The sequence below is a fragment of the Cupriavidus sp. H18C2 genome (assembly GCF_049393795.1).
Taxonomy (GTDB): Bacteria; Pseudomonadota; Gammaproteobacteria; order Burkholderiales; family Burkholderiaceae; genus Cupriavidus; species Cupriavidus pauculus_C.
On sequence record NZ_CP186012.1, the window covers coordinates 1 to 226,961 of the forward strand.

At 62.1% G+C, this 226,961-nt stretch carries 201 protein-coding genes, 12 pseudogenes and 1 riboswitch (1 of these 214 running past the window's edge); of the genes and pseudogenes, 95 read left to right on the plus strand and 118 right to left on the minus strand.

The window, feature by feature from the left end:
* Positions 1-1,308: a replication initiation protein gene (locus tag EPAKOI_RS25325; RefSeq protein ID WP_423194680.1), complete on the plus strand. Its 1,308-nt coding sequence runs from the start codon at positions 1-3 to the stop codon at positions 1,306-1,308.
* A gap of 93 nt (positions 1,309-1,401) precedes the next feature.
* On the opposite strand, the gene EPAKOI_RS25330 is transcribed toward EPAKOI_RS25325, so the two are convergent.
* The 11 genes and pseudogenes from EPAKOI_RS25330 to traD all read right to left on the minus strand — a co-directional run.
* Complete coding sequence (locus tag EPAKOI_RS25330) at positions 1,402-3,129, minus strand: ATP-dependent helicase (RefSeq protein WP_423194681.1); 1,728 nt, start codon at positions 3,127-3,129, stop codon at positions 1,402-1,404.
* 251 nt (positions 3,130-3,380) lie between these two features.
* Positions 3,381-4,061, minus strand: a complete 681-nt coding sequence (locus tag EPAKOI_RS25335; RefSeq protein ID WP_423194682.1) for an ATPase — start codon at positions 4,059-4,061, stop codon at positions 3,381-3,383.
* A gap of 125 nt (positions 4,062-4,186) precedes the next feature.
* Positions 4,187-4,402, minus strand: coding sequence for a hypothetical protein (locus EPAKOI_RS25340; RefSeq protein WP_011229369.1), 216 nt, complete (start codon positions 4,400-4,402; stop codon positions 4,187-4,189).
* Positions 4,403-4,455: 53 nt separating this feature from the next.
* A complete protein-coding gene (locus EPAKOI_RS25345; RefSeq protein ID WP_008651548.1) occupies positions 4,456-5,289 on the minus strand; it encodes an ExeA family protein in 834 nt (277 codons plus the stop codon).
* Positions 5,286-6,725: an IS481 family transposase gene (locus tag EPAKOI_RS25350; RefSeq protein WP_008651549.1), complete on the minus strand. Its 1,440-nt coding sequence runs from the start codon at positions 6,723-6,725 to the stop codon at positions 5,286-5,288. The genes EPAKOI_RS25345 and EPAKOI_RS25350 overlap by 4 nt, the downstream gene beginning before the upstream one ends.
* A gap of 111 nt (positions 6,726-6,836) precedes the next feature.
* On the minus strand, positions 6,837-7,382 hold the full coding sequence (locus tag EPAKOI_RS25355) for a transposase (protein ID WP_124682078.1): 546 nt from the start codon (positions 7,380-7,382) through the stop codon (positions 6,837-6,839).
* 90 nt (positions 7,383-7,472) lie between these two features.
* Complete coding sequence (locus tag EPAKOI_RS25360; protein WP_423194683.1) at positions 7,473-7,736, minus strand: hypothetical protein; 264 nt, start codon at positions 7,734-7,736, stop codon at positions 7,473-7,475.
* A gap of 55 nt (positions 7,737-7,791) precedes the next feature.
* Positions 7,792-8,409, minus strand: a complete 618-nt coding sequence (locus tag EPAKOI_RS25365) for a DUF4400 domain-containing protein (protein ID WP_423194684.1) — start codon at positions 8,407-8,409, stop codon at positions 7,792-7,794.
* Between the two features lie 3 nt (positions 8,410-8,412).
* The gene (locus EPAKOI_RS25370) at positions 8,413-8,709 is read right to left on the minus strand and encodes a hypothetical protein (RefSeq protein WP_423194685.1); all 297 of its coding nucleotides are present in this window, start codon (positions 8,707-8,709) and stop codon (positions 8,413-8,415) included.
* Positions 8,684-9,190: a hypothetical protein gene (locus EPAKOI_RS25375; protein ID WP_124687031.1), complete on the minus strand. Its 507-nt coding sequence runs from the start codon at positions 9,188-9,190 to the stop codon at positions 8,684-8,686. Before EPAKOI_RS25375 ends, EPAKOI_RS25370 begins: the two co-directional genes overlap by 26 nt.
* A gap of 6 nt (positions 9,191-9,196) precedes the next feature.
* Positions 9,197-10,372, minus strand: a pseudogene (traD, locus tag EPAKOI_RS25380) (conjugative transfer system coupling protein TraD); the annotation flags it as partial.
* On the opposite strand from traD, the gene EPAKOI_RS25385 reads away from it, so the two are divergent.
* A complete protein-coding gene (locus tag EPAKOI_RS25385) occupies positions 10,297-11,106 on the plus strand; it encodes a DUF932 domain-containing protein (RefSeq protein WP_423194686.1) in 810 nt (269 codons plus the stop codon). The pseudogene traD and the gene EPAKOI_RS25385 overlap by 76 nt on opposite strands.
* 266 nt (positions 11,107-11,372) lie before the next feature.
* Positions 11,373-11,744, plus strand: a complete 372-nt coding sequence (locus tag EPAKOI_RS25390) for a hypothetical protein (protein ID WP_423194687.1) — start codon at positions 11,373-11,375, stop codon at positions 11,742-11,744.
* Between the two features lie 100 nt (positions 11,745-11,844).
* On the opposite strand, the gene EPAKOI_RS25395 is transcribed toward EPAKOI_RS25390, so the two are convergent.
* From EPAKOI_RS25395 to EPAKOI_RS25405, 3 genes are read right to left on the minus strand one after another with little or no spacing between them, the layout of a single operon-like run.
* A complete protein-coding gene (locus EPAKOI_RS25395; RefSeq protein ID WP_423194688.1) occupies positions 11,845-12,264 on the minus strand; it encodes a bactofilin family protein in 420 nt (139 codons plus the stop codon).
* A gap of 11 nt (positions 12,265-12,275) precedes the next feature.
* Positions 12,276-12,914 carry a hypothetical protein gene (locus EPAKOI_RS25400; protein ID WP_423194689.1) on the minus strand — a complete coding sequence of 213 codons (639 nt, stop codon included), beginning with the start codon at positions 12,912-12,914 and terminating at the stop codon, positions 12,276-12,278.
* The gene (locus tag EPAKOI_RS25405; protein WP_423194690.1) at positions 12,901-13,467 is read right to left on the minus strand and encodes a hypothetical protein; all 567 of its coding nucleotides are present in this window, start codon (positions 13,465-13,467) and stop codon (positions 12,901-12,903) included. The genes EPAKOI_RS25400 and EPAKOI_RS25405 overlap by 14 nt, the downstream gene beginning before the upstream one ends.
* Positions 13,468-14,188: 721 nt before the next feature.
* Here EPAKOI_RS25405 and EPAKOI_RS25410 point away from each other — a divergent pair.
* The 11 genes from EPAKOI_RS25410 (at position 14,189) to EPAKOI_RS25460 (ending at position 27,231) form a co-directional block, all read left to right on the plus strand.
* Positions 14,189-14,425 (plus strand): DUF7696 family protein, encoded by a 237-nt coding sequence (locus tag EPAKOI_RS25410; RefSeq protein ID WP_423194789.1) that lies wholly within the window; start codon positions 14,189-14,191, stop codon positions 14,423-14,425.
* The gene (locus EPAKOI_RS25415; protein ID WP_423194691.1) at positions 14,374-15,690 is read left to right on the plus strand and encodes a hypothetical protein; all 1,317 of its coding nucleotides are present in this window, start codon (positions 14,374-14,376) and stop codon (positions 15,688-15,690) included. Before EPAKOI_RS25410 ends, EPAKOI_RS25415 begins: the two co-directional genes overlap by 52 nt.
* 96 nt (positions 15,691-15,786) lie before the next feature.
* Positions 15,787-17,238: a metallophosphoesterase family protein gene (locus EPAKOI_RS25420; RefSeq protein WP_423194692.1), complete on the plus strand. Its 1,452-nt coding sequence runs from the start codon at positions 15,787-15,789 to the stop codon at positions 17,236-17,238.
* A gap of 177 nt (positions 17,239-17,415) precedes the next feature.
* The gene (locus EPAKOI_RS25425) at positions 17,416-17,931 is read left to right on the plus strand and encodes a hypothetical protein (protein WP_423194790.1); all 516 of its coding nucleotides are present in this window, start codon (positions 17,416-17,418) and stop codon (positions 17,929-17,931) included.
* A complete protein-coding gene (locus EPAKOI_RS25430) occupies positions 17,919-20,243 on the plus strand; it encodes an SMC family ATPase (protein WP_423194693.1) in 2,325 nt (774 codons plus the stop codon). The genes EPAKOI_RS25425 and EPAKOI_RS25430 overlap by 13 nt, the downstream gene beginning before the upstream one ends.
* A gap of 88 nt (positions 20,244-20,331) precedes the next feature.
* On the plus strand, positions 20,332-20,616 hold the full coding sequence (locus tag EPAKOI_RS25435) for a hypothetical protein (protein ID WP_423194694.1): 285 nt from the start codon (positions 20,332-20,334) through the stop codon (positions 20,614-20,616).
* A 107-nt stretch (positions 20,617-20,723) separates the two neighbouring features.
* The gene (locus tag EPAKOI_RS25440; protein ID WP_423194695.1) at positions 20,724-22,493 is read left to right on the plus strand and encodes a 3'-phosphoadenosine 5'-phosphosulfate sulfotransferase; all 1,770 of its coding nucleotides are present in this window, start codon (positions 20,724-20,726) and stop codon (positions 22,491-22,493) included.
* A gap of 778 nt (positions 22,494-23,271) precedes the next feature.
* Positions 23,272-23,847: a DUF3304 domain-containing protein gene (locus tag EPAKOI_RS25445; protein ID WP_423194696.1), complete on the plus strand. Its 576-nt coding sequence runs from the start codon at positions 23,272-23,274 to the stop codon at positions 23,845-23,847.
* 185 nt (positions 23,848-24,032) lie between these two features.
* Positions 24,033-24,296, plus strand: coding sequence for a hypothetical protein (locus tag EPAKOI_RS25450; protein WP_423194697.1), 264 nt, complete (start codon positions 24,033-24,035; stop codon positions 24,294-24,296).
* On the plus strand, positions 24,293-24,520 hold the full coding sequence (locus tag EPAKOI_RS25455; protein WP_423194698.1) for a hypothetical protein: 228 nt from the start codon (positions 24,293-24,295) through the stop codon (positions 24,518-24,520). The genes EPAKOI_RS25450 and EPAKOI_RS25455 overlap by 4 nt, the downstream gene beginning before the upstream one ends.
* An 887-nt stretch (positions 24,521-25,407) precedes the next feature.
* Positions 25,408-27,231: a tannase/feruloyl esterase family alpha/beta hydrolase gene (locus EPAKOI_RS25460; protein WP_423194699.1), complete on the plus strand. Its 1,824-nt coding sequence runs from the start codon at positions 25,408-25,410 to the stop codon at positions 27,229-27,231.
* 790 nt (positions 27,232-28,021) lie between these two features.
* Here EPAKOI_RS25460 and EPAKOI_RS25465 read toward each other — a convergent pair.
* Genes EPAKOI_RS25465 through EPAKOI_RS25475 form a run of 3 tightly spaced genes read right to left on the minus strand, consistent with a single transcriptional unit; the run spans position 28,022 to position 30,513 of the window.
* Positions 28,022-28,735: a 4-carboxy-4-hydroxy-2-oxoadipate aldolase/oxaloacetate decarboxylase gene (locus tag EPAKOI_RS25465; protein ID WP_423194700.1), complete on the minus strand. Its 714-nt coding sequence runs from the start codon at positions 28,733-28,735 to the stop codon at positions 28,022-28,024.
* Positions 28,732-29,463, minus strand: a complete 732-nt coding sequence (locus EPAKOI_RS25470; RefSeq protein WP_423194701.1) for a PIG-L deacetylase family protein — start codon at positions 29,461-29,463, stop codon at positions 28,732-28,734. The genes EPAKOI_RS25465 and EPAKOI_RS25470 overlap by 4 nt, the downstream gene beginning before the upstream one ends.
* A gap of 33 nt (positions 29,464-29,496) precedes the next feature.
* A complete protein-coding gene (locus tag EPAKOI_RS25475; RefSeq protein WP_423194702.1) occupies positions 29,497-30,513 on the minus strand; it encodes a Bug family tripartite tricarboxylate transporter substrate binding protein in 1,017 nt (338 codons plus the stop codon).
* Positions 30,514-30,614: 101 nt separating this feature from the next.
* Between EPAKOI_RS25475 and EPAKOI_RS25480 the strand changes: the two genes are divergently transcribed.
* Positions 30,615-31,496, plus strand: coding sequence for a LysR substrate-binding domain-containing protein (locus EPAKOI_RS25480; RefSeq protein WP_423194703.1), 882 nt, complete (start codon positions 30,615-30,617; stop codon positions 31,494-31,496).
* Positions 31,497-31,580: 84 nt separating this feature from the next.
* Here EPAKOI_RS25480 and EPAKOI_RS25485 read toward each other — a convergent pair whose 3' ends face one another.
* From EPAKOI_RS25485 to EPAKOI_RS25495, 3 genes are all read right to left on the minus strand, one after another.
* A complete protein-coding gene (locus EPAKOI_RS25485; RefSeq protein WP_423194704.1) occupies positions 31,581-32,879 on the minus strand; it encodes a gallate dioxygenase in 1,299 nt (432 codons plus the stop codon).
* 12 nt (positions 32,880-32,891) lie between these two features.
* The gene (locus EPAKOI_RS25490) at positions 32,892-34,220 is read right to left on the minus strand and encodes an MFS transporter (RefSeq protein WP_423194705.1); all 1,329 of its coding nucleotides are present in this window, start codon (positions 34,218-34,220) and stop codon (positions 32,892-32,894) included.
* Positions 34,221-34,392: 172 nt separating this feature from the next.
* Positions 34,393-35,610 (minus strand): LysR family transcriptional regulator, encoded by a 1,218-nt coding sequence (locus EPAKOI_RS25495; protein WP_423194706.1) that lies wholly within the window; start codon positions 35,608-35,610, stop codon positions 34,393-34,395.
* 151 nt (positions 35,611-35,761) lie between these two features.
* On the opposite strand from EPAKOI_RS25495, the gene EPAKOI_RS25500 reads away from it, so the two are divergent.
* The 4 genes from EPAKOI_RS25500 (at position 35,762) to EPAKOI_RS25515 (ending at position 41,169) form a co-directional block, all read left to right on the plus strand.
* Positions 35,762-36,895 carry a 4-oxalomesaconate tautomerase gene (locus tag EPAKOI_RS25500; protein WP_423194707.1) on the plus strand — a complete coding sequence of 378 codons (1,134 nt, stop codon included), beginning with the start codon at positions 35,762-35,764 and terminating at the stop codon, positions 36,893-36,895.
* 11 nt (positions 36,896-36,906) lie between these two features.
* Positions 36,907-37,932 carry an amidohydrolase family protein gene (locus EPAKOI_RS25505; RefSeq protein WP_423194708.1) on the plus strand — a complete coding sequence of 342 codons (1,026 nt, stop codon included), beginning with the start codon at positions 36,907-36,909 and terminating at the stop codon, positions 37,930-37,932.
* A 54-nt stretch (positions 37,933-37,986) separates the two neighbouring features.
* Positions 37,987-39,078: a porin gene (locus EPAKOI_RS25510; protein WP_423194709.1), complete on the plus strand. Its 1,092-nt coding sequence runs from the start codon at positions 37,987-37,989 to the stop codon at positions 39,076-39,078.
* Positions 39,079-40,680: 1,602 nt separating this feature from the next.
* Complete coding sequence (locus EPAKOI_RS25515; protein ID WP_423194710.1) at positions 40,681-41,169, plus strand: hypothetical protein; 489 nt, start codon at positions 40,681-40,683, stop codon at positions 41,167-41,169.
* A 191-nt stretch (positions 41,170-41,360) separates the two neighbouring features.
* Here EPAKOI_RS25515 and EPAKOI_RS25520 read toward each other — a convergent pair whose 3' ends face one another.
* From EPAKOI_RS25520 to EPAKOI_RS25540, 5 genes are all read right to left on the minus strand, one after another.
* The gene (locus EPAKOI_RS25520; protein ID WP_423194711.1) at positions 41,361-42,521 is read right to left on the minus strand and encodes an IS30 family transposase; all 1,161 of its coding nucleotides are present in this window, start codon (positions 42,519-42,521) and stop codon (positions 41,361-41,363) included.
* A 316-nt stretch (positions 42,522-42,837) separates the two neighbouring features.
* Complete coding sequence (locus tag EPAKOI_RS25525) at positions 42,838-43,272, minus strand: hypothetical protein (protein ID WP_423194712.1); 435 nt, start codon at positions 43,270-43,272, stop codon at positions 42,838-42,840.
* Between the two features lie 183 nt (positions 43,273-43,455).
* Positions 43,456-44,385, minus strand: coding sequence for a tyrosine-type recombinase/integrase (locus EPAKOI_RS25530; protein ID WP_423194713.1), 930 nt, complete (start codon positions 44,383-44,385; stop codon positions 43,456-43,458).
* Positions 44,386-44,423: 38 nt separating this feature from the next.
* The gene (locus tag EPAKOI_RS25535) at positions 44,424-44,783 is read right to left on the minus strand and encodes a hypothetical protein (protein ID WP_423194714.1); all 360 of its coding nucleotides are present in this window, start codon (positions 44,781-44,783) and stop codon (positions 44,424-44,426) included.
* Positions 44,780-45,523, minus strand: a complete 744-nt coding sequence (locus EPAKOI_RS25540) for a DUF6884 domain-containing protein (protein ID WP_423194715.1) — start codon at positions 45,521-45,523, stop codon at positions 44,780-44,782. Before EPAKOI_RS25540 ends, EPAKOI_RS25535 begins: the two co-directional genes overlap by 4 nt.
* A 349-nt stretch (positions 45,524-45,872) precedes the next feature.
* Here EPAKOI_RS25540 and EPAKOI_RS25545 point away from each other — a divergent pair, with 349 nt between their 5' ends.
* Positions 45,873-46,130 carry a hypothetical protein gene (locus tag EPAKOI_RS25545; RefSeq protein ID WP_423194716.1) on the plus strand — a complete coding sequence of 86 codons (258 nt, stop codon included), beginning with the start codon at positions 45,873-45,875 and terminating at the stop codon, positions 46,128-46,130.
* A 7-nt stretch (positions 46,131-46,137) separates the two neighbouring features.
* Here EPAKOI_RS25545 and EPAKOI_RS25550 read toward each other — a convergent pair whose 3' ends face one another.
* On the minus strand, positions 46,138-46,872 hold the full coding sequence (locus EPAKOI_RS25550) for a CbtA family protein (protein ID WP_423194717.1): 735 nt from the start codon (positions 46,870-46,872) through the stop codon (positions 46,138-46,140).
* A gap of 12 nt (positions 46,873-46,884) precedes the next feature.
* A complete protein-coding gene (locus tag EPAKOI_RS25555; RefSeq protein WP_124686850.1) occupies positions 46,885-47,112 on the minus strand; it encodes a CbtB domain-containing protein in 228 nt (75 codons plus the stop codon).
* A 2-nt stretch (positions 47,113-47,114) separates the two neighbouring features.
* Positions 47,115-47,271, minus strand: a riboswitch (cobalamin riboswitch).
* Here EPAKOI_RS25555 and EPAKOI_RS25560 point away from each other — a divergent pair.
* Positions 47,260-47,856: a histidine phosphatase family protein gene (locus tag EPAKOI_RS25560; RefSeq protein WP_423194718.1), complete on the plus strand. Its 597-nt coding sequence runs from the start codon at positions 47,260-47,262 to the stop codon at positions 47,854-47,856. (Overlaps the previous riboswitch by 12 nt.)
* A 422-nt stretch (positions 47,857-48,278) precedes the next feature.
* Here the strand turns inward: EPAKOI_RS25560 and EPAKOI_RS25565 are convergent, their stop codons facing one another.
* From EPAKOI_RS25565 to EPAKOI_RS25580, 4 genes are all read right to left on the minus strand, one after another.
* A complete protein-coding gene (locus EPAKOI_RS25565; RefSeq protein ID WP_423194779.1) occupies positions 48,279-49,574 on the minus strand; it encodes an MFS transporter in 1,296 nt (431 codons plus the stop codon).
* Between the two features lie 371 nt (positions 49,575-49,945).
* Entirely contained in the window at positions 49,946-52,816 is a 2,871-nt protein-coding gene (locus EPAKOI_RS25570; protein WP_423194719.1) for a c-type cytochrome, read from the minus strand.
* Positions 52,813-53,322, minus strand: a complete 510-nt coding sequence (locus EPAKOI_RS25575; protein WP_423194720.1) for a (2Fe-2S)-binding protein — start codon at positions 53,320-53,322, stop codon at positions 52,813-52,815. The genes EPAKOI_RS25570 and EPAKOI_RS25575 overlap by 4 nt, the downstream gene beginning before the upstream one ends.
* A 22-nt stretch (positions 53,323-53,344) precedes the next feature.
* A complete protein-coding gene (locus EPAKOI_RS25580) occupies positions 53,345-54,505 on the minus strand; it encodes an FAD-dependent monooxygenase (RefSeq protein WP_423194721.1) in 1,161 nt (386 codons plus the stop codon).
* Between the two features lie 329 nt (positions 54,506-54,834).
* Between EPAKOI_RS25580 and EPAKOI_RS25585 the strand changes: the two genes are divergently transcribed.
* Genes EPAKOI_RS25585 through EPAKOI_RS25600 form a run of 4 tightly spaced genes read left to right on the plus strand, consistent with a single transcriptional unit; the run spans position 54,835 to position 58,149 of the window.
* Complete coding sequence (locus EPAKOI_RS25585; RefSeq protein ID WP_423194722.1) at positions 54,835-55,587, plus strand: maleate cis-trans isomerase family protein; 753 nt, start codon at positions 54,835-54,837, stop codon at positions 55,585-55,587.
* 13 nt (positions 55,588-55,600) lie between these two features.
* A complete protein-coding gene (locus tag EPAKOI_RS25590; RefSeq protein WP_423194723.1) occupies positions 55,601-56,428 on the plus strand; it encodes an alpha/beta fold hydrolase in 828 nt (275 codons plus the stop codon).
* Between the two features lie 22 nt (positions 56,429-56,450).
* The gene (locus EPAKOI_RS25595) at positions 56,451-57,518 is read left to right on the plus strand and encodes a 2,5-dihydroxypyridine 5,6-dioxygenase (RefSeq protein WP_124686858.1); all 1,068 of its coding nucleotides are present in this window, start codon (positions 56,451-56,453) and stop codon (positions 57,516-57,518) included.
* Complete coding sequence (locus EPAKOI_RS25600) at positions 57,511-58,149, plus strand: N-carbamoylsarcosine amidohydrolase (protein ID WP_423194724.1); 639 nt, start codon at positions 57,511-57,513, stop codon at positions 58,147-58,149. Before EPAKOI_RS25595 ends, EPAKOI_RS25600 begins: the two co-directional genes overlap by 8 nt.
* Here EPAKOI_RS25600 and EPAKOI_RS25605 read toward each other — a convergent pair.
* On the minus strand, positions 58,146-58,874 hold the full coding sequence (locus EPAKOI_RS25605; protein WP_124686860.1) for a TetR family transcriptional regulator: 729 nt from the start codon (positions 58,872-58,874) through the stop codon (positions 58,146-58,148). The two genes, EPAKOI_RS25600 and EPAKOI_RS25605, sit on opposite strands and share 4 nt — an antisense overlap.
* Before the next feature lie 93 nt (positions 58,875-58,967).
* Between EPAKOI_RS25605 and EPAKOI_RS25610 the strand changes: the two genes are divergently transcribed.
* Positions 58,968-61,172 carry a molybdopterin cofactor-binding domain-containing protein gene (locus tag EPAKOI_RS25610; protein ID WP_423194725.1) on the plus strand — a complete coding sequence of 735 codons (2,205 nt, stop codon included), beginning with the start codon at positions 58,968-58,970 and terminating at the stop codon, positions 61,170-61,172.
* A gap of 43 nt (positions 61,173-61,215) precedes the next feature.
* On the opposite strand, the gene EPAKOI_RS25615 is transcribed toward EPAKOI_RS25610, so the two are convergent.
* The 3 genes from EPAKOI_RS25615 to phnN form a co-directional block, all read right to left on the minus strand.
* On the minus strand, positions 61,216-62,313 hold the full coding sequence (locus EPAKOI_RS25615; protein WP_423194726.1) for a porin: 1,098 nt from the start codon (positions 62,311-62,313) through the stop codon (positions 61,216-61,218).
* 208 nt (positions 62,314-62,521) lie between these two features.
* Positions 62,522-63,514, minus strand: a complete 993-nt coding sequence (locus EPAKOI_RS25620) for a tripartite tricarboxylate transporter substrate binding protein (protein WP_423194727.1) — start codon at positions 63,512-63,514, stop codon at positions 62,522-62,524.
* Positions 63,515-63,557: 43 nt separating this feature from the next.
* The gene (gene phnN / locus EPAKOI_RS25625; protein ID WP_423194728.1) at positions 63,558-65,351 is read right to left on the minus strand and encodes a phosphonate metabolism protein/1,5-bisphosphokinase (PRPP-forming) PhnN; all 1,794 of its coding nucleotides are present in this window, start codon (positions 65,349-65,351) and stop codon (positions 63,558-63,560) included.
* A 308-nt stretch (positions 65,352-65,659) separates the two neighbouring features.
* Between phnN and EPAKOI_RS25630 the strand changes: the two genes are divergently transcribed.
* Positions 65,660-66,205: a MarR family winged helix-turn-helix transcriptional regulator gene (locus EPAKOI_RS25630; protein WP_124687069.1), complete on the plus strand. Its 546-nt coding sequence runs from the start codon at positions 65,660-65,662 to the stop codon at positions 66,203-66,205.
* A gap of 104 nt (positions 66,206-66,309) precedes the next feature.
* Here the strand turns inward: EPAKOI_RS25630 and nadC are convergent, their stop codons facing one another.
* From nadC to EPAKOI_RS25655, 5 genes and pseudogenes are all read right to left on the minus strand, one after another.
* Complete coding sequence (gene nadC, locus EPAKOI_RS25635) at positions 66,310-67,143, minus strand: carboxylating nicotinate-nucleotide diphosphorylase (protein WP_423194729.1); 834 nt, start codon at positions 67,141-67,143, stop codon at positions 66,310-66,312.
* A gap of 217 nt (positions 67,144-67,360) precedes the next feature.
* Positions 67,361-67,831 (minus strand): MarR family winged helix-turn-helix transcriptional regulator, encoded by a 471-nt coding sequence (locus tag EPAKOI_RS25640; protein WP_423194730.1) that lies wholly within the window; start codon positions 67,829-67,831, stop codon positions 67,361-67,363.
* A 225-nt stretch (positions 67,832-68,056) separates the two neighbouring features.
* Positions 68,057-68,539: pseudogene (locus EPAKOI_RS25645) on the minus strand (tyrosine-type recombinase/integrase).
* A gap of 411 nt (positions 68,540-68,950) precedes the next feature.
* Positions 68,951-69,228: pseudogene (locus EPAKOI_RS25650) on the minus strand (SDR family NAD(P)-dependent oxidoreductase); the annotation flags it as partial.
* A 93-nt stretch (positions 69,229-69,321) separates the two neighbouring features.
* On the minus strand, positions 69,322-70,782 hold the full coding sequence (locus EPAKOI_RS25655) for an efflux transporter outer membrane subunit (protein WP_423194731.1): 1,461 nt from the start codon (positions 70,780-70,782) through the stop codon (positions 69,322-69,324).
* An 84-nt stretch (positions 70,783-70,866) separates the two neighbouring features.
* Between EPAKOI_RS25655 and EPAKOI_RS25660 the strand changes: the two genes are divergently transcribed.
* The 9 genes from EPAKOI_RS25660 (at position 70,867) to EPAKOI_RS25700 (ending at position 81,279) form a co-directional block, all read left to right on the plus strand.
* Positions 70,867-71,487 carry a TetR/AcrR family transcriptional regulator gene (locus tag EPAKOI_RS25660; RefSeq protein ID WP_423194732.1) on the plus strand — a complete coding sequence of 207 codons (621 nt, stop codon included), beginning with the start codon at positions 70,867-70,869 and terminating at the stop codon, positions 71,485-71,487.
* Positions 71,488-71,583: 96 nt separating this feature from the next.
* Complete coding sequence (locus EPAKOI_RS25665) at positions 71,584-72,699, plus strand: efflux RND transporter periplasmic adaptor subunit (RefSeq protein ID WP_423194733.1); 1,116 nt, start codon at positions 71,584-71,586, stop codon at positions 72,697-72,699.
* The gene (locus tag EPAKOI_RS25670; protein ID WP_423194734.1) at positions 72,696-75,818 is read left to right on the plus strand and encodes an efflux RND transporter permease subunit; all 3,123 of its coding nucleotides are present in this window, start codon (positions 72,696-72,698) and stop codon (positions 75,816-75,818) included. Before EPAKOI_RS25665 ends, EPAKOI_RS25670 begins: the two co-directional genes overlap by 4 nt.
* Positions 75,819-76,596: 778 nt before the next feature.
* A complete protein-coding gene (locus EPAKOI_RS25675; protein WP_423194735.1) occupies positions 76,597-77,754 on the plus strand; it encodes a hypothetical protein in 1,158 nt (385 codons plus the stop codon).
* A gap of 409 nt (positions 77,755-78,163) precedes the next feature.
* A complete protein-coding gene (locus EPAKOI_RS25680; RefSeq protein ID WP_423194736.1) occupies positions 78,164-78,604 on the plus strand; it encodes an Hsp20/alpha crystallin family protein in 441 nt (146 codons plus the stop codon).
* 16 nt (positions 78,605-78,620) lie between these two features.
* The gene (locus EPAKOI_RS25685; RefSeq protein WP_423194737.1) at positions 78,621-79,028 is read left to right on the plus strand and encodes an Hsp20/alpha crystallin family protein; all 408 of its coding nucleotides are present in this window, start codon (positions 78,621-78,623) and stop codon (positions 79,026-79,028) included.
* Between the two features lie 86 nt (positions 79,029-79,114).
* Positions 79,115-79,678 carry an Hsp20/alpha crystallin family protein gene (locus EPAKOI_RS25690; RefSeq protein ID WP_423194780.1) on the plus strand — a complete coding sequence of 188 codons (564 nt, stop codon included), beginning with the start codon at positions 79,115-79,117 and terminating at the stop codon, positions 79,676-79,678.
* Positions 79,679-79,904: 226 nt separating this feature from the next.
* Positions 79,905-80,285: a hypothetical protein gene (locus EPAKOI_RS25695; RefSeq protein WP_423194738.1), complete on the plus strand. Its 381-nt coding sequence runs from the start codon at positions 79,905-79,907 to the stop codon at positions 80,283-80,285.
* A gap of 148 nt (positions 80,286-80,433) precedes the next feature.
* Positions 80,434-81,279, plus strand: coding sequence for a DUF3626 domain-containing protein (locus tag EPAKOI_RS25700; protein WP_423194739.1), 846 nt, complete (start codon positions 80,434-80,436; stop codon positions 81,277-81,279).
* A 212-nt stretch (positions 81,280-81,491) separates the two neighbouring features.
* Here EPAKOI_RS25700 and EPAKOI_RS25705 read toward each other — a convergent pair whose 3' ends face one another.
* Positions 81,492-82,607, minus strand: coding sequence for an L-dopachrome tautomerase-related protein (locus EPAKOI_RS25705; protein ID WP_423194781.1), 1,116 nt, complete (start codon positions 82,605-82,607; stop codon positions 81,492-81,494).
* 824 nt (positions 82,608-83,431) lie between these two features.
* On the opposite strand from EPAKOI_RS25705, the gene EPAKOI_RS25710 reads away from it, so the two are divergent.
* Positions 83,432-83,632: a DUF2188 domain-containing protein gene (locus EPAKOI_RS25710; protein ID WP_423194782.1), complete on the plus strand. Its 201-nt coding sequence runs from the start codon at positions 83,432-83,434 to the stop codon at positions 83,630-83,632.
* 301 nt (positions 83,633-83,933) lie between these two features.
* Here the strand turns inward: EPAKOI_RS25710 and EPAKOI_RS25715 are convergent, their stop codons facing one another.
* Positions 83,934-84,116: an integrase core domain-containing protein gene (locus EPAKOI_RS25715; protein ID WP_423194740.1), complete on the minus strand. Its 183-nt coding sequence runs from the start codon at positions 84,114-84,116 to the stop codon at positions 83,934-83,936.
* Positions 84,079-84,518, minus strand: a pseudogene (locus EPAKOI_RS25720) (transposase); the annotation flags it as partial. The pseudogene EPAKOI_RS25720 and the gene EPAKOI_RS25715, both read right to left, overlap by 38 nt.
* 259 nt (positions 84,519-84,777) lie before the next feature.
* Here EPAKOI_RS25720 and EPAKOI_RS25725 point away from each other — a divergent pair.
* On the plus strand, positions 84,778-86,514 hold the full coding sequence (locus EPAKOI_RS25725; RefSeq protein WP_423194741.1) for a glycosyltransferase family 39 protein: 1,737 nt from the start codon (positions 84,778-84,780) through the stop codon (positions 86,512-86,514).
* 21 nt (positions 86,515-86,535) lie between these two features.
* On the opposite strand, the gene EPAKOI_RS25730 is transcribed toward EPAKOI_RS25725, so the two are convergent.
* On the minus strand, positions 86,536-87,207 hold the full coding sequence (locus tag EPAKOI_RS25730; protein WP_423194742.1) for a winged helix-turn-helix domain-containing protein: 672 nt from the start codon (positions 87,205-87,207) through the stop codon (positions 86,536-86,538).
* Between the two features lie 174 nt (positions 87,208-87,381).
* Between EPAKOI_RS25730 and EPAKOI_RS25735 the strand changes: the two genes are divergently transcribed.
* Positions 87,382-88,434 carry a bifunctional UDP-4-keto-pentose/UDP-xylose synthase gene (locus tag EPAKOI_RS25735; protein WP_423194743.1) on the plus strand — a complete coding sequence of 351 codons (1,053 nt, stop codon included), beginning with the start codon at positions 87,382-87,384 and terminating at the stop codon, positions 88,432-88,434.
* Positions 88,435-89,048: 614 nt separating this feature from the next.
* Entirely contained in the window at positions 89,049-89,216 is a 168-nt protein-coding gene (locus EPAKOI_RS25740; RefSeq protein ID WP_423194744.1) for a DUF2188 domain-containing protein, read from the plus strand.
* Here the strand turns inward: EPAKOI_RS25740 and EPAKOI_RS25745 are convergent.
* From EPAKOI_RS25745 to EPAKOI_RS25760, 4 genes are all read right to left on the minus strand, one after another.
* Entirely contained in the window at positions 89,213-89,539 is a 327-nt protein-coding gene (locus EPAKOI_RS25745) for a hypothetical protein (protein WP_423194745.1), read from the minus strand. The two genes, EPAKOI_RS25740 and EPAKOI_RS25745, sit on opposite strands and share 4 nt — an antisense overlap.
* Before the next feature lie 1,192 nt (positions 89,540-90,731).
* Entirely contained in the window at positions 90,732-90,938 is a 207-nt protein-coding gene (locus EPAKOI_RS25750; protein WP_423194746.1) for a hypothetical protein, read from the minus strand.
* Positions 90,939-91,206: 268 nt separating this feature from the next.
* Positions 91,207-91,626 carry an HU family DNA-binding protein gene (locus EPAKOI_RS25755; RefSeq protein ID WP_423194747.1) on the minus strand — a complete coding sequence of 140 codons (420 nt, stop codon included), beginning with the start codon at positions 91,624-91,626 and terminating at the stop codon, positions 91,207-91,209.
* A 109-nt stretch (positions 91,627-91,735) separates the two neighbouring features.
* Positions 91,736-92,182, minus strand: a complete 447-nt coding sequence (locus EPAKOI_RS25760; RefSeq protein ID WP_423194748.1) for a hypothetical protein — start codon at positions 92,180-92,182, stop codon at positions 91,736-91,738.
* A gap of 339 nt (positions 92,183-92,521) precedes the next feature.
* Here EPAKOI_RS25760 and EPAKOI_RS25765 point away from each other — a divergent pair, with 339 nt between their 5' ends.
* A complete protein-coding gene (locus tag EPAKOI_RS25765; RefSeq protein ID WP_423194749.1) occupies positions 92,522-92,893 on the plus strand; it encodes a hypothetical protein in 372 nt (123 codons plus the stop codon).
* A gap of 133 nt (positions 92,894-93,026) precedes the next feature.
* Here the strand turns inward: EPAKOI_RS25765 and EPAKOI_RS25770 are convergent, their stop codons facing one another.
* Both EPAKOI_RS25770 and EPAKOI_RS25775 read right to left on the minus strand, forming a co-directional pair.
* The gene (locus EPAKOI_RS25770) at positions 93,027-93,392 is read right to left on the minus strand and encodes a response regulator (RefSeq protein ID WP_423194750.1); all 366 of its coding nucleotides are present in this window, start codon (positions 93,390-93,392) and stop codon (positions 93,027-93,029) included.
* A gap of 2 nt (positions 93,393-93,394) precedes the next feature.
* Positions 93,395-94,855, minus strand: coding sequence for an RAD55 family ATPase (locus EPAKOI_RS25775; protein ID WP_423194751.1), 1,461 nt, complete (start codon positions 94,853-94,855; stop codon positions 93,395-93,397).
* A gap of 741 nt (positions 94,856-95,596) precedes the next feature.
* Here EPAKOI_RS25775 and EPAKOI_RS25780 point away from each other — a divergent pair.
* A complete protein-coding gene (locus EPAKOI_RS25780) occupies positions 95,597-96,733 on the plus strand; it encodes a hypothetical protein (RefSeq protein ID WP_423194752.1) in 1,137 nt (378 codons plus the stop codon).
* Positions 96,734-97,385: 652 nt separating this feature from the next.
* Here EPAKOI_RS25780 and EPAKOI_RS25785 read toward each other — a convergent pair.
* Positions 97,386-97,691 carry a hypothetical protein gene (locus tag EPAKOI_RS25785; RefSeq protein WP_423194753.1) on the minus strand — a complete coding sequence of 102 codons (306 nt, stop codon included), beginning with the start codon at positions 97,689-97,691 and terminating at the stop codon, positions 97,386-97,388.
* A 267-nt stretch (positions 97,692-97,958) separates the two neighbouring features.
* Positions 97,959-98,378, minus strand: coding sequence for a PaaI family thioesterase (locus tag EPAKOI_RS25790; RefSeq protein WP_423194754.1), 420 nt, complete (start codon positions 98,376-98,378; stop codon positions 97,959-97,961).
* 199 nt (positions 98,379-98,577) lie between these two features.
* Between EPAKOI_RS25790 and tnpA the strand changes: the two genes are divergently transcribed.
* The 3 genes from tnpA to tnpC are packed head-to-tail and all read left to right on the plus strand — an operon-like array spanning position 98,578 to position 101,013.
* Positions 98,578-99,042, plus strand: a complete 465-nt coding sequence (tnpA, locus tag EPAKOI_RS25795) for an IS66-like element accessory protein TnpA (protein ID WP_008652244.1) — start codon at positions 98,578-98,580, stop codon at positions 99,040-99,042.
* Positions 99,042-99,392 (plus strand): IS66 family insertion sequence element accessory protein TnpB, encoded by a 351-nt coding sequence (gene tnpB / locus EPAKOI_RS25800; protein ID WP_008652247.1) that lies wholly within the window; start codon positions 99,042-99,044, stop codon positions 99,390-99,392. The genes tnpA and tnpB overlap by 1 nt, the downstream gene beginning before the upstream one ends.
* Positions 99,393-99,423: 31 nt before the next feature.
* A complete protein-coding gene (tnpC, locus tag EPAKOI_RS25805) occupies positions 99,424-101,013 on the plus strand; it encodes an IS66 family transposase (protein ID WP_008652249.1) in 1,590 nt (529 codons plus the stop codon).
* A 48-nt stretch (positions 101,014-101,061) separates the two neighbouring features.
* On the opposite strand, the pseudogene EPAKOI_RS25810 reads toward tnpC, so the two are convergent.
* A pseudogene (locus EPAKOI_RS25810) lies at positions 101,062-101,244 on the minus strand (phosphohydrolase); the annotation flags it as partial.
* Positions 101,245-101,422: 178 nt separating this feature from the next.
* On the opposite strand from EPAKOI_RS25810, the gene EPAKOI_RS25815 reads away from it, so the two are divergent.
* The 6 genes from EPAKOI_RS25815 to EPAKOI_RS25840 all read left to right on the plus strand — a co-directional run bounded on the left by EPAKOI_RS25815 (position 101,423) and on the right by EPAKOI_RS25840 (position 107,385).
* Positions 101,423-102,832, plus strand: coding sequence for a PLP-dependent aminotransferase family protein (locus EPAKOI_RS25815; RefSeq protein ID WP_423194755.1), 1,410 nt, complete (start codon positions 101,423-101,425; stop codon positions 102,830-102,832).
* Between the two features lie 123 nt (positions 102,833-102,955).
* Positions 102,956-103,372, plus strand: coding sequence for a cupin domain-containing protein (locus tag EPAKOI_RS25820; RefSeq protein ID WP_423194756.1), 417 nt, complete (start codon positions 102,956-102,958; stop codon positions 103,370-103,372).
* A 24-nt stretch (positions 103,373-103,396) separates the two neighbouring features.
* Complete coding sequence (locus tag EPAKOI_RS25825; RefSeq protein WP_423194757.1) at positions 103,397-103,852, plus strand: carboxymuconolactone decarboxylase family protein; 456 nt, start codon at positions 103,397-103,399, stop codon at positions 103,850-103,852.
* 414 nt (positions 103,853-104,266) lie between these two features.
* Positions 104,267-104,470 (plus strand): cold-shock protein, encoded by a 204-nt coding sequence (locus tag EPAKOI_RS25830; RefSeq protein ID WP_124686903.1) that lies wholly within the window; start codon positions 104,267-104,269, stop codon positions 104,468-104,470.
* 477 nt (positions 104,471-104,947) lie between these two features.
* Positions 104,948-105,922 (plus strand): Bug family tripartite tricarboxylate transporter substrate binding protein, encoded by a 975-nt coding sequence (locus EPAKOI_RS25835; protein WP_124686904.1) that lies wholly within the window; start codon positions 104,948-104,950, stop codon positions 105,920-105,922.
* A gap of 11 nt (positions 105,923-105,933) precedes the next feature.
* Positions 105,934-107,385, plus strand: coding sequence for an N-acyl-D-amino-acid deacylase family protein (locus tag EPAKOI_RS25840; protein ID WP_423194758.1), 1,452 nt, complete (start codon positions 105,934-105,936; stop codon positions 107,383-107,385).
* Between the two features lie 3 nt (positions 107,386-107,388).
* Here the strand turns inward: EPAKOI_RS25840 and EPAKOI_RS25845 are convergent, their stop codons facing one another.
* On the minus strand, positions 107,389-108,297 hold the full coding sequence (locus tag EPAKOI_RS25845; protein WP_124686906.1) for a LysR substrate-binding domain-containing protein: 909 nt from the start codon (positions 108,295-108,297) through the stop codon (positions 107,389-107,391).
* Positions 108,298-108,369: 72 nt separating this feature from the next.
* On the opposite strand from EPAKOI_RS25845, the gene EPAKOI_RS25850 reads away from it, so the two are divergent.
* Positions 108,370-109,938: an amidase family protein gene (locus EPAKOI_RS25850; RefSeq protein WP_423194759.1), complete on the plus strand. Its 1,569-nt coding sequence runs from the start codon at positions 108,370-108,372 to the stop codon at positions 109,936-109,938.
* A 570-nt stretch (positions 109,939-110,508) separates the two neighbouring features.
* Here the strand turns inward: EPAKOI_RS25850 and EPAKOI_RS25855 are convergent.
* From EPAKOI_RS25855 to EPAKOI_RS25865, 3 genes are all read right to left on the minus strand, one after another.
* On the minus strand, positions 110,509-111,543 hold the full coding sequence (locus tag EPAKOI_RS25855; RefSeq protein ID WP_423194760.1) for an MBL fold metallo-hydrolase: 1,035 nt from the start codon (positions 111,541-111,543) through the stop codon (positions 110,509-110,511).
* Between the two features lie 84 nt (positions 111,544-111,627).
* On the minus strand, positions 111,628-112,350 hold the full coding sequence (locus tag EPAKOI_RS25860) for a nitroreductase (RefSeq protein ID WP_423194761.1): 723 nt from the start codon (positions 112,348-112,350) through the stop codon (positions 111,628-111,630).
* 3 nt (positions 112,351-112,353) lie between these two features.
* Positions 112,354-112,902: a DUF4863 family protein gene (locus tag EPAKOI_RS25865; protein WP_124686908.1), complete on the minus strand. Its 549-nt coding sequence runs from the start codon at positions 112,900-112,902 to the stop codon at positions 112,354-112,356.
* Between the two features lie 80 nt (positions 112,903-112,982).
* Here EPAKOI_RS25865 and EPAKOI_RS25870 point away from each other — a divergent pair, with 80 nt between their 5' ends.
* Positions 112,983-113,993 carry a LysR substrate-binding domain-containing protein gene (locus EPAKOI_RS25870; RefSeq protein WP_423194762.1) on the plus strand — a complete coding sequence of 337 codons (1,011 nt, stop codon included), beginning with the start codon at positions 112,983-112,985 and terminating at the stop codon, positions 113,991-113,993.
* 302 nt (positions 113,994-114,295) lie between these two features.
* Here EPAKOI_RS25870 and EPAKOI_RS25875 read toward each other — a convergent pair whose 3' ends face one another.
* Complete coding sequence (locus EPAKOI_RS25875) at positions 114,296-115,288, minus strand: GlxA family transcriptional regulator (RefSeq protein WP_423194763.1); 993 nt, start codon at positions 115,286-115,288, stop codon at positions 114,296-114,298.
* Between the two features lie 253 nt (positions 115,289-115,541).
* Here EPAKOI_RS25875 and EPAKOI_RS25880 point away from each other — a divergent pair, with 253 nt between their 5' ends.
* From EPAKOI_RS25880 to EPAKOI_RS25930, 11 genes are all read left to right on the plus strand, one after another.
* Complete coding sequence (locus EPAKOI_RS25880) at positions 115,542-116,516, plus strand: tripartite tricarboxylate transporter substrate binding protein (RefSeq protein WP_423194764.1); 975 nt, start codon at positions 115,542-115,544, stop codon at positions 116,514-116,516.
* A gap of 45 nt (positions 116,517-116,561) precedes the next feature.
* Entirely contained in the window at positions 116,562-117,995 is a 1,434-nt protein-coding gene (leuC, locus tag EPAKOI_RS25885) for a 3-isopropylmalate dehydratase large subunit (protein ID WP_423194765.1), read from the plus strand.
* On the plus strand, positions 117,996-118,631 hold the full coding sequence (leuD, locus tag EPAKOI_RS25890; protein ID WP_124686913.1) for a 3-isopropylmalate dehydratase small subunit: 636 nt from the start codon (positions 117,996-117,998) through the stop codon (positions 118,629-118,631).
* A 739-nt stretch (positions 118,632-119,370) separates the two neighbouring features.
* Entirely contained in the window at positions 119,371-120,171 is an 801-nt protein-coding gene (locus tag EPAKOI_RS25895; RefSeq protein WP_423194766.1) for an ATP-dependent Clp protease proteolytic subunit, read from the plus strand.
* Positions 120,172-120,543: 372 nt separating this feature from the next.
* A complete protein-coding gene (locus EPAKOI_RS25900) occupies positions 120,544-120,780 on the plus strand; it encodes a hypothetical protein (RefSeq protein ID WP_124687077.1) in 237 nt (78 codons plus the stop codon).
* A gap of 505 nt (positions 120,781-121,285) precedes the next feature.
* Positions 121,286-122,785 (plus strand): transglycosylase SLT domain-containing protein, encoded by a 1,500-nt coding sequence (locus tag EPAKOI_RS25905; RefSeq protein ID WP_423194767.1) that lies wholly within the window; start codon positions 121,286-121,288, stop codon positions 122,783-122,785.
* A gap of 539 nt (positions 122,786-123,324) precedes the next feature.
* A complete protein-coding gene (locus tag EPAKOI_RS25910; protein ID WP_423194768.1) occupies positions 123,325-124,224 on the plus strand; it encodes a LysR substrate-binding domain-containing protein in 900 nt (299 codons plus the stop codon).
* A 139-nt stretch (positions 124,225-124,363) separates the two neighbouring features.
* The gene (locus EPAKOI_RS25915; protein ID WP_423194769.1) at positions 124,364-125,113 is read left to right on the plus strand and encodes an SDR family NAD(P)-dependent oxidoreductase; all 750 of its coding nucleotides are present in this window, start codon (positions 124,364-124,366) and stop codon (positions 125,111-125,113) included.
* A gap of 74 nt (positions 125,114-125,187) precedes the next feature.
* Positions 125,188-126,519 (plus strand): MFS transporter, encoded by a 1,332-nt coding sequence (locus EPAKOI_RS25920; RefSeq protein ID WP_423194770.1) that lies wholly within the window; start codon positions 125,188-125,190, stop codon positions 126,517-126,519.
* A gap of 27 nt (positions 126,520-126,546) precedes the next feature.
* The gene (locus EPAKOI_RS25925; protein ID WP_423194771.1) at positions 126,547-127,395 is read left to right on the plus strand and encodes a transketolase; all 849 of its coding nucleotides are present in this window, start codon (positions 126,547-126,549) and stop codon (positions 127,393-127,395) included.
* Positions 127,392-128,399, plus strand: coding sequence for a transketolase family protein (locus EPAKOI_RS25930; RefSeq protein WP_423194772.1), 1,008 nt, complete (start codon positions 127,392-127,394; stop codon positions 128,397-128,399). The genes EPAKOI_RS25925 and EPAKOI_RS25930 overlap by 4 nt, the downstream gene beginning before the upstream one ends.
* A 739-nt stretch (positions 128,400-129,138) precedes the next feature.
* Here the strand turns inward: EPAKOI_RS25930 and EPAKOI_RS25935 are convergent.
* Entirely contained in the window at positions 129,139-130,611 is a 1,473-nt protein-coding gene (locus tag EPAKOI_RS25935; protein ID WP_423194773.1) for a GntP family permease, read from the minus strand.
* A 3-nt stretch (positions 130,612-130,614) separates the two neighbouring features.
* Positions 130,615-131,658 (minus strand): patatin-like phospholipase family protein, encoded by a 1,044-nt coding sequence (locus EPAKOI_RS25940; RefSeq protein ID WP_423194774.1) that lies wholly within the window; start codon positions 131,656-131,658, stop codon positions 130,615-130,617.
* Between the two features lie 819 nt (positions 131,659-132,477).
* Here EPAKOI_RS25940 and EPAKOI_RS25945 point away from each other — a divergent pair.
* Together EPAKOI_RS25945 and EPAKOI_RS25950 are read left to right on the plus strand one after the other, a co-directional pair.
* Positions 132,478-133,779, plus strand: coding sequence for a hypothetical protein (locus tag EPAKOI_RS25945; protein ID WP_423194775.1), 1,302 nt, complete (start codon positions 132,478-132,480; stop codon positions 133,777-133,779).
* 17 nt (positions 133,780-133,796) lie between these two features.
* A complete protein-coding gene (locus tag EPAKOI_RS25950) occupies positions 133,797-136,523 on the plus strand; it encodes a hypothetical protein (RefSeq protein ID WP_423194776.1) in 2,727 nt (908 codons plus the stop codon).
* Positions 136,524-136,783: 260 nt separating this feature from the next.
* On the opposite strand, the gene EPAKOI_RS25955 is transcribed toward EPAKOI_RS25950, so the two are convergent.
* Positions 136,784-137,539 (minus strand): SDR family NAD(P)-dependent oxidoreductase, encoded by a 756-nt coding sequence (locus EPAKOI_RS25955; RefSeq protein WP_124686922.1) that lies wholly within the window; start codon positions 137,537-137,539, stop codon positions 136,784-136,786.
* Positions 137,540-137,681: 142 nt separating this feature from the next.
* Here EPAKOI_RS25955 and EPAKOI_RS25960 point away from each other — a divergent pair, with 142 nt between their 5' ends.
* From EPAKOI_RS25960 to EPAKOI_RS25980, 5 genes are all read left to right on the plus strand, one after another.
* Complete coding sequence (locus EPAKOI_RS25960) at positions 137,682-138,287, plus strand: AraC family transcriptional regulator (protein ID WP_423194777.1); 606 nt, start codon at positions 137,682-137,684, stop codon at positions 138,285-138,287.
* Between the two features lie 125 nt (positions 138,288-138,412).
* On the plus strand, positions 138,413-138,958 hold the full coding sequence (locus tag EPAKOI_RS25965) for a transposase (RefSeq protein WP_124682078.1): 546 nt from the start codon (positions 138,413-138,415) through the stop codon (positions 138,956-138,958).
* 111 nt (positions 138,959-139,069) lie between these two features.
* A complete protein-coding gene (locus tag EPAKOI_RS25970) occupies positions 139,070-140,509 on the plus strand; it encodes an IS481 family transposase (RefSeq protein WP_008651549.1) in 1,440 nt (479 codons plus the stop codon).
* Positions 140,506-141,339, plus strand: coding sequence for an ExeA family protein (locus tag EPAKOI_RS25975; RefSeq protein WP_008651548.1), 834 nt, complete (start codon positions 140,506-140,508; stop codon positions 141,337-141,339). Before EPAKOI_RS25970 ends, EPAKOI_RS25975 begins: the two co-directional genes overlap by 4 nt.
* 53 nt (positions 141,340-141,392) lie before the next feature.
* Complete coding sequence (locus EPAKOI_RS25980; protein ID WP_011229369.1) at positions 141,393-141,608, plus strand: hypothetical protein; 216 nt, start codon at positions 141,393-141,395, stop codon at positions 141,606-141,608.
* Positions 141,609-141,795: 187 nt separating this feature from the next.
* Here EPAKOI_RS25980 and EPAKOI_RS25985 read toward each other — a convergent pair.
* From EPAKOI_RS25985 to merT, 8 genes and pseudogenes are all read right to left on the minus strand, one after another.
* A pseudogene (locus tag EPAKOI_RS25985) lies at positions 141,796-142,194 on the minus strand (DUF4158 domain-containing protein); the annotation flags it as partial.
* Between the two features lie 2 nt (positions 142,195-142,196).
* Positions 142,197-142,766: a recombinase family protein gene (locus EPAKOI_RS25990; RefSeq protein WP_027982055.1), complete on the minus strand. Its 570-nt coding sequence runs from the start codon at positions 142,764-142,766 to the stop codon at positions 142,197-142,199.
* Positions 142,672-143,673 carry a DUF3330 domain-containing protein gene (locus EPAKOI_RS25995; protein WP_008652068.1) on the minus strand — a complete coding sequence of 334 codons (1,002 nt, stop codon included), beginning with the start codon at positions 143,671-143,673 and terminating at the stop codon, positions 142,672-142,674. Before EPAKOI_RS25995 ends, EPAKOI_RS25990 begins: the two co-directional genes overlap by 95 nt.
* Positions 143,670-143,906: a broad-spectrum mercury transporter MerE gene (merE, locus tag EPAKOI_RS26000; protein WP_003132004.1), complete on the minus strand. Its 237-nt coding sequence runs from the start codon at positions 143,904-143,906 to the stop codon at positions 143,670-143,672. The genes EPAKOI_RS25995 and merE overlap by 4 nt, the downstream gene beginning before the upstream one ends.
* Positions 143,903-144,268 (minus strand): mercury resistance co-regulator MerD, encoded by a 366-nt coding sequence (gene merD / locus EPAKOI_RS26005; RefSeq protein ID WP_000995360.1) that lies wholly within the window; start codon positions 144,266-144,268, stop codon positions 143,903-143,905. Before merD ends, merE begins: the two co-directional genes overlap by 4 nt.
* Positions 144,269-144,285: 17 nt before the next feature.
* On the minus strand, positions 144,286-145,971 hold the full coding sequence (gene merA, locus EPAKOI_RS26010; RefSeq protein WP_011514825.1) for a mercury(II) reductase: 1,686 nt from the start codon (positions 145,969-145,971) through the stop codon (positions 144,286-144,288).
* 71 nt (positions 145,972-146,042) lie between these two features.
* Positions 146,043-146,318, minus strand: coding sequence for a mercury resistance system periplasmic binding protein MerP (gene merP / locus EPAKOI_RS26015; protein WP_003131987.1), 276 nt, complete (start codon positions 146,316-146,318; stop codon positions 146,043-146,045).
* A 12-nt stretch (positions 146,319-146,330) separates the two neighbouring features.
* Positions 146,331-146,681, minus strand: a complete 351-nt coding sequence (merT, locus tag EPAKOI_RS26020; protein ID WP_006224622.1) for a mercuric ion transporter MerT — start codon at positions 146,679-146,681, stop codon at positions 146,331-146,333.
* A 71-nt stretch (positions 146,682-146,752) separates the two neighbouring features.
* On the opposite strand from merT, the gene EPAKOI_RS26025 reads away from it, so the two are divergent.
* Entirely contained in the window at positions 146,753-147,187 is a 435-nt protein-coding gene (locus tag EPAKOI_RS26025) for a mercury resistance transcriptional regulator MerR (RefSeq protein ID WP_003131969.1), read from the plus strand.
* Positions 147,188-147,193: 6 nt separating this feature from the next.
* Here the strand turns inward: EPAKOI_RS26025 and EPAKOI_RS26030 are convergent, their stop codons facing one another.
* Complete coding sequence (locus tag EPAKOI_RS26030; RefSeq protein ID WP_423194778.1) at positions 147,194-147,772, minus strand: hypothetical protein; 579 nt, start codon at positions 147,770-147,772, stop codon at positions 147,194-147,196.
* A gap of 547 nt (positions 147,773-148,319) precedes the next feature.
* On the opposite strand from EPAKOI_RS26030, the pseudogene EPAKOI_RS26035 reads away from it, so the two are divergent.
* Positions 148,320-148,690, plus strand: a pseudogene (locus EPAKOI_RS26035) (hypothetical protein).
* Between the two features lie 112 nt (positions 148,691-148,802).
* Here EPAKOI_RS26035 and EPAKOI_RS26040 read toward each other — a convergent pair.
* Both EPAKOI_RS26040 and EPAKOI_RS26045 read right to left on the minus strand, forming a co-directional pair.
* Positions 148,803-149,489: a hypothetical protein gene (locus EPAKOI_RS26040; protein ID WP_423194577.1), complete on the minus strand. Its 687-nt coding sequence runs from the start codon at positions 149,487-149,489 to the stop codon at positions 148,803-148,805.
* Positions 149,490-149,802: 313 nt separating this feature from the next.
* The gene (locus EPAKOI_RS26045; protein ID WP_423194578.1) at positions 149,803-150,507 is read right to left on the minus strand and encodes an endonuclease NucS domain-containing protein; all 705 of its coding nucleotides are present in this window, start codon (positions 150,505-150,507) and stop codon (positions 149,803-149,805) included.
* Between the two features lie 199 nt (positions 150,508-150,706).
* On the opposite strand from EPAKOI_RS26045, the gene imuA reads away from it, so the two are divergent.
* From imuA to istB, 5 genes and pseudogenes are all read left to right on the plus strand, one after another.
* Entirely contained in the window at positions 150,707-151,411 is a 705-nt protein-coding gene (imuA, locus tag EPAKOI_RS26050; protein ID WP_423194579.1) for a translesion DNA synthesis-associated protein ImuA, read from the plus strand.
* Positions 151,338-152,801: a Y-family DNA polymerase gene (locus EPAKOI_RS26055; protein WP_423194581.1), complete on the plus strand. Its 1,464-nt coding sequence runs from the start codon at positions 151,338-151,340 to the stop codon at positions 152,799-152,801. The genes imuA and EPAKOI_RS26055 overlap by 74 nt, the downstream gene beginning before the upstream one ends.
* Positions 152,802-152,804: 3 nt before the next feature.
* A pseudogene (locus EPAKOI_RS26060) lies at positions 152,805-155,956 on the plus strand (error-prone DNA polymerase).
* Positions 155,957-156,429: 473 nt separating this feature from the next.
* Positions 156,430-157,950 (plus strand): IS21 family transposase, encoded by a 1,521-nt coding sequence (istA, locus tag EPAKOI_RS26065; RefSeq protein WP_423194582.1) that lies wholly within the window; start codon positions 156,430-156,432, stop codon positions 157,948-157,950.
* Positions 157,940-158,563 (plus strand): annotated as a pseudogene (istB, locus tag EPAKOI_RS26070) (IS21-like element helper ATPase IstB); the annotation flags it as partial. The gene istA and the pseudogene istB, both read left to right, overlap by 11 nt.
* 36 nt (positions 158,564-158,599) lie before the next feature.
* Here the strand turns inward: istB and EPAKOI_RS26075 are convergent.
* A protein-coding gene (locus EPAKOI_RS26075; protein WP_423194783.1) for an IS3 family transposase occupies positions 158,600-159,798 on the minus strand; the annotation gives its coding sequence in 2 pieces (ribosomal slippage) (positions 158,600-159,483 and positions 159,483-159,798; 1,200 coding nt in all).
* A 28-nt stretch (positions 159,799-159,826) separates the two neighbouring features.
* Here EPAKOI_RS26075 and EPAKOI_RS26080 point away from each other — a divergent pair.
* The gene (locus EPAKOI_RS26080; RefSeq protein ID WP_423194784.1) at positions 159,827-160,396 is read left to right on the plus strand and encodes an IS3 family transposase; all 570 of its coding nucleotides are present in this window, start codon (positions 159,827-159,829) and stop codon (positions 160,394-160,396) included.
* A 40-nt stretch (positions 160,397-160,436) separates the two neighbouring features.
* Here the strand turns inward: EPAKOI_RS26080 and EPAKOI_RS26085 are convergent.
* From EPAKOI_RS26085 to EPAKOI_RS26160, 16 genes and pseudogenes are all read right to left on the minus strand, one after another.
* Positions 160,437-160,795, minus strand: a pseudogene (locus tag EPAKOI_RS26085) (transposase); the annotation flags it as partial.
* Positions 160,796-161,247: 452 nt separating this feature from the next.
* A complete protein-coding gene (locus EPAKOI_RS26090) occupies positions 161,248-161,382 on the minus strand; it encodes a hypothetical protein (protein ID WP_423194583.1) in 135 nt (44 codons plus the stop codon).
* A 190-nt stretch (positions 161,383-161,572) separates the two neighbouring features.
* Entirely contained in the window at positions 161,573-163,315 is a 1,743-nt protein-coding gene (locus EPAKOI_RS26095; RefSeq protein WP_423194584.1) for a restriction endonuclease subunit S, read from the minus strand.
* Positions 163,312-164,781 carry an N-6 DNA methylase gene (locus tag EPAKOI_RS26100; RefSeq protein WP_423194585.1) on the minus strand — a complete coding sequence of 490 codons (1,470 nt, stop codon included), beginning with the start codon at positions 164,779-164,781 and terminating at the stop codon, positions 163,312-163,314. The genes EPAKOI_RS26095 and EPAKOI_RS26100 overlap by 4 nt, the downstream gene beginning before the upstream one ends.
* A 12-nt stretch (positions 164,782-164,793) precedes the next feature.
* Positions 164,794-167,154, minus strand: coding sequence for an EcoAI/FtnUII family type I restriction enzme subunit R (gene hsdR / locus EPAKOI_RS26105; RefSeq protein ID WP_423194586.1), 2,361 nt, complete (start codon positions 167,152-167,154; stop codon positions 164,794-164,796).
* A 241-nt stretch (positions 167,155-167,395) separates the two neighbouring features.
* Positions 167,396-171,736 (minus strand): AAA domain-containing protein, encoded by a 4,341-nt coding sequence (locus EPAKOI_RS26110; protein ID WP_423194587.1) that lies wholly within the window; start codon positions 171,734-171,736, stop codon positions 167,396-167,398.
* A 210-nt stretch (positions 171,737-171,946) separates the two neighbouring features.
* Complete coding sequence (locus tag EPAKOI_RS26115) at positions 171,947-172,879, minus strand: hypothetical protein (RefSeq protein WP_423194588.1); 933 nt, start codon at positions 172,877-172,879, stop codon at positions 171,947-171,949.
* A gap of 10 nt (positions 172,880-172,889) precedes the next feature.
* Positions 172,890-173,546 (minus strand): hypothetical protein, encoded by a 657-nt coding sequence (locus EPAKOI_RS26120; protein WP_423194589.1) that lies wholly within the window; start codon positions 173,544-173,546, stop codon positions 172,890-172,892.
* Positions 173,543-174,373 carry a TIGR04255 family protein gene (locus EPAKOI_RS26125; RefSeq protein ID WP_423194590.1) on the minus strand — a complete coding sequence of 277 codons (831 nt, stop codon included), beginning with the start codon at positions 174,371-174,373 and terminating at the stop codon, positions 173,543-173,545. Before EPAKOI_RS26125 ends, EPAKOI_RS26120 begins: the two co-directional genes overlap by 4 nt.
* Before the next feature lie 425 nt (positions 174,374-174,798).
* The gene (locus tag EPAKOI_RS26130; RefSeq protein WP_423194591.1) at positions 174,799-175,011 is read right to left on the minus strand and encodes a DNA-binding protein; all 213 of its coding nucleotides are present in this window, start codon (positions 175,009-175,011) and stop codon (positions 174,799-174,801) included.
* A gap of 776 nt (positions 175,012-175,787) precedes the next feature.
* A complete protein-coding gene (locus EPAKOI_RS26135; protein WP_423194592.1) occupies positions 175,788-176,546 on the minus strand; it encodes a DUF5677 domain-containing protein in 759 nt (252 codons plus the stop codon).
* An 88-nt stretch (positions 176,547-176,634) separates the two neighbouring features.
* Positions 176,635-176,991, minus strand: a complete 357-nt coding sequence (locus tag EPAKOI_RS26140; protein ID WP_423194593.1) for a hypothetical protein — start codon at positions 176,989-176,991, stop codon at positions 176,635-176,637.
* Positions 176,992-177,212: 221 nt separating this feature from the next.
* Entirely contained in the window at positions 177,213-177,602 is a 390-nt protein-coding gene (locus tag EPAKOI_RS26145; RefSeq protein ID WP_423194594.1) for a DUF2513 domain-containing protein, read from the minus strand.
* Positions 177,603-177,777: 175 nt separating this feature from the next.
* A complete protein-coding gene (locus EPAKOI_RS26150) occupies positions 177,778-178,515 on the minus strand; it encodes a DUF5677 domain-containing protein (protein ID WP_423194595.1) in 738 nt (245 codons plus the stop codon).
* 105 nt (positions 178,516-178,620) lie between these two features.
* Complete coding sequence (locus EPAKOI_RS26155; protein ID WP_423194596.1) at positions 178,621-179,676, minus strand: DUF2971 domain-containing protein; 1,056 nt, start codon at positions 179,674-179,676, stop codon at positions 178,621-178,623.
* Positions 179,677-179,686: 10 nt separating this feature from the next.
* Positions 179,687-180,496, minus strand: a complete 810-nt coding sequence (locus tag EPAKOI_RS26160; protein WP_423194597.1) for a cell envelope biogenesis protein TolA — start codon at positions 180,494-180,496, stop codon at positions 179,687-179,689.
* Positions 180,497-180,972: 476 nt separating this feature from the next.
* Here EPAKOI_RS26160 and EPAKOI_RS26165 point away from each other — a divergent pair, with 476 nt between their 5' ends.
* Positions 180,973-181,587: a site-specific integrase gene (locus EPAKOI_RS26165; RefSeq protein WP_423194785.1), complete on the plus strand. Its 615-nt coding sequence runs from the start codon at positions 180,973-180,975 to the stop codon at positions 181,585-181,587.
* Positions 181,588-181,657: 70 nt separating this feature from the next.
* Here the strand turns inward: EPAKOI_RS26165 and EPAKOI_RS26170 are convergent, their stop codons facing one another.
* Positions 181,658-183,484: a tyrosine-type recombinase/integrase gene (locus tag EPAKOI_RS26170; protein WP_423194598.1), complete on the minus strand. Its 1,827-nt coding sequence runs from the start codon at positions 183,482-183,484 to the stop codon at positions 181,658-181,660.
* 933 nt (positions 183,485-184,417) lie between these two features.
* Here EPAKOI_RS26170 and EPAKOI_RS26175 point away from each other — a divergent pair.
* From EPAKOI_RS26175 to EPAKOI_RS26185, 3 genes and pseudogenes are all read left to right on the plus strand, one after another.
* Positions 184,418-184,553, plus strand: a pseudogene (locus EPAKOI_RS26175) (IS3 family transposase); the annotation flags it as partial.
* 247 nt (positions 184,554-184,800) lie between these two features.
* On the plus strand, positions 184,801-185,064 hold the full coding sequence (locus tag EPAKOI_RS26180) for a type II toxin-antitoxin system Phd/YefM family antitoxin (RefSeq protein WP_423194599.1): 264 nt from the start codon (positions 184,801-184,803) through the stop codon (positions 185,062-185,064).
* Positions 185,061-185,330 (plus strand): Txe/YoeB family addiction module toxin, encoded by a 270-nt coding sequence (locus tag EPAKOI_RS26185; protein ID WP_423194600.1) that lies wholly within the window; start codon positions 185,061-185,063, stop codon positions 185,328-185,330. The genes EPAKOI_RS26180 and EPAKOI_RS26185 overlap by 4 nt, the downstream gene beginning before the upstream one ends.
* A gap of 771 nt (positions 185,331-186,101) precedes the next feature.
* Here EPAKOI_RS26185 and EPAKOI_RS26190 read toward each other — a convergent pair.
* The gene (locus EPAKOI_RS26190) at positions 186,102-186,395 is read right to left on the minus strand and encodes an H-NS histone family protein (protein ID WP_423194601.1); all 294 of its coding nucleotides are present in this window, start codon (positions 186,393-186,395) and stop codon (positions 186,102-186,104) included.
* Between the two features lie 229 nt (positions 186,396-186,624).
* Here EPAKOI_RS26190 and EPAKOI_RS26195 point away from each other — a divergent pair, with 229 nt between their 5' ends.
* The 3 genes from EPAKOI_RS26195 to EPAKOI_RS26205 all read left to right on the plus strand — a co-directional run bounded on the left by EPAKOI_RS26195 (position 186,625) and on the right by EPAKOI_RS26205 (position 189,518).
* A complete protein-coding gene (locus EPAKOI_RS26195; RefSeq protein ID WP_423194602.1) occupies positions 186,625-188,298 on the plus strand; it encodes a phage integrase family protein in 1,674 nt (557 codons plus the stop codon).
* Positions 188,299-188,584: 286 nt separating this feature from the next.
* The gene (locus EPAKOI_RS26200) at positions 188,585-189,046 is read left to right on the plus strand and encodes an SOS response-associated peptidase family protein (RefSeq protein ID WP_423194603.1); all 462 of its coding nucleotides are present in this window, start codon (positions 188,585-188,587) and stop codon (positions 189,044-189,046) included.
* 4 nt (positions 189,047-189,050) lie between these two features.
* A complete protein-coding gene (locus EPAKOI_RS26205) occupies positions 189,051-189,518 on the plus strand; it encodes a hypothetical protein (RefSeq protein WP_423194604.1) in 468 nt (155 codons plus the stop codon).
* Between the two features lie 183 nt (positions 189,519-189,701).
* Here EPAKOI_RS26205 and EPAKOI_RS26210 read toward each other — a convergent pair whose 3' ends face one another.
* Positions 189,702-190,097: a hypothetical protein gene (locus tag EPAKOI_RS26210; RefSeq protein ID WP_423194605.1), complete on the minus strand. Its 396-nt coding sequence runs from the start codon at positions 190,095-190,097 to the stop codon at positions 189,702-189,704.
* A gap of 251 nt (positions 190,098-190,348) precedes the next feature.
* Here EPAKOI_RS26210 and EPAKOI_RS26215 point away from each other — a divergent pair, with 251 nt between their 5' ends.
* From EPAKOI_RS26215 to EPAKOI_RS26235, 5 genes are all read left to right on the plus strand, one after another.
* Positions 190,349-190,654 (plus strand): H-NS family nucleoid-associated regulatory protein, encoded by a 306-nt coding sequence (locus EPAKOI_RS26215; protein WP_423194606.1) that lies wholly within the window; start codon positions 190,349-190,351, stop codon positions 190,652-190,654.
* 85 nt (positions 190,655-190,739) lie between these two features.
* Positions 190,740-191,051 carry a DUF1294 domain-containing protein gene (locus EPAKOI_RS26220; RefSeq protein ID WP_423194607.1) on the plus strand — a complete coding sequence of 104 codons (312 nt, stop codon included), beginning with the start codon at positions 190,740-190,742 and terminating at the stop codon, positions 191,049-191,051.
* 269 nt (positions 191,052-191,320) lie between these two features.
* On the plus strand, positions 191,321-191,578 hold the full coding sequence (locus EPAKOI_RS26225; RefSeq protein WP_423194608.1) for a hypothetical protein: 258 nt from the start codon (positions 191,321-191,323) through the stop codon (positions 191,576-191,578).
* A 27-nt stretch (positions 191,579-191,605) separates the two neighbouring features.
* Complete coding sequence (locus tag EPAKOI_RS26230) at positions 191,606-192,436, plus strand: hypothetical protein (RefSeq protein ID WP_423194609.1); 831 nt, start codon at positions 191,606-191,608, stop codon at positions 192,434-192,436.
* A 40-nt stretch (positions 192,437-192,476) separates the two neighbouring features.
* Positions 192,477-193,043 (plus strand): hypothetical protein, encoded by a 567-nt coding sequence (locus tag EPAKOI_RS26235; RefSeq protein ID WP_423194610.1) that lies wholly within the window; start codon positions 192,477-192,479, stop codon positions 193,041-193,043.
* 653 nt (positions 193,044-193,696) lie between these two features.
* On the opposite strand, the gene EPAKOI_RS26240 is transcribed toward EPAKOI_RS26235, so the two are convergent.
* The 4 genes from EPAKOI_RS26240 to EPAKOI_RS26255 all read right to left on the minus strand — a co-directional run bounded on the left by EPAKOI_RS26240 (position 193,697) and on the right by EPAKOI_RS26255 (position 199,321).
* Positions 193,697-196,234 carry a hypothetical protein gene (locus tag EPAKOI_RS26240; protein WP_423194611.1) on the minus strand — a complete coding sequence of 846 codons (2,538 nt, stop codon included), beginning with the start codon at positions 196,232-196,234 and terminating at the stop codon, positions 193,697-193,699.
* A gap of 187 nt (positions 196,235-196,421) precedes the next feature.
* A complete protein-coding gene (locus EPAKOI_RS26245; protein WP_423194612.1) occupies positions 196,422-197,339 on the minus strand; it encodes a hypothetical protein in 918 nt (305 codons plus the stop codon).
* A gap of 295 nt (positions 197,340-197,634) precedes the next feature.
* Positions 197,635-198,003, minus strand: coding sequence for a hypothetical protein (locus EPAKOI_RS26250; protein WP_423194613.1), 369 nt, complete (start codon positions 198,001-198,003; stop codon positions 197,635-197,637).
* Between the two features lie 88 nt (positions 198,004-198,091).
* Positions 198,092-199,321, minus strand: coding sequence for a DUF5623 domain-containing protein (locus EPAKOI_RS26255; RefSeq protein WP_423194614.1), 1,230 nt, complete (start codon positions 199,319-199,321; stop codon positions 198,092-198,094).
* Between the two features lie 260 nt (positions 199,322-199,581).
* On the opposite strand from EPAKOI_RS26255, the gene EPAKOI_RS26260 reads away from it, so the two are divergent.
* Positions 199,582-200,970 carry a protein kinase domain-containing protein gene (locus EPAKOI_RS26260; protein ID WP_423194615.1) on the plus strand — a complete coding sequence of 463 codons (1,389 nt, stop codon included), beginning with the start codon at positions 199,582-199,584 and terminating at the stop codon, positions 200,968-200,970.
* Positions 200,971-200,995: 25 nt separating this feature from the next.
* Here the strand turns inward: EPAKOI_RS26260 and EPAKOI_RS26265 are convergent, their stop codons facing one another.
* The 5 genes and pseudogenes from EPAKOI_RS26265 to EPAKOI_RS26285 all read right to left on the minus strand — a co-directional run.
* Positions 200,996-201,190: a hypothetical protein gene (locus tag EPAKOI_RS26265; protein WP_423194616.1), complete on the minus strand. Its 195-nt coding sequence runs from the start codon at positions 201,188-201,190 to the stop codon at positions 200,996-200,998.
* Positions 201,187-201,975 (minus strand): hypothetical protein, encoded by a 789-nt coding sequence (locus EPAKOI_RS26270; protein WP_423194617.1) that lies wholly within the window; start codon positions 201,973-201,975, stop codon positions 201,187-201,189. Before EPAKOI_RS26270 ends, EPAKOI_RS26265 begins: the two co-directional genes overlap by 4 nt.
* Before the next feature lie 34 nt (positions 201,976-202,009).
* Positions 202,010-203,275, minus strand: coding sequence for a hypothetical protein (locus tag EPAKOI_RS26275; RefSeq protein ID WP_423194618.1), 1,266 nt, complete (start codon positions 203,273-203,275; stop codon positions 202,010-202,012).
* Between the two features lies 1 nt (position 203,276).
* Positions 203,277-203,630: a hypothetical protein gene (locus EPAKOI_RS26280; RefSeq protein WP_423194619.1), complete on the minus strand. Its 354-nt coding sequence runs from the start codon at positions 203,628-203,630 to the stop codon at positions 203,277-203,279.
* Positions 203,631-205,643: 2,013 nt separating this feature from the next.
* Positions 205,644-205,943 (minus strand): annotated as a pseudogene (locus tag EPAKOI_RS26285) (FAD-dependent monooxygenase); the annotation flags it as partial.
* 19 nt (positions 205,944-205,962) lie between these two features.
* Here EPAKOI_RS26285 and EPAKOI_RS26290 point away from each other — a divergent pair.
* Positions 205,963-206,610, plus strand: coding sequence for an IclR family transcriptional regulator (locus EPAKOI_RS26290; protein ID WP_423194620.1), 648 nt, complete (start codon positions 205,963-205,965; stop codon positions 206,608-206,610).
* A 62-nt stretch (positions 206,611-206,672) separates the two neighbouring features.
* Here EPAKOI_RS26290 and EPAKOI_RS26295 read toward each other — a convergent pair whose 3' ends face one another.
* From EPAKOI_RS26295 to EPAKOI_RS26375, 17 genes are all read right to left on the minus strand, one after another.
* On the minus strand, positions 206,673-208,856 hold the full coding sequence (locus EPAKOI_RS26295; RefSeq protein WP_423194621.1) for a molybdopterin cofactor-binding domain-containing protein: 2,184 nt from the start codon (positions 208,854-208,856) through the stop codon (positions 206,673-206,675).
* A complete protein-coding gene (locus EPAKOI_RS26300) occupies positions 208,840-209,280 on the minus strand; it encodes a (2Fe-2S)-binding protein (RefSeq protein WP_423194622.1) in 441 nt (146 codons plus the stop codon). Before EPAKOI_RS26300 ends, EPAKOI_RS26295 begins: the two co-directional genes overlap by 17 nt.
* 129 nt (positions 209,281-209,409) lie before the next feature.
* Complete coding sequence (locus tag EPAKOI_RS26305) at positions 209,410-210,351, minus strand: tripartite tricarboxylate transporter substrate binding protein (RefSeq protein ID WP_423194623.1); 942 nt, start codon at positions 210,349-210,351, stop codon at positions 209,410-209,412.
* Between the two features lie 148 nt (positions 210,352-210,499).
* The gene (locus EPAKOI_RS26310) at positions 210,500-211,318 is read right to left on the minus strand and encodes an IclR family transcriptional regulator (RefSeq protein WP_423194624.1); all 819 of its coding nucleotides are present in this window, start codon (positions 211,316-211,318) and stop codon (positions 210,500-210,502) included.
* Positions 211,319-211,645: 327 nt separating this feature from the next.
* Positions 211,646-213,079, minus strand: coding sequence for an MFS transporter (locus EPAKOI_RS26315; protein WP_423194786.1), 1,434 nt, complete (start codon positions 213,077-213,079; stop codon positions 211,646-211,648).
* 157 nt (positions 213,080-213,236) lie between these two features.
* Positions 213,237-214,193, minus strand: coding sequence for a PDR/VanB family oxidoreductase (locus tag EPAKOI_RS26320; RefSeq protein WP_423194625.1), 957 nt, complete (start codon positions 214,191-214,193; stop codon positions 213,237-213,239).
* A gap of 42 nt (positions 214,194-214,235) precedes the next feature.
* Positions 214,236-215,201: a VOC family protein gene (locus EPAKOI_RS26325; RefSeq protein ID WP_124686933.1), complete on the minus strand. Its 966-nt coding sequence runs from the start codon at positions 215,199-215,201 to the stop codon at positions 214,236-214,238.
* 1 nt (position 215,202) lies between these two features.
* A complete protein-coding gene (locus EPAKOI_RS26330; RefSeq protein ID WP_423194626.1) occupies positions 215,203-216,681 on the minus strand; it encodes an aldehyde dehydrogenase in 1,479 nt (492 codons plus the stop codon).
* A gap of 15 nt (positions 216,682-216,696) precedes the next feature.
* A complete protein-coding gene (locus EPAKOI_RS26335) occupies positions 216,697-217,503 on the minus strand; it encodes an aspartate dehydrogenase (RefSeq protein WP_215530781.1) in 807 nt (268 codons plus the stop codon).
* Between the two features lie 12 nt (positions 217,504-217,515).
* Positions 217,516-219,213: a thiamine pyrophosphate-binding protein gene (locus EPAKOI_RS26340; protein WP_423194627.1), complete on the minus strand. Its 1,698-nt coding sequence runs from the start codon at positions 219,211-219,213 to the stop codon at positions 217,516-217,518.
* Positions 219,206-220,009 carry an SDR family oxidoreductase gene (locus EPAKOI_RS26345; protein WP_423194628.1) on the minus strand — a complete coding sequence of 268 codons (804 nt, stop codon included), beginning with the start codon at positions 220,007-220,009 and terminating at the stop codon, positions 219,206-219,208. Before EPAKOI_RS26345 ends, EPAKOI_RS26340 begins: the two co-directional genes overlap by 8 nt.
* Positions 220,010-220,032: 23 nt before the next feature.
* The gene (locus EPAKOI_RS26350; RefSeq protein ID WP_423194629.1) at positions 220,033-220,896 is read right to left on the minus strand and encodes an IclR family transcriptional regulator; all 864 of its coding nucleotides are present in this window, start codon (positions 220,894-220,896) and stop codon (positions 220,033-220,035) included.
* 28 nt (positions 220,897-220,924) lie between these two features.
* Positions 220,925-221,461 carry a cupin domain-containing protein gene (locus EPAKOI_RS26355; RefSeq protein ID WP_215530777.1) on the minus strand — a complete coding sequence of 179 codons (537 nt, stop codon included), beginning with the start codon at positions 221,459-221,461 and terminating at the stop codon, positions 220,925-220,927.
* 24 nt (positions 221,462-221,485) lie between these two features.
* Positions 221,486-222,256, minus strand: coding sequence for an SDR family oxidoreductase (locus EPAKOI_RS26360; RefSeq protein WP_124686939.1), 771 nt, complete (start codon positions 222,254-222,256; stop codon positions 221,486-221,488).
* A complete protein-coding gene (locus tag EPAKOI_RS26365; protein WP_423194630.1) occupies positions 222,249-223,304 on the minus strand; it encodes a Rieske 2Fe-2S domain-containing protein in 1,056 nt (351 codons plus the stop codon). The genes EPAKOI_RS26360 and EPAKOI_RS26365 overlap by 8 nt, the downstream gene beginning before the upstream one ends.
* Before the next feature lie 33 nt (positions 223,305-223,337).
* Positions 223,338-223,643: a recombinase-like helix-turn-helix domain-containing protein gene (locus EPAKOI_RS26370; protein WP_423194631.1), complete on the minus strand. Its 306-nt coding sequence runs from the start codon at positions 223,641-223,643 to the stop codon at positions 223,338-223,340.
* 221 nt (positions 223,644-223,864) lie between these two features.
* Positions 223,865-224,746 (minus strand): alpha/beta fold hydrolase, encoded by an 882-nt coding sequence (locus tag EPAKOI_RS26375; RefSeq protein WP_423194632.1) that lies wholly within the window; start codon positions 224,744-224,746, stop codon positions 223,865-223,867.
* Positions 224,747-225,238: 492 nt separating this feature from the next.
* On the opposite strand from EPAKOI_RS26375, the gene EPAKOI_RS26380 reads away from it, so the two are divergent.
* Together EPAKOI_RS26380 and EPAKOI_RS26385 are read left to right on the plus strand one after the other, a co-directional pair.
* Positions 225,239-226,333: a porin gene (locus EPAKOI_RS26380; protein WP_423194633.1), complete on the plus strand. Its 1,095-nt coding sequence runs from the start codon at positions 225,239-225,241 to the stop codon at positions 226,331-226,333.
* A 13-nt stretch (positions 226,334-226,346) separates the two neighbouring features.
* A protein-coding gene (locus tag EPAKOI_RS26385; protein WP_423194634.1) for a Bug family tripartite tricarboxylate transporter substrate binding protein crosses the window boundary here: on the plus strand, positions 226,347-226,961 show its 5' portion. The gene runs 387 nt beyond the window's last position; 615 of the gene's 1,002 nt are visible here — the first part of the coding sequence; its start codon is at positions 226,347-226,349; its stop codon lies beyond the right edge, outside the window.

Below are 226,961 nucleotides of genomic sequence, written 5' to 3' on the forward strand. Positions count from 1 at the left end.
ATGCCGCGAGCCAAGGCGCCTGCAAAGGGATCCCAGATTGCACTGTTCCAGCAAGCTGAGGTGCCCGAACCATTCAAGAAGGCGGTCCAGGCAATCCACGTTTCGCCAGTGGGCGGCGCACTGACTCTCCAACAGCGCCGGCTGTTTAACGCGCTGATCAAAAACGCAATCGAGCATCGCCTGGGTCAAGCCGGGTCTACGGACACCTTCCAGATTTCGATCCCCGAGATGATGTCCAACCTGGCTTTGACCACAAAGGACACCGGGTACATCAAAGAGACGGCAAAGTCGCTGATGCGCACGGTTGTCGACTGGGATCAACTGAATAGCGATGGAACTGCAACCTGGACCGGGTCGACGCTCTTGGCCGGCGCGAAGATTACCGGCTCCTTGCTTTCCTACTCGTTTGCGCCCCAGATCAGAGAGGAACTCCTGAATCCGGAGCGCTACGCAATGATCGACATGCGTATCGCGAAGCTATTCCGCAGGGCGCATTCCCTTGCCCTGTGGGAGAACACGGTTCGGTACGAACGCGTTGGAATTACGGCCCGCATTCCTCTGCCGGTGTTTCGCAATCTGATTCTCGGACGCGAGGAGAGCGAGACGAAGTACAAGGAGTACAAGATCTTCAAGCGTGCAGTCCTGAACCCCTGCATAGCGGAGATCTGTGACGTCTCGGACCACACTCTTGAACTGATTGAGCACAAGATCGGTAGGTCGGTATCCGACCTCCAGTTCAAGATCACCCGCAAGGAACAAGCCGTCCAAGAAGACGCGGGGGGAGGTGAACTGGTGCAAGCGATGATCAAACTGGGTCTTCCGGCAAGCGAGGCTCGAAAGCTTGTCAAGACTCACAGCTCAGGATCGTTGCGAGACGCTTTGGCCTATGTTCGTGCCAGGCTGTCGAAGAAAAATGCCCCTGCCGTCGATAACGTCCCTGCCTACTTCCGTAAGACGTTGGCCGAGGCTTGGGGGCGAGGCATGGACGCGGAAGAGGTCACCGAGCAGCCTGCGGCTGCCGAGGCTCCCAAAGCCAAGTCTGCAGCCGAAGCGATGGAGAAGTACATTGCCGCTCGGTTGCCCGTTGCTCAAGAATACTTCGCCGAACTATCGGCGGAAGAGCAGACGCCGCTGATGGAGCGGTACAACGACCAGTGCGCGGCGGCCGATCTGAAGCTCGTGGCCAACAAGCGTCCTTCGAAACTTGCTCAAACGAGTTTCTACACTTGGCTAGCCGACCAAACTTGGGGGGCGCCTACATCGGAGGACATCCTTTCCTACGTATTAACCGGAAAGGTGGCTGTCTAGGTGCGGGCGTTGTGGTCGAGTTGGAGCTCTCCAGCAGTGAACTTGCAAATTTGTCTGTCTGTAAAGCCAGCTTAGACAGATTCAATGGGCAGCTTAAGCTAGACCTGCTTCGATCACGAACCGAGAGGTCGGGCTCTTCTTTGCTGTAGAAAGAAGCATAACGCGTCTGGCGCGGGTAACCCCGACGTAGAACAACCTCCGTTCCTCCGACTCGAGGCTGCCTTCATCTGGGATGACTGTTTCCTCCAGCCGAATGAGGGCGGTGTGGTCCCACTCTAGCCCTTTGCTGGAATGGAATGTCGTAAGCACGATCGCGTCGGCAGTAGCCTCGTTGTTCTTTCGACGAAGAAAGTTCAGTCGATCGGAGAATGGTCCGTTCAACCTGGACAGTACATCGTAGGTAGTGATGATCGCCCGCCTGCCTTGGTCAGACGTTGGCCACTTCAGCATCCATTCGTAGACTCCATCCAAAACAAGGGCATGGAATTTCCTTTCGCACAACGTACGCCATTCGGAAAGCCGCTTCGTTAGGTCTAAGTACTTGTCCGCTGCGTCCTCCCCAACGCCGGCCTCGAGCAGATCCTTCTTCTTTACTCGTCCAGCGTGCATTGCGGTCGCAAACTTCCTGTGGAGGGTGTGAAGATCGGCGCCACCGACCCCGGAGAAGCCTAGGATGGCGTCCAACCCGCCGCCTCGCGATTCTTCGATTAGCTCAAGCGCATTGCCCATTAGGGCTGATTCCGGACGGTCAAGAATCGAGCGCCCTGCAGCCCTGTGGTACTTGATTCCATGAGAGCGGCAAACGGCTTCCACGGGATCGAGAATTCTGTTGGTGCGAGCGAGGATCGCTGAAGTCTTCCCCGCGCGAACTGCCTCCGCCATAGCTTCCATCGCCGCAACTGCTTCTTTGTACTCATCATCGTGACGAGCAAATGAGACTGCGCCACCGGGGCCACGGTGTGAGACCAACTGCTTTACAACCCGTTCGGTGTTGTTCCGTATAACCCTGTCTGCTACAGCCAAGATTTCACTGTGAGAACGGTAGTTGACACCGAGCACGATCTGCCGCGCGTTGAACTCGGCGGAAAACTGTTCAATGCCGCGTAGTCCCATGGCTGATCTGAAGCCGTACACAGACTGGTCATCGTCGCAGACGAGGCAAACCGCTGCGCCGGCGCGAGCATGCAACGCGGTCCAGGCGGCCTGGTGGGAATCCACGTCCTGGTATTCATCGACCAATAAGACTCGTACGTTATATGGGGCGATTGTCCCGCCTTGCATCCCCTGGACGGCGTAACGCATCAGGTCTTGAAAGTCTAATCGTCCATTGCGAAGAAGGGCGTCTTGGTAGGCGGCGAATAGTTGGCCGTCCGCAGACTCGACGGAGGGCAAGTCGAATGCGGTCTTTAGGCGCTCAATGGTGGCAATGGCGTCTTCGAGCTTCCATTCCGTGCTCGTCTCTTGTATGACCTGCGTCACAATCGCGGTGCGCTCACCATCAGTTGCAATATCAGGTTTCTTGCCGGCGGCCAATGCGAGTTGCTTATAGGCCAAAGAATGGAACGTGCCAGCGATTAGGCGCTTCTTCGCTGAAGGGCCCGCCAGAGCCAGGATTCGATCGCGCAGCTCGATTGCGGCATCCTTGCTGAAGGTGACAGCTCCGACAGTCATGTTCGGATCGCTAAGGAGCAAGGCAGCCTTGGCTGCAATTGTGGCGGTTTTTCCGGCGCCGGGCACCGCGACCGCAACGCAATGGTCGCGGCATTCCACCACCTCGCGCTGCGAGGGATTCAGTTTTGCGAGGGCTTCTGCGAGGGACATAGCGCTGGATCAGATTCAGCCGTTTGGTAAGGACGCTCGGACGTAGGCCCCCTCGAGTGGGCGCACGTGCCAGTACGTGCCACAAAGTGCCACGAGCGTCCTCGGAGCATCTGCCACGAACTGCCTTATGGGCGGGACTTGTCCGACCACCTCTGACCATGATGGGGATCGGGTTAAAAAGAAATGTGCCACTTGGTGGCATCAAGACTGAACATGGCCAATTGGGGCAGACTTGATGCCACGGCGGCAGATCAGATGCCGCGCACCGTCGTCATGAGCTTCAGATGGGTGGTGTAGCTGCGAAGACCCAACGGCTGGAACTTGCGCAGGAACCGCGACACTTCCTCGTTGACATCGCTCTGGTCCCGGATGCCGTTCCAGACCATGAAATCGAACTGATCCATCGTCTGGTCAAACTTGACCAGAACCTGCAGCGCGCGGACGGCAAAACGCGAGTAAGCCTGAACCTCGAGCGAGAGCGAAGGGCGCTGGATCGTCGGCGCAAAGACAATATCTCCGGCCGCACGCATCTCGGTTTCGCGCTGCTCCCGGTACGCCTTCGCCACGCGTACCTGTTCGTCGACGTAGTCCTCGAGCTTCGACAGCTCGCGTTCCAGGTACGCCTCCAACGTGGAAAGCTCGGCGCGCGTGAAGGTGCTTTGGCCGAACCGCTGGAGATTGAGCGACATCCGGTTCATGTAGGGCCACCATTGCTCGAAGAGGGGGCGCAGGCGCGTGTGATTCAGTTTCAAAGCGACAGGCACGACGGCTGCCCCTGCGAGCTCGCGGTCGAGGATCTGCAGGCCGAGTTCGCGACGCCGGCGGATGATTGCCTGGCGCTGCTCAGGCGGAAGTTCACGAAAGAGCTTGTGTGCGTGAGCACGAGATTCGATGGATGCGCGAGCACGGTAATTGATGGTCGGCTGCGGCACCGTCCATCACCAATGTTGCGTGCCGTCGGGCAACGCTGATGGACGTGGCGATCTATCGCGGTGGACCGGATGCGGAGCAGCGGCACTGATGTAACAAGGGGCCCGGCGGGCCCCTTGTTACTGGATCAGAAGTCGTTATCTGCGAGATCGCCAAGGCCATCAGGATGCTCCTGCCGATCTTCGGCCAGCCACTGGGCCAAGGCCAATTGATAGTGAGCATGCAGACGGTCGCGCAGATCGTCGAGCAATTCGATCACAGCCCAGGCCTGCGCGGGCGTCCAGTTGGCATCAATGAGCAGGGGCAGCCCCTGGGCGATGCCGGATGGCTGGTGGAAGGTCATGGTGATGTCGTCGTTGTGTTGATGGACGTGGCGGCGATGGCCAACGGCGCCACTCACCGCCTGGCGCGGCGGTTCAGGGTTGCGCTGTAGGTTTCCAGATAGAGCTTCTCGTCGATCTGCGGTAGCTCCCGCTGCGCGGCCTGGGCCAGAAGCTCGCCCGCCAGGTTCATCAGGATGCGGTAATTGCCGGCGGCGTGCTCACACAGGGTCTGGCGCAATGGCATGGTCATCAGGGTGGCGTTGCCGGCGGCGGCCAGCAAGTGGTCCAGGCAGGCCTGCAGCTCGTCGATGCTCGCACTCTCCAGCGCCAGACGGCAGCGGATGCGGCTGCCCAGCGGGATCAGGTCCTCGCGGCTGAACTTCTCCGGCAGGCGAGCGTCGCCGGCAAGCACCACGCACAGCAGCAATTGCGAGTCGAAGCGTGCCTGTGCGAGCAGGCGCAGTTCCGAGAGGGCTGGCACCGCCATCTCCTGGGCTTCATCGATGAGCAGCACGCAGCGGCGGCGGCTGGCCTCCATGTGGGTGAGCCAGCGCTCGCGCAGCGCCTTGAAGCCGCCCCAGCGATTGTGGGGCTTGAGCGGTACGGTAAAGATGTCGCTGAGCTCGCGATAGAAGTCCGCCAGATTGCTCTGTGGGTGAGCGATCGAGCCGACCATCAGATCGGGGACGCGCATGAGGCGCTGATGGAGCAGGCGCAGCGTGACGCTCTTGCCGCAACCGGGGTCGCCATGCACCATGGCGAAGCCGCCTTCGCGGGCCATACCGTTCTCAATGCGCCAGCAGAAGTGATCGAGCTTGGGTGGCACGAACACGGCCTCGACGGGGATGTCCTGGGCGAAGGGGTTGAACTTCAGACCGTACAAGGCCAGCAGGTTGGGTTGATTCATAGCTTGGTGGGTGCGGGTGGGAGATAGGCCGGCGGCAGGCCGGTGGCGGCGTGTTCGGCGAGCAACTGACGCAGCAGCGGCGCAGTGCCAGCCTGCGCGGGTTCCTCGTTAGCAGGCGAGGCACCCTTGGCCGTGAGATGCGCGCGCCGTGCGTCGGCATTGGCAGACTTGTCCAGCGGGAACACGGCGGCCAGGATCGCGCCGATGCGCGCATCGATCAGGTCGACTTGGGAGAGATCCCAGCGCGCGTAGCTCAGGCAGACTTGCTCGAGGTGGCGGTAAGCGCCGGGGATCTCGAAGCGCACGCCGTCCAACGTGAAGGTGCCGTCGGTTCTGCGCTGGCGGCGATGCTGGCGGATACGGAAGGCCCGGCGCAAGGCCAGCGCCTCGGGACTGGGGCGCGAGACGTCGGCACAGGACAGGTAGCGCTGCAGAGGCGTCGCCTCGAGTTCGGCGTGTTCCTTGTGGTGGTATTCCTGCTCGACCCAGGCCTGCGTGGCGAGGTTCAATTGCTCCAGGGTGAGGTGCGACTCACCTTCGAGCATGGCCATCAGCCGGGACTCGAGCTGTCCCCAGAAGCGTTCCTGCTTGGCATTCTGGTATGGGCTGTAGGGCAAGGTAGTCTGGTGCAGGATGCCCAGACTGGCCAGCCCCTCGACGAACTCGTCGGCCATCATGGCTGCGCCGTTATCGGTCATGATGGCCCGCGGCAGCCCTCGCTTCATGATCGCCTGCGAGACGCCGTGCACCAGCGAGGCAGTGGTCTCGTCGAGGAACCACTGCAGGTGGCAGACCAGCCGCGAATGGTCGTCCATAATGCAGAGCAGCAGCGGCTTGTGCCACTGCCCATCGGGGGTGAGCACCTTGCGCGAACCATGGTGGAAGTCCAGGTGCCAGAGCGCGGCCACGTGGTCGACCTCGTAGCTACGCACCTCGCGTGCCTCGCGGCGAGCCGCAGCAGCGATGGCCCCATCCGTGCTCGAGCGCGGGGTTGGCTTGCGCACCAGACCCTGCGCCTTCAGATACCGGCACACCGTGGTGTAGGACGGCAGCGTGTCCGGGCCATCCTTGGTCGCGACGCGCAGGTTGTCGTAATGCAACTGCATGGTCCAGCCGGGGTGCTGACGGTACTGCTCGACCAGCGCTTCGATGATGGCTGGGCTCAGACTGACGAAGTGGCCGCAATCGTCGCGCAGTCGGTTCTTGAGTTGATCGACCGGATCCTGGACGTGACGGGCCCGGTAATACCAGCGTTCGATGGAAGACGCGCCGAACTGAACGTCGGCGCCGGTGATGGGGTGCCGCCAGACCTTGGCGGCCAGTGCCTGGAACGCTTGCTGCAATTCTCCTTTGGCAGGCGGCGAAGCCAGCAAAGGGCCAATGACCGAGAAGCGCAAGCGCGCCCATCGGTTGCGATGATCAATCGATAGTGACATGACTCTCCGTTGGGGGGATAACGGGAGCAGGCTACGGGCAGTGCGGGTGACCCGCCATCGACATGTTCTGCGGGAGATTCCCCTATCTGGCGCATCCCTCAGCCAGCGTGGTCAGGCCGGGCCCAGCAGCAGAAGCAACACCGCGGCCAGACGCTCGTCTTCGCTGTCGTGCTCGACCGATTGCAGCAGGCAGTCGGGATAGATGAACGGCTCGGGCGTTGGCGGGATGAGGCCACGCAGCCACCGACCGACGGGGGTCTTGGGGAAGGTCTCGGTCCACCACTGACGCCAGCGCTTGAGCGTGGCCCAACTGATCGCCGGCAGGCCGTCCAGGCAGGCGCCAGTGGCACGGCTCGATCGCAGTACCAGGACAATGGCCAGCCAGACACGCCGGCCGAGAAAGCGCACCGAATCGGGCGTCATGCGTTTGCGGCATCCGGCACAGCACAGGCTCAGGCGCGTATTGCAGTCCGGGTGTGCTGCCGGTGGGCATCCGCGCGGCTTACGCGGATAGTTGGCACTGTGCAGCACAGAGCCGCAATGGCAGCAGCCCCTGTCTCGCGCCACCTTCATCAAGTCTTCGTCGATCCGGCGCAACAGGGCAAAAAACGCTGGCGTTTGTAGCAAGGCATGGCACACTGCTGAGGTCTCCTTCATTGCTCGACACAATAAAGGCGACATCTTCCCTCAGGCGCGTGCATGCACGCTCCCTGAGGGAACCCCTCCAGCGTCCATCACCGTTCTTGCTCAAATCCCCACGCTTTCGGCATCACGAAAGCTGCTTATGCACAGCTTGCGCGTCCGCTCGACGTCAGCTTTGCGCTGCTCATGATCGGCCGGCGAGAGCAGGCCCTCGTTGCGCAGCGCATCGGCCGAAGCATCCATCTCGTTGAGCTCGTGCTCGACGTCCCCGGTGCTGTCGATGGTTCCGAGCGTGCTCGGGGTAGGGGAAGCCGCTACCGAAGCGTCCGGGATGTTTTCATCGGCGGGGATCAGGTCGGTCGTGGTCATGATTTCTCCGTTTGGAAGGCCATCCACATGGCCTTGTCGTCATTGAGTGGCCGGACTATTTGCCGACATGGAACGACGCCGCGAGGCGCCAGCAAAGCAGGCCCACCAGGCACACCACATAGGTCCACCAATTGGCGAGCAGGGAAACCGGGAGAAGCAATGCGGAGGCTCCAATCCCGAAGCAAAGCATGAGGCCGTGGGCTGCGACATGGAAGGACACGGGATTGGCGAATCCCGCGCTTGCAGCCCGGATCTTTCGTGATACCGACCCATCATTGAAAATTGCCAGAATCAACACTGCCGCGCCTAAGAGCCAGTGGTCGGCTACCGCCGAACGGTATAGCGCGCGATAGATGGTCAGCCAGAAGTGCTGCATCCAGCCGCGGCCGAACGTTGACGCGCCCCCGTCCGAGAAAGCCGTCGGGGTATCGGAACCCGCGAAGGATGCTTTCACCGCCCCGGAGTCGATAAACCACTCGCGAAAGCGGGCGTTTGCCGATGCCACCGCGATCTCTGCCTTCTCCGTCCCAAGGACCCCTTCGACAGACGCCTGTTCGGAACGACTGATCTCGAACGCTGTCTGGTCCTGAATGAATGGCGCCAGCGTGCAGATCATGAGTGGCGAAATAATCAGCCAAAGACGGACGTGGGATGCGAATCGGCTCCTTGCCATGGTTCAGATCCACCGCAGTAGCAGCAGGACGGGGAAGCTGGGAATCGCGACAAGCGCGGCCCAGAACACACCCGGCCTGGCGAGAGAGATGTGCACAAGCGCGAAGCAAGGTGCGGCCTTGGCGGCTGTGAAGGCATCGGGCGGCGTCTCGGCCGGGTAGGCATGCGAGGCCAACCAGTCGTCCATGGCCAGCGCCAGGGCCGGGTCGACGTTACAGATGCGCGCGGCCACCATGGCCGGAATACGGCGAAGCCGCTGCGCGACTCGGCGTGCGTCAGTGTGCAAAGCTGCCAGCGACATCGTAGCTCTCGAAGTAACGGGAGAAGGCGTATCCGGTCAGCACCCGGGCCGCAAGTTGAAATGCAGCACAGCGCTGGGAAATCTCGCCGGGGACCGGCTCGTCAACGACTTGGCAGACGTAGCCTGCCAGCTGCCGTTGCTCGAATGCCGGGATCGATTCGTGGAACGGATACCAGACGTTGTACTTCTCGCCCTTGAATGCGGCATAGCGCTTGTTGTACAGGTCGTGCGCGCGCGAGAAGAGGCCCTTCATGAACGCGACAGACGGATCGCCATGCTTGCGCGCGGCGCGCCATGCTGCGATGCCGTCCGTCAGCATTTCTTTGATCAAAGGCTCTTCCCGCACACGGTAGTTCGTGCCGATGTAGTCGACCACGCGGGCGCAGATCTCGTCGAGGTCCGGAGAGAGGGTGAACACCGGGGAGAGCTTCGCCGACAGATTGTGTTGCTTGATAACTTCGCGGAACAGGCTGCTGCGCATGGATGGTTAGTCCTGAATAATTGGAATACGACCTTGGTAGACGGCGCCGCCGGATATCCGCAGGAAGTACTGGAGGTTCGGCAGTTGCATGACCAGGTCATGCGGAATCAGGGGTACCTTTTCAAGCTGTGCGGACCGCGAAACGGAGCCACTGAATTCACCTACGTGCGCTTCCGTGCCGGTACTTGTGCTGCTGGAGATCACCAGGTTTCGGATTGCCGTCGTTCCAGCCTTCTCGGCAAACCATTGGGCGGTGTCGATGTCTTCCAAGCGTAGAACGATCTGGTTGTTCAGATTGCCCAAAACCTGCTGCATTTTGGCCACGTTTCCAAGTTTTGCCGTGAAATCGGAACGCGTCTGGTAAGCAACGAACGCCTTGAAGCCTGCACCACGCCCCTTGTTGAGAAGCTGGAGCAACTGCTCGTTGATGGCCTCAGCCGTTTCGTCAACCTGAAGGACGATCTCGGGAGGCTTCGCGTAGAAGTTGTAGATCGCGCCCGCGACCGAAGCAATGTCCGCAAGCAGCATCGACATCACGGCTTGTGCGACCATGGAGTTCGACAGGGAGTCCGCACCGACGTAGAGCACGGCCTTCTGCTTGATGACCTTGTCGATATCCCAGATTTCTCGATCGTCCTCGAAGTCATCCGCTCTGGGCGCCAGCATGAGGCCGGTCTCGCCGGTGGCCAGCATCTGCAGGAGGGGCAGGGCGGAAGCGATGATCCGGCCGTAGTGGTCTCGATCGTGTTGAAACGTCGAGATGAGACCGTCGATCGACTCGTGGCCCTTGCCCAGATTCGAGAAGCGGTCGATATACAGTCGAACCATAGCGTCCAGACGGGTACCGCCACCTTTCTGACCAACTTGCTGCATGTATCCGGCGACCTCGTCTTGCCAGTCCGTCATGCCGGCTTCGGGGAAAAAGCGCTGAAGCGCGCGCTCGAGCAGGTTGTTGATACCGTTCTGTGCGTATTGGAGGATGGAGCGCAGGTTGGGCTTGTCGCCGACGTAGAGCTCGCCTTTGACAGAACGATCGATGAACAGGAACGCGAACTGCCGGAACGGCCCTTCCTCCATGAGCTGGGCGACACGCGTGGGTATTTCCGATGGCTGCGACCAGTTTTCCAGTGGATTCAGACGGATGGATTGGGACGGCGCCGCCTGTTTCCAATATAGAAACTTCCGACCCGTACGCTCGCATTCTCGTCGGCATCTGGCGACCCACTCGCTATCGCGACCTGGTTCAGGTAGGCGGCTACGAGCTCGAAACGGCTGGTGTGCTGAAAGAGGGCCGAAAGCTCTGGGCGCTCGCGCGCACGGGACAGTCGGCAACGCTCAAGGGCGGTGACGAGGTGCGCGGCTACCTGCTCCTGGCCACCGCCTGCGACGGTACGCTGGCCACCACCGCGCAATTCACCTCGGTGCGCGTGGTCTGCAACAACACCCTGCAGATCGCCCTGGGTCGCAATCGTGGTGCGGTGAAGGTTCCGCACCGCAGCCAGTTCGATCCGCGCGCGGTCAAGGAAGAGCTCGGCATTGCGATCTCCTCGTGGGATGGCTTCATGGCCAACATGCACAGTCTGGCGGACCGCAAAGTCAGCCAGGCCGAGTCCGAGCGGTTCTTCCAGCGCCTCTTTGCCTACTCCTGGGCGGAGGATGCTGACACGCCTGTGCGGATGAACGAGCGTGGATTGAAGTCGGTACTCAATCTCTTCGATGGAGCTGGCCGCGGCGCCGGGCTGGAGTCGGCATCCGGCACCGCCTGGGGGTTGGTCAACAGCGTGACCGAGTACGTAGACCATCAGCAGCGTGCACGCTCTCCGGGTAACAGGCTCGATTCCGCATGGTTCGGCGCCGGCGCGATTCTCAAGCAGCGTGCGTGGGACGCGGCCCTCGAACTAGCGGGGTTTGCATAAGCACTTCGAGCGTTTCTTCTATCCGCCCTTAAGCGAGCCGCTCCGTTGCCGTTGTTTGGTAATGGAGTAGTCGTTTCAGGTCTTAAAGCCCCGGCGCAGCCCGGGGCTTTTTTCTTTTGTTCTTTGACATGTTCAACTTTGATTTCTATTCACGATATCCGCGATGGCTATTTCGCGCAGGCGATGCCGCGATATCCAGGCTACGGGGCGAGTACGTTTGCCGTAGCACGGCAGGAAACAGGGTGCAGCGAGTGCAGGATCGACTCATGTACCAAACTGTTGAATTATCCAGCCTGCATAAGACGCGGTTCACCGGGCTATATGCCTCCTGGCTCGGCCAGACACGAGATCGGGTGACGGCCTTCACTTACGATACGTGGATGGACCTACGCTACCAACAGAATCAGGGCGCATCTGCAAGTTTCAGTCAAGGTTCGGTTGTCTTCGATCTAATACATGGCGTGCTGTATGAAGTAAACGGTAAGGATCGCCTTCGCCGGATTTTCCGCATCCAACTGGACAGCGAATTTCCCTATATGTCCTTCAGGGATCCCGCAAATGCAATTGACTTCCCGTGGATCACGTTCCCGAGCGTCTTCACGCAAGCGGAGCTGATGACGCTGCGGCGTGTCTATTAAACAAGAAGGCCCGGCAATTAACGTTGCCGGGCCTTTTGTCTTTGAAAGAGTGGTTTCAGGCGGTCGCTTTCGCGTTTTTTGAAAGGAACATGTTCCTTCCTTACACCGCAGTGCCGGGGACTTCCGCGTCATCGATGTGGATAGGGGGCGTATCCTCCTTTTGGGGGGACGATACGTAGCCAACAGCGGGCACCCGCGTGATGGAGCTGCCTTCAAGTGTCACGTTCTCTCCCAGCCGGATGGTACCTGCGTAGAAGATGCGGCCGATCACGCGACCGTTGATCTTGAGGGAGACCCGGCTCTTGACGTCGCCTTCCACGGTACCGTCGATGATGATGTGCTCGCCTTCCACGTCGCCATGGACAACGCCGCCACGACCGATATGCAACAGGCCGTGGCTGGCCCTGACGTTGCCGGTAACGAGGGCGAGGCAGGTGAAGCCGTCCTCCGAAACGAGATCGCCGTGAATGCTCATGCCGGCGCGCAGGACGCTGAAAGTTGGAGTGCTTGGCATCGTCATGGGGCGCTCTCTTAGAACAGTTTGATTTCGCGGTTGGGGGCGGCTTGCGGCGATACGGCAGGACGGGCGATCTGCGCAGGTGCGACGGGTGCCGCGGCTTTCGCCGGCGCGGACGCCGCCGCTGCCGGCACTGCAGGCGCGGGGGCGGGCTTCGGGGCGGGCGTAGTCGGTTTGACAGGTTCCTGCGAAGGCAGGGCGATTCTCGGGGTGTCAGCTGCTGCCGCCAGTGGCGCCGCGCCAGATGCCGGCGTTGGGCCCGTGACATTGTTCGCATCGCTGCGCACGGGCCATTCGTGCGAATGCCGTTCGGGCTCTGGCGTGGATGCCGCAGACGGCCTTGCTTCCGACGCGCTGACGGCTGCGGCAGGCCCGTCCGAGCCATGGGTACGGGCGTCGCGTTTGCCCATGGAGCTGCCGATGAGGAACATTGCGGCCGCGCCGACAACGAACACGGCAGCCCACAACGCCCGCGGAGTCACCGTCCAGTTACCGCTCGCGGGAGCGGATTTGCCCGTACCGACGTTGCCACGCGTATCGTTGCCCAGCCACAACGGCGGCGTCGACGAACGTGCCGGTGAGGGCGAGATGTCGATGGTCAGGGCGGGTTGGGCGTACTGAGCATGCAGCTGCTCGATCTCACGCATGTCCATGGTTCTGGCTCCGGGAAGGGTTGATGAGGGTGCCGTCCGGACTAAACTTGTCGGTATCCGGGATGCAGAGTTGCTGGATGGCTTTGATACGCTTGGCCGCGACTGCTGTCGTGTTCTCCCGCGCTTCGGCAGAGATGGAGTCGCAGTTCAAGCCGTAGAGCGTTTCGGCGAAGAGCCTGTCGTATTGCATGAGCAGGCGAAGTAGGCGGCCGGCGAAGGAATGGGAGACCTGTACTTCGCGCTGCTCATAGAACAACGGAATCTCGATCTGGTCCCTGCTGCCGATCCAGTCCAAGGCCTTGGCGTACCACGCCTCCGCCTCTCGAAACGCCTCATCAAGCGCCTTGACCTTGCCGCCGCGCGCGACAACAAACTTCGACGAGCAGTAGTAAAAGTGCGCGTCCAGAAAGTCGCGAGCGAACTTCGAGCAGTATTCGTGGTGGGTAGCGGATGCCGTTGCCGGTGTCAGCCGGCTAAGGCGTTCCTCGCTGTTCAGGCGCTCGATGGGCCTGAGCCCGCTGGCGGGCTTCTTGGGTGGATCCTGTTCGGCCATTTGTCCATGTATTCGGATGCTCTCTCACTTGGAATTGTCGGACAAGAACGGACATCACATGACTTCGAAAGCTACGCGAAATAGCAGAGCATTCGCCTGTTTTGAAAGAAAGTCCTGTGCCACAATGCTTTCACACCTAGCGTCATCGACGCATCGACTCTGACTCCTGGCGAGTCCATCTCTTTGTTCAAGTCGTGCATTTGCGCACGCGCCGACTGGTTGGCTACCAGTGTGGATATCTCTTGTGCTAAGTGTTTTCGCCGAACACTTCCCCTCATCAGCTCGTAATACGCGTTCCTCGCTGTGCCTCTTCATGAGTGCACGCCGGACACCGTTCGAGCCTGGGACCATGTGGAGCTCTCTCAAGGCCCCTCCTAGGCAGAACGGCAGACGTCGAGCCGATCCGTGAACCTGCGGCCGAACCTGTGGGTTCGCGAAAAGGGTTGTTGTGCAGCGTGACCATGCTGCACGAGGACGACTTTACGTCCTCAACATAGAGCCGCGCGCATGAGTGCGCCGCTCCCTGAGTGCCACGCCCCCGGAAGGGGCGTGGCAGTTCGGGTTCCTGACATCCAAGCTCGCTGCCGGCGCAAACCGGGGCGAGCTTTTTTTGTTTCTGGTGAGAGACCTCGATCTTCAGGAGACGCTCATGCACCAGGACACCGAGATTTCCGCCGCGATCGCGGCAACGCTGAACCTGCGCCGTCCCGAGTACAAGGACATGCCGCAGGCCTGGCGGTCCCTTTGTGAGGCGGCATACGTCGCCAGTCTTCCGGAAGTCGCCCGAAACGACTTCCTCAATCGCGTAACGACCCAGCGCGGGGCCGACACAGCCCTGCGCCTTCGGGAGCATGCTGCGTCCATCCGGGCACGAGTCGTTCTTTTCCTGGAACGGAGGAACTACCCATGCATGCACCCATCACCTACAGCGAGCCCGGCGGACGCCGAAGCCTGCTAGAAGAGCGGCCCATGCGGCCGCCCATCATTGGCAAGATCCGACCCGGCATCAAGGTCCTCACCAAGGCTGCGTGCGACAAGCCCGAGGCCGTGAAGATCCACGATGCTGGCCTCGCGCGGGGCGATAGCTTCGAGCGCATCGAAGGCGATATCGCGCGGGCGACAGGCATCAAGACGCCGCTCGTGCCGAAAAACGTCCCCTGGTTCACCTGCCGTGCTTCTGACTTCGCCAATCCTGCGTTGGCCGAAGACATCGTCCAACGTTACGGCGAAGATCGCAACGACGGCAACGGGCTTCGTCTCTGGCGGTTTCCCGTGGTCTTCGCGTTCGATGACTGGCTGAGCAACATGCCCAACCAGCTTGTCGCATGGACGAAGAGCGGCCGGCAGTACTTCTCGGAGTATGGCTCCGACGGCCGGCGCTACTGCAAGATGTACGCACCTGCGGTGCGCGACGAGCGCGCCAATCGTGCCAAGCGCAACTGGGGCGGTCGCACCGTCATCCTGAGGCAGGACAACGATATTCGGGACGGATTGTGCGATCCGCAGGAATGCCCGCAGTACCAAGGCGGCCATTGCAACCTGTCAGCGAGCTTCTTCTTCGCGATTCCGCATGTCTCCGGACTCGGGCTTATTGAAATGCCCACCACCTCGATCTACGTCCTGCAAAAAGCCCACGCGGCCATGCAGACCGTGGCGATGGCGCGAGGGCGGCTCGTTGGGGTCAAGTTCTGGATGTCGAAGCAAGAGCTGGAGATCAGCCGCATCGATGACACCGGCAAGCCGGTGCGCCAGATGCAGTGGCTGATTACGCTGGACGCCGAAATCGATATCGCAGCATTGCTTGATGGCTCGGATCGGCGGCCGCCGGCATTGGAGATGGCAGAACAGGCCGTTTCCATGCTGGAAGGGGGCAGGGAGGTCCCACTCGAGCACCGCTCGGCAGATGAAGGCACCATCGAGGTGCCGCAGACCGGGACGTCGGAAAGCGGCGTAGTGCAGTCCGTAAGTTCGATACCTCCGTCCGACACGGCGGGTACTGAGGACCTGGAGAGCGAGTATCTCGATCTCGTGAAGCGCCTTGGGCTCAATAGCGAGGACGGCGCCCGCCAGCTGAAAGCCTATGCAGCGGCGACCTTCGGGCGCGGCTGGTCCAAGCGGGAACAGGATGTGCGGGGGTTCCTGGCTCAACTTCGCTCTGCGCTGACCAATCCCGCAGCCTTCCGTGAACAGGTGGCGGCTATCGCCGCTGACGTCACTACATAACTATCGCCAGCCTTGTGCCGGCAGTTGAGGGAAGCCCATGGGCTTCCCTTTCATTTTTCTTGCCGCATGCCGGCACATTCCCTTGGAGGTATCACTATGCTCAACCATGGCGAGAGCCTGTTGGCTGCGCATTTCTCTGATTTGCACTACTCCCCTGGCCATCTGGCCGAGGCGGACCGTTGCTTTGGCTTTGCGGTGGAGGACGCGATCGCAGATCGCTGCCGGGTTGCCGTGGTGTCGGGCGACTCGACCGACCACCGACTCGATGCCCACACGCCGGCGTTATCCGCGCTGGCACGGCGGATCCACCAGTTGTCGGCCCACATGCCGGTCATCATGCTGCAGGGTACGTTCAGTCACGAACCGCCCGGCACGCTGGATCTGTTCCGATTGATCGGCGCAAGCTTCCCGGTATACGTTGCAGACCGGATTCACCAGGTCGCGCTTGTTGGCGGGGCGTTCATTCCGAGCGATGGCGCGATCTTCAGCCAGGCGGAAATGGACGAGCTGCTCACCCGGCAAGGGCTGCCAGACGTCGTCTTCACCTGCGTGCCCACGGTCAACAAGGCGGTGCTGGCGGCCGCGGCCGGCGTGGCCAACGCCGCGACGGCGGTTGGCGACCACCTGGCTGACTATCTGGAGGCCGCAGGCGCTGTGAATCGTCAATGGCGCTCACAGGGCGTCCGTACCATCGGCATTTCCCACGGCACCGTCAACGGTTGCCAGACGGAGCACGGCGTGCCGATGGCCGGACTCGACCACGAGTTCACCATCGGGGCACTGTTTGATGTCCACTGCGACGCGTTCATGCTTGGCCACATACACCGGGCCCAGCAGTGGGAACGTGAGGGCAGGGTGGTGGCCTATCCGGGCTCAATCGGACGGTTCCATTACGGCGAAATCGGCGCGAAAGGCTATCTTCAGTGGCAGGTATCTCCGGGGGAGGCAGTAGCTACCCAGGTGAAGACCCCCGCGAGCGAGACCGTCTGCATCGACTTCGACGGGCCGCCGGACATGGCAAAGCTTGCCGAGATGGCTGCCGATGCTGCACACAAGTTCGTGCGTGTGCGCTGGACGGTCAACGAGGAGCATCGTCAACTCGTGGACCGGGAGGCCATTCAGGCCCTCTTTGGTGCCAGTGCGGACGTGAAGCTCGAAGCCCGAGTTCTACCGGCGGTGCGTAGCCGCGCTGAAGGTATCAGCCGAGCCGCCACCTTGTCCGCGAAGCTGGGACGTTGGTGCGAACTGACCGGCGTCGCCGCGAATCCGTTGCTGGACAGTCTGTCGATGCTCCAGAATCTCGATGCCCAGGCGATTGCCGAGCAGGTGCTGGCTGACCTTGATGAAATGTCCGTGCCTGTCACGGAGAATGTCGGCGCCGTAGAAGCTGTTGCGCCACCGTTCGTTGCGAAGCTGATGGACATGGAACTCGAGGATCCGACTGCCGCGCCTGAGTCATTCCCGGTCGTGGCCGTAACGGAGCCCGTAGCGCCCATTGATACGGCGTCAGCGCCGATGAACTGGCTGACCGACGATCTTTTTGCGTAGCACTACGCCAATCCCTAGAACATGCGAAAGCCATGTTCCGACAGCCCGCGAGGCTGTCGAAATCTGGTTTCACCCGCGTCCCTGACGCATCGACCCAGCAGTATCCATTTCCTTTTTACTTACCCAGACGGGTGCTTCCCGTCCGGGGCGCACTCCGTCATATCTCTGGAGTGCATGATGATTCTCTATCACGCGGGCCCCGAGTGGCTCTTTGTCGAGGAAACCTGCATCAATCGTTCGGACATGGCCAAGCGCCTGGCCGCACAGCATGGTTTCACGCAGTGCATGATGTACGAGCCGTTCGGCCCTGGCCGCGGCGCTGTGATCGCCAAGCGCGACCACATGCTGGTGATGGCCCTGGGTGAGGCTGGCGGCAACACCTTCTTTGCCGTGGCGCCGTCCAAGGAACTGCAGGACTTGATCTGGTCGTTCTCCAACGGCCTGGCCTCGCAGTGGAGTGAACTCGAACTTCGCGCTCTCACCGGGGCGAAGGACTGGGACGCCGTGATGAAGCTTGCGGCCAAGCAGCTTTCTGCCGCGCGCCGCTCCGTCGAACGTGCGATCGCCGACAAGCCCGAGCAAGACGCGCCTTCGCTGCCCGATGTTCCGCAATGGGACGACAGTGCGATGGAAGTGCCTTCGGACTATCTCCACTCCTTCAACGGCGCGGAGGTGTTCGAATGCGCCCACTGAAGTTGTCGCTTTCCGGATTCCACGGGATCCGCGACGGTATGCATCGGGATAGCGTCACGCTTGATTTGTCGACGCTGCCCGGTGGCCTGATCGCCCTTGTCGGCCCCAACGGGGCAGGGAAGACGACGATCATGGACAACCTGCATCCGTTTCCCATCATGCCAAGCCACGCGAGCAAGATGTCGGCCGACGCATTCTCATACTGGGACCATCTCTGCGCCCCGCGCGCGGAGAAAGACCTGGAATGGGAGCACGGCGGCAAGACATATCGTTCCGCGTTCGCCTTTCGCAACCCTGGCAAGAGCCGCAAGGCCGAGTACTACCTGTTTGAGAAAGACGGCGCGGATGGCTGGAAGCCTGTGCAGTTGGCAGACGGCACGCTCTCGGACGGCAAGGCGGATACCTATAACCGGTGTCTCGAAGCCGTCCTAGGGTCTCCCGAGGCGTTCTTCACCAGCGTGTTTTCCGCCCAGAACAGGAGGCCCCTCGCCAGTTATCAGCCCGGCGAGATCAAGAAGCTGCTGGCCGAGCTGCTTGGGATCGATCACTTGCGTGACTTGTCTGCGAAGGCAGGCGAGGTCGCCAAGCTGCTTACCCGCTCGCTCGACACCCTGCAGCGCGACATGTTGACCCTCGCGGGCAAGCGCGATCGGGCGACTGTGGTGGCTGGCGAGATCTGGCAAATTGGCGAGAGCCTGGATGCGGAGCGCAATGCTCGTGACGGTGAAACCGCCAACGGCGCCAAGCTGGTGCAGGAGCGCGCGACGCTGGCGGCGAAGCAAGCCGCCAATGCCGGTACCGAAGCGCGGTTGCGGGAACTGAACCAGCGCAAGGGGGAATTGGACCAGCGTGCGGCATCGCTGGCCAGCGACGAGCAGGCCGCGGCTGGACGTGTTCTGACACGCCGGCGCGATCTGGATCGCCAGGCGGCAGGCCATCGCACCGTACTGGCGGAGGCCGTTGACATTGAGGCGGCGTCTGGCCAGCGTGACGTTCTGCAGATGGCTATTGGCCGGAGGCAGGAGGAAATTGTCAGCCAGCGCGCTATCGTGGAGAAGCTAGATGCAGTCCAGGTCGAGCATGCAGCGCTCAGTACCGAGTTGAAGGGCCTGGAACAGCAAGGCATTGCCGGCGCGAAGTTGGCCGATTCCTTGAAACTGCAAGCCGAGGTGATTGAAACGGTGCCATGCCGTGATGATCCCATGCACGCGAGCTGTCCGTTGCTGGCACAGGCTCGCACAGCAAAGGCGAGGCTCGGCGAGCAGGTGGTGTCGGTAAAAGCACTGCGCGAAAGCTATAGAAAGAAGCAGGAGCAGGTGCAATCGATGCAAGGCGCGCTATCCGAGCGTGCTACGGCACGAGCTGCCTTGTCGGCATTGGAGGCCCACCTGGTTCGCGATCAGCAACTGCTGCAGCGACTCACGGCAATGGCCGCCAAGAAGCCACTGCTGGACGCCGCGCATCAAGGGCTCGCACAGGCCGAACGGGATCTGACAGCGCTGGCCGAAGAGGATGCATCGCGCCAAATGCGCCACAAGCGCGATATCGCGGACGTGCAATCGCAAGTCGCTGCGGTCTGTCGGGAACTGGTGACGCTGGCCACGGACGACGTGACCGGCATGCTGGCTAAGTTGGACCGCCAGATCGCAGCCAGCCGGGAGGCTGTCGCTGCGATCTCCGGCCGGATCGAAGCATTGATTCGGCAGCAGAGCATGTTGGTGGCCGAGCGTGAGCGTCTTGAGGTCGAGCTGGCTGGCATGCCGGCGCTCGAGGCCAAGGCCCAGGCGCTGTCCGACCAGATTGCGCAATGGAAGCTGCTCGCGAAAGGCCTGGGCAACGATGGCGTAATTGCGTTGTCCATCGACGACGCGGGCCCCGCCATCACGCAGATCGTCAATGACTTGCTGCTGGCCTGCTATGGACCGCGATTCACCATCGCGATTCAGACGCAGACAACGCGGGCCAGCGGCGAACTGCGCGAGGGCTTCTCCATCAACGTGATCGACGCTGACAACGACACCACAAAGGAATTCGGCGTGATGTCAGGTGGACAGAAGGTATGGATCAATGAGTGCCTGACGCGCGGAATCGCCCTCTATCGGGCGCAGGACGCGCAGCAGCCCTTCCAGACGCTGTTCACCGATGAAGCGGATGGCCCGCTGGATCCGGAGCGCAAGCGTGCCTTCATGAAGATGAAGCGCGAGGTGCTGCGGGTCGGTGGGTATGAGCGTGAGTTCTTCATCTCGCAAACGCCTGACTTGGTGGACGACGCTGACGGTGTCATTGATGTCGTTGCGCTGGCGCTCGAGTAGACCGGCGCCATTCACTAACCGTATGCCCGCTTCCCGAAAGGGGGCGGGCTTTTCTTTTAAACACACAGGCGTAGCCCTGTTACTAGTCATGTCAAAAGTATTCGTCACGGCCGAAGAGGCCGAAAAATTGTTGCTGAGGCGCCTCAAGGTTCACACGTTCATCCGCATCTTCGGATGGCAGGGGGCCGACGTGGATCGCGAGAAGCTGCTCGAGGTGTTTCACGCTGCGAAAAGCGTGGAGGTGTCGCAAGACGCCGCGTGCTTTGACCACTATCTCGCTGTCACGATCGACGGCATGGTGACGTACGTCGAGACCAATTTGAAGGCGCTCGCGAAGTTCGGTTTGCTTCCTCCTAACCGCAAGCTGGTTTGAGCGAAATCGCTCCGGCACATCTCATAACGCCTGCGTCATCGCAGGCTTCTTTCCTTCCAACCCAACGGGTCCGGCGCCCGTTGGGCGTTGGTCCATTCAGGACCATCATGGAAACAATCTCACTATTTCCCCAAGGTGCTTTCGAGCCGATCGAGAAGAAAATCGACAACGCCCTCGCGATAGTTACCGCTCTGTTGCAAGCACGGCATCCGCTTGTCGTTGCATTCAGCGGCGGCAAAGATAGCAGTGTCGTGGCGGCATTGGTGTTGCACGCGGCGATGCTTCATCGCGCGGCAGGGGGCACGCCGATCATCGTTGCGACGACGGGCGACACCCTCGTGGAGTCGCCCGAGGTTTCGCATCATTACCGGGCGGAGTTGCGCCGCATGCATCAGTACGGCAAGGATCACGACTTCAAGGTTATCGTCAAGGTGGTTCAACCGTCCATGGCAGCAACCTTTCAGTTGAAAGTGTTATCCGGCCGGGCCTTGCCCAGCTTTCCTGGGACGCACGGCGATTGCAGTACCGACCTGAAGATCAGTCCGCAACGGGCGTTCCGACGAAAGCTATTCCGAGACCTTGCGGCGAAAGGTCTACTACCTCCGGTAACTTGCCTGGGCACGCGGTATGACGAGAGCACCAGGCGGGCGGCGGCAATGCGTTCTCGGGGGGAGTCGGATCATGCGCCCATGCAGAACAAGGATGGCGACTGGGTAGTCAGCCCGATCGCACGGTGGTCCGACGACGATGTCTGGGAGGCGGTCGCTCTCTATGGGTCCGGTGCTTTGCCGGGCTTTTCGGATTTCGAAGAGATGCGCCGGATTTATGCTCATTCGGTTGGCACCAGCTGCGCAGTAGTGGCCGACGCGATCCTTGATGGAGCGGCAAGAAAGCAGGGCAAGTGCGGCGCCCGTCTCGGATGTCACGTGTGCCAAATGGCGGAGGACAAGAGCCTCGCCAACATGATCGCATTCGACGAGCGCTATGCCTATGCTCGTGGCCTGCATCGGCTCAACCGCTTCATCAGGGCTACGCGCCATGATTGGGAGCGTCGGCACTGGATTGGCCGGACAATTCGAGGTGGTTATATCAAAATCCAGCCTGACACGTATCATCCGGCGATGCTGCGGCAGTTGACTCGTTTCATGCTGCAGCTGGACTTCGATGAAGAGCGACGAGCGGCAGCTGCGGGTGAGGCGCCAAAGTTCCGGCTACTGCCAGTGGACCTGATGATAGCCGTCGATGCGATGCAGTCTCTGAACGGCGTGGCAAGGCCCTTTGCGGCTTGGTCCGATCTGCGTGACATTCGTGCCAGAGGGATACGATACGACATCCCGGATGTGCCTGAAGTCGCGCCGACGCCTATTCCGACGGCTCGATTCCTTCACGTAGGCGACGGTTGGGACGAGTCGGCACCGTGCGCGGATTGGAATGGTCTGCGTGACCCGATGCGAGAAGCTCTCACCGAGGGAAGTTGTTGTGCGCCAGCGATCGTCACGACGGCCGACGGTCGTGCGGTACTGGATCTCCCAACAGAGCAGCAATTCGATGTCGATGTCGAATCGGCTGCGTTCATTGTGGAGTTCGAAGTCGAGCGCCTGCTGGCGATGCATGACGCGGGCGACCGACCCGGGTCTATCACGGCGGGGTACCGCTGGTACCTGCATTATGGATGTCTCACGCTATCTCATTCGCAGAAGGTGGAGCACGATGACATTGCGAGGCGCACCGCCTTCAAGGACCGATTGGGATTGACGGATGCTTATGATGTCCGTGACGTACTGGCCCGCTCTGTGCCCGCCGAGGCCTTGCCGGGCAGTGCGCGAGAAGCGTGGGGAACCCACGCGATCAAGCAGGCCCAGTTGGCCCTGTGTTGATGTAACCGAAGCCCCGACTCACGTAGAGTCGGGGCTCTTTTTTTGGTGACATATCGTGCAAAGAACGTTGCTTCTCGCAGTTGCATAGCCACCGTGGATCTCGGCACAATACGTTATTCACCCCAAACAGCTTATGCATATTCCCGAGGTACTTTCCGTGGAGACGCAGGTCTTACGCGTGGCGGTCTCCACGCCAGTAGCTGTCGGCCGCCGTCTCGCTGACCCTGGGAGAGGCAGTCGATTTGCTGGGAGACCGCTATCAGTTTTGGATGCTCGACTACGGGCGCTGTGAAGCCGATGGCAGATTGGCAGGATAGAGGTGTGCGCAGGATTCGACTACCAAGGTGGGCCCATCACCGACATGCAAGCAAACATACTGTCGAGATAGTCCAAGGAAACCAGGACGAGGTGTGCCGGTCATACCGGCGCTTTCGAGATCGATCTTAGGTAGATGTCAATGAGACATGGGAGCAGTGGTATTGGGCGGTTTGTGTCGTGGGAGCAGACGCTGGTCGACGTACTGATACTCGTCGGCATCGTGATCGCCTTGTTCGCGCTTGTGTGGTTGATCGACTACGGCTGGGGAATCTCCTCCCGGTTCGTCAAGAGCTTTTCGGTTTGGAGGAAAGGCAGTGCAATCCGACGAAGGAAAATCCGGCAAGCGAGAGAGGAGCGGGCGCGTAAGCGCTGGCATCAGTAGAGCCCAGGTTAGGGTCATGTGCTATGCGTTGGCGGTCGCGGCCGCCGTGCGCGTCGAATAGATAGGAATTAATGGCTTATGAAGTCGCCACGAGTTAACGGATTTGCAAATTTCCTTGGAACCGTGCTGTGTGGGCTTCTGGTGTTGGCGAAATCGCTTGGCGCCGCGGCGGGCACGGTTCCGGGCATTGACCGGATGCCTCCGATTACCCCCCATAATCGCCTGCCGGGCAACATGAGCGGTCTGACCATCGTCGGCTACAACTACACGGATACTTACATAGGCAGTTTTACCGTCAACGGGGCCGGCGGAGGCAACATCGAGGTTTCGTCAAAGACATCTGGCGGTGGCGGTGGCGTGTGCTGTGCCGCCATCCCAGCCGGCGCTGCACTACCGATTACGATCGATATCGCTTGGAAACGGGATGGGCGCGTGCCTTGGTGCAGGCAGAGCGCCGTTCTAGATGGCCCGGTGCCCGCCGATCCGCAGTATCTGGAGGTTCATTTCTTCCCGGACGGCAGCATCAAGGCAGCGCTGTCCGACTATCCGGCACCGCCCCGAATGCAGCTCGAGCGGGTCAGCTATGTGAAACGTCGGCCATCCGGAAATGTGGACAACGACGAGAGGTTCGGTAGCTGTGGCCATGACCACTAACTGTGCCTGTCTAAGCCAACGAGTTAGGCTGTTGCGTCGACGGACCCACAAGGCAACTCGGCCGCTTGAGTGGTATGACGCGTCGTCCGCCAGGAGAGTCGGCTGTCACAGAACGACCCGAAGCGGTCAGTTAGAATCCTCGAAAGCGGTCAATAGACTAAGCACACAGTACGGATAATCACACCATGTTCACCCCAGAGTTTTCGGCCCGTGATCGACATGAACATGTTTTAATCGTCAATCATTGTATCGAGACGGAGGAGGCGCTCAAGCTGAGTCTCGCTTTCGTTCGTGCTCGTGTCCATTACGGACGCCAACACGTCGCATCGCCCACAGCGAGTTTTGTGGCGTACTACGATGTGCGCGGGCAAAAGGTTGGGGGCGACCTCGAAGCGCGCTTGACTAACGCTCTTCAGGACATCGCTGAGGTTAAGATGAAGCGATCATGAGTCTTCAGCTCATCGTTCAGTGCGGCAGTGTCGCCAAAGTAGAGACCATGCTTTCTGCGTCCTGCGGCAGCGCTGTCGAAGTATTCGCTATCGATACGGACAACATTGGGGTTTCCATTCCTACGTTGTTGCTGGACTCTGTTGGGGAAGAGAGGATCCGAGCCGCGCTCAGTCATGCACGTGTTTACGATCTCTACTCTGGCATTTGGAATGACGCCACGTGACTAGATCACATAGACCCCGATCTGCACCATCCCATGGCTAACTGTTTCTGGCCGAAGGCGGAAGTCTCCGTGCCTCCGGGTCCCGCTGCCCGACCGAACTTCGGTAGTCGACCCATAGTCGCCGGCGGCGATTCTTTCCCACAATGGCCGAAGCTGAATATAGCGGACGGTCGTAGTCGACAGCAGTGCTGGGAGTGGCGCAAGCGTCGTAATGCATTCTTTACAGACCGCCAATTGGCCGGCTAGTTGCCGCGTGTCCGTTGTTCTTTGGCGACTGTATCGCGGTAAGCCTCGACAAGTCGAGAAGGATCGAACAGGATGCCCCGGTCTTCATCGGCGGTCGAGGGACTCGGAGGCTCAGGAGAGCCACGGGTATTGAACCGCCCGCGCTTCCATACGGGGCTCGGCGGCCTAGTTTCTTTAAGCACGGTACGAACCCAGCGGCGCGAGCGCGCGAGTGCGCCCATTCCGAGATCACGATGTACTGCCAGGGTAGTCGGCAACGACTGGAGTGAACCCGCCGCCGAACATCTCGCCGATACCCACAACCCACCCTGACGCAGTCGACATCAGCCCCGCTGCACAGATCTCGCGCTCACAGGCCAACCGTAAGCGGGATGAGGCTGAAGACGAACAACAGCGTCATCATCACCAATGATCGGGGCTATTTGGTTGATCGCTCGTTTTGTCTTCAATAAGCGAACGGCAACGGAGGATGCGTCACATTGCAACCGCGCGCGAGGCGGTTACGCGCATCCTTCGTCTCGTTGGCGCGTACCGTGGTGCAGGTCCGATGCCGACATTTCACTCATCGCCCACTGTCGTGGCGAGGTTGGCACTGCTGCCGGCCCCGCCTCAATGTGAGGCGACTGTTCCAGGAGACATCCATGAGAAATCGGCTTTGCGCCGGGCGGCTTGCGCTCGCCCCCATCGCGCGCGCTTCAGCCACGTCATTGCTGGCGTGGCTTACCCTCTGCGTGGCAACCACGGGCCTGGCAGGCTGTGGGGGCGACGGCAGTGCCACCGCTTCATCGGGCAGCAGCACGGCTACTCCATCGCCGGGCACTGGGACAACACCCACCACCACGTTGCAGGTGGTGGCGCCCGTGGTGGACTGCGCGAAGCTCGCGTCGGTAGACCTAACGGACATCGGCGGCGCCGGCAGCACGATTTCGTCGGCCACGGTCACCACCGCAACCGTCAACGGTGCATCGGTGCAGTTCTGCACGGTCAAGGGGACGCTGGCGCCGGCGAATCCCTTCGAGGTGGCACTGCCAGTCAGCACCTGGACGCAGCGCTTTGCCGAACTGGGCTGCGGCGGCCTGTGCGGCAACCTCAGTGATCCGACCAAGCAGAGTTCATTCAGCTTCAGCTACAACTGCCCGCTGGTGCAGCAGGGCGGCTTTGCGACGGGGGCAACCGACATGGGGCACACTGGCGCGGATGCCACGTGGTCTACAGACCCGCAGAAGCAGGCCGACTTCGCCTATCGCGGCCAGCACATCACCACGCTGGCGGCCAAGAAGCTGATCCAGACCTACTACGGCCAGCCACAGAAGTACGCGTACTTCGTGGGCTGCTCCGATGGCGGGCGTGAGGCGCTGATGGCCGCGCAGCGGTATCCGAACGACTACAACGGCATCATTGCCGGCGCGCCGGCCGCGCACTTCCAGACCCAGAATTCGCTGTATCACGGCTGGAACGTGATCTCGAACAGCACCACAGGCGACAACACCGGCAACGTCGTGCTGTATGCGGACAAGGCCCGCGTGCTGCACCAGGCCGTGGTGGCGGCATGTGGCGGCACCAGCGGCGCGCCTGATGGGCTGCTTGCCGACCCGCGCGTCTGCCACTTCAATCCGGTGTCGATCCAGTGCGCGGCGGGCGCTACCGACACGAGCAAATGCCTGACGGCCACGGAGGTCGCCACCGCCAGCCAGATCTACAGCGGCCCGTTCGATACGACCAACGGCAAGCGCATGCTGGCCGGCTCGCCGCAATTCGGTTCGGAAGCCAACTGGATCGGCGTAGAAGTGCCAAGCTCGAATTCGACCGACCCGGCCGTGCCCGTGACGAGCTTGTTCAGCAACATGATCGTGACCGGGGCCTACAACCTGATCTTCACGGGCTCGCCCACCATGCCGAACATCAATACGTTCGGCTATCACGACGCCAACTTCTTCGCCGACTACCTACGGGCCAATCATTCGCTGAACGATGCGACCAACCCAGACCTGTCTGCGTTCCAGAAGGCTGGCGGCAAGCTGATCCTGTGGCACGGCTGGGCCGACCAGCACATCTCGCCGCTGTTCACCATCGCCTACTACGAGGCGATGCAGGACACGATGGGGGGCTCCACCGTTGACGGATTTGCGCGCATGTACCTGGTTCCTGGCGTGAGCCACTGTGGCGGTGGCGAGGGCAATCCCAATATCGACCTGGTGTCGCGAGTGACCGCCTGGGTGGAGCAGGGCGCGGCGCCTAACGACGTGATGACTTACCAGACCGATGCAACGACGAGCACGGTGACCGCGTCGCGCCCCGTGTATCCGTACCCGGCGATTGCCAAATACAAGGGCTCGGGCGACTGGCGGGAGGGCGCCAACTACACGCAAGGCGCTGCGTTGTACAACGTCGCCACAGCCCCGTGGGCGGGCTCCAGCTTCTACACGCCGTACGCGGCCCAGGTCCGAGGCGCGCCGGCGCCCTGACCTTTGTCTATCCCCCTCTCCGGTTGTATGGCCGAGGGGGCGCAGGCCTACCGCGTGATTGTTGAATCAATTCAAGGAACGCCGTCGGATTCTCCCAATCGACCCACACAGGAGTCTCCGATGAGCAACCGCAAGCGCCGCTGATCTAGCGACCCTTGCCGCCGACGATGCGTTCGCCCGCCGTCCAGTCCCGACGATGTACGTTGTAGGGATCAAGCGGGTCGCCAGCCTGGAAGGTCGCTTCCAATGGCTTCCCAGACCGGCCATTCGATTCTCAGCCGGTTCATCTCCCGCTGGGCGCGCAGACATTTTGCAAAGAAGCGTTCGGCGATCTCCCGACAGGCGCGGAAGTTGCCATGCCATGGTCCACGGCGGACCATACCCCACGAGGTCGGACACTAGAACAGCTTTGGTCGGCTATTAGGACGCAACCCAAAGCGCTAATTCCCGTTTCGTGGCGGGCTTTGGGAGGAAGGGCCGTGGCCAGGCGGCCGCTCTATGAAAAGCGAAGATGGCACGGCCACTATGGCGCTAGATATGGAGCTAAAATTCGAAAGGCAAGTTGGGTGGACCCTCGAGACTGACGGGTCGCAAGACTGCAGAGGGGCGTTCTAGGTCATCCCCACTCGGCTATGCGAAGAACCTTCCAGCCGTCCGGCTCTGGTGCGCCACTGCAGAGTAACTTGCTTCGATGCTGTGGGGCGCTTTTTATCAGATACGCCGGCATCGCGGTCCGTGTGCCAGATTGGCTGACAAGCCGGCGTCCCGACTAGGCCGGCGTGTCAGTGCGTCACGCCTCGTCGGCGCCGATGTACCAGTCGACTGTCTGGTCCAAATAGACCAGGCCCTTGTCGGCCAGGCCGGGGCGCATGTTGTACATGTCCACCCCCAGCACGCCCGATGCCAGCTTGTCCCGCTTGGCCGCCTCCAGGGCTTCGCGCTCGGCCGCCTTGCGGGCGATGTCGGCGGCGTGCGGACGAGCCACCACGACTACGCCGTCGTCGTCCGCCACGATCACGTCGCCCGGGCGCACCTGCGCACCGGCGCAGACCACCGGCACATTGACTGCACCCAAGGTTTCTTTGACCGCGCCTTGTGCCGACACCGCGCGGGACCACACCGGAAAGCCCATCGCATTGAGCGTCGATACGTCACGGCAGCCCGCGTCGAGGATCAGGCCCCGAGCGCCGCGCGCCTTCAGCGACGTGGCCAGCAGGTCGCCGAACACGCCGTCGGTGCAGTCGCTGGCCAGCGCCACCACCAGGACGTCGCCCGGCTGGATCATCTCCACGGCCACGTGGATCATCCAGTTGTCGCCTGGATGCATCAGGGCCGTGACGGCGCTGCCGGCGATGGCCGTGCCCGACTGGATCGGGCGCAGGTACGGCTTCATCAGGGCAGTGCGGCGCTGGGCCTCGTGCACTGTCGCCACGCCGGACTTGCCCAGCGAATCGATGTCGCGCGCCTCGGCGCGCAGGATGTTGCGGTAGGCAACGTTTCTCATGCCAAAACCTCCGATACTTGCGGAAACACGCGGGCATAGCCCTCGCCGTATTGAATCTTGCGGTCCGAATTGCGCGTGGCCTGCGCGCCGCGCTGCAGCGCCACGCGGGTGTAGTACTCCCACAGATGCTCCTGCGCGGCCATGGTCGTGAAAGCCCGCTGCTTCTTCTCCCAGACGGATGAGATGTCCAGTAGCACGTCAGGCTTCCAGTTGCACTGTTCGGGCTGATGCGGCTCGAAGAGGAACACCGGCGGCGCGCCAATCACCGGCACTTCGGGCTTGTAGCCGTGGGCCTGGGCGATGACCCGCGCTTCCTGCGCCACGTGCGTGGCCAGCGGATGGTCAAAGTTGTAGATGTCCTCGTGCGAATGGCTGAGCACCAGTTCCGGGCGGATCTCGCGGTAGATGTCGGCCAGGCGCAGTAGCACCTGGTCGGGCACGCGCAGCGGATAGTCGCCCAGGTCGAAGCATTGCAGCGTGCCGCCCAGGATGTCGGCGGCGCGCTGCGCCTCTTCGAGACGTGCAGCCTTGACGCGCTCGATCGTCATGCCCGGCTGGCGCCACATCTTGGCCGATTCGCCACGCTCGCCGAACGACAGGCACACGATACGCACGTGGTAGCCGCGCTCTGCGTACAGCGCGATCGCGCCGCCTGCACGCCAGACAAAGTCGGCCGCATGGGCGCTCACCACCAGGATCGACGGCTGGGTTGCTTGGGGTTGGGACATCGTTACTTCCTTAAGTCTGTAACTGTAGGAACGTCAGTCCGCGGTGATGCCGGCCTTGCGGATCACGTTGTTCCACGTCGTGGTTTCCGACTTCAAGAACTGGCCGAACTGTTCCGGCGTGCCCGATACGATCGTCACGCCAAGCTGGCCAAGTTGCTTCTTGACCTCGGGGTCGGCCAGCGCGGTGTTGGCGGCGGTGTTGAGTTGTTTGATGACCGGCGCGGGCGTCTTGGCCGGCGCCACCAGGCCCCACCACACCGACGCGGTGAAGTTCGGCAGGCCCTCTTCCTTGGCCGTCGGCACGTTCGGCAGTTGCGCCGAATGCTGGGCACTGGCCACCGCCAGCGGACGCAGCGTGCCGGCCTTGATATGCGAAACCACTTCGAGCGGATTGATCGGCATGAACGTGATGCGCTCGCCGATCAGGTCGGTAATTGCGGGCGCGCCGCCTTTGTATGGCACGTGGAGCACGTCGATGCCGGCCGTTTCCTTGAGCATCTCGCCGGCCAGATGGCCCGAGCTGCCATTGCCGGCCGATGCGTAGTTGAGCCTGCCCGGCTGCGCCTTGGCCTGTGCCACCAGGTCCTTCAACGACTTGAAGGGCGACTTGGCCGGCACCACCACCACCAGCGAAGCTTCGCCGATGCGCGCGATGGGCGCGAAATCGGTGGTCGGATTGAAACTGAGCTTGTTGAACAGTGCCGCGTTGGTAGCCAGGCTGTTCGACGCCATCATGATCGTGTAGCCATCGGCCGGAGCCTTGGCGACGTAATCCATGCCGATATTGGTGCTTGCGCCGGGCCGGTTGTCGACGATGATCGGCTGCTTGAGCAGTTGACTCATGCGCTGGCCTACCGAGCGGGCCACGATGTCGACAGCGCCGCCGGCCGCGTACGGCACCACCAGGCGGATCGGCTTGTCCGGATAACTTTCGGCCAGCGCTACCGTGGCGCCCAGCGACAGGGCTGCCACCGTGGCGGCCATCAGCGTTGCCAGTACCGGGCGGCTCCCGCCCTGCAGATGACGAATACGAACGAGCCCGCGCAGCATGCAAGTCTCCATATGTTGTAAGGATGTGCTCGCATTCTGGGTGGCGTCCGTGATACTGTCCAATACGTTTTCAGATTACTTGTTATTCGGAAACCCTATCAATGGATTTTCGCCAACTCCGCTATTTCGTGGCCGTGGCCGAGGCACTGAGCTTCAGCGAAGCCGCACGTCGACTGCATGTGAGTCAGCCGCCACTGAGTGTGCAGATCAAGGCGCTGGAAGAAGAACTGGGCAGTGCGTTGCTGGAGCGGTCGCGGCATCACGTGGCCCTGACACCCGCCGGCGAACTGTTTCTGGACAAGGCACGCGCGGCGCTGGCGAACCTCGACCAGGCGCGCGAAGTGGTCAGGCAGGTGGCGTCGGGCGAGGCCGGAGAGATTCGGGTCGGGTTCACCGCGTCGGTGCCGATGCGGGACATCTTTCCGCGTGCCGTGCATGCGTTCCGCGAGGCGCATCGCAATGCGAAACTGGAACTGGTCCACATGTCCACGGGACAGCAACTGCAGCAATTGGAGAACGGCGAGATCGATATCGCGTTCCTGCGCCCGTCGCCGCAATTCCGGCCGCCGGCCAGCATTGCCGTGCGCGAGGTCCTGGCTGACCGGCTGGTGGCGGTGGTGCCGGTGGCTCATCCGTTGGCGTCGGGCCAGCACGAGATCGACATCGGCGCGCTGTCTGGCGAACGCTTCCTGCTGTTCCCGCGCGGCCTGGGTTGCGGCCTGTTCGATCACGCCACCACGCTTTGCAACCGCGCGGGGTTCGCGCCGAACGTCGCACAGGAGGCGCGGGAGGCCACCACGATCATCGGCCTGGTGGCCAGCGGCGCGGGGATTTCGGTATTGCCGCAGATCTATGCTCGGACGGGCATTCCGGGCGTGACCTACTTGCCCATCGCCGGTCCGGACGCCGCCAGCCGCATCCTGATGGCGCATCGCGCCGAAGCGTTGTCGCCGATCATGAAGCGGTTCGTGGGGTATTTCTGAAAGGCGGCCCGCTTCCGACCTGCCGATCCTGCCACGCTCGGCTTGACCGGGATCCTTAACGTTGGCTCGATCACCCCTGGACGGTTACGACTTGCTGCTTGTGCACTGCGTGCCGCTGCTTGTTCCGCCAGCCACGGAATAGAGTGCGCCCGGCGCATTGCGGGTCTTCTGAAACTCTTCCAGCGACTGTCCGCGCATGGCCGCGTAGATGTGCAAGTTGGACACCCCGCTTACTGCACCGAGCTTTTCCAGCAGGAAGAAGATCACACCGTAGTGAATCATGCCGCGCCAGTCGCGCCGTGTGATGAGGTCGCGCTCTTCGTCGGTCAGGCCGGCCGCATCATAGGTGGCAACCGGATCGCTCCGGAAACGTTTGCGGAAGTCCGGGTCGATGAGCTGGTGCAGATAGCGGTTGATCCGATACGCGCGCACGCTGCGTTCGAGCGTGAACGGGTACGTGCCTTCGAGTTCATCGATCCCCTCGAGTTGGCGGCCGATGTGTTGCCGCTGCTGCGCGGCGCGCACGGCCAGCACGTCAGCGTCCTCAGTGGCGACGTTCTCGTACACCGCCACGGCGATGCCCGTCATCGACGGCAGATAATAATCGCGATGCAGGCAGCGCACGTCGCCCATTGCGCCTCGCATGACCATCCACATCACTACCTCGGCGCTCTCGAAGCCGCCACGCTTTGCGAACTCGGCATGCGTGATGTCCAGCAACTTCTGCGGCTCGCGCTCGAACAGGTCCAGGAATTCGTGGTCCCATGCCGGGTTGTTGAAGCCCGCGCGCTCTCCATGCACCTGGTGCGACAGTCCGCCGGTAGCAACGATCGCTACCTTGAGATCCTCGGGATAACTTTCCACGGCACGGCGAATCGCCTGGCCAAGCTTGAAGCAGCGGCGCGCGGATGGTGCCGGGAACTGCAACACCCCCACTTGCAGCGGCAGGATCTTCACGGGCCATGCGCCATCGTGCGGCAACATCACCGAAATCGGCGACAAACAGCCGTGATCGAGCGGCTTGTCCTGGAAGAATGACATGTCGAACTCATCGGCCACCAGAGACGCGCCAACGTGCCGGGCCAGTTCGACGTGCCCATATGCCGGCGGCAGGTTGCGTGGGCCGCCCCCTTCGTCAGCGGCCTCGTATTTCTCGCCGATGCCCAGTGCGAAGGCCGAGTAGTGATCGAAAAAGAACGACGTGACGTGGTCGTTGTAGATCACCAGCAGCACGTCTGGCTTCTTTTGTTGCAGCCACTCGCTCACCGGCGCGTAGGCCGCGAAGATTGGGGCCCATGCGGGGTCCTGCTGCTTGCCCGCGTCCAGCGCGAAGCCGATGGTGGGCGTATGGGACGAGGCGATTGCGCCGATGATGGTGGCCATAAAGTCAGTACGTCAGGCTGTGACCGCGCGAAGCTGTGCCCGCTTGGTCGAAACAATGGAAATCGCTGCCACGGTGGCGGGGATGGCCAGGATGGCGATCACCGCGCTGAAGCTCCAGCCCATCGAAAGCAGAAGACCACCGGCCATCGAGCCCGTGATGCTGCCGAATCGGCCGATGCCGAGCATCCAGCTTACGCCGGTGGCTCGCACCAGCGTCGGGTAGCACTGCGGTGCGAACGCGTTCAGGCCGGTCTGCGCACCGCTCATGCAGAAGCCCGCCAACAGCACATAGGCCGCAAACATCGACGACATCACGCTGCCTGAAGCCAACAGCAGGATAAAGACCGCGCCGGTCACATACGCCACACCGATTACGCGATGGGGCGCAAAGCGGTCCATGCAGTATCCCACCACCAGCGCGCCAACGGTGCCGCCGAGCTGGAACAGTGCAGTCAGGTTGGCTGCGCGTTCGATAGGCAGGCCGGCGTCCTTGATCAGCGTGGGCAGCCAGCCGCTGAGCAGGTAAATCACGAGCAGGCCCATGAAATAGGTCACCCACAGCGCCAGCGTCATGCCGCGATAGCCCGTGGACAACAGGGTACGCACTGGCTGCTTGCCCGGCACGGCCGGCTCGCTGATCGTAAAGGTCGTACCGGCGGCAATCTCGCTGCCCACCACGCGCCGCAGCGTACGAGCGATGCGTTCGGGCGAAGCATTGCGCGCCACCAGGAAGCGGGCCGATTCCGGAATCAGCAAGATGTACAGCGGCAGGCAGACCAAAGGGATCGCTCCGCCAACGATCAGCACGGCGCGCCATCCGTGCTCGGGCAGGATGGCGGCGGCACCGAAGCCGACCAACGCCGAGCCGAGGTTGAAGCCCGTGAACATCGTGGCAAGCAGCATGCTTCGCGAACGCTCCGGTACGTACTCCGACAGTAGCGTGGTGGTGCTGGGCATTGCCGCACCCAATCCCAGGCCGGTCAGAAAGCGCAGCAGCGACAACTGCGTGGTGTTTTCCGCGAACGCGCACAGCAGGTTGAAGACGCCGAAGAGGAAGACCGAGCCGATCAACAGCTTCTTGCGGCCGAAACGGTCGGACATCGGCCCTACCAACAGCGCCCCGATGGCCAGTCCAATCGGGGCGGCGCTCATCACCACGCCGAAGGCGGCCTTGGAAATCCCCCACTCCTTGGTGATGCCCGGCGCCAGGAAGCCCATGATAGCCACATCGATGCCATCGGTGGCGACGATCATGAAACACAGTACCAGCAGCAGCCACTGGTAGCCTGACATCTTTCGTTCGTTGATATGGGCCCGGATATCGAGCCGTTGGATGGTCATGTGCCGTCTCCTGGCATAGTCCCGCCGAGCGTGCTACGGCGGAATCTTGTTATCGGTAAGCTAATCGCCGCATGGGCGGATGGCCGCGCACCCCCTGTGTACGGCAACGGCAGTCTACGTTCGAGCCGGGTCTGCAGTATTGCTTTGTGGGGCGGCCCGCGTTGCCGTTTACTTATCGGCCCCGGGTTTCCATGGATTGGCTCGCCTGCCGCAGCGCGGCGATCAGCGCATCGGCGCCAGGAGAAAGGCGTGCCCCTGCGCGCGTGGTGATGCCGATACTGCGCGTGGTGTCGGACAGCGGTAGGTCCAGTTCGACCAGCCAGCCGGCCTCGATCTCGTGGTGCAACTGGTGCGCCGACAGTGCGGTGACCAGATCGCCCTGCATCAGCAAGCCGCGCACCAGAGCCAGGTCACCGGTTTCCACCAGCGGTTGTGGCAGCGCCAGCCCGCGCGATGCGAATACGCCATCCAGCGCCTGCCGCGACGGCGATGCGGCGCGCGACAGCACCCAGGGATAGGGCTCCAGGTCGGCAAGCGTGATGCGCTTGCGGTGGGCCAGAGGATGCGAAGCCCGCGCGATCAGCGCGATACGGTCGGTGAACAGGACTTCCGTGGCAAGTCCTTGCGATGGATGCGGTCGCAATGCGCCCAGGATGAAATCGATGCGCCCGCTTAGTAGGCCCCCGGTGAGTTCCTCGTAAGGGCTCTCCAGCGAGCGGAAACGCAGTCGCGGGTGCCGGCGGTGGACATCGGCGATGGCCATGGGCATCAGCAGCGTGCGGCCCAGCGGCAGTGCGCCGACGGTCACGGCGCCTTCCAGCACGCCTTGCAGCGCGGCAATATCGGCCCGGATGTGGCGCAGTTCGGCCAGCGCGCGCTCAAAACGCACCACCCACCGGCTACCGGCATCGGTGGGTACCATGCCGCGTGCCGTCCGCGTGAAGACAGGCTGGCCCAACGCATCCTCCAGCCGGGTGATGGCTTGGCTCACCGCCGATTGCGATACACCCACCGATGCCGCCACGCTGGGCATATGGTGTACCTCGGCCAGTATCACGGCCACCTCCAGGCGGCGCTCGTTGTGCAGGGCTTCGAGGCTGGCTACGGTGACGCCGGGCCGGGTGCGCAGGCGCACCGCTTCGTCGCGCACCTCGCGCAACGCCGCCTCGATATGGCGGGCTCGCTCCAGCACGAGTTCGCCAGCACGCGTCACCAGCATGCCGCGCCCCTTGCGTTCGAACAACGCCACACCGAGCGTCTGTTCCAGCGCCGCCACCGAGCGTGCAATGGCCGACGAAGCGCGGTGCAGCGCTTCTGACGAACGGCGCACGCCCCCGGCCGCGGCCACGCCGGCAAATACGTGCAGGTGATGCAGGCTGACGGTCTCCATATCGCTATTGTCGTGTCGGTCTGGGCAGCGCGCCTACGGGCGATAAGCAGATTAGAACAATTGTCGTGCGAGATCGCAACCAAGGACTTGTACCGGGCGCGGATACTGCGGGCACCCGACAAATGCCGAGCCTGCCCACGCTAAACCCGCCATGACGCCATGCCTTGACTCTGATCTGCGCGGCATTCCTTGCACCCTGATGCGGGGCGGTACGTCGCGCGGACCGTTCTTCCTGGCCAGCGACCTTCCCGCGGACACCGCCGCACGCGACCGCGTGCTGCTGGCGGCCATGGGCAGCCCCGACCCGCGCCAGATTGACGGACTGGGCGGCGCGCACCCGCTAACCAGCAAAGTCGGCATTGTGGCGCCCGGCACGCCGGGGCAGGCCGATCTCGACTTCACGTTCGCGCAATTGCAGCCCAATGCGGACACCGTGGACACCACGCCAAACTGCGGCAACATGCTGGCCGCGGTACTGCCGTACGCCATCGAGCGCGGGCTGGTGGCACCGCAGGGAGATTTCACCCGTGCCCGCGTGCTGACACGCAACACGGGCATGCTGTGCGACGTCACGATGCAGACTCCGCAAGGAGTGCCGCGCTTCCATGGCGATGCTCGCATTGATGGCGTGCCGGGCACTGCATCGCCCATCGTGATCAACTTTCTCGACACGGCCGGCTCGGTGTGCCATGCGCTCCTGCCGACAGGCAACGCTGTCGACCGCCTGACGATCATCGACCCCGTAACCGGGAAGCCTCTCGCCATCGATGCCACGCTGATCGACAACGGCATGCCCATGGTGCTGATGCGCGCGGCAGATCTGGATCGCACGGCCAGAGAATCCGTCGCCGATCTGAATGCCGACACCCCGCTCAAGCAGCGCATCGAAGCCTTGCGGCTGGTTGCCGGCGAGATGATGGCTCTGGGCAATGTGGCGCAGAAAAGCTATCCCAAGATGTGCTTGATCGCAGCGCCGCGCACCGGCGGAAGCATTGCCACGCGGTGCTTCATCCCGCGCGTCTGTCATGACGCCATTGGCGTACTGGCTGCCATCACGGTGGGCACGGCGTGCGTGCTTCCCGGCACGGTGGCAGAGGGCGTGGCGGTCGTCGATGCAGGGCCGGTCCACGCCATCAACGTCGAACATCCCACCGGCGACTTCGCAGTGGAACTTGAAACCGATCTCGCCGATCCCGCCACGATACTCCGCAGCGCGCTGATCCGTACGGCGCGTCCCATCATGCGCGGCGAGGTGCTGGTTCCGGCCAGCGCCTGGCCACTCTGAGCGCTCTGTTTATGATCATTGATTGCCACGGGCATTTCACCACCGCCCCGAACGCACTGGAAGCTTGGCGCAAGCGCCAGATTGCCGCGCTCACCGCACCGGAGCAGGCGCCGTCCATCAGCGAGCTGCACATCAGCGACGACGAACTGCGAGAAGCCATCGAAGGCAACCAGTTGCGCCTGATGCGCGAGCGCGGTGCCGACCTGACGATTTTCTCGCCGCGCGCTTCGTTCATGGCGCACCACATCGGCAACTTCGAGACCAGTGCCACGTGGGCCGCGATGTGCAACACGCTTTGCCATCGCGTCAGCGAACTGTTCCCCGATCACCTCGTGGGTGCAGCCATGCTGCCCCAATCGCCGGGCGTGGATACGCGGAGTTGCGTCGCCGAGCTGGAACGCTGCGTGCTCGAGTACGGCTTTGTCGGTGTGAACCTGAATCCCGATCCCTCTGGCGGCCACTGGACTTCGCCGCCGCTGTCCGACCCCTACTGGTTCCCGATCTACGAAAAGATGGTGGAGCTTGACGTGCCGGCGATGATCCACGTCAGCACCAGTTGCAACGCCTGCTTCCACACCACCGGTGCCTACTACCTGAACGCCGACACCACGGCGTTCATGCAGGTGCTGACCAGCGACCTGTTCCGGCGCTTTCCCACGCTGAAGTTCGTGATTCCCCATGGCGGCGGCGCCGTGCCTTACCACTGGGGTCGGTTCCGTGGCCTGGCGCAGGAAATGAAGCTGCCGCCGTTGCAGGAGCATCTGCTGAACAACGTGTTCTTCGATACCTGTGTCTATCACCAGCCCGGCATCGATTTACTGACCCGCGTGATCCCCGTGGAAAACGTGCTGTTCGCCTCGGAAATGATCGGAGCGGTGCGTGGTATCGACCCCGAGACCGGCCATTACTACGACGACACCCGCCGCTATATCGAGCACGCGGCGTTGTCGGCCCAGGAGCGGCACCTGATCTATGAAGGCAACGCACGCCGCGTCTACACGCGTCTGGACGCGCGGCTGAAGGCGCGCGGCATGTAGGCGGACCCAATCACGCGGTACAGACCGAAAAGAATATCAACGGAGGAGAAAACGATGAAACTGCGCCACCTGGCGTTTTCGATCGCGCTCGGGCTGCCAGCCCTGGCGCAGGCTCAATCCGTGACGCTCTACGGCGTCATCGACACGGGCATCGAGTACCTCAACCACGTCGGCACCGCCGGGAATTCGGTGGTGAAGATGGCCAACCTGAGCGGCACCGTGCCGTCGCGCTGGGGCCTGCGCGGCACCGAGGACCTTGGCGGCGGCATGAAGGCTAACTTCGTGCTGGAATCCGGATTTGCTCCCGATAGCGGCGTCACCAACCAGGGCGGCCGCCTGTTCGGGCGGCAAGCGTGGGCGGGTCTGAGCGGCAACTGGGGCCAGGTCAGCCTGGGCCGGCAGTACACGATGCTGTTCTGGGCCATGCTCGACACCGACATTCTCGGGCCCAACGCCTATGGTTCCAGTTCGCTCGACAATTACCTGCCCAACGCCCGCGTGGACAACGCCATTGCCTACAAGGGCAAGTTCGGCGGGTTCACGGTCGGGGCGACGTACAGCTTCGGCCGCGATTCGGTCAATGCGGGGCCCAGCCCATCTGGCACGAACTGCGCAGGCGAGACCGCCGGCAACATGACCACTTGCCGCGAATGGTCGGCGATGCTCGGCTACGAAACCAACTGGTGGGGCGTGCTCGCTGCCTATGACTCGCTGCGCGGCGGCCCTAACGCGTTCGCTGGCCTGACATCGAGCGAGCTCAAGGACGACCGTGCCACGGTGGGCGGCTATGCGCTCGTAGGCCGCGCCAAGATCGGCGCGGGCTGGCTGGCGCGCCGCAACGGGGCGCTGGCCACACCGCGCAGCAACATGTACTACGCAGGCGTTGCGTACGACATCACGCCACAGGTAACGCTGTCAGGCGAAGCGTTCTACCTTGACTACCGCCACAGTTCCGACCGTGCATGGCTGGGCGCCGTACGCGCCAGCTACGCATTCTCGAAGCGGACCTCGGTGTACTCGACATTCGGCTACATCGACAATAGTGGCAAGCTCGCGCTCTCGGTAGATAGCGCGTCGACCGGTGCCAGCCCGGTAGCGGGCGGCACCCAGCTTGGCGCGATGCTAGGTGTCAAGCACGTCTTCTGACCTCGTCGCCGCAAACGGGGAGCTCCAACTGGCCCACACTCCGTTAGTGCTGACGGGTGTGGGATTTTTTTGGTTGGCTTTGCGAAGAGCCTTGCACTGGATAAAGGCTATGTACCAATCCACTGCAGCGCGTTACTAGGAGGTTTGGTTCTGACGTACCGGATCCGCGCCGTCCGGTTGAGCGAGGTCGTTGGTGTGCAGGCATGATTGAACGGATTTGTATGCGAACAGCCTCGCGTGGGCAACAGCTACGTACTCGGCAACGGCAACTCGTCAATGATGGGCGTGTCGGTTGGCGTCCGGCACAAATTCTGAGGCATCGGCACATTGGCCGTCCGGTCCCAATTGCCGTTCGTGAGTATGCCGGCCGTCCGGATTTGTAGCGAAATCCGAACGGCTGAAGTCGTCTAGGAAGCTGCCACTGGGAATGTCTGGGCCATTGTCCGCTCATGGCCGGACCCCGTCGTCGACCCACATTCACAGGCTAGGGCCAGCTCAATCGGCGGTTCGCGACCCTTCTGGGACACTTGGCGTCTGAGGTAGATTGTCCGCAGCCATTCAATACTCAGTCATTCGCTTTTGCGTCTCAATGACCAGCACGTCCTGACAGGTGCAGTGGCCGCGGCTCTAAGAGGCGGCACGAAGGTAGGCCGGTTCGCCACCTCTCCCCGCAAGCTGCTGCAACCCCTGGACAAATATGTCTATGGCGGCAGCTTCAATCTCAATGCCAAATGAGGCCGATTCAGGACGGGGTACTCTACGGCGGTCACTTTGCAGTCTTACGTCGACGAATGCCTTACCTGTGGACGTAAGGAGACCGAACTCAAATCGCGCCCCGCCCCCGCCAAATGACGGGTCAAAAGTCCCGATTTCGAATTGACGGACGTCAGCCCTATCATTTGGAAAGCCCCGCAGAGCCGCAGCGAATCGTGCAGCCGTATCGGGCCTCGCATACGCGAAGACCTCGCCGGAAAAGCGACCGTTCGATGCGCTGATGCTCATTTCAACAAGATCGTCGTCGCACCAGCGAATCGAGATTTCTATGCCAACCATAACAAGTTTCTAATGTGGCGGGAGGATGCTTGCCTCCGAGTGGAAGGAGGGTATCAAAGAAAGCTCAGGTCGGAAGGGCCAATCCAGTTGTCTCACAGCCACACCCCACGTTGCCGACAAGCTCGAATCCTACATTTTTGATAGATTTCCAACCAGTAGCGGCGTAGCGCAAGCCTGCAGATTGACCCTTTGAGCAATTCGAGCATATGAATAGACGTATCTTTTCCGTATGGAGTTCGGTAGACGGGTCTCAGATCACTATGAGCGAAGGAAGTGAGCGACCGAAGTTCGCCGACGGCACACTCGAACCCTTCTGTGAGCGATTAATGTTCGTCATCGAAGCCGCAAGCGCTGAAGAGGCTGCAGCGGTTCAACATCTTAGGCTCGGTTGGGAACCCTATCGACCGATGAGCAAAGCCGCAGCATGCCCCAATTGCGGATCAAATTTCTATCCAGGTGGATCGGGGCAATGCTGGAACTGTGATTACATGTGCTGATGCAGGCCTTGGTGCGGCTGCCGCCATTTGCACTTTAATCGAGTATTTTTCAATGGACTCTAATGAATACGCTCGTCGAGCTGCGAAACTGCAGTCAACTATTCGTGCGGCTTTTGCTGTCGTTCCCATTCCATCGGACCATAGGAGGGATGATGGCATCGCAAACTACGAGGCGGATGACGATGTTCAGAAGTTTTTTAGCCGCATGTGGACGGAAATCTCACTTGACCATTGGATTCGCTGCATTAGTCCGTCTGCCATCCGTAGCGCTTCAAATAGTGACTTCTTTAAATACTATTTGCCTTCGCTCCTAGTTGCGGTTCTGCAGGATAGTGACTATTCGTACTTGGCACTTGACGCTCTGCTTCCGGATAATCCCAAGTATGAACCGCGCTCTGGGTGGAAGGAGTTCCGCACGAGCTTTGCCGTACAACAGGCCGAGGCGATTGTTTCCTTCCTTGAGTTGATCAAAGAGAGCAGTGCCCCTGACAGCGCGGAATGGCATGGAGCGGACGCAGGGCTGGGCGGTTTGTGGAATTAGGTGCTTGCCCCAAGACTGGATCTTCGAAGGCGCGATCCATAGCCAGCCGATTTATCAGAAGTTGCTGCTTCACGTTCAGTTCGAGAACGGGTATATCAGGTCAGTGACCGTAGCCGTAGCCAGTGTCGCTTCGTCAATTGACAGCAGACGTTCGCCGACCAAATAAACAATGACGGAAACTGGTTGCGGATTCAACCGGTCGATGCAACGTACTGGTGAAACCTTTCAGCCGGCGTATCGAAGTTCAACGTCTTGCGAGGGCGCTCGTTTAGTCGCCTGGCTACGGCGTTGAGTTTCGCTTGCGAATATGCTGAGAGGTTGGTGCCCTTCGGAAAATACTGCCTCAGCAGTCCATTCATGTTTTCATTCGAACCGCGTTGCCAGGGATGCTGAGGGTCGCAGAAATAGACTTGAATATTTGTCGCCACAGTGAAGCGCTTGTGCCCGGCCATTTCTGTGCCCCGATCCCAAGTCAGCGATTTGTAGAGCTCCTGCGGCAGCTTCCTGACGTGCTTGATCAGCGCGTTGACCACGGCCTCAGAATCCTTGCCAGCCGTCTTCACCAGCATCACGAACCGGCTCTGGCGTTCAACCAGCGTTGCGATTTGGCTGTTAGCGTCGCCGAATAGCAGGTCGCCCTCCCAGTGCCCTGGTATCGCACGATCTTCGGCCGTGGCAGGACGTTCACTGATCGAGACGGCGTCCGCGATGTTGGTGCGTCCCTCAGTCTTCATTGTGTACTGGCGCGACCGACGCATGACCCTCGAGCGCCGCAAATGCTCCAGCAACTCCTTCTTCAAAGCGCCACGCGCCTGAATATAAAGGCTACGATAGATCGCCTCGTGTGACACCTGGTAGTCCTTGTTGACCGCATAGACATGCTTTAGCCAGCCCGCAATCTGCTCGGGGGACCACTGCAACCTCAGCTTGCCGGCGACGACCCGCGCCAGCACGCGGTTCCTGACAAGCTTACAGAGCTTCGGGCGACACGCTCGCTCCCAGGCCAGTGCGTCGGCCTGGCTCGCGCGATAGCTCTGCCGCCCCCCATTGCGCTCGAGCTCACGACTAATGGTAGACGGAGCGCGATTCAGCCGCGATGCAATGGCCCGAATCGAAAGCCCTAACGCCAGCGAGCGCGATATCTCCTCACGCTCGGCAAACGTCAACGCTCGCGCAGCGCGATGGCGTTGTGCCGGTCGAATGCCTCCCGCGTCCGACAAGATCCTCTGGACTGAAGAGTGCCCGCGATCAAATAACCTAGCGATCTCATGAATAGTATCTCCCTTGCGCCAGCGATCCCACATGAGTGCCTTCTGCGTCTCGGAATAATAAATCCTCGGCCTCTGCTTCATTTGCAACACCTCCACTGCTCACACAGATTCTAGGTGTTGCATCGACCGGTTGAATCCGCAGCCGGCTAGCGCCCCTCAACCGCCTACGCCACACGATACGCTGCACCGCACAATCGGCTGGGTGCCAACGTCTGCCATAGAAAGGTCTTACTGGGCAATATTGTCCGTTTTCTGAAGTGACCCCGTGACAGACGAAGCCTTGCAGTGTGGCGGCGGCGCGAAGCCTGGTAAGGACGGCCGCCGCGCGCTGCGACGTTTTGGGACTGGCTTGTTTCACTGTGCAACGGGATCAATCGATACTCAGACCTTCGGAATCCTAGCATCCCGTCCGGTACTGTTGGTCGCGGATCACGCGGTGCTGCTGGCGCAGGTTGTCTTGCCACGACGATGGGTTGGGGCGTCGCATCGAAGCTTCAACGGCCCTGGCCTGCTCGGCGAGCGCATCGCATGCTACGGCCTGTGGCTGGGCCTGTGCGGACGTGGTAGCAGTGGCGTTCTGCGCCCCCGCGCGAGACGTGCTCGCGCGCGCCTCGAGGTACTCCTGCTCTTGCCGGCGCACGCCTTCACTTTTGCCGATAGTAGAGACCGTCCCGACGGCGGTGCTGGCAATCGGAGAATAACCTGTTGGGCAGTAGAGATCCTGCGTGTACAACACTCGGCTGGCGCGCTGGCATTTCGTAAAGGCATGGGCTGTGCCCAGCGAAGCGCCGATCATGGCCAAGGCGGCCAAGCAGATCGTTACTCGACCCATGCGGAGCTCGGGTCGTTCGTGATAATCCAGCGCAGGCCCGCAAAAAGCGCGGCCAAGAGGGTGAGGGCGTACAGCGCCCAGGCGAGGGTGGTAACCATGCTGCTTCTCCCGGTGTTGTTCAGTTCGTTTGTCCGGAAATTCGAGCTGCGAGTATGGCGTAGCAGGCTTGCGACGGCCTCCCGGCTAAAGAGGGGGGCGATCCTGGCTCTCAGGCGCGTCGAGTGTCGCGACGATTCGTGCAACCGTCCTGTTGCTCGCCAGGCCCAGCCGTTCCGTAACTTCGTCGGGCGCAACGCCACGAATCAACAGCCGCCGGCAGTAGGTGTTCCGCAGGATCCGCGGGCCCATGTCTTCGGCATCGTGGCCAACCGCGGCGAATGCCTCACGAACGATCTTGCCAAGGCTCATGGCGGTGATCGGCGTACCTGTGCGCTGAAGTGAGAACAGGAGATCGCCTGCGGCTGGCCAAGCAGGGCGCTCACCAAGCCATGCGCTCAGTGTCGCGACCGCAAAGGGTTCCAGATGGATGGTTCGGGATAGCTTGGGCGGGCGCGCAGGTACGTGGAGATATGGCGGTGATGCGTGGGGGTTCAGGTCTTGGATGCGCGCCGCGCGGCCTTCGCTGGCCGTGACACCGGTGCCGAGGAACATCGCGATGATCGCCCGTTTCTGCAGGGTGGCCGGATCGTCGGAGGATTGCGGCCGTACGAATTCCTGCAGGTCTCGATCGACGTCCTCGGGCAGGAACAGGACATCGGGGTCGTCGACGGGCCAGTGCTGACCGAGTACGAGTTCGCTGGCAGGGTTGGCATCTCGTACGCCGATGGCCACAAGATGCCTGCAGAGGCGATCGACCAACTTGAGATAACGCATGCGCGTCGCTGGCGAGTAGTTTGCGGCATCGCCGTCGCGCCAGAAGCCATCGAGGACATCGGCGCCGAAGCTGGCCAACGTCGCACCGCGGCCGACCAGGTACCGGTAGAACCTGTCGAACATCGCCCGATGCTGAACGATGGATTGCTGGGAGAACGGCCGCCGGTCAGCGCCAGCGGCTTCGCGGGCCTGCCAGTCGGCATACGCCCGTTGAGGATCGGAAAGCCACAGTTTATCCATGACTAATTTATATACTGAAAGCTGCCTGCCTAGCAAACCTATCGTCGCTTCGCGACGCGATCTGCTTGCAAGTGGAGGGGTGGCCTGCCCGAACGCGGCGCCCGCCGAAGGCGCGCGTAACGGGGGTAGTAAGCGTCCGTCGCCTGTTCCACTGCTTCCACGCGGCTCAGCTCAAGCGGCGGGCATTCGAGTAGATGCTCGTCTGCGCAGTAACGCAGTATTTCAAGCAAAAGGGTGTGCCGGCGACTCTCGGGAAAATGGAGTCGACGATTCCTTGTCCAAGCGTGGTAGCCGGCAAAGGCGAGGGCGAGCAACTGCTCGGCCGTACCGTCCAGATGTTCCGCGAGGCGTTGGGCCTCCCCACTCAAGATGCGCTGGTTTTCGGCCTCGATGCTCATGACGGTAGCCCCAAGTCCGTTACGCTGACCCAGCGAGTACTCCCTCTCATGCGACCTTTCACATCGCAAGCGATTTCTACCTCTGCGGTCGGCCCCATAGGCCCCGGAAAGAGCGAAAGAACGTGCGCAGGCGTGGTCGTCGAACCTGGAATCGCCCGGTATTGGAGTTCGACCTCGGCGCCCACTTCGAATGGACCATATCGCCGAAACACCGGGTTGCCGTTTGGATGCGAGCCAATCTGCTCGACAAACTGCGGGGCCATTCCAGCGAGGAAACGAGCAAGTTGAGAGCGCTGGTTGCGGATACCGCCGCCGACATCCTCGATGGGCAGGCGCTCCGCGCCGACCAGCTTAATCGCAGCGCGCATCACGCGCCGGTAGGTTTGGCCACCTCCGAGGAGCACTCTGCTGGCCAAGCGTGCCCAGGCCACCTGCACGACGGACTGGTGCAGCCTCGCCAAAAACTCGTCTGCGCGGGCAGATGTCATCTTCAAATCGTAAGGGTCCAGCGTGTCGTCCGGCGATACGCAGCCATATTTTGCAGAGAGGATCACCATCGCAGGCGTGGCGCCGCTGCATGGAGTGTGGGTGCGGTAGGTCTGGTACATCACGCCCTGGTACAGCTGCAGAGCAGGGGAGCGGATCGCAGCCTTCTTCCCAGAACAGGCTAGAACCACTAGAGCGGGCGCCGCCGGATCAAATTCGACCCTTGTGTGGTGTGGGAAGAGGGCAAGTTGCATGGCGGGCACTCAAGCGATGTGGCGAAATTGCCCTTTGAGCGTACGCCACTGATCGGCATGTCAAGCATCCACCTTGCGGTCCCTCCGCCAATAATGCCCTCCGCGCCGCCGGCGTCAACGTCACGCCCGCGCAGTGCGAAAGGAGCTCGGTGACGTCGGCTCGCCGGCAACCATCATGCGCATGCGAGACGTCCGCTTCCCGAAAGGGTGCGGGCATTTCCTTTGTCTCCGATGCTATGGAATGCTATGAAGGTGTCTTCCTTAAGCGCTGCACTACGACCCCGACGCCCAGAGCCGTCCCGCATTTCGACTTCGTGATGCCGGATCACTCGTCGAATCAGGTCAGCGCGTGAGCATGATGGTGATCTACCTGAACGACGTACCCGAAGGCGGCGAGGTCGTGTTTCCCGAGATCGGCCTGTCGGTGTTGCCGCGCAAGGGCAACGCGCTCTATTTCGAGTACTGTGACGACGGCGGCCAGCTGGACGGCCGCACGGTGCGTGCGGCGGCCGCAGCGGCACGCGGCGAGAAATGGGTGGCGACCAAGTGGATGCGGCAGCGGCGCTTCGTGTCCGCCGCCGACGACGTGCGCGCCGCGTCGATGTAAGGGCCGGTTAGCGCGCCGGCGCCACCCCGCCCGCCATCAGCGGCTGGGCCAGCCGCGCGAAGATCAGTCCCAGCCCGCCCCAGAGCACGGCCTGTATGCCGAAGGTAGCTACCCGGTACTGCCAGAGCAGCGTAGCGGGAAAGCCGTTCGGCACCTCGTCGATGCCGGGCAGCCAGGCATGCGCCACCCCGGCCAGCACAACGAACGCCGCGCTGGCACCTAGCCACGTCGTCCACGCATCGGCCCGCGCCAGCAGTCGGCGCGCCGCCGCCACCGCCACGGTCATCGCCACCAGCGAAACGGCGATCATCGTGAAGAACAGCGCCGTGCGCAGGCCGATGGTGGACGGGTCGCCCACGGCCGGCGGATTGGGCGGGTACTTCAGAAACGGCACGACCACGATGGCCACGTAGCCCAGCAGCGACAGCAGCACCGACGTGGCGCGCGCATCGAGCCGCCCGATGCGGCCGTAGACGTAGGCAAACACCAGCGCGAACAGCCCGCCCAGCGCGCTGCCGAATACGGCCACGCCGACGAACAGGCCCGCGCCGGACTGCACCTCGCGGCTCACCAGTTCCGGCATCTCGTGCGCGTGGCTGCCGCCCATCTCATGGGCGGCCTGTTCCTCGACGGCGATGGCACGCGCCACCTGCGGCTCGCCCACCACGCGCGCAAAGCCAAAGGCCAGCAGGCTGGCCAGGAAGCCCGCGACCATGCCGCGGACCAGCAGACGTCTCACCATGGGGCGACTGCCTCAGTGGCAAGGAAAGCCAAGCAGGTGGCGGCCGTCGTGCACGAATTCATGCACGTACATGGTGTTGAAGACCGCCATGGCGCCCGCTTCGACACCCACGAAATAGATAGCCAGGAGCAGCAGCATGCCGCCGAACACGGCCCATGGCAGCAGTTCGCGGACGGGGATGGAAACAGGCAGGGATACCGGCGCGATGGCGGCCGGCGTGGCGATGGCACTTGCGTGCATGGGATTTCTCCTTGAGGATGGCGCGTCCTGTCACGGATCGTTGCCCGCAGGGAAGGTCTGACTCTACAGTGGCGCGACCGTGCCGGAATTCCACCGGCTTCCTCCCTTCGGAATCCGTGCATTCTAATCGACTCCCGGACCCGCCGCATGACTTCCCGCATCGCCCTGCTTTGCGTCCCCGCCACCGCCGCGCTGCGCACCGGCCGCTTTCCGGCCAACACGGCGCTAGACCTGCCAGATGCGGCCGATCTGGCAGGTCTGCCGACGCTGCGTGATCCGCTGCTGGCGATGATAGGCGGGGACTCGCCCCGCGTCTCACGCAGTCCGGCCCCCGTGGCGCGCGCCACGGCCGAGGCGCTGGGGCTGGAGGCCGCCGCCGACGCCGAGTTGCGCGAGGTGGACTACGGCAAGTGGACAGGCCAGTCGCTCAAGGACGTGGCCGCATCGGCGCCGGACGCGCTGGCCGCATGGCTGGCCGATCCGGCGATGGCCGGGCACGGCGGTGAATCGCTGCTGGCCGTGGCGTCGCGCGCGGCGCGCTGGATCGATGCCTGCGCGCCGGGACCGACGCTGGCCGTGACCCATGCGAGCGTGATCCGCGCGCTGGTGGTGCATGCGCGGGGCGCGCCGGCGCGGGCTGCCACGCGGCTGGACATCGCGCCGCTGACACTGACCACGCTGACCGGCCAGCCTGGCGGCTGGCGCGTGTCGACCGTGGCCGTCCCTATTCAGCCGGGCGGCTGAGGCGCTGGGGCGCCAGGCTGCTGCGGCGCGCGAGCGGAAAGGTCCGTAGACGTCCTGCCCCGTGTTCCAGAACGTGACCACAAGCCCACTGTCCTAGCCATCATCAGCGTGTTGCCGTAGGGCACGGTCGGTATGAACGCGATATCGGGCGCCACAGCCACGGGCGGCTCCGGGGCCGCTTCCACGGTCAGCACCAGTTCGACAGTTTAAGCAATCGACCGGGCAATCGCGGCAATCATCGCGCTGTTGCGGGCTCGGCACCCCGCCGTCGTCGCCTTCAGCGGCGGCAAAGACAATAGTGCTGAGGCGGCCCTCGTGCTGCACGTGGCAGTACTTCATCGCGCTGCGGAAGGCTCGCCGATTGTCATTTCGTTCATGGTGCGCCACCCGGAACGCCCGGTCGGATGTCACGGGCCACGCGCTCAGTCCAGCGCGCGATTCCTCGATTCAACGTTGACGGCCGCGATGGCGAACGCGCCGACGAGCAGCATCGTCGAGATCATCACCAGTGCAAGCGTGAAGTGCGAGGCCATGACCGGCGCGATGATGGCCGGCGCGAACAGGCCGCCGAAGCGTGCCACGGCGCCCGCGGTGCCCATGCCGGTGGCACGCAGGTCCGTGGGGTAGACCTCGGGCGTGAACGCGTACAGCGCCCCCCAAGTGCCCAGCAACGAAAAACTCATCAGCAGCGTCGAGCCGATAACCACGGTCGGGGAGGTGCCCAGGCTGTACAGCATGCAACCCACCGCGCTGAGCAGCAGGAATCCGATCAGCGTCGGCTTCCGACCCCAGCGCTCCACGCCATAGGCCGATAGCGCGAAGCCGGGCAATTGCACGATCGCTAGCACCACCAGGAACACCTGGCCGCGCATGAACGCAAAGCCTTCCGCGCTCAGCTTGATCGGCAGGTAGACAAACACGCCGTAGTACGCGATCGAAATCAGCGCCCAGGCGGCCAGCAGGGCGATGCTGCGGCGCCGGAAGCTGGTGGAAAACAGCGCGAAGACCGACTTCGGGGCAACCGGCTCGGACTTGAGCGGCGGGATGTCGACGTCGCGGCCATTCACCTTGGCCACGCGCTGCAGCACCTTGCGGGCCTCGTCGGACCTGCCGCTGCGGTTCAGGAACATTGGCGACTCGGGGATGTAAAAGCGTAGCACCACGCCGATCAATGCCGGAATGCCGGTGACCAGGAAGATCACGCGCCATGCCTGATCGCCATACGAAAGCGCCGCCAGCGCCAGCAGCGCCAGGCAGATGGTGCCGACGGCCCAGAACGATTCCAGCAGCACCAGCCATCGGCCACGTCGGTCGCTGGGCAGGAACTCGGCCATCATCGTGTAGTCGACGGGCAGCGTGCCACCTACGCCGATGCCGGTGAGGAAGCGCAGGGCCAGCAGCCAGGTCAGTTCCGGGGCAAACGCCGATGCCACACCGCACACGGCATCGATGACCACGGCCATCATCAGAACGGGCCGGCGGCCGATGCGATCGGCCAGGCGTCCGAAGAAGAACGCGCCGATCAGCATGCCCACGAAGAAGAACGTGCCGGTCTGCAGCGCCTGGGGCACGGTGATGCCGAACGTCTTGGCAATGGACGGTGCGCTGAAGCCGATCGACAGGACCTGCATCGCGTCGGCCAGCCATACCAAGCCGAAGATCACGAAGAGCCGATACTGGAACTTGCCCACGCCTGCGGCCTGGATGCCGCTTTCCAGCGATGCTTGGCCTGCCGTGCCGGCGGCGCCATGGCGGGCGCTCAGGCCGAGGCGGTCAACGCGCACGTCCTCACGGTAAATGTCAGGCGTTGCGGCCGCCACGGGGGGCAGGGCAGCCGCAGAGTCTTGATACGGGGATTGCATTGTCGCTCCTTATGGCGTGTTCGCCGTGGTTTGTCTACCCGAGATCTGGCCGTGCCGGGCGGCATTGCTGGGGTCGCAAGGTCCGCGCCAGCCGAATGGCGATCGATTGCTATCGATTCTGTGTACTGCTGGTCAACTTCAGGCACATTGGCAGCGCGCCGCCGCCTGTTTCCGGTGCGTGCGGCCGCCTTGTGCCGGACATCGGCACTGATGTAGTGAGCGCTACATTAGTGCTTGGGCTGCTGCCTTATCCTGGCGACCGTCGCTTCCACGTCGTGCCATGCCGGCTGGCCCGGCGCGAAACGCTGGCGCAGGTAATGCACGAGTTCGGTTACCTGGGCATCGTCGAAGCTGTCCGCGAACCCTGGCATGTAGCCAATGCCCGACTGCGGCGGCGTGTCGCTGCCGTGCAGCACCGCTTGGATCACGTTGTCCGGGCGCACACTGTGTAGGTTGCTATTGAGCGCCAGCGATGGCTTCACGCCGAACTGCGGCACACCGGCATTGCCCTGGTGGCACACCGCGCAGGCGCTCTGGTAAAGACGGTCGGTCGCGCCCGATAGCCGGAGCGCCGCCGCATCGCTGCGCGCCTCAACGGTCGCCACGTCCGGCGCGTCGGGCGCCGGTGGCTGGAACGACGCTACGTAGTGGGCAATCGCGCGCACATCGCTGGCAGGCAGTTCGCGCAAGCTCTCGACCACCGGTGCCATCGGCCCGGCCGCTGCGCCGTGGCGGGCGGCATAGCCAGTGCGCAGGTACTGGAATAGGTCGTCTTCCGTCCACGGCACTGGCGACTTCGACAGCGCGGTCAACGCCGGCGCTTCCCACCCTTCGGCCTCGCCGCCGGTCAAGTACGCCTTGCCGCCTTTCTCGGCGCCCAGCGCGTTGCGTGGCGAATGGCATGCGCTGCAATGCCCCAGCCCCTCGGCCAGATATGCGCCGCGATTCCACAACGCAGACCGGCTGGCATCAGGCTCGTACGGCGCATTACGGTGGAACAGCGCATTCCAACCGGCCAGCGCGGGGCGGAGATTGAATGGGAACGCGAGCTGCGTCTCGGGCGGGCGCGACGCCACTGGCTCGGTCGACATCAGGTAGGCGTAGAGCGCCTGCATGTCGGAATCGCTCACCTTGGCAAACGCGGTGTACGGGAAGGCCGGATAGAGGCGCCGGCCATCCCGATGGATACCCTCGCGCATGGCGCGCTCAAACGCGGCGTACGACCAGTTGCCGATGCCGGTTTCGACATCGGGCGTGATGTTGGTGCTGTAGACCGTGCCGAACGGTGTTTCCAGTCCCAGTCCGCCGGCGTTGCGGGCACCGCCTGGGACGCTATGGCACACCGCGCAATCGCCGGCTGCGGCTACCAGCCGACCGCGTTCGATGGTGGCGGCCGAATAGAAGCCGGGGCCGGTGGGCGCCACGGGCGCGATGGGTGCCCGCCATGGCATCACGGTGGCAAACAGGCCGGCCAGCGCCGTCAGCGGCGCCAGCACGGCAACCAGCCAGCGGCGCTTGCCTGCTCGCTGGCGCGCTGTCTCATCGGACGCGGCGGATGCCGTGGCCAATGCTTCGCGAATCTGGCCGGCACTGAATGGCGGCTCGCGCAGACGAATGCCCGTTGCGTCATGGATCGCATTGGCGACGGCGGCAGCGGCCGGCAGCGTCGCCGCCGCACTGCCGGCCAAAGAGCCAACGACGTCGATCTGTGTCGGCGCTGCCATGGCCACACCGGTTGCGTGCGTGGCCAGCGCAAACGCCGGTTCCGCTGTCGCGTCATCGCCCCAAGCATCGTATGCGCTGCCGCCAGCGGTGAGCTGCCGCGCGGCGACGGTTACGTCGTCCTTGAGCGATGTGGGCCGTGCCGGCGCATCGCTGCGGGTGACTTCGCGCTCGTGGCCGACCGTCACGCGCGTGACGCTGACGTCGCCTGTGCGGCTGTCGACTTCGACGTCCGCCACCCAGGCCGACCACGTGCGGGCGGGGCGTCCATCCTCGACGTCGACGACGCTGGCGTAGGCAAAGCCACGTCCGTGTCGAACCCCTTCGTCCGTCCTTGCGCGGCCGTGCAGCGGTCCGCGCCAACCGGACTGGGCGGCGACGCGTTTGATCAGTTCCGTGCCGGTGCAGTCTTCCAGCGAGCGGAGCCGCAAAGCCAACGGATCGAGATCGGCGCGCACGGCGAGTTCGTCCCAGTGGGATTCGTGGGCGAATACCTGGCCTCGCGCGGCGATGTCCGAAGGCACATCCATGGGCAGGGTGGCCGTGACGTCCAGGTGCTCCACCGCATACGGCGGCACCAGGCCCGGATCGACCGCAACGTCGTCGGCCGCCGGCGATGCCGTTCCGATTTGCGCCAGGGCAAGGGGCTGGCTAGCATGCGCTGGCGCGCTTGCGGCGATGCGATAGGCCGACTCCGGGGCCAGCGCGCCGCTGACTACCAGCGTCACGTGCGCCGACGCGCCGGTCAGGTCTGCCGCGTGGCATTCCGCCTGCACTGGCCGGCCTACTACCTGGGTCATCAGCGCCGCATCGGCTGCCGCCTGGGCCGCGCAATAGTTGTCATGGCGCGCCGTCGGGTCGGGATCGCAAACAATCAGGACCCGGCTCTCGGGGACGTCCAGCAACGCCGCCAGCGACGTCCGCAGCGCGGCTGGCTGCGTGCAAGCCAGCCACACATGCAACGTTCCGTGGCGCCATTCGGCTGTTGCCGTGCCGCAGGCGTCGATGCGCGGACTCAGCAGCGGCCAGCGGTAGCTCGCGTCGACACGCTGCGCGCTCTGCGCCAGTGCAGTTGCCGCATCGCCACGGGAGGCGATGCGCACCGTCCGGGTGTGCATGGGCTGGGCGGGGGGCGTGTCGGCCCGCCAGACAGGCTGTAAGGCCGCCGCCGCGGCCTTGGCCTGGTGGCGCGTGTCTGCCACGACCGCCAGGAAGTTGCCACGCGCGACAATGTCGACCACGCCGGCGCAGCGGCGCGCCAGATCGGCGTCGAAGCGCTGAAGGCGGGCGGCCCCGCCGGCCGGACGCGCCACGTAGCCATGCAGCACCGCAGCCGGCACCGCCAGTCGAACCGTGTCGTGCGTGCGCGCGTTCATCGGACTGCCTCGAACTCGCGTCGCGCGTCGGCTTCGCGCTGTAACGCTGCGGCGCGCCGCACTGCGCGAAGGATTTCCATGTGTGTGCCACAGCGGCACAGGTTGAACCGCAGCGCCTCGCGGATCTCGGCGTCGCTCGGGTCCGGGTTCACCGCCAGCAGCGCCTTCGTGCTCATGATCATTCCGTTGAGGCAGTAGCCGCACTGGGCCGCTTGCTCGTCGATGAAGCCCTGCTGAACCGGGTCCGGCTGCGCCCGGGTGCCGAGTCCTTCCAGCGTGGTCACGGCACGCCCCACGGCCGCGCCGGCGGGCACAATGCACGACCGTGCCGCCACGCCATCGATTAGCACCGTGCAGGCCCCACACTGGCCCAGCCCGCATCCATACTTCGGACCGTTACAGGCGAGGTCATTGCGCAGAACATAGAGCAACGGCGTTTGCGGATCGACACGGACATCGTGCGACGTCCGGTTCACGCGCAGCATCAGGGGACGGGATGCGGTCATCGTTGGGCGCCCTGCGGGGGAGTCAAGCGGCTGCCGGAACAGGCCGGGACGCCGGCTCGCGCAGGGCCACCGAGAACGCGTCGTAACCGAAGCACCAGTCGGGGTTCTCGTTGGTGCGCAGCCAGGTGTTATCGTGCGATACCTTCTGCACCTTGCCGGCGCGCTCGGCGCGATTGGCCTCGTACAGCGCGAACGTGTAGGCGTGGTCCTGCAAACCGGCTTCCGCGAAGCAGCGGGTCAACATGGCCGCGTCCTCGATGGCCATGGCGGCCCCCTGGGCCATGTGCGGCTTCATCGGGTGGCAGGCATCGCCCAGCAGCACCAGGCGGCCGCGGCTCCACAGCGGCAGCGGATCGCGTTCCAGCAACGGCCATTTGGTCACCTCGACCGTACCCTCGATCAGCGACTGCACCCCCGGGTGCCAGCCGTCGAAGGCGGCGCGCATCTCCTCGACGCTGCTCGGCACCCAACTCCGGCTCATGTCCCAATCGGCCTCGGGCACGCCCGTCACGTAGTAGATCTCATCCAGCTTGCTCGTGTCGAAATAGACCATCATGTGGCGATCATCGGACCACCACTTGGTGCAGCGGTCGTGCGTGAAACCCTTGACGCGCGAAATCGGGAACACAGCGCGGTGCGCCACATAGCCGGTGTATTTGGGGGGCTCGGCGCCCAGCAGATGCTCGCGGAGGCGGGAATTCACGCCGTCCGCGCCGATGACGATGTCAGCCTCTTCCACCGAACCATCGGCAAACGTCAGTTGGACCACATTGCCCAGGTCTTCCACGCGCTCCAGCTTCTTGTTGAATGCCAGCCGGGCCGGGTCCACGGCGTCGGTCATCAGCTTGTGGAAGTCGCCACGGTGCACGGTCAGATAGCTGGCGCCGTAGTGGGACAGCGCATAGTCGCCCAGCGGAATCTGCGCCACGACCTCGCCGGTCTTCCAGTCGCGGCTGTACCAGTAGTCGGGGTGGCAGCCCATCGCGTTCATGGCGTCCTCGATGCCGATGCGGCGCAGGATTTTCATCACATTGGGGCCCACGTGGATGCCGGCACCCAGCCGAGAGAACGCTGGGGCCTGCTCGTACAGCTTCACGTTGAATCCTGCACGCTGGAGCAGGGCGGCCGCAGCCGTCCCGCCAAGGCCCGCACCGATCACAGCAATTCGAGTATTCCCTTGCACGACGTCTCTCCTGAGTTAGTCTGTCACGTTAAATCGAGTGTACACACCACATATTTCCAAGTAAAGCCGACATGTGTGCAGGTAATGGAAAACCCTTAAAAGATGACGAGGCAGAAAAATCAATGCCCATGAATGGCGAAATAATGCGCCATAGACGGGATTCATTCATTCAGAAAGCACTGAATGAGTGCGTTGCAGAGCAACAAATCGCTTGTTGTAAAAATAAGATGTGTACACTAGAATTTTCCGGAAGGCGACGGACCGTGCGCCATGCGTCCCGTGCGGCATGGGCGGGTGGGTAGACAAAGACACAGACGATGGAGTGACAAGTGCAGAAAGTTTTCCGGATCGGACAGATCGTTCCCAGTTCCAACACCACCATGGAGACCGAGATTCCGGCCATGCTGGCCGCGCGCCAACTGGTGCGCCCCGAGCGCTTCACGTTCCACTCAAGCCGCATGCGCATGAAGACGGTCAAGAAGGAAGAGCTGGCGGCCATGGATGCCGAGTCCGACCGCTGCGCGCTGGAACTGAGCGACGCTCGCGTTGACGTGCTGGGTTACGCCTGCCTGGTCGCGATCATGTCGATGGGGCGCGGCTACCACCGCCAGTCCGAGACGCGCCTGAAAGCCCGCACCGAGGAAAATGGCGCCACGGCGCCGGTTGTGACAAGCGCGGGCGCGCTGGTCCATGCGCTCAAGGTGATCGGGGCGAAGCGCATCGCGCTGGTGGCGCCCTATATGAAGCCGTTGACAGGACTGGTGGTCGACTACATCGAGCATGAGGGGTTTGAAGTGGTGGAGTGGCGCGCGCTCGAGATTCCGGACAACCTTGAAGTCGGCCGCCACGATCCGTCGCGGCTGCCCGGCATCGTCGCCACGATGAACACGCGCGATGTGGATGCAGTGGTGCTGTCGGCCTGCGTGCAAATGCCGTCGCTTCCGGTTGTGGAAAAGGTCGAGGCCATGACTGGAAAGCCGGTCATTACGGCGGCCATCGCCACGACCTACGCGCTGCTTAAGGAGCTGGACCTGGAGGCGGTGGTCCCCGGTGGCGGCGCGTTGCTGTCCGGTGCCTATTGAACGGAGGCGCACCATGAGCATGTTCCTGTATGGCGGCAATGTGCACGCCAACGGCATCCGCCAGCATTACCTGCGCTACGGCGGCAGCGGTGACGGCCGCGATGCGCGCGATGCCGTCATCATTGTGCCGGGCATCACGAGCCCGGCCATCACGTGGGGCTTCGTGGGCGCGCAGTTTGGCACCCGCTTCGATACCTACGTCCTCGACGTGCGCGGCAGAGGCCTGTCCTCCGCCGGGCCAGAACTGGACTACAGCCTCGATGCGCAGGCCGCCGACGTGATCGCGTTTGCCCAGGCGCTCGGGCTCAGCCGGTACCAGATCGTCGGGCATTCCATGGGCGGCCGCATCGGCATCCGCGCCGCGCGCTCCCGGCCCGCTGGGCTGACTCGGCTGGTGATGGTGGACCCGCCGGTCTCCGGCCCGGGCCGCCGGCCGTACCCGGCCCAACTGCCGTGGTATGTCGATTCAATCCGCCTGGCCATGCAGGGCATCAATGCCGAAGGCATGCGCCGCTTCTGCCCCACGTGGACTGAGGAGCAGCGCCAGCTACGTGCCGAATGGCTGCATACCTGCGACGAGCGCGCGATGCTGGCCAGTTTCGAGGGCTTTCATACCGACGACATCCACGCGGACCTGCCTCATGTGCAGGTGCCGACGCTGCTGATCACGGCCGCGCGCGGGGAGGTGGTGCTGCCGGGGGACGTCGAGGAACTGAAATCGCTGCGGCCGGGGCTGCTGGAAACCCGGGTGCCGGACGCCGGCCACATGATCCCCTGGGATAACGAGCCCGGCTTCTACCAGGCTTTCGGTGACTTCCTCGGCGCGCCGCTCGCCGCTTGAGTCCAACTGCAAGGAGCCCATCATGGCCGTCAGTGACTATGACCTGACCTGCGCGTGGAAGCAGGTCCTTATGCTGTCGAAACTGGAGCCGGGGCAGACCGTCACCGTGCTGACCGGGGCCGATACCCACCCGCAGACGCTGCGCACCGCGCTGGTGGCGGCGGCGTCGATGGGCGCCGTCGTCAACCGGCTTGACTTGCCGCCCGTCAACGGCGAAAAGGCGCTGAGCCGCGACGCGCTGGCCTATCTGGGCACCACGCCGCTCACCGGCAACCCCGCCGCCATCGCAGCGTTGAAGGCCAGTGACCTGGTGCTGGACCTGATGACCCTGCTGTTCTCGCCGGAGCAGCATGACATCCTGTCCACGGGCACCAGAATACTGCTGGCCGTGGAGCCGCCCGAAGTGCTGGTCCGACTGGTGCCCACGGAAGCCGACCGCGTGCGCGTCAAGGCCGCCACCGCCCGGCTGTCGGGAGCCCGGACCATGCACATCACTTCTGACGCGGGCACAGATCTACGTTGCGACCTGGGCGAGTTCCCGGCCATCAGCGAGTACGGGTTTGTCGACGAGCCCGGCCGCTGGGACCACTGGCCCAGCGGCTTCGTGCTGACTTGGCCAAACGAGGGCGGCACTAACGGACACCTGGTGTTGGATCGCGGCGATATCCTGCTGCCAATGAAGTCCTATGTGCAGGAGCCGATCCACGTGACCGTGCAAAACGGCTACGTGACGAACATCGAGGGCGGGCTGGATGCCGAGCTGCTGGCCGACTATATGGCATCGTTTAACGACCCCGAGTCGTATGCGATGTCGCACGTTGGCTGGGGCCTGCAACCGCGCGCCCGCTGGTCGACGCTGGCCATGTACGACCGCGAAGCCACCATCGGCATGGACGCACGAGCCTACGAAGGCAACTTTCTGTGCTCGTTCGGCCCGAACAACGAAGCAGGCGGCAGCCGCACCACGGCGTGCCATATCGACATTCCGCTGCGCCGCTGCACAGTCAGGCTGGACGGCGAGCCCGTGGTGGCCGCCGGCAAGGTGCTGGACGGCGCAACCCATCCCAGCCAGGAGCCCGCTCATGCATGAAGAAGAACAGACGTACCGCCGCCAGGGTTTTGGCACGGCGATGGAACTAAAGGCCCCCTACGGCCTGCTGATCATCGATTTCGTCAATGGTTTTGCCGATCCGGCCGTGTTCGGCGGTGGCAACATCCCCGAGGCCATCGCCGCCACGCAGCCGCTGCTGGCTACCGCTCGACGGATGGGCTGGCCCGTGGCGCACAGCCGGATCGTGTTTGCCGATGACGACGCTGACCACAACATCTTCACGTTGAAGGTGCCTGGCATGCTGACGCTGAAGGAGGACGGCGCGTCGAGCCAGATCGTGCCGCAGCTTGCGCCGGCGCCCGGCGAGTTGGTGGTGCGCAAGACCGTGCCGTCGGCGTTCTTCGGCACGTCGCTGGCCGCGTGGCTGGCGCAGCGCGGCGTGCAGACGCTGCTGGTGGCTGGTTGCGTGACCAGCGGCTGCGTGCGGGCCAGCGTGGTCGACGCGATGTCGTACGGCTTCCGTCCGCTGGTGCTGTCCGACTGCGTTGGCGACCGCGCCATCGGTCCGCACGACGCGAACCTCTTCGACATGTCGCAGAAGTACGCGATGGTGATGCCGCGCGATGCCGCGCTGTCGGCCATCGGCGCGGCGGAGGCCGTGGCGGCCTAGGCCACCCGGCGGGGTCGGCCGCGCGGCCTGCGCGGCGCCCGCGTGGCTTCCACGGGCAGGATCTCGGCTCGATGGCACACGGCATTGAGTACGGTACGCTGGATGACGTCGCGCCAGTGCGCGACGGCCTCCGCGCGCATGATCGGCTCGCCCAGGAAAGCGCTCAGCGTATGGTGGTTCGAGTTGTAGAAGTAGCCCAGCGACGCGATGATCAGGTACACGTCGCGCGCGGTCAGGCCCGCCTGGAACGTGCCGGCCGCGATGCCGCGCGCCAGGATGCCGTCGAGCACCGACAGCGCATAGCCCGAGATCTCGTTGAGCCGCTCGGACTTCCTGGCATGGCGCGCGCGGCTCAGGTTCTCGCTGTTGAGGATGGCGACGAACTCGGGATGGTCAAGGTAGTATCGCCAGACGAAGTCGATGAGCTGCGTCAGCGCGCGAACCGGGTCATCAGGGTCCAGCACGAGTTGCTGCTCGGCCTCGTTGAGCTGCAGGTAGATGGTCTCCAGCACTTCGATGAACAGTTTCTCCTTGCTGCCGAAGTAATAGTAGATCATCCGGTCGTACGTATTGGCCAGCGACGAGATACTCTCGATGCGCCCGCCGTCGTAGCCGCGCTGCGCAAAAACCTTGATGGCGGCCTTGAGGATCTTGGCGCGGGTGTCTTGAGCCTGGCGGGCGCGGGTACCGGGGCGGGCGGGCGCGGTGTTCGTGTCTTTGGGCATGCGGGCCGTAGTCCGGAAGAATTCCAACAAGGCGCCGGCGGACCTGTACGCCGGCGCGGTTGCCAGTATAGCCGCGCATCATGAGCGTGCGGCATGGAAGGACGAACGATGTCAGAGACACCCCGCGCATTGCGTGAAACGTTGTTCCGAGAGGCCGGCGTGCTGCTGGTAACGCGGCCGGCGGCCGCGGCGCCGCGCCCGTCGGCGGGCCAGCCCGGCGCCGCCTCTGATTTCGTCTCCGACCTGCCCGACATCTTCATCGCGATCCGCGCCTCGGGCCAAATTCTGGCCTTCAACGGCCACGTCGACCTGGGCACCGGCATCCGCACGGCGCTGGCGCAGATCGTGGCCGAAGAACTCGACGTCGAACCGGACACGGTCACCATGGTGCTGGGCCATACCGAGGCCACGCCTAACCAAGGGCCCACCATTGCCAGCGCGTCGATTCAGATTTCGTCGCTGCCGCTGCGCCGGGCGGCCGCACAGGCCCGCGCCTGGCTCGTCAAACGGGCCGACGGAGGCACGGTGGACTTGGCAGCGCTGCTCGGCGGCGAGCACATCGAACTGCCGCTGGCCGACGACGTGCCGACCAAGCCGGCCGACCAGTACCGCGTGGTGGGTCGCAGCGCGCCGCGCGTCGATATCCCGGCCAAGGCCACCGGCGAGCTGACGTTCGTGCACGACGTGCGTTTGCCGGGCATGCTGCACGGTCGCGTCATCCGGCCGCCTTACGCCGGTCGCGACAGCGGCGACTTCGTCGGCACAAGCCTGATCGACGTCGACGAGGCGTCGGTGGCGTCGGTACCGGGGCTGGTGCGGGTCTACGCCGAGGGCGACTTCGTTGGGGTGGTGGCCGAGCGCGAGGAGCAGGCCATCGAGGCCGCGCGGCGGCTCAAGGTGCGATGGAAGCCGGTGCCACCGTTGCCGGATCTGAACGCGCCCGAAACGGCGCTGCGCGCGGCACCGGCACGCCGCCGCGCGTTGCTGCAGACCGGCGAAGCCTCCGCGGCACTGGCCGCCAGCGCGCATCGGCTGGAAAGGACCTATGTCTGGCCCTACCAGATGCACGGCTCAATCGGGCCGTCGTGCGCAGTGGCAGACTGGCGCGACGGCCGGCTGACGCTCTGGTCGGGGACACAGAATCCGCATGTACTCCGTATCGACATGGCGCGCCTGACGGGTCTGAACGAAGGCGCCATCGAGGTAGTGCGGATGGAGGCCGCCGGCTGCTATGGCCGCAACTGCGCTGACGACGTCTCTGCCGACGCGGTGCTGCTGTCGCGCGCGGTGGGCCGCCCAGTACGCGTGCAGCTCAGCCGCGAACAGGAGCATCTCTGGGAGCCCAAGGGCGCGGCGCAGTTGATGGACGTGCGCGGCGGTGCGGAAGCCGACGGCGCGCTGACCGCCTACGAGTTCCTGACGCGCTATCCGTCGAATGACGCGCCGGTGCTGGCGTTGCTGCTGACCGGGCGGGTGCCGTCATCGCCGCGGATGCTGGAGATGGGCGACCGTACCTCCGTGCCCCCCTACGCTTATCGCGCGATGGACATCGCCTGTGACGACACGCCTGCTATTGCGCGCGCATCCTGGCTGCGCGGCGTGTCCGCGCTACCCAATACCTTCGCGCACGAGTCCTTCATCGATGAACTGGCGCACCAGTGCGGCGCCGATCCGCTGGCGTTCCGCCTGCGGCATCTGCCCGACACCCGCGCCTGCGAACTGCTGGTGGCACTGGCGCAGGCCGCCGGGTGGCACGAGGGCATACGCGGATCACGCGGACAGCCTGGGGCGGACGGCCTGCTGCGCGGGCGCGGCATTGCCTATGCCCGCTATATCCACAGCAAGTTCCCTGGCTTCGGCGCCGCCTGGGCGGCCTGGATCGTTGACGTGGAGGTGGACCCCGCCACCGGCAACGTAGGCGTGACGCGGCTGCATGTGGGGCAGGACACCGGCCTGATGGTGAACCCGGACGGCGTGCGCCACCAGATTCATGGCAACGTGGTGCAGAGCCTGAGCCGCGTGCTGCGCGAGCAGGTGCGGTTCGATACCCAGGGCGTAGCCAGCCGCGAGTGGGGCAGCTATCCCATCGCTGGCTTCACCGATCTGCCCGACATCGACGTTCTGCTGATGCCGCGCCAGGGGGAGAGTCCCCTAGGCGCTGGGGAATCTGCATCGCTGCCCGGTGCGCCGGCAATTGCCAACGCGCTGTTCGATGCCACCGGCGTCCGCCTGACGCGGGCGCCCTTCACACCGGAGGTGCTCCGGCAAGCGTGTTCCAGCCCCTTTGCAGCCGTGTAACCGATGCCCCGTTCCCGTCTTGCGAAGAAAACGAGGCAAGTGCTCAGAACTTATGGCGGATGCCGACCACCGCGCCTAGCTGGTTGGTGCCGGGCAGCCCGATGGTCGTCGCCGGCCCGTTGAGGCCGATGCGCGCGCCGTCGTCGTTGCGTACATAGGCAGCCTGCGCATAGACGTCCGTGCGTTTGGAGAAAGCATAGTCGATCAGCAGCGCGGCGCTCCACGCGTTGCCATTGCCGCGCCGGTCATCCAGCAGATAAGCCGCACCGCTGAACGATAGCGCTGGCGTGAGCTGGTATCCCACGCCAATCCAGTACAGGTCCGCGCGGCGCGAAGGCACGGTGGCCGTCGTGCCAATGTTGCCGTTAAGCCAGCGGTACCCCGCGTACACCTTGGCATTGGGGAGCTTGTAGGTCGCGGCTACAGCCAGACGCTGGTCCTTCTGGGACGGATTCTGGCCCGCGATGCCGGTGGTGCCTTGCTGCATGTCGTAGATCACCGTCATCCCGACGTTGCCCGCGTTGTATTCCAGGCCGCCGCTGATTGCCCGGTCGCTCTGCGGATTCCCGGCCACTTCACTGGCCATGCCGCCGCCCGACAGCGACGTACCGCGCGCGAACGCATAAAGTCCCGTCACCGTGAGGCCGCCGAATCTGCCGACATACTTGGCCGTGTTGTCGTAGCGGCCGGCGGTCATCGTATCCATCATGAAAATGGAATAGCGCGGGGACACAGCCATGGCGTCGTAGTTGATCAGGATGTCATACAGGATGTTGTTCTGCCTGCCCAGCGTGACGCGCCCGTACGGCGATGACAGGCCCGAGTAGGCCTGGCGCCCGAACAGGCGTCCGCCCTGGGCGGACGTGCCGGCGTCGATGTCGAAGCCGCTCTCCAGCACGAACAGCGCCTGCAGGCCGTTGCCGAGGTCTTCGGTGCCGCGGATGCCCCAGCGTGAGCCCGACAAGTTGCCGGACGCCATGCGCGTCAGGCTGTGGTTGGCGGCATCGGCATGGGTTAGAAACTCGATGCCGGCGTCGGCTACCCCGTACAGCGTGACCGACGATTGCGCGTGTGTCGCCGGCGCGGCGAGCATGGCCGCGGCTAGCGCGACATGCCGAAAGGAAAGGCGTGATTGGCTCATTGTATTGGTATGACGGTTGGAGATGCCCTGACTTCCTCCGTACGTCACGGGAATTCGGCGCGCAGCCCCCCGACGCCTGGACGTTGGGTCCAGATCGCAGGGACGAACGCGCTCTCACGGGGGCTGGCGTGGCGCCCGAGGCGTGACGTTGCGGAGGAAGGGGGAAAAAGGGGTCGGCCTGCTGTGACCTGGGCGGTGACCCGGCGGGTCAGTCGACCAGCAGGTTGATCTTTGTCGCGAACTTCTGCCAGCGATCGATATCACTGGTCACCAGCTTCTGGAACTCGGCCGGTGTGCTGGTCGTGGTGGCAAAGCCAAGCTGCGCGAGCGTGGCCTTGGTCTCGGGCCGGGCCACCGCCTTCGCGATCTCGGCATTAAGCTTCCGCACGATGTCGGGCGGGGTATGGGCAGGCGCCAGAATGCCGAACCATTGGTCAACGTCGTATCCCGACAGGCCCAGTTCGCTGACGGTTGGTACGTCGGGCAGGAACGGCGAGCGGGTCTTGGACGTAACGGCCAACGCGCGCAGCTTGTTGCTCTTTAGATAGGGCACCGTGTTGGTCAGGGTGTTGACGCTGACGTCGGCCTGACCGCCCAGCACATCGGCAATGGCCGGGGCGCAGCCCTTGTAGGGCACATGCAGCATTTCCATCCTAGCGGAGACCTTCAGCAGTTCGCCAGCCAGATGCTGCGGCGTGCCATTGCCGCACGAGGCGTAGCTGGGCGGCGTGCCGCTCTTGCCGGCGGCGAGCAGGTCATTGAACGTGCGCAGCTTTGACTGGTACGGCACCGCGATCACCGAAGGCACCGAGGCAAAAGTGATGACGGCGCTGAAGTCGCCCTTGGGGTCGAACTGTAGCTTCTTGAAGACGCTCGGGTTGATCGCAAAGCTGCTGTTGACGATCAGTAGCGTGTAGCCGTCCGCCGGGCTTTTCGCCACGAACTCCGCGCCGATATTGCCGCTCGCGCCGGGGCGGTTGTCGACCACCACGGGCTGGCCCAGCGACTTGCTCAAGTCCGCGCCAATCAGCCGCGCAAGCGCGTCGGTGCCGCCGCCAGCCGGAAACGTCACGACCACGCGTATCGGTTTCTGGGGAAACGCGCTCGCAATGTTGGCCTGCGCACGACCGGGCAGGGTGCCAAGCGTACCAGCCACGAACAGCAGCGATGCCAGACTGCTGACGACGGATAGGGGTCTCATGTGTTTACCTCGTCGGTTAGGGTGAAGGAAAGGGGAAAGCCGGTCAATCGGGGTCGATGCGTATCGCGTCAGCGCCTTCGCCGCAGGCCAGCGCCACGGCGGCTGCGAGCGCCTCGGGAGACGCGGCGTGGATTCGGTACAGCGCCTGGTCCACTTCCACATGCGCGCCAATCGTGCACAGTAGGTCTAGGCCTGCACCGGCGTTGCGCGGTGCGCCTGCAGCGCGGGCCACGCCAGACACCTGCACGCCCTCGATGGAGGCCACGCGGCCGGCGCGTGCGGCGCGAATCTCGTGGATGAGGGCACTGGGCAGCACTGGTGCCGCATGGCGACCCTGTGCCGCGGCGATTTGATCGAAAGCGGCCTTCGCCTCGCCCGACGCAAGCAGGCGCGTCGCAATTTCCAGGCCCTGTTCGGCCGAGCCGACGCGCGGGTCGAAGGCGATGATCTCGCCGGCAAAGCGCAGCGCCTTGGCGCGCAGGTCCGCTGGGGCCGCCGGGTTGTTGTCGAGGACCTGCATGACATCGCGCACTTCCAGTGCGGGGCCGATGCCACGGCCGATGGGCCGGCTGCCGTCGGTGGCGATCGCGCGCACGTGCAGGCCAAGCCCCTTGCCAACCTGCTCGAAGAGGGCGCCCAGCGCCTCGGCGTCGGCGCGGCTAGCCATCTTGGTCTGCGGCCCGTAGGGCAGGTCGACCATGACGTGGGTGGCCCCGGCGGTGTACTTCTTCGACAAGATCGATGCCACCGACCAGCGCCGCGAGTCGATCTGCAGCGGCCGCGTGATCGCGTTCATCACGTCGTCGACGATGGAGTGATTAAGGCGGCCGTTCCAGGCGATGCAGGCGCGCGCCTGGGCCACGCAGCGGCGCACATCTGCCTGCGCCAGGTCCACGCGAGCGACGGTTTCCATCGCGTCCGCCGTGCCTGCCGCCGAGGTGATGGCGCGCGACGACGTCTTGGGCATCGCCAGCCCGTACGCCGCGACGATGGGCACGAGGATCAGCGTGATGCGGCTGCCGGGGACGCCGCCCAGCGAGTGCTTGTCCACCACCAGCGGCTCGTCCCAATCGATGCGCGGCGTAAAGGCTGTGCGCGCGCGGGCCAGTGCCACCACCTCGGCGTCGCTCAGGCTGGCCGTGGCGCCGATCAAGAACTGGGTCAACTCGGCTTCGGTGTAGCGGCCAGCGATGGCGTCGCGCAACACGGCCACGTAGGCGGCCTCGTCCAGCGCATCGCCACGGATCTTCGCGCGTAGGTTGAGGTGGCTGACTGGCGGAGTACCACTGGGCGCGCCTTGCCGCAGCGCTTCGACAAAGCGAGCCACGCCCACTTCGAGTGTGCTGTCGTTCGATACAGTGATGCAGCGCACGCCATCCGGCAGCGGCATCGCCTGGCGTGCGACCCGCCGCCCCACCGCTTCGGCCGATTCGCGGCCACGCGCCGCGATGCGCTGGGCCAGCACGTCATGTGGAGCGGTCACCATCACCACGGTAAAGCGGGGCAGCCGGGCCGCAAGCTCCGCCACCACGCTGCGCGAGCCGTTGGCAATGACGTGCACACCGGTGGCCAGCGTGTCCAAAAGCGCGGTGGGCAGGCCATAACGCAAGTCGTGAGCGTCCCACGTGACCAGGAACTCGCCAGCCTCCTGGCGATGCGCAAACTCCAGGTCGGATACGCCTTCGTGATCCTCTCCCGGAGAACCGGTCGGCCGCGTGATCACCCGCCGCGCGAACCGGTAGCCGCTGGTGAGAATCGCGCGTGCACCATCGATCAGGGAGTCCTTGCCCGCGCCGCTGGGGCCTACCACAAGAAAAAATGTGCCGGTCTCTTTCATGATTAACTTAGACGTCGAAGTTGTAGGCTTATGCTAGCACCGGCCGAAACGCTGTCAAGAAAAGTTCGATGTCTAAGTTGATGCAAGGGACGGGCCAGCTCCCGCAAATCCAGTGTGTACGCCGGACCCGGCCGTTTCTCAGGGAAAACGCGCAGGGCGCCATGCGCGCCCTCGGTGCCCCATGCCTCAGCAGCGCGCACGGCGCACTGATGTTGTGAGCGCTACATCGATGTCAAGCGGGAGCGCGCGGCGATGTCATGCCGGAGGCGCTATCATGTGCGCTGCCTTTGTCATTACCCGCTTACGCCATGGCCACAAGAAAGCCGGATAGTCCTGTCTCCATCACGCCTTCCGACGAGATCGAGGAAGAACGCCTTGCCCATCTGGTTAAGGACGCGGCCCGAGCGTATATCCGCGCGCTGCAGTTGCGCTTGGCCGAGCATTCGGTGTCGTATGGCCACTGGACCATCCTGCGGATCCTGTGGCGACACGACGGCCTGTCGCAACGCGAGCTCAGCGAACGCGCCGGCGTGACGGAGCCCACCACGTTCGCTGCCGTCAAGGCGCTCGAAGCGCTCGGCTATGTCGAGCGTACGCACCTGCCGGGCAACAAGAAGAAGGTGCACGTGTTCCTGAGCAAGACAGGGCGAGCCCTGCGGCGCAAGCTGGAGCCGCTGGCGACCGAGGTCAATACATTGAGCGTGGAGGGGGTCAGCGAGGAGGATGTGCTGACCACGCGCCGCGTGCTGATAACGATCGCGCAGCGCCTGGTGGCCGACGAAATGGCGCTGGCCGAGCGGGGTCGGCGCGTGCCGTCCACGCAAGAAGTCGGACGTCTGCTGGCCGATCTCTAGGATCGTCGCGGCTGTCCCGAAGCCAATGCAAAAGGCCCTCGGCCGGCGGGCCGGCGAGGGTGAAGCCTTCTCGGGTGGAAGGCGCGACAATCAACAGGTGGCTGTCAGGCTTCGTCGAGCCCGATGTCGACGGCCGGGGCCGACTGGGTGATCTTGCTCGTTGAGATGTAGTCGACGCCGGTTTCCGCCACGGCACGGATCGTTTCGAGCCGGATACCGCCGGACGCCTCGACCTTAGTCCGGCCGTTGACGATCTGCACTGCCTCTTTCATGTCGGGCACCGACATGTTGTCCAGCATGATGACGTCCACACCGGCCGCCAGGGCTTCGTGCACCTGTTCGAGCCGGTCGCACTCCACTTCCAGTTTGGTCAGCACAGGGAGCTTGCGGCGCACGCGCTCGACGGCGGCTGCAATGCTGCCGCACACCGCGATGTGGTTGTCCTTGATCATCACGCCGTTGTCCAGGCTCAGGCGGTGATTCAGCCCGCCGCCGCACGTGACGGCATGCTTTTCCAGCGCTCGCAAGCCCGGCGTGGTCTTGCGGCTGTCGATCAGGCGCGCCTTGGTGTGCGCGATGGCCTGAGCGTACGTGGCCGTGTGGTTGGCGATGCCGCAGAGCCGCTGCATGATGTTCAGCGCCGTGCGTTCGGCCGTCAGCACACTGCGGGCATTGCCACTCACGTTAAGCAGGATCGCACCTTTCTCGACCTTGTCGCCGTCCACCACGCGCACGTCGATGGAAAGCGACGGATCGTAGCGCGCAAAGATCCGGGCGGCGACGTCGATGCCTGCAATGCGCATCGGCTCCCGCGCGTTCATACAGAACGAGCCGGTCTCCCCGGGCTCGATCATGGTCTGGACCGTCAGGTCGCAGATGCCGATGTCCTCGGTCAGCCAAAGGTCGATCAGCTTGTCCGTGGCGAAAATGTCAAACATGGGTGGGCTCCTAAGCAGGGTTGTCGCACATCGAAATCTTAGACGTCGAAGTACATGACGTAATACTAGCGCGTGGCGCGGCCATGTCAATAATAATTCGATCTCTAAGATAAATTGACGCGGCGATGTCCGGAGGGATTCTCGGGGGCAGGGAGCAGAGGGAAGGGTAGGGCGACGGGCGGTCCGCGGGGCCCGTCGGGTGGCCGGTGGCTGGTGATCAGGCCGGGCTGTCGGATTCGGCGGTGACGTCCGGGCGCAGGTCGTCTAGTTCGCTCATTTTGCGCAGCAGATAGAGCAGCGCCACGCGTTCAGCGGGGTTCAGGCCGCCCATGGTACGCTCGCTGATGTCCTGCGCAAACGGCACCACTTCGTCGATTAGAGCCTGCCCGGCAGGGGAAAGCAGCACCACCACCTTGCGGCGGTCGCGCGCGTCGTGGGACACCACGATCAGCTCGCGGGACTTCAGGCGCTCGATAATGCCGCGCACGGTGGCCTGATCGATGGCCGTGGCGCGGGCAATCTCGCTGAGGGAGCACGATCCCTGCTCCTGCACGGCACAAAGCACCACAAACTGACCGGCCGTGAGCTGGGAATCAGGAATGGTCTGCTGGAAGATGGCGACGTGCCGTTGATAGGCCCGGCGCAGGAGGTGTCCCACCTGTTCCGTGAAATCGTAATGGTCGTTCACGCGCGGGTCGAAGCTTTGGCTGTTCACGGATGACGGACGGCGAATCGGCGATGCCGCGAAGTATACCTGCGGTACGCCTTTCCGGCCGGGAATCGTTCCGCGCTCCGGTAAGACCTTGCCTAGAACGCCTCGGTCACCGCAGCAATAACCACCTGCTCTCGCGATTTCCGGTTGAACCGGTACACTCTGCCGGTGACGTCGATCGCCTGCCGGCCGGATGTAAGGTCAGACTCCGGTTTGCTCTGCAACCTTCGAAGCGTCATCAACCTCAATCCCCAAATACCTGACGGCGCTCTCGAGCTCTATATGATCGAGGGAGCAGTTGGACGGCTCCCAGGTTCCGGGTCCGTCGGTAGATCAAAGAGACCCAGTTCGCCGGATTGAATGCGTCCCGAAGCGAAAGTATCGAGGCCGATCGACGCCACCCACCGATGAAACAATCGTGCATACTGTCGGGTCGATAGGTGGGGCGAGGAAAGCAACCGACTGGGAAATAGGGAAGTCGCCGCAGCTCAGCCACGTCGCACGCATCCAAGCCTGGAAGCATTCCCGAGTCTGTCCAGTAATCTTAAACTGCACGGGTCGATGCGTCTTCTGTTGCATGACCGTTGCACGCATGCCAACCTGGCTTCCTACACTGATATCTTGAGCTCGGAGGCGAATCAGGTCGCACCCGCGCAGCTTGCTGTCGAGGGCGAGGTTGAACATCGCCAAGTCTCTCGTGATAGCGCCGAGCTGCAAGCGCTTACGGATGGCCCAGATCTCCGAAACCTTCTAGTCCCACTCCGCCCCCGAAACCAGCTCCGCTGAAACGACCCCTTCGACGCTCATTTGGTAGAGCTTCCGGTAGCACAGCGGACATGGCACCCAGTCCAAGGCCTCATTGCCTCCGACTTCGAAATGCACTTCGCGAATCCGGACGGGGGCCCCGCATTTGCAGACGAGCTTCTGGGTATGATCATCCATCGCTTACCTCCTTAGCTTAAGGGGGATTGCAGCATGTGACGGCCGGAGATTTCCATGGATTACGCGTTACTGACCGTCCTAACGTGCAACCGGAGGCACCGCAGGGTCCGAAGAGCCGAAGCGTAGGACCAATATTTTGTGTGGGGCAGTTTCGGACATTGCTGATTCCAAGAACGTTGGCATTGTTGCGCCCAGCAGCGTTACGCCCGCACTGTTCACCAGCACACCGATGCGTTCGGCCCGCGCAAATAGGCGGACGCTTGATCGCGGATATCCAACTCGATCAGTTCAACGCTTGGCAGCGGCTGCGCTTTTGCGAGGTCCCGCACGGTGCCGAATACCCGTCAGCCGTGAAGCGCATTCTTCGCTGCGGTGGCGCGGCCGATGCCAGAAGACACACCGGTAATCACGACAACTTTGGAATTGGACATGGAGGTTTCCTTCTGAATGGATAAGGCGAGACGCGGAAACTCGGGTATTTCGAAGCGCGCGGCGCTCGAACCCCATCCACATTCACGGAGGGACTATCGGCCTGCAACCGCGGTCGATTCGTCAGGCTGCCAGCCACCGCCCAGTGCCTTGAATGCCGCGACAGCAGCGCGTGCCGACTCCGTTTGTGCCTGGACGCGCGCATCTGACGCACGCAACAGGTTCTCGTCGGCCTGCAGGACTTCTATCAGGCTGACCACGCCTTTCTGATAGGCGGCAAAAGAAGCATTACGCGCGCGGCTGAGAGAATCGACGCCTTGTGTGAGCAAAGCTGCCTGCTCTTCGCGCTTGACCAGGGCAGAGAAGGCGTTTTCCACGTCTTCCGTAGCGCGCAGCACGGCGAGTCGGTACGCGGCCAGCATTTCAGCTTCTTCCCCCTTGGCCCGATCGATTTGCGCATTGATGCGGCCGAAGTCAAACAGGCGCCAGCGCAGGCCGAGCACGCCGGCATACTGACTGGCACCGCTGCCGAACAGGCTTCCGGCGCCCACAGATGTGGCGCTGCCGATCAGGCCACTGATCGAGAACTTCGGGTAGAACTCCGCAATGGAGGCGCCAATGCGCGCATTGGAAGCCGCCAGGCGGCGCTCGGCAACGATGAGGTCGGGCCGGCGCCTCAGCAATTCGCCCGGCGATCCGCTGGTCGCGATCTGTGGAGCGGCCGGGATATCGCCGTCTTGTCCCAACTCCGCGCGATGTGCCCCCGGCAGCGCGCCAAGTATCACGTCGAGCGCGTTCATCGCTGCATCCAAGCCGACTTCAAGTTGGGGGATCGACGCGCGAACCTGGGCCAGCGCGCCTTCGGCCTGCCTGACTTGAAGCTCGGCCGCCAGCCCCTTGCCGTACAGCAGGTTGATGGTGGAGAGCAGTTCTTCCTGCGTCTGGACCTGGTGACGCGCCACCTTCAGGCGCGCCTGCAAGCCACGGACAGTGATGTAGATGTCAGCGGTTTGTGCGGCGACGGCCAGCCGCGTGGCATTTGCACCGGCCTTGGAGGCTTGGTATTCGGCGAGCGCTGCTTCCCTGCCGCGACGCAGTCCGCCGAATAGGTCCACCTCCCAACTCGCGTTGACATTAGCCTCAAAGGCATTGCCGTATCGGTCAAAACCGGGCTGCGCATTCAGGACTCTGCCTAACGGCGTTTCGACGGAACGGTATGCCCGTGCGGCGTCGGCACCGACGTTCCCGGAGGGCAGCAACGCTGCATTTGCGGCACCGAGGCCGGCACGGGCCTGTTCTACGCGGGCGAATGCCTGTGCGAGATCCAGGTTTCGTTCCAGCGCGAGGTGCACGAAACCTGTCAGTTGCGGGTCATGGAACCCGACCCACCACGCGGACAGATCGGCTCCGGCGTTGGCGGGACGGTGCTCCACGGCGGTCTGTCCCTCGAAACGTCGCGGAACTGACACGTCGGGCTCCATGTAATCTGGGCCGACAGCGCAACCGGTTGCTAGGCTAGCAACGACGAGAGACGCAAGGTAGCGTTTGGGTAACATAAGCTTTCCTCGGGATATCTGGTGACTATAATACAAAATAGTCACAAGTTGTTCAACTTTCCCGACTGGCGTAAGCTGGAGCCCATGAACTCCACCCCTTATCCCGCTCCCGCTCCCGCTCGCGGTCCTGTGGACCATGACGTGCGAGACCAAATCGTGGCGGCCGCCACCGAGCACTTCAGCCGCTACGGCTACGAAAAGACCACTGTTTCCGATCTGGCCAAAGCCATTGGTTTCTCCAAGGCCTATATCTACAAGTTCTTCGAGTCCAAGCAGGCCATCGGCGAGATGATTTGCGCGAACTGCCTGCGCGAGATCGAGGCCGAGGTCAGCGCTGCTCTCGCAGAAGCCGAGTCACCGCCCGACAAGCTCCGGCGGCTTTTCAGAACCGTGACGGAGGCCAGTCTTCGACTGTTCTCCCGCGACCGCAAGCTGTACGAGATCGCCGCCTCGGCAGCGACCGAACGGTGGCAGGCAGTACTCGCCTACGAGGAGCGCATCCAGAAGGTAGTGCGGGCGGTGTTGCAGGAGGGTCGGGAAACCGGAGACTTCGAGCGCAAGACGCCGTTGGACGAAGCCACGAGCGCCATCTACTTGGTGATGCGCCCGTACATGAATCCTCTGCTTTTGCAGCAGAACCTCGACTACACGGAAACTGCTCCCGGGCTGCTCTCGAGCCTCGTGCTTAGGAGCCTTTCCCCCTGACGCTCAAATTCCGACCGACTTTTCTTTGTGACTATTGACTAATTAGGTCACAAGAACCAGAATGAAACCCCAGCCATCCCTATCGATGGGGCTTTCATGCTTTTGCGCCGCTTTGTTACTTTCACCGTCATTTGTGCGTTGCCGCTCGCATTGACCGCTTGCGGCGAAAAGGCCGCTCATGATCCACGCACGGAGGCGCCGTTGGTGCGCACCGCGCTCGTCCAGCTGGCTGGCACTCCATCAAGTGCTTTCACGGGGATCATCGCTGCCAGAGTGCAGAGCGACATAGGCTTCCGCGTGTCGGGCAAGGTGCTGGAACGGCTGGTGGATGCCGGACAGACCGTCAAGCGGGGGCAGCCACTGATGCGAATTGACCCCGTCGACCTGCTGCTAGCGGCTCACGCCCAGCAAGAAGCCGTGACCGCTGCGCGGGCCCGTGCGAAGCAGACGGCGGAGGACGAAGCCCGTTATCGCGATCTGCGCGGCACGGGCGCTATTTCCGCCTCCGCTTACGACCAAGCAAAGGCCGCTGCCGATGCGGCACGCGCTCAACTCAGCGCAGCGGAGGCACAGGCCGACGTGGCACGTAACGCCAGCCGCTACGCCGAGCTGGTTGCCGATGGCGATGGCGTTGTCATGGAAACGCTGGCAGAACGCGGCCAGGTCGTCAATGCGGGGCAGGCCGTTGTACGCCTGGCGCACGCTGGCCGCCGCGAAGCGGTTGTCCAATTGCCCGAAACGCTGCGGCCGGCAATCGGATCTATCGCAACGGCCACGCTTTTCGGTGGCAACAACGCCGGCGTGTCGGCCCAGCTCCGGCAACTTTCGAATGCTGCAGATCGGCAGACCCGCACGTTTGAAGCGCGCTATGTGCTGGACGGTGAATTGGCCAACGCGCCGCTGGGCGCTACTGTGACCATCCAGGTGCCCGATCCACGGGCCACCGCGCAAGGCGATCTGCAGGTGCCACTTGGCGCCGTGTTCGACGCCGGCAAGGGGCCGGGCGTATGGGTCATCCACGGGGATCCGGCCACGGTGTCGTGGCGATCCGTCACCATCGTGCACCTTGGCGACGAAGCTGCTCAGGTAACGGGGCAGCTCAAGCAAGGGGACCGGATCGTCGCGCTCGGCGCGCAACTGCTGCGTGAAGGACAGCAAGTCCGTGTGGCTGGCCAGGGCGGCAGCGCTGCCATCGCAGGGGTGCGCCTGTGAGCCCCGGACGTTTCAATCTATCGGCGCTCGCCGTGCGTGAGCGTGCCGTTACGTTGTTCCTCATCTGCCTGATCTCGCTGGCAGGCATCGTTTCCTTCTTCAAGCTGGGCCGTGCTGAAGATCCGGCGTTTACCGTGAAGGTCATGACGATCATTACGGCATGGCCGGGCGCCACTGCGCAGGAAATGCAGGACCAGGTGGCCGAGAAGATCGAAAAGCGCATGCAGGAGCTGCGCTGGTATGACCGCACGGAGACCTACACCCGGCCGGGGCTGGCGTTTACCACGTTGACCCTGCTGGACAGCACGCCACCATCGGAAGTGCAGGACGAGTTCTATCAGGCGCGCAAGAAGGTGGGCGACGAGATCGCCAACCTGCCGCCCGGCGTGATCGGGCCGCTGGTCAACGACGAGTATGCGGACGTGACCTTTGCATTGTTCGCGCTCAAGGCCAAGGGCGAGCCGCAACGCATGCTCGTGCGTGATGCGGAGACGCTACGCCAGCGGCTATTGCACGTGCCCGGCGTAAAGAAGGTCAACATCATCGGTGAGCAGTCGGAGCGCATCTACGTCGAGTTTTCACATGACAGGCTCGCGACGCTCGGCGTGAGTCCGCAAGACGTCTTCGCCGCCCTGAACAGCCAGAATGCCCTGACGGCAGCGGGTTCTGTGGAAACGAAGGGGCCGCAGGTCTTCATCCGCCTGGATGGCGCGTTCGATGGCCTGCAGAAGATCCGCGATACGCCCGTGGTGTCACAAGGGCGCACGTTGAAGCTGTCGGACATTGCCACGGTCAAGCGCGGCTACGAAGACCCCGCAACTTTCACGGTGCGCAACGGCGGGCAACCTGCCTTGCTGATGGGCATCGTCATGCGCGAGGGATGGAACGGCCTGGACCTTGGCAAGGCGTTGGACAAGGAGGTTGGTACCATCAACGCCGAGATGCCGCTTGGGATGAGCCTGACAAAGGTGACGGACCAGTCGGTCAACATCAGCGCTGCCGTCGATGAGTTCATGCTCAAGTTCTTCGCCGCACTGCTGGTGGTCATGCTGGTGAGCTTCGTCAGCATGGGCTGGCGCGCCGGCATGGTAGTCGCCGCCGCTGTGCCGCTGACACTCGCCGTGGTCTTTGTGGTGATGGCTGCGACAGGCAAGAACTTCGATCGCATCACTCTCGGCTCCCTGATCCTGGCGCTGGGCCTTTTGGTGGACGACGCCATCATCGCCATCGAGATGATGGTGGTGAAGATGGAAGAGGGTTACAGCCGCGTCGCCGCCTCCGCTTACGCCTGGAGCCACACCGCGGCGCCCATGCTGTCGGGCACGCTCGTGACGGCTGTCGGCTTCATGCCAAATGGCTTTGCGCGATCCACCGCGGGCGAATACACCAGCAACATGTTCTGGATAGTAGGCATTGCGCTGATTGCGTCCTGGGTTGTTGCCGTGGTGTTCACGCCTTACCTGGGGGTGAAGATGCTGCCCGACTTCAAGAAGGTCGAGGGCGGGCACGATGCGATTTACGATACCCCGCGCTACAACCGCTTCCGTGCACTGCTGGGGCGTGTGATTGCGCGTAAATGGCTGGTCGCGGCTTCGGTTGTCGGGCTCTTCGTCTTCGCCATTTTAGGCATGGCGGTGGTCAAGAAACAGTTCTTTCCGATCTCGGATCGACCCGAAGTGCTGGTCGAGGTGCAGATGCCCTATGGCACTTCGATCAACCAGACCAGCGCCGCCACGGCCAAGCTCGAAACGTGGCTGGCCAAACAGAAGGAAGCCAGGATCGTGACGGCTTACGTTGGCCAGGGTGCGCCGCGCTTTTATCTGGCGATGGGCCCGGAGTTGCCCGATCCGTCGTTCGCCAAGATCGTGATCCGGACCGATAGCCAGGAAGAGCGTGATGCGTTGAAGCAGCGCATGCGCAAGGCCATCGCCAACGGCCTTGCGCCCGAAGCGCGCGTGCGCGTCACTCAACTCGTGTTCGGTCCCTATTCGCCGTTCCCGGTTGCCTATCGGGTGACCGGCCCGGAAGCGGAAACGTTGCGCCGCATCGCGAGCGATGTGCAGCATGTCATGGACGCGAGCCCAATGATGCGCACGGTCAACACTGACTGGGGGGTACGCGTACCGGCGCTGCACTTCACCTTGCAGCAGGACCGCCTCCAAGCCGTGGGACTGTCGTCCAGCGCAGTCGCACAACAGCTGCAATTCCTGCTCAACGGCATTCCGGTGACGACCGTCCGTGAGGACATCCGTACCGTACAGGTGACTGCGCGCTCGGCCGGCGAGGTCCGACTCGACCCCGCCAGGATTGCGGATTTCACGTTGGCGGGCGCCAACGGGCAACGCATTCCGCTCTCGCAGGTGGGCAAGATTGATGTTCGCATGGAAGAGCCCATCATCCGCCGGCGCGACCGCATGCCGACCATCACGGTACGCGGCGATATTGCCGATGGCCTGCAACCGCCCGACGTATCGACAGCCATCAGCAAGCAGCTTCAACCGATCATCGACAAACTGCCCGGCGGATACCGCATTGAACAAGCAGGCTCCATTGAAGAATCGGGGAAAGCGACGAAAGCCATGCTGCCGCTGTTCCCGATCATGCTGGCGGTAACCCTGCTGATCCTCATCTTTCAGGTGAGGTCGATCCCGGCGATGGTGATGGTGTTCCTGACCAGTCCGCTCGGCCTGATTGGTGTGGTGCCCACGCTGATTCTGTTCGGACAGCCGTTCGGCATCAACGCGCTGGTCGGCCTGATTGCGCTATCGGGCATCCTGATGCGCAACACGCTGATCCTGATCGGCCAGATTCAACACAACAAGGACGAAGGGCTGGACCCGTTCAGGGCCGTCGTGGAAGCCACTGTCCAGCGTGCGCGGCCGGTTATTCTGACGGCGTTGGCCGCCATTCTGGCCTTCATTCCGTTGACCCATTCGGTGTTCTGGGGAGCCTTGGCCTACACGCTCATCGGCGGGACGTTTGCCGGGACGATCTTGACCCTGGTGTTTCTGCCGGCCATGTACTCCATCTGGTTCAGGATTCACCCGAGCAATGCAGCCGATGCGCGGCGCGCTCGACATTCGGCTATGAAGTCCGACGGACAACTGCTACCCGAATAGTGCTGAGTAGCCTGGGCATTTCCTTCCCACATTGTGGACAAGTTGGAAGCTTAAAGGCGGCGCATCGAGGCAGGGACTCTTCGATCCGCTCAACATTGGCACGGACCCGCCCCCCCGCCCCCGCGGTTCGACAAGTTACAGATCGGCCCTGAATTCGTCGCTGCGATGAGGGAAGCTAGGTAAACAGCGACAAATTTTGTTTGCACACGCCCGCCCATTTTTTGTCTCCGTGGCTCTCTCGACCTTGGGGCGGGCTTTTCCTCCCAGATTGCTTCCCGGCCGATGTCCGATGCAGGCACCTCTGCGGGGCCGAGGTACGACCCATCCTGCCTGGCTAGTCGCCTCCCTCATGTGGCGAATCTGCCGCGTTCAGCCTCCTGGCTTTCTTGCATGTTCCGGCCGCCGCTTCGACAGCCACGATGAAGAACGCCGACACGGCGAGGCGGCCGCCGTTGACGGGTGGCACTTGCATCTTGAGCACTCACCGGGCGTGCTGCAGTGGGATTGAGTGGCCAACGAGAGACTGTCTGAGTACGTCGTTTCCGGTACCGCGATCGCGTGCCAGCCGTCGGAGACGCCGCCACTGTGCTTGACGGTTCGCGTTCGCAAATTTAGATTATTAGAGAACGTGCATATGGAAGATGCGAAGGCGCTGGATCGCCAATAGCCTATATTGTTTGTTCAATCGGCAGAGTATCGCTGAACTGGAAGCTAGCGGTCGTAGGCTTCCCGGCATGCTTTCTTCTTACCGTACCTGCCCGGGGGCAGCGAGACTAGGATGGACCGTTCAGTCACCCATGCTAAGAAATATGTGAATGTCGCATTGATCGGAGCTGCAGATGTCAGAGAAGCGGCCTCGCACCTTATGCGTAGGCCGGCGGAGCGAAGCCATTCCAAGAATTATGGTGTCAATGTGGGGGACGAGTGGTTCACCCCACGAGACCTTTTGAGGGCCGCAAGCTCCAAGCTAGGGATTCCCATCTCGAAGGCGGTTGTGGGCCAGTACGACCAAGCTTGGCGTCAACGCCTCGCCGAGCTTGGTTATCCAATCCAAAGGCGCAGCGTGGGATCTCTGCGGCGAGTGGACGCTCAGTCCGGGATAGATCCACGCGAGTCGCTGCCGTTGGCGCGCCCTGATTACATTTTGGCCGAGCATATCGTTGCCGCTGCCAGGGAATGGAAGCAGGGAAAGATTAGGCCTTCCTATAGGCCTAGTTCGCGCTACAACGTATGGATATCTGTCGATCTTGAAAGCCCGCCGGAGCCGTTCCCGCCCAAAGCCATACTTGGTTTGGCATCAGCGCATTCCGGGCAGCGCCCTCTGCAACCAAAAGATTTCACTTTCACCATCGGCGGAAACTGGCACGCTCGTCTTGTTGCGCTAGGCTTTGAGGTCCTCTTGAGAGGCGATCAACCGGGGGTATTCACTTCAACGGCCCGCTTCGCTGAACGTAAGACGCTGGACGGGAATGCAACTGTGGCGTTGGAAGACGCAATGCTCCTTCCATGGTCAGATTTCCTATCTGGACCTTTGCGGGAGGCGTTGATGGAACGGCATATGGGCCGGTGTCAGGTTTCCGGTATAGGGATTCCCGAGATTCTTTGCGCCACGCCAATACTCAGGCAATCCGAAGACGCCCCGCCCAGGTTCCTGAGAGTGGATGAGGCGCTCTTACTTGCTCCTAACATTGCCGCGTTATTTAGTGCCGGGCACATAGCTTTCTCAAGTAGCGGACAGCTGTGGATGTCGCCGCAAACGGAGAAACTGCGCGGGATGCTCGGCCTCCGACGTGGCATGAAGCTGGTCGTCATCTCCTGTCGCCAAAGCGATCTCCTTCTCAAACACTACGAGAACGCGCTGCGACTCAGTGCGGTGCGCACTGAAAACGAGCTTGAGTATGGAGAACGCTTTGTTCCCTTTCCCGCGCCCAAATAGTGGGCGCCACTAGCTACCCGTTACCCCCGTGCGAACTACAGGCAAGCGCGCGGTCGTAGATCGGCCGTGACGTGTGTCGCGGGCTCATAGGGTTCGATCATTCCACCTCAGTGCCATCCAATGCGGGTCGCCGGAGACCTGATGCAGACGGGGCGCAGGGCGAATTTCGACGCGTTGTGGAGTAGTAAAATGTGACGTAAGCACAACGTAGGGGCTGAATCCGTTTCTTGGCGATTCGCCAAACCTGCCCACTTGAAATTTGGGTGGCAAGCTACTATTTTTATTTTCGCTCAGGCAGTCGCGACCAACGCGCGCGCTGCGTGTTTCTGTTTGTTTGCCAGCAGCTTGGCAGGTCGATGGGAGCGCGTATGCCATTCGCCTCCTCGCTGCATGGAAGGAGGATACGACCATGAGCGACCTTTCCATTGGGGCTGACCTCTTCAACGAACTCGACCGCGTCCAAAGGCAGGTGGCGAGCTTGTTCGGCGGCTTCCCGTCAAGCATTCGCTCCGGCCGCTTTGGGGCATTCCCCCCAGTGAATATCGGAGCTACGGACAATTCCATCGAGATCGTCGCGTTCGCAGCGGGGCTCAGTCCGGACAATTTCGAAGTCTCCATCGACAAGGGTTTGCTGACAATCAGTGGTGAGCGCCCAGCGATGCAATCAGGAGATGATCCCGAGGTGCGTTTGTACGCGCAGGAGCGCTTCGTCGGCACGTTTCGGCGTGTGGTCGAATTGCCGCAAGGGGCAGACCCTGACAAAGTCCAGGCGCGCTATTCGAACGGCTGCCTGTCTATCAGTGTCGGCAAGCGGGAAGCTTCGAAGCCGCGGGCGATCGCGGTCCAGTAATGCCAAGGAGACTGCCATGAACGAGACTACTCAAGTGGCGGAACGCAATCAGTACGCTGCGACAGAAAGTCAGGAGAAAAGGTCAACGTCGGCGATGACCCTGCCGCCCGCAGTCGACATCGTCGAGGACGGCAACGGCGTCACCCTTTGGGCTGACCTTCCAGGTGTCACTAGGGACAAGCTCAACGTGAATGTTCACGACGGGAACCTACATATTGAGGCCGAAGCAGTTGTGCCAACCCCTCAAGGACTGCGGGTGCAACATGCGGAAATTCGCCAGCCCCACTTCGCGCGCGCTTTTTCATTAAGTGCGGACCTTGACCCCTCAAGGATCGAAGCTTCACTGCAAGATGGCGTGCTTAAGCTGACGATTCCGCGTCGCGAGGAAGCGCGTCCGCGGCGCATTGCGGTAAACGTCATGTGAATTGGGTCGGGCAGGCGCCGGGAGGTTGAATGGGCGGCCTCGTCACGCCTGCGGAGTTTTGGCCTTGCACATTGGATGAGGGCACGATGAAAACCGAGCTGGGAAAGTGGAACCCCTTTAAGTTCCTACGCAAATCGACCGCAGACGTTCAGTCGAGGGGCGAGCCGCCGGATCTTCCCGCGCCGAAGCACTGGTCACCAGATAGGCTTGACGCCTCTGACCTGTTTTCAGGAGATCCCTGGCGGGCAATGGGCGAATTTCTACATGAACCCATGGCCGGCTTTCGGGGGCTCGATCGCTGGTTCGGCGACTTTAGTTCGTCTCGTTTCCAGCCGCGGATCGACGTGGTCGATGATGGATCGACACTGAGAATCACGGCAGAGCTTCCGGGTATGGATCGCGAAGACCTAGAGACCACCATAGAGGAGGGCGCACTGGTGTTGCGAGGTGAAAAAAAGCAGGACATTCGGAGTGAAGAGAGCGGCTGCTACAGACTGGAGCGGGCATACGGGTACTTCATGCGCAGTATCCCGCTGCCGGATGGTGTCGATATTGAAAACGTTGAGGCGAAGTTCGACCAGGGCGTGCTGACGCTGCAGTTCCCCAAGCTCAGCTCGTCACAACCCGTGGTGAGAAAGATCCAGGTGTAGTGAGCAGGAAGTGTATAGCTGCGCCATGATTGTGCTCGCGTGACCTTGCTGCGCTCGGCCAGGAGTATCCGCTGCTGCCCGAGCGTGACATCCGTTTGCCGTTGCTGCCCCCAAAGCGCTCGTAAGCTGCGGAATTGGCTGTTGCGAATCGATGCTCAGGGTCTCTTGAAATCGCCAAGATGCGTGTCAATTTTGTCCGGCAAACACATCCGAGATGGAGAATTCAATGGAGTTCGATTCTGAGTGGGTTACTTTGGGCAGGCATCGGGTGCGACTTAAATGCACGAGAGGTTTCCCTACGGAGCGGACGCGGCGCGTGGCGGAGGTTGTCACAGTCGCGATCGAAAGCAACCTCAGCGCGCGGGCGCGCTTGGTCGATGTTACGGCGCAAGGTGACGCCTACGTGATCAGTATCGGCACGACCTTCGAAAAAGACAGAGTGGCGGCTCCCCACTTAGAAGTGGCGCTGGCCACGATTTTCGGCTTAAAGGCTGAACAGGTCACGATTGACGTCGTCGTCGTAAGTCAGACTGAGGTGGATACGCATTTTGGCGTTTATGAGCGCATGCTGGCAGAGAAGCTAGGCACCGTGCCGCCCATACAGTAAAACACGAGGCCTGATCAACTGAGGGAAATGAAGCGGGATACAGGTAGAACATCCTTCCCGGCTGCAAGTGTCAATCAATTCTATGGGCGGTCAGTGTGCTGCCCGTAGAATTGGCCAAATCGTTTCCTGAAGTCGATTCTACGACACCATGTCATTAGCCCTCACCTCCGCCGCCAGGGCATGGGCCCACATTGCCGCAATATCCGCGGGCAAGCCGGTCGATCCGGCTTGGCGTGTAACGCTGAACTTCCACCCCGATCGAATGTTTCGTGGTCGACCTCTATTGGCAGTGTTGGCGGAAGAAGGCGTGTATCGAACTCAGTTCGAAACTGGCACGAGCAATGGGGGGCTGTCCGCCTATCCCGGTGGCGATCGCTGGCAATGGGAAAGCCGAATCTTCGGGCAGGCCTATGACACAGCACCCGCTTCCGAGCGGCCGCGCTATGGCGCGCTGAATGTAGGCCATGCATCCGCTGGCGCGGCGCCCCGCTTTGGGTCGGCGCATTTACGGCTTGCACCCGGCGTGCTGTCTCGAACGACGTTTTGCCATCCAGACAGCGTCTACGAGCCGAGTCATTTCGGCGTGGCCGACCGTTTTGCCCTTGTCGAACGTTTGGCTGCTGCGGTTACTCATGGCGACCCGCTTGACCATTACATTGAGGCCCATGTTCATGGTGGCGTGGTGATTGACCGCGACGTGGAGGCTATCGTGCTCGACCCATCGTTCCGGCATAGCGAAGTCGAGGCGCTTGCTCATGCATTGCCCTGTCGTGTCGAATGGCACGCTGGGTTTCGCGCAGAAGCGGATCTGCTGCGCCGACAGTCCGAGTACCGTGGGTCGGCTGTCGCAAAACTTGCTGCGTCCCTGGCAGGCGCACACCCACTCACGCCGGTACGGATTGGCGAGGCCGCGCGCAGCGGCCAGTACGATCCTCAGATGCTTAAGCAGGTGTGGCACTGCCTGGCCCGTTTCGGCAACAGCAATCACCGCTAAGCCAGGTCCGGAATTGCTCGCTCGACCACGTGACTAATGTTCTACGCCGTGCCGGGCGGACCTGGAAGTAGGTTGGGTGGATGACGGCTACTGCCTGACGCGGCGGCCGCCGGCGCCGTTCCGATCGGTACCGTTTGTACACCGTCGTCGAGGAAAGCATGGCCGGCGCAGAGGGTAGCGTCTCATTCACGTGGAAGTACTGTGCATTTCGCTCAACGAGTAGGCGCAGGCTTTACTCCAATGTGCAGCCGGTACAGCACGTAGGGCTTCACGCGCATATCCTTACCGCCTTGAAATCCCGCCTGGCGATGCAACTGGTTGGCCGTGACATAAAGATAGCCGTCTGGGCCAACCGAAAGCGTGTCGGGCCAAAGTAACCGGTCATCCTGCACAAGGGTTTTCCACGTACCGGACGTGCCTAATGTTCGGATGGCATTGTTTTCATAGTCGCTGGCGTAGACCGTCCCATTAGCATCAGACTCCAACCCGTCGGATGCGCCTTTCTCGCCGAGGTCTGAGACCGCCTTTCCGATCTGCGCGTCGGTCAATGCCGGATCGCGCAGCATGGCGGTCGGCACCGAATAGAGATGTCGGCTGGATAGTGGAGAGTAGTAAAGCGTCTTGCCATCCGGGCTTAACGCAATGCCGTCGGAAGCCACGGTAAACGGGCTGATATTGCCGGAAGCGTCTCGCGCGCGCATTGGCTTGCCTTCAACGACCGGGCGGAACGATGGATCAGCCGACGTCGAAGGATGGCCAGTGAGGCGGCGGACAGCCTTACCCGTGTCCAGGTCTACTACGATCAGTCCCCCGGTGCCGGAGAGCGAAGAATCCGTGATATACGCGACGCCGGACCTCCCGATGCGCAAGTCGAAGCGCATGTCATTGACGTAGGTCCGTTCAAGCATGACGTCGGGAGGGAAGACGATAGTCTTTGCAATCTGGTCAGTTTTCAGGTCGATTGCGACCAGCTTGGCTCCGCCTGGGGCTGGGTTGGAGAAATTCGGAGCCCCGGTATCAAGTACCCAGACCCGCCCCTGGCCGTCGGCCACCACGCTTTGAACGCTGAGGAAGGTGTCCCGTGGCCGCGAATTGTCGGGTTTATTGACTGCTGCATCGGGGTATGCGCGCACCTGGCCGTCCCGAAGCTCTCCGACGGTGAACGGGACATCATCGCCCCAGCGCGGAAAGTTGACGAAGATTCTACCGCCTTCGGCGACGGTGACGCCGGTGGGCATGGCTCCGTTGAATGTTGCGACCGCTTCCAACGTCGGTGATGGAGTTGCCGCAAGGGGAGCGCTGAGCGGAGCCAGCCAGGCCACCGCCATGGTGACAGCGAACGCAAGCGGCCCCCGGAGGTGGCGGGCCCAAATTCTGTTGTTCAGCGTTGAGTTCATGATAAGAGTCCTAGTGGATTTGTACGTGGTTGGCAGACTTTCCAGTTCCATTCGCGTCGGAAGATCGAAGGAGGGCGCGATGGTTTCGTGGGTACATCTTCGGCGCTAGCGGCTTGTCGAAAAATAGAGGAAATAGGGCAGGACTTTCCCTCATATAGTGAAAATGGGTTGGCAGCTTCTGTTTTCGGACGCAGCCGAGTACAAGGAACCGTTCTCCTGGACCGCCCAGAGGAAGGGGGGCGGTATATGCATACAGCGCTTGAGGTGCATTTTGGTAAGTACGCCATGGGCACATCCGCCCGATCACGGGCGCGGACTTCGACCCCGATGCCTTCGAGCAATTTTGGGGATTCGAGCCGGTGCAGAAGGGCTGCAAGTTGCTACGGGCGGCGAGGCTGGCGGAGCCGTCTGGGCGGCCGCTTTCTGCGGGGGCAGAAAATGCTTACCCACACTGCGTTGCGACGCGTGCCAAAGGGGGGCGAGATAATAGACCTTAATCCTTAATCTCAGATTAGCACGGACCGACTGCTGTAGGACGCACACTTACCTCTTTTGTCCGCTATCTAAGCTAGAAGGAAGCCCTCAGTATCGCGGTGCTGGATACAGCAACTCGTTCCTAAATTTCGCCGCAGCGCGTTCCGGCTGCGGTGTTTTCTTTGGCGTTCCCCGCGGTCAGGCTAGGGTGAAGCGCCCCTTTTGCAACCACCCCCGTTTCACCGTTTCAGGAGAGCTTCGTGGCTAATCGAGACATCCATGTGGTTCCCGCAGGGGAGGGATGGGCCGTTGAAACGCCGCAAGGCGGAGAGCGAGCTATGTTCTCAACCCAGGAGGAGGCTATTGCGGCGGGCATCGAGCGCGCGCAGCGCGAAAGGGTCGAGCTATTGATCCACGGCCGCGACGGCCGGATTCGGGCAAGAGACTCCTTTAGCCGTGACCCCTACAGCGTCAAGAGCTAGATGCAATTCCGTAAGCGCATCGGCTCGCCCCGCCTTTCGCTGTGTGGCCACCGTGTAGAGCCGTCGAGGCTTACTGTTCAAGGTGCAAAAACGGCCTACTCGCAGCGAGACCGCGCCGATTCGACGCAAGAAAGGGGCTAACGGAGACGTCGGCTTTCAGCATGATCCATGTCTTGCTTAAGCGGTGGGCCGGTTGTGGACAGCTTGGTCGGATTGCGGGTGCGGGATGGCATAGCGTCTATCACCGTGGAAACCAAGGAGCCGTGGATTTGCCCCCGTGTCCCCGGACACGGTCACACCCTTAGATTGATAAGGCCATCGCACGCCTGAACTCGCGCGGAGAGCGGTAATTCAGGGCGCTATGGGGGTGCTGCTCGTTGTAGTGCTCGAAGGCAATGGCCAGATTGCGAACGGCCGTCTCGGCATCAGGCTTGGGCATAAAGGCGACGCCAGTCTGCAGGGCGAGCCAGCTTCTCTGCCACATTCGAGCGCGCTACACCGAGAACTTCGCAGACCCGCTTCACAGGTCGTCCCCCGGCAATGAGGGTGAGCGCGCAATCCATTTTCGCGACTTCATTACCTCCACGGCCTCACGGAGAATTTCGTTCTCCATGGTCTTCTTGCCAAGCAGGCGCTGTAGCTCACGGACTTGCTTGAGCGCTTCGCTCAGCTCCGATGCCGGCACGACTTCTTCACCGGCACTGACTGCAGATAGACTGCCGCCCTGGTACAGCTTGCGCCACTGAAAGAGCTGATTAGGATTGACTCCATGCTGGCGCGCCACCATCGATACCGTCTTACCCGGCTCGCAGCTTTCGCGCACCATGGCGAGCTTCTCATCCGGCGACCATCGCCGCCGGCGCTCCGGCCCCGTCAACACTTCCACCAATTCCTGCTTCGTTTTAGTCATAAACACAGTCGTATGCCTGCCCGCTATTGTAAGTGGGAGACTGTGTCCGGCGTTTCAGGGGGCCGATCCAAGCCGCTAGAGGAAACTGCGGCCACATACCACTGGTAATGGCCGCCGACGAATCATCGTTACTAGCCGGCTTAACGTCCAATTAAGGTTCTTTAGGTAGTCTGTCGGGACTGTTCCTTGCCGGCATTGAGACCGCCGGTATCCCTGTCGCTACATAGAGATCCCCATGCCTCACCGCAAGCCCCGGCTCTCTCGCCTCCCGCCGGCCGGCGTACCGCTGTATGGCCAGGGATCGATCGCCCCCCATCTGTCCGGCGCAGGCTGGGCCGCCCTGTGGGTTGCCGCCGCCCTGCTGCTCTGGTTCGGTACGCTGGGCCTGGGTCACCTGCTGGGGCCCGACGAAGGCCGCTACGCGGAAATCTCGCGCGAAATGCTGTCCACCGGTGACTGGGTCACCATCCGCTACAACGACCTCAAGTACTTCGAGAAACCGCCCTTCCACATGTGGGCGACCGCCGTGGTCTACGCGCTGTTCGGCATCGGCGAGTGGCAGGCCCGGCTGACGGTGGCGCTGGCCGGCCTGCTCGGCATGGCGATGACGATGCTGGCCACGTGGCGATGGTTTGGCCTGCGGGCCGCCGCCTTTGCCGGGCTGGCGCTGCTGGCCGCACCCATCTGGAGCATCGCCGCCCACTACAACACGCTCGACATGACGCTGGCCGGCGTCATGTCCTGCGTGCTGGCCTGCATGCTGATGGCCCAGCACCCGGACGCCGCGCCCGCCGCGCGCCGCAGGTGGATGCTGGCCTGCTGGGCCGCGATGGGCGTGGCGATCCTGACCAAGGGGCTGGTCGGCATCGTCCTGCCGGGGCTGGTGTTGCTGGTCTACATGGCCGTGACGCGCGACTGGCGGCTGTGGCGGCGCCTGCATCCCGTGCTGGGCGCGCTGGTCATGCTGGCCGTCACCGTGCCGTGGTTCTATCTGGTGGCCAGCCGCAACGCGGAATTCCTCCATTTCTTCTTTATCCACGAGCACTGGCAGCGCTACACGACCAACCTGCACGCCCGGAGCGGCCCCCTCGCCTACTTCGTGCCGATCCTGGTCGGCGGCTTCCTGCCCTGGATCGGCCTGTGGCCACGGATCTGGGCGGCCGTGCCCCGCACGGACGGGCGCCAGCCGCCCGCGTTCCGGCCGGCACTGATGGCCGGCCTCTGGGCCGCATCGATCTTCGTGTTCTTCAGCCTGTCCCATTCCAAGCTGCCCGGCTATATCGTGCCGGTCGTCCCGGCGCTCGGCCTGCTGGCCGGCGTGGCGCTCGACAAGCTCGACCCCGCCGCCTGGCGCAGGCAACTGCGGATCATGGCGGCGATTGCCGGCTGCGGGCTGCTGGCCGCGCCGTTCGTGGCGACGCTGCATGCCAACCACACGCCCAACGCGGTCTGGCGCGTCTACGCCGTGTGGGTCGCCGCGGCCTTCCTGATCATGCTGGTGTCGATCGCCATCGCCGGCGTGCTGGCGCGCCGCGGCGTGCTGCGCAGCGTGGCGGTGTACGCGATGGGCATGTACCTGGGCTTCAGCACGGCGCTGGTCGGCTATCAGGCTGTCGCAGGCCCCGTATCGGGCGCAACGCTAGCCAACGAAATCAAACGCGTGCTGACACCCCAGATGCGGCTATACGGCGTCGAAATGCTTGACCACACGCTGCCGTTCTACGTCGGCCATCCGCTGACGATGGTCGGCGCGGCGGACGAGCTGGCGTTCGGCACCGACATCGAGCCAGGCCGCGCCGTTCCTTCCATCGCCGCGTTCGAAATACAATGGTCGGGGCCCCAGCCGGCCATGGCAATCATGACGCCCCAGACCTATGAAACCCTTGTCGGCACGCCGAAGCTCCATCTCATCTACAGGGATTGGTATCGGGTTCTGGTAGCCAACACTGCAGAGCTCTTGCCCGGGAACTGATGTGGCGTCGTTGCGAGCAGGTCAGGTTAAGGCAGTCTCAAGAGTTTCTGACGTCCCAAGCGTATAGCCAGCGCCCCGCCAAGTGCGAACGATATTTGGATGTATCTTGGACCGCAGGCTATCGATTTGAGTCTCCACTTGATTCCTTGCAAGGGTTTGACAATCGGAAAAGAGCGCGCTTTGCAGAAACTCGACGGTCAGCAACTGGCGCGGATGGCTGAGGAAAGTCTGAAGCAGCTTCGCTTCGGTAGGCGTCAACTCTACGAGATTGCCGCGCCAACGTGTTCGCAGCGTGCCGGGCGCGAACTCCAGGGGGCCATGACTCCACGTTTTGTCCGCGTGGGCGGAGAAGGTGACGTCATTCAGGGTTGTGGCCAGCAGCTCAAGTGAAACGGGCATCGGCAGATAGCAAATGACTCCTTGCTCACCGCGGACATAGTGGGAGTGCAACTCCCGCGCGGAAAGGGCGACTATAGGAACCCGCAGTCCTTGTTGGCGCCAGCGGCTTATCGTCGCTTCCCCCTCATCTTTAGGGCCTAGGGAAACGACTACTGCTTCATAGTCGCCGAGAGCGAGTGCCTCATCGGCTTCAGAAACGGACGCCGCCCAATCCACTGAATGTCCGATGATCTTTAGGCCTCGCTGCAGTCCGTCGCCGATCATTCGGTCGCTTTCGCAGATCAGGATTCTCATGTCTACTCAATTCCGCGGGGGTATACAACGGACCGTAGCTCCGGGTTAATCAAGACTTAAGGGAAACCCGTTACGCTACGCGCCCTCATTTATATCCTATTTGTGACTGAGTATGCGGAGAAAACACGAACTTCAACATGGTCCCGCCGTCAATGCTGATATACGGGGGCGGGCGTGAAAAGAGTGCTTATCCTGGGGGTCAACGGCTTCATTGGCCACCACCTGACGCGCCGCATCCTGGAGACCACGCAGTGGGAGGTCTACGGCATGGACATGGCGTCCGACCGCCTTGGCGACCTGGTGAACCACCCGCGCATGCATTTCTCCGAGGGTGACATCACGATCAACAAGGAGTGGGTCGAGTACAACATCCGCAAGTGCGACGTGATCCTGCCGCTGGTGGCCATCGCCACGCCAGCCACCTACGTCCGCAACCCGCTGCGCGTGTTCGAGCTGGACTTCGAGGCCAACCTGCCGATCGTGCGCAGCGCCGTGAAGTACGGCAAGCACCTGGTGTTCCCGTCGACCTCCGAGGTCTATGGCATGTGCACCGATGACGAATTCGATCCCGAGGCGTCGTCGCTGGTCTACGGCCCGATCAACAAGCCGCGCTGGATCTACGCCTGCTCCAAGCAACTGATGGACCGCGTGATCCACGCCTACGGTATGGAGCAGGGCCTGAACTACACGCTGTTCCGCCCGTTCAACTGGATCGGCGCCGGGCTGGACTCGATCTTCGAGTCGAAGGAAGGCTCGTCGCGCGTGGTGACGCAGTTCCTGGGCCATATCGTGCGCGGCGAGCCGATCAAGCTCGTCGACGGCGGCGCCCAGAAGCGCGCGTTCGCCGATATCTCGGACGGCATCTCGGCGCTGATGCAGATCATCGAGAACAAGAACGGCGTGGCCAGCGGCAAGATCTTCAACATCGGCAATCCGGCCAACATCCACTCGGTGCGCGAGCTGGCCGAGATGATGCTGTCGATGGCGGCCGAGTACCCCGAGTACGCCGACTACGCGCGCCAGACCCGAATCGTGGAAACGTCGTCGGGCGACTTCTACGGCAAGGGCTACCAGGACGTGCAGCACCGCGTGCCGAAGATCGACAACACGGTGCAGGAACTGGGCTGGAAGCCCGAGGTGACGATGGAGCAGGCGCTGCGCCGCATCTTCGAGGCGTACCGCGACAAGGTGGTGGACGCCCGCACGCTGGTGGCTGAGCAGTGTTGACCGCTATGCGCAGGTCTTTAACTACGCGGCGACCCCATCATGCTACCGACTAGGGCTTCCTTGAGGGGCTGGAAGAGCCGGTTGGTGATCACCCCGGCGTCGAGTACGAAGATTCCATACTTCTGGACAAATTCCACCGCAGCTCCCGCTGGCCCCGCGTTCACTTTGACTCTCTGTATTTGAGCGAGTGTCGGATGCTCAGGCTGTGCAGAAGGCGGCCTGTCGATGTCGATGGTAGGGCGTGGCGCAGGCCGGTCGGTGGCAGCACCACAAGGGGTATGGGGGCTTCAAGGGCCTCCCCAGAACATTAACGGCAGATTAAGGCGGGCGTCTCGGTGTCGGAGGCGCAACTACCCCTTACGTCGGCTATCGAAAAGAGAGTGCTGCCTTCAGTGTTGCGGGTGCTGGAAACAGCAACTCGATCCTAAATCTTTGCGCCGCAGCGCAGTTTGTCTGCGGCACTTTTTTCCTCATTGGCGGCGAGTCCTAACGTCTGCCCCCCTTCGCGCCCGTACTGAATTAACCATTTCAGAAGTTGGATGTCTCTGCGAGAGCTTCACGCAGTCCACGCAGACGGGATGGGCCATCGACGTGTCAGATGGCGGAACTCGATTATGTTCGTCACGCAGGAGGACGCGATTGCGACGAGTACCGCGAACGCAAAACGCGACAAGGGGGCACTGTTCATCCATGGTCTCGATAGGCAGATCCGGGTGCGAGACTTACGGGTCTATGCCCGTACGACGCGCAGGCCTCCCTCCCGCAGGCGAATAGTCCGTTAGCGAACGGAAACTACAACAACTACCAGGCAGTATGGCTCCCATAGCCAGAGAACAATACCATGCCATCTGCGGCTTCCAATGCCACCCATGTCTATGATGCGCTTGCTGCAGCCCTGCATCGGGCCGAGGAGCTGCTCGACCACCGCGATGTCCTTGTCGCGATCGAGCGCTTCGGCATGGTCCATATCAAAAGTCCCTACGCTGGGGCTACTGTCGATGATCGGTTCGAGTATCGAGATGCAGAGGGCGACATGGTCACCTTGTGGCAACACCTTGACTGTCGGAATACGACGCCGCGCAACAAGTTTGTTCTGGAGTTGCATAGAGCCAACTCAGATCGGCATCGGGTCACCAAGGTGAGTTACTCGATAACGTAGCCATTACATCTGCGCGTCATTCCTGCACAGTGGCGTAATAGGTTTCTTAACGCTACCTTGCAGGATGTGTGCCGTCATACGCGCCCCTTGACGTGCCCGCCGGTTGGTACGGACCATGCAAGGGCAGGAAACCAGAGCTCATGACGAGCGATGGAGCCGATACAGCAAATGAAGGAGGCAAAAATGACGAAGACCAGAGCAATGGCAGCGACTTTTGCAATGCTGGCAGCGGTAATGGCCGGCTGCACCGCAGCCGGCAGCGGAACAGGTTCCGGTTCCGTCGCAGGGTCAGGCAGCGTAACGCCCACCGATTCTCGCAGCAGCGGCACTCACACAGGGACTGCCCCGACGGGCGCCAGTGGTAGTACCAGCGGTAGTGCGAGCGGTAGCGGGGCAACATCGGGAGCGGCTGGCTCGAGGTAGAAGCGCGGCCACATTGTCGCGGGCATCACGAGTGTTGCCGAGATTTGAAGAGCCGCTCCGAAGTGACGGATGCAGGCATGACCCGCTGGGGGAACTACAACTATAACCGACTCGCGCCAAACCTTTCGTTGCCGAGAAATTGGCAATCTTTGCGTTCAGCCACGACCACCCCGGCCGTGGCTTTTTTTGGTCGTGCACGACGCCGCTCCTGCATATCGAACGGCCGTTTGTTCCGTTTCTGCCCTGGGGCATTCTGCCGCGCCGTGCCGGCCGCTGCGATGCCTGATTGTGCTGTCCAGCCGCTGTGGGGGGAGGTACTTGGCCATTGGCAACGCTTCCACGGGAGCGCTATCGCAGCGTCCGTAAGTTAGCGGACCGTGGGCTCTATCTCGGTGGCGATGGCGCAGTGGGGCAGGGCTCGCGAGTGCGCGGAGCGTTCGGCTACTAGCGATCCTCGCGCGCGATCGCGGATTCGTTTAGCGCCACGCTGCATGGGGACCGCGCGCTCACGCGCGGTGGCGGAAGGCTCAAATGGCTGCTCTGCAAAGCCTATAGCTGGCGCGACGCCTACACGGACCGGCAGGCAAATCTGGGCACGGGCGCGGTTCAGTCCCTGACGGCCAGCTACATCGCAGTCCGCCGCCTGTTCGTCTTCCTGCAAAGAAATTCGCGACTCCCGCCCTATGGCACGTAGTCTTAACGATAAGGCAGCCGGTCAACCAAGGGTCCAATCGACCCAATCCTTGGCCCATGCTAGACCCATTTCCTTTGCTTCCCCGATCGTGGGGAAGCACGCGATGGCCCCGGAATCCTCCACACGACGGCTAGCGATGTCCACGCCACCCGAGGCCTCAAATTGCCCGTTGCACAGCTTCCAGACAAATGCGCGCACTGTGTAGCCCTTATAGATTTCCGCAAACATAGAATCTCCAAATAGCCGCCGACGGCGGCGTACCGCATGCGCTTTCGTATGGGAGGAGCTTGCTCTACAAGCTAGCGGTTGACATGTGTGCCTGCGACTGGAAAAAATGCGGCGTTTCTGATAGGCCGGCATTCGGAGAGTTTATTGGAACCGCGTAGTGCGCGGCTCTTTGAGCGCGGCCGCAGTGGTCGATCAATCGGACAAGCGAGGGGGACGAATGTCCGAAAAGGGAGCAAGCTCCCTTTTTCGTGGGCCAACGGATTGCGTCTTAGAGCGCCGCGTCCTTCAACTTCTTCAGGGGACGCACCTTCACCTTTACCGAGGCAGGCTTGGCCGCGAACCATTGCTCCTGGCCGGTGAAGGGGTTCTTGCCGAACCGCTTCTTCGTTGCCGGTACCTGGACAGCAGAAACCTTGAAGAGGCCGGGCAAGGTGAATTCGCCCGCGCCCTTCTTGTGCACTGCGCTCACGATCGTGTTTTCCAGGTGCGCAAGCACCGTCTGAACGGTTTTTTTGTCCAGATGCGTTTGTTCCACTAGGTGTGCGACCAGGCTAGTCCTATTGAACGTGTCTTTCAGCGGCTTCGCCACGGGTGCGACGACTGCCTTCTTGGCCGCTGCGGCCTTTGGTGCGGGAGCCGCCGCTTCTTCTGGCACGGGTTTCGGGACGGCCGTCTTCTTCGTTGCCATGGATCTCCTTAGTCATGTAGTGCCGGACCTTTGCATGCTGGCCGGATCCGTGGAGCTTAGCGAACTTGCCCGGAGTTACGCAATGGGTGCATCGCTAAACTGTCGTGGCCTAGCATCCCAGGCGGTACTGTTGGTCGCGAAGGCTTCGATATTGCTGATGCAGGGTGTCCTGCCACTGAGGCGGGTTGTGCCGCCGCATGGAGGCTTCCACGGTTCGGGCCTGTTCGGCCAGCGCCTCACATACAGCAGCTTGGGGCGGAACCGCGACGGAATTAGTTATCGTGACGCTGCTGGGCGATGCCATCGAGATGTGGGCCGAGCGCGAGGCGAGAAACGCATGCTCCTGCTGACGGACCGAGTCGCTTTTGCCGACGGTGGATACCGTCCCTCCTGCAGCGGTTGGAACGAGTGCAAAGCCATTCGGGCAGTGTAGATCCTGTGTATACAGCACCTTTCCGGGTCGCTGGCATTTGGTGAAGGCTTGCACCATTGCAGCTTGCGACAACAACAACGCAAGCACGGCGCAGCGTATCGCTATTTGTCCCATGCGAAACATGGATCGTTCCGGATAATCCACCGCAGTCCGGCGAGAAGCGCGACGAAGACAGTGAGGGCGTAGGCAGTCCAATAGAGAGTGGTGACCATTTGCTCCCCTATTGTTCAGTTCGTGTAGCCAGGAAGATTGGCTAGCGAGTATGGCCTACCTGCGCAACGAAGGCCTCCCGGCTGAAGTAGGGGCTGGATGGTCTATGGGTAAGTCCATGCGCGGGGAGTCGCGCAGGTACGCCGGACGGCGAATTTGGCTCAGGATGCTGCCAAAAGCGGCCTCGGCTTTCGCGGAGACCCATGCTACTGTTACGGTAGAACCCAAAGGTTCACCGTCTATGGAGGCGTTATGGAAACGACTCGGCGTTTGCTGACCGTTGCCTTGCTGCTAGCCCTGCTTCCCGGGGGCGTGGCCAGGGGGCAATCTCAGAACAATGGAAGCGCGGCGTCGGCGATCTCCGAGGCCGTACAGGAAGGCAGCAACCCATATCGGCCGCCATCCGCGGTCAACCCGGAGAACAAATCGGACGCAAGCTACGAGGACCAGCGCCGCACTCGTTGCGACCAACTGCTGCGCGACATCGAAGAGACCGATCGGAAGCGCACGTATACATCGCCTGGTACTGCGACCACCAGTGCGCAGGGCCGCGCCATTCCCAAGCTTGAACGTGACAAGAGCTTGAAACGTCTGCAGCAAAGCTATAAGCAGAACTGCGCATAAGTCGGCCCGCATTCAGATCGGAAGCGAGAGGATATGCGAGACCGGCTGTCACCGTATGGCTGCCCGAGTTGGCGCGTGGTCGCCGTCACGGACGGATGGTTGTGAAATTAGAGAATATCAAAGGCCCAGAAGGCTATTTGTGGTCGTTTAACAGCTGAGAGATCGCCTCGATAATCCGTGGTGGATGGCATGGTTTCTCGAATACCACATTGAATAGATGTGGATGCTGACGACCAATGTTCGCCTGGGCTGCGGAAAGGAGGATCACGGGGATATCGGCGGTGGCAGCGTTCGCCCGAAGCTTCTCGGCGAACTCGAGCCCCGTCATTACTGGCATCATGAAGTCCGTGATGACGAGGTCTGGACGCTCTTCCGCGATGAGCTGTAGGCCAGCTTCACCATTTGTGGCAGTGCGGACTGACATACCCTCTGCTGCCAGCATGAACGCCAGCGCATCCGCATTCATCTCCTCGTCGTCGATTACAACTACCGCAGCCATGGTTAGGACCCGTGAAAATTCTGGCTCCCTGTGTCGAAGACTGGGGTGATTTCAGGACCGCCGGGTAGCAGCAGTCGGTTTGCGACCTGCAGCCCCCCCTGTCCGATGCTGACGTGATGGAAAGTGGCGTCGAAAGCGCTGTCCCGCATTTTCGCAATACCGATGAACCGGCGATGCTGTCCGTCGATGGTCGCGTGGCGCAAGTACACCAGGTTATCCATCACGCCCGCAAACTGAGGCAAGTGCTCTGGGCCAACCAAGGTTTCCACATCGCGGGCTTCCAGGGACACGAGAGTCGAGACGCCTTGGCCTCGCAGCTCGTTAGCTAGAGCGGTGTAGAACTCAACAAGCCGGGAGGGGTACAGCGCTGCTCGCTGGAAACCCATCATGCCGTCGACGAAAAGTCGATGGATACGATGAAGACGTACAGTTTCCAGAAGTTCGTGGCCCAAGGAATCCAATAAATTTTCTGTCATGGGATTCCAAAGAATGACCAGCGCCCCGGATCGCTCTAACCTCTCAAGATCAATGCCCAGGGCACGCCCCTTGGCTCGGAGTCGCTGCGGGGACTCGTAGAAGCCAAAATAGAGAGCCGGGCTATCTGGTGTAGCCATGCTTAGAAAGTTGAGACCGAAAGTTGTCTTGCCGCTCCCAGCGGGTCCCGTCAACAAAGTGACGGATGAAGGTGGAAGACCGCCGCCGACTAACTGGCCAAATCCCTGTACTCCCGGATCGACGCGCGCCTGAACGGACCATTCTTCGGCCGATGGTGTTCGTAGGAGTGCCTCTAGTCTCGGATAAACATCAATACCCACGCCTGAGATTCTGTACTGGTGCAGACCGCCAAGCGCCTCACTCCCTCGGGACTTGCATATCCGGAGCTGTCGCATAGTGCGGATGCCGGCGAGCTCTTCCTTGAGCTGGATCACGCCATCGACCATGGTGTGCTCGGGGCTAACGTCATCGTGGTGTGCGCTGGTGAGCAGAAGGACTGTGCAGCTGTTAAAGGCTGCGTGGCTTTGCAACTCTGCCACAAAAGTCTTGACGTCCAGCGCGGACTCCGCCTTGTCCTTAGCGATCAGCAATCCGTCCAGTACAAGCAATGTACAGCGATGGCGGGCCAGCTCATTGCGTAATGTGCTTATCAGGGCGCGAAGGCCTTCTTCCTGGAGCACCTTAAAGAGGCTCAGATAGAAAACGTTCCTTCCGATGGTGGCCGGACGGTAGAAATCGAATGTGGCCAGGGACTGAAATAATCTTTCGTGGGACTCGGCCAGTAGCGTGACATACAAAACCTGCTCCCCCTTCATCGCCTGATGAAAGGCTATCTGGTTGGCCAGGATCGTTTTGCCGGCACCCGGACTTCCTTGAACTATGTAGGAGGCCCCCCGCACCAAACCGCCGCAGAGGACCGTGTCCAAGCCTGGTACGCCACTTTTTATGCGAACGATATGTTCTGTCATGGTGAGCAACTACGAATGGATCGCTGGCGAAAACGTGCGCTAGGAAAATATTACATTACAGTACGCGTGGTGCTATATCCAAGGAGAAGCGCTGCGAGAAAGGTTTCGAGCGGTATGGGGAGGGTCGCCGCTCTTGTAGATAAGATCAGGATCCGGTTTTTTCTCCATGACGCTTCAAGCTTGGCGCCCACCGAGGATGACCTTGTTGCCGTGTTGACGGAACGCTCCCGCCGAGGCTCGGCCGATCAAGGTAGTGCCCACTGGTGTGGCCGGTAGTTCCACTCCGCTTGGGCTGAATGTGCGTCGGGAATCGGGCGCATGCAAATTCTGAGATTCGACAACCATGGCGTAAATAACGTAGATGCGTCGTTTTTAAGTCATGGAGTGCGATGCGCCATTCGCGCAAAAGATGTGGGTGGTCTGCCTTGATCAAGCGGCTCGTTTTCTATTTTCAAGCGTGAAAGTCAGGAAATTTGTGACTCATGTGCTTCCAGGGGCATTTCGGACTGCGAAGACGTTTAGCGTGGACAGCCGTGCATTGGGAAGCGAGCGTGCATGCCGTCCATTTCTATGGCATTTATACATTTTCGGAACGGCCAAGCCTCGGCAAGGGCTCATGGGGTCCATCCCCCGCACTTGGCGGATTGCGATCCAGCAAATCGTGACCCGTAATCGGCCTGTTCAGTTCAGAGCCGGCCTTGTATCATGTCTTCTCAAGAGTTTTGAGAATTCTCAAGGAATATGAGAACTGTTGAGAAGAACCTCCCCGATCCGTGGCATTTTGCTCGCCCCGAACTCGCGCAGGCGTATCTGAGCGCGTTCGAACTCGGGCTGTCCGCCGCGCGTGGCCTCTTTGCTCGCCGTCGCATGGGAAAGACTGAGTTCTTGCGTCGGGATCTCTTGCCAGCGGCGGTGGCTGGGGGCTACCTGACCGCGTATACGAATCTTTGGGATAACAGATCCTCTCCGGAAACAGCCCTCGTGGCGGCACTCACCCAGGCGCTGGAGCCCAAAGGCGCGGGTGCGCTGATGGCCAGGCTTGGCGCACCGGTCAAGAAGGTAAAGGCGAGTGCCAAGCTGACCGGCGTAGGGGAGGGGACTCTCGAAGCCGAATTGGGGAAGCCGGGCTCGGACCGGACCATCGCACTGCATGAGGTGCTAAAACAAATAGACCGAGCGAAGAAGCCGCTTCTACTTGTCATCGACGAAGCACAGGTGCTTGCCGGAGCGGACCACAGCGATTTTGCGCACGCTTTGCGGGCCGCGCTTGATATCCGGAAAGATCGCATCAAGGTGATCTTTGCTGGCAGTTCCGAGACAACGCTCCGCGCAATGTTTGCGCGAGCATCTGAGCCGTTCTATAACTGGGCGCCGCTTGAGCCGTTTCCCCTTCTCGGCGACGAATTTGTCGCCTTCACGGTCAAGCTGCTGAACAGCATGGCGCGCCAGAAGCTCACCCTTGAGCAAGGCAAGCGGGCCTTTGAGGAACTACACCGCACACCCGAATTCTTCAAACGATTCATCGAGCGGTACATGATGTACCAACCTCAGGGCGAGGCTGCCGCGCTAGCTTACACGAAGACCTCGGTATTCTCCGATGAGCATTCGCTGGCGCAATGGCGCGACATGAAACCTGCCGATCGCGCCATCTTGTATCTTCTGGCCCGAGGTGAGTCCGACCTGCATTCCGCGGCGACTTTGGAAAGGCTGGGCAAAATGATTGGCAAAGTAGCTACGCGCAACACCACAGGTCACGCACTGAGGCGGTTACTGGCGGCGAATCTCGTCACGCGCCTGGCGATGGGCGACTACCGAATCGAAGACGAAGCGTTCGCCGAGTGGGTTCGTGGCCGGCCCGAGCACGTCGCAGATGCCTGACGACTGCTCATCTACTGTACAAGCAGCCTAGAACTCAAGGGGTTTGAGCCGAACTTCACCAGGCGACTCCTTGCCCATGGGAGATTGAGCGAGCCTGATTCGCTCCTCTAGATCGGTAACGCCTGCGAGCCAAAGAAAACTACTAGCGAACCAATTTCATCGAAGGAGTAGCACGGGGACGCGTCGAGCTACGACTCGTAGCACCCCGGCGCCTTGTCGCTCCGTCCATCGCGGCCGTAATCATAAGCGGGAGCCTTATTCCAAAGGGGCGGAGGGCAATTCGCCGAAGGCTGATCGACGCCGCGAGCATCCTCCATTTGGACTTTAGGAACCTGCGACGCAAGGTAGACAGCCCTGGATGCGAATGCGGCCGCCAAGGTCAGCGCAGTGACAAGAATGGTTTTACCGAGAAATCGAAGCCAGCGGGGCAGCATTTAAATCGTGACCTGTCGGTTCATCAGATGACCCAGCGCAAACCTGCAGAAGCATCGCTGCTGCTATCCGGCCTCATACTGTATGAATATACAGGCATGATCCGGTGAGGGCAAGAAGCCCAACACTGGCGCGACATTTGACGTTACGGCAGGGTAGCGCACCGTGTGCCCGCTCTTGCTCCAACATCGCGCAGTATTGGTCGGGCTACGGATGATGGCTACGGTTTGGAGGAGAAAGGGACAAGTTCGCAAGTCGTGCAATCGATGTCGCCACAGGCCGGAAGCATTCCGGCCTCCGGCCCGTGTTGGTACGACAGACCGGTATTGGCGGCCGCCCAAATGGCGCGCAATTGATCGCGCGAGATGCAATCGAGTGGCCCAGCTCCGAAGCGAAAGATCTCCTTGCAGGCTTCCACCTGCCAGAAAGCGTCGCTATCGAGCCAACGCTCGATAGCGGCCAATGTACGGTCAAGCTGTTCATTGCCATTAGGCTGGTCTACGGGTGGCTGGGAATCGAGGGGCATGGACGGCCTTCAGCATGGTCTTGGAAAGAAATCACTGGCTGTCATAGAGACTCCAGTTAGATACCCTCAAGCTACACCACGGCCAGCAAAGTCAAGCCCAGGCCAGCCAATTTTCCTGTAGACACCGCGTGTAAAGTCGCGCGATTTATGCAACTAACTGCCAAGAGATGCAAACGCCAGGGATCGCCCTGCGGGCGCCCGCGTGTAAGAATAGGGGCTGAGTGCAGCTAGGATTTGCCGGATATTTCGGCCACATTGCGGGAAATGTTACTTAGGAACCGTGACCATCGTGGCCTGCATGAGCGCAATCACCTTGTAGGTGTCGCCGTCTCCGAACGCTCGGATTTCGCCAGTGCAGACCGACAATAGCTTCCCTGCATTCTGGACCCGTCCGATGGCCAGGAATCGCTCGCCCAGTGCTGGGCGCATCAAATTGACCTTGAACTCGGCCGTAACAACCTCTAGCCCACGCTGGGCTTTCGTCAGGGCAGCATAGCCGCACGCGCTGTCAAGCACGCTCGTTGTTGCTCCCGCATGGAGATAGCCGTGCTGTTGAGAGAGATGCATGGAGAAGGGTAGCTCTATGTGTACCTCTCCGCTTGCAACATGGAGCAGCCGCGCGCCAAGGGTCCTCATCAAGCCCTGCGCGTCAAAGCTAATGGCAATCCGGTCGTAGAGTTCGTCCATCGGTGAAGGAAAAGAGTGTCGTCGTTCGTTACGTTACCGTTCCCTGCCAACAAGGACTCCTGAGCGACTTCGTAGGGTGACAACCCAGTCGATTGCTGCTGGCTAATCCGATTGACCGTAAGCGCTCAATTGACGACGTCTGGTATTGAAGGCTGAACGTTGGCAGGCTAGCGTCCGCAAAGACTTTGCGGACGCAAACATGATCCAAGACGAGATTGACCTATTTCCGCTGCAGGCGGTGCGAGTCCGCTCCAATGGGAAGCGCGACTACGAGCCAGCGGCCAAGCGGCGTCTGATTGAGTTCTGTCTTCAATCGGGAGCATCGGTCTCGGGCACGGCGCTCAAGGCCGGTATCAACGCTAACCAGTTGCGCAAATGGATTCGGGACTACCGAGATTCAGTGCAGGCGCGAGGTGCGTTGCCGGCATTCGTGCCGGTTGTCCAGGAGGTTCAGGATTCGCGGCCAATCGAGACACTTGCAAAGGTTGCGGTGCCGCGTCACGAAGCGGCATCAGCGACTGGCGATCCGCCACCGCGGCAAGCGCAACCGCTGGCGCTCTTGAGCGCAAAGCTGCCCAACGGTGTATCACTTGAGCTCGAATGCAGCGAGCGAGACGTTGGGCTCGTAAAGGCAATGATCGAAGCACTGAGTGGAGACCGTTGATGTTTCGGCTCGACGCTGAGCTGCGGGTGTATCTGCATCGCGACGCAGTGGACTTCCGTAAGAACATCAACGGCCTGGCACTGCTGGTCGAGCAGACGCTCGGGCTGGATCCGTTTGCATCGGCTGTATTTGTGTTCCGTAACCAGCGGGCCGATCGCATCAAGATTCTCGGGTGGGATCGCAACGGCTTCTGGCTATTGTTGAAGCGATTGGAGGCGGACCGGTTTGCCTGGCCACGCGAGGCGGCTGTGGCTACGCTGACGGTCGAACAGTTGCACTGGCTGCTCGAGGGAATCGACATCGAGGCGATGCGCCGGCACCCGCACCGAGAATACCATCGCGCTGCGTGAACGCTGTTTGGCGGCAGCGGTCTAACCCGCCATGCCATCCACGCCCGTCACCGTTACCGCCGCCGAGCTGCAACTGTTGCGAGACGCCGAGCGCGAGCTCAAGGCAATACTCGCGGAACGCGAGGCAATCAAGGGCGAACTGCGTGTGATGACGGTCCAGCGAGACCTGCTCTTGGAACAGCTCAAGGCGTTTCAGCGTAAGCTGTTCGCCGCAAAGAGCGAGGCGCGAGGCTCGGAGCAGAAGGACTTGTTCCTCAATGAGGCCGAGGCCTTGGCGACGGCGGCCGCGCAGCCGGCGCAGGAAGAAGAAGGTACGCCCGAGACCGAAGTGGCCGGACACAAACGCAAGAAGCGCGGCCGCAAGCCGCTCGACCCGGCGCTGCCCCGTGTCGAGGTTCGTCACGAACTACCCGAATCGGAACGCGTCTGCCCCCTCGATGGCCAGGCTCTGGTCGAGATTGGCGTCGAGGTCAGCGAACAGCTCGACATCGTGCCGCAGCAGGTCCGCGTGATCCAGCACCAGCGGGTCAAGTACGCCTGCCCATGCTGCGACGGCGGCATCAAGACGACGCCGGCACCGGCGCGCATTATTCCCAAGGGACTCCTTACCGAATCGGCGCTGGCCTGGTGCATCACCTCGAAGTATCAGGATGGCCTGCCGCTGTACCGCCAGGCAGCGCTGCTGCATCGCTTCGGCGGGGACCTCTCTCGCGGCACCCTGGCCGCAAGCATAGTGCGAGTAGGCCAGGCGGTGCAGCCAATCATCAACCTGCTGCGTGACCATCTGCTGGAAGCAGACGTCGTGTACGGTGACGAGACAACGGTACAGGTGCTCAAGGAGCCCGGCAGGCCTGCCCAGAGAAAGAGCTTCCTATGGGCGCAGATGAATGGCACAGGGCCGCCGGTACGGTTGTTTGCCTATAGCCCGACACGCGAGACAAAGCAGGCTACGGCTCTCTATGCCGGCATCAAGCCTGGGGCGGTGTTGATGACCGACGGCTATGCACCATACGACGACGTCGCAAACACCTATCAGTTGGTGCATCTCGGATGCTGGGCACACGCGCGCCGCTACCTGGTCGAGGCGGAGCAAGCCTTGCCCAAGGACAAACGCCCCGACCACCCGGTCACCGGATTCCTGCAGCGCATCGGCAAGCTGTTTGCCATCGAAAGCCACACGCTCAAGATGAAGCCGGAACAACGGCAGCAGGTTCGCGCCGAACAAAGCCAGCCGCTGCTGGCCGAGATCGAAACGATGCTGCTGCAACATCTGCATACCGTGCTGCCGCAAAGCCTGTTCGGCAAGGCGCTGCACTACCTGCATGGGCAGTGGCCAAAGCTCGTGCGCTACATCGAGAACGGAACCTGGCCGATCTCGAACAATCCCTGCGAGAACGCGATTAGGCCATTCGTGATCGGACGGAGAAACTTCCTCTTCTGCGACACCGTGGCCGGTGCCAACGCTAGCGCAAGTCTTTACTCGCTGGTGGAAACCTGCAAGGCCAACGACGTCGATCCGTATCAGTATCTCGTTGCCTTGTTCAAGGCGTTGCCACACGCACAGACCGCCGACGACTACGAGGCTCTGCTGCCCTGGAGGCTCAAGCCCTCAACCGTCTAGCGGATACCGCCGGCGGCCGCAAGGGGCGCCCTTAAAAGACCGCTTACGGTCGAACGCTACGCGCTTTCGCTCTCCCAGTAGTGCGCCCCATAGATAGACGCGCGTGGAGTGGTTGAAGAGCAGTTCGCTTTCGGTGTCGCGAATGAGCTGCGCGACCTCGCGCGCTAGCTGGCTGTCGGGGATGACGACACCAAGACTTTCGATTGCGGGCGCTGCCTTATCCTGCTTCATCGGATTCCTCGCGTTGTTGAGAGCGTGCGATTCCTGCAGCACGCTTGATTTCCGGAGCCCGCCGCGTGAGTCATTGAACCCGAACGGGCCTAGCGGCATGACACCGACAAAATTACACCTCTCCTTGGGTTATGGAAAAGGCCTAAGATTGGACAATTCGAATGTACTATGCGCGTCCATGACAAAGCTTTCTATCGGCCTCGATCGGTCCGGGCGCATCTCTCTATCGGCGCAAATTTACGGCTCGATTCGAGAAGCGATCGAGTCGGGCCAGCTTTCCGCTGGCGCACGGCTGCCGTCCTGGTCTGATCTTTCCACCCAGCTCGGCGTGTCCCGGGGCACAGTGCGGGCCGCCTATGAACGGCTAATTGACGAGCAATTCGTGATCGGCCTTGGCGCGGCCGGCACCCGAGTAGCCGCGCGGCCATTGCCGGCGACGACGGGATGGTCGCCGGAGGCGCCGCCGCTTCCGGATCTGTTCTACGACTTCAGCACAGCGCCGTTGGCGTTCCAAATGGGGGTCCCCTCCCAGGACGCCTTTCCATTCAAGCTCTGGTCGCGCATTCAGGCGCGTGCGGCCCGCCGAGCAGCAGCGGCTCCCGTCGGCTACCCCGACCCACGTGGCGAGCCGGATTTGCGCCAGGAGATCGCTGCGTATCTTGGCGTCTCACGCGGGCTTCGATGCAGCCCCTCCCAGGTCTTCGTCACCGCAGGGTTCTCCGGCGCGCTCAATCTGGCGATTCGCGGGCTTCGCTTGGAAGGTCGCCAAGCCTGGCTGGAAGAGCCCGGCTTTCCGCTCACACGCGCGGCGCTCGGGCTGGCCGGCATAACCGTGGCAGGAGTGCCGGTCGATGTGGACGGGCTTAATGTCGACGCCGGCATTCAGATCGCTCCCGAAGCCGCCCTCGCGGTGGTCACGCCGGGCCAGCAGGCGCCGTTCGGAATGACGATGTCGCTTTCTCGAAGAATCTCACTGCTCGGCTGGGCCCAAAAAAACAATGCCTGGATTGTCGAAGACGATTATCTCGGCGACTTGCAGCTGAAAGGGCGGGCCGCGCCGGCGCTGGCGTCGCTCGATTCGGATGGACGGGTGCTGCACATCGGGACCTTCAGCAAGACGATCAGTCCGGCACTGCGTTTGGGGTTTCTCGTTGTCCCGCCTGCCCTGGCACGCCACTTTGGAGACGTCGCAGCGTGCCTTGCGCCCGCGCCGACTACTTCCGTGCAACACGCCGTTACCGAGTTCATGCACGACGGACACTATCTTCGCCATCTGCGGCGTATGAAACGTCTCTACGCTGCTCGACAGGAATCACTCGTTCGTTGCCTGAAGGGCCTGGCCTCGCAATCGATCAGAGTGCAGGCGGCCGCCGGCATGACCGTCGTGGTCGCGACGCCCCCTTCGGCCTCTGATGTCGATATCGCTGCGCGGGCGCGAGCTTTCGGGCTAGCCCCAGTTCCTCTCTCACCTTGGTACACGAGCCATCCGGCGCAGCAGGGGCTACTGCTCGGCGTCACGAATATCGATGAACGAACCCTTGCGTCCAACTGTTCACGCCTGCTGGAACTGGTTCTCGGACGCCACTGATGGACCCGTGGCGCTAGATCTTTCGTCGCGTCTTGGTACATCGAAAATGTTCATTCATGGTGCTTTCTGAGTAGCCGCCTGTCGCACGACAATTCTGGGAGGTAAATCGGAGCCCCAACTTCCATGAACATTCGACGTATCGTAGAAGCCGTCTGCACAGCTGTGGCCTTTGGCATCGCCCTTCCTGCCAACGCGCATGACACGACGGAGACTGTCACACCAAACTTTCAGCGTGCCATTCCTAACATTCCGGGCAAGTCCTTGATCGCTGTCGTCGTTGACTATGCACCGGGCGCAGCGTCGCAGGCACATAGGCACGCAGGCTCGGCTTTCATCTATGCCTACGTCGTATCAGGCGATATAGAGTCACAGGTCGATGATGGCCCCAAGCGTGTCTACCATGCTGGCGAGAGCTTTTTCGAGGAGCCAGGCGCCGTTCATCGCATAAGCCGCAACGCGAGCGAAACAAAGTCTGCAAAGTTGCTCGCCGTGTTCGTCGCGGACAGCAACGACAGAGTGCTGACCACCCCCATCAAGTAATCCCCTACCTCAAGGAGTAACCTCGTGAGCAAGCGTCTTGACTACGTTCAGATTGCGCCGGAGGGCGTCAAAGCCCTTGGCGGCGTCTACGGCTACGTCATGCAGAGCGATCTGTCGCCGGTTCTCGTCGATCTGGTCTACCTGCGCGTCTCGCAGATCAACAACTGCGCCTATTGCCTCGACATGCATACACGCGACCTGCTGAAAAAAGGCGCTACGGTCGATAAGCTGGCGCTGGTGCAGGCATGGAGGGAAGCGGGCCATCTCTTCGACGAGCGCGAGCGTGCGGCACTAGCGTGGGCCGAATCGGTTACGCTGGTTGCACAGACTGGCGTGCCCGACATGGCCTACGAGGCGGCACGCGCCGTGTTCGATGAACGCGAGCTTGTTGACCTGACCATCGCCATCAGCCTGATGAATACCTATAACCGCATGGCGATCAGCTTCAGGAACACGCCTCAGGCCGTAATGGAGTTGTAGAACGCCGTCGCTTCCGATGGGCGCGACAGCTGCCGACGGGCATGTGCGACGGCAAGACAAGGGGTGTCGTGCAGCGACTCGGATTCTGGAGGGAACGAGCGCCGCCGGACGGCGCGTCCCTTCCATGGCGAGGTGTCTGCGATCGCCCGCCGAAAGGAGCCTTCCGTACTCAGCGCGTTAACGGGATTCTTGACAGCCATACCGTTCTCAATGGAAGCCGGAACGGCAGATGCAGCAAGAATTTCTGATTGACCGAGTATGACTTCACCTGTATAACCGACCTCGCAGGATCTTCAAGCTAGTCTCGCAGCGTCAGTTGCACCCCGTTAGGGCCACTTTCTCTCCATGCATCTTCCTTGATCGTCGTGCCTCGTCTGCATCCTTCGCCGGCGAGAATCTTTAAGGAGTCCTCACATGGAAACCGGTACTGTAAAGTGGTTCAACGATTCGAAAGGCTTCGGCTTTATTTCCCCCGACGCAGGGGGCGAAGATCTTTTCGCACATTTTTCTGAAATTCAAGGCGCTGGCTTCAAGAGCCTCCAAGAAGGACAGAAGGTTCGTTTCGTAGCAGGCAAGGGCCAGAAGGGTCCCGCAGCAACGAAGATCGAGCCAGTCTAATCAGTTTCCTAGATTTATGAAAAAACCCCGCCAGCGATGACGGGGTTTTTTTCATTGCCCCGAGTGCAAACAACATTGTGGACGGCGCTCTTTTGCACTGCGTAGGTTCCTACCGAAGCTCTAGTCTGCAGAAGGCATATCTATGCTCGCAACTGAGGGGCACCCCTCGCCACCGTCTCGTCAGATATCGTTCGTCTCCCGGATCGCGCCGGCAGACGATCGCGTCATGCCAGCGCTGCTTGAAACGCTAAGGTAGCGCGATTCAACGTCCGCGATCGGTTGACCCGCTCGCGGCACTCTTTCAAAGCGTCGCCGGCAAGTCGGTCGCGATACTGCGCCGAAGGAGAGGCGCGGCCGTGGAGCCTTCTAGATTTATTCCGTCACGGAAACTATCGAACCACAAAACTTCACTAGGCTGCCGTCCGGCCGGCGCTGATACTCGATCCGCAGTGACACCACGACGACGAGGAAATCAGCATGAGGAAGACAGCAATTCAAGCACTGGCTGCGGGGATCTTCGGCACGCTGCTGCTGGCGCCGGCTGCGGCGCAGGCGGCGTGGCCGGAGAAGCCGGTGCGCTTGATCGTACCGACCGCGCCGGGCGGCGCACCGGACATCGTTGCGCGCTTGTTTGGCGACGCGTTGTCGAAGCGGCTTGGCCAAGCCGTGATTGTCGAAAACCGGCCCGGAGCGGGCGGCAATATCGGCATGCAGGCGCTGCTGGCCGCGCCGGCGGACGGCTACACGATCGGTTATGGCAACAACGCCACGATGTCGACCAACCGTTTCCTCTATACCAAGCTGCCCTACGACCCCGACAAGCTAGTGCCCATTGTCGGCTTGGTGACGACCTTCAACATCCTTGCGGTGAACCCCTCGCTTCCGGTCAAGACCACGCAGGAACTGGTGGCTTACGCCCGCGCCAATCCGGGCAAGCTGTCGATGGGCTCGGCCGGCAACGGCACCACCAGTCACCTGGGCGGCGAGCTGTTCAAGGTCATGGCCAGCCTGGACATCGCCCACGTGCCCTACAAGGGCAGCACGCCGGCGCTGCAGGATCTGGTTGGCAACAACGTGCAGCTCATGTTCGACAACGTGCCGTCGATCGGGCCCTACGTGGCGTCTAACCGTGTGCGGGCGCTGGCGGTGACATCGAGCAAGCGGTCGCCGCAGTTCCCGGACCTCCCCACTATGGCGGAGGCCGGCCTGAAGGGCTATGAATTGACTGCATGGGCTGGACTGGTGGCCGCGCCAGGGACGCCTGCCGAGGCCCTCGACCGCCTGAACCGGGAAGTCAATGCCATCATCAAGGATCCGTCTTTCCGTGCGCATTTGGACAAGCTCTCGTTCGAACCGGTGGGTGGCACCGCACGCGACTTCCAGCAACTAATCACGACGGAGACCGTCAAGTTCGGCGAACTGGTGCGTAAGAGCGGCGCCAAGGTCGACTGAGGGGGAGCGTCATGCAAAAGCACTATGATCTGATCATCCGCAACGGCGACCTGATCGACGGCACCGGCGCGCCGCGTCGCGCCGGCGACATTGGAGTGTTGGACGGCGAGATCGCCGCGATCGGAAACCTCGTTGCGGCGCGGGCGGACACCGAAGTGGATGCTACTGGGCTGATCGTTGCGCCGGGCTTTATCGACACCCACACACACGACGACTGGATGGTATTCCAGTCCCCGGAGATGCTGCCCAAGGTTACGCAGGGCGTCACCACCATTATCGCAGGCAACTGCGGCATCAGCCTGTTCCCCCTGGTGACTGACGGCATCCCGCCGGCCCCGCTCGACATCATGCGCGGCGGCTACCGCTTCGATTCAGTGCGGGCCTACCGGGAATCATTCGCGGCGCAGCCGGCCGCGGTCAATGTCGCGGTGCTGGTGGGCCAGTCCACGCTGCGCGCCAGGCATCTGCGCCAGCTTGGCTTGCCCGCCAGCGATGTGGAGATCGAAGGCATGCGGCAAGACATCGAGGCCGCGCTGCGCCAGGGCGCGATCGGTGTGTCCACCGGCACGTTCTATCCGCCATCGGCCGCGGCACCCGAGGATGAGATCGTGCGTATGTGCGAGCCGATGAAGCGGCTCGGCGGCGTGCTGGTCTCCCATATGCGCGATGAAAGCGACAACGTCGGCGCATCGATCGACGAGACCGCGCGCATCGGCAAGGCCCTGGGGGTATCGACGGTGATCTCGCACCACAAGCTGGTGGGCAAGCAGAACTACGGCCGCAGCCGCCACACGCTGGCGCAGGTGCGGGGGCTGGCCAAAACCATGCCGCTGTGCCTGGACTGCTATCCGTATGCGGCATCGTCGACTATGCTGCGTCCCGAGCGTGTGTATCAATGCGACCGCATCCTGATTACTTGGTCCGCTGCGCATCCTGAAGCCGCCGGACGTTACCTGGAGGACCTTGCGCAGGAATGGGGCCAATCACGCCATGAAGTTGCCCAGGCGCTGGTGCCAGGGGGTGCCGTGTACTTCATCATGGACGAGACAGACGTGCGCGACATCCTGGCCTATCCCGACACCATGATCGGCTCTGACGGCATTCCTTCCGATGAAACGCCGCACCCGCGGCTGTGGGGCACGTTCCCGCGCGTGCTCGGCTTGTACGCGCGTGACCTAGGTCTGTTTCCGCTGGAGCGCGCGGTCCACAAGATGACCGGTTTGCCGGCACAGCGTTTTGGGCTGGAGCGGCGTGGGGAACTCAGGACTGGCTATGTCGCCGATATGACCGTCTTCGATCCGGCGACGATCCAGGATCGCGCCACCTTCGATGATCCACAGCAGCCTTCCGTTGGCGTGCGGCACGTGTTCGTCGCTGGGGAGGCGACCCTTCGCGACGGCCAGCCGGCCAGCAGCCGACCCGGTCGCTTTGTCACCTCTACCCTGGTAAAGACGCAGGGGTAGCAACTAGCGTCGGTTTGCTTCCGCGCTCTGCTCCAGCAGCCACGCGATAAAGGTCTCCATGGCGGGGCTGTCCCGCTTATCCTCGCGACAGATGAAGTAGTAGGCTTTGGGCGAGACATAGGGCTCGTCGGACAGGCGCAGCAGACGGCCCGCCTTGATGTCGTCTCCAGCAACATACTCCGGCAGCAGCGCCAGGCCCAAGCCGCCGAGGGCAGCCTGCAGGCCCATGGTCAGCAGGCCGTAACGCGAACCGTCATGCGGGTGCGCGAGCTTGATGCCGGTCTGCTGGAGATAGGCCGGCCATGCTTCCAATGCGGCGTTCTGGTGCAGTAAGGGCAGGATTCTCACCGCTTTGGCCAGCGGAGTGCCGGCCGGCATCAATTCACGGGCGCAGACCGGATACAGTTCCAGCGGCATGACCTTCAGGCTGAAATGGCGCGGTGGCGGACCCGCGCAATACATGATGGCCGCGTCGAGCCCGGCGCTTTCGAGGTCTACCGGGCCGACCTTGGTGGTGACGTTGAGTTGGATATGCGGCTGTTCGCGCGCGAACCTGAGCATGCGCGGCAACAGCCAGATATTGCCCAGCGACACCGGCACGGACAGGTTCAGTCGCCCGCCCGAGGCCCGTCCCGATTGCACCTCCATCGTGGCCTCCTCGAGCATGGCAAGGGCCTTGCGCACACTCTTGAGGTACTCCTCGCCGGCAGGCGTCGGCGCCACAGCGCCCTTGCGGCGGTTTAGCATGCGCGCGCCGAGGAAGGATTCCAGCTCGGTGATTTGCTTGCTGACCGCGCTTTGCGTCAGGCACAGTTCTTCGGCGGCGCCAGTGACGCTACCCGTGCGCGCGGTAGTCTCGAATGCAATCAAGTTCGCCAGCGCGGGCAGGTGGCGGCCGTTGGTACTCTTCATGTCGATAGGCTGGGCAGGCAGCCGGGTCCGGTTGCGGGGTGCGTGCCGGTATTGTCGTGCATTCATTCCGGGATGGAAAGATGGATCGACAAAACATCCATTGCCTATCGGGCATCGGCGGGCCAATACTGCTTAAATACCAAATGCTCGACGATGACCCCCAGTTCTTCCGCTGCTCCGACTGACAGTTTCGATCCGTTCGAAGCCTCCCTGCGGGAGCTCGCGGCCGCCATGCGCACCGGCACCCTTTCGGCGTCCGGTCTGGTCGACTTCTACCTCGCCCGCATCGCCGCCTTCGACAAGTCCGGCCCGCTGATCAACGCGATCAGTTGGGTCAATCCCGTCGCCTTGGAAGAGGCGCGTGCCCTTGACCAGGAGTTGCGCGCAAGCGGCCCGCGTGGGCCGTTGCACGGGATTCCCATGGTGGTGAAGGACAATATCGATACCGTCGGCATGCCGACCACTGCCGGGTGCTTGGCATTGTGCGAAGCTTATCCGAGCGCGGATGCGCAGTGCGTGGCGCGCCTGCGCGAAGCCGGTGCTATCGTGCTGGCCAAGGCCAATATGTCGGAGCTAGCTGCATCCAACGGCCGCTTCGGCTACAGCTCCGCCAATGGCCTGACGCTAAATCCCTATCGCCTGTCGCGCAATGCCAGCGGTTCCAGCAGCGGCACCGGCGCGGCAGTGGCGGCCAACTTCGCGGCCTTCGGGCTTGGCACCGATTCATTCGGTTCCGTGCGAGGCCCTGCCTGCGTGCATGCATTGACTGGCGTGCGGCCCACCCACGGGTTGCTCGATGCGGAGGGCGTACTGCCGCTGGCGGCATCGTTCGACACCGTAGGGCCGGTGGCGCGCTGTGCCGCCGATGCGGCCGTGGTTCTGGATGCACTGGCCCCAGGCGCAGGTTTCAGCGGCACGCCAACATCGATGCCCGGCCGCAGGCTGGGCGTCGTGGCCGACTTCGCGGGCGGCAATGACGAGATCGATGGGCTCTTCCTTGCGGCGACGCAGACGCTGCGTGGGGCGGGCGCGGACACCATACCCGTACGCCTGCCAGCGGGTGCGCGCACGCTATACACCGACCTCCTTGGCGATATCGCCCGCGCTGAATGGGTGTTCGGGCTCGATAGCTGGCTGGAACGATTGCCTGGCGGCGCCCCCGCCGACACCTCTGCGTTGCTTGCACGGATGGCCGCAACGGATGTCCGCCGTCCGGTGAACCCGCTTACCCTTCTCGCGCTAAGGCAAGCGTACGAGACACGAGACCTGCCACCGCGAGCCGATCGCCAGGCGGCTCGCCGCTTTGGCGCCATGCTAGACGAGATATTCCTTGCCAATGGGGTGGAGGCATTGGTATTCCCCACGCTGTCATGCCCCGCATCGCCGCGCTTCGACATGGTCGATGCGACCTACCACTGCCGCGCCGAACAGCCCCTAGCGCCGATGCATATGGCGAGCGCCGCCGGCTTTCCGGAGATCAGCGTGCCGATGGGATTCACGTCGGCCGGCGTTCCCGCTGGCGTATCTTGGCTAGGCCGGGCAGGCAGCGATGTGCTGCTCTTGCGGCTGGCATCGGCCTTCGAGCAACTGACCCGGCACCGCCGTCCACCGGCCAGTACGCCGCCGCTGCGGCTTGGTTAGACTGAACGCGACACAGGCATCGCAGTAACCTACGTAGCAGCATTCGTAAAGTCGTCGATCTCGCCCCGTAAGACCGAGCGGGGCGTACACCCTGCCAATCCATGCCGCCGCGCTCATCGTGCAACGCAAGCACCAGTGCGGCCGGATTGTGCGGCATGCTTCTTCCGACATTTGATTCCGAACTACGACACTAGGATAATCGGCCACACGTACTGTTCTGGCTTTGCCAAAACGCCATACGGGCAGCCATTCAAAGGTGTCCGCTCGGGGTGCGGCTTGTGCGGGTTCGAAAGGGGTGACGGTAGGGCGGTGGTGCTGGTCGTTGCCACCTAGCGGGTAGCACGGCGGAGCGAGATACTTGCCGCGGGCGCCGTCTTAAAAGGAATAGCTGGTTGGCTGCCAGTTAGTAGCTCCAGGATGCCCCATTGCGAGGGGTAGGGCGCCACGTCGCAGAACGACCCTGTGGCGCCCTCCGGCGGTCTTCTCTGTGAATGACCGAAATAATCGGGCGTCTAAGGGTGGTCTTGCCGTGCGCGGCAACTCCAAGGCCCACCGCTTAATAGGCCCGGGCTAGATATCAGCCTGCAGTCCTGCGTAGACCATTCTCGTAAATTGATCGCCGTTGAACACGAAGTTTCCCCATTTGGCGTCGAAGTTTGCCGTTGGCTTGGCAGCCACAATTTCCTCGAGCGTCTTCCCGGCCTTCTTGAGCGCCGCTACGTTGTTGCGCACGGTCACCAGCATGTCGCGAAACTCAATGAGCTGAGCGCGAGTGCCTACAGTCCCACGCCCCGGAATGACAATCGTGCGGGAGGTCGTCCGAGCTACCGCCTTGCTGGCCCATGCGATCGCGCCGTCGATGCTTCCCCCATCTTCGTTGTCGATATACGGATAAAACCCGTTCCAGAAAGTGTCGCCCAGCACCAGCACGTCGGCGTTCTTGAAGTAGACCCACAAATCCCCGTCCGTATGACCTTGGCCGAAGTTCTCCACTCCAATCACAGCACCGCCAAAGTTGAACGTCATTTCGCCGTCGACTAGCAGCGTTGGGCGTGCTGATTGTTGCACGGGGTCAAATGTCCAGTTCCAGGCGTTCACGTGTGTTCTTTCGGTAAGATGCCTGTAGGTATTCCTTTGTGCGACGATCGTGGCCCCTGCCTCGTGCAACCATGCATTCCCGTCCGTGTGGTCCCAGTGCCAATGCGTGTTCACGACGTACCGGAGCGGGCGCTGTCCGATTTCTTTGAAGGCCGCCTGCAGTTTCTCCCGTGACTTGCTGATGCCGGCATCGACCAGGAAGTTTCCTTCCCGAGTCGCGAGCACAGTGATGTTGCCCCCCGAGCCCATCAGTACGGTGATATTACCCCGCAGCGGCTTCTTGACGAGATCGTCGTCGGCACGGCGCAAATACCTTGCGCCCGCCCCAGTATGAAAATAGTCGTCGGGCAACACCTTCGTGCTGGCAACGCTTGCCTGGATTGCATCGGAAGCCGATGCAGCGAAGGGTATGAACGCTGCGGCCGCGAGGCTGATTCCTATCGGCAAGACGCTGGACACGATATTCGTGGTTGCTCGGGACTTCTTGAATTTGGAAGGGATGGTCATCTGTTACGTGTTGTGCAGTGTTGCCTTCGAGGTGGCTGAGGCCCGGTCCGGTCGGACGGGTTTTTTGCGAATTCGGCCGTGGGATTACCGACCGGCCGCAGCAGAAAACCCGAATAGGCGGGCGAAGTCCTGCACACGTTCGCGTGGCATCCTGGTCTGATTGACCTCGGCTTCGGGTTCGCCGAAGCCCAACGACATACCGAAAGCGGTAACTTCCTCGGCAGGCATGCTCAAGTACGATGCAATCTGCTCGTGGAACGGTGCGAAGGCGACCTGGGGGCATGTGTCAATGCCTCGCGCTTTCGCGGCAATCATGAGGTTCTGCGCGAAAAGCCCGATATCGATCCAACTGTGGGGTTTCAGTCTGCGGTCTATGCTGAAAATTAGTCCCACCGGAGCACCAAAGAACGAGAAGTTCCTTTCGGTCTGGCGCGAGCGGGCCGCCGTGTCGTTGCGATCGATACGAAGCGACGCGTAGTAGCGCGCGCCGAAATCAATCAGTCTTTTGCGAAAATGTTCGGGCAATGGCTCGGGGAAGTGAGCAGGAGCAGTAGCTGCCCCAGCTCTGTAGGCAGCGACCAGGATGTTGGCAAGTTCGTCCTTGACCGCACCTGTAACCACGTACACGCGCCAGGGCTGAATGTTGGCCCCGCTTGGTGCGGTGGCTGCTTCCTGCAGGATCTGTTCGACCGTTTCCTGACACACGGGGTCTGGCTTAAACGCACGGACTGAACGCCGCGAGGACACTACTGAGGCAACACATTGCGCGATCGCCTCCTGAGACCATTCACTCGCTGTCTTCACCATGACTCACTCCTGCGGGGCTTCGTGATATGAAATACGCCCCGAAGGTAAGAAGAACAGCGCGATCACGGCGCCACCCTTTGCTTCGGGGTAGTGATGGCTCCCGGGAGCCGGGGCGGTCCAGCCACCCGCACACCAACCATTCGGGCCGTTGAGTGCCGCCCCGGCGTTCAAAGGAACGACCATGTTGAACTCCCCATACGGATGGCCGTGGTATTGCCCCCGAAAGCGACCATCCGAGTGTCCCTGGGCATTGCCAGCGCTGTCCATGTACACGGCAGTAATGCTGAAGTGCAGCGTGCGTTCGGAGGGCTCCGCGATGCGACTACGGCGATAGGTTGAGCCTTCAATGTCAATATTGGCCGCCCAGCCATCCTCCACACCCTTGCGCACAAGCGAGGCCAATGTCTTGTAGAGCTCGCTGTCAGGTCCGTATTTTTGGTTGAGCCAACTCTCCACCTCGGTACCGGTGGTGAGGTCCTTCACTTCCTCAAGGAAGGGGATGCATCGCTCGATCAGTGCTTCGCGATCGTTTTGCAGCGTTTCTGAAGTCATGGTTCGCCTCCTGTCCAATATTGGAAGCCATGATGCGCCGCCATTGAATGGAATGGAATTGATGTCTGTGCAACTGCATAATGAGCGGCATTCAATTACGGGGCGCCATCATGAGCATCGGACGCACGGACCTGAACCTTCTGAAAGTATTCGAGGCCGTCTATGAAGAGCGGAATCTGATCCTGGCCGGTAAACGTCTGCACCTCACGCAATCTGCGGTCAGCCATGCGCTACGCAGGCTGCGCGAGCTGGTGGGGGACGAGCTTTTCATACGAAGGGGCAAGGGCATGGTTCCGACCGGCCGTGCCATGTCGATGGCGCCAACGTTGCTGGATTCGCTTCGCAGGATCGAAAATGCTTTGGGCACGGAACCGTTCTCGCCAGGTCAATCCAAACGCAGATTCGTGATTGCGGCGAACGATCACGTCACTGAAGTAATCGTTGCGCCACTCTCCCGCCTGCTGGAGAAGTTGGCGCCCGGCGTGGACCTCGTCATTCGGCCGTCAACGCGACTGGATCTCGCGGAGCAGATCGACTTGGGCCGTATCGACATCGCTATTGGCATCTTTTCCCAGGTTCCCCCTCGGCTTAACTCGTGCGACTTGATGTCTCTCGGTGAATCGATCTTGATGTGCAAAGGACATCCGGCCTCGCGAAGAAAGCTCAGGCTCGAGGATCTGGCGAAGTACCCCCTTGTCACACTGTCAGTAGGCGGGCAGGAGGAAGGGGCGATAGGTGGATTCATCGTCGAGCGCGGGCTGGCTCGCCAGTCGGAGATGTTCGATCGACGGGCGTTGGAGGAGGCGCTCCTTGCGTGTGGAGAGACGCCGCGACTAAGAGTCACTACCCCACACGCGCTCGCCATTCCCGCCCTGCTTCGCCAGACCGACATGCTGTCGATCGTGCCAGCGTCGCTTGCTCTCGCACTCGCGGACCGGGGGGGTCTAGCTCGTCGCGTACCACCTTACCCATCACGCACCGAAATCATGCGCGCGGTCTGGCATGGCCGGGACGATGACGATGTGGGGCATGCCTGGCTGCGCGAGATGATTTTGAAGACCGCAAAGACCTCAGAGAAAGCGCTGAAATAGTCCGCTTGCCTCTCTCATAGTCGGAAGTTGGCCGATTGGCTCATATAGCGTTGCCACATGCGTCAGTCGTGGTTCGTCGCGTCGATTTTGAATGGCCGAGCACTTTCCGTGCACGTAGAATCTTCTGTTGCCCTCCTGTGGATGGCGCTAGCGGTGGCTGCCATGCCAATGCACGTATGCCTTCGAGGGCTAGCATCGTTGCGTCGGTGCGGCAACGCCGGCGTGCAGGAGGTGACGCTGACTAGCGTGGGCGAGCGCAAGCGGATCCACGGGTATTCGGAGACGGACCGGAAGTAGAGTGGCTATCCGCCGGCCTCTGAATCGCCGGGCGACAGGAAATGGGCCCGGTACTGCTGCGGCGTGATGCCGAGCCGCCGCTTGAAGACCTGCCGCATCGTGTGCGCATCGCCAAAACCGCATTGGCTGGCGATGCGCTTCAATGGCACGTGGCTTTGCTCCAGTAGCACGCGCGCTGCATCGATCCGCGCACTCTCGACGAATACCGCGGGCGTCATCCTGGTCTCCTGCGCGAACACGCGCGCGAAGTTGCGCAGGCTCTGCCGGGCGACGCCGGCCAGCACGCCGACGCTCAGATCCTCCGCCAGGTGTTCCCGCACGTACGCCTGCACCTGTGCCACCGGCGACGCGTACTCGGTGTACGGCATCAGGTAGGGACTGAACTGCGACTGGCCGCCGGCGCGCTGCGTGAAGACCACCAGCCGCTTGGCCACGTCGAGCGCGATGGCCTTGCCATGGTCCTGCGCCACGAGGTACAGCGCTAGGTCGATGCCTGCCGTGACGCCGGCCGACGTGTACAACGCGCCATCCTGCACAAAGATGTTGTCCGCCACGACGTTCGCATCCGGACACAGCGTGCCTAGCGCCGTCGCCGCGTTCCAGTGCGTGGTGACCGTACGCCCGGCCAGCAGGCCGGCATGGGCGAGCACGAAGGCCCCGTTGCAGATCGACCCATGGCGCCGCGCCGCCGTGCAGAAGCGTCGCAGCCATGTGTAGACATCGACGTCCCAGGCATCGCCCTGCAATCCAGCGCCGCCGGCGGCCAGGACGAGGTCGTACTGCTGCTCGCCAGGGGCGACTTCCGAGTAAGCGTGATGCGGCTGCAGGATCAGACCGTTGCAGCAGGCGACGGGGCCCGGCTCGGTGCCGATCACTGTCAGGACATAGCGTTCGTCGTGCGGAAGAAATCGGTTGGCCTCGGCAAAGACGTCCATAGGGCCGGTCACGTCCAGCGCCTGAACGCCGGGGAAGACCAGCAGCGCAATGTGTCGGGTCATAGGGTGGCTGGAGCGCCGCGGCTCCGGATTGGCAAAGCTGGCCCAAAGATAACGGAAAGGACCCACCCGCGCCACCGCCGAAAGTCACCGCTATTTGGCCGAATTCGTACGCACGCGGCGCTAGCTTGCGGCACCGGTTCTGCGCTATGCAACCGGCATCTTCTGCCGGCTGGCGCGGCGATGCCCGGCCCGATCGGCATCACATGCCGGGATGCGGTGCGTAGAGTCTCCGAAAACACTACGGAGACAATCAATGAACAACCTGCGGCGCGTCCTTCTGATCGCACCGATTGCCATGGCGTGCACCGTGGCTGCGGCGCAAACGACACCTGGCTACCCCAGCAAGCCGGTGAAAATCATCGTGCCGTTCGCACCGGGCGGCACCACCGACCTGCTGGCCCGGATACTCGCCCAGCGCATGACCGTGGCATGGGGCCAGCCGGTGATCGTGGAGAACCGGCCAGGCGTAGGCGGCACCATTGGTGCCGGGATGGTGGCGCGGTCGCCCGCCGATGGCTACACGTTGCTGCTCGGCACCGTCCATCACACCATCGCGCAAGCGGTGTACAAGAACCTGCCCTACAACTTCGGGCGCGACTTCGCGCCGGTCAGCGTGATGGCGATGGTGCCCAACGTGGTCGTGGTGAATAACGCGGTACCGGCGACCACCATTGAGGCATTGGTGGCGCTGGCCAAGTCCCAGCCCGGCAAGCTCAATTACGGCACGGCCGGGGCCGGCACCGCCCATCACCTGATCGGCGAGATGTTCAAGACGCGCGCCGGCGTGGACCTCGTCCACGTGCCCTACAAGGGCAGCGGGCCTGCGGTGGCGGACCTGATGGGCGGCCAGGTGCAGGTGATGTTCGACACGCTGACTTCGGCGCTGCCGCAGATCAAGGCCCACAAGACCCGGGCGCTGGCGGTCACCACTGCCCGGCGTGCCTCGGCCATGCCCGAACTGCCGACCCTGTCGGAAACCGTGCTGCCGGGGTTCGACGTCGGCACCTGGTTCGGCATCGTGGCCCCGAGCGGCACGCCCGCGCCCATTGTCGACAAGATACAGGGCGAGATCCGCCGCATGGTCGCCGCGCCCGAGGTGCGGCGGCAACTGCACGACATTGGGGCCGAGCCCGTCGGCAGCACGCCCGCGCAAATGGGTGCACAGATCAAGGCCGAACTCCAGGCGTACGAGACGCTCGCAAAGCAGGTCAAGCTCGTCGTCGAGTAAGTCACCGGCCACTTCCGTTTTCACCACTACTGGAACCACATACCCATGCCATCGAACAGGGAACCCCGTACGCTTTACGACAAGCTCTGGCAGAGCCATCTCGTGCACGTGAACGACGACGGCGAAGCGCTGCTCTACGTCGACCGTCACCTGCTTTACGAAGTGACCAGCCCTCAGGCCTTCGAAGGTCTGCGCGTGGCGGGCCGTGCGCCGTGGCGCCCCGAAACTGTGGTCGCCACGGTGGACCATAACGTGCCCACCACTCGGGCCGAACGCACGAGCGTTGACCGCATCGCCGATCCCTTCTCGCGCCAGCAGTTGCAGCAACTTGGCAAGAATTGCCGAGAATTCGGCATCTCGGCATTCGAACTGGGCGATGTCCGCCAGGGCATCATCCACGTCGTGGGTCCGGAGCAGGGTGCCACCTTGCCCGGCATGACGGTGGTGGCCGGCGATTCCCATACCAGCACGCATGGCGCATTCGCGGCGATGGCATTCGGGATCGGTACGTCCGAGGTGGAGCACGTGCTCGCGACGCAATGCCTGGCCATGCGTCCCATGAAGACCATGTGCGTCAAAGTGGAGGGCAAGCTGGCCACGTCTGTCACCGCGAAAGACCTGATCCTGGCCATCATCGGCCGCATCGGCATGGGCGGCGCCACAGGCCACGCCATCGAGTTCGCGGGCAGCACCATCGCGGCGCTGTCGATGGAAGGCCGTATGACGCTGTGCAACATGGCTATCGAAGCTGGCGCGCGGGTTGGCTTGGTAGGCGTCGACGACACCACGATCGACTATCTGCGTGGCCGGCCGTACAGCCCGGCCGGCGCCGAATGGGACCGGGCCGTGCTCCATTGGCGCACGCTGGTCAGCGACGCCGGCGCCCGCTTCGACCGCACGGTGGAGATTGATGCGAGCACCATCCGGCCGATGGTGACGTGGGGCACGTCGCCCGACATGGTGGTCGCGGCTGATGGCCGAGTGCCAGACCCGGCCCGGGAGCCCGATCCGATTCAGCGTGCGAGCATGGAAGTCGCCCTGGCCTACATGGGGCTCGCGGCAGGCACGCCCATGCGCGACGTCGCGATCGACAAGGTCTTCATTGGCTCGTGCACGAATTCGCGCATCGAGGACCTTCGCGCCGCCGCGGCCGTCGTGGCGGGCCGACGCGTAGCCGATTCGGTGCGCCTGGCCTTCGTGGTGCCGGGCTCTGGCCTGGTGAAGGCGCAGGCCGAAGCCGAGGGGCTGGACGGGATCTTCCTATCGGCCGGCTTCGAGTGGCGCGAGCCGGGCTGCTCGATGTGCCTGGCGATGAACGATGACAGGCTGAGCGAAGGAGAGCGGTGCGCGTCGACGTCCAACCGCAACTTCGAAGGCAGGCAGGGCGCCGGCGGGCGCACCCACCTCGTGAGCCCGGCGATGGCCGCCGCGGCAGCCATCGCCGGCCATTTTGTTGATATTTCCCGGGAGACACGTTGAATGGAACCGTTCAAGACGCTAGACGCGGTGGTGGCGCCGCTGGATCGCCGCAACATCGACACCGATGCCATCATCCCGAAGCAGTACATGAAGTCGATCTCGCGTACCGGCTTCGGCCAGCACCTGTTTGACGAATGGCGGTATCTGGATCGTGGCCGCCTGGGCCAGGACGCATCGACGCGCCCGCTGAACCCGCGTTTCGTGCTGAACCAGCCTTGCTATGCGGGCGCGCAGATCCTGCTGGCCCGCGAGAATTTCGGCTGTGGTTCAAGCCGGGAGCACGCACCGTGGGCGCTGCGGGATTTCGGCATCCGCGCACTGATCGCGCCGAGCTTTGCCGACATCTTCCACGCCAACTGCTTCAAAAACGGCATCCTGCCCATCGTGCAACCGTCGGCAGTGGTGGACGACCTGTTTCAATGGGTCGGCCAGCAACCGGGCTGCACGCTTCAGATCGACCTCCAGGCGCAGATCATCTCACTGCACGGCCGCACGATACCGTTTGACATCGCCCCAGGGCGCAAGCACCGCTTGCTGCACGGGCTGGACGACATCGCCGTGACGCTGCAGCAGGCAAATGCCATCCGCGCCTATGAAGCCAAGCGCAGGGTATCCGAGCCTTGGCTCTTCGCCTAGGGGGCATGGGGACTTGGCGCGGCCAAGATTTCCCGTTGCTGCCACGATGTGATCGAGCTTCCGCGCGGCTGATAGCTCTTCGCCGATCGAAGTTTCTTCGGAATGGACAGATTGGCCGAAGTTCGACGACGCATCTTTCGATACGGCCGTTGGCAGGCCCCGGCCGTCGGAGTACCGGAGCTACCACGCCGCAGCCAGAGGTTCGGCCGAAGCGGACTCCCTGATTTAGCCCGTACACAAGGACTGTCGAGGCTTTGCGCAAGAAACTTAGGGGGCAATTTCAGATGTGGGTACGGGCGCTTCCCGACCTCAAACGCGTGATCGCATAACACCCGGGCCAGGCTAGCCCCGTAGACGCCGGTCCCTTCCACTCCAATGCGACACAAGTCCGCCAAATAGAAGTCGGGCGGTACGGTACAGCGCTTGACCGCTTGGACGTGCAGCCTATGCTGTAGAAGAGCCGTCAAAATCGACGCTATTCTTATGAGGATCGGCTGCTGAAGGATGGCGGGACGCAGCGCCAGCGCACCGTCCCGCAGGTCAATCGCGGACCGCGCATGGTTCGCAGTCGAGTAGCGCTCGTAGCATCTGCTCATTTAACACTAACGATCCAGCCCCGGAGGAATCCGTTCCCGTGATTGCATGCTTTCAGCGCAGCGGATCGGTGCTGCGACACAGTGCGGCGCTACTGCCATGGCTTTGCCTCCAGGCCATGCTCGTTCCAGTCGAAGCGTTAAGCATGGAGTTCCGCTTCTATCAACAGCCCGAGCTTAACCGGCGAATGATCATAGCGGAAGGACGCATCGATGAGGGCGATGCCGACAAGCTTCGCGCGGTTGCGCGACTCGCGGACCGCGATGACGACGGACTTGTGACACTGATCCTGAACAGCCAAGGCGGCAACGTCGAAGCAGCGTTCAGACTCATCGATGTCATGGACAAGATTCGCGTCTATACCGTTGTTCCAGACAACGCTCAATGCGCGTCCGCCTGCGCTTCGATCTTGTTTGTCTCCGGGGAGCGCCGCGGCATTCTGGGATCGGGAAGGCTGGGATTCCATAGCTGCTACAAACGGACTGGACAGTCCTACGTGAGCGATTCGCTCTGCAACGAGATCGTTGCCGCAAACGCAATGCAACGAGGCGTCAGTCATGCCGCCATCAACCGCTTTGTCGCCGATCACGGAGCGCGCGACATGGCTTGGCTCGGACGCGTCGCCTGCAGATTGTTGCAAGGACTATGCAAGCCCGGCAAGTTGGAGGATCTTCCGGAAACCCGCGACGCCGTGATGCGCAGCCTAGATTGCAGCAAGCTAAATTCCACCGTTTTTCAGCTAATCTGTGGTGACGCTGAGTTGGCTCGCGTCGATCGCGACCTCGCCGATCTATACAGGGAAAAGCTGTCTGAAAGCCGCACCAAGGCGGCAATCCGAGACGATCAACGTGACTGGGTAAGGCGTTCGCGCAATCAATGTACGGACAAGACCTGCTTGCTTCGTGCATATAGGCTTCGCATCGAGGAACTGCGACGGGCGCGGTAGCGATAGCGCTTTTGCGGACGCACGCAGAGTGCTTCTGTTCCGTCCGTCTAGTCACCCCTGGTTGCGGAACGTGCGCCAGTCTTTAACACCAATTGATCACCGTGCGATCGCCGCTGTGAGAGACAGGAGCTAACGGAATCGGGCAGGCGATGGCGAAGCGGACGTCACAAAATTGTCTCCCCCTGGCTTGCCCTCAATTGAAACTCCGGGGGCACTGGAACGCCCACGGTGTCCTGAGCCCAAGGTCCAATGGCAAGCCAAGCGAGCATCGTGCAAATTAATGTCGGAATTGTCGGCTCCGTGCGGTCCTTGTGCGCAGCAAGCGACATCCGAGGCGACCACGGGAGACGGAAGATGAACACGCGGGGAGCAATGGCGAAGGCCGTTACGGTTGCGATTGTGTTCCTGAGCAGCATCTCAGCCGCAGCTACTGAGCAGGCGCAGCAGCGTCGTCAAGGCAGGGATGTGCGCCAGGACACGAGGCAAGATGCACGGGAGAATAAGCAGGATTGCCGGGCGGCAAACCAGCAGAGCAATTCACAGTGCCGCCAGGACAAACGGCAAGCGAAGCAGGGCGGGCGTCAAACGGCTCGCGACATTAAATACTAGATGGCTCGGCACGCTCTCAGCGTGCGCAAACGTCGCTTTTATACCGTTCAGATCATGCGACGTGTTAGATAGGTCTGGCTAGCTCCCATCGGACGCCACGGTCTTGTTTGTGGCGTTCGGCAGGCTTGTCAAGGTCACACCCCTTGACGTTTATCGTGCGCCCCCTCGGCAAATCGGTTATCCCACGCCCCGTCTCAACCCTCGAACGCGACCACTGCTGGTCCTTTAGTCGGGCCAACCTGCAGCGGGACTTGTCGACACTCGCGGCGATTCCAGGCCAATCGACGTCATTCTCCACGTCCCAGTTGCATCGGCCGGGAAGAGGAACAGAAGCCCGCGCCGACATGTAGACGGCACTTTGGGGCAGAGAGCGCGCTTGCACCACTGCGACGGCAGCCTATGCTGAACGAGAGTCGTAGCCCCAGCTTGGCGCTCTCTTTCGCCTGCCCCAAAGTCGCTGGGTAGGCATAGCCGTGCAAGACTCGAAAGTGAACGGTGCAACGTGATGCAAACTCCTCGCAAGTGGCTTCGGTCCGGACTTGTCGGCGTGGCTCTGTGGCTGTCCGGCACGCTTTCGGTCCTAGTATGGTCCGCCCCGCCGTCCGCACCAGCGTCTGCACCACCAGCCCCGAACACCGCCAGAAGGCTTGACCTGACCGTGAAGCCCTGGCGGGGCGACTTCGACGCGATGCTCGAACGACGCGTGATCCGGGTGCTCGTCCCATTCAGTCGCTCGCTCTACTTTAATGATCGGGGGCAGGAGCGTGGGCTAACCGCCGATTTCGCGCGAGACTTTGAGCGATTTATCAACAAGACTTACGCGGGCAAACTGGACAAGCGGCCCGTGACAGTGGTGATGATCCCGACAACACGGGACCGTTTGTTGCCGGCCCTTAACGAAGGTCTTGGAGATATCGCCGCCGGCAACTTGACCGTCACCGACGAGAGATTGAAGCAGGCCGATTTCGTTACAGCAAGCGCGCGTAAGCCCACCCGGGAATTGATACTGACGGGGCCGAAGTCGCCAGCGCTCACCACCCTCGACGATCTGAGCGACAAGACTGTCCACGTGCGCCGCCACAGCAGCTATTACGAAAGCTTGAACGCGCTCAATGGCCACTTCCGCCAATCGGGTAAGCCGCCGATGAAGATCGTGCTGCTGCCCGATGCGCTGGAGGACGAGGATGCGATGGAGATGATGAATGTGGGCCTTCTCCAGATTCTGGTGGCGGACGACTGGAAGGCGCGCATGTGGGCGCAGATGCTGCCACAGGTAAGAGTCCACGAGAACATCGCCGTGCGCGAAGGTGGCTATGTGGGCTGGGCCATACGCAAGCAGAGTCCCCAGTTGCAGGCGGCCGTCAGCGACTTCTATGAAAACTACATCAGGAAGCAGAGCATCGCAGAGATCCGCCTGAAGCAGTATATGCAGGGGATCAAGCAGATCCATAACAACTCTGAGAGCACCGAGCTCAAGCGGTTCACACAGACGGTCGCAATTTTCGAGAAGTACGGCCAGCAGTACCGCTTTGATCCCCTGATGTTGGCGGCGCAGGGCTTTCAGGAATCGCAACTCAGGCAGGACGCTAAGAGTCGGGTTGGCGCGGTCGGGATCATGCAAGTGATGCCCGCCACCGGCAAGGAGTTGAACGTTGGTGACATCAAGGTGGCTGAGTCGAACATCCACGCCGGAGCCAAGTACCTGGATCAACTCATGAGCCGTTACTTTCAGGACGCCAAGTTCTCCGAGGTTGACCGCCCGCTATTCGCGTTCGCCAGCTATAACGCGGGGCCGGGAAACATCGCGAAAATGCGGAAGCTGGCGGTAGATCGCGGGCTCAACCCCGATGTCTGGTTCAACAACGTCGAGATTGTCGTAGCGGAAAAAATTGGAGTGGAGACGACGACATACGTGAGGAATATTTATAAGTACTATGTGTCTTACCGGCTGCTCAAGGACGCTGAGACACAGCGGCAGCGTGCGGTACAGCAGATCAACCGCTGACCGCATCGGTTAATGCGCGTGGGAGTGCTTGTCCGACCTGTGATGGCGGTGGTGTGCGCAGTGTTCGCTTGCTGCGAATTACTCGCAAGCACAGGTAAGGTCCGCGCGATATCCAGCTGAGTTGAATGCCGCTTCACCAGAGGAACCGAGCAGTCCAGCTTCGCGCCTGAGACGCGAGATAGCCACCGGCAGAAGAAAGGCATTCGCCGTCGCCCGGGATACGATGTCGGGCCAGACTTGCGCCTTGCAACGCGGTCGGGGACGCATTTACGGGGATTCCTATCCGAGGAACTGGCATCTAAAATCGGAGCCGTTGGGCTGAGGGCAAGTACGGACGCGCGACCACTTCCCCCCTGATGAAGGGGGGGATTGAGTCCCGGCTGCGCCGAGCCATCCAAAGGGCTTGCAAGGGCAACGAGGCACCGCCGAGACGTCCTGTCTTCGCAAGACGGAATCCCAGGATACCCCGCCTTTCCTCCTTACGAGGCGGATGCTTGTGTGCACGATAATGGCCGAAGAGCTCGTTACTAAGGAACTCAATGCGCATTCCGCCAATGAAGAGCATCGTTGCCTTTGAGAGCGTTTCGCGCAACCGAAGCGTCAGTAGGGCAGCAGAAGAACTTGGTTTGACTGCGTCGGCGGTCAGCCATCAACTGGCCAATCTGGAGGAGGCTATCGGCCAGCCGCTGTTCTTTCGCCAAGGCCGGGGTCTTGTCCTTACGCCCGTCGGTGAGCAGTATCTCCGGGACATCACCGGAGCTCTCGCGGAGCTCAACAGGGCGACCGAGCGTGCCTCCACCCCTGCAGCAATTGACATCCTGCGCGTTCATACCAGCCCAAGCTTCGGACTTATGTGGTTGCTTCCGCGGCTGGGGTCTTTCCAGGCTGACAATGGCGATATTCAGATTAACCTGTCGTGCTCCTACGAGGATGTGTCCTTCACCGCCGGCTTCTATGACGTGGACGTGCGGCATGGCCACGCACACTGGCGAGATCTTGAGGTTAAAACGCTCCGACACGAACGAATTCTTCCCCTCGCGTCGCCTGAGTACCTGAGCAAGAATCCGGTTCAAAAACCCGCCGACCTTGTGCAACGACGGCTTATCAACTCCGAAACTCCGCTGATTCGGTGGGAGCAGTGGTTTGCGCGGTTCGGAGTGCCCGCGATGCATAAGAACTTCGACTTCGCTTTCGACCGTTCATACATGTCACTAGAAACGGCTGCCCTGGGTCTAGGGGTGGCACTTGAGAGCTCGCTCCTCGCATCGGTGATGCTACGGAAAGGGACGTTGGTTCCTGTGTTCGAAGAGCAATATTCAGTGGAGGTCGTCAGCCATCACGTGGTGTATCCAGCCCAAAATGCCGACCTGCCGCGGGTCCAGCGTTTCCTGACCTGGCTCGATCGGGAGGTCAATCGCCGTCAGGAGGGTGCGGACTAACGGGGTTTTCCCTAATCTCGTGAACCCTCGATATCTGAAAATTTCTCAGCAATAGTTGAAACCGAATGCATTGATTGGAAGCGCTCCAGAGACAAAACTCGACCCATCAAAACACCACGCATAACCAAGGAGACATGCGATGCTGGTCGAGAACAAAGTAGTCATCGTCACGGGCGCAGCTTCGCCTCGGGGTATCGGCAAGGCAACTGCCCGCGCGCTGGCGGAACAGGGCGCAAAAGTAGTTATCGTCGACCTGCAGCTTGATGCAGCCCAGACAGCGGCCGCCGAACTGGGTGACGGCCATCTGGGACTGCGCTGCGACGTCACGGACAAAGCATCATGCGACGCTGCAGTGCAGGCCACTATCGAGCGCTATGGCCGCATTGATGGTCTCATCAACAATGCCGGTATTACACAGCCAGTCCGCACGCTCGATATCGGTGCCGCCAATTTCGATGCGGTTGTTGATGTGAACCTGCGCGGTACGCTTTACATGTCACAGGCGGTACTGCCGCAGATGAAGGAGCAGAAGAGCGGAAGCATTGTCTGCATGTCGTCAGTTTCCGCGCAACGCGGCGGCGGCATTTTTGGCGGCCCGCACTATAGCGCCGCGAAAGCCGGCGTTCTCGGGCTGGCTAAGGCCATGGCCCGGGAATTTGGCGGCAATCGTATTCGCGTGAACTCCGTTACTCCTGGTCTGATTCAAACCGACATTACGGGGGACAAGCTGACCGCCGAAATGCGGGCAGACATTATCAAGGGTATTCCGCTTGGACGGCTTGGCGATGCCGCTGACGTAGCCAACGCTTGCCTGTTCCTGGTCAGCGATCTTTCCACATATCTCACTGGCATCACGCTGGATGTGAACGGCGGCATGCTGATTCACTGATAGCGGCCCGAGGGCCGCCTCCCCACCATGTCAAAGCACCCGGGACCACCCGGGGCACCGGCAGGAGACATTCCATGAAGACCAAGTATGCAGCGTCGGCCCTTGGGGCCGGCGTGGTGACAACGCGCGCCGATGAAGCCACGTTCGAGTCTCGCACCTACGGCAAGGTGATGCGGAGGCTGATTCCGTTCCTGATGCTGTGCTACCTGGGAGCATACCTTGATCGCGTCAATGTGGGCTTTGCCAAGTTGCAGATGCTGAACGATCTGCAATTCAGCGAAACCATTTATGGCCTTGGCGCCGGTATTTTCTTCCTTGGTTATTTCATCTTCGAAGTGCCGAGCAACGTCATCCTGCACAAGGTGGGCGCGCGCAACTGGCTAGCGCGCATCATGCTGACCTGGGCGGTCATCTCGGCGGGCTTCGCTTTCGTCAGCACGCCAACGCAGTTTTACGTACTGCGTTTCATGCTCGGTGTCGCCGAGGCCGGCTTTGCACCTGGTGTCATCCTTTACCTCACGTATTGGTTCCCGTCGGAGCGCCGCGCGAAGGCATTGTCGATGTTCTTCATGGCGATTCCTTTGGCCGGCATCGTGGGTGGACCGCTGTCGGGCTGGATCATGCATGAATTCCACGGTGCGCATGATCTGGCCGGCTGGAAGTGGCTGTTCCTGATCGAGGCATTGCCTTCTCTGGTTCTCGGTATTGCCATTCTGTTCTATCTCGACAATGGCATCCAGGGCGCAAAATGGCTCACTGATCAAGAAAAGGCGTTACTCCAGCGTAATGTGGAGGGTGACAACGCCCAGAAGGTGCAGCACGTTTCGATTCGTGCCTTTATGGTGGATCGCCGGCTGTGGTTGATGGCTGCCATCTACTTCTGCGTGGTGCTGGGCCAGTATGGTTTGACGTTCTGGCTCCCGACGATCATCCGCAAGACTGGTGTCGCGGACCCGCTATGGGTTGGCATCCTCACCGCTGTGCCGTATCTGTGCGCCATCGTTGCACTGCCCCTGATTGGCCTGTCGGCCGACCGTCGGCGCGAGCGCCGTCTTCACCTGGCCATTCCGATGCTGGTGGCTGCTATTGGCTTCGCCACGCTGCCAATGCTCGGCAGTGTTACCGCAGCAGTCATTTGCCTCTGCATTGCTGCTGCCGGAATCATGACCTCGTCATCACAGTTCTGGGCACTACCCACGGCCGTACTGGGCGGGATGTCGGCGGCAGCAGGTATTGCTGCGGTGAACTGTGTAGCGAACCTGGCAGGCTTCTTCTCACCCGCCATCGTAGGCTGGCTCAACGACTTCACTGGCAAGTCAACTGCGGGCCTGATCTTCATCTCGGCAACGGTCGTTTTCGGCGCGCTGCTCGTATTCCTGGTGCCGGCGAAAGCTGTGAATCGCTGAGCCAACCACCATCCAACGGAGTCAATCATGAGTCGTACAAATCTCGAGGCGTCGCCTGTCTCGCTGGCAGAACGGGCCTATCACATCCGACGCAATGCCATCCTGATGGGCGAAGTCCAGGGGCAAGGCTATGTCGGCCAGGCTCTCGATATCGCGGACGTGCTTGCCGTCGCCTACTTCGGTGCCATGAAGTACCGTCCAGAGGATCCGCAATGGGATGGCCGAGATCGCTTCCTGCTTTCCAACGGTCATTACGCGATTGCGCTGTATGCCGCGCTGCTCGAGGCGGGCATTCTGCCTGCCGATGAACTCGAAACTTACGGAAGCGATGACAGCCGCTTGCCCATGTCGGGCATGGCTAGCTACACACCGGGTATGGAGATGTCCGGTGGGTCGCTTGGCCAAGGCCTCACGATTGCCGTGGGTCGTTGCCTGGGCCTGAAGCGCAAGAACTCGGATGCGTTCGTCTACACGCTGTTTTCGGATGGAGAACTGGACGAAGGATCAATCTGGGAAGGCATCCTGTCCGCCAGCCACTGGAAGCTGGACAACCTTATCGCCATGGTTGACGTGAACAACCAGCAGGCCGACGGACCGTCGACGCAGATTCTGGCGTTCGAGCCACTGGTTCCGAAGCTGGAGGCGTTTGGCTGGTATGTGCAGCGTGTGGACGGCAATGACATCGATGCGGTAGCCACGGCCTTTGACAATGCCCGCGCGCATAAAGAAGCGCAGCCGCGAATGATCGTCTGTGACACGCGAATGGGCTGCGGTGTGCCGTTCCTTGAGCAACGCGAAAAGAATCACTTCATTCGGGTGGATGCGCACGAATGGCAACTGGCCCTGCAGGCCCTCGAAGATGGGAGAAAAGCATGAGCAGCAGCACTCAATCGGGCAAGCCCCGTCTGAAGACCTCGGCCATGATTGCGTCGATCGCTGGCGAAGGGCAGACTACGCGGTCGGCGCCATTCGGTCACGCGTTGACAGCACTGGCGGCCGAGCGACAGGACATCATCGGCATGACGGCTGACCTGGGCAAATACACCGACCTCCATATTTTTGCGAAGGCCTACCCGGATCGCTACTATCAGATGGGCATGGCGGAGCAACTGTTGATGGGAGCGGCCGCAGGCTTTGCGCACGAAGGTGCAGTTCCCTTCGTCACGACCTACGCAGTGTTCGCAACGCGTCGCGCATACGATTTCATGCATCAGACGATTGCAGAGGACAACCTGAACGTCAAAATCGTCTGCGCGCTGCCCGGGCTTACCACGGGCTATGGCCCGAGCCACCAGGCTGCGGAGGACTTGGCGCTGATGCGTGCGATGCCGAGTATGACGGTCATCGACCCATGCGACGCCATCGAGATCGAACAGATGGTGCCAGCCATTGCGGCACACGACGGCCCGGTCTATACCCGCCTGCTACGCGGCAATGTGCCGGTGGTCCTGGACGAGTATGACTACAAATTCGAACTTGGGAAGGCGAAGCTGCTCAGGGATGGTGCCGACGTGCTGATCATCTCGTCCGGGATCATGACGATGCGCGCATTGGAGGTTGCGAAGGAATTAGAAGCGGACCGTGTTGGCGTGGCCGTGCTGCATGTCCCCACCATCAAGCCGCTCGACACGGAAACCATCCTGCGTGAGGCGCAAAAGCCGGGTCGGCTGGTGATTGTGGCGGAGAATCATACCGTCATTGGGGGGCTTGGAGAGGCGGTTGCTGGAACATTGCTGCGCGCGGGCGCGCACGTGCCTTTCAGGCAAGTGGCTCTGCCCGACGAGTTCCTGGATGCCGGCGCCCTCCCGACGCTCCATGACCGCTATGGCATTTCCACCAACGTGGTTATTCAGTCGATCAAGAAATGGCTTAGCGAGTAGAAGGAGTTGGAATGCGGCACCGACAAGCGACGGTGCCGCATATGCCGATATGGTCTTAAACTGGCGAGCCTGATTCAAGACTGTTGGGAACTTCTCACGCGAGTCTTCCGAAAAATCGGGTTAGCTCTCGAGCGCGAAATTCCCGTGTCCGAGCGTCCGAAGTTCACAGCCATCCGGCAACTGAAACGCTGCCTCTGTACGACCGAAATTGGCCGGCCTCGGCCCTCGGTCCACCTGGGTAGGGCCTTGCCGGCATCAAGGGCGATTTCCGACCCTTAACGGCCGTCAGATTGCTCCAAACCGGGCAATGGCGCGGCGCCTTGGTCTCACTTGGAATCAGAGCCTGAGGTTCGGTCGTGCCTGCCGGATTTCAACTCCACTCGTACCGAGAGCGTGAGCATTAGGGTGGGTAAGCCAGGCAATGTCATTTCTGGACGACAACTTTCCAACCCATATAAAACGTACGCTTAGCGAGAAGAGGCGTAGGCGTCACCGCACGACGCATTCTGACATGACTCAATCAGCTCCGGAATCAGTAGAGCATGAGTACCTCCTGCCAAGTCTGGCGGAGGTTGAGACCCCCATCGACGTAACAAGCTTGTTTGCAGCCTCCACGCAAGGGTAAATCGCCCGCCTAGCCACACCAAGCCATAACCATAGACGGAACCCGCGCCGTACGCCCACTGGCTGGAACGCTACCGCGCGCAGTCGGCCTGAACCTGAGCCAGCGCTGGCCGGGTCAGAAAGATCCGACCAGCGTACCCAGCACGATCACGGCCACAAGCGCCAGCAGCGGCCCGACGATGCCGACCATCACAATGCCGCCGTAGCTTTGCTTGTGCGTGGTGCCGCAGACGGCCAGCAGCGTGACCACGGCGCCGTTGTGCGGCAGCGTGTCGAGCGTACCGGCGCTCATCACGGCCACGCGGTGCAGTACAGCCGGATCGAGCCCGATTTCGAGCGCACGCGCCAGATAGGTGCTGCCCAGCGCGTCGAGCGCGATGGTCAGGCCGCCCGATGCCGAGCCGGTCAGCGCTGATAGCACATTCGTCGCGACGGCCAGCGATACCAGCGGGCCGCCCTCAATCGATAATACCCAGTCCCGTACCACGGCAAAGCCCGGCAGCGCGGCCACCACGGCGCCAAATCCGACCAGGCTGGCCACGCTGAGCACCGGCAAGGCTGCCGCGTGCGCGCCTGCACCCATCGTTTCGCGCAGCGCGGTCAGGCGACGCCAGTTCAGCAGCACCAGGCAGAGGATGGCCGCCGCCAACGCCACGATCACCGACCACACGCCGCCCACGGCCTGCAAGGTGGTGGCGCCCCATTCGGGCAGGGCCAGATAGTCCGCGTCAAGGCGCGGCAACACGACCAGGCTCATGGTCAGGTTCACGGCAATCACCACGATCAGCGGCAGCAGCGCCACCAGCGCGCCGGGCGGCTCGGCACTGCGCTGGCCGTGACGCGCTTCGGCCGGATCGAATTCGTGCGCGGTGCTGGCGCGCTCGCGGATCAGCGGCCGTTCGGCCACCTCGGCCACTTCCGCCACCCCGTCCACGCCGGCAGCCCCCCCCTCGCCATAGCCTTCGCCTTTGCGCCGCGCGGCGCCTTCGCAACGCGTCAGCCACCACATGCCGAACGCCAGCATCAGCAGGCTGGCGATGATGCCCAGCCCTGGCGCTGCGAACGGCTTGGTGCTGAAGAAGGGCATCGGGATCGCATTCTGGATGGCCGGCGTGCCGGGCAGCGCCGACATCGTGAAGGTCGAAGTGCCCAGCACGATGGCCGCCGGCATCAGCCGGTGCGGGATGTCGGCCGCACGAAACAGCGCATGGGCCATCGGCGCCAGCACGAAGAACGCCACGAACAGGCTGACCCCGCCATAGGTGAGCAGCGCGCCGGCCAGCACCACGGCCAGCATCGCGCGCTGCGGGCCCAGCGTGCGTGTCATCCAGTCGGCAATCGCGCTCACCGATCCACTGTCGTCCATCAGCTTGCCGAACAGCGCGCCAAGCAGGAACAGCGGAAAGAACTGGGCCACGAAGCCCGCCGCTGTGCCCATAAAGGTTTGCGTCCAGTGTGCCAGCAGAGGCTCGCCCGCCGTGGCGGCAGCCAGCAGGGCGGCGGCCGGGGCAATAAGAAGGATGCTCCAGCCACGGAATGCCATCCAGATCATCGCCGCAAGGGCGATGACGATGCCTAGCAAGCCCATGGGTCAGACCTCCTGCAGCAGTTCGTCGAGATCGAACGAGGAGCAGTTGCCCAGCGCATCGCCGTGCATCCCCAAGAACTGCTCGGCCGCCGCGCGGCCTTCGTCGCGCAGCATGCACAGGAACGGCCATTCGGCATTCATCTTCGACGACGAACCGAAGTCGGCCATGCGCTCGCTGGCAATGCGGTGGATGCGCATGTCGGCCCATTGGGCGCCCTCGGCGTCGCCGGGGTCGGCCACGCGTTGCAGTACGGCGATCATGCGCAACTCCTTGAGCAGGGCGGCATTGAACGAAATCTCGTTGACCCGGCTCAGGATGTCGCGCGCGCTGCGGGGCACGCCGGCGCGGGCCACCGGATTGATCTGCACAAGGATGGTGTCGCGCGACTGGCATTCGCGGACCAGCGGCGTGATGGTGGGGTTCCCGGCGTATCCGCCGTCCCAGTACGGCACGCCGTCGATCTCCACGGCCTGGAACACTGTCGGCAGGCAGGCCGACGCCAGCAGCACGCTGGCCGTGACCTCGGTGTTCTTGAACACGCGGCCGCGCCCGGTTTCCACATTGGTGGCGGTGACAAACAGATGAATCGGCGCCTGGGCCAGCACATCGAAATCGATGGTGGCCTGCAGCACCTCGGCCAGCGGATTGCTGCCGGCGCGGTTCAGGTCGTAGGGCGACCAGAGGCGCGCGGCCAAGTCGGCGGCAACAAAAAGCGGGGAGTTGTCGAGCGTCCAGCGGCCCAGGATCACGTCGAGAGGGGTGCGCCGGAACGGGCTGAAGCGGGCCGCATCGGACACCCGCTGCCAGAACGCCTCCAGTGCCCGGCGGGCCCCCGCGGCGCCATCGAGCGCGTGGCCGTAGACCAGCACGGCGGCATTCATCGCCCCGGCCGAAGTACCCGATATCCCGTCGATATTAAGCCACGGTTCTTCCAGCAGCCGGTCCAGCACCCCCCAGGTAAAGGCGCCATGGGCCCCACCGCCCTGCAGCGCCAGGTCGATCAGCAGCGGCTCGCGCGCGGTGGGGGACTTGCCTTCCTCGTTCATCCAGCACTCCCGAAGGTGACTCACGTGAGGTACAAGCCCCTCTATTATTTGTTGTGCAGTGCAACTTCCGCAAGGTTGATTGTTGGATCACTTATGCAGGAGCTTTGGAAGAGGTTGCATCAGGGTGAGTGAGTGATTTGACGAGGCGCCTCCGCGGCCACGGGAAGGTGCGTCAGAAAATCATGACAATCATGACTTGCAGTTTTCTAGGTAAGGCGCTTACTGCGATAACGCAGAGCTGTGGAGAACGGCGGCTAACATCACCCGGTGTGCGGTGGCAAGGCGCGACAAAGGGCATTTTGGGACATTCAATATGTTCGCCCGGGTCCGGGTTCACTTTCGGGCGCCTGGGCGAGATACTATGTTTTGGCACAATTCTGCCGACCTTCCGACCGGCTGCTTATGGCCGGCCTCGGCCCTCGGTCCACCTGGGTAGGGCCTTGCCGGCATCAAGGGCGATTTCCGACCCGCTACGGTCGTTCAAAGCTCGTCACCACAACGGCGGCTTACAGAGCTTGAGCGGTCCTCGTGCAGACTGATCGCCGGCACATAGCATTGTGGTTGGCCCGGTGCTTCCCGCAGAGGCGTCACGCCTCGGAAGGTGCTTCATCCGGCATAATGGGCGTTAAACGCAATCGTGAGATGCTTCGCTCTCGTCAGGCTGGTCGTCCTTCGCGCCCGCGAGTTGAACCACACCACAGGCCGAAAAAGGGAATGAACAGTACTTGTGCGGCCCGCTGATTCTTTGGGAAGATCGACAGAATTGGTTTGCTACGCGGAGACTGCGCGCTGAAACATCCCCAGAAAGTACATTCCGAGATGACCTTCGAAACAAACTGGCTACAATGGCCCTTCGAGCGATCTAGCCGCCAATTTCGCATATACGTGGTCGAGCCAAAGGCATACGCGCCAGATAAACATGGCGAAGTCTTCGATGCGGTGCTGCGCGATTTCTTCGATACGGCATCTGGTCAAGTCGTTGCGGGTGATGTCTCTCCCGTCATTCGTGAACCTGTAGAAGCAGATTTAATTGTCTTCCCAGAAGCGTTTCTGGCCGCCGAGGATCTCGTTCAAGCGATGAAGGGCTTCGCAACGCTGCGTCTTCAGTGCTGTGTGCACGTTGGATTGCGGCCTGGTTTGGAAAAACCCAATCACTTGTTTTCCCGTCTTGAAATCGAGAGCTTGCTGAAGGAGCTCAAACGCATTTCAGGCATACACACAGATGACCTTATTGGCTTCGAGGCTTGGTTCGAGAAGCAGAAACCTGGAAGCAATTTCAATCTCGGCTGCATGTTTTTAGTCGAGCCCAAGGGTAGCGTGCGGGTCTGCCTCCACCCCAAAGGGGTTCGAGCTAGCATTGAATATAGCGCGCTAACCGATACCCACATGACAGAGGCCAACCTGCTCAGCCTAGTGACGCTCGTTCCACCGAACAGCAGATATATGTCTGTCACGATTCAGCCTCTGATATGTGCTGACGCCTTGTCGTTGCCGACAGATTCGATGATTCCAAATCCCATTAAGGCATTCGCCGATAGCAGCGCCGCGAATTTTCCGAGGCTTCCAGCGGATCACGTCGATATAGTGTCGTTATCGTTGTGCACGCCGGTTGGCGAAGTTACTCATGGGACTGGAAAACGGCGACGATGGAAGTCAGAATTCGAGTCGGCGTTTCTGGACGCGGGAAAGCGCGACGAGTGCTTCAGGCATCATTTTGCGAGTTTTGTCATGGCGAATTTTGACGAAATTGGCACCCAGAAGGGCGGATTGTCCGGTGCTTGTATGCCTGTTCCATTCTCCGCTAGTTCGTATCCAGAAGGAGTTTCAATGTGGTCTTATGGGAAGCATGGCTCCGGTTCGGTAGACGGGTGGAAATGTGTCGCGGGATTTGGAGTAGAGGGCGCGGACAGCGATGCTGTATCCAAAGACAGTAAGAATCGCCCTAATCTCATTTGTCTTGATGACGAGAGTGAGCCGGCGCCGCATGTCGCAAGGGCCTTGGGCTTTACCCTATCCCGCCTGGTCCGAGACAACCCTGTCGGCGGAAAGTTTCCCGGCGTGACGAAGCTCGATGTGCGCGCGGTTCGCGATGAGACGATGAATACCGCCGAGCAGGGCTAACCAAGGGATTATAGAGAATGGAAACTGCCACCCCATTGGCATCTGTCATGAAGTTTGAGAACAACTGGTTGCCCTGGATTGCCCTAAGGCACTTCTTGCCCGCTTCGAGTATTCGCGCGCTATGTGAGACGATGGTCCGCGACATGAGTAATGGCCGACTCTCGCTCGATGAACTTGTCGATGAGCGGCTCGGAGGTGGAGACCCCTTTATGGAGACTTGGCTTATCCGTCCAAGGCATTGCTCTACGCAACTGGCCAGCCATCTGCAACGGTACGTGCAGCGCATCGTGTGGCAGAACGACAAAGAAACTTGGTTCGCAGATGAGTCGCTGGGGAAGGAGGCAGCACTCCCACTTGCAACGTTGCAGTTTGCCTTCAATTTGGGCAGGTGTGACCTGCTGCACGTCACCAGGGCGCTTCCGGAAGATGAGTATGTACAGGCTGAGTTGAGGGTAGTGTACGGTGCAATTTCAGTGTGCGCTTCGCGTTCGGACGTATTGAGCGCCTCAGAGATTGACCAGCTACTCATTGATATAGATGTGGTTCTGGCCGACGTCAGTCCCCAACTCCGAATTGCCACGCGTAAGCATCTCGGCGACCTTTTCTGCGATTGTGATAGATGGGAGGTGGCTGCAAGACTATATGAGCATGCGAAGGCCGATATTGAGAAGCTGACAGAGCCAGAGATGCGGAGCGACTTTGCTCTGGCAATGAAGGCTTTGATCAATCAATCGTTAGCCGCCGCTGCGACCATCACGGATGGGTACGGGGCCGGGCAGAAACTGCTAGCGGACTTGCTGAACGCTCCTCCTAGCGTGCAGACGATGGTGTTAGCTAATGCCGGGCTGGACGAGTACGCCAGCCGGGTTCGTTCGAGTGAAGTGATCTTTCAAGAAGACACACGCAGCGCGACACTGATTGCTCCGTTGCTCGCTGCTTCGCATACGACTGAGAACGCCTTCGCGTCGTGGAGGGCAAAGGAATTTCACGATGCAGAGGCATGGTTTTGGTCGACGCTTCGCCGCCAGATTGCGCTCGGTCTAAGTACAGAGAGCAAGGCGACCAAGGGTCATTTCGCGTCGTGCCTGATTGACGCTTTGATGTCGGGTAAATCTTACGATGCCGCGACATTCAAGCTCGCTATCGGCTTGCTCATTGAAAGTGAAAGCTCAGCACGGGCGAAGGAATTACACTGGTCCGAGGAATTGCTCGACGCGTGCTTGGATGAGGCGTTGTGCGAATTTGTCATTGACCATGTAGAAGCTCATGCGGGCGTTCGCAAGCATCGTCGAACCGTCGCTATAGTTCTTTTTTCCGAATGGGCGCGCGATATCGGTGCGGGACGTGGAAGTCTCGCTACCCTGATGCTTGATTACCTGATCCGCATCGGCTCGGAATCGAATTCCAATTTTCTCAAGAACGGCGCTGACTTCCAGACATGTTTCGAGGCTGTTCTTGATATTTGTAAACGTCGCCCCGAGTTTCGCTCCGGTATCCGCGATGATTTGGCGAATGTACTTGCTCGGCGCATCGGTAGCACCGGCTATTGGACGGGAGAGGACACCGCATTGCGGCTGGCAACGGAGTGCGCTCCTGTCTTCACAGAAGAAGGACTTGAGCATGTAGTACGCTCTACAGTGAGGCTCTTGAAGAATACACCCCCATCTGATGGGAGTTGGGTGATTGTGAAGCCAGCGATCCGACTGCTCGGTGAAGAGTGCGTTGGGAGCCTCGCTGAACGTGACGGTGAACTCGGTGGCGAGATTGTGCGGGAAATCCTCAAGTTCAATCGAGGGGAAAGCAATGGCACATACGCTGCCGATATCATCTTTGCACTGAATCGTTATTCCCCCGTCCTTTTGCATGCCCAGGGGGTCGAAGATCAATACAAACCGGTGGTCAGACAGGCACTTGAGAAGGCGTCCGCAATCAATGCGAGCAACGCCGTAAATAACATGATGGCGTTACTGGTTGCCCCACGAGCAGCCGGTCATGAGGCTATTGCCATCGTTCTACAAATTTTAGGTAAGATTCTCGAATCAGGGGTGAGTGGCAAGGCTGCGCTCAGTTTCGGCGCGGCCTTTACGCCTGTCAGGTACCTGGTTGCTTACCGCACAGATATATGCGGAGAATCGGCTATGCCGGTGAATGAGTTTGACCGTGCACTCGCCGGGTTATACGGACAACTAGAAAGGGTCTGGCATACGGCGATTGAGCATCCATCGATATTCGCACCCCTTGCAATTTTGCGTAAGCAGCCCGCAGAACGCGCCCTCGTGCACAATTGGGTTCTTGCATCACTCGAACTCGCGGAATCCGTAGGTCAACTAGAGGCCATGGTGGCAGCGCTTGAAGCGGCGAGCAATCAGGAGCAACTCGTTGATGGTATATCACTTGGATTTGCAACGAGACGTGCGGGCGGAGCGGTAGCGGATACGCACGTGGAATTCATGTCAACTGAATCGCGTGGGGCTTTCTACGCCGCGATCGGTAGACGACTATCTGCCTTGCGAGGCAATACGGACCGCGGTTTTACAACAAACCTATTCAAAAATACACTCCGTCATGGACCTCGACAGGTCGATGCTGCTGTGTTTGCGTCGATCTTGCCACAGGATGTCGACCATTTGACGAGTCTGATACAGGAGTTGGAAGACTACCAGGCGCGTATCGGCGAAAATCGCGAACTGTCGCTGACCTTGGTGCCACTTGTAGATCGCTGGAAACAGGCGGCTGGAGCTTGATCGCCGCCTTTCCAGCCGGGCCCGGGCGAGCTGCGGCGGTCCGACCTCGCTGACACTCGGCTACCCGCCGTCTTGTACGTTCGCCTTCGACAGTACCGAAGTCCTTCGTGTGGCGGGAGAGCTCCCTCTAGGAGCTTAGGCCGGGCCGATTGGTGTTCAGCATCGGTATCTGAACGGCCATTCGATATTGCGGTAGCGGTGGCCGCTTTTGGCCGAACGCGGACTCGCGTCCGCGCAAGGCTAGCGCAACGGAGCGGGGCTCAGATGCGCTGGCCGCCCGATACCTCAATGCGTTGCGCGTTGATCCACCGGTTATCGGGGGAGAGCAAACTCGCAATCATAGGGCCGATATCGTCGGGCACGCCGACGCGGCCCAGAGCGGTCATAGCTGCGAAGGACTGGTTCAGCTCGGGATTGTCTCGCACCGCACCGCCGCCGAAGTCGGTCTCGATTGCTCCCGGTGCCACCGTGTTGACCGCGATGCCACGCTGGCCCAACTCCTTGGCCATGTAGACCGACAGCACCTCGATGGCGCCCTTAGCCGCTGCATAAGCGGCATAGCCGGGATAGCTGACGCGTGTCAGGCCCGACGATAGATTGACGATGCGGCCGCCATCGGCAATCAGGGGCAGCAGCGCTTGCGTCAGGAAGTAGACGCCTTTGAAATGCACCTCCACCAGGCGATCAAATTGCGCCTCGGTAGTATCGGCGATCAGTGCGTAGTCGCCGTGGCCAGCGTTGTTGACCAGATGGTCGAACGAATTGCGGCCCCAATGCTGTTGTAACGCCTTCCGCAGTTGTTCGGCGAACGGCGCAAAGGCGGCGACAGCCCCTGAGTCAAGCTGGAACGCCACCGCCTTGCGTCCCATGGCCTCGATCTCAGCCACGACGGCTTGGGCGTCCTGCGCCCGGCTTTGATAGGTGATGATGACGTCGCCGCCCTGGCGGGCGATGCTCAGTGCGGTATTGCGGCCGAGCCCACGGCTTGCGCCGGTAACAACGGTGATTCGGGTCATGTCTGGCTCCTGTCTCTGGTGTGGATGACTGGAAGCCAGTATCGAATTCCACCGCCTCGAAGGGTTGTCCAAAACTCGGCGATTCTTGCCTAATCCTGCAAATGCGTCGCGCCGCTGCAGCCACAGGTGTAGTCTTGTCGCCATGGAATCAACACTGCTCTCCGCCGTCCGACGCTATGCCGACGCCCATTCCGATGCAGCGGGCACGGCCCTGACGCCTGTTACCGGACTCACCATCATCCAGGCCACGTCGGCGAGCGCGCTGCACTATTCGATCTCGCGGCCATTGATCTGCCTCGTACAGCAGGGCAGCAAACGCGTGACGGTAGATGCACATAATTTCGATTTCACCGCTGGGGATTCGCTGGTGATTTCGGCCGATGTGCCGACCGTCAGCCAGATCACCGGGGCAAGCATAGCCGCCCCGTATCTGTCGCTGGTCATGGAGCTCGATAACTTGCTAATCGCCGAGCTGTGCCAGGAGATTGGCACTGTCGGCGATATCGATGAAACGCCCGTACGCGTCGATCGTACCGATACGGAAGTCACAGACGCTGCCTTTCGGTTGATGCGTTTGCTCGATCGTCCAGCGGCTGTCCCAGTATTACGGGCACAAATCGTGCGCGAACTGCACTACTGGTTGCTGATGGGGCGCCACGGCACGGCAATCCGAAAGTTGGGCAAGGTAAATAGTCACGCGCAACGCGTGGCACGCGCGGTGGCCGTGATTCGCGCTGAGTGTGCATAAGCAGCTTTCGTGATGCCGAAAGCGTGGGGATTTGAGCAAGAACGGTGATGGACGCTGGAGGGGTTCCCTCAGGGAGCGTGCATGCACGCGCCTGAGGGAAGATGTCGCCTTTATTGTGTCGAGCAATGAAGGAGACCTCAGCAGTGTGCCATGCCTTGCTACAAACGCCAGCGTTTTTTGCCCTGTTGCGCCGGATCGACGAAGACTTGATGAAGGTGGCGCGAGACAGGGGCTGCTGCCATTGCGGCTCTGTGCTGCACAGTGCCAACTATCCGCGTAAGCCGCGCGGATGCCCACCGGCAGCACACCCGGACTGCAATACGCGCCTGAGCCTGTGCTGTGCCGGATGCCGCAAACGCATGACGCCCGATTCGGTGCGCTTTCTCGGCCGGCGTGTCTGGCTGGCCATTGTCCTGGTACTGCGATCGAGCCGTGCCACTGGCGCCTGCCTGGACGGCCTGCCGGCGATCAGTTGGGCCACGCTCAAGCGCTGGCGTCAGTGGTGGACCGAGACCTTCCCCAAGACCCCCGTCGGTCGGTGGCTGCGTGGCCTCATCCCGCCAACGCCCGAGCCGTTCATCTATCCCGACTGCCTGCTGCAATCGGTCGAGCACGACAGCGAAGACGAGCGTCTGGCCGCGGTGTTGCTTCTGCTGCTGGGCCCGGCCTGACCACGCTGGCTGAGGGATGCGCCAGATAGGGGAATCTCCCGCAGAACATGTCGATGGCGGGTCACCCGCACTGCCCGTAGCCTGCTCCCGTTATCCCCCCAACGGAGAGTCATGTCACTATCGATTGATCATCGCAACCGATGGGCGCGCTTGCGCTTCTCGGTCATTGGCCCTTTGCTGGCTTCGCCGCCTGCCAAAGGAGAATTGCAGCAAGCGTTCCAGGCACTGGCCGCCAAGGTCTGGCGGCACCCCATCACCGGCGCCGACGTTCAGTTCGGCGCGTCTTCCATCGAACGCTGGTATTACCGGGCCCGTCACGTCCAGGATCCGGTCGATCAACTCAAGAACCGACTGCGCGACGATTGCGGCCACTTCGTCAGTCTGAGCCCAGCCATCATCGAAGCGCTGGTCGAGCAGTACCGTCAGCACCCCGGCTGGACCATGCAGTTGCATTACGACAACCTGCGCGTCGCGACCAAGGATGGCCCGGACACGCTGCCGTCCTACACCACGGTGTGCCGGTATCTGAAGGCGCAGGGTCTGGTGCGCAAGCCAACCCCGCGCTCGAGCACGGATGGGGCCATCGCTGCTGCGGCTCGCCGCGAGGCACGCGAGGTGCGTAGCTACGAGGTCGACCACGTGGCCGCGCTCTGGCACCTGGACTTCCACCATGGTTCGCGCAAGGTGCTCACCCCCGATGGGCAGTGGCACAAGCCGCTGCTGCTCTGCATTATGGACGACCATTCGCGGCTGGTCTGCCACCTGCAGTGGTTCCTCGACGAGACCACTGCCTCGCTGGTGCACGGCGTCTCGCAGGCGATCATGAAGCGAGGGCTGCCGCGGGCCATCATGACCGATAACGGCGCAGCCATGATGGCCGACGAGTTCGTCGAGGGGCTGGCCAGTCTGGGCATCCTGCACCAGACTACCTTGCCCTACAGCCCATACCAGAATGCCAAGCAGGAACGCTTCTGGGGACAGCTCGAGTCCCGGCTGATGGCCATGCTCGAAGGTGAGTCGCACCTCACCCTGGAGCAATTGAACCTCGCCACGCAGGCCTGGGTCGAGCAGGAATACCACCACAAGGAACACGCCGAACTCGAGGCGACGCCTCTGCAGCGCTACCTGTCCTGTGCCGACGTCTCGCGCCCCAGTCCCGAGGCGCTGGCCTTGCGCCGGGCCTTCCGTATCCGCCAGCATCGCCGCCAGCGCAGAACCGACGGCACCTTCACGTTGGACGGCGTGCGCTTCGAGATCCCCGGCGCTTACCGCCACCTCGAGCAAGTCTGCCTGAGCTACGCGCGCTGGGATCTCTCCCAAGTCGACCTGATCGATGCGCGCATCGGCGCGATCCTGGCCGCCGTGTTCCCGCTGGACAAGTCTGCCAATGCCGACGCACGGCGCGCGCATCTCACGGCCAAGGGTGCCTCGCCTGCTAACGAGGAACCCGCGCAGGCTGGCACTGCGCCGCTGCTGCGTCAGTTGCTCGCCGAACACGCCGCCACCGGCCTGCCGCCGGCCTATCTCCCACCCGCACCCACCAAGCTATGAATCAACCCAACCTGCTGGCCTTGTACGGTCTGAAGTTCAACCCCTTCGCCCAGGACATCCCCGTCGAGGCCGTGTTCGTGCCACCCAAGCTCGATCACTTCTGCTGGCGCATTGAGAACGGTATGGCCCGCGAAGGCGGCTTCGCCATGGTGCATGGCGACCCCGGTTGCGGCAAGAGCGTCACGCTGCGCCTGCTCCATCAGCGCCTCATGCGCGTCCCCGATCTGATGGTCGGCTCGATCGCTCACCCACAGAGCAATCTGGCGGACTTCTATCGCGAGCTCAGCGACATCTTTACCGTACCGCTCAAGCCCCACAATCGCTGGGGCGGCTTCAAGGCGCTGCGCGAGCGCTGGCTCACCCACATGGAGGCCAGCCGCCGCCGCTGCGTGCTGCTCATCGATGAAGCCCAGGAGATGGCGGTGCCAGCCCTCTCGGAACTGCGCCTGCTCGCACAGGCACGCTTCGACTCGCAATTGCTGCTGTGCGTGGTGCTTGCCGGCGACGCTCGCCTGCCGGAGAAGTTCAGCCGCGAGGACCTGATCCCGCTGGGCAGCCGCATCCGCTGCCGTCTGGCGCTGGAGAGTGCGAGCATCGACGAGCTGCAGGCCTGCCTGGACCACTTGCTGGCCGCCGCCGGCAACGCCACCCTGATGACCATGCCATTGCGCCAGACCCTGTGTGAGCACGCCGCCGGCAATTACCGCATCCTGATGAACCTGGCGGGCGAGCTTCTGGCCCAGGCCGCGCAGCGGGAGCTACCGCAGATCGACGAGAAGCTCTATCTGGAAACCTACAGCGCAACCCTGAACCGCCGCGCCAGGCGGTGAGTGGCGCCGTTGGCCATCGCCGCCACGTCCATCAACACAACGACGACATCACCATGACCTTCCACCAGCCATCCGGCATCGCCCAGGGGCTGCCCCTGCTCATTGATGCCAACTGGACGCCCGCGCAGGCCTGGGCTGTGATCGAATTGCTCGACGATCTGCGCGACCGTCTGCATGCTCACTATCAATTGGCCTTGGCCCAGTGGCTGGCCGAAGATCGGCAGGAGCATCCTGATGGCCTTGGCGATCTCGCAGATAACGACTTCTGATCCAGTAACAAGGGGCCCGCCGGGCCCCTTGTTACATCAGTGCCGCTGCTCCGCATCCGGTCCACCGCGATAGATCGCCACGTCCATCAGCGTTGCCCGACGGCACGCAACATTGGTGATGGACGGTGCCGCAGCCGACCATCAATTACCGTGCTCGCGCATCCATCGAATCTCGTGCTCACGCACACAAGGCCATCTCGGTCAGCAACTGGACGGCCTGCCGGTAGTGGCCCATGGTAAAGGGCTGGAAGCCGAACACCGTTTGCAGTTCGACCAGGTGCTCGCGCCGGGTCTGCTCCCGCTGCCCGTATTCGTCCCAGCTTTCGACGCTGACCTTGAGCTGGTCGGCGACCAGTTTCAACAAGGGCGGAAACGGCGGCTCATCGACGCCCAGGATGACACCAGGAAAGCGCAGGTAACAGAGCTGCACGGCGAAGCCCAGCCGGTTGGCCGGGCCGCGCCGCTGCCGGATGATGGAGAGGTCGGTTTCGCTGAACGTGTAGTGACGGATCAACTCATCCTTGGTGTCCGGCAACGCCAGCAGGCTTTCGCGCTCGGCGGCGGACAGGATTGAACGACGTGGCATATTTACTGATCCGTTCTCAAGTATTGATACAGGGTTTCGCGACTGATTCCGAATTCACGAGCCAGCTTGGTCTTTTGCTCGCCAGCCTCGACACGTTGGCGCAGTTCGGCAATACGCTCAGACGACAGGGATTTCTTCCTGCCACGGTAGGCCCCGCGCTGCTTGGCGAGCGCGATGCCCTCGCGCTGCCGCTCGCGGATCAAGGCGCGTTCGAACTCGGCGAACGCGCCCATTACCGACAGCATCAGGTTCGCCATCGGCGAGTCCTCGCCGGTGAAGGTCAAATGCTCCTTAAGGAACTCGATGCGTACGCCGCGCTGGGTGAGGCCCTGCACCAGGCGGCGCAGGTCGTCGAGGTTGCGCGCCAGACGATCCATGCTGTGCACCACGACCGTGTCGCCTTCGCGCACGAAGGCGAGCAGCCGTTCCAGTTCGGGCCGCCGTGTGTCCTTGCCCGACGCCTTGTCGGTGAACACTTTATCCACCTGGATCTGTTCGAGCTGCCGTTCTGGGTTCTGGTCGAAGCTGCTGACGCGGACGTAACCGATGCGCTTGCGCTTCGAAGCGTTGATAACACTCCAACCCGCAGAAGTGCTCGACGTATTCCGCGCCTTCCGGGGTGAAGGCGGCATCGAGCGGGATTTCCTTGCAGCACACGCAGCAACTGGTGGTGGTCGAGTCACTTGCATTCATGGTGGCACCCCTCCATTGACTGACGAAGACGGCGAATGCCGCCGCCGGCATTGGCTTCGCGAACAGGAAGCCTTGTCCTGTGTCGCAGTCCGCTTGTCGCAATAGATCAAGACTCGCCGATGTTTCCACGCCTTCAGCCACCACATCCATGCCCAGCCCGTGCGCAAGCTGAATCACGGTGTGCACGATGGTTTGGTCGCGGCGGTCGTTGGCGAGCCCGGCGACAAACGATTGGTCGATCTTGAGCGTGCTGATTGGGCAGCACTTCAGATGTTGCAGACAGGAATACCCCGTCCCGAAGTCATCGGCGGCGAAGCGCACACCGATCTGCCGCAAGGCGTCCAGGGCGGGGAAGATCGCCGGATCACCAAACGCGACCGATTCGGTCAGCTCGATTTCGAGATACTCGGCGGGCAACTCGGCATCAGCCAGCACGCCCTTTACCCACCCGTCGAAGTCCGGTCCCACTTGGCTCGCCGAAACATTGACGGCCAGCCGGAACGGTCGCCATGCCAGCATTCGCCAGTCACGCATCTGGCGGCAGGCTTCGCCCAGCACCCAAGCGCCGATTTCAGGCATCAGGCCGGACGATTCGACCACGGGCAGGAACTGGCCCGGTGGCAATAGTCCAAGCGTCGGATGACGCCAGCGCAACAGGGCTTCCGCGCCGACAATCCCACCACTGCGCAGATCGACGACGGGCTGGTAGTGCAGTTCAAGCTGCCCGCGCTCGACCGCTTGGGCCAGTTCCGGCGTCGTCCATCCATCCGGCCGGAAAGCGCTCATTCTCTTTCCCTGAATGCCCGCAACGCCCGCGACAGGGACAGAAGGAACAGGCCGGTCAAACCGAGCGCCGCGATGACCCAATGCTCGCCGAGGAAAGCACCGGCGGTTGTGCCGGCCAGCACGACAGCGAGGATGGGCAGGTGGCAGGGGCAAGTCAGCACAGCCAGTCCGCCCCACAGGTAGCCGGTGATCGGTTTGTGCGTCTCGGACGGCAAGCGCTCGGGGTTGTTCATGGCAGACTCTCCGCGTGCTGTGCCGGCTCGGTCGGCAGGGTGGCCAACTGCACTTCCAGATCGGCCAACGCTTCGCGCCGACGCTCGACGAACTGACGCAGCAGGGCAAGCTGCGCGGCCGCTTCGTCGCCGTCCGCCGCATCCAGCGCCCGGCACAGCCGCGCCAGCGCGTCGAGGCCGATGCCCGCCTCGAAGGCCGCCCGCACGAAGCACAGCCGTTGCAAGGCGGCGTCATCGAACAAGCCGTAGCCGCCTGGTGTGCACGCCACCGGGCGCAGCAATCCGCGCAGCAGGTAGTCGCGCACGATATGCACGCTCACCCCGGCATCAAGAGCCAGCCGGGACACCGTGTAGGCGTTCATTGAACACCTCCTTTTTCTCACCCGGCGCAGCAGGAAAGCTGCTTCACATCCTTGTTGAAGGTCTGCGCCGCGAGCTTCAACCCCTCGACCATCGTCAGGTAGGGGAACAACTGGTCGGCCAGTTCCTGCACCGTCATGCGGTTGCGAATGGCCAGAGCCGCCGTCTGGATCAGTTCACCCGCTTCCGGCGCGACCGCTTGTACGCCGATCAGCCGATGGCTGCCTTCCTCGATAACCAACTTGATGAAGCCGCGTGTGTCGAAGTTGGCGAGCGCACGCGGCACGTTGTCCAAGGTCAAGGTGCGGCTGTCGGTCTCGATCCCGTCGTGGTGGGCTTCCGCCTCGCTGTAGCCCACGGTCGCCACTTGCGGATCGGTGAACACCACGGCCGGCATTGCGGTCAGGTCGAGCGCCGCATCGCCGCCGGTCATGTTGATCGCGGCACGGGTGCCGGCCGCTGCCGCCACATAGACGAACTGCGGCTGGTCGGTGCAGTCGCCGGCCGCGTAGATGTTCGGGTTGCTCGTGCGCATGCCTTGGTCGATGACGATGGCACCTTGCGCATTGACAGTGACCCCCGCTGCGTCCAGCGCGAGGCTGCGCGTGTTCGGTGTCCGACCGGTGGCAACCAGCAGTTTGTCGGCGCGCAATTCACCGTGCGTGGTGGTCAGCACGAATTCACCGTCCATATGGGCGACCTGGCTGGCTTGCGTGTGCTCCAGCACCTCGATGCCCTCGGCACGGAAAGCGGCTGTCACCGCCTCGCCGATGGCCGGGTCTTCACGGAAGAACAAGGTATTGCGCGCCAGGACCGTGACCTTGCTGCCCAGCCGGGCAAAGGCTTGCGCCAGCTCCAGCGCCACCACCGACGAGCCGATTACGGCAAGGCGTTCGGGAATGGTGTCGCTCGCCAGGGCCTCGGTGGAAGTCCAGTAGGGTGACTCTTTCAAGCCCGGAATCGGCGGGACCGCCGGGCTGGCACCCGCGGCGACCAGGCAGCGGTCGAACATCACGACGCGCTCGCCACCCTCGTTCAAACGGACGGTAAGGCTCTGGTCGTCCTTGAAGCGCGCCTCACCGTGCACAACGGTGATGGCCGGATTACCGCCCAGGATGCCTTCGTACTTGGCGTGCCGCAGTTCGTCGACGCGGGCCTGCTGCTGGGCCAGCAGCTTACTGCGGTCAATCGTAGGCACAGTTGCCGCAATACCGCCATCGAACGGGCTTTCCCGGCGCAGATGGGCGATGTGGGCGGCGCGGATCATGATCTTGGACGGCACACAGCCGACATTGACGCAGGTGCCGCCGATGGTGCCGCGCTCGATCAGCGTGACCTGCGCGCCTTGCTCGACGGCCTTCAGCGCCGCCGCCATCGCGGCTCCACCGCTGCCAATGACCGCTACCTGCACCGGGGGCTCGTTGCCACTGTGCTTTTCGGCGGCGGCCATCCATCCCCGCACCTTGTCGAGCAGTCCGACGCGGTTGTCCGCCAGTGGCGCATCGGCTAGCGTTGCCTTGTAGCCCAGTCCGGCCACGGCGGCAGTCAGCGCGTCCGGCGATGTGCCCGGCACGATGGCGAGTTGCGCTGTGCCCTTCGGATAGGACACCAGCGCCGACTGCACGCCTGGCACTTTTTCCAGCGCTTCCTTGACGTGCGCCGCGCACGAGTCGCAAGTCATGCCGGTGATTTTTAGATGGGTCATGCAACAGATCCTTTATCGTTTGTGGCGCCAGACAATGACGTCCGTTGTGCTGCGGTGCCGTTTTCAGTGACTCACTGCTTGACGCTGGACGGATAGCCCGCGTCTGCGGTTGCCTTGGTCAGCTTCTGCACGCTGGTCTTGGCATCGTCGAAGGTGACGACCGCTTGGCGTGTCTCGAAAGTCACGTCAACTTTGCTGACGCCTTCGACCTTGGAAATCGCCTTCTTGACAGTGATCGGGCAGGCGGAGCAGGTCATGCCCGGTACGGACAGCGTGACGGTCTGGGTGGCGGCCCAGACGGGGGCAACAACGGCGGCGAGGGCGAGGGAGGCAAACAGTTTCTTCATGGTGAACTCCGATCAGTAGAAAAATGGCATGACGTAGGGAAATCCGAGCGCGACCAGAACCAGCGCGGCCACGATCCAGAAAATGAGCTTGTAAGTAGCTCGCACTTGGGGAATCGCGCAGACCTCACCCGGTTTGCAGGCCGCTGCCTGCCGGTAGATGCGCCGCCAGGCGAAGAACAACGCCACCAGCGCCACGCCGATAAAGATGGGGCGATAGGGATCCAACACCGCCAAGTTGCCGATCCAAGCGCCGCTGAACCCCAAGGCGATCAGAACCAACGGCCCGAGGCAGCAAGCCGAGGCGAGGATGGCGGCAAGCCCTCCAGTGAAGAGCGCGCCGCGCCCGGTTTTTGGTTCAGACATGCGCTTGTCCTTTCGAATTGAAATTGGATAGCGTAACCTTACTTCCGTACTCATGTACGGAGTCAAGCGATATGGAAAACAATTTGGAGAACCTGACCATTGGCGTTTTCGCCAAGGCGGCCGGGGTCAATGTGGAGACCATCCGTTTCTATCAGCGCAAGGGCTTGTTGCTGGAGCCTGACAAGCCCTATGGCAGCATCCGCCGCTATGGCGAGGCGGATGTAACGCGGGTGCGCTTCGTGAAATCAGCCCAGCGGCTGGGCTTCAGCCTGGATGAGATCGCCGAGCTGCTGCGGCTGGAGGATGGCACCCATTGCGAGGAAGCCAGCAGTCTGGCCGAGCACAAGCTCAAGGACGTGCGCGAGAAAATGGCTGACCTGGCGCGCATGGAGGCCGTGCTGTCTGAGTTGGTGTGCGCCTGCCATGCGCGAAGGGGGAACGTTTCCTGCCCGCTGATCGCGTCACTACAGGGTGGAGCAAGCTTGGCAGGTTCGGCTATGCCTTAGCGTGCTTTATTTTCCGTTTTCTGAGACGACCCCAGGAGGCAAAAATTCGTCGCGGCTGCGTCGTGCTCGTTCGATGCGCGCTGACTTCCGTTGCGGACGGATGATGCTGTCGATGACGACTGCGTGGCATTGTGATCCGCGCATAACATAACGGATACTAAAGAGCAGACAAAGCAATGTCGACAAGAGGGAGCCTTTTCGAACAAAAAGTATCACCTTGCGTGGTATCTCGAACAAGCCGAGCTCCGGCTTAGCTTCAACTGGCAGATACAAGATGCAAATTAAACCGGTCATGAAAGCCGCCAGACCGATCCACCACGCCGCCGAAGCTATCGAGCTCGTTTTTTCAGAGACGTAGTAGTCGAAGACTCGCGGGTTGCTGCACGCGTTGGCGACAGCGGTGAGATGCCGACGCCTGGCTTTGAACGAACGAAGACGAGCGATCTTGCTGTACTTGCTTGTCAGCATCGCGGCGCCGGCTTGGACCCCACCTGTCAAGATGTTCACGCCCACGCCCACAACGACGACAGCAAACCACCAAGCTGGCGACCCCAGGTTTTTGATTATTTCTTCCATTTCGGGCATCTTTGTCTCGAATGCCTGCGAGTTTATCCGAAGGTGCCACGCTTGAAACGACCCGGGGCGTGGCGCCAAGCCGCTTGGTCTTGAGCCAGTCCGTCGAGCCGCCGGCCACATACGGGCTGCCCGCGCGCCTGGCCACAATACCCTCACACTGCAGCGCAAGGACGGCACCCCACGCGGCGCGCCGTCATCTATCCCACTCACGTACACCACGTCCGGCAAACTCGCTACAAGGTCAGCCAGACGCGCTTTTCGCTCCTCGATGCTCATCGCTGCGAAGGTGGCTTCGGACTCCGTGATGTTCGCGTTGTTGGCGTGTATGCTCTACTGTTCACACGCAACGGCACCAACGCAACGAACTGGTTTCCCGAGGTCGCGGCAGCCTTTTGCATGTCACGTCCCCACCTGACGGTGCATGGCTGTATGAGCGGGCCTTGGCGCTGCAGCTGGAGGGAATCGTGGGGAAACGCGCGGGCTCGACCTACAAGCCCGCCAAGCCCTCGGTAGGCAATGCTCGTGAGGACGCTGCTCATTAGCTTGGCCTCCTGTCATGGCTGAAAACAAGCGGCGGCAAGGGGGGCTGCACGTCGTTGTGCCGCTCTCTGGCCGCCAGACTTATGAAGTCGTGAAAGACTTCTCCCGCGCCGTCGTGCAACACCTAGCCACCGCGCTTCCAGATCGATTCACCGCGCGATCAGGTCCAGCGAATCGTTCGGCAAGATCTTCGTGGATTACCTGCTCAATCGACATGCGCAAACAACGGCAGCCGCGTTCTCCGCAAGGGCGCGCCCTGGGCATGGTGTATCAATGCCCATCGGGTGGGACGAGCTGTCAGACGTAAGAAGCGGGGACGCCTGTACCATCCGTACGGCGCGGGAGTACTTGAGCTTCGAATCCGAAGATCCGTGCAAAGACTACTAGTCTGCGCGGCAAACGTTATCGCAGCCATCGAAAAGGCTAGGGTTATCGTGACCGCTCACCCAGGACGAAGCGATATCCCGAGCGAACCATGTTCTTCAAAGCAAACGGCCAGTTAGGCTGCTTCATCACGCCCAACCATATTCCCCAGCGCCCCCACAGCCCACTCGTAACCATCCAAGACTCTGTTCGCATCTGGCAGGTCTGACAGCTCTGCCTCTGAAATGTGCGCCAACCGGTTTCGAATTTGCCTTAGGGCGTGCAGCTCTCCCATCATTTCTTGCGGGGCTAGGCGGAGAATTAGGTCGCGTAGAGGTAGTTTTGCGGACTCGTCGCCCTTGAAATGACGTGCGAAAGCCCTTAGCGCATGTTCAAAGGCTACGCCACCTTGAAGTAGCGCGGCGAGCGTATGTCCGGTCCTCAAAAGGTTTCTTGATTCGACTAGCAGGGCGCCAGCATCGCCAACAATGATTCGAGACGGTGTGGGCGTCTCTGGGCGAGTAGCGGGCCGAATTTTTAGTACGAGTTCCTGCAACGACAGCAGTTGCTCGTTCATGCTTCTAAATGAATCCTTGTCATCTGTTTGCTTCTCGACTCGCTTGTATTGGCCGAAAAAGAACATGATGAAGAACAGGATTGCAAAAAAAGCCTTTACCTTGTCCTTAGTGTCATCCGAAGGCTGCCAAGGCGCAAACGCACTCCACGCCACGATTGCAAACGCAATCACAACCGGCCAAAAGAAGCCTCTGATGACAGCCCCTGCAAGCGAAAGAAAGCGTCGGAAGGAAGAGTTGATCTGCATCTTGTACTGTCTAACAGTTAATAATCGGGCCCACGGGTCCGCTTAGGAATATTTGAGTGGATTCCCAAGAGATGACGGGATCCTACGGCGCGTGGTAGCCTGAATCGAGACCGGTACACCGGGATAGTCGATGACAGCCCAATCCCACGCCGCACTTGCCTCAGTGAAACGCTGACTGTTGCCGGCGGTGCCGTCCTCGAACAGCGGCGTGGCATGCCAGTTGTCTCTGATTGGGAGCACGGACCCACGGCTAACTTGCTTGAGATGATCCATAGGGGTGATGCCCGACCTGTGCCGAGAAGACGCCGACCGCTTAGCCTTCGACAGCGATGGAGTCGAAAGCAAACTGAACCCGATAGCGGACCAGTTCTAGATCTTTGACAGCCTCCGCCGCGTAGCGAACCGGCTCAGGAAAGTCGCCAGCGATAAGCATCCCGCGGGGCGGCTTCTTGTCTAGCCTGGCGTACCAACCAAGGTAGCGGGCGATCTGCCCCACCGCAGCGTCCTTGGCATCCCCCACTTTCAGTTCGATGACGACACGGCGGCCGTTTGCATCTTCTGCAAGGATGTCCACGCGGCCGACGTCGATCCCAACTTGGCGCTCCACAAATCTGAGTCCCTTCTCGACCGTGCCCAGATTGCGGATCAAATGTTCTTCTACATCGCGCTCGAAGCTTATAGACGCTTCGATGCGCTGCTCGATCGCATCGACGGCCTCGACTTCCTCTTCGATCAAAGGGCCTTCAGCAACCGGTGCCCACACGTTTGGTCCGTGCTTGCTCTCGTCATAGATGAAGAAGCGCCCATCCTGGGACCTATAGAGAAATTTATCTGCGGACTTGTGATGCAAATATGCCTTCGGCTGGTTGACGGAGCATCCATAGAGATGCGCCGTCAGCGTACCTGGCGTCCATTTGTCTGGGTAGGTCCCGTTGATGTGGTCTCGAATCTCGCGAGACGTAACGCCGGTTGGCGAGGATTCAACGAAGTAGCGTACGGCGCCGGCCATAGTCGTCATGGGATTCCTGATATCTGGGTTGCGGGACTTCCGAAATTGAGCCCGCGAATGAACACACCAACGTTTGTAATCGGCAGAGGCCGCCAATAGTTGAGGCGGATGCACTTGCCTGCGGCGGCATGCCGATAAGCCTCGCTTGCCGAAAAGAGGTAGAAATACTGTATGGATATACAGTACACTTCCCCGGACGGAGACCACCATGCTAACCGTCGAACCAGAAGCCATCCACCCCGCACTTTGGCGGGCCACTCAGCTGGCTCGGGGGTCCGTGCGCACAGTGCCCGCCGGCGACAAGTCGCTTTCGTCGGAACTACCGGCTGGCGGCTGGCCGATCGGAACGCTGGTCGAGATGCTGGTCCAGCAGCCCGGCATTGGCGAACTGAGTCTGCTGCGCCCTGCTCTTCTGGCCAGCGCCACTCGGCCGATTGCGCTCGTGATGCCACCGCACACGCCGCAAGCGCATGCGCTCGCGAACTGGGGCATCGCGCCAGAGCGCCTGATGTGGATTCGCGCGCAGCGTACAGCGGATGTGCTGTGGGCGACCGAGCAGCTGCTCCGGGCAGGGACCTGCAGTGCTGTTCTCCTCTGGCAGCAGCACGTCCGCAACGACGCGCTGCGCCGACTCAACCTCGCAGCGCAGTCCGGTGAGGCGTTCTTCTGCATGGTCCGGCCGCTTGCCTGCGCCCGGGATGCTTCACCCGCTCCCCTGCGCGTCGCCGTTGCGCCTGCTGAAGGCGGCGTCGAACTCACCTTCATCAAACGCCGCGGCCCGCAACGAGACGAGCCGCTTTTCGTCTCCCTGACACCGTCGCCGATCCTGCTTCATCGCCATGCCGTACCTGTGGATCTGCCTGCGCCTGCCCCGCTTATGCCTCGAAGTGTTCCGACCGAGCTGGTCCACTGAGCTGGCCGTCGCTGTCATGGAAAAGGAGCGCGTCTACGCCGCCACGTCACTCGCTGCTGCCAGTGGCGTGCGGATCAATATGCGGCGCGGGGGCGTGCAAACGGTTGCGCCCCACACCCTGATGCTTGATCGGGCGCCAGAGAAAGAAGCGGAAGCGCTTCGGCGTGTCGCGATGGCCCTGCTGCAGTTCTCCCCGAACGTTGTTGAGGCGGAGGAGGAATCGGTTCTGGTCGAGGTATCGACCAGTCTGCGCCTGTTCGGCGGGGTTCGGCGACTGCGATCGCGCGTTCGCGATACCGCGCGAACCATGGGGTTTTCGGCGGACATCGGCTGCGCACCTACGGCACAAGCCGCCTGGCTGCATGCGCGGGCGGGCGGCGGCACATCGCTGAAGATCGATCGCTTCGCGCGGCGAATGGACACGCTCTCCGTCGGATTGCTTCCTCCGGCCCGCCCCATCGCAGAATGGCTCGACGGGCTGGGCTGTCGCACGCTCGCGCAGTTGCGGCGACTGCCGCGCGCCGGCCTGCAGCGCCGATGCGGCAAAGCCCTCAACGAAACGCTCGACCGCGCCCTCGGCGAAGCCCCCGAGGTGTTCGACTGGCTGGAAGCGCCACCGACCTTCACCGCACGGGTGGAATTGCCTGACCGGATCGAGCACGCAGACGCCATCCTTGCCTATGGCCATGGTCTCATCGCGCAGCTGATCGGCTGGTTGGTGTCACAACACCTTGCGGTCACCCGGCTCCAATTCGAGCTCGAGCATGAGCGGGGGCGTGAGGCGATCGCACCGACGGTCCTCGACATCTCGCTGGCAGAGCCGAGTTGGAGCGATGGGCACCTTGTCCGTCTGTTGCGCGAGCGACTTGGTCGGTTGGAGCTCGTTGCCCCGGCGATTGCTGTCCGGCTCACGGTGACGGATGCGCAGCCGCTGGCGCCGCCGAGCGAATCGCTTTTTCCCGAGCCCGGTGGCAATCCTGAGGACCATGCCCGCGTCATGGAACTCCTGACGGCGCGCCTGGGCGCAGAGAACATCCTTCGCCCGGAACCGGTACCGGATTACCGGCCCGAGGTGGCGAACAGTTGGGTGCCGGCTGTCGGCAAGGCGCCGCGGCCGACGCCCTTGCCGCCGCTGCCCCGCCCCACCTGGCTGCTGGACAAGCCCATCGCCCTGCTCATGCGGGACCACCGGCCGTTCTACGGCTCGCCGCTGCGCATCGTCTCGCCGCCGGAGCGCATCGAGGCGGGCTGGTGGGACGGGCAGTTGCAGACGCGCGACTACTACGTCGCGGAGGGCCGCGACCATAGCTTCTACTGGATTTACCAGGAGCGCATGGGCAGCCGCGAGGGCGACGAGTCGCGATGGTATCTGCACGGCCTCTTTGGATGAGCCATGTCGAGCCAACTCGCCGGCGGCGTACTTCCCGAGTATGCCGAGTTTCATTGCCTCTCGAACTTCACGTTCCTCGAGGGCGCGTCCCGCGCCGAAGAACTCGTGGAGCGGGCGGCCGCACTCGGCTATAGCGCGATCGCCATCACCGACGAGTGCTCCCTCGCGGGTATCGTCCGCGCGCACACGGAAGCGAAGGCCCACGGAATGAAACTCGTCGTAGGTGCCTCCTTCCGTCTGGTCAATGCGGACGGCTCCCCTGCCCTTTCCATCGTCGTGCTGGCGCGCAACCGTGAGGGCTATGGCAACCTCTGCGAGCTCATCACGCTTGCGAGGATGCGCGCAGCAAAAGGGGCGTACTGGCTGACACCTCGCGATCTCGAGGCCCCCGAAGGGCCATACGCCCATCTTCGTGGGATGCCCGACTGCCTCGTGCTGTTTATGCCCGAGTACGCAGCCCCTGCCGAAATGATCGACGCGCAGGCGGCGTGGGTCTCCCGTACATTCTCTGGCCGAGCGTGGATGACATTGACGCTTCATTACCGGCCTTATGACGATCTGCATCGCGCGGCCGTCGAGCAGGCTGCGGCGGCGAACCATCTGCGCCTCGTTGCCGCTGGCCATGTGGCCATGCACGTCCGGTCACGAAAGCCTCTGCAGGACGTCATGACCGCCATCCGGCTTGGCAAACCGGTACCGGCATGCGGCTATGAGCTTTCGCCGAACGCCGAACGACACCTGCGATCGCGTCTGCGGCTGGCCAACATCTACCCGCACCGGCTTCTCACCGAGTCGCTCCATATCGCGAACCTCTGCAAGTTCTCCTTAGATGAACTGCGGTACGAGTATCCGGAAGAAGTTGTGCCGGATGGGGTGTCGCCAGCGGATTATCTCCGGCAGGAGACCTATATCGGCGCGCATAGACGTTTCCCGAAGGGCATCCCGCACAATGTGCAGGCGCAGATCGAGCATGAGCTCGCGCTCGTGCGCGATATGGACTACGAGCGGTATTTCCTGACCGTGTACGACTTGGTGCGCTTCGCCCGCTCCAACGGGATTCTCTGTCAGGGCCGCGGATCCGCAGCCAACTCGGCAGTTTGCTATTGCCTGGGCATCACTGAAGTAGACCCTGCACGTGGCAATCTGCTATTCGAGCGGTTCATCTCGATAGAGCGTGAGCGAACCGCCCGACATCGACGTGGACTTCGAGCACCAGCGACGCGAAGAGGTCATCCAGTATCTCTACTCCAAGTACGGTCGGGACCGCGCCGCTCTGGCCGCCGCGGTATCGACATACCGGCCACGTGGTGCGCTGCGCGAGTCAGGCAAGGCGCTCGGCGTCGATCCCGCGATCGTGGACATGGTGGCAAAGGCCCATCACTGGTTCGATAGCAAGGCCGACCTGCTCAAACGCTTTGAGGAAAGCGGCGTCGATACGCAGAGCGAGTTATCGCAGCGGTGGGCGAGCATGGCGACGCAACTGCTCGGCTTCCCGCGCCATCTGTCGCAGCACAGCGGCGGTTTCGTTATCGCGCGCGGCAAGCTGTCACGGCTCGTGCCCATCGAGAATGCCGCGATGCCCGACCGCAGCGTCATCCAGTGGGACAAGGACGACCTGGATGCCGTGGGACTGCTGAAGGTCGACGTGCTTGCCCTCGGCATGCTGTCGGCGATCCACCGGGCCCTCGACCTCGTGTCCGAGCAACGCGGCGAGGTGTTCGAGCTGCAGGACATCCCGGCGGAAGATCCGGCGACCTACGACATGCTGTGCCGCGCCGATAGCGTCGGTGTGTTTCAGGTCGAGTCGCGCGCGCAGATGTCGATGTTACCCCGCCTGCGGCCGCAGACGTTCTACGATCTCGTCATCGAGGTCGCGATCGTGCGGCCCGGCCCGGTACAGGGCGGGATGGTGCATCCCTACCTGCGCCGCCGGCAGGGCAAGGAACCGGTGAGCTATCCCAGTCCGGAAATGGAGGTGGCCCTGTCTCGGACGCTGGGCGTGCCGATCTTTCAGGAGCAGGTCATGCAGGTCGCGATGCTGGCTGCGGGCTTCTCCGCCGGCGAAGCCGACCAGCTGCGCCGCGCCATGGCCGCGTGGAAACGCAAGGGGGGGGCTTGAACGCTACTACGACCGCATCGTGAGCGGCATGCTCGAGCGCGGCTACGAGCGAGACTTCGCGGAATCCATCTTCCAGCAGATTCAGGGGTTCGGCGAGTATGGCTTCCCGGAGAGCCATGCGGCGAGCTTCGCCCTGCTCGTCTACGCCAGCGCGTGGCTCAAGTGCCATGAACCGGCGGCTTTCCTCTGCGCGCTGCTCAACAGCCAGCCGATGGGCTTCTATAGTCCCTCTCAGCTCGTGCAGGATGCGAAGCGGCATGGCGTCATCGTGTTACCGGCCGACGTTGCTGTGAGCGGCTGGGATTCCTCGCTTGAGCCTGGCGCCGATGGCCCTCGCGTGCGGCTTGGCTTGTCGCTGATCCGCGGCATGCGCGAAGAGTCCGCCCGTCGCATCGAAACATGCCGTGCCGTCCGTCAATTCGACAGCGTGACGGATCTCGCGCGTCGTGCATCACTGGACCGGCACGACATGCAGGTCCTCGCCGCCGGCGACGCCCTTCGGACGCTGGCCGGGAATCGCCGGCAGGCCCTGTGGCAGGCGTCCGCCGCGGTGCCGGACAAGGACTTGCTCAAAGTCGCCGATCTACCCGAGGAGGAGCCAGCGCTGGCCCAGCCTAGCGAAGGCGAAACGATCCTCGGAGACTATCATTCGATGGGGCTGACGTTGCATCGGCATCCGCTCGCCCTCCTGCGTCGGCAGCTAGCCAGCAAGCGGTTCGAAACTGCCGCCTCGCTAGCTGGCTACGCAAATCGGCAGCTCGCCCGCGGAGCGGGGATTGTCACTGTGCGACAGCGCCCGGGAACCGCCAACGGCGTCTTGTTCCTGACGATCGAGGACGAGACCGGTAACGTGAACGTCATCGTATGGCCCTCGGTGCTCGAGAAATTCCGCAGGGAGATCCTCAACGCTTCGCTGCTGGGCATCTATGGCCAGTGGCAGGCCGACGGCGAAGTCCGCCATCTCGTTGCGCAATATGCGGTGGACCTGTCGTCCATGCTCGGCACCCTCGATACACGAAGCCGAAACTTCTGTTGACCGTTACGAGGATGAGGCGGCAAATAGGCCTTGGGCTATTTCCTCAGGAGCCAGTTTGGAAGAGCCGCAGGGTCGAAACACGGCCCGCACCCTTAGCGCATCTACAGCCCGCTATGCAGAAAAAAACATTAATTTCTTATTCAGGAATCGCAAAAACTCAATCATGGCATCGAATTGGGTAGTTTTGACTATCTTCCCAGATCAGTTAAGATCACCGCACCATGGGCTTTCCTAGTGTCATCTGGCATATGAAATCGGTCAAAATAAAGGCGACTACACAGATCGCGATTGCGGTGATTCTTGCATTGGCCCTTTGCGTGCCGATGTTCAACGTTATTGAGTCCGGCAATGATAGGATCATCGGAATAATGTTGAGTTGCACCCAATCCTGACCCACCGGGGCCTGTAATTTTCATCGAATGTTGACCCACGTATAGAACACTGTCCTGCTCGGCAACGCGCAGGAGTTCGGAGTGATCGACGTGGCCATATTGAGCATCATTCGACGCTGGCACCTGCGCGACCAGATCCCGCTTCGCGAGATCGCCAGGCGTCTGGGTATCTCCCGCAATACCGTACGGCGCTATCTGCGCGCCGATGTCACGGTTCCCGCTTATCCACCTCGGCACAGTCCGAGCAAGCTGGACGGCCATGCCGCCAAGCTCGCTGCGTGGCTCAAGACGGAGGCCAACAAGCCGCGCAAGCAGCGACGCACGCTTAAGCAGATCCATACCGACCTGTGCGCGCTCGGCTTCACCGGCTCCTACGATCGTGTGGCGGCCTTCGCACGACGATGGCGGCAAGAGCAGCAGCAACAGTCGAGGGCCGCGAGCAAGGGCACGTTCATTCCACTGCGCTTCGCCGAAGGCGAAGCATTCCAGTTTGACTGGAGTGAGGACTGGGCCGTGCTCGGGGGCGAGCGCACCAAGCTGCAGGTCGCGCAGTTCAAGCTCAGCCACAGCCGAGCGTTCTTCCTGCGGGCCTATCCGCTCCAGACGCACGAGATGCTGTTCGATGCCCACTATCACGCTTTCACGGCCTGGGGCGGCATTCCGCGGCGCGGGATCTACGACAACATGAGGACCGCCGTAGACCGCGTGGGGCGAGGCAAGCTGCGCGACGTCAACCTGCGCTTCAGCACCATGGTCAGCCACTACCTGTTCGACGCCGAGTTCTGTAACCCGGCGTCTGGCTGGGAGAAGGGCCAGATAGAGAAGAACGTGCAGGATAGCCGCCACCGGATCTGGCAGCGGGTCCCTGCATTCGGCACGCTCGAGGCACTCAACGACTGGCTGGCGGACCAGTGCGTGCTGCTCTGGCAGCAGACACGGCACCCCGAGCTGGATATGACCATCTGGGAAGCGTGGTCCGAGGAGCGCCCGCACTTGATGCCGGTGGGCCAGCCCTTCGATGGCTTCGTTGAGCACACCAAGCGTGTCTCGCCGACGTGCCTGGTGCACTTCGAGCGCAACCGTTACAGCGTGCCGGCGTCGTTCGCCAATCGTCCCATCAGTCTGCGCGTCTACGCTTCACGTCTCGTGTTCGCCGCAGAGGGCCACGTCATCGCTGAGCACGTGCGGCACATCGACCGCAGCCACGGGATCGGTCGAACTATCTATGACTGGCGGCACTATCTCGCCGTGCTACAGCGCAAGCCCGGCGCGTTGCGCAATGGTGCACCCTTCACACAGTTGCCGGAGGGCTTCAAACGATTGCAGCGAGCCCTGCTCAAGCGACCAGGTGGCGATCGCGAGATGGTGGAGGTGCTCGCACTGGTCCTCCTTCACGACGAGCAGGCGGTGCTGGCGGCCGTCGAACTTGCGCTGGAGGCTGGCGCCCCATCCAAGCAGACGATCCTCAACATCCTGAGTCGGTTGCTACAGGGCGAGCCGATCTCTCCGATCACCGCGCCTCAGGCACTGACCCTACGGATCGAGCCGGAAGCCAACGTGGGACGCTATGACACGCTGCGGGGGATCGATCATGCAGCATGAGATCATGGTCGAGATGCTCAAGGCCCTCAAGCTGCACGGCATGGCGCAGGCGCTGGGTGATCTGGCTGAACAGGACTCGCCAGCATACCAAGCGGCGGTGTCGATCCTGTCTCGCCTGCTCAAGGCCGAACTCACTGAGCGCGAGGTGCGCTCGCTGGCCTACCAGATGAAGGTAGCCAAGTTTCCGGCGTATCGAGACCTCATGGGCTTCGACTTCACATGCAGTGAAGTCAACGAAGCACTGGTTCGCCAGCTCCATCGCTGTGACTTCCTCGAGTCTGCCCACAACGTCGTACTGGTTGGTGGGCCGGGAACCGGCAAGACCCACATCGGGACAGCGATTGGCGTGCAAGCCGTAGAGCATCATCATCGGCGCGTGCGGTTTTACTCGACCATCGAACTCGTCAACACGCTGGAACTGGAGAAGGCCGCCGGCAAGCCAGGACATCTGGCGACGCGGCTCATGTACGCCGATCTGGTGATCCTCGACGAGTTGGGCTATCTACCATTTAGCCAGGCCGGCGGCGCGATGCTGTTCCACCTCATCAGCAAGCTCTACGAGCGCACCAGCCTCATCATCACCACTAACCTCAGCTTCGGGGAGTGGTCGGCTGGAGTTGCCCCTGTACCTCAGGACACGCAGACACCGCTAGGTTGATGACACTGCAGTCCGTCTGAACTCGCGCGGTGAGCGATATTTCAGGGCTTTGTGCGGGTGGCGCTCATTGTAGTGTTCAAACGCAATGGCCAGGCGAGAGAGTGCCGTTGGCACGTCGGCCTTGTCCATATAGGCGACGTAGTTGTGCTTCATGGTCTTCACGAACGATTCGGCCATGCCATTGCTCTGCGGTGAACGTACCGGCGTAGTCAGCGGCTCCAGGCCCAGTTCGCGAGCGAAGCTGCGCGTGCGGTGGTCGATGTAGGCCGAGCCGTTGTCCGTAAGCCATTCGATGGGCTGCGGGGCATGCGTGGTGCCGAAGCGCTGTTCGACGGCAGCCAGCATGACGTCGCGCACCACGTCCCCGCTATGGCCGCCAGTCGTTGCCGCCCAGCTAATCGCTTCTCGGTCGTAGCAATCCAGTGCGAAGGTCACGCGCAGCGGCGTGCCGTCGTCGCACCGGAACTCGAATCCGTCGGAGCACCAGCGGCTATTGCTCGTGTCCACGGCTACGCGGCCGTCGTGCCGCCGAGTGTCTCGGCGCACGCCGGGACGGCGCAGCAACAAATGATGCTCGCGCATGACCCGATACACGCGCTTGTGGTTGGTGCGCGGTGCGCCGACCAGCTCGCGAGTGCGGCGCAGCAGCGCCCAGATGCGCCGGTAGCCGTAGCTTGGCAGGTGCGCGACGTGGGCCTGGATTTCTTCGACCAGTTCCGTGTCGTCAGTCACTCTAGCGCTGCGACCATCTTGCCAATCGGACGGTCGAACCCGTTTCACCGCCACACCGGAGCGCGCTACGCCGAGAACTTCGCAGACCGTTTTCAATGGTCGTCCCCCGGCAGCAAGGGCGAGCGCGCAATCAGGTTTTTTGAGCGGCCCCACTCAACAGCCTCCTTCAGGATCTCGACTTCCATCGTCTTCTTCCCAAGCAGGCGCTGCAGTTCCTTGATTTCCTTGATCGCGGCGGCCAACTCCGATGCCGGGACTACAGTTTCGCCAGCTTGCACCGCTGCCAGACTGCCTTCCTGGTATTGCTTGCGCCAGCCGAACACCTGGTTCGGATTCACGCCATGCCGCCGGGCCACGGCAGACACCGAGGCGCCAGGGGCCAGCGTCTCCTGCACGATAGCGACTTTTTCCTGCGCCGTGCGCCGACGACGGCGCTCCGGCTCGGTCAGAATTTCGATGGGTTCCACGTAATGACTAGGCTTACTGATAGACACAAGACTATCCCTTATTTTAAGAGAATCCTCGTGTCCTCAGATACGGGGGGCCGCTCCAGCGGCCCCAAATGAGAAGTGGCTCACCGACATTACCGAATTCCAGATCCCCGCAGGCAAGGTCTATCTCTCGCCCGTTATCGACTGCTTTGACGGCCTTGTTGTAAGTTGGGCTATCGGCACGCGGCCAGATGCTGAACTCGTCAATACCATGCTGGATGCTGCCATCGAATCGGTGGCCAACTGCGAGGAAAGGCCTGTGGTTCACTCCGATCGCGGCGCGCACTATCGCTGGCCCGGATGGCTCTCACGGATGCGCGATGCCAAGCTCATTCGTTCGATGTCACGCAAAGGATGCTCGCCCGATAACGCAGCCTGCGAAGGTTTCTTTGGGCGGCTGAAAACCGAGTTGTTCTATCCTCGTGACTGGCGGACAGTAACCATTGAGCAGTTCATCGAGGTCGTTGACTCTTACATCCGCTGGTACAACGCAAAGCGGATCAAGCTCTCCCTCGGCTCCCTGAGCCCGATCGAATACCGGGAGAGTCTCGGAATCGCGGCATAAAACAGTCCAAGATTCTTGCCGCACCCCCGGTGGGTTCGTTCTCGGTGCAAATCAACACCTCGCAGGCTAGCCGGATCGACACTCCCCGGCGTGCCACTGCGTCCCTGGCCATCTCGCGGCGGGTAGATGGCCTCAGTCTTTTTTTGCCAGCGCCTCCGCAACGATCTCGGCCTTGATTTTCTCTTCGACGTACATCTTGCGCAGCCGGGTATTCTCCGCCTCCAGCTCCTTCATCCGCGCCATCAGCGACACATCCATGCCGCCGTACTTCCCGCGCCAGTTATAGAAGGTAGCCGTGCTGATGCCCATCTCGCGACAAATCTCCGGCACCGCCAGGCCCGACTCCGCGCGCTTGAGCGCCTCCATGATCTGGCTGTCCGTGAACTTCGACTTCTTCATCCGTAGAACTCCCTTTGCTGGAATATTCTACTTGCCGACCCGCGTATCCAGCGGGGGGATTACCCCGGCATCATCGTCACGGACGTCGAGAACGTTGTCGCCTCTGCAGAGGTACGCGGCAGCAAATCGCCATTTCGCTGGAAACGACCGGCTGTCATCATGCATGAGCCGCTTTCCCAATCGGAATGCGCCACCGCTTTGCTCACAGCAAGTGGACTCGCTAACGGCGTCGCACGCCCGTTGCCCAAGAATTTCACTGGTACACCTGGAATGATGGAAGTTTGGCTGGCAGCACCTGCGGGAACCCTAGCGGAGGCGAGATAGCTAATCGGTGCCGACCGATAACCGTTGTGTGGCTTTGGCGAGCCGTGTCAAAGAGAAAACACCCGTAGACCGTATTAAATCTGTCACCGTTGCGACAGTTAAAGTGTCAACTCACCCGGCGATTTCCGTCAGTTTTGCGCCATCCCTTGCTGGGTAAGCGTTTTCGGGTTGCGAACTGAAATTGTCACCAGCAAGCCGGGGTCGGTGGGCCAGCTTACTGCCAGGCCTGACCACTGGCAGAGTTCGGCCAGCGGAGCGGTCATGCGAATCCACATGTTGGATGTCTGCTTCGAGGAAGTTTGTCGGCGGCGAAAGACTACATGAAAAATTCGCGATAACGGCTTTTATCGCGAGTTTGCCGACCGGCCCAACCCCGGGCCGATGGCGAATGAATGATCGTTTCAGGATGGGAAGAATTGAGGGACGGCCGGGCAGGGTGCCCGGCGCTCCGGCTCAGGCGGCCAGTGCCAGGTCGCCCGCGCCCGGACCGCCCGCCGCTGTCTGCTCGACCAGCGCCGCGGCGAAACGGGCCTGGCAGCTTTGCCGATCGGTCAGGCGTGCGCGCAGGCTGGCGCAAAGACCGCGCAGTTCGGTGACGCGATCGACTATGCGAGCTTGTTCCGCCGCCGGAGGGATTGGAATCGGCATATTCAAGACCACGCCCTGGTTTATCTTTGGCATGGTTCCTTGGGTACCCGTTGCCTTTCCCTTGAAGTACTGACGCCCAAAGTTGGAAATCAGGTACATGTGCACAAAATAGACGTGGAGCTTGCTGGATACGCGCAATCGCATCATCAAGTCTGGATACATAAAGCGATCGTCCTCCATATCGTATACGGCAGCCATGCCCACATAGTCCAGGGAGTTCGCACGTTGTATCAATAAGTCACCCTTCTTCAGGAGATACTGCTCAGCGCTCGCACTGGGTATGTCTACGAACTTGAAGCAATCTTCTCTAAAGTAGCCCTTCGTAGTTGCGCTGAGGCTCAGGCAACGTACACCGGTGTCGACAGGTGATGGCTTCGGCGAGAATCCATTGTTTGGACCTATCAGCGTCAGCTCACCTAGAGAGCACCAAGCCCAATGCGTAGGGATCTCAAAGGGCCTTTCTTCCTCCAAGACCCCTGTACGAGTCTTGCCACCATTCGCTTTCCGAGCAGCAATCTTGCAGCTCTTTTCCTCACGAATGTGTTCCAGCAGTACATCGACAGGCTCATCATTCTTGTCAGCCGACACCAGCAATCCGCGCACGGCCAGTTGCAGAACGGTCTGCTCGAGCGCGTCAACCGCTTCCGGGCGATCGAGCAGCAGGTCGAAGCTGGCGGCGAGACGGGACCAGTTTTCTGCCAGGGCATGCGCCGACTCGCTCGCGGCCAGCGCCTCGAGCAGCGTCGTGGTCAGGCGGGCATGCTGCTCCGCCTCCAGGCGACCGTTGGCTTCCAGCGCGTCGCAGAGCCGCATCAGTTCATCCACCTTGGCAACGATGCGACCCTGTTCGGCGAGCGGCGGCAGAGGCAGCAGTACCTTGGCAAAATCCCCGCCAGATATTTCCTTGAAGGTGGTGCCCGAGGCGGCCGCGTCGATCGCTTTGGCCGCCGACTTCAGGAACCAATAGAGATAGTCTGACGTTCCCTCGACGTATGGGACACATGACTTGAACCCCTGATTTGTCGCCAATGCGTTTGCAGCGATGGCGACGTAGCCAATTGGCGCGCGGCTCGAGAAAAGCACCGTGTCTGCAGGAAGCAGTTGCGCTGACGAATTTGCGAGGCCTTGTCGACTGATATTCCGTCGTCCGCCGCTAATTCTCTTGCCCTTGAACCCATATAGATCTGCCGGCGTGAGCCAGGGCACATCGCCGTCGGCCCAATATTCCGGGACGTCGGATTTTGGCGTTCCGCCACCTACGATCTGACCGATCGTGCCCAAACGAATCCACTCCCATCCCCGAGGTAACGAATACGGAATCTCAGACTTGGAGATCGCTGCAAGCGCTCGCTCGCGTCTGATCTGGCCTTCCTCGATCAATCGTTCCCTATTTGCCGATGCTTTCTCCAACAGGGTGCTCGTCGGCTCATCGTTGGTGTCTTGCGGCACCAGCTTGCCTTGCACAGCCAGCGACAAGATCAATTCGCGCAGCCGCGCTACGCCATCTGGCGCGGCGGCTAGCAGATCAAATCCTTTCCGGAGGTTCATGCCTGACCCTCCAGCGCGTCTGCCAGGATGCCCTTGAGCCGGTCGCGGAGTGCCTGCGCCTCGGCGGTCAGCCGCTGGTACTGGGCCAGCAGCTCATCCGGGTCGTGACTGATCTCCTCACCACGATGCGGGTTCTTCTGGTCGAGGTTAAAGCCGTTGGCCTTCAGCGTCTCAATGCTGACCTTCCAGGCGAACTCGTTCTCGACGCGACTGGCAAAGCCGTCAGCCTCATTACCCCACCAGGCCTTCTCCGGCGCGAACTCCTCGATGCGGATCGGCTTCGTTTTCGAGTAGCTCTTGTAGCCAGCCGGGTAGGGATGCTCGTAGTACCAGACCTCGCGTGTGGGCGTGCCCTTGGTAAAGAAGAGCAGGTTGGTCTTGATGCCGGTGTAGGGGGCGAACACGCCGTTGGGCAGCCGCACGATGGTGTGCAGGTTGCACTCGGTGAGCAGCTTTTCCTTGATGCGGCTCTTCACGCCTTCGCCAAACAGCGTGCCATCGGGCAACACCACCGCCGCGCGCCCGTTGTGCTTGAGCAGCTCGATCAGCAGCACCAGGAACAGGTCGGCCGTTTCCCGCGTGCGCACGTCCGCCGGGAAATTGGCCTCGATGCCGGGCTCCTCGGTGCCGCCGAAGGGCGGATTGGTCAGGATCACGTCGACCAGGTCACGGTTGCCATAGTCGGCGAGCGGTCGCGACAGCGTATTGTCGTGGCGGATCTGCGACGGCACTTCGATGCCGTGCAGCATCATGTTGGTCACGCACAGCAGGTGCGGCAACTGCTTTTTCTCGACCCCGGTGATGGCGTTCTGCAGGATCGTGTCATCGTCGGCCCGCTGGCGCTGCGGCTTCAGGTGCTCGATGGTGCAGGCGAGAAAACCGCCGGTGCCGCAGGCCGGGTCCAGCACGCGTTCGCCCAGGCGCGGGTTGACCTGGTCGACCATGAACTGCGTGACCGCACGGGGCGTGTAGAACTCGCCCGCGTTGCCCGCGCTCTGCAAATCCTTCAGGATCTTTTCGTAGAGGTCGTTGAACAGGTGCCGCTCGGCACGGTTGTTGAAGTCGATCTCGTTGATCTTGTTGATCACCTGGCGCAGCAACTGGCCCGACTTCATGTAGTTGTAGGCGTCGCTGAACACCTCGCGCGCGACGAAGCCGCGCGGGTTACGCTTGGGGTCGGCATTGAGTCCCTTGATCGCGGGGAACAGATCACTGTTGATGAAGTCGAGCAGCTCCTCGCCAGTGATCCCTTCCGGATCGGCCGCCCAGGTGCGCCAGCGCAGCCGCTCCGGCAGCGGCGACTTGAATTCGTCGCGCAGCAGTTCGAGCTCGGTCTCCTGGTCGTCGAAGATTTTCAGGAACAGCAGCCAACTGAGCTGGGAGATACGCTGGGCGTCGCCATCGACGCCGGCATCCTGGCGCAGGATGTCCTGCACGGACTTGATGAAGGTGGTGCTGATGGTCATGGGGATTCGTCGTTATTGATAGAGGGCGCGTTCCAGCTCCTGGAGCGCGGCCTGGTAGTTCGCCTTGCCGCCAAAGGCGGTGATGATCTCGACCGGCGAGCCGAATTCATTGAGCGGCGCCAGCTTGAGCACTTCGATGTGCTCGATATTGGTGATGCCCGCATCCGCATATTTGTCGAGCAGCGCCTGCAGCACGCGCCGGGCGGTGTCGCCGTACTGGCCGAAAACATTGCGTTTCCTGACGCGCTCGGCGCGTTCACGTCGCGTCAGCGGCGGCTGATCGAAGGCGATATGGCAGATCAGGTCGAACGGATCGAGCTCCTTGCCGGCCATCTCGGCCAGCTCCTCGAACAGTACCCCCTGTTTTTCCAGTTCGGCCAGGATCGCCTCCTTGCGCTCGGCGGCATTCCAGGCCTGCAAGAAGCTGTCGAGTGAGGCATAACGTTTGTTGAGCTGGATCCGGGTGAAGTCGCGCAGCGACTCGGTGATCAGCTTGCCGTCGGGGCCGAGGTACTGGACCTGTTCGTGCGCGACACGTACCGGCACGTGATCGAGCACATAGCGCGTGCGGCCTGGCCCGGTCGGTTCGCCCGGGCCGTCGAAGCTGCCTCCAGGCGTCCCGTCGCTGCCGCCGGTGCCATCGGCACCGCCCAAAGGGTCGCCCGGAACCTCGTCCTCCGGCGGCAGGACCGGCTCATCGGGCGCGGGATCATACACCACGACCGGGTCGCCATCGAAGGCGGGATCGGCGAACAGGGCCGTGGCCTGCTTGCAATCCAGGATGGTGAACCAGAGCTTGTCGTGCTCCTCGTCGATCCGCGTGCCGCGGCCAATGATCTGCTTGAACTCGGTCATCGACTTGATGGTGCGATCGAGCACTACCAGCTTGCAGGTCTTGGCGTCGACGCCGGTGGTCATCAGGCGCGAGGTGGTGGCGATCACCGGATAGGCCTTGCGCGGGTTGATGAAATTGTCGAGCTCGAGCTTGCCTTCGGCATTGTCCCCGGTGATCTGCATCACGTACTTAGGATTGGCGCTGGCCAGATCGGGATTGGCATTGATCAGCGCCTGACGCATGCGCGCGGCGTGATCGATGTCCTCGCAGAAGACGATGGTCTTGGCCATGCGGTCGGTCGCCCGCAGGAACTCAGTGATGCGCGCCGCTACCGCCACGTCGCGCTGGGTCAGCACCAGCGTGCGGTTCATGTCCGACTGGTTGTAGATGCGGTCCTCGACCACCTGGCCGAGCTTGTCGACAGTGCCGACCGGCGGGCGCCAGCCCAGGTCTTTGTCGAGATCCACGCGGATCACCTTGTAGGGCGCGAGAAACCCGTCATCGATGCCCTGGCGCAGCGAGTAGGTATAGACCGGCTCGCCGAAATAGGTAATGTTGGACACATCTTCGGTTTCCTTCGGCGTCGCGGTCAACCCCAGGTGAATGGCCGAGCTGAAGTAGGCGAGGATCTCGCGCCAGGCCGAGTCCTCGGCTGCGCTGCCTCGGTGGCACTCGTCGATGACTATCAGGTCAAAAAAATCACGACTGAACTGTCGATAGATGTTCTGGGCCTCGTCGGTACCAGTGACCGCCTGGTAGAGCGACAGGTAGATTTCGTAGGACTTCTCGACCGTGCGATTCTCGATCTTGGTCATCGCCCCGGCAAAGGGCTTGAAGTCGTTGGTCTTGGTCTGGTCGACCAGGATGTTGCGGTCCGCCAGGAACAGGATGCGCTTGGCCGCGCGCGCCTTCCACAGCCGCCAGATGATCTGGAACGCGGTGAAGGTCTTGCCGGTGCCGGTGGCCATCACCAGCAGGATGCGCGACTGGCCCTTGGTCACGGCCTCAACGGCGCGATTGACCGCATTAAGCTGGTAGTAGCGCGCTTCCTTGCCGGGATAGTAGTCCTGCGTGTAGACCGGCTCGGCCTCCGGCGTGATGCCCTTCCAGGCCAGATAGCGTTGCCACAGCAGCGCCGGCGCGGGGAATTCTGACAGGGTCAGTTCGTGCTCAATGACGCCGTCGGCTGCGGTGCGGTCATGCCAGATGAAGCCGTCGCCATTGCTGGAAAACGCGAAGGGTACGTCCAGCATCTCGGCATAGCGCAGCGCCTGCTGCATGCCGTCGCGCACGCCGTGATTATTGTCCTTGGCCTCGACCACGGCGAGCGGAATCCCGGCCTTGAAGGACAGCACATAGTCGGCGCGGGAAATGGTTTCCTCGTCGCGCTTTGCTTTCTTACCACGCACGATAATCCGGCCATGGGTGAGGCTCACCTCCTCGCGCAGTTGGGTGTGCAGGTCCCAGCCTGCGGCGACGATGGCCGGCGAGATGAATTTGGTGCAGATGTCCCGCTCGGATAGTGCTTTTTTATTCACTTATCGACCCTCATTGGCGACCCACGCCGTAAGGGCGGAATTTTAATGCCTGAAGACCTTCATTACCGCCGAAACCCCATTATTCGTGGCTCCAACGGTTCGGATGGGTCAAGAACCTGAAAGCAGCCGTTCGATCGCAGCGTTTGCTTGTCCGGTATCGTTCTGGGACAGCCGGGGGATATGCAGGCCTTGGCGCACCTCCGGCCGTTGGCCAACGCTTCTATCTCACTCCCGCCAGGCGTCAAGCCCAACGGCGATAACCCTTCGGCTTGGTGCTTTTCCAGCGGCGCTTTGTGGGTGCCGTGCTGCGCGGCTTGGAATCGGTCGCCTTGCACAGCATGCACACGCGCCCATAGCCGCCCTGACCCGACTTGAGCGCGGGATCATAGAAGTCCGCCATAGACAGTATCTCCTCGCAATGCGAGCACGCCCTCATTTCCTTGCTGGCAAGTCCAGCCGCCTGGTTTTGCAAGTCCGCGACGCTTTCGGAGACCGTCTCTCCCAAGGCCATTTCGACCAAGTCCACCAGTCGGCCAGACAGCGTGAGGATTGGGTCGACCCCCAGATTGAATCGGTTGATGCGGAGGAAGCGATATCCGTAACTCTCCAGGGTCAGTTGCCGCTCGACGTCGGCGCCATTGAGGTAGCGCTGGTGGTTCCCAGCGTGAATCTGCCGCCCCTTCTGGAAGTGGAACTCGAATCCGTCATATTCGATGACGATATGCAATGGGCCCTTCTCGGTGCGATAGATCACAAGGAAGTCCACGCGCCAGGCCGGGTGCTCGTACGTAGGATCAAGCTGGCGGAGATAGTCGCCCACCGGGAACTGGGGAATGATCTCGATCTCGTCCTGGTGTTCTTGCACAAACGGTGTCTGTTGGAGCCAATCGAGGACTTTCGCCTCCATCGGACTAGACGCATCCGTCTGGTCGGCCGAGGCGGTGCCCCGTTCAAGGGTGTTGGCGTAGTAGTTCAGCGCCTGCCCTATCGCTCCCTTGTATTCGGGAAGCGGCATCGAGTGGACAATCCACACCATCTCCTGGGCCCGACTGAATCCAACGTTCAGGCGCTGCACCTTGAGTTTGTCTTCAACCGACTCCTGCGCATTCGCCAGTGCCACCGGGAAGATGAAGTTGAGAGCGTCGTTGCCAGGCGTCGCCACCATCGAATACATGATGATGTTGCGCTCCTCGCCCTGACACGAGTCGAAGGTCATCACCTTTAAGCGAAGCTTGTCCTCGAACTCTCGGCCGCGGGCGTGGCCGAAAAGTAGCTTCGACAGGTAGGTCTGTTGCTCCCGGAACGGTGTAATGACGCCCACCGTCGGCGGGTCCTCTTCCTCTATCAGTTCGAGAAGCTGCTCAAGAATGAAATTCCCCTCGGCCTCATTGACGCCCCTTGTGCACAGGTAGTCCTCGGTGTCCACCTCGTCGAACTGGATGACCTCATCGACTGGGACGCCGCGGATCTTGATCGCTTGTAGCTGGTGTCCATAGAACGTGCTCGACGAATACCCGATTAGTTCCTTGTAGGAACGGAAATGCTTGCGCAGCATGACGGAGTAAGAAGCACCGAGATTGCAGAACTCGAGGATCGACCGCTTCACGTCGAACATCGAAAGGCGCTCAAGGGCATCCGCCTTATCGCTGACCTCCGAGCGGAAGTGGTTGACCAGGTCCGCGCGATACTTGTCATTCGTCGCGATGCTGGCGTTCGACGACTTAACGTTCGAGAACTGCTTGCTGTCTCCCAGGACGACAACCTTCTTCGCGCGCAGCAGCGCCGGCAGAGCTTGCGCCACACTCACCTGCGACGCCTCATCGATCACCACCACATCGAACAAGTCCGGCGCCAGCGGCATGAACTCGCCAAACTCACGGATGCTCGCGACGATCACCGGGAAGGAATTCCGAACGCTGGCGAACTTCTCTTCCGGAAACTTCTGCCCGCTTGCAATCACGCCAGACAGCGCACGCGCATCTGCACGATGCTCGTCCATGAACTTGATCAAGCGCGCATCCACGTGGGAGTTCATGATCGACGTATTGAGGCGCTCAAGCGAGTCCTTGGTTCCTACATAGTCGAACGCCGGGGCTTTCGCGAAGGCGGCGTGGTTCTCAAGCCATTCGCGCAGGAAAACGATGGCCAACACCAACAGGCTGGCGTCCGCTTTCGGTTGCGACATCAGTGCGTCGAAGATTGCCGGATTCGCCTTCTGCACGGCGCCGAAAGCCTTCAGCGTGAAAACTGCGGCCGGGGATGATGCCTCCCCTCGCGCCAGACGCTGATACGCGAGCGCGAAGTGGGCGTCGAGCTTCTCTGCTTCGAGAGCCCGTTGTAGCAGATTGGCGCCCTCCACAAGGTCATAGAGTGCGAAGGCGTCTTGCTTAAAGAAGAGCGGTCTGCTCGTTGGAAGTTGGTTGAGCCTCTCCTCCAACTCCCTTACCGTGGCTCCTCGGAAGAGATAGCCGAACAGCGGCATCCGCAGATGCTTGTATTTGACGAGAAGATCCTGAATCGCTCTCACCTGTTCGGGCGCGAGCTTGTCAAAGAGGTTCCAACTTGTCGACTCAGCGCGCGGCGCGGTGGTGCTCATGCATGCGTCCAGCCGCACCCGTTCTCGCAGCGCCGTCGCGTCGGTAGCACCGTCACCGATAATCTGTGCCAAGTATTGTTGAAGCGCCTCACTCTGCTCAACGATCGCCGCGAGCTCGGGCAGCAAGCTGGAGTCGGTAACCTTGCGGATCTCCCCAAGGATGTTCGGCGCACGTTCCGCCAACTCGAACTCGTGCTGATGCATTTGTTGGAGGGCGGAGATTCGCACCTCGCCAAGAACCTCGACAGTTTTGTCGATCGACTGCTTAAGGTCCGTGGCGCGCATCTCACGCTCAGCATCCAGCGCCTCGCGATTGGCCCGCGTCGCTTTCGCGTAGGCGCCAATTTGCGTGACGGTGGCGTTCGACGTCAGCTTACGGAAGTTGGCGTTCTGCTGACCCAGGCGGAGGATGGGATTTGGGAAGTCGCGATCGTGCCGCACCCGGGACATCGCCTCGGAAAGCTTCGATACGACGACGTCCAGCGCCTCGGTCTTGTCGGACAGGACGAGGCATGACTTGTTGTTAAAGGCACAGTCTGCCGCGATGGCGGTAATCGTGTGCGACTTTCCGGTGCCCGGCGGCCCCTCCACGACGACAATCTTGCCGTTGGGATTCCTGACCGCGAGCAGCACCTTCCGCTGCTCCTCGTTAAGCGGGATGGGGGAGTCGAACACCATGCGCTCGACCAGCGGAAGCTTCTCCCATTCGTCCTCGACCTCGGCGCGAATCGAAGCCTCGTTTCCCATCAGGACACCTTCGACCAGTCCCTTGAACAGATCCGCCACGTTTGAGCCGCCGCGGTTGAACCGATCGATGATTTCCTCGTAGTCGTTGATGAGCGCCTCGTCTGAGCGCTCGTAGGCCGCGAGGTAGAGAGCACTGGACAGAGACACGCTCGCCGTTGCCGCTTCGGCCGCGGTCGAGGAAAAGTCGATCTGCCCACCGAGGTCCGACGCATTCGCGACCTTACGGAAGAGCGTCCGCACGACCTCAAAGATGCTCTGCTGCGGTGTGATGTAGGTGATGCGTTCAGTGATTGGGCTGACCCACTCCCGCTTCAATCCCGCCCCCAGTTCTTGAAGGACGAAGTCGATTGCCGAACGGTTCGCGTAGAGGTGGTTGACAATCTTCAGGGAGTAGCCAGTGCCATCCTCGCTGCGCGTCACATGGACGGGCACGAAGAAGAGTGGGTACTGAGCATTGCGATACTTCAGCGCGCCAAGATAGAGATAGAGTTGCATGGAGTCGCCAGTGGCAACGTACGTCTCGATATCCCTGAACTCCAGATATGCATCAGCCGCGACGAAGTTCTCAAAGAACGCCAGCAGGCCGGCACGCATTCCCTCCATGTTGAGGAAGTTCGTTGCGGCATCGACAAGCGCCGCCTCCTCACCCGTCGCCAGAAGCTTCGCCAACACCTCCGGCAGGACCCGATTCAGGTCACCGCAGACCCGGGCGATCAGGTCGGACTCTGCGGCGAGCAGCGAGTCTATTACCGAGTAGGCTTGTTGACGCAGGGGGCCATCAAGGTGCGCCACCAACGGCCGGATCACCTGCGCCCCGACTTCCTTCGCCAACTCTTCCTGGACCGAATCGATCCACTGCTCGGGATTCTCGACGGCGGAGGTGTAGGTACTCCGCACAATTTCGATGACAGCATTGCGGACCGAGACAAGAGCCGTTTCGGGGATGGCGTGGATCTGCTCTTGAATGACTTTGCGCAGAGAGGCGCTGACCGGGCGGGTATAGCGCCTCGGCGTCATCGGTAGGGTCAGCTCTTCCGCGGTTGGCTTGCTCAGCAGCGCCCACAACTCCTGGTCGAGCCCAGGATATGGAGCGGTGCGCATCCCGGCCCGAAAGCCCGTGTCAGCCGTCAGGACAATGCGTCGGCGCGGCGCCTGTGCCCGTTTGAAGTCACTTTGGAGGAAATCCCGAAAATAACGAGACACCCGAATCGCGATCTCGCTCAGCTTGTTGTCGTCCATTGTTCTTGGTGCTGGTGTTCATTGGCCTATGCCGCAGCATCATAGCGCACCAACATGGTCGATCGACAATGCGAATGTGCCGGCCAGCCTGATGCTTCTGGGCGCTCTGCAACGTGCCTTCCCCTGCAAGCCATAGGGCGCGCCCAGGGCGGCGCGGCGCTTGTTGAGTCAAGGCGACGACGAGCCTACCGACACCTCGAAGCGATAACCCTAGACCTGCTTTGGCTGCCCAACTGCTCGCCAAATGTCCGCGGAATAGTCATGCGGCGTTTGCGCCGAGCCCGACTTCTTGGCGGCCCGATAGTCTGCCGCATAGGACACGTCATCGAACTGCCACCGGTCGTATTCGCGCATTTCGTGGCGACTAAACTCATGCTCGCCGCGCAAGGTGACGGCCTCCATGGCGAGGCCTGGAACAGCGCCCAGGATCTTCTCGAATTCGAGGACGGTCGACTCAAGTGCCGCGCGCGCCTTGCTATCGAGGAACGTGTCTCGGCGGCAAAGTAGTACCACGTCGCACTGATAGGGGTCGGACGGATCTGTCAGTTCTTTAGTGCGAGGCCTGAGGAGCAGAAAGATTTCAGTGATGAGCGGCGCGCTAGTTAGCGCCTTCCGCAGCTTTTCCTCGGCGCCAGCGCGCTTGAGGCGTTCGTTGAATTCGTCGGGCAGCGCGGCCCGCCTGTACCGCGTGGTCAGCCAGTCGACCAGATCCTGGCAGGCCCGTCGGTCGATCGTAAGGTCGTTGTCCGGGGTGCCATCGACGAGCAACGGCCGCTCGACGAGGCAGCGATCCCACGGGAGGAAACTCAGATGCCGTGAACCGTCGGCGAGTGGGACGGCAAAGCGGCGAAAGCTCTTTAGAAAGGTATCCTGAGGGTTCGGGGCGCCCGGGCGAATCCCCGCGACAGCAAACTCGACGAATGGCTCGGCCGCATCAAGGTGGCAAACGATGTCGCAGGTCTGGCTGATCATGACGGCGCACGCCTCTCCCCGCGACAGTTGATCGGCGAGGGCTTCGCGCCCCTGCTGCCTAAGCGCGACGACCACCAGCGGGATTGCGGCGGCTCCGGCAATCGCGCCCTGCTGCCATCGCAGGTCGTTGAGTCGACTGCCGATCGTGGGTGGATCGTTGTTATCGTCCAATACGGCCCTCTCAACTGCCGAATCCGCGCGCGACGAGCCCGTCCAGGCGGCGCGAGGCATTTACCTGCGAGTGACATTGATCAGCAATCGCGCGCAATGCCACCTCGCATCGTGAGACATCGATGGGAGCCTCCTTCAATAGCGAGAACAGGCTTCGCCCCCCCTCGCGCTCCAGAGCCATTCCATGTAGGCGGGAGCCTAACGCGCCAACCCCATAAGCATTCCAGATCCGGGTGAGCTTCTCGAGCGCCGCTAGCCGCTCCATCGCGTCGTCGTTGACTTGCCCCTGATAGGTCGGGTCAAGCCAGAGATAGACCGTCGCGCGCGCGCAACCCAGCACTTCGGCCAAGTCCTTCGTCGACAAGCCAAGGCCGGACTTCACGGCGACCAGGCGATCACGGAGCGGCACGGCGCGCGCGGGCGTCTCGCGCGCAAGCGAGCGGCCCCGATAGACCTGAGCGAAGACTCGTTTGATCGCCGGATCATCCAGGATGATGTCGATTCTGCCCTGCTCTGACGATGCAGTCTGGTAGCCCGTCGAGATTCGAATGACATCCGGATTTGCGGTTGACCAAGAGATCGCTCCCCCGGTAGACACCGAAAAGTCATTCAGCGCGTGAAGCGGCAAGGGCAGCGAACGCTGGCCAATTTCGACCCTCTGCATCATCGTTGTTCTTCCCCGTGTTGCCAGTACGCCTGACCTTTATCGCTGGTCAGCCGCCTGAATAATGCGGATTGCGTGGTATGCAGAGATTTTGTCACGCCGACCAGCGTCGCCACATCGAGTACGCTCTTGATCTCGGCTGAGACGTCGATATCGACATACCCGACCTTCGCCGCCGCGTCCTGTGTTGCCAAGTCACGGATGGACTGCAACCGGGACGACGGCGCAAGCTCCGGCACCAGCATCAGCGAGGGGGGCTGCGGCTGCGACACCGGCGCCGTGAGGCTTAGCCGCGCAACTGCGACGTGCGGCGGCGGCCCAGAGACTTCATACACGAGTTCGTGAACATCGCGCGTGAGCCGGACACCGTCGCCAGGCGCGAGCAAAGCGGACATTGGCGCGGCGAAGAAGTCAGCGACATCGAGCCCACCTTCAGCGCGCACGATGTTCCAATAGCGCAGACCAATGCGTTCGACGAACTGGTGTCCGCGCACCTGCGCGAGTGCGGCGAGCACCTCAGCAAATAGGCTGCTAAATGCACCAGAATCCGTATAACGGGTTACATGCAGCGCCAATACGTCCGCAGTGAGCACGACGCAGGCGTCCGCCTCGGCTGTCAGGAAATGAAAGCGCGGCGTCACTTGCTGCCGCATACCCTGGGGGTCAAAAACGAACCCAAACTCCTGGCCGCGCGCCAGGCGGGGGAAGCGCGCACCGAGCGCGTCTTGCAAACTTGCGGCGAAGGGGTCGAGGTTCAGGATGCTCCCGAGCCGCAGCTCGGCGACGACGTAGGCGAGAGGTGCGTGTTTCCAGCTGCCAAGAGTCTGCATGGCCGGTTCCTTAATGTGTGACTCGATTGTAGTCGGAGTTGGGTCGCGTTGGACACTATTTTGGACATACACCTCTGTTGGCCATTGACCCGGCGCAATTAGCCCAAAGGCATTGCAGAGAGGGGCCGGCCCCACCTATATAGAAGCGCAGACGCGCGGGCCGGCGAATCCAGCCAGGCGCGCAAGAGGCTCGAATGACTAGTGTCCAGTCTCACAGTTAGTCGGTACGGCGCGCGATAGGAGCCATGTGCCTTATACACCATATATGCTTTATACGTCACTCTGGTGTCCTGTCCCAAAGTTATTGGGAAACGGAGTGCATACAAATCAATCACTTAGGACGTCGTTGCACTTTGGCAACTGCCGTTGTGGGCACGTTAGGTCGAAGGGCAGAATTGGGTCGGGAACGGCCTTCTGTCCGAGCGCTATTCCTTTCGCTCGACGCGGAAATGCTCGATCGACTGTCCTGCATTGACGGCGCGTTGCAGCCATTCCGGCAGCGCGCCAACCCCATCCCAGGCGTAGCCATCGGCGTCCCGGAATCTGATGACGCCCGAGGCAGAGTCTCCGGCCACTCCGGGTGCCGCGAAGCAGCCTGCCGCCAGCAGGTGCTCGTAGGTCAGCCCGAGGCGGGCCATCTTGGGACTTGATCCACAGAATCGCGTCGGCGCGCTCGCGCAAGGATTGGGCCCCGGAGATTTCGGGATAAGCGGTTGGCATGGGGATGAAGAAAACGGCGGGAGGCTTTCCCGGCCACGGCCGCGGTTCGTGGAAAGCACGAGAGTCGACTTTATCCTAGTACCGTCATTCCGGTACCAAACTCGCTTCCCCCCAAAAATTCCCGGCCACCGCGCAAGCTTCGAGCTTTCCTCAAACCGATGCTCGCCGCGCGGGCGAGCAAGGGCGTCAGTCTCGTAACAGACCAGAAAGCTCCCTCAAGACAAGGGCTTAGGGATGGGACTCGAAGTGTAGGAGGCGAGTTGACAGATTTAATGCGGACTCATGCGAATTGACACATTTACCGCGTTTCGAGTGGAAGCAAATGTGTCAATCCAGCGGCGCTAAGCCGCGTCAGGTCACGGCAAGGGTAGTGACAGAATTAATCCGCTCTACGCCAAACGCGCGTCGATGGATGCGAAAATGGTGCTCCACTTTTCTTGTCTTTTCTTGTCGCAATACGACTGCCTAATTACATCCGCATGAGCAGGTGTATCCCTCGGCCTTGTGGGTGGTCTCGGGTGCGACGCGGCCCGGATCGTACGGGAGCCGCGTCGGGTGAATCCGCAATGGGTCAGGTTTGCGGCGTTGCTCGTACTCCTCACGGCTTGTGAATTCGAGCGTTTCGCGACGGCCGCAGCTGGTGCAGCGAATGTGGAGGTATGTTTCCATTGATGCGCCTTCTGCTTAATGCAAGTTAGATTGACTCTGCGGTTGGTAAAGCTCGCCAACGTTCGGAGAGCTGCATTAAGCGAACCTTGGATTCAACCGCTCCGACCAGGTCGGCGACGCCTACGCCGACAGCCAAAGCTGCAATTAAAGCGTACTGAATTGTGGCCGCGATCTCGCCATCCGTGCCCGGTACATAGCGGAACGTCCAGCTTTTGTCAGCAGCGATTGTGACGTGGTGATGCAATGACTTGGCAGTGGCGTGCGCTGAATCGTCCGAAAGGCGCTGGTAGTACAGGTACTGCGGCAGCATTGCGCCGAGTTCCGCGACTTGCTTCGGGCTTATCGTCTTGAGACTTCGATCCATTGCATCGATGGCCTGCCTGAGTTTGGCCACATCTCCAGGGCTACTCGAGAGTTTGTCGAGGATGAATTTACCCTGCCTACGGCGGCTTTCCTCCGAATCGTCCCATAGCATTTGGAGGTACGTTTGCGCTGATTCAGGCGACTGCAATGCCGCCACGCCAAAGGAGTTTTCCAGCAGACTTCGCGCCAACGTACGGCTTTCCACTACCAAGCGTTGCTCGCAGAGAACAATGATCCCTTGAAGATTTCGGCACGAACGAAGGAGGAGGCGAACGGCGACGGCTTCCGCCGACCAGCCTGTTACGCCATCTGTCAGCCGCTGTGCCTCGTCGGCGCCGAGAAACATGGCGGTATGGACATCGCCGGCAAGGGCCAGCCAATGCCCCGCGATGTTAGCGCCGTCCATAGAAATGATCTCCATTGCATCGAGCGCGGCAAAATCGCCCGGCTCTGGCCTCAACGTGACGTGTGTCCATGATCTGCAAAGGTGCAGCGGTGGTGGGGTAGGCTTAAATCACCGTGACCGGCACAGTGTTGCCGGCGATCTGTGCCAGGTCGTAGGCGGTGAGGAATTCCTCACCGTGCGTTTCAATCCTGACGATCTGGGCGCCGAGGTTGTGCGCATCGTTCTGGGCGTTGTGCCAAGCCTGTGTGCCGGCTTGGATCAGCGTGGCGTGCTGGCTAACGGGAACGTTGGCCCAGCGTGTGCTGGTGTACTCGACCTCAACGCTGGTGATCGAAGCGCCAGGAACGCGCGGCTGCGGCGCGAGCTGCGCCGACATCTTCGAGCCCTTGCTGTAGTGGAAGTCGATCTGTTGCAGAGCGCCATTTGCGTGATGGGTGTTGGGGTAAATTGGATTGACCATGTTGATTTTCCTTATGCATTGCGACCGGCCGGACCATCCGAACCGAGGAAACGAAGATCCTACCCCTCTGCCACTCGAAAGTCGAAATGGGGCACGACCTTAGGGTGCCAGTTCGGGAAGTTCCCTTTAGTGTGGGTAATCCCCCAAGTGGTGGGCCTCTAAACGGTGGAGGTCAAAAAGAAAAGCCCGCTCGATGGCGGGCTTGGTGGGTCGGTGGCGCCCTAAAGCTGGACGCCGGTCTTTTCCTCGATCTGCTTTTTCAGGAAGCCCTTAGCCAGGTCGACTAGGAGCTGCATGGTGAAGCCGCCCGCCTGCATAGCGCCCGCCTTCGTCTTTGCCCAAACGGCATTGTCGCGAACCGAGTCGGCGAAATCGTGGCCGGCCCAGCTGAGGCGTTCGAACCCGTAGCCATCCATCGAGCCGGCGCCCGCATCTTCGACCAGGCCGGCCTCATAGATCAGGCGCATGTGGTAGTCGACCTCGTCGACCGTGTACTTGTCGAACTTCAACTCGTCGTCGTCCGGCCCAATGATGAAGATGTCGCCGCGCTTCATCGGCAGGCTTTCAAGCCGCAGCACCAGCTCGCGTACCAGGTCCATATTCCGCTTCATGCAAATCTCCTAACGGTATGCAAAATCGCCAACTGACAGCATGCTTTCACCGTGTCGTCCATGGTCATACCTCCCCGCGAAAGAGTCTGTGGTACTTGTCATGCTCGACGCCGGCGACCTTGAGCTGCAGCTGGAAGCTATGTTCGTCTTCCTCCTCGCGCCGCGGCGTGCCGGGCTAGGCCATCTGACAGCGGTCAAGGACGACGCGCCACTTTTGGTGCATCGCCGTGAAAAGTGAATCAAAATGATCGTCGGGAAACTTGGCGATCTGACCAAATTGATTTGTGGCATCCATCATCACCTGCAACGCGGTTGACATGACTGACTGCACTAGCGCCGGGTCGTCGGCTTGCCTGAATGCCACACCTTTTTCCCCGATATGCCGCAACGCCAGGACTGCCAGATCATTGTGAGAAAAGGCGCAGAGCATCGAATAGGGCCCCACCAGATGCCACAGTTCGGCAGCAGCAAAGTCGTCGCTTATTTTCTTCGGTTTCCGCCCCTTCGCTCGGAAGCTCTCGCACTCTGCAACACAGGCTTCAAAACCGTATTCAATCAGGTCTTTCAGCTCCGTCGGAACATTGGGGTCGGTAAGCACGCCCTCGTAGACGCGTCGCTGGCCTCGCGCCTGTTCGTATCGCATTTGATCGACATACTCGGGGTCAGTCGTCAACATCTTCATCGCTACAAGGGCTTCGATCATAGACCGAACGTGCGTTGCTGCATGGGTAATCATGTGAGCCCGAGCGAGCCGCAGTGTTGCCTCGAACTGCTCGGCCATCGTCAGAACGAGCGCGACACGCAATCGATCAGGTCCGCCCTTTGGCGGACGTGACCGGCGAATCAGGCTCTGCAGATCTTCGAGCACTCGCTCACAGGTATCGAGAAGCTCTTTGGTAGAAAGGGTGTCCATGCTGACCAAGCCTTGATTCGTTATGGCAACGTAGACCGAATTTAATGGTCACCGTTGTGTGCTGGCGGTGGAGCGGTGCAGCGCGACTGTAGCAGCGAATGCGTACTAAGCCTCTGGGACGTCGGCGTATGGAGCGAATTCCTCGAACACTGAGTTGGCGCGGCGAGGATAGTAGGCAGCTAGTTCCCCCACCTCCAACTCGCTCCTACGCAATTCAAAAGTTCCGCGCACTTCATGCATTAAGTACAGCTTTACCTCTTTGTCGCGGCCCTTAAGCGTGCTGGCCACTGTATGCATGATGGAACTGTCGCAACGCATCCCGAAAGTGATCTCGCTCATTTCAAGTGTGGAATCCGATGGACCGCGCGAGCCGAGTAGTCGCCACTCCTCTTCGTAATGCCAGTCGGGTGCCTTTCGCAATAAGACGGCGGCATCAACATCTACCCGGGCGCGAGCATCATCGTTTAGCACCATCGCAGCCACCGTGCTGGCACGCACGTTCCGATTTCCGCCGTAGACGACCGGGTGTAAATCCAAGACCCAGTCTGGCATCTGCTGCTCCGTCGGGACCGTGTAGCCGATACACATGCCGCGATGTTGCTCACCATAATGGCTCCACATCAACGGGCAATCGTACCGGCTCGCGAGCGAGAGAATCCCCTTGTTGTACTGGCGCAGAAGCTCATCTTCGATCGCGCTTGTGAGAAGGGAGGCATGTGCTTCGCCTTCATCGGAATAGTCGGGGTTCGTGGCCTCATACCTCAACTCGTCCAGCTTCCGTTGTCCTGCGGACTCGCTATGTTTCTCGATGTGAGCGATGGTCCTTGGGCCGCGATACTTGATCGAGGCTGCGCTGGCCCGCATGGTGGCTAGTACCCGCCGACGCACCATCTCGTAGACTGTTTTTTCCAGCGTCTCTACGTCGCAATCGGATTCGACGCAGGGCTTGGTGTCAAGCGGGTCGTTGAATGTCGCCGGGTCTGCGTAATAGACGCGGTCGCGGCACACAAGGTCGATGGTGCGCGCATCGAAGTGACGGTACTTATATAGAACTGTCGGGCGAGCGTTCGTCATGGAAATATTGAGGTAGGCAGCTGGCTGGCACGCGGAAGATAACTCTCTGTGCGTACGCGCAAAATCTGATTGATTGTAGCTGGCCATTGCATTGGCCTCATCCACGGCCACGCAGCGCTTGGCGATACGCCTCAGTGCCGGCGCGAGCGGTCTTGAGTTCCTCCTCCAGGAATGCCACGCGCCCCGCCAGCGCATCGCGCTCGGCCCGGTAGGCCTGCCGCACGTTGTCGGTCTCCAGCGCGCGCCGGCGATCGGCCGCCGCCTGGCGCTCGCCCATGCGGGCCAGTTCCTCGGTGGCCGCCGTCAGCGCCGACAACAGGCCCGCTTCCTTGTCGGCCAAGGCCGCCCGTTCGGTGGCCAGCGTTACCTGCAGGGCCTTCGCTTCGGCGATCGCGGCCCGGCTGGCCGCTTCCGCTGCCGCCGCGCGCTCGCGCAACTGCCGGTTTTCTTCCTCCAGCATGGCCGTGCGCTGGGTCAGCAGCGCCGATAGTCCGCCCTCCCCTGCCGCGACCGGTGGCGGCATCGCGGGCACGGCGGAGGCCGCGATGCGTGGCGCCGCCGCACCGGTCTCGTCCAGGGCGACGCGGATCTCCTTGTGCAGGAACGCCCGCAGGCCGTCGTCGAGCAGACCGCCGCGCTGCGCCTCGGTGGCGGCCGTCGGCTGGGCCTTGCGCTCGGCGATCACGGCCGCCACGGTCTGGCCGCTGGGCGACCGGGCCACGCCGGCGGCGGCCAGTAATCGACGATAGACGGAAGCCCCAAACGTGCGCTGCGTGATGCGATCGATCGCGTCGAAGGCCGCGCGCAGGAAGGCGCGGTTGTCGGCGTGGGCGACGTCGAGCTGCTGCAGCGCGCGGGTGATGGCCAGCAGTTCGGCGTCGGCAAACGCGGTGGGCGTGCGGGCCATGGGAAGTTGTCCGGAAAGGTGCCGATAGTCTACCCTTTATTGATACCTTTTTCAGTATCGTATAGCTATACGCTTTGTCATTATCCCACTAATGACAACTGGATCGGCAGATCCGCTATATTGCACCAGCCACGCGGCGAATCCGCCTCCCCACTGGGCTGGCGGGCACCGGCCGCCGCTTCCGGCGCCGCCTCCGATATCCGATTCGCCGCCGTTGCCGTCTCATGGACGATTTCTTGCTTGCCCCTTCTGCCCTGCCCGACGCTCCCGACGGCCTGCCAAACGCCTTGAGCAGGCCCGTGCGGCCGGCCGGCCGACAGCCACCATCGTGAGCGGCCTGTTCGACTGGCTGGTGGGGGGGCAAACTCTGCGCGTGAATCCTTTTCAGGCGGTGCCGTGGACCCGGGCGGCGCGCGGGCCCGGGGTCGCAGCGCCGCTTCCTCGAGGCCGAACAGGTCGCGGCGGTATTCGACGCCATCGAGGCACGCCCGGCGCCGACCCTCTGGACGCAGTTGCACAAGGCGCGCGACCGGCTGCTACTGGCCCTGCTATTCCAGACGGGGCTGCGCACCTCGGAGGTGGCGGCGCTGACGTGGCCGGACTTCGAGCGCCAGCGCGGCAAAAGCGGGGAGTTTTGGATCGTTCGCATCCGCGAGGCCAAGGAAGGCAACGAACAACTGCTGCCCTGCGACAACGTCATGGCCCAACTGCCCCGTTTCCGCCAGCTGGTGGGCCTGTCGCCCGAGCCACGGGCGACGGATACGATGGCAGTCATTCCCGCCATCGCCGGCGGCCAGCAGCGCCAGGCGCCGCTCACCGACGCCCTCGCCCTGCACCGGAAGCTGAGCCGTCCAGTAAGGACGCCCCGAGGGAAATACGCCGTCGTGAGGGAGGTGTTCGGCGCCGCAGCGACGTATCTCGACGCCGGCAGCCGGCCGCAAGATGCGGCCAACCTGCGCCCCGCGTCGACGCACTGGCTGCGGCACTCGCACGCGACGAACCTGCTGCGCGCCGGCGTGCCAAGGACCGGCTGGTCAAGGAGCTGCGCCTGCGCGGGATCAGCTCGATTGTGTCACAGAGGATGTCGCTAACGTCCTGGTGGGTGGCCAACGGCTGGTGCTGGGTCTCCCAAGACCGCATGCAAAACCTCGGCCACCACGGTCAGTACATGCCCGCCTGATCCAGTTCGCGCGCACGCCGCGCATCCTCCGCGTGGACGTAGACCGAGGTGGTGGCAAGCGACGCGTGACCGAGCTGGTGCTGCACCACATCGAGCGCTACGCCGCGCGCAATTGCATGCGAGCCGAAGGTGTGCCGCAGCCAGTGGGCGCTGGCCTGTGCCAGGCGTACCGCGCCGGCCGGCTCCTCCTCCGCCAGCACGTCGGCTGCCTGGACAAAGAACCCCTTCCAGATGGCATCGAGTTGCGCCACCGACAGCTTGCCGACCTGCCCGTCGGCCTTGACGCGGCCGATCAGTGGTGTCTCCGGGTGCAAACGCTCGAACTGGCGGCCCAGGCCACGCACCGCCAGATAGTCGCGCAGCGACTCGATGACTGGCGCCGATACGTGCACCTCCCGGGCCCGGGTGCCCTTACCCACGAACGACAACGTCCACATCCCGCGCTGGTCAGCCGCCAGATCCTGCTGCCGCAAGTCACCAACGGTGACCTGTGCCTGCTCCGAGATCCGCAGACCGGTAGCATAGGCGAAACGCAGCAGAAACTGCATCCGCGCCGTGCGGGCATCGTCGGGGGGCAAGCCAGCGGCGAAGCTGCGCAGGAATTGCCATTGCGTCTCGGTAAAGCTGCGCGCCACCTTGATGGGGCCCTGCCCGGCCGCCTTCGGCTTAGGCAGTAGCGCGAACAGGTTGTAGCGCAGGTACTGGGCACTCACAAGCCACGCGCACAGGCTTTTCACGATTGTGAAGGACTGCCGCACGCTGCCAGGCGACAGCGGCCCCTCGAACGGGCACCAGTCGAAGCGATAGCGCGGCGTGCCGCGGGCGCCCACCCATTGCGCGGCTGGCTGCGGATCGGCCAGGAAGGCCAGATACGCGCTGCAGTCCTCAACGGTGAGATCGGACAGCGCCTTGCCGCGGGCAAAGACCGCCCAGAGCAGGAAGCGTTCGGCCTGGGTGCGGTACGCGCGCCAGGTGTGGCCGCCGATGGGCAGATGCACGCCGAGCCAGGCGTGGATGGCCATCAGGTCGGTCTGGGCGGCGATGCGCTGCTCCCCGCTGGCCGCCGCCCGGTTGTGGCCCTGCCGGCCGTCGAGCGCGGGGGGCAGCAACAACGCCTCCAGCGGCGCCACCATCGCGGCGGGCGGGCGCAGGCTCGCGAGCTCGGCGGCGGTGGCGCTGCGCCGCGGTACCAGGGCCGCCGCTGGGATCGGACACAGCTCGGTCGCGAACTCGGCGAGCCACGCCTCGATACGCCGGGCCGTGTGCGCGCCAATGCGCGCGACCTGGCGGTACCAGCGCGCCCCGCCCTGCGCGATGCCGGCTTGCAGCGCGCCGAGCGTGGGCCAGCCTGCCACGACGAGGCGCTGGGCGATCGCGGGCGTGAACCAGCCGGCGACGGCATCGTCGACCGCCGGCCGCGCCGCGAGCAACGGCTGCAAAGCATCGAGCGCACGCTGCTGGCCCTGGCGCCGGGTCTGGTGGGCGGTGGCGCTTTCGCCGGCCGGCGGGTGGAACAGCGCGTGCCAGGCGGCCTCGCTCCAACGGCGTGGCGACAGGGTTCCCGCACTCGTCCCACTCCTCGAGCCTTCGGCCGCCCCACCCTGCCCTGATTGCTCCGGGCGGGTTGCAGGTCGAGTGGCCAGACGGCGCACCCCGCGCGCCAGTTCCTCGACGATCCAGTCGACAGTGGCGCGCGCCACACGCAGATCCTTGCCGGTATCGAGATAGCGGTCGGCCAGACGGGCGAGATCGCCCCCCTCGAGTACGCCGCGGTAGAACGCGAAGTGGTGCGGGCCCAGCAGGCGCATGAGGGCGACCGCCGCGCGCTGACGCCGGCGCACCGGTGCGGCGTCGTCTGCCCCGCTGTCCGGCGTGGCGGTCGAGGAATCAGGTGAGCGAACGAAAGCGGACAGGGCGAATTCGCGGGCTTTGGAGGGTTCGATGGTACTGCAGCGGCCCACTTTCCAGGCTTAAAGTCGCTATTGAGATAATGCTAATTATCAAGACATGGCGATTTCTTATGCTAGCTGAAATGTGGTTCACGCGACGCATTTAAGACATCCTTTTCCCCGCCTTCTCGCCGTGCCTTGGTCCCCGCCAATCAGTGCCGCTGTCGATGTCTAACGGTAATCCGAAGCGGCCCGTCTCGGCCCCGTAGACGTTCGGGCACGGCGAGCGCGACGGTGCCGTGTGACAGGTTGCCGGGGCGCACCTGCATGGCCCACTGCTCCAGATCACGTTGGTCAGGGGCAAGCGATGACGTGAAGAGCGGAGCGCTCGCTGCACCAGTAGGCGAAGCCCGCGCGCGCTGTAGTGCGATGGCTGGCCGTGTCCCCTCGTCCCGGTTCTTTCGGGACACAGATGCCGCGCGGATAACCAATTGCATAGCACGGGCTGTCATTGCGATCGTTCCAATGCGCGCATAGCGCTGCAATTAGCCGCGGGCTTAACGGCTGCGGCCGCATCAGTCTATCCTGGCGCGCCTTGCGCAATGCGCAGCCATGCCGCAAACCGTGCGGCCTCTCTTGCATACGTGCGTCGAGTCGCGGAATCGCCACGCCACTGCGCCAGCCATCGCCGGCCGGCCTCGTCGTCACGGGATGCGCATACGATCGGTTCGCTCTGCCCGCTTTGCCAGGCCAATGCGGCTGGGGAGCGCATCGCATGGCGCAGTTCGCATGACGCCGTGTGACATCGTAGCAACTGGATCGGTGGCGTCGGTGGCGTCGGCACCGTGAGGGAACCCACGCCCCACTCGTGCGACGTTTTCGTTGGACTGCTGCGACCGGGAAGCGATTAGCTGGGCAGCAACGACCGGCGGGCATAGCGGCGACGTGGTGCGCGACGTGATGCTGTCCGCCGTGGAGCAGCGCTTCGCCACTCTCAGCGGTATGCCGTGCGCATTCGTCACCATGGAGGGCGGTGCGGTGCGTTACGGGGCACGCTCCACCAGCTTGCCATGGGCCGGGGCCGGGATATCTACCCCGGAATCCCCGTCGGCTCCGTGGCTCACCGCCTCCGTTCTGCTGGCATCAGCGCCGTCGAAACGGGCGAGGTTTCACAAGACATCTGGCACCTTTCTGCTATACTTGGCCAAGTAATTGGACAACTCCAGCGGATAACCATGCGTACAGTTCACTACTCCGATGCCCGCAACAACCTGAAGGCGGTCATCGACCAAGCCATTGCTGATCACGACGGTGTGTTGATCACCCGCCGCGACGCGCCCAACGCTGTCATCATGTCGCAGGAACAATACGATGGCTGGATGGAAACCATGCACCTGCTAAGTAGCCCGGCCAACGCGAAGCATCTAATGGAGTCCATAGAGCAGTTGCGTCGGGGTGAAGCGGTCGAGCGGCAGCTGATCGATCCGGGCAAGGCATGACACGGAGCGTACTGTTTACGGCGAATGCCTGGGAAACGTACCTCTACTGGCAGAACCAAGATAGAAAGACCCTCAGGCGCATCAACATTCTCATTCAGGACGCGCAGCGCGATCCTTTTGAAGGGATCGGCAAGCCCGAAGGATTGAAGGGTAACCTTTCGGGCTTCTGGTCTAGGCGCATCGACGATGTCAATCGGCTCGTTTATGTAGCCGATGACGAAGTGCTCCGCATAGTCAGTTGCCGATTCCACTACGGCGATAAGTAAGCCCCGGTCCATTCCGCAAAAATCCAACGAGCTGGATTCGTTCGCTCAAAATTGTTCCATCGCGTCGCACGCATCGGGCGAAGCCGCCGCCCACGCCTGCTCGGTAGCAGGTACATATACGGGTCCTCGCATTTTGTATGCGCATAAGAATCCGACTCCGGCACGCCTCAGGAATCGGATCGGGCGTCTGTTGTTGGCGTGACATCGCATGCGCGATGCGTGCTTTTCACACATGACGCGCAAACGGGAAACCGGCGGCTCGTGAGCCGCCGGTTTCTTCTTGCACCCTTCGTCTACGGTGAGAGGGGCTGCGACGGAGGGCCGGAGCAACTGTCGGTTAGACCAGGGCGCCGTCGGTGTAGACGTCGACTTGGCGGCCGCCCTCGTAGAACGAGTTACGCGGGCGGTTCACGTTGCCGGCCACGGGCCGGCCGCCAGGCGACCGGCACGCACAGCCTACTGAGCAATCTAACTTTCTGCAGTTGGTGTGTACTCGGTCAACAACACGGTCTTCGACGTTTTTGTGGCAGACTGATCGGTTACCTGTTCCTGAGACCGCGCTGCGAACCGGCGCAGCTGCTGCTCGGCATCGTGCTTGGGCCCATGATGGAGGAGAATTTCCGATGGAGGATCTCTCTCTGGATACGTAATACTGAGGCGCGAATCTCGGGCATCGGGACGCTCTCAGAGACCGGATTCGTGCGCATTACAGTCGTTGAACGGAGGGAACTCGACGGTCCGCAACGGGTCGGGAACGTCCTTCGGACCTAGTTATCCCTCTCGCTCTACGCGGAAATGCTCGATCGACTGTCCTGCGTTGACGGCGCGTTGCAGCCATTCCGGCAGCGCGCCAACGCCATCCCAGGCGTGGCCACTGGCGTCCCGGAATCTGATGACGCCCGAGGCAGAGTCTCCGGCCACGCCAGGTGGCGCGAAGCAGCCTGCCGTCAGCAGGTGCTCGTAGGTCAGCCCGAGGCGGGCCATCTGGGACTTGATCCACAAGACGGCGTCAGCGCGCTCGCGCAAGGTTTGGGCTACGGAGATTTCAGGATAAGCGGTTGGCATGGAGGGTGAAGAAAGCCGGCGGGAGACTTTCCCGGCCACGGCCCAAGGTTCGTGGAAAGCGCGAGAGTCCGATAGCAACTGATTCTAGCCCATGCCCACTGCCCTGCTCGATTGCCCGCATCGCGCAGCCGCGGGGAAGTGTGCATCGGCACGATCCGGAATGTACGTACAGAGATAAGAGTTATTATCTCGGTACCGCTATCTTGGTACGTAACTCGCTTCGCACAAAATGCCCCGACGCCTCACTGTTCCCGATGGCCTGCCCGACCCCGCCGCCCTTGCCGCGCTGCGCGCCTGGTACGAGGGCGCTTCCTCGCGTGAGGCGGCAGACCGCTACCTACGTGATCGAATTGCCGATGGCCAATCGGCTAGAGGCATCCTTGGCGCGATCCGGCGCCAGCTCGTTCAGTATGCCCGGCAGCGCCAGCGCCACGATCTGGCGGACATCTTCGTGTGCTCCACAACCGAGCGCGTGGGTTACGCCCGGGCCGCCGCGGCAGCCATCGAGCAACTGCGTGTGACCGCAGCGCCTTCGCCGCAGATCAGCGATGCTGTGGCACAGTGGCTGCCAGCGCGCGCGGTACGCGCCCTGCAGGCCGCTGGAATCACCAACCTGGCCGACCTTACCGTTCGTATCCTCCGCCGGCGACAGTGGTGGACCGCCGTCCCGGGCCTCGGACCCGCCAGCGCCCGCCAGATCGAGGCATTCTTTGCCGCACACCCGGCGCTTACCGAGCGCGCCCGCGCCTTGATCGTTGCCGATCGAAAGCCCATCGTGACGCCGTGGGAACACCTGCGGCTGCCCCATGAGGTTGACGGCTCCGCCGGCGCCTTCCGCGCTCCGCTGTCGACCTGCATCCTGGGCGTGGACAATGATTACGAGGCCATCCAGGCTTGGCTGGCGCTCCACGAATCCTCGGCCACCCAGCGCGCCTACCGCAAGGAAGCCGAACGGCTGATCCTGTGGGCCATCGTCGCGCGAGGGAAGGCCCTTTCATCCTTGACGACCAAGGACGCGACCGACTATCGGGCATTTCTACGCAGGCCCACGCCGCGCGAACGCTGGGTCGGACCACCACGGCCACGCACGTCGCCGGACTGGCGCCCGTTTGTCGATAACCTCTCGGCGCGCTCAGTCGCCCATGCGCTGGCCGTCCTCAGCGCGCTGTTCCGCTGGCTGGTGGAACAGCGCTATGTGCTTGCCAACCCCTTTGCGGGTATCAAGGTGCGCGGCAGCCAGCGTGCCATGGCCGTGGAAACTACCCACGCCTTCACCGAAGGAGAATGGCTGCTGGTGCGCACCATCGCCAACGGTCTCGAGTGGTCGTACGGCTGGCAAGCCGCGGCCGCACAGCGGCTTCGTTTTCTGCTGGATTTCGGATACGCGACGGGACTGCGGATCAGCGAATTGGCCAATGCCGCGTTGCGTCACCTCGACGTCGACGCCGCGGGCGATCACTGGCTGCACCTGGTCGGCAAAGGGGGCAAGCCCGCTCGGGTCACATTGGCGCCCTTGGCGCGCGCAGCGCTGGAACGCTACATGCTGGAGCGCGGGCTCCCGGTCAGCCGTGCTCGCTGGAACCCCGTTATGCCCTTAATCGGTAGCCTGGATGGTAGCGAAACCGGCATCACGCCCCTGCGCCTGTGGGAAGTCATGCGCCGATTTTTCAGGCTCGCGGCGGACATCATCGAAGGCGATCATCCAGCGTTGGCAGAGAAGCTCCGACGGGCGACACCACACTGGATGCGGCACACCCACGCGACCCACGCGCTGGCAAAGGGCGTCGAACTGAGCGCTGTGCGCGACAACCTGCGCCACGCCTCAATTTCAACCACGTCCATCTACTTGCATACCGATGACGTCAAGCGGACGCGGCAGTTCGGTCAGGCATTCGCTGCCTGAATCGCTTTTTCAAGAGGGTGCCGTGAGTACGAAATGCAAGGAGATGGCAGCGCTGGCCGTCTGACCGCGCGTCTTGGCGCCCGGCAGGCGCTACTGACGGAGTAGCTCACGCAAAGCGCCGTCGTCGGCCCGACAGCCTGAAATGCGCCAGATTTTGCACCGGAAGGAGTGCAACCGAGAAAATTGCGACCGCACAACGCATTGATATATAAGAAGAATTCAGACCAAACCGCCAGATTTTGCACGGAAAGTACGATAACCCCCCAAGGGAAAGATCGCGCCCGGCGTGCGCTACTACCCGACGGCCAACGCTCGTTCCGAGACCATCGGAAAGCTCAGCTCGTTTGCAAAGCACTGGAAGGCTGGCCAGCTATGCCTGATACCTGCGCGGGCGTTCTGCGAACCCAACTGGGAGACGGGCAAAGCCGTGCGGTGGAAGATCGGCCTGCCTGCAGACGAACCGTTTGCGATTGCTGGCTTGTGGCGTCCATGGCCCGATGGCGCCATTTCCTTCACGATGCCGACGCTCAATGCGGAAGCGCATCCTCTCCTACGCAGATTTCACAAACCGGGCGACGAAAAACGCGGCGTGGTGGTACTTCCCCGCAACGAATGGGACGATTGGCTCGCATGCCGCGATCCCGAGCTGGCGCGCACCTTCCTCAGGCTCTACCCTGCCGAATCCATGGTTGCAGAGGCGGCACCGGTGCCCCCGCACAAGGCCCAGCAGGCCATTGAAACACCCTGAATCGATGCGTTTCTTCGAACTTCAAACTCCGCGGCATCTACTCGACAAGCTCGGTCGGGAGTATGACCGCCTTTCGGCGTCGGCAAACGTTGACAACATCTTCAACTTCTACGTGACCGCGTACCACATTAAAGACTACTTGATTGAGTCGGGCGCCATGCAGAAGAAAGACGCTGAGGATCTGTTCAGCGACAAGGACCCAGAACTTTGGTTTTGTCGCGATCTGGCAAACATGGCAAAGCACCTGAGCCTGAAGGGTACTGCCCGCAACCCGCGGGACGAGCAGACAGTCCCTATGGCTCGCATCGTCGCCGGCGGCCTCAACGAATCTGCAATGAATGAAGTGCCGTTCAATGGCGGATTGCAGTGGATGCTGCGCTACCCGGATGGGAGATCCGCCAACGTCGTAGATCACGCATACAACGTGGTCAAACGCCTGGTGGACGAGTTCGCAGCTCGAGGCATTGCGTAGCTTCTCAGGGACCAGGCGGTCCCCGCGTTGGCGTTGGCCTTGGCGCCGGGTCTTCCGGTTCAGTATTCAATGCATCCATCGACAGTTGCAACTCTCGGCAGGCCATTCGAAGAAACACTTCAGACGGCAACGGCACGATTGAGCCGTTGGCTACCGCGCAATAGACCATGCCGCCACCACCGCTTACTGCTTCGTCGCGCCTCCTTGCCGCTGCAAGATGCAGCATGTAGTCCGCCATAACGTTGGGGCTGGCACCTTCCAGCGGAAGCACGCCCTTGCGAAGCACCTGGCATACCCCTCCTCAATCACACAGTCCACGGCAACCTTCATCGCAGCCCTACGCGCGACACCCGTCACATCACCGTCAATGATTGACTCTTCCCTGCGGCGGCTCATGTCATAGGCCGCAATTGTGTTCTCGTTCTCACGCTCAAACGTAATCTGTCCCACTGCGAGCATGAGGAAGAAATCGTTCTCGTTCGTCAGCGGCTCGAATGATGCAGCATTCGAAGGCATACTGCCGTCGTAGTCCGTCAGGGTATAAATTGCCGCTCGAAGGTTCATCTCTTTATCTGTCATAGCTATCCTCACGGGGCCGGCAATTCCGGCTTATCGACAATGGCATATAACGGCTGGTGTCAAGGCTTGCTTTAGCCAGCGCGCCACCGGCGATGCCAGTGGCATACTTCTAAGAATCTCAAAGCCGAATCCGTACGAGTGGCGGGTTCTCTCCGTGTGCTACGACAATCCTGGGCAGCAAACTGCATCAACGCACAGAAGGCCGCAGTCACCGCCCAACTATCCGATAAGCCGCCACGATTCTAATGACGATGACCGCATACAAAACCCTGCTCAAACAACGCGACGCACTGGATGTGCAGATCGAAGCAGCACGAGCGCAAGAAGTCGGGGCCGCGATCGCACATATCCGTTCCTTGATGGAACAGTATGAATTGACGCAAGATGACATCGTTGTAAAGCCACGCGGACGGAAGCCGGGCAAGAAGGCGGCTTCTGACAAGCACGAATTGCCGCCGCTCTACCGTGATCCAAAGTCAGGGAAGACCTGCTCCGGTCGCGGGCGGGCGCCGGCATGGCTTGGGAAGAATCGCGAACGACTCCGCATCGCGGATTGAATTACCGTTCGATGATCACTACCCCTCGCAACCCCTTCAGCCCTGCGGTCTTTTCTCAATCTGGACACGAATTTTTTTCATCATCATGAACGTCGCAGCATTCGTCATGTTTGCCATCGATATGAGGCGGGCTCGTGACGGCCAGTGGCGCATACAGGAGTCACACCTGCACTGCGTGACACTGGCCGGCGGCTTTGCCGGCGCGCAGTTGGCGAGAAGCATGTTTCGGCATAAAACTCAGAAGATATCGTTTCATATGGTTTTCTGGCTCTCGGCCTTCGTCTGGGCGGTAATCGGTGGGACGGCTTACGCCGACCTCGAGATGAGCCGCAATCGCAATGACATTAAGAAGACCGCAGTCGCGTGCCCTGCGTCTCAGCTTTCCAGGAGCGCTTGACTAACGGTCATGAAGTTTGTCGACATTGCGCGGCCGTCCGCGCTGCGGTAAGACAGAAGGCGCTCAGCGCAGCAGACTTCGAAGCGACTTTCCCACTAGCTTAACGCCGTCTTCTCAAACATCATCCGAATGGATTTTTAATATTTATTTTTGCGAAAAATTAACATGAAAAAAATGTTAAATAAACTATTTAATGCTCATTATGTTGCGTCTCGCCTAGAATTATCTTAAAGTAGGCATGTCATCTTCACAAATGAGGTCTTCCTGACATGAGCTTTAAAGTAGTCTTCCCGCTCGCAGTAGCGCTTGCTATGGGTGTAATCGCGTGGCATAACCTGGCGTCTGCTCACACGCAGGATTGGTACGCCGACAACATCGAAGTGGCTAAAGCAAAGGAGGCTGAGTGTCGGCGTCGACTGAAGGCCGACGAGAAACTTACCAAGGATGAGCTTGCCGAATGCCAGCGAGCCAGCGGCGCAGTGTTGCGCCAAGGGAAAGTCGTCAAAAGTCAACCGCGCACGTGGTAATCCGTAACCCACCTGAAGTTTGGAACGATGGACCTGCATTCAATCTTTCTGTTCGACGACGGCGCGAAGAAATTCAAGCCCCGCCCTCAGGTGGACGCGAACCTCCAAGGAATGTCCTGGAAACTCATAAGAGTTTCGAAACCTGACCGAGAAGCCACTGGCGGTCCGTCTCAAGGATCCTCAAGAAAGGAGGCGGAGATACTCGCTATTGGCATACGAGAGGTTCCGACTCTGCGCGGGTTGGCAAGACTAGAGATCGTCGTGCAGACATTGCGTGGTGAGAAGCTTTGCGAAATGTCGGCGCATGATGACGGCGCCCGCGGTATCAAGATGACGAATGGATACCTTGTTATCGATGAGCCTGCGTTGCGCGGATGGCGAATCGCCTCGTACTGCTTCAACCATATTGTCGCATGGGCGAAGCGGCACTTCAGCGACCGAGATATGGTGCCCATTGAGCTCGAACCTGGGGATGCAGTTGGCCTCAACACGCTTAGACGCAACAAGTTCTATGAGCAGTTTGGAATTCACTTCGTCTACGCAGAGAAAGACGGGGTGGCAGATGCGATCGGCGAATCCGTGCCCATGAAGATTGGTGAACTCATCGAACGAACACCCGACCGCTTTCCCAACATCGAGGAACTGGATGTTCGAGACACCATTGCCTTCGCTACCCTGCTCTTTCCGCAGGCTCAGCGACGAGTGCTGGAGCTTCGCAAGTGTGTGTCCGATGCTGTCAAGCAAACCACCCCGAGCCGCCGTTTCATTGCGCTTTTCCGATACGTAAATTGGCTGAATTGCCTTCTTGCGTGCTGGGTGGGCGCTATGATCATGTCCGCCGTGAACCGATTGGGATAACCCGCTCACACTTCAAGCGTACACGCCGACGGGGAGGAGCATGATGGACACATCAAAGCCTAGAAGATTCCGCACCGACGAGAGCCTGCTCGCCGAAACACGCAGCCGGGAAATGGTGAAGCCCTTTCTCGAACCAAGAGGATTCACGGCCGTCAACGACGATAGAAGATCGATGGGCGAGGCCGAGTCTCAAACAGTCAGCGCGACCAGCCCAGATGGTTCGCGCATTTCTGCCCGTGTCCGCCTATGCTGGCGATACCGGCCAGGTAAGCCTGAGACGATTTCCGCAGCGCAGTTGCGAGCGCGGACCATAGATGGTGACTGGGAGCTAACGCTTAGCGAGATTCGCGACAGAGCTGTTGCGTCGGGCGTGACCCACTTCCTTCTTCTTCAACCTCGCGGTACCGACGTCGAGCTTGCCGTCCTCCTGCCCGTTGCTGAGGTGCCTTGCATATGGGACGCGCAGTTCCGAGCGAGCGACGCCCTCATTACGGCTGGGAAGCTGGGCCGCATTCGGAAGAACCACGCCAAGAACGGTGGAAGCCCAACGTTGTACTTGAGGGACTCAAGGACACCCGACGCTCACACGGTCCCCGACATACTCTGATCATGGCCAGGCGTCGTCGACCTGTGCTCCATGCCGGTGCTCCCTGGCGAGCCGAAAACCGGTCCCATAGACGATACTTGGGACGACCTTCAGGCGCCACCGCCAGCCTCGGTCGGCAGCGATAGTCCGGAAAAAGGAGAGGGACAACGCTCGTTCGTAAAGCGCGATGACCGGGTTCGTCGATGGGTACTGGAGCGGTCAGAGGGCGTTTGCGAATATCCGCCGTGTACCATACGCGCGCCCTTCCCCAATTTCTTGGACGTGCATCACATCGTGGGCGCAGAAACTAGCGACCGAGTTTGGAACTGCGTCGCAATCTGCCCCAACTGTCATAGATCAGCGCACTACTCGCCCGACAGGATCGCTATTAACGAAGCGCTGCTGCGTATCGCCTCCCAATCAGCCGAAAGTAAGACAAAGTAGGAGCGGAGGAAATACCCGCTGAGCTGCGTCTTGGCTCCAGCCGTGAAGACCGTATTAGATCTGTCACCGTTGCGACAGTAAAAGTCGCATCGCAACGGTGTTAAGCCGCATCAGCTAACGGCAGGGATACGTTCTACGTCCGTGGTCAACAACAAGACCAGACTGGGCATCTGCCGGGCTTACGGCTTCAGAATTTTCCTGAGCTTAGTTCGGAAAAAGTCCGTCGCAGACTACTGATCGTCCTCGAAAGACAGATACGGTTCGTCCTCAACACTGTACTGCTCAGGGGTTAGCATACGGAATTCAATTTCGTGCTCGGCCAAGCGCTTCTGCACTGCGACGGCATCTATGGTCCTTGCGGGTCCTGCCTCCATCACCGCGAGCAGCGCAATATCTGGTCTAAGGCGAATGGAGAGCTCCACAAACTGTTCGACGTCGCTCTGACGCAAACTGGTCCAAGACGACTTCGCTTCGCAAAGTATGGCGCGCCCATCCAGCGAAATGAGCAAGTCGGCTTCCGCGTCGGCGGTTTTCCCCTGCCCTGAGAATCCGAACCAGGTGGGTTCGACGAAGATGAACGATTGCCTGGCTTGCCGTCGCAAAGCAGACAGCACCCAGATGAGCGAAAGAACACTATGATCCCGCAGGCTTTCGATTAGAAACTCGCTCGGACGGAAAAGCCATTCGACATTGACTGGCGCCCTCGTGGCGTGCTTACACACTTCGCACGTCAGCTCAGAGGAAAGCGCACCGAAATCTAGCCAATTCTTATGATGACAATGCCGACATGTCCAGCGATGTCCTTGATACATCACCTGGCGATGTCGAAGTTCCGTCAAGCAGGTGTCGAGCGATTCTTCCTCAAGTCGATCCCAATCGACGTCGGAGTCTGCATGACTGGATGAATGCTTGGTCCAGTATTCCTTTCGGTACGCCTTCCAATCCTCCCTCAAGTCATCGTACCTGATGAACTCCATGGGTCGTTTAACGGCACGCGCCGCCTTCACAATTAGCTCGGCCAGCGCCTCCCTATCAGCTTCATCTTTCAGGTCAAATGCTGGGCTCTGCTTTGCACGCTTCTGAAGCGTATTTATCGTTGGCCGCAGCTGCTCAACCGGCAAATTCGGAGTGCCGCCAAGTTTAGCAAAATGCTTGCGCAGGAACGGGTGCAAAAAGAACTGCGTGGCCCTCTGGAGGCTGCCTGCCATCCCAAGAACGCCGGCAAGATATCGCGCCTCGTTTGACGGATCTGTCCAGCTGACCTTGTTCGCGGGGTAGACACGTTCGTGCTGGCCATCGGCCTCTGCCCATGCTCCGTCCGCCGCTAGTGCGTACCGCATGGCCTCGGCAGCTGGCGGCACGCGCAAAGCATCAATCGGATTGTTTGAGTCGACAGACACGGACAATCTACCATCGCGGCTCGTTCGGATTGAGGGCGGCGCGCCATAGTTGGGCCTCCCCGTTCGGGAGACTTGAAAGGCCCTCGCCATCCGCCAACGACGAGGAAGCATCCACAAGTTTGCCGCACCGAAAGGTCCGGGTCCATCGCACTCCAGAGCGAAGTCGTTGTACCAGCACCCCGTCGTAAAAGACTGGCGGATGGGCGCGTCGGAGACATGATCGGGGGCCACCAAGGGTGGATGTGCCACTGGCGGCGTCCACGTGAACTCCGACCAGTCTGGCCGCGGAGAAATATCGCCATCGAGCCGGCTGTACTGCCGAGCGGTTCGCAGCACGTCAAGCGGTGGAACGACTGCGTCATTCGCAAGGGCGGCTTCAGTCGTCACCGCGCCCCACACCTTGACTGAAGAGAGCAGTTCCTGCGCTTCCCGCAATTGCTCCGCGTTAAGCGAAGCTGAACGAATGGCGATCTTGGTCTGCCCTCCTGTCCCCGACGTCACGTGATTTCGCTGCCGAAGCGTCGTTCCCAGGGCTTCTAGGAATACCTGGTCCTTTATCTGCTCTATTCCGACCCGCAAACAGCATAGATCGACATCAAGCCACGCAGGGATGAACAGGCGAGCATTCCAAAACAGGAGCCTGTCGGCGAATGTGTCGCCCACAACTAGATTGAAGGACTCACTCCAGAAGCCGTGCCGAATAGTGAGTTTCGACGCGAACAGCGCTGACAGAATCGAAAGGCTTGTCGCCCCGCCTTTTGCAAATTCTTCGAGAGCAGCTAGTTCTGTCGGCACCGTATCGAGATCACTCGGGACAGACCTGCGGTCGGATTGAAAGTGCGGCGACACCACAGTAAGAAGCTGTCCAGCTGCCGTGGCGTCCCGCGGGTACATGCTGGTGCCGTAACTGTAGTGATAGGTACCAAAGTTGTCCGTCAGAAATCGCGACGGGGTTTCCCCATGCCAGCTATCCATGACCCGGATACTGCCGCTATTGCCAAGCCGGCCTCTATGACGAGCGAGCTTGAAGATGGTCGACATGGACGATAAGGCGGACTGTTCATAGCTAGGCTTAAAGCCAAAGACGTCTAGCCTGGGCTCGTTGCCCATTTTGTGGAACTTGTACTGCGATGGCGCGAGCCTTTCATGGACGGCTAGGATGTCGGCTCGGCTGAGCGACACGTATGAGTAGACGATATCGGGATCAAATGCCTCAAGCCATGGCCAGTAAGATTCGGCGATCCGTTCATCGACGCAGGGCACTACCAAACTGAAGCGACCGCCCCAACGACTGTAGCAATCGGCAAAGATGCCATCCAGCACGAGATGAGCATGCTCAACGTCCTCCACCAGGAAGGCGACCCTCATTGGTCGCGCCTTTGCCCAACCCTTTAGCGTCCCAGAAGTTGCCATTGCTTATCGCTCATTGATTTCCATTTGCCTCTACCGTAGAGCGGTCGATGCCGTTCGCCCCTGGCCAACCTATTCCCCCGCTAGTGAAAGCGAGCTGCAATGCCCTGCCCGCTCTCGACCGGCGCCTGAAGCTCTGTAGCTCTTACTCGGCTTCAAGTATCGAGGGCGATGTGATCGCCGCACGCAGGACAAATGCGGCCAGATCGCGTGCACTTGCCGGGTCAAGCCGTGCGCCGCCTCCCTTGTGGGAAAGCTCCGACCGCGTGTCGTACAACGCACCGGCTAGTTTTATCTTCACCGTGGCGTCTGGCGCTGTTAGTCCCGCCTGATCGGCCGCACGGCTGACAAGCGCCTTGAGTGCAGCCTTGTGGGACACACGCCTCAGGTTCCCCAGCGCGCCTACAATACCAGGGTCATCTAAGACATGTGCTTCCTGAATTTTCGCGTCAATCCAATGCACGATCGCTTCCGCGCGCTTCGCCTGTGTCGACAGCGAATCGAGTATCGTCATGTATGTCAAGAACTTCGTGCGAGGCAATTTCTCGTAACTAGCCGTCGCCCAGAGCTCCAATGCAGCCAACATTCGATCATCGGTAACCGGCGGACACTCATTCATAGAAGCGAGCAGCGCTGCGGTGTAGCTCGTGGAGCCATATCCCTCTATCCACATTGGCTGAGGCTTGCGATCCGCCAACCCCAAGCAAATCTCCCGGCCGACATAGAGCGCGCCGCCACTAGCCGACGTCGACGCTTTCTGAATGTCCGATGTCGGAAGTGAGAGCACCACATTGCCCGCCGCAACCAACACCGAGAACGCTGGGATTCGGGCGCGCAGTGACGTCACTAGAGCCTGCGCTTCCGCCTCCGTCATCGGGTCAAACATGAGCCAATGGAGCCACGCCCTCGCGTTCTCTGGTTTTTCACCGAGGGCAGGCATCACATGAAGCTTCGCACTGTGGCCGAGCAGCGCGAGCGACGCGCCATTTGAGCCGGACAAGTTGCCGCCGTACATCTCAAACGGGACATGCAGCCAGAATTTCTCTTGTTCAATGATCGTCATTGGATATCAATCAACAAACGTCGGCCGGTCGGATAGACGTACTTCATCGCTGCCATACGGCAATCCCGCCGCCGCTTCTCGGCTCTACGAGTAAGTTATTTCCACCCACATACGCAGGTATATCCCTCTGCCTTATGAGTGGATTCGGCGGCAACTCGGTCCGGGTCATATGGAAGGCGCTCGGCGTGAAGCCGCAATGGATCCGGCTTGCTTCGTTGTTCGTAATGCTCTTGGCTTGAGAATTCGAGCGTTTCGCGATGACCGCAGCTGGTGCAGCGAATGTGGAGGTATTTCTTCATTGATCCGCCCGTTCATCAAAAGCAGCTCCGTCCATACGGCTAATTCTGCCTTCCAGTTCTGCCAGAGCAGTCTGTACTCGCTCGAAGATGTTGGGGTCGTGCTTGGAGCCCATATTCTTGGTGAAGTGCTTGGCGGTGGCAAACGCTTCCTTGCGCTTAAGAGTGAGCATCACCAGTGCCCTCTGCCCTCTACGCTCAAAGCTCAACTCGACGTTAAAGGTCTCGTCGTCCGACTCTGTTATGAGAATCTGTGGAAATCCCGGAAACGTGAAATTATTGACTGTCAGGTCGTGAATTGCGGCGGCGGCAACTGCGCCTGCTATGTCGCAGGTGGATACATTGGCCGTGGTGTAGTACGTGGACATCTCTGTTTTCCTCCTTCTCTCGGGTCGATGCCGAAAAGCTACCTGCATTGCAGCTTGGGCGGCGATATTGCCGCCCAAGCCCTCGTAACTAGTTTGCCTTCTGCAGCGCAGCCTCCACGCTTGCGAGTTGGTTCAAGAGCAACTTTTTCGGTCTGCAGGCTTCGTACCCCCGAGACAGAATGTCGCGAACTCGCTGCACCGCAGCTAACTTGGACTTGGCGTCCCGAAGAAGCGCCCCATTGGGACCACCGTAGTAGAGATCCAGGCTTGCACCGAGGCCGGCCTTATGCTCCATCGCAACCCAATCGTCCAGGGTTGATCGCACTTTTCCAACGGCAATAGTTTGGCGATACTCAAGATCGGAGATCGACAGCGATCTCAGCAAGGATGCAATCTCACGGTGTCCATCGACAGCCATCGGGACGGCCGGCCTCCATTGCGAACGGCTTCCTCCAACCGCGCCGCCGTATGGCAACGCTCTATTGCGGACAACGCCCGACACCGCAGGCATCGGACGCCGGCGACGAGGTCTATCCAATGCGGCACGCGCGGGACTGACAAACTCACTGTCGTAGCTGCCAGTTTCCCACTTGCCTTCAGTACTAGTCCTTAAACGAGCAACGATATCCGCCACACCAGCGGCAACAGTTTCGGTATCACAGAAGAGGAAAGGAAACGTCAGTTGCGGCGAGTAGAGGCCTTCCCAAGCCGGGCGAACCATCGTCATATCGTTGCGTTTGGCCCAATCGAGCCGTTCGGCAAGCACTGATTTCTCATATGGTTCGTCCATATAGATCCAATCACCGTTTCGGTCGATCCACAGGGAATAATGATCGGCGCCGGGCAATGTCTCGAACCGTGTAAGCAATGGCCAGCGTTCCTTCTGGGTGGTCGCCGGACGCAGTCCCGTCGCAGCCATGAAACGCAACGTCCGCGCCGCAGCGGCCAAAGTTTCACGGGCGCCCTCTTCCTCCCTTGGGATATCGAGCTTGAACTCAAGATGGTCCTGAGCCTCGATGCGGAAGCCGGCTAAGTGCCGGGCGCTCATGAGCTGATGCCTAGATACAGTCTGATCGAGCGGCTTGACCAGCTGGACTGACAAAGTCAGCCGGCCGCGCTCGAAATACTCGCCTCGCGGCTTGACCCAATAGGCCGTGAGGTAGGCCGTGAGGTAGGCCGTATGATCTGTGTCGGCGACCACGGGTGCCGACAGCCCAGATGAGGCATGGCGGAAGTTCTGGAAGCCGGCTTCCTTGGCGGCCAGGTCCAACGCTAAGCTATGGGAAATTCTTTGCTCACGCTTGATCTCGATGGCCAAGCGCTTTATTCCAGCAATGGTAGACGGAAGGGTAGTACGACGACTCATGACGATCTCCAGCCCGGATTAAAGCGTCACCCGTCGACCGCTCAGCCCAGGGCCAAAAGATAGCCATGGAAAGAAAATTCATGATGACCGCAGTGCCGTTTCCAGCTTTGCAATGACGGGTAGCATGCGCCTGCGTAGCGCCCTGCTAGTATATCGCAAAAGCAAATATCGCATCGAGCGCGACAAACGGCCTTATTCGATGGGAGCAGACAATGTTTGAGAACGGGTCCGTAGTTGACCAGAAGTACTTCGTGCGCGGTTTGTGCAGCAATGCGGGGGGCATGGGGACGGTGCTGTTTGTGCACCACGTTCATAATCCCGATAACCTGCTGGTTCTGAAGTACTGTAAGCACGTTGACGACGAGATGTTGCGCCGCTTCCAGCGCGAGGTGCGCGTCATGCAAGAGTTTTCCGGCAATGGCGCCGTAGCGCAGATCGTCGATGCGAATCTGGTGCATTTACCACCGTACTTCGTCATGCCGTACTTCGAGAACGGCGATGTTTCCAGACACGCCGAGTTCATTCGGTCGCGTCCGGATACGACGGAGCTGTACTTCATGCGCATGATCGACTGCATCGAGCAGCTTCATATGCGCGGCATCTTTCACCGAGACATCAAACCGCAGAATTTCCTGCTCGGCGGCGGCAACTTGGTTGTATCGGATCTTGGGCTTTGCACACAGCTTGATTCTTCGACCATGTTCACGCGCCAATCGGAGTGGGCTGGTACCCCGGGCTACATTCCTCCTGAATTCCTTGACAATGGCGGATTTCGGAATGCCGATGCGCGTGGTGACGTTTTCATGCTTGGCGCGACGTTTCGCAGTATTCTCGCCGGTGACACGCCAATTCATCCAGCCATCCAAGCAATCCTGGCTCGCGCGACTGCGCCTGACAAGACGCGGCGATATGCCAGCCTGGCTGACCTCCGCCAAAGCCTGCAGTCTGCGTTCGACGTCATTTTGAACCGCCACCGCGGCCAAGCCGGCGCGCTGGAACTCAACCAGCGCATTGTTGATAAATGGACGGCATCGCATGTGGCCGATCCTGCCGAAATCGGAACCTTCATTCAAGCGCTTAGCGCTGTTCCGTCTGAAGAGCGCGAAACGATTTGCCTCGACCTCAAAGTTGAAGTCTTTCAGGCGATTGCGGCCAGCCGATTGCAGCCCGGCGTGCTTTCGCTGTTCCTGGACAGCTATCGCGAAATGGCGGAACACAGCAGCTATGGATGGTCCTTTGCTGAAACCATTGCCGACAACTGCAAGGTCCTTTTCGCATCGCCGTCCGTAGGCGAAGAAGACAAGGCCGACGCGTTGCGAATCGCCGTGATCGCGGCCGAGCGCCAGAACCGTTTCGCAGCTATGGATACTTGCCGGGACATGATGGTGAGCGTGCAGCCAGGCGACTTTGGGCTTGCCCAGCGCGTTCACGACCTGATGATGGAGTATGCCTATTTATTCATGCAGAACATCGATCCGGCGCAATGTCGGGCGATGGCCGTTCGCCAGGCTGTTGTCCTGTTAAAGGAAAGAGCCGCAGCTGCAACGGCAGCGGCCACAGCGCAACAGATCAACCCGTTTGCATTCGGCCAAGGGCAATAAAAAAACGGGCCGTTGGCCCGTTTTTTTACCGTGTCGTGCCCGACCGCCACTCAGGCATTTCGGGGAAGTTGCGCCGAGTCGATGTCTTGGCCGCTTCCTTCAGCTTGGTCTTCATGGCGGAAGTGACGACTACAGTCTTTGCAGACGTGACGGCGCGCACCACGACCTTAGGTGTCTTTTGTGTCACCCTAGATTGGTTGGTTTTGAGCGCTTGGGTCATATCATCTCCTTGCCGTGCAGATAGTCTAACAGCTTTCGCCAAGAGGGGCTTCCGGCTGCGAGGTCGAACTCCATCCATCGTTGCGATCCGTATTCTTCCCACCACGCTTCATCCATTGCTCTAACATCCTGGACGGTACGACACATTGCAAGGTGAGGTGCTGCATCCGTCTCGCCCGGTTCCAGTTCGGCGTCGAAGCCGACCTTGGGCCAGAACTTGTATCCAATCATACGCGGGTCATGCCCAACACCGCCGCCAGCGATCAGGGAAATGTGCCGATAGCCCATTCGATGGGCGACCATAGCGCTCAATGCAAACGCCAACGGCCCCAGACCAACCGGAGCCTGCTCCCTAAGAAAAAAGTGGTCCACGTGCACAGCACCTAGCTCGACGGGGTCCGCGACCGCTTCTTCATCAGCGGCATCCTCTATGTAGAGGGAAGGCCCGTCTTCTTCCACGTAGATCCCGACTCGATTTTTGTGGCCTTCATGCACGATGCCAGGGTTCACCGTGGTGTAGTAGGTACCCGGCGGACTGTCATCTGGACCGTACCTTCTGTCGGCTTGTTCATGCACGCGGGAATCACTGAAAATCATGAGCAGCTGAGCGCACTCGCGACCCTCGATGGTTCGACCGTCAAACTCGACTTGATCATCGGCTTCGACTTCAGTGCCATCCCAGCGAAACGTGCCGCTCAAATGTGTCGTAGCCAGCTGTGAGGCGCACAGGACGTCATAAGCCGCGCGAAGCTCGGTTTCGAAGTATTCCGTGGTAGGTAGCGCCATATCGGTTGACCGCTGTTAGTCCTTGCCAAGCGCGCTAACTAAACGCGCTTTCGATGGCGGGATGCCACAACGGGCTTTCTTTCTTGAAGAAGTTGTAGGAGCTGCCGTCGGTCGTCAAAACCTGGTTGCCGTCAATCAGGTTGCCCTTGCTGCCAAACGATGCCCCAACGAGGTGCGACAGGTCGGACCGATTCAGCAACCGACTGACATAGAGACGCAGCGCTGAAGGATCATTGCTTGCCGCATGGTCATGCTGGGCCAACGATTTGAGCGCGGCGGCATCAATAGCTTCAAGGCCGACGACCACGAGGCCGGCCCGCCTTCCGCTCAGCTGCCGCTTAGCCGCGTCTGCCACCGTATCGAACACCTCATTGAGGAACGTGTCGCGCCTGGCGCTCTGGAACGCCACCACCAGCGCGCCGCGGCCGCGTTTGCCAATCACGAGTGTCGGTACATTCGTGGTTTGGGTGACCGCTTCGAGAACCTGTCGCAACGCGGGATCGCGCTCATCCAACTGCGCGGCTACGCTCCCGTCGAAATCACGCAGATCTACGCGCGTGCCATCGTCGAGAACACCGGACTCTCCCGTCATGACTTGGCGCGTTATTGCTTTCAATAGCGCCTTCAGTTCGGTAGCGTGCCTCGGCAGGCGATCAAGGACTGTCACGACGACTGCGAGGCCTTGCGTCAAATCGTTTGCGAACGACATCTGCTGCTTCACGAGCAATGCAAGCTCGGCAACAGTCTCGCCATCGATTCTCCGGCCCTTATCGTTCGACACGGACTTACATTCGATTTCGAGCCCATCCGTACCCAGGTCTTCCACAAGCAGATCAAAAGACGGCTTACCAGAATTCTGATCTGAAAACTCCGGCCAAATCAGACTACAGCCGCGTCGGAGAAAATGCGTTGCGACCGAGAGTTCCAGGCGCAGACCACTCATATCCCGGCTATTTTTGAACGCGCCTCGCAATCTACCAAGAAAAGCCGTTCGATTCTTCCCTTCGAGCGAATTGTGCAGCGAAAGCGTCTGCGCAGCGAACGTCATCCCCGCGTGTAAACGGGCGCCCCGCAAGGTCTCGGTCGGCAGCACTCCGTATTTCTCCCTGATGGCGCTGCACTCTGCGAGGTCGAAGACTACCTGATTCTGTTCGTGATGATGCGCTCGCAACCACTGATTTCGCTTCGTGTGGGAAAGCAGATTGCGGTGCGGTCGCAGCCAAGACTCAGGCCCGACCACAGCGCAAAATTCCTCAAACAATAAGGGGAACCGATCGAGATAGAGTTCCGTGGCCAGCATGTCACGCCCCGGGCTGCGCCAGTGCGCTTGCCAATGCCACCCACAAGGCCTGGCGGAAGGCATCCTTCACCGCTTCGGGTGTGACAGGGTTGTCGTCCTCCGCGATGCCGTTGGTGTAGACATCGCCAAACCACTTGCCTTTCACGCACTGGCCAATGAACCCATTGAATCCAGCGCGGAAATACTCGCGTTCCGGATGACACATACGGTGCTCGAGCTTGGGCAGATCGAACGGCAGTTCGCCTAGACCCCGCTCGATGGCAATTGGCGGCAGCGTCAACTCGATGCGCCACGCACCATACTGATATCCATCGGGACGCGTGAGTTCACATATCGGCCGATCAACGTTGGCCATGCGCTCGAGCTCGGTTCGCAAAACACGTTCCAATGCGTGGGGCACCAAAAACCACGTCGCGTGTCCTCGCGACTGAGGGTTGCCTGGACCGGATTCATTGTCAGCGCCGTTCCAGCGCAATCCGAGCCTGGGCTCGCCGTCAAACACGCCTTCGGCTGCGCTCCACCCTGCCCTCCCCGTGTTGGCGAGCACCTTCTTCAGCTTCCATCGCCCACGAGGCGAATTTACGTCTGCCGGACCTACGTACATACCTTAGTCCCATAATAAATTTGTACGTACGTATGCTACATAGCTCAGTAGGTCGGCGTCAGCGAAATGTTGACCGCCACCCGCGTGCTCTGACCGCCACAAGCTGGGGTGCGCGATGGAACGATTTGGCAACGGTCATAGCGAGAGGCTGGAACGCCCCCGCCGGTCCCGCAGGACACTCGCCTGTAATCCCTTTTTTGTGTCTTATGCGCAATATTTAAAACACTGAAAGCTGCTTACATAACTATCGTTATGCTAGTAACTTGTTTTTACCGTTCTTGATAATCTTTCTTATCAAGAACCGTAAATCAGAGGGGAGGTGACTTTCCGGTTTATGGATTGAGCGACATCGCGAGGCACTGGAAAAGCTATTCGTGCGACGTGCTACGATATTTGAGCGAGCCGATTGCCGCCCGGGCGTGCCCGCCCAGGCTGTCGCCTTATCGCGTGAGCAGTTGGCGAATTGCGATTACCAGCAGCGTGGCCGCCGTAATCAAAAGCGTCATCTCTACCATGCGGTCCAATCTCAATTTGGCAGCGTTTAAAAACCGGATCCCAGGTAGAGCTCTCACCCTCTACCCGGACAGTCCGGACCCTCTCGATCGTTTAGTCAAGAATCACAAGCCCACCCAAGCGCTTGTGATGCGATCACGATACCGCATCACAAATGCTTTATTGATCACAAAAGGTGGGTGTGTGATCGCCTCCCCCTTTAAGCATCTGAATTTAAACGGAAATTTCGAGTGGTTTTGAAACAACACGTGGCATTGCGCGGCTTGTTCGACGAAAGCCTCTCGAGAAGCCGCGAGCTTCCGTGTCAAGCTGACCTTTGCGACCAGAAAACTGGACAACCTCGACCTCTCCTGCGCTGCCCTACTGCGCGACAGACTATCCAAACACGGCCGCTGAACGCCGGATGTATGCGAGAAAATCGAGACACGGCACAGTGACGCCTGCCATTGCGCAGACGGCCGGGATCTTACGCTTCGCCGGAATATCCGGCGGATTGCCGCCACTCCGCAACTCGATGTTCAGTATATAAATTTGTACGAGGCTGATTTAAAGCACTCCCAATCAACTTTCCACCATCCGCCCTCCCCCGTTCCGTTGGCAAAAGCGACGCGAACTCTTTAAGTGGTGGGCCACGGACCCGCGGCCAAGTTGAAAGGCGCATCAGTCGGCGTTGGCGCCTAGCAAAAATGCCAGCGGCAGAACGACGGCCGCGGCGGCCGCCCGCGATGTAAGCGCCACTACGGAACATATCAAGCAAAATTGGCGCGACCACAAAGCCGGCGACTGAGACCGCGGTGACCAAGCGGGCCTGGTCAAAATCGACACATCCTCGCCGGACAGACCGCGCTATCAGGTATGGGTTGACGCCAAGCAAGATGATTCCGCCGATGGCGGAGCTGAGGGTCGGCAAGGCAGCCGTTACGACGCCGGCGAGCAAGGACACAATGGTCACAAGAAACTCCTGGTTGATGTTGTCGGTGACCCGCCCATGCTTGTCACCTGAGCACGTGTAGGACCTGGTCGTTTATCTCCAGATCGGATCGCGCGGCAACGAATGGCTCAAGGCCGGCGGTAACGCAGACTGGGTGTACGATTACGACGCCTGAAACGTGCCGCTGAACTGAGCCCGTTCCCCGTCATCGCCCGACCATCCTCGACGCGGCCCGGCGTAGTCCATGACTCGTTGCGCCAGCTTTCCTGCGCGACGGTGGCAAACACGAAGATCTCGCGGCCGCGGTTCAGCGGAAAGGGGATGCGGCTGGTACGTTCGTGGCGCGCGGCCTGGTAGCGGGCCAGTGCCGCCGGGATGTCGTCGGCGCCTGCGTCGGCCAGGCAGCGTGCCAGCACCACGCCGTCTTCGATCGCCATGCCGACGCCTTGCGCCATGAACGGCATCATCGGATGGCAGGCGTCGCCCATCAGCGTGATTTGCCCGGCCGACCACGCGGGCAACGGGTCGCGCACGTACAGCGCGGAGATCAGCACGTCGTCGCAGACGTCGAGCAGCGCGCGCGCATCGGGATGGAATCCGGCATAGGCGGCGCGCAGATCCGATGTCAATCGGGTTACCGTGATTCGGCTGCTCGACACGCTCGAACACGAAGGCATGGTCGAGCGCCTGCCGCAGGGCGGCGATACGGTCGGATTCGCCTTCCTGAAGATGGCATCGCGCGTGCTGGCTGCCAACGACCTGACGACCTTCGCGCGCCGCGTGCTCGCGCAGCTCAGCGGGTCGCTGCAGCTGTCGGCCTATCTGGCGGTGCCCGATGGCGGCGACGTGCTTTACCTGTTGCGCGACATGCCCAACACGGGCCTGGTGAGCAATATCCAGGTCGGCAGCCGCGTGCCCGCGCACCTGACCACGCAGGGCCGCATGCCGCTGGCCCATCGTTCTCCGGACGAACTCCGGGCACTGCTGGGCGGCGACCCGCTGCCGACTGTCACGAAGCAGAGTCCCGCCACGCACGCGCGGCTGGCCGACATCCTGGCGGCCGATCTCGAACGCGGCTGCGCATGGAGCTTCTCCGCCTTCGAACCCGGCATCGATTCCTGCGCGGCGCCGGTCTGCGATGCCTCAGCCAATGTCATCGCGGCGACCAGCGTGGCAGGTCCGCAGCAGCGCTTCGAAGCCGATGGCACGTTGCGCGAACGCACCGAGAAAGAGGTCAAGGCCGCCGCCAGGGACCTGTCGGCGTTGCTCGGGTATCGCCAGCCGTAGCCTGGCAATCCAAAGCAAAAGGCGGCGCACCGTCGCGCCGCCCCTCACCCGGACGCCAACCCTCAGGCTTCCAGCTTCATCGGCATCGACCGGCGTCGTGACCGCGTTGCCTTGTACAGCGCATGCGCCACGGCAGGCGCCACTGGCCCAAGCGACACCTCGCCGCAGCCCTGCGGCGGACGGTCGCTATCGACGATCACTACCTCGATCTTCGGCATTTCGGCCAGGCGCAACAACGGATAGTCGTGGAAATTGCTCTGCTGCACCACGCCGCCCTTGAACGTGATCTCGCTATTGAGCGTATTCGTCAATGCAAAGCCGATGCCGCCCTCGATGTTCGCGCGGATCAGGTTCGGATTGATCGCCCTGCCGCACTCCACCGCGCACACCACCCGCTTCACGCTGAATGACTTGCCCGCGCGCTGCAGCTCCAGCGCCATCGCCACGTAGGTCTGGAATGCCTCCCCGCGCCCCGTGTAGAGATTGAACGTGAAGGCGCGCGTGACGTTGGCCTGGGGCTTGCGATCCCAGTTGGCAGCCTTTGCCGCCGCATCGAGCGTGCGCAGCGCCAGGGGATTGTGGGCCAGCAATACACGCCGGTAGCGGTACGGATCCATGCCTGCCGCATCGGCCATCTCGTTGACGAAGCTCTCCAGCATGAAAATGCTCGATGTCGAACCCACGCTGCGCATGAAGCTGACCGGAATCGGCTGCTTCACGTCGATCATGTCGACCTTGAGGTTCGGCACGCGGTAGACGCAGTCGTAGATGGCTTCGAGCATCGTTTCGTCCCAGCCGCCATTCTTCGCCATGCGATCGGCCTTGATGACGCCGTAGAGCGACTGCCCCGTCAGGCGCGCGTGCATGGCCACCGGCATGCCCTTGTCGTCCAGTACGGCGCGGAAGCGGCCCGAGACGCCGGGGCGATAGAAGCCGTGCCGGATATCGTCCTCGCGCGAGCGGATCACCTTGACCGGCTTGCCGACCGCGGCCGAGGCGCGCGCGGCATGGATCACGAAATCCGGCAGGAACTTGCGCCCGAAGCTGCCGCCCAGGAATGTCGTGTGAACGATCACGGTCTCCGGCTTGCGGCTATACAGCTTGCCTAGTGCGTTGCGCACGAAATCCTGGCCCTGGATCGGCCCCCAGACCTCGATCGCATCGTCGCGCACATGCACCGTGGCGTTCACCGACTCCATCGTCGCGTGCACGATGTACGGCGTGTGGTAGTCGGCCTCCACGATCCGCCCGCCCGCAGACAGTGCCGCGTCGGCATCGCCGAGCCGGGTGGCGACAACCGCCTCCGGCGCACCGAGCGCAGCCTGGCGTGCGGCCATGATGTTGTCGCTGTCCAGGTCTTTCGCCGCGCCCGGATCGATATCGAGCTCCAGCGCGTCGGCGCCCTTCTTTGCCAGCCAGTAGCTTGTCGCGACGACAATTGCCGCGTCGGGGGCCCGCACCACGGCCTTGACGCCAGGCATCGCCTGGACCGCGTCGGCATTGCGGATGCCGGTGACCTTGCCGGTCACGGTGGGCGGCATCTTCAGGGCCCCGTACAGCATGTCCGGCACTCTGACGTCGATGCCGAACTCGGCCGAACCGTCGACCTTGGCCGGCGTATCGAGGCGCAGCAGGTCCTTGCCGATCAGCTGGTGCGCCGCCTCGTTCTTGAGGCGCGGCGTCGGATTCAGCGGCAGCTTCGCTGCTTCCAGGGCCAGTTCGCCATAGGAGAACGAGCGCCCGGTGGCGCCGTGATACACGCGGCCCTTGTCGGTATGACACTGCCCGGGCCGTACCTGCAGCCGCTTTGCCGCCGTCATCATCAGCACTTCGCGCGCCTGCGCGCCGGCAATGCGCAGGCGCTGGTAGAACAGCGTGGCCGACATCGACGCGCCGACGAACTGCTGCGGCTCTTCATACGCCGCCCCCGTGCGGTAGGCATCGCGCCCGGTGACGAACGTCACGGTGATGTTCTGCCAGTCCGCGTCGAGTTCGTCTGCAAGGACCTGCGGCATGCCGGTGTAGACCCCCTGCCCGCACTCGCACTGCGACAGGCCGAGCGTGATCTTGCCGTTCGGCTCGATCCAGATCCAGTCGGTTATCTCGTGGGTGCCGTGGGGGCCGCTGTCGACGGTGCGGCTGGCCAGCGCCGGCAGCGGGATGCACAAAGCGCCCGCCAGCGCCGCACTGCCCTTGAGGAAGCCGCGCCGCGCGGGGCTCGCCAGGATCTCACTTTGCTGCGGCATGGATGGCCTCCCGGATGCGGTGATAGGTGGCGCAGCGGCACAGGTTGGTCACGGCCGCGTCGATTTCCTTGTCGGTGGGGTGCGGGTTCTGCTTGAGCAGCGCGCTGACCGCCATCACCATGCCCGACTGGCAGTAGCCGCATTGCGGCACATCCTTGGCGATCCACGCCTGCTGCACCTTCGACGATCGGTCGGGCGACAGGCCTTCGATCGTGGTGACGCTGCGCCCCGCCACGCTGGACACCGGCGTCACGCACGACCGCTGCGCCTGCCCGTCGACGTGGACGGTGCATGCCCCGCATGCGCCGATGCCGCAGCCGTACTTGGTGCCGGTCATCCCGGCGTCGTCGCGTATCACCCACAGCAGCGGCGTATCGCCGTCGCCACCGAAGTGCGTCGCCTTCCCGTTCAACACAAAGTCCATGATTGCCTCGCTTTGTCCTCGCCAGTGCGAGAAAAGACGGCCGCAGGCCACCGCGCACTGCGCGCGGTGCGGCCGGTACGACTCGAAAATCGGATGGGATGGCGCCGCCTGGGCGCCCGGATGGTGCCGCTAGTCCGGCGTGATGTGGTAGGTGCGGATCAGCGTGGCCCACGACGCGGTTTCATCGCGAATACGCGTGGCCAGTGCTTCTGGCGTGCTCGCCACGGGCTCCAGGCCCTGGCGCTGCAGATCGCTGCGGATCGCCGGCGTGGCGAACAGTGTCTGGACGTCGACGGCAAGCGCATCGGCCAGCGGCCTGGGCGTGGCCGATGGCAGCAGCAGCGCGTACCACGAACTCACATCGATACCGGGCATGCCCTGCTCTGCCAGCGACCGCACATCGGGCGCGGCCGGCGAGCGCTTCGACTGCGTCACCGCAATCGCACGCAAGGCCCCGGACTGCACGAACGGCGCCAGCGTGGGCCACGTGCCGAACAGCATGGGCACCTGGCCGCCCACCACGTCGTTGACGGCCTGCGTCGTGCCCTTGTACGGCACGTGCAGCATGTTCGCCCCTGCCTTGTGGTGAAACAGTTCGCCCGCCAGATGCAGGCCGCTGCCGACGCCGGGGCTGGCATAGCCCAGCGGCTTTCCGGCCTGGTCCGCCAGCTTCGCCAGCGCAACCAGTTCCGGCACGGTGCGCGCCTTGACCGACGGATGCACGGCCAGCACGTTGGGAGAACTGGCCAGCAGGGACACCGGGCGGAAATCACGCGCCACGTTATAGGAAAGCGCCGGAAACAGCGTGGGATTGATGGTCAGGTTGCCGGCCGGCACCACCAGCCAGGTGCAGCCATCGCCAGCCGCGCGCCTCACCGCATCGATACCGATATTGCCGTTGGCGCCGGGCTTGTTGTCGACGACGATGGACGTGCCCTGGCGCTGCTGCAGCCCCATGGAAAGCGTGCGGGCCAGCTGGTCGGCCGCACCGCCGGCCGGAAACGGCACGACGATCCGCACGCTCGCGCAGGAGCCGGCATGCGCCGTGCCGGCCACGGCGACGGCTGCCATCGCCGCCACCGCTGCGCCCAGCCACCGCCGGGGCCGCTGCCAAGCCTTCGCCCTCTGATTCGCCTTCTGATTCGCGGTCTGGCTGCGTTGCTGCATGCTCTTCCTGCCTGTCCCTTCGATCGTGACGATCGCTACCGTCGTGTTGTCATTAGCTGGCCACCATGCCTTCCGGCATGGGCCGGTAATCCAGCAGGCGCGATAGCTCGGCTGCCGCCTCCCGCACCCTTTCCACCATCGGTTCCAGCAGCGCCGGATCGATCCGTGCCGCCGGAATCGTCGCGCCGAGTGCGGCCACCACGCGCCGGGTACGATCCCGCACCGGCGCGGCAATGGTCGAGATACTCGCCTCGAAGAACCCTTCGTGCAGCACGTAGCCGCGCTGGCGGTCACGCTGCACCATCTCGTACAACTCTTCCACCGTGCGCGGCGTGCTCTCCGAGAACACTTCTAGCCGCGACTCCGGATACAGCTCGCGCAGCTCCGACAGCGCCAGGTCTTCCAGCAGCACGCGGCCCAGCACCGTGGCATGCGCCGGCAGGCGCGTACCGACATTGACCGTACTCGTGAACGGCCGGGCTGCCACCGACTTGGCCACGTACACGATGGACCGGCCATCGCGCACCACGAGATTGCACGGGTAGTGAATCTCGTCACGCAGCCGGTCCAGCAGCGGCCGGCCCAGTTCGGTCAGCTCCAGCGAGGCCGGGTAGTCGAAACCGAGCCGCAGCACCGCCATCCCCAGGCGAAACTCCCGCCCGCCGTCCGTGCGCTCCACGAACCCCATCATTTCCAGGGTGGCCAGCAGCCGGAACACCGTCGAACGCGGCACCTGCAGCCGCCGCGCCAGTTCCGCCGCCGACAGCGTGCGGTCTTTGCTGCTGAACTCGCCCAGCAGCCTGAGCCCGCGCTCCAGACCCGGCACGATGTACTTGTCCTGCGTCTCCTCCGTGGGAGCGGCTTTACTCATGGTCTCTCTCTGCTTGACGTTCGGTTTGCCAATGAACAGCAACGGGTCGATATAACACGCTTCGCGCTGCCCCATGCACCCCAAGGTACATGGCCATTTCCAAACACTAGCAGAATCGTTCCATATATAAAACTACGATCCACAATAGGGACAACTACACTGTAGGACTTCTGTGTTGATGACTCAACTTAAGGAAAACCCTGACGGGACGCGGCAGGCCCTTTAAACAGCACCAAAAGAGCGAAAAAGCCCTGCACGCCGGGAAAGTCGGCAGCAGGGCAAACGACGACAGGCAGGTCGGCGCCTGGAGGCCAGGCGCGATTTTCTTCAGATTTCCAGCTCTTCCAGGACCTGGCCCTTGGTTTCGATACCGAGGAAGAACACGGTGACGGCAGCCAGCAGCGGCACCACCGCCAGCCCGAGGAAGGCGGTGCTCAGGTTGCCGGTGCCGATGGTGGAGGCGATGATGCCCGGGGCAAAGATTGCCGACACCTTGAGCCACGCGCCGCCGAGCCCGCACCCCATCGCCCGCACGCTGGTCGGGTAGAGTTCCGGCGTATAGACGTAGGCCGTGATGAATCCGCAGGCCAGGAAGCCCATCGCCAGCGCGCAGAACGTGGCCACCACATAGACCGACGATGCGTGGAACACGCCCGCCAGGATCAGCGACGCCGCCCACAATACGAACGAGACATTGATGACCGGCTTGCGGCCAACCTTGTCCACCACCAGCGCACAGACCAGCGACCCGACCACGCCCAGTACCGAGGCACCCGCCGCCAGGTTCAGCGCCAGTTGCAGCGGCGCGTGGTAGACGGTCTTGTAGACGGTGGGCAGCCATGTGGACAGCCCGTACTGGATAAAGCCGCAGGTGGCCCACAGCATCCATACGGCCAGCGTGCGGCCCCGATACGCCTTGCCTACCAGGTCGCGCACCCGGCGGCGCGGATGCTTGCCCATCGCGTCGAACCTCGATGCATCGCCAACCGGTGCCAGCGGCTGCTTCGCACGCGCCTCGAACTGGCGCAGCGCGTCGTCGGCTTCCGCCAGGCGGCCCTTCTCGGCCAGCCAGCGCGGCGACTCCGGAATCACGCGGCGCAGCACGAAGAACAGCACCAGCGGCGCGCCGCCCAGGAAATACATCACTTCCCAGCCATAGCGCGGCACCAGCACGGCACCCATCGCATTCGAGACCATCAGCCCGATGGGGAACACGATCTCGTACAGCAGCACGAACCGGCCCCGGCCGTGGGCGCGCGTCACCTCGTTGATATAGGTGGCCGCCACCGGCAGTTCGCCGCCAAGCCCAAGGCCCTGCACGATGCGCAGCAACAGGAAGATCTCGAACGACGGCGCGAAGCCGCACGCCAGGCTCATCAGGCCGATGATGCCCGCGCTCCAGCCAATCGACCGCAGGCGGCCAAACCGTTCGGCCAGCGCCGGAAACAGCAGCGCACCCACCAGTTGCCCCACCGACGGGGCGGCGATCAGCAAGCCGATCTGGCCCGGCGACAGCGACCACTTGCCGATCAGCAGCGGCAGCGTGGCGGCAATGGCGATCACGTCGAAGCCATCGAAAAACGTGGCCAGCCCGATCAGCAGCCGTGCCCGCACATGCATCATGTTGCCGGGCATGCGCTCGATACGGGCGACGATCTGCCCGCGTGTCACCGGCGTGGCCGCCTGGGTCTGGGATGGGGTGGCGGCCTCTTCGGCCGCTGCGCCGCCGTAGGCTACGGTGCCCGCCTGCGCGCCCTGCATCGAGGGCGCTGCGTCTTGTCTCTGAATCAACACGGGTATCTCTTCCGGAATCGTGTAGGGCAGTCACCCGCGTGGCCGCTTCGTCCCTGAACGTGCGGCTCTGCCATGGCGGCGGGCAGTCTTCGTTGCCGCGCCTGTCACGGCACGGCGGGGTCCGTCAAAGGTCCAGCACCAGGCGCTGGCCCTTGCAACCGGATACGCAGACCATCATCGTCTGGTTCGATTCGCGCTCGCTGTTGCTAAGCACGCTGTCGCGGTGATCGGGACAACCTTCGACCACCGCTGTCTCGCACGAACCGCACACGCCTTCGCGGCAGCTGTACTCCACGGCCACGCCGGATTCCAGCAAAGCGTCGAGCAGCGACTTGCCGGACGGCACGCGCACGGTCTTGCCGGAGCGCTGCAGCTGGACGCTGTACTCGCCCTCCTGCACCGCTTCGGTGGCCGGGTCGGCCGCGAAGCGCTCGATATGCACGTTCGGGTAGCCGTGCGCTTCGCAGGCCGCCTCGAAGGCGTTGAGCATCGGGCCGGGGCCGCAGCAATAGAAGTGCGTGGTGGCGTCCTGCCCCGCCAGCATCGCCTTCAGGTCCGGCGGCACGCCGGCCTCGTCGTCGAAGTGAAAGCGCACGGCGTCGCCATAGGCCGACAGCTGCTCGACGAACGCCGCCTCCGCACGCGAGCGTGCGCAATACAGCAGCGTGAACGAGCGGCCGCGCTCGGCCAGGCGCCGCGCCATGCACACGATCGGCGTCACGCCGATGCCGCCGGCGACCAGCACCGTGTGTGCGGCATCCTCGTCCAGCGCGAAATGGTTGCGCGGCACCGCCACCGTCAGCGTGGTGCCGACGCGCAACTGCTCGTGCACGAAACGCGAGCCGCCACGGCTGTTGCGGTCGTTGAGCACACCAACGGTGTAGCGGTCGCGCTGTTCGGGCGCGCCGCACAGCGAATAGCTGCGCACCAGGCCGTTGGCCAGATGCAGGTCGATATGCGCGCCCGGCGCGAATGCCGGCAGCGGCGTGCCTTCGGGATCGCGCAGTTCGACGCTGACAACGCCACGCGCCTCGAAGCGCATGGCCTGCACGCGCAGGGTTAAAGATTGGCTCGCACTCATGGGGGCTTCCTTCTACTTCGAGACTTCCAGTCTTCCAGACACTTAACGCTTTTCCGTCAGGAACTTGCCTTCCGGGCCGCCGGCGTTCTTCTGCCGGCGAGTGTTGCCGTCGATGCCGCCTTCGATCGCCCATTCGGCGAACGTGGTCGGGCCCGGCTCGAATTCGCGCGGCTCCCAGTGGGCATCGAGCTGGTCTTCGTCGGCGTAGTACTCGATCAGGCCGCCGGCCGGATTCTTGAAGTACCAGAAGTACGCCGACGAGATCGGATGCCGGCCCGGCCCGAGCTGCGTATCCCAGCCCGTGCGCGACATGTGCATGCCGCCGCCAAACACCTCGTGGATATCGCGCACCGTGAACGCCACGTGGTTGAGTCCGGCCTTGCCATGCGGCAGCTGCAGCAGGAACAGGTCGTGGTGACCGCCCTCGGCCGCGCAGCGCAGGAACGCGCCACGGCCCGGGTAGTTGTCCGATTGCACGAAGCCGAACTTCTCCATGTAGAAGCGCTCGGTGGCCTTCACATCCTTCACGAAGAACACCACGTGCCCCACTTCGATGGGGATCGCGCGCTCGTAGATCGGGCTCCGCTCGTTCATGCGCGGCTTGTCGTTCCACGTGTTCATGCGCGCGCACTCCACCAGCACGTCATGCTTACGCGATACCTGGAAGCGCACTGCCAGGCCGTTCGGGTCGGTGCAGCCGATGCGTGCCCCATCCTGCAGCGACACGAACGTCGGCTCGTTGCCGATACGGTCGCGGATGGCGGCCAGCGATGCCTCGTTGTCCACGCCCCACACCACTTCGCGCAGCGTCGGGCCGTCCTCGATCGCCGCCGCCAGCGCCGCGTCGGCGATCTTGCGCACCAGCACGCGGCAGCCGTTCAGCGTCTCGAAGTCCAGGCCCTGCGCGTCGTCGCGCTTGATGGCCAGGCCCCAGTCGCCGAAGAAGCCACGGCATGCGTCGAAGTCGTCGGCGCCGTAGACGATTTCGTCAATTCCCAATACTTTCATTTCAGTCTCCGGCCCACGGCAGCGGTTGTTCGTTCAAGCCCCAGTACACGCTCTTCTGTTCCATGTACTGCAGGATGCCAAGTCGTCCCTTCTCGCGGCCCAGGCCGCTGTCGCGCCAGCCGCCGAACGGCGTCGCGATCGAGAACTGCTTGTAGGTGTTGATCCAGACGTTACCGGCTTGCACGGACCGTGCCACCCGCCACGCACGCTTGTAGTCGCGCGTCCAGATGCCGGCCGCCAGCGCATAGACGCTGTCGTTGGCCTGCTCGATCAGGTCGTCCTCGTCGTCGAACGGCATCGCCACCAGCACCGGCCCGAAGATTTCCTCCTGGCAGATGCGTGCGTGGTTGTCGAGCCCTTCGATGATGGTCGGCGTATAGAAGTAGCCATTGGGCAGGCCGGGCACGTCCGGGCGGATACCGCCCGTGCGCAGCTGGCCGCCGTCTGCCACGCCTACCGCCACGTACGATTCGATGCTGTCGCGGTGCCGGTCGGTGATCAGCGGCCCCATCTGGGTGCGTTCGTCGGCCGGATCGCCCACTCGCAACTTCGCCGCCGCAGCAGCCAGTCGGTCGATGAATGGCTCGTACTGCGAGCGCGCCACGAACAGGCGCGAGCCGGCAATGCACGATTCGCCCGACGAACTGAAGATGCCGTACAGCACGCCGTTCACCGCGTGGTCCAGGTCGGCATCGTCGAGCACCATCGTCGGCGACTTGCCGCCCAGTTCCAGCGACACCGGCATCATCTTGTCGGCCGCGATATGCGCAATGTGCTTGCCGGTAGTGGTGCCACCGGTGAACGACACGCGCTTCACCAGCGGGTGCTTGGTGATGGCGTCGCCAATGACCGAGCCCTTGCCCGGCAGCACGCTGATCAGGCCACGCGGCACACCGGCCTCTTCGCAGATGGCGGCCAGTTCCAGCGCCATCAGCGGCGTTACCTCGGCCGGCTTGACGATGACAGCGTTGCCGGCGGCCAAAGCGGGCGCCATCTTCTGTGCCTCGCTGGCAATTGGCGAGTTCCACGGCGTGATGGCCGCCACCACGCCCATCGGCTCGTAGACACTCATCGTCAGGCAATCGCCGCGTTGCGGCGTGATCTGCTCTTCCAGCGTTTCCAGTGCGGCGGCAAAGAACTGGAAGGTCGCCGCAGCGCTGGCCACCAGCGCGCGGGTTTCGCTGATCGGCTTGCCGTTGTCCAGCCGCTGGCTCTGGGCCAATGATTCGGACTTGGCGCGGATCAGCGCGGCCACACGGTGGAGCACGGCGGCGCGCTCGTGCGGCTTGCGTTGGGCCCATCCGCTGACACGGAAGGCCTGATGCGCGCCCTGGATGGCCTCCTCGACATCGGCCAGGCTGGCCGCGTTCAGTTCGGCCACCACCTCGCCAGTGGCGGGGTAGCGCGTGGCGTAGCGGTCGCCGCCGCCCGGGCGCCACTCGCCGGCAATCAGGATGGGAAGGACTTGTTGCGTCGTCATGGGGTATTACTCGCTTCAGATCGACACCGCGTGCGCGCGGTTGCCGAGGGCGCGCACCACACTGAACACGGTCAGCGCGGACGTCTTGGGGTTGGCCGCCAGCGGCTTGCCGCGCATGGTCAGCTCGAAGCCGCCGAATGCGCCGCGTGCTTCCACGTGGTGGACGTTCTCCACCGCCGACGGATCGGCCAGCAGCTTGACCGACGTGCGGTCCAGCCCCAGTCCGGCCAGCGACACGGTGGCCGCCACATTGGCGTTCTTGGGATAGAGCCGTGCCGCATCGCGCGCCGTGCCTTCGAAGATCACGGTCGGCTCGGTCAGCGCATCGAGGTCGAACAGCTGCTCGGCCGGCGTGCCGGTCCATGCGCGCGCCGGCTTGCGGCCCGTGTAGATGACCTCGTCCAGCCCGCCCACGCGGGCAGCCGCCAGGGCATCGATGGCGCCGATGGCACCGGACAGCAGCTGCACCTGCGTGTTGCCACGGCGTGCCGCGGCCTCCAGGCGTTCGGCCATCCCGGGCTCCGAAAGCGCGCCCACCGACACGACCAGGCACGGAATGCCGCGCTCCAGGGCCGGTACCACGTGTTCCTCCAGCGCCTGGTGGCCCGCGCATTCGACCAGCAGGTCGGGGCGCTGGTCACCGTCGGCCAGCCGCGTCGCCACGCGCACGTTGGGCGCCAGCGTCGACAGCGCGCCGCGCGCCTCGTCCATCCCGCCTTCCGGCACGATGACCACGTCGAACGCGACATCCGGATCGGACTTCAGCAGTTCCAGCACGCCGCGGCCAATCGCACCGCAACCCACCATCGACACATGCAGCATGGACATCCCCCTTCAGGCCGCTGCCGCCGCCGTATTGGCGATCGGGGCCTGCTTGTTGACCGGCGGGCCGGCAAACACGGTCTTGAAGCTGCCGATTGACAGCATGTCGATCTCCAGCAGGAACGGACCCGGCTCTACAGTTGCGGCCTCCAGCGCGGCGCCGATATCGGCCAGGTTGCTCACGCGGCGGTGGCGCAGCGCCAGCGACTGGCACAGCTGCGCATAGTCGGGCGTGTGCAGGTCCACGTAGTGGCGGCGGCCGCCGTACTGCGCGTCCTGGATGTTCTTGATCACGCCGTAGCCCTTGTCGTTCATCAGCACGATGACCATGTCGGCGCGCTCCTGCACCGCCGTGGCCAGTTCGCCCAGGTTCAGGATGAAGCCGCCATCGCCAGCCAGCGTGAACGTCTTCTTGCCCGATGCCGTGGCGGCCGCGCCCACTGCGGCGCCGATACCCATCGCCAGGCCCTGGCCGATGCCACCGCCCAGCGCATGCACGCCGGCACGCGAATCGAACAGTTGCAGGTGGCGGTTGCCCCAGGTGCTGTTTGACACGGTCACGTCGCGCACCCAGTTGAAATTGCGGCCCACGGCCTGCTGCAGCGCCTGCACCAGCGCGCTGTACGGGCCCAGGCCATCGACCAGCGCGCCCACGGCGGCGTCATGCGCGCGACGCAGGTCGGCAGCGAAGTTGTCATCGATCTGCATGCGGCCTTGCAGGCGGTCGGCCAGGCCGTCAAGCGCCAGCGCGGCGTCGCCGCTGACAAAGTCATCGCTCTGGTAGCAGCGGCCTTCGGCAGCCGGATCGGCGTCGATGCGCAGCAGCGGGCGCGGCAGCTTCAGTTCGTACTTGAGCGTCTCGTTGCCGCGCAGGCGCGATCCAACCACGACCATGGCATCGCAGGTCTGGTAGAACGTTTCCACCGGCTTGTGCAGGTTGTAGGCACCCAGCGAGCGCGGATCGTCCTCGGGCACGATGCCACGGCCCTGCGTCGACGTGACCACGCCAAAGCCCATGTCCATCAGGCGTTTGACCTGCTTGCTGGCGTTGCGCGCGCCACCGCCCAGCCACAGCATCGGACGTTTGGCCTTCAGCAGGCGCTCGGCCAGCGCATCGAGCGCATGGGCCGACGGCTGGTGTTGCGGCACCGGCAGCGGCTTCAGGTCGTTCGGCATCGGAATCAATGCCGCCTGGATGTCGATGGGGATCTCCACGCTGACCGGGCCAGTCGGCGCCGTCAGCGCGGTCTGCACGGCGAGCTTGATCGTCGAGATGGCGGTGTCGGCGCTGCGGATGCGGAAGGCGGCCTTCGACACGGCCTTCAGCATCGTGAGCTGATCGGGTGCTTCGTGGATGTAGGCCAGGCTCTGGTCCAGGTACGGCGTTTCGATCTGGCCCGTGATGTGCAGCATCGGCGTGCCGGCCGTCAGCGCTTCCACCATGGCGCCGGCGGCATTGCCTGCGGCGGTGCCGGTGCTGGTCAGGCACACGCCCAGACTGCCCGTGGTGCGGGCGTAGGCGTCGGCCATGTTGGTGCCGCCCGCTTCGCCGCGCGCGGGAACGAAGCGGATCTTGCAGCGTTCGCCCATCGCATCGAGGATGGGCATGTTGTGGATCGAGATCACGCCGAATGCAGCCTTGACGCCGCACTGTTCGAGGAAGGCTGCAATGGCGCAGCCCACGGTGACTTGTTGTTGCTCGTTACGCATGACGGGAGAGTCCTCCGGAAATATCGATGTGGCTGCCCGTGGTGTACGAAGACAACGGCGAGGCAAGGAACAGGATGGCGCGCGCGGCTTCCTGCGGCAGGCCGAGACGGCCCAGTTGAATGTGCTTCTGCCGGGCCAGACGCGCGGTCCACGCGGTCCAGTCCAGATGGCGGTCCTCGTCGGGGCGCGCGTCGAAGCGGCGGCGCCACTGGCCCGATTCCACCAGGCCGATCAGGATGCCGTTGACGCGCACGCCCTTGGGCGCGAACTCGGTGGCCAGCGAGCGCACGAGGTTATGCACCCCGGCACGCGCTGCGGACGTGGCCACCATATGGGGCTCCGGCTGCGTGGCCAGCAGCGAGTTCACGCAGACCATGGCGCCCTGCTTCGATTGCTCCAGCTGGGGCAGGAACGCGCGCGTCGGGTGGATCACCGAGAAGAACTTGAGCTGCAGTTCCTCGACCCAGGCCGCGTCCTCTGTGGTGGCGAACGTCGACACGCGGCCCTGGCCGGCGTTGTTGACGAGCATGTCCACGTTGCCCAGTTCGCGCGCCACGTCGGCGGCAAAGGCGTTGACCTGTTCCGGCTTGAGCACGTCGCAGGTGGCCGCGTACAGGCGGCAACCGGCAAAGCGCTCGCGCAACGCGGCTTCGGCGCTGCGCAGGCGGGCTTCGTCACGGCCGCACATGGCTACGGCGGCGCCCGCTTCCAGCAATAATTCGACCGTGGCCAGCCCAATGCCGGAGGACCCGCCGGTCACGACGGCTACGTTGCCGTCGAGTTCAATCATGGACATCGAATCCCCTCTCCCCTCTTCCATCAATCGCGATACATGGCGACCAACTGGCCCGGCGCGCGCCTGGCGTGCCGATGGGGCCGGTAGCCAAGCAGGCGCGACAGTTCTCCTGCGGTTTCCCTGACTTTCCCGACCATGCGGTCGAGTTCTTCCTGCGGCAGCCGCGACGCCGGAATCGTGGCGCCCAGCGCGGCGGCAACCTTGCCGGTGCGGTCGCGCACTGGCGCCGCGATGGTCGAAATGCTGGCTTCGAAGAAGCCTTCGTGCAGCACGTAGCCACGCTGCTGCACCTGTTGCACCAGTTCGTGCAGCGCTTCCACGGTGCGCGGCGTGCTGTCCGAATAAACCTGCAGCTGCGCTTCCGGATACAGCTCGCGCAGCTGCTGAAGATCCATGTCCTCCAGCAGCACGTGGCCCAGCACCGTGGCATGCGCGGGCAGGCGTGCGCCCACGTTGATGTTGCTGGCGAACGGCCGCGACGCCGCGGCCTTGGCCACGTACACCACCGAGCGCCCGTCGCGTACGACGAGATTGCACGGGTATTCGATGTCGTCGCGCAGGCGGTTCAGCAGCGGCCCGCCCAGTTCGGTCAGCTCCAGCGATGCCAGGTAGTCGAAGCCCAGCCGCAGCACCGCCAAACCCAGCCGGTACTCGCGGCCGCCGTCGGCGCGCTCCACATAGCCCGTGGATTCCAGCGTGGCCAGCAGGCGGAACACCGTGGAACGCGGCACGTTCAGGCGGCGCGACAGGTCGGCCGCCGACAGCACGCGGTCGCGCGCGCTGAATTCGGCCAGCAGGCGCAGGCCACGTTCCAGGCCCGGGACGATGTACCTGTCCAGGCTTTCGGCGGGCAGCGCGCTGTCTGCTGCGGATGGATTGGCGCTCATGGCAGGGGCTCGGCGTGTCGGTGGCAGGTCAGCGCTTGACCTTGGTGAGCGGATGCTCGGGCGGATAGGTCGGCGTGATCGGCTTCTTCGCGCCCAGCATCACGCACATCAGCGCGTCTTCCTCGCCGATGTTGATTTCCTCGCGGTACACGCCCGGCGGCACCGACACCAGGTCACGGTCGGTCAGGATGGTCTCGAAGCGTTCGCCGTCCTTTTCCAGCACCAGCTTGATCTTGCCGCGCAGGATGAAGAACACCTCTTCCACATCGGTGTGCAGGTGCGACGGGCCTTCGTGGCCGGCCGGGATGATCATGGTCGAGAACGTGAAGTGCTCCGACGGCACGGTATTGGTGTCGGCGGCAACGCCGGTGCCGCCCGTGCCCAGGTAGCGCATCTGGGCGCGGCGGTACTTCGGGTCGTAGTCGGCCTGGAACTTCAGCGCGTCCCAGTCGTAGCGGCGCGTGCTGAAGCGCGCCACGCGCGATTCCATCCACTTGTCGAACGAGGCGCCCTCAGGCTGCTCCCAGCTGCGCTTGATGTTTTCCTGTTGCGACAGATCGCTCATTTCCATTTCCCCTGGAGTGTTTGGTTATTGCATGACAAAGCCGCCGTTGACCGCCAGCGTCTGGCCGGTCACGAAACGGGCGAGGTCGGACAGCGCGAACAGCACGGCGCCGCAGACGTCATCGGGTACCTGTTCGCGCTGGATGGCGCGCTGGTTGCGGTATAGGTCGTGCCGGTGCTGCGGCACGTATTCGGTGGCTTCCACCAGCGTCAGGCCGGGCGCCACGGCATTGACCGTGACGTTCGCATCGCCGAGTTCACGGGCCAGCGAGCGGGTCATGCCGATGATGGCGCTCTTGCTGGCCACATAGGCCAGCAGGTTCGGCGCGCCCCACAGCGGGGTGTCCGATGCCAGGTTGATCACCGCGCCCCGGCCGCTGGCGCGCAACGCCGGCGTGCAGGCGGCCGTCATCAGCCACGTGCCGCGCACGTTCACGTTCATCACGCGGTCCCACGTGGCGACGTCAAGCTCGGTCAGGCCACGGCCGCCGGAATCGGTCACCGCACCGTTGTTGACCAGGCCGTCCAGGCCGCCCAACGCTTCGGCGGCGGCACTGGCGCAGGCCTGCACCGAAGCTGGCTCGTTCAGGTCGAGCTGCAGCGGCACCACCTTGAAGCCACGTGACTTCAGCGCGGCGGCCGATTCCTGGACGCGGTCGGCCAGGATGTCGGCCATGGCTACGCTGCCGCCGGCTTCGGCGATGGCCGTTGCAAAGGCCAGGCCCAGGCCGCGCGCGGCGCCGGTGACCAGCACCTTGCGGCCGGCCAGCAGGTTTGCGTACTGGCGATCAGGCATGGCTGTGGGCTCCGGCCACCGGCTGCAGCATGGCCACCGGGTCGTCGGCCACCTCGGCATCGGCGCGGCGCTTCAGCAGGCGGCGTACACGCGTGATGCCGGCATCGTGCGCGTAGAGCATTTCGTGATCGCGCGCGCCCGGGGCCATCGACTCCAGCACCACGCGGTCCTGTTCCAGCACGTCCCAGTGCAGGCCTTCCAGGCGGTTGCGATACAGGAAGCGCCACACGTCGCGCTCCCAGCCCTGCACCTGGCGGGTACGCCAGAAGAACACCATGCAGTGCTCTTCATCCACCGGCGTGGCGATGCCGACGATGCCGAACGGGCCGCCGGGGCCCACCTTGTCGCGATACGGGATCGACAGGCGCAGCCACAGCGTGCCGGTCTCGCCAAATTCCACCCAGTCGAAGTTCACGCCGCGCTGGCCGGTCTTTTCGAAGACCAGGCCATGATCGGTTTCCACGACCTGCATCACGGCGGACTTCTCTCCGCTGGCCATCGAGTGCGACACCGCATGCAGGTAGGCGCCGTGCATCGGGTCCATGACGTTGTCGATGGCGTAGCGGTAGTTGCAGTCCCAGTGCGCCACGCACAGGAAGTTGCTGTGTTCCTCGCTGACCAGTTCCTCGGGCAGGCGCAGCGCATCGGCCTCGGTGGGCGCGCGGTCGCCGAACCACAGGAAGATGGCGCCGGCCTGCTCTTCCACGGGATAGCTGCGCACGCAGGTGCGGCCTTCCAGCGGGCAGTTGTCCACGGCCGGCACGCTCTTCACCTGGCCATCGCCACCCACTTCCACGCCGTGATACCAGCAGGCCACGCGGTCGCCGAGGTTCCACCCCATCGACAGACGCGCGCCACGGTGCGGGCAGCGGTCTTCCAGCGCGTTGAGCTTGCCGGCGTTGTCACGCCACACCACGATGTTCTGGCCCAGGCGCGTGATGCCGATCGGGGCGTGCGTGACCTGCCACGACGCAGCCACCGGATACCAGTAGTTGCGCAGGCCGGTGTTCAGGCGCGCTTCGGCGCGTGCTTGCTTGTTCGATTCCATGTCTGTCTTCTCGCTTGTCGTCTCGGCCGGCGCTCAGGCGCCCAGGCGGCGCATTTCGGAGAGGAAGCGTTCCTCGGTCCACGACTGGCCGTCGGCAGCCAGGAAACCGGATTGATTGAACGCACGCACGATGTCTTCCGGAGATTTGGCACCGCCCCCGAAGGCGGCTTCCAGCGCGTCGCCCAGCGCGGTCTCGTAGGCGGTGGGCGCGGCGGCGCGCGTCTGCCAGACGATGTTGATCACGTGGCCAGGCTTCTCGATATGACCCTTGCCGGCGACGTTGTTGGGCGCGGGACGCTCCCAGGGAACCAGGTTCGGGTTGTACGCGAGGCTTTCCATTGCGCTTTGCTCCATAGCTTGCTTTGTGGGGGGCGGCTGGCTCAATCCGCTGTCGCGCTCCATCGGCCTGACACTGTTGCGTTTTACCTATGAAACACGAGTTTAGATATTGAACACAGGTACGACTATAGACAACGACGGTTTAAAGATTGATCGGGGTTAACCCGCGCGGCGGAGGGCCGCTTGGCCGATATCCGGCCAAGGGGACGCGGGCGCGTGACTCAGGCGCCGGGAATGGCGTTGCGAATCAACTGTGCGACCGCGCGAGGCTGCTCGATGTAGCAGGCGTGTCCGGCATCGGCAATGGCATGAAATGGCAGGCCGAAGCGTTCGGCCATCGCCGCGGACGCCTCGGGCGTAGTGACCACGTCCTGCGCTCCGCATCCCACTTCGACCGGACGCTGGGTCGCTTCCAGATAGCGGCCGATGTCGTCGCCGCTCAGCAGCGCCACGGCCTGTCGATAGCCATCGGCGTTCAGCCGCTGCATGTTCCAGCGCACCCATGCCTGGGCGTCCGGTGTGGCCGCCGGGCTGAGCAGCCGGGTGGGGCCGCGTTGCGCGAGCCCGTCCACACCCAGTGTTTCCAGCGATGCGATGCGCTGCCGGGCCACTTCACGCGATTTCTCTTCGTTGCCCGGCGCGCCATATCCCAGCGCGGGGCTCAGCAGCAGGAACCGGTCTGGCTGCAGTGCGTCGGGCGCATGGGCGGCATAGCCGGCGGCCATCAAGGCACCGAGCGAATGACCCACGATCAGATCGGGCCGTACTTGTAGCGCCGCCAGCATCGCTTCGAGCCGCATCGCATAGTCGCGCGCGGTCGGCGCGGGCATTGGCAGCGGCGACGACTGGCCGTAGCCCGGCGCATCCCATGCGATCACGCGCGCGTGGGCGGCCAGCAGGCTCGCGCACGGCAGCCACGACGCCGCCCCGGAACTGATGCCGTGCAGCAGCACGACCACCGGGCCCCGCGAGCCGCCGATGCGGCAGGCCAAGCGCGTACCGTCGGGGCCGGTCATTACCAGGCGCTCGGCGAAGTGGCTATCCAGCGCGGCCAGCAGGTCGACGCCGGGAGCGGGTGCGGATTGGCGCACAGAATGTTCCATATATGAAATACAGGTTTGCGAATAAAACTTCTCGACTATAGGCGCAGACTTTCGGTTCGTGGGATCAGGGTAAACAGGGAGAAAAACCGGGGCGTTTTCGCGCTGCCCGGAAGCGGTGCGCGGTGCCTCAAACCTGTGTCGCCATCATGCGGAGACCAGCAAACCGCGAAACCCGCGTCGCGTATGGCCTGGCATCCCGAAGCGCGCGAAATGTCTGCAGTTGCCTCGCTTCAACGCAGTGCGCCACGCACCACGCCCGTACGGGCGGCGCCCCTCCACGGAGTGGCATGCGGACGGCACAGCGCTGTCACTGCACGACCTCATTAGGGTTCGTACCTATCTACGCCTTGTCGGGCCATGCCTATATTCCGCTCAACGTTTCCTATGCAGTTCATTGTTTTACTAATGAAACACAAAGACACGGCAGCCCCCATACCGTTGCCAGCGGAAACGTCCACGACAAGCCCACAAGACAAGAGAAGGAAACGGTAGATGAAGATCGCAAAGTACGCGGCGGGCCTGCTCGCAGTCGCGCCCCTGCTGGCCTGCGCCCAGTCCGTCACCATGTATGGCGTGGTGGACACCGGCGTGGAATTCGTCAACAACGTCGGCGCCGCCGGCAACAGCGTGGTGCGCATGAACACGCTGACCGGCACCGTGCCGTCGCGCTGGGGCCTGCGCGGCACCGAGGACCTGGGCAATGGCCTGAAGAGCGTGTTCGTGCTCGAAGGCGGCTTCGCGCCCGACTCCGGCAATGCCAACCAGGGCGGCCGCCTGTTCGGGCGCCAGGCGCTGGTGGGCCTGTCGTCGAACAAGTGGGGCCAGGTCTCGTTCGGGCGCCAGTACACGATGCTGTTCTGGGCCACGCTCGACCCGGACATCCTGGGGCCGAACGCCTTCGGCTCCGGTTCGCTGGACAGCTACCTGCCCAACACCCGGGCCGACAATGCCGTGGCCTACAAGGGCACGTTCGGCGGCCTGACCGTGGGCGCAACGTACAGCTTTGGCCGCGATACGGCCAACGCCGGCCCCAGCCCGTCCGGCACCAACTGCGCCGGCGAAAACCCCGCCAGCAAGAGCCAGTGCCGCGAATGGTCGGCCATGATCGGCTGGGACCAGAAATGGTGGGGCATCACGGCCGCCTATGACTCGCAGCGGGGCGGCCCGGGCGCCTTTGGCGGCCTGACCAGCGCCAGCCTGCGCGACGACCGCGCATCGATTGCCGGCTACGTGCTGCTGGATCGCACCAAGCTTGGCGCCGGCGTGATCCGCCGCGAAAACCAGGGCAGCACGACGCCGCTGTCGGAGCTGTACTACATCGGCGCGGCCTACGACATCACGCCCGCCTTCACGCTGGCCGGCCAGGTCTACTACCTGAACTACCAGAACAGCGCCAACAAGGCGATGCTGTACGCCGTGCGCGGCATGTACAACTTCAGCAAGCGTACGGCGGTGTATGCCACGGCCGGCTATATCAACAACGACGGCACGCTGGCAATGTCCGTGAGCGGCGCGCAGGCCGGTGCAAACCCGAAGCCGGGCGGCCAGCAGTTCGGCGCCATGGTCGGCATCAAGCACGTGTTCTAACGGAGTCGCCCATATGAAACCGAACCTCGTCCGCCGCGTCGTCCTGGGGGCGATTGGCGCCGCCATCGGCACCGCCGCGCTGCTGAGCACCGCTCCGTCCATCGCAAAAGGCAACTATCCCGGCAAGCCGATCACCATCGTGGTGGCCTACCCCGCCGGTGGCGACACCGACGTGTTGGCCCGCCTGATGGCTGAAAAGCTCGCCGGGCGCCTGAAGCAGTCGGTGGTGGTGGAGAACCGCACCGGCGCCGCCGGCACCATCGGCAGCGCCTATGTGGCGCGCGCCGCCCCCGACGGCTACACGCTGCTGCTGGCGCCCAACACCGTGTCGATCGCGCCGCTGGTGCTGAAGGCCGGTACCGGCGCCAGCTACGACGTGCTCAACGACCTCACGCCGATTGCCGAGCTTGGCACGCAGTCGTTGTTCGTGGTGGTGAACAAGAACAGCGGCATCGGCAAGATGAGCGACCTTGTGGCGCGCGCCAAGGCCGGCAAGCTCGAAACCTATGCCACGCCGGGCAACGGATCGCCGATGCACATCATGGGCGAGCTGTTCAACAAGTCGGCCAACGTCAAGATCTCGCAGGTGCCCTACCGGGGCACGGCGCCGGCCATCGTCGACGTGCTC

Bases quoted from the DNA above. Each gene is read 5' to 3' on its own strand.
- EPAKOI_RS25525 (WP_423194712.1), bottom strand. From the start codon at position 43,272: ATGGGTCGAGTAACGATCTGCTTGGCCGCCTTGGCCATGATCGGCGCT.
- EPAKOI_RS25860 (WP_423194761.1), bottom strand. From the start codon at position 112,350: ATGGTGAAGACAGCGAGTGAATGGTCTCAGGAGGCGATCGCGCAATGT.
- EPAKOI_RS25535 (WP_423194714.1), bottom strand. From the start codon at position 44,783: ATGAGCATCGAGGCCGAAAACCAGCGCATCTTGAGTGGGGAGGCCCAA.
- EPAKOI_RS26325 (WP_124686933.1), bottom strand. From the start codon at position 215,201: ATGAAAGTATTGGGAATTGACGAAATCGTCTACGGCGCCGACGACTTC.
- EPAKOI_RS25955 (WP_124686922.1), bottom strand. From the start codon at position 137,539: ATGACCCGAATCACCGTTGTTACCGGCGCAAGCCGTGGGCTCGGCCGC.
- EPAKOI_RS25950 (WP_423194776.1), top strand. From the start codon at position 133,797: ATGGAAACTGCCACCCCATTGGCATCTGTCATGAAGTTTGAGAACAAC.
- EPAKOI_RS26025 (WP_003131969.1), top strand. From the start codon at position 146,753: ATGGAAAACAATTTGGAGAACCTGACCATTGGCGTTTTCGCCAAGGCG.
- EPAKOI_RS26155 (WP_423194596.1), bottom strand. From the start codon at position 179,676: ATGGCCAGCTACAATCAATCAGATTTTGCGCGTACGCACAGAGAGTTA.
- EPAKOI_RS26300 (WP_423194622.1), bottom strand. From the start codon at position 209,280: ATGGACTTTGTGTTGAACGGGAAGGCGACGCACTTCGGTGGCGACGGC.
- EPAKOI_RS25705 (WP_423194781.1), bottom strand. From the start codon at position 82,607: ATGGCGGTGGCCTGGCTGGCTCCGCTCAGCGCTCCCCTTGCGGCAACT.
- EPAKOI_RS26055 (WP_423194581.1), top strand. From the start codon at position 151,338: ATGCCGTACCTGTGGATCTGCCTGCGCCTGCCCCGCTTATGCCTCGAA.
- EPAKOI_RS25495 (WP_423194706.1), bottom strand. From the start codon at position 35,610: ATGGAGACCGTCAGCCTGCATCACCTGCACGTATTTGCCGGCGTGGCC.
- EPAKOI_RS25655 (WP_423194731.1), bottom strand. From the start codon at position 70,782: ATGTTACCCAAACGCTACCTTGCGTCTCTCGTCGTTGCTAGCCTAGCA.
- EPAKOI_RS25575 (WP_423194720.1), bottom strand. From the start codon at position 53,322: ATGACCGCATCCCGTCCCCTGATGCTGCGCGTGAACCGGACGTCGCAC.
- EPAKOI_RS25430 (WP_423194693.1), top strand. From the start codon at position 17,919: ATGCGCCCACTGAAGTTGTCGCTTTCCGGATTCCACGGGATCCGCGAC.
- leuC (WP_423194765.1), top strand. From the start codon at position 116,562: ATGCCATCGAACAGGGAACCCCGTACGCTTTACGACAAGCTCTGGCAG.
- tnpB (WP_008652247.1), top strand. From the start codon at position 99,042: ATGTTTCGGCTCGACGCTGAGCTGCGGGTGTATCTGCATCGCGACGCA.
- EPAKOI_RS26210 (WP_423194605.1), bottom strand. From the start codon at position 190,097: ATGACAGATAAAGAGATGAACCTTCGAGCGGCAATTTATACCCTGACG.
- EPAKOI_RS25620 (WP_423194727.1), bottom strand. From the start codon at position 63,514: ATGAGACCCCTATCCGTCGTCAGCAGTCTGGCATCGCTGCTGTTCGTG.
- EPAKOI_RS25905 (WP_423194767.1), top strand. From the start codon at position 121,286: ATGCAAACTCCTCGCAAGTGGCTTCGGTCCGGACTTGTCGGCGTGGCT.
- EPAKOI_RS25415 (WP_423194691.1), top strand. From the start codon at position 14,374: ATGCATGCACCCATCACCTACAGCGAGCCCGGCGGACGCCGAAGCCTG.
- EPAKOI_RS26190 (WP_423194601.1), bottom strand. From the start codon at position 186,395: ATGCCAACCGCTTATCCTGAAATCTCCGTAGCCCAAACCTTGCGCGAG.
- EPAKOI_RS26130 (WP_423194591.1), bottom strand. From the start codon at position 175,011: ATGGCCCGCCTCGGGCTGACCTACGAGCACCTGCTGGCGGCAGGCTGC.
- EPAKOI_RS26110 (WP_423194587.1), bottom strand. From the start codon at position 171,736: ATGGACGACAACAAGCTGAGCGAGATCGCGATTCGGGTGTCTCGTTAT.
- EPAKOI_RS26350 (WP_423194629.1), bottom strand. From the start codon at position 220,896: ATGAGCGCCAATCCATCCGCAGCAGACAGCGCGCTGCCCGCCGAAAGC.
- EPAKOI_RS25390 (WP_423194687.1), top strand. From the start codon at position 11,373: ATGTACCAAACTGTTGAATTATCCAGCCTGCATAAGACGCGGTTCACC.
- EPAKOI_RS25975 (WP_008651548.1), top strand. From the start codon at position 140,506: ATGAATCAACCCAACCTGCTGGCCTTGTACGGTCTGAAGTTCAACCCC.
- EPAKOI_RS25700 (WP_423194739.1), top strand. From the start codon at position 80,434: ATGTCATTAGCCCTCACCTCCGCCGCCAGGGCATGGGCCCACATTGCC.
- EPAKOI_RS25935 (WP_423194773.1), bottom strand. From the start codon at position 130,611: ATGGGCTTGCTAGGCATCGTCATCGCCCTTGCGGCGATGATCTGGATG.
- EPAKOI_RS25590 (WP_423194723.1), top strand. From the start codon at position 55,601: ATGAGCATGTTCCTGTATGGCGGCAATGTGCACGCCAACGGCATCCGC.
- EPAKOI_RS26245 (WP_423194612.1), bottom strand. From the start codon at position 197,339: ATGACGATCATTGAACAAGAGAAATTCTGGCTGCATGTCCCGTTTGAG.
- EPAKOI_RS25995 (WP_008652068.1), bottom strand. From the start codon at position 143,673: ATGAGCGCTTTCCGGCCGGATGGATGGACGACGCCGGAACTGGCCCAA.
- EPAKOI_RS25965 (WP_124682078.1), top strand. From the start codon at position 138,413: ATGAAGGAGACCTCAGCAGTGTGCCATGCCTTGCTACAAACGCCAGCG.
- EPAKOI_RS26270 (WP_423194617.1), bottom strand. From the start codon at position 201,975: ATGGCGCTACCTACCACGGAATACTTCGAAACCGAGCTTCGCGCGGCT.
- EPAKOI_RS26125 (WP_423194590.1), bottom strand. From the start codon at position 174,373: ATGCAGACTCTTGGCAGCTGGAAACACGCACCTCTCGCCTACGTCGTC.
- EPAKOI_RS25750 (WP_423194746.1), bottom strand. From the start codon at position 90,938: ATGTTTGCGGAAATCTATAAGGGCTACACAGTGCGCGCATTTGTCTGG.
- EPAKOI_RS25360 (WP_423194683.1), bottom strand. From the start codon at position 7,736: ATGACCACGACCGACCTGATCCCCGCCGATGAAAACATCCCGGACGCT.
- EPAKOI_RS25780 (WP_423194752.1), top strand. From the start codon at position 95,597: ATGAGAACTGTTGAGAAGAACCTCCCCGATCCGTGGCATTTTGCTCGC.
- EPAKOI_RS25930 (WP_423194772.1), top strand. From the start codon at position 127,392: ATGAGCAGCAGCACTCAATCGGGCAAGCCCCGTCTGAAGACCTCGGCC.
- EPAKOI_RS25865 (WP_124686908.1), bottom strand. From the start codon at position 112,902: ATGACTTCAGAAACGCTGCAAAACGATCGCGAAGCACTGATCGAGCGA.
- imuA (WP_423194579.1), top strand. From the start codon at position 150,707: ATGCTAACCGTCGAACCAGAAGCCATCCACCCCGCACTTTGGCGGGCC.
- EPAKOI_RS26265 (WP_423194616.1), bottom strand. From the start codon at position 201,190: ATGACCCAAGCGCTCAAAACCAACCAATCTAGGGTGACACAAAAGACA.
- EPAKOI_RS26040 (WP_423194577.1), bottom strand. From the start codon at position 149,489: ATGCAGATCAACTCTTCCTTCCGACGCTTTCTTTCGCTTGCAGGGGCT.
- EPAKOI_RS26230 (WP_423194609.1), top strand. From the start codon at position 191,606: ATGGACCTGCATTCAATCTTTCTGTTCGACGACGGCGCGAAGAAATTC.
- phnN (WP_423194728.1), bottom strand. From the start codon at position 65,351: ATGAAAGAGACCGGCACATTTTTTCTTGTGGTAGGCCCCAGCGGCGCG.
- EPAKOI_RS25775 (WP_423194751.1), bottom strand. From the start codon at position 94,855: ATGACAGAACATATCGTTCGCATAAAAAGTGGCGTACCAGGCTTGGAC.
- tnpC (WP_008652249.1), top strand. From the start codon at position 99,424: ATGCCATCCACGCCCGTCACCGTTACCGCCGCCGAGCTGCAACTGTTG.
- nadC (WP_423194729.1), bottom strand. From the start codon at position 67,143: ATGTTTGACATTTTCGCCACGGACAAGCTGATCGACCTTTGGCTGACC.
- EPAKOI_RS25895 (WP_423194766.1), top strand. From the start codon at position 119,371: ATGGAGTTCCGCTTCTATCAACAGCCCGAGCTTAACCGGCGAATGATC.
- EPAKOI_RS25840 (WP_423194758.1), top strand. From the start codon at position 105,934: ATGCAAAAGCACTATGATCTGATCATCCGCAACGGCGACCTGATCGAC.
- EPAKOI_RS26090 (WP_423194583.1), bottom strand. From the start codon at position 161,382: ATGACCGCTCCGCTGGCCGAACTCTGCCAGTGGTCAGGCCTGGCAGTA.
- EPAKOI_RS26380 (WP_423194633.1), top strand. From the start codon at position 225,239: ATGAAGATCGCAAAGTACGCGGCGGGCCTGCTCGCAGTCGCGCCCCTG.
- EPAKOI_RS26355 (WP_215530777.1), bottom strand. From the start codon at position 221,461: ATGAGCGATCTGTCGCAACAGGAAAACATCAAGCGCAGCTGGGAGCAG.
- EPAKOI_RS26340 (WP_423194627.1), bottom strand. From the start codon at position 219,213: ATGCGTAACGAGCAACAACAAGTCACCGTGGGCTGCGCCATTGCAGCC.
- EPAKOI_RS25880 (WP_423194764.1), top strand. From the start codon at position 115,542: ATGAACAACCTGCGGCGCGTCCTTCTGATCGCACCGATTGCCATGGCG.
- EPAKOI_RS26280 (WP_423194619.1), bottom strand. From the start codon at position 203,630: ATGGCCAACGTTGATCGGCCGATATGTGAACTCACGCGTCCCGATGGA.
- EPAKOI_RS25970 (WP_008651549.1), top strand. From the start codon at position 139,070: ATGTCACTATCGATTGATCATCGCAACCGATGGGCGCGCTTGCGCTTC.
- EPAKOI_RS26205 (WP_423194604.1), top strand. From the start codon at position 189,051: ATGCGTTTCTTCGAACTTCAAACTCCGCGGCATCTACTCGACAAGCTC.
- EPAKOI_RS25450 (WP_423194697.1), top strand. From the start codon at position 24,033: ATGTTCACCCCAGAGTTTTCGGCCCGTGATCGACATGAACATGTTTTA.
- EPAKOI_RS26170 (WP_423194598.1), bottom strand. From the start codon at position 183,484: ATGCGCCTGCTGGGCCCGCACCACTTCGCGTTCTACCGCGGCGTACTC.
- EPAKOI_RS26315 (WP_423194786.1), bottom strand. From the start codon at position 213,079: ATGCAGGGCGCGCAGGCGGGCACCGTAGCCTACGGCGGCGCAGCGGCC.
- EPAKOI_RS26100 (WP_423194585.1), bottom strand. From the start codon at position 164,781: ATGACCATCAGCACCACCTTCATCAAGTCCGTGCAGGACATCCTGCGC.
- EPAKOI_RS25745 (WP_423194745.1), bottom strand. From the start codon at position 89,539: ATGCAACTCCAGAACAAACTTGTTGCGCGGCGTCGTATTCCGACAGTC.
- EPAKOI_RS26195 (WP_423194602.1), top strand. From the start codon at position 186,625: ATGCCCCGACGCCTCACTGTTCCCGATGGCCTGCCCGACCCCGCCGCC.
- EPAKOI_RS25850 (WP_423194759.1), top strand. From the start codon at position 108,370: ATGGAAAGATGGATCGACAAAACATCCATTGCCTATCGGGCATCGGCG.
- EPAKOI_RS26240 (WP_423194611.1), bottom strand. From the start codon at position 196,234: ATGAGGGTCGCCTTCCTGGTGGAGGACGTTGAGCATGCTCATCTCGTG.
- EPAKOI_RS25605 (WP_124686860.1), bottom strand. From the start codon at position 58,874: ATGCCCAAAGACACGAACACCGCGCCCGCCCGCCCCGGTACCCGCGCC.
- EPAKOI_RS25480 (WP_423194703.1), top strand. From the start codon at position 30,615: ATGGATTTTCGCCAACTCCGCTATTTCGTGGCCGTGGCCGAGGCACTG.
- EPAKOI_RS25330 (WP_423194681.1), bottom strand. From the start codon at position 3,129: ATGTCCCTCGCAGAAGCCCTCGCAAAACTGAATCCCTCGCAGCGCGAG.
- EPAKOI_RS25665 (WP_423194733.1), top strand. From the start codon at position 71,584: ATGCTTTTGCGCCGCTTTGTTACTTTCACCGTCATTTGTGCGTTGCCG.
- EPAKOI_RS25660 (WP_423194732.1), top strand. From the start codon at position 70,867: ATGAACTCCACCCCTTATCCCGCTCCCGCTCCCGCTCGCGGTCCTGTG.
- EPAKOI_RS25830 (WP_124686903.1), top strand. From the start codon at position 104,267: ATGGAAACCGGTACTGTAAAGTGGTTCAACGATTCGAAAGGCTTCGGC.
- merT (WP_006224622.1), bottom strand. From the start codon at position 146,681: ATGTCTGAACCAAAAACCGGGCGCGGCGCGCTCTTCACTGGAGGGCTT.
- EPAKOI_RS25345 (WP_008651548.1), bottom strand. From the start codon at position 5,289: ATGAATCAACCCAACCTGCTGGCCTTGTACGGTCTGAAGTTCAACCCC.
- EPAKOI_RS25790 (WP_423194754.1), bottom strand. From the start codon at position 98,378: ATGGACGAACTCTACGACCGGATTGCCATTAGCTTTGACGCGCAGGGC.
- EPAKOI_RS26225 (WP_423194608.1), top strand. From the start codon at position 191,321: ATGAGCTTTAAAGTAGTCTTCCCGCTCGCAGTAGCGCTTGCTATGGGT.
- EPAKOI_RS25610 (WP_423194725.1), top strand. From the start codon at position 58,968: ATGGAAGGACGAACGATGTCAGAGACACCCCGCGCATTGCGTGAAACG.
- EPAKOI_RS26220 (WP_423194607.1), top strand. From the start codon at position 190,740: ATGAACGTCGCAGCATTCGTCATGTTTGCCATCGATATGAGGCGGGCT.
- EPAKOI_RS25675 (WP_423194735.1), top strand. From the start codon at position 76,597: ATGGACCGTTCAGTCACCCATGCTAAGAAATATGTGAATGTCGCATTG.
- EPAKOI_RS25350 (WP_008651549.1), bottom strand. From the start codon at position 6,725: ATGTCACTATCGATTGATCATCGCAACCGATGGGCGCGCTTGCGCTTC.
- EPAKOI_RS26145 (WP_423194594.1), bottom strand. From the start codon at position 177,602: ATGAAGCGGAATATGGACCTGGTACGCGAGCTGGTGCTGCGGCTTGAA.
- merP (WP_003131987.1), bottom strand. From the start codon at position 146,318: ATGAAGAAACTGTTTGCCTCCCTCGCCCTCGCCGCCGTTGTTGCCCCC.
- EPAKOI_RS26095 (WP_423194584.1), bottom strand. From the start codon at position 163,315: ATGAACCTCCGGAAAGGATTTGATCTGCTAGCCGCCGCGCCAGATGGC.
- EPAKOI_RS25490 (WP_423194705.1), bottom strand. From the start codon at position 34,220: ATGACCATCCAACGGCTCGATATCCGGGCCCATATCAACGAACGAAAG.
- EPAKOI_RS25515 (WP_423194710.1), top strand. From the start codon at position 40,681: ATGGACTCTAATGAATACGCTCGTCGAGCTGCGAAACTGCAGTCAACT.
- EPAKOI_RS26365 (WP_423194630.1), bottom strand. From the start codon at position 223,304: ATGGAATCGAACAAGCAAGCACGCGCCGAAGCGCGCCTGAACACCGGC.
- EPAKOI_RS25945 (WP_423194775.1), top strand. From the start codon at position 132,478: ATGACCTTCGAAACAAACTGGCTACAATGGCCCTTCGAGCGATCTAGC.
- EPAKOI_RS25375 (WP_124687031.1), bottom strand. From the start codon at position 9,190: ATGCGCAGCAGCCTGTTCCGCGAAGTTATCAAGCAACACAATCTGTCG.
- EPAKOI_RS25550 (WP_423194717.1), bottom strand. From the start codon at position 46,872: ATGGTGAGACGTCTGCTGGTCCGCGGCATGGTCGCGGGCTTCCTGGCC.
- merD (WP_000995360.1), bottom strand. From the start codon at position 144,268: ATGAACGCCTACACGGTGTCCCGGCTGGCTCTTGATGCCGGGGTGAGC.
- EPAKOI_RS26120 (WP_423194589.1), bottom strand. From the start codon at position 173,546: ATGATGCAGAGGGTCGAAATTGGCCAGCGTTCGCTGCCCTTGCCGCTT.
- EPAKOI_RS25940 (WP_423194774.1), bottom strand. From the start codon at position 131,658: ATGAACGAGGAAGGCAAGTCCCCCACCGCGCGCGAGCCGCTGCTGATC.
- EPAKOI_RS26330 (WP_423194626.1), bottom strand. From the start codon at position 216,681: ATGACGACGCAACAAGTCCTTCCCATCCTGATTGCCGGCGAGTGGCGC.
- EPAKOI_RS25630 (WP_124687069.1), top strand. From the start codon at position 65,660: ATGGCCACAAGAAAGCCGGATAGTCCTGTCTCCATCACGCCTTCCGAC.
- EPAKOI_RS26135 (WP_423194592.1), bottom strand. From the start codon at position 176,546: ATGGAGATCATTTCTATGGACGGCGCTAACATCGCGGGGCATTGGCTG.
- EPAKOI_RS25740 (WP_423194744.1), top strand. From the start codon at position 89,049: ATGTTCGTCACGCAGGAGGACGCGATTGCGACGAGTACCGCGAACGCA.
- EPAKOI_RS25920 (WP_423194770.1), top strand. From the start codon at position 125,188: ATGAAGACCAAGTATGCAGCGTCGGCCCTTGGGGCCGGCGTGGTGACA.
- EPAKOI_RS26045 (WP_423194578.1), bottom strand. From the start codon at position 150,507: ATGACGACTATGGCCGGCGCCGTACGCTACTTCGTTGAATCCTCGCCA.
- EPAKOI_RS25530 (WP_423194713.1), bottom strand. From the start codon at position 44,385: ATGGATAAACTGTGGCTTTCCGATCCTCAACGGGCGTATGCCGACTGG.
- EPAKOI_RS25845 (WP_124686906.1), bottom strand. From the start codon at position 108,297: ATGAAGAGTACCAACGGCCGCCACCTGCCCGCGCTGGCGAACTTGATT.
- EPAKOI_RS26180 (WP_423194599.1), top strand. From the start codon at position 184,801: ATGCGTACAGTTCACTACTCCGATGCCCGCAACAACCTGAAGGCGGTC.
- EPAKOI_RS25405 (WP_423194690.1), bottom strand. From the start codon at position 13,467: ATGGCCGAACAGGATCCACCCAAGAAGCCCGCCAGCGGGCTCAGGCCC.
- EPAKOI_RS25695 (WP_423194738.1), top strand. From the start codon at position 79,905: ATGGAGTTCGATTCTGAGTGGGTTACTTTGGGCAGGCATCGGGTGCGA.
- EPAKOI_RS25755 (WP_423194747.1), bottom strand. From the start codon at position 91,626: ATGGCAACGAAGAAGACGGCCGTCCCGAAACCCGTGCCAGAAGAAGCG.
- EPAKOI_RS26160 (WP_423194597.1), bottom strand. From the start codon at position 180,496: ATGGCCCGCACGCCCACCGCGTTTGCCGACGCCGAACTGCTGGCCATC.
- EPAKOI_RS26030 (WP_423194778.1), bottom strand. From the start codon at position 147,772: ATGCCCGAAATGGAAGAAATAATCAAAAACCTGGGGTCGCCAGCTTGG.
- EPAKOI_RS25595 (WP_124686858.1), top strand. From the start codon at position 56,451: ATGGCCGTCAGTGACTATGACCTGACCTGCGCGTGGAAGCAGGTCCTT.
- EPAKOI_RS26345 (WP_423194628.1), bottom strand. From the start codon at position 220,009: ATGTCCATGATTGAACTCGACGGCAACGTAGCCGTCGTGACCGGCGGG.
- merE (WP_003132004.1), bottom strand. From the start codon at position 143,906: ATGAACAACCCCGAGCGCTTGCCGTCCGAGACGCACAAACCGATCACC.
- EPAKOI_RS26335 (WP_215530781.1), bottom strand. From the start codon at position 217,503: ATGCTGCATGTGTCGATGGTGGGTTGCGGTGCGATTGGCCGCGGCGTG.
- EPAKOI_RS25340 (WP_011229369.1), bottom strand. From the start codon at position 4,402: ATGACCTTCCACCAGCCATCCGGCATCGCCCAGGGGCTGCCCCTGCTC.
- EPAKOI_RS25600 (WP_423194724.1), top strand. From the start codon at position 57,511: ATGCATGAAGAAGAACAGACGTACCGCCGCCAGGGTTTTGGCACGGCG.
- EPAKOI_RS25365 (WP_423194684.1), bottom strand. From the start codon at position 8,409: ATGGCAAGGAGCCGATTCGCATCCCACGTCCGTCTTTGGCTGATTATT.
- EPAKOI_RS26275 (WP_423194618.1), bottom strand. From the start codon at position 203,275: ATGCTGGCCACGGAACTCTATCTCGATCGGTTCCCCTTATTGTTTGAG.
- EPAKOI_RS25715 (WP_423194740.1), bottom strand. From the start codon at position 84,116: ATGTGGCAGAGAAGCTGGCTCGCCCTGCAGACTGGCGTCGCCTTTATG.
- EPAKOI_RS25410 (WP_423194789.1), top strand. From the start codon at position 14,189: ATGCCGCAGGCCTGGCGGTCCCTTTGTGAGGCGGCATACGTCGCCAGT.
- EPAKOI_RS26375 (WP_423194632.1), bottom strand. From the start codon at position 224,746: ATGGAACATTCTGTGCGCCAATCCGCACCCGCTCCCGGCGTCGACCTG.
- EPAKOI_RS25540 (WP_423194715.1), bottom strand. From the start codon at position 45,523: ATGCAACTTGCCCTCTTCCCACACCACACAAGGGTCGAATTTGATCCG.
- EPAKOI_RS25425 (WP_423194790.1), top strand. From the start codon at position 17,416: ATGATTCTCTATCACGCGGGCCCCGAGTGGCTCTTTGTCGAGGAAACC.
- EPAKOI_RS25555 (WP_124686850.1), bottom strand. From the start codon at position 47,112: ATGCACGCAAGTGCCATCGCCACGCCGGCCGCCATCGCGCCGGTATCC.
- EPAKOI_RS25500 (WP_423194707.1), top strand. From the start codon at position 35,762: ATGACGCCATGCCTTGACTCTGATCTGCGCGGCATTCCTTGCACCCTG.
- merA (WP_011514825.1), bottom strand. From the start codon at position 145,971: ATGACCCATCTAAAAATCACCGGCATGACTTGCGACTCGTGCGCGGCG.
- EPAKOI_RS25760 (WP_423194748.1), bottom strand. From the start codon at position 92,182: ATGTTTCGCATGGGACAAATAGCGATACGCTGCGCCGTGCTTGCGTTG.
- EPAKOI_RS26215 (WP_423194606.1), top strand. From the start codon at position 190,349: ATGACCGCATACAAAACCCTGCTCAAACAACGCGACGCACTGGATGTG.
- EPAKOI_RS26320 (WP_423194625.1), bottom strand. From the start codon at position 214,193: ATGAGTGCGAGCCAATCTTTAACCCTGCGCGTGCAGGCCATGCGCTTC.
- EPAKOI_RS26140 (WP_423194593.1), bottom strand. From the start codon at position 176,991: ATGGTCAATCCAATTTACCCCAACACCCATCACGCAAATGGCGCTCTG.
- EPAKOI_RS25915 (WP_423194769.1), top strand. From the start codon at position 124,364: ATGCTGGTCGAGAACAAAGTAGTCATCGTCACGGGCGCAGCTTCGCCT.
- EPAKOI_RS25395 (WP_423194688.1), bottom strand. From the start codon at position 12,264: ATGACGATGCCAAGCACTCCAACTTTCAGCGTCCTGCGCGCCGGCATG.
- EPAKOI_RS25520 (WP_423194711.1), bottom strand. From the start codon at position 42,521: ATGAAGCAGAGGCCGAGGATTTATTATTCCGAGACGCAGAAGGCACTC.
- EPAKOI_RS25455 (WP_423194698.1), top strand. From the start codon at position 24,293: ATGAGTCTTCAGCTCATCGTTCAGTGCGGCAGTGTCGCCAAAGTAGAG.
- EPAKOI_RS25680 (WP_423194736.1), top strand. From the start codon at position 78,164: ATGAGCGACCTTTCCATTGGGGCTGACCTCTTCAACGAACTCGACCGC.
- EPAKOI_RS25820 (WP_423194756.1), top strand. From the start codon at position 102,956: ATGAACATTCGACGTATCGTAGAAGCCGTCTGCACAGCTGTGGCCTTT.
- EPAKOI_RS26370 (WP_423194631.1), bottom strand. From the start codon at position 223,643: ATGGAAAGCCTCGCGTACAACCCGAACCTGGTTCCCTGGGAGCGTCCC.
- EPAKOI_RS25420 (WP_423194692.1), top strand. From the start codon at position 15,787: ATGCTCAACCATGGCGAGAGCCTGTTGGCTGCGCATTTCTCTGATTTG.
- EPAKOI_RS25980 (WP_011229369.1), top strand. From the start codon at position 141,393: ATGACCTTCCACCAGCCATCCGGCATCGCCCAGGGGCTGCCCCTGCTC.
- EPAKOI_RS25505 (WP_423194708.1), top strand. From the start codon at position 36,907: ATGATCATTGATTGCCACGGGCATTTCACCACCGCCCCGAACGCACTG.
- EPAKOI_RS26260 (WP_423194615.1), top strand. From the start codon at position 199,582: ATGTTTGAGAACGGGTCCGTAGTTGACCAGAAGTACTTCGTGCGCGGT.
- EPAKOI_RS25770 (WP_423194750.1), bottom strand. From the start codon at position 93,392: ATGGCTGCGGTAGTTGTAATCGACGACGAGGAGATGAATGCGGATGCG.
- EPAKOI_RS25685 (WP_423194737.1), top strand. From the start codon at position 78,621: ATGAACGAGACTACTCAAGTGGCGGAACGCAATCAGTACGCTGCGACA.
- EPAKOI_RS25615 (WP_423194726.1), bottom strand. From the start codon at position 62,313: ATGAGCCAATCACGCCTTTCCTTTCGGCATGTCGCGCTAGCCGCGGCC.
- EPAKOI_RS25385 (WP_423194686.1), top strand. From the start codon at position 10,297: ATGGCTGCGACCAGTTTTCCAGTGGATTCAGACGGATGGATTGGGACG.
- EPAKOI_RS25910 (WP_423194768.1), top strand. From the start codon at position 123,325: ATGCGCATTCCGCCAATGAAGAGCATCGTTGCCTTTGAGAGCGTTTCG.
- EPAKOI_RS25925 (WP_423194771.1), top strand. From the start codon at position 126,547: ATGAGTCGTACAAATCTCGAGGCGTCGCCTGTCTCGCTGGCAGAACGG.
- EPAKOI_RS25325 (WP_423194680.1), top strand. From the start codon at position 1: ATGCCGCGAGCCAAGGCGCCTGCAAAGGGATCCCAGATTGCACTGTTC.
- EPAKOI_RS26250 (WP_423194613.1), bottom strand. From the start codon at position 198,003: ATGTCCACGTACTACACCACGGCCAATGTATCCACCTGCGACATAGCA.
- EPAKOI_RS25855 (WP_423194760.1), bottom strand. From the start codon at position 111,543: ATGACCATCCCTTCCAAATTCAAGAAGTCCCGAGCAACCACGAATATC.
- EPAKOI_RS25475 (WP_423194702.1), bottom strand. From the start codon at position 30,513: ATGCTGCGCGGGCTCGTTCGTATTCGTCATCTGCAGGGCGGGAGCCGC.
- EPAKOI_RS25870 (WP_423194762.1), top strand. From the start codon at position 112,983: ATGAGCGGCATTCAATTACGGGGCGCCATCATGAGCATCGGACGCACG.
- EPAKOI_RS25440 (WP_423194695.1), top strand. From the start codon at position 20,724: ATGGAAACAATCTCACTATTTCCCCAAGGTGCTTTCGAGCCGATCGAG.
- EPAKOI_RS25465 (WP_423194700.1), bottom strand. From the start codon at position 28,735: ATGAGAAACGTTGCCTACCGCAACATCCTGCGCGCCGAGGCGCGCGAC.
- EPAKOI_RS25445 (WP_423194696.1), top strand. From the start codon at position 23,272: ATGAAGTCGCCACGAGTTAACGGATTTGCAAATTTCCTTGGAACCGTG.
- EPAKOI_RS25570 (WP_423194719.1), bottom strand. From the start codon at position 52,816: ATGAACGCGCGCACGCACGACACGGTTCGACTGGCGGTGCCGGCTGCG.
- EPAKOI_RS26235 (WP_423194610.1), top strand. From the start codon at position 192,477: ATGATGGACACATCAAAGCCTAGAAGATTCCGCACCGACGAGAGCCTG.
- EPAKOI_RS25460 (WP_423194699.1), top strand. From the start codon at position 25,408: ATGAGAAATCGGCTTTGCGCCGGGCGGCTTGCGCTCGCCCCCATCGCG.
- leuD (WP_124686913.1), top strand. From the start codon at position 117,996: ATGGAACCGTTCAAGACGCTAGACGCGGTGGTGGCGCCGCTGGATCGC.
- EPAKOI_RS25730 (WP_423194742.1), bottom strand. From the start codon at position 87,207: ATGAGAATCCTGATCTGCGAAAGCGACCGAATGATCGGCGACGGACTG.
- EPAKOI_RS25470 (WP_423194701.1), bottom strand. From the start codon at position 29,463: ATGTCCCAACCCCAAGCAACCCAGCCGTCGATCCTGGTGGTGAGCGCC.
- EPAKOI_RS25560 (WP_423194718.1), top strand. From the start codon at position 47,260: ATGACTTCCCGCATCGCCCTGCTTTGCGTCCCCGCCACCGCCGCGCTG.
- EPAKOI_RS25355 (WP_124682078.1), bottom strand. From the start codon at position 7,382: ATGAAGGAGACCTCAGCAGTGTGCCATGCCTTGCTACAAACGCCAGCG.
- EPAKOI_RS25815 (WP_423194755.1), top strand. From the start codon at position 101,423: ATGACAAAGCTTTCTATCGGCCTCGATCGGTCCGGGCGCATCTCTCTA.
- EPAKOI_RS26310 (WP_423194624.1), bottom strand. From the start codon at position 211,318: ATGAGTAAAGCCGCTCCCACGGAGGAGACGCAGGACAAGTACATCGTG.
- EPAKOI_RS25370 (WP_423194685.1), bottom strand. From the start codon at position 8,709: ATGTCGCTGGCAGCTTTGCACACTGACGCACGCCGAGTCGCGCAGCGG.
- EPAKOI_RS25510 (WP_423194709.1), top strand. From the start codon at position 37,987: ATGAAACTGCGCCACCTGGCGTTTTCGATCGCGCTCGGGCTGCCAGCC.
- EPAKOI_RS25875 (WP_423194763.1), bottom strand. From the start codon at position 115,288: ATGACCCGACACATTGCGCTGCTGGTCTTCCCCGGCGTTCAGGCGCTG.
- EPAKOI_RS25435 (WP_423194694.1), top strand. From the start codon at position 20,332: ATGTCAAAAGTATTCGTCACGGCCGAAGAGGCCGAAAAATTGTTGCTG.
- EPAKOI_RS25960 (WP_423194777.1), top strand. From the start codon at position 137,682: ATGGAATCAACACTGCTCTCCGCCGTCCGACGCTATGCCGACGCCCAT.
- EPAKOI_RS25785 (WP_423194753.1), bottom strand. From the start codon at position 97,691: ATGCCCCTCGATTCCCAGCCACCCGTAGACCAGCCTAATGGCAATGAA.
- EPAKOI_RS26305 (WP_423194623.1), bottom strand. From the start codon at position 210,351: ATGGCAGCCGTCGCCGTGGCCGGCACGGCGCATGCCGGCTCCTGCGCG.
- EPAKOI_RS26185 (WP_423194600.1), top strand. From the start codon at position 185,061: ATGACACGGAGCGTACTGTTTACGGCGAATGCCTGGGAAACGTACCTC.
- EPAKOI_RS25900 (WP_124687077.1), top strand. From the start codon at position 120,544: ATGGCGAAGGCCGTTACGGTTGCGATTGTGTTCCTGAGCAGCATCTCA.
- tnpA (WP_008652244.1), top strand. From the start codon at position 98,578: ATGATCCAAGACGAGATTGACCTATTTCCGCTGCAGGCGGTGCGAGTC.
- EPAKOI_RS25835 (WP_124686904.1), top strand. From the start codon at position 104,948: ATGAGGAAGACAGCAATTCAAGCACTGGCTGCGGGGATCTTCGGCACG.
- EPAKOI_RS26360 (WP_124686939.1), bottom strand. From the start codon at position 222,256: ATGCCTGATCGCCAGTACGCAAACCTGCTGGCCGGCCGCAAGGTGCTG.
- EPAKOI_RS26295 (WP_423194621.1), bottom strand. From the start codon at position 208,856: ATGCCGCAGCAAAGTGAGATCCTGGCGAGCCCCGCGCGGCGCGGCTTC.
- EPAKOI_RS25725 (WP_423194741.1), top strand. From the start codon at position 84,778: ATGCCTCACCGCAAGCCCCGGCTCTCTCGCCTCCCGCCGGCCGGCGTA.
- EPAKOI_RS25690 (WP_423194780.1), top strand. From the start codon at position 79,115: ATGAAAACCGAGCTGGGAAAGTGGAACCCCTTTAAGTTCCTACGCAAA.
- EPAKOI_RS26150 (WP_423194595.1), bottom strand. From the start codon at position 178,515: ATGGACACCCTTTCTACCAAAGAGCTTCTCGATACCTGTGAGCGAGTG.
- EPAKOI_RS25485 (WP_423194704.1), bottom strand. From the start codon at position 32,879: ATGGCCACCATCATCGGCGCAATCGCCTCGTCCCATACGCCCACCATC.
- EPAKOI_RS25765 (WP_423194749.1), top strand. From the start codon at position 92,522: ATGGAAACGACTCGGCGTTTGCTGACCGTTGCCTTGCTGCTAGCCCTG.
- EPAKOI_RS25400 (WP_423194689.1), bottom strand. From the start codon at position 12,914: ATGGACATGCGTGAGATCGAGCAGCTGCATGCTCAGTACGCCCAACCC.